The organism is Stappia sp. 28M-7, from assembly GCF_014252955.1.
Classification (GTDB): Bacteria; Pseudomonadota; Alphaproteobacteria; order Rhizobiales; family Stappiaceae; genus Stappia.
Window position 1 is genome coordinate 1 of record NZ_JACMIA010000002.1, and the last position, 168,820, is coordinate 168,820.

Here is a 168,820-nt window from a genome sequence, read left to right on the forward strand (position 1 = left end):
TCGCAACCCCCGATACCGACATTCGCTCATAGTTCCCGTGTGACGCCTCGCACCAGTCAGCGCCATCGGAAAAGCGTCACGGGCCAGCCGGAATCGGGCGTATGCCTACGTTCTGGTTGTGGGCGGCGGATTGGGTCGAACCGACAATCTCTCGCGTTCGCTGCTTTGGCAGTCCCAGTCCTTAGACGGTCGAAAACAGCGACGCCTCCCGTTACGTGAGATGAGCACTTCTAATTCCCTCGCGCACTGAAGTTCTGCCGATTACGCCTTGAGGAAATCCAGCCATTCCTTGAATCCGGCACCCGTCTTGGCCGACAGCGCGATGGTGCGCGCCGCCGGGTTCACCTCGCTGATGGCGGCGCGGCATTTCTCCTCGTCGAACTCGACATGCGGGGCGAGATCGATCTTGTTGATGAGCACCAGTTCGGCGGCGCGGAACATGTGCGGATATTTGAGCGGTTTGTCCTCGCCCTCAGTGGTCGACACGATCGCCACCTTCATGCGCTCGCCGAGATCGAACATGGCCGGGCAGACGAGATTGCCTACATTCTCGATCAGCATGAGCGAGCCAGGCTCGGGATCGAGCGCGCGCGCCGCCTCTCCAACCATGTCGGCCTCCAGGTGACAGCCCGCGCCGGTATTGATCTGGATGGCCCTCGCGCCGGCATCGCGAATGCGCTCGGCGTCGTTCGCCGTCATCTGATCGCCCTCGATCACGCAGATCTGGCGCTGGCCGTTCATTTCCCTGATGGTGCGTTCTAGCAGGGTCGTCTTGCCCGCACCCGGCGAACTGACCAGGTTGTAGGCGGCAACGCGCCTGCCCTCGAACCAGCCGCGGTTCTGCGCGGCGACGGTGTCGTTCTTGGCGAGGATCGCCGCCTCCAGCAGCACCACCTCGCCGCCCGGTCCGTGCACATGCGGCCGGTCGTCGCCTTCATGATGGTGATGATGATCCTGGTCATGGTCATGATGGTGGTGGCCGTCATGATGATGGCCGGCGTGACCTGGATCGTCGCCACGCAATTGCACCGTCTCGCCGGTCGCGACATTCGTCATCGTGACCGCATTCGCAGGATCTGAACATCCACAGGTTCCGCACATCACGCTTCCTCCCGAAATTCGTATTCCCTTATCTTGAACGTATCGCCCTCGGCTTCGATGAAATCGAGGTCCGCGCCCTCCAGAACCGTCCCGGCGGCGACCATGTCGAAGCAGAAGGTGAGTGCCTGGCGCTCGACGCAGGCATGCGGCCCGACGGCAAGCTGCACCCGTTTCACCGCACGCGCGCCGGCATGTTCGCTGACGATCGCGACGATATTGCGGGTCAGGCCGAGTTCATGCATGGCGGTGCTTCCGGTTCCAGGGCCGGGCGCAACGGAGGTTCTGCTGCGCCCAGCCGGTGTCGTCAGCCTGCCACCAGCGCCACGCCGCCGAGGGCGACGAGACCGCCGGCAACACGGCCGAGACGCGCCACCGCCATGCGTTGGGAGGCAAGGCCGGCAACGATGCCGACCCCGTGAAGCAGGGCGGTGGCGATCAGGAAACCGGCAGCGTATTCGGCCGCGCCAATCCCCGCCGGCATCTCCGCACCATGGGCGATGCCGTGGAAGGCGCCGAACACGGCGGCGAGACCGAAGGCGGCGATAGCCGGCAAGCGCACCATCAGCGCCGCCATGATGCCGAACAGGATGATCGAACCGGCGATCATCGGTTCGACGGCCGGCAGGGTGAAGCCACCCATGCCGGCAATACCGCCAGCGAGCATGCCGCCCATGAAGCCAGCGGGCGCGACCCAGAAGAACTTTGGCGCGACAAGCGCGGCCCACAGCCCGACGGCCACCATCGCCATCAGGTGGTCGGTGCCGGTCAGCGGATGCATCATTCCGGTGACGAAGCCGCTGGCGCCGTGGCCGGTATGGGCTAGAGCGGGCGTCGCCGCCAAGGTGACCGCCAGGGCGACGGGCAATCTGTTGAGTTTCATGGTTCTCTCCCTTTTGAGTGTCATGGTCAGCTCCCTTTCAAGGCCGGCTTGGCCGGTCTCAACAAATGCGGGGAAGCTGTTCGCCGACCAGCATGTCGACGATGCGTCCCCCTCCAAACAATGTCTGCATCACCACCGTGCGCGGGTGCTTGTCGACCGCCTTGCCGATAGTCACGGCATCGCGCCCGGCTGGCGTGGCACGCATGGCGGCGAGCGCCGCCTCGGCCTCCTCCGGCGGCACGAACAGGACAAGCGTGCCTTCGTTTGCGAGGTATAGCGGATCGAGGCCGAGGATCTCGCACACGCCCTTTACCTCGGCGCGCAACGGCAGGGTTGTTTCCTCGATCTCGATGCCGATGCCTGCTGCGTCGGCAATCTCGTTCAGCGCGGAGGCAAGCCCGCCGCGTGTCGCGTCACGCGCGCAGCGCACCGATGGCGCGGCAGCGATGACGGCCTCCATCAGCGCGTTGAGCGACTGGCAATCGGATTCGATTTCCACCGACAGCGCCATGTCGCCGCGCGCCGCCAGGATCGCCGCGCCGTGATCGCCGAGCACGCCGTTGACGATGGCGACATCGCCGGCGCGCACATTGCATGCCGCAAGATCGCGGCCCGCCGGCAGCACGCCGACACCCGACGTGGTGACGAAGAGCTTGTCCGCCGAACCCCTGCCGACCACCTTGGTGTCGCCCGTAACGATACGCACGCCCGCATCGTCGGCTGCCACGCGCATGGAGGCTGCGACCCGCCGCAGCAATGCAACCTCAACGCCTTCCTCGATGATGAAGGCCGCCGACAGCCATAGCGGTTTCGCGCCGCCGACGGCGAGGTCGTTGACCGTCCCGCACACCGCGATCTTGCCGATGTCGCCACCCGGGAACTCGACCGGATCGACCACGAAACTATCGGTGGTAAAGGCGAGGCGGGCACCCTCTTCGCGCATCGCCGCGTCGGTCAGGCGCGCCTGATCCTCCATGTCCGCCGGTTCGAAGACCGAGGTGAACACATCCTCCACCAGATCGCGCATGGCCTTGCCGCCGCCGCCATGGGCGAGCGTGACCGTGTCGGCCTTCAGCCTGCGGGTGGCGCGGACGGCCTCGGGATCGGACTGGTGGTTCATTCCGCTGCCTCAAGCCGCGAGCCGCCATACTGGTAATAGGCAGCGCACGCCCCTTCCGAAGAGACCATCAGTGCACCGAGCGGCGTTTCGGGCAGGCATTCGGCACCGAACTTCGGGCATTGCGGCGGCTTGATGCGGCCGGTCATCACGTCGCCGCAACGGCAGCCTTCCGGTTCCTTGACGAAGCGGCTGGCGGCACCATAGCCGATGCCGAACTTCTGCTCGGCGTCGAAGGCGGCGTATTTGTCGCGAATCTTCAGGCCCGATGCGTCGATCTCGCCAAGGCCGCGCCACTCGAAGCGTTCGCGCTTCTCGTAGACATCGTCGCAGGCGGCGATGCTGGCCGGGTTGCCCTCGTCGGGCACGACACGCGAGTACTGGTTCTCCACCTCGGCGCGCCCGTCGCGGATCTGCTCCAGCACCATCAGCACCGATTGCAGCAGGTCGAGCGGCTCGAAGCCGGCGACCACGATGGGTTTCTTGTAATCGCGCGCGATGAAGTCATAGGGGCGAATACCAATCACCATGGAGACATGGCCCGGCCCTACGAAACCGTCGAGCGTCATGTAGGGGTCGTCGAGCAGCGCCTTGATCGGCGGCGGCACGGTAATGTGGTTGCAGAAGACCGAGAAGTTCGTCAGCCCGTCGGTAGCCGCCTGCTGGATGGTGAAGGCTGTCGACGGCGTGGTCGTCTCGAAGCCGAGGCCGAAGAAGACCACCTCGCGGTCCGGGTTGCGCCGCGCCAGTTCCAATGCGTCGAGCGGCGAATAGACCATGCGGATGTCGCAACCGTCGGCCTTGGCCTGCAGCAGCGATTTTCTGGTGCCCGGCACGCGCATCGCGTCGCCGAATGTACAGAAGATGACGCCGGGCTGCTCGGCGATCTCCACGCATTCGTCCACCCGGCTCATCGGCAGCACGCAGACCGGACAGCCCGGCCCGTGGATGAACTCGATCCCCGGCGGGGTCAGCTTGTCGAGGCCATAGCGGAAGATCGCGTGGGTGTGCCCGCCGCATATCTCCATGATGTGCACCGGCTTTTCCGCCGTCGCACCGATTTCGTTTGTGACCTGCTCGATTTTCGCCAGCAGGCCCTTGGCCGCGACCGGATCGCGGAATTCGTCGGCATATTTCATTGCGCCGCCTCCACCTTCTCGCCGGCGAGCATGGCTTCGGTTGCCCGCATCGCCTCGATCTCCTCTTGCGCCTCACCGAGCTGGCGCAGGATTTCCAGCGTCTTTTTCGCCTCCTCCTCATCGATGCGGCTCATGGCGAAGCCGACATGGACGAGGGTCCACACGCCGACCAGATCCTCCACCGCTTGTCCATCGAGGATGGGGGCGACATTCACCTGGCGCCGGACGCCCGACACGTCGACAAGCGCCAACTTGCGCTCGGCGTCCGATATCTCAACGATCTGTCCTGGAATCCCGAGACACATGGGCTTTCTCCTTTCTGGATAGCGTGGCAAGCGCCACGGTGGCCTGGCCGAGCGACAGCCCGCCATCATTGGCCGGCACTTTCGAATGGCTGATCACGCGCAGGCCCGCGCCTTTCAGGCCATCCTCGACAAGCATGAACAAAGTGGCGTTCTGGAAACAGCCGCCGGAAAGCGCGACCGTGTCGATCTCCGCATCGCTGGCGAGGCGCTTCGCCATGGCGACGATGGCTTTCGCCAGCCCCCGGTGGAAGCGTGCCGACATGGTTCCGACCGGTGTCTTCAAAACGAGGTCGCCGAGCATGGCGCGCCACACGGCGAGCGGCTCGATATAGGGCAGCCCCCTGCCGCCCATCAGCGGGATCGCGAAGGGATAGGCGAGATCGTCGGGCTCGTTCAATGCGTCCGGGTCGAGGGCAGCCTCGAACAGCATCGCCGCCTCGCCTTCGTAGTTCTGCCGCTCCCAGCAAAGCCCGGTCAGCGCCGCCGCCGCGTCGAACAGCCGACCGCAAGACGACGACAGCGGCGCGTTGGTGGCGGAGTGGATCATCGCGTCCAGCGTGGCACGCGGCGCGGCGTCGAGCCTCGGGAAGACGTCGAGATTGCGGAAATTCATGGCGAACTCGGCCCAGCCCATCTCGGCCATGAGATGCGCATAAAGGTTGCGCCACGGCTCGCGCACCGCCGCCGCGCCGCCGGGAAGCGCAACCGGCTTCAGCAGGCCGAGGCGCTTGTAGCCATGATAGGTACAGGCAAGGAACTCGCCGCCCCAGATCGTGCCGTCATCGCCGAGTCCGAGACCGTCCATGGCAATGCCGAGCACCGGGCCAGCGTCGAGCGGCAGGCCACTCTCGGCCATGCAGGCGGCAATGTGGGCGTGATGATGCTGGACCTCGATCACCGGACGCTCGCCGGCCATGTCGTAGCCCCGCTTGGTGGAGAGATATTCGGGATGCCGATCGACCGCGATGGCGGCCGGTTCATGCTCGAAGAGCTGCCGGTAGAGTGCCAGATTGTGCTCGACATCGGCATGGGTCGCGGCGTTTTCCAGATCGCCCATGTGCTGGCTCAGGATCGCCTGCCCGTTCTTGACGAGGCAGAACGTGTTCTTCAACTCCGAGCCGAGCGCCAGCAATTGCATGTCGCTGTCGAAGCCGTCGGGCAGCCGGATCGGTTGGGGCGCATAGCCGCGCGCGCGGCGCAGCAGGCGGGTCTTGCCGGCAACCACGCTTGCCACGCTGTCGTCGATACGGTTGGCGATATCGCGGTCATGGAACAGCGCAAAGTCAGCCACGTCCGACAGCGTATCGCGCACCTGATTGTTGGTGGTGCATTGCGGTTCGCCGGAAATGTTGCCGGACGTCATGACCACCGGCCGCTTCATGCGGCGCAGCATCAGGTGATGCATCGGCGTGTAGGGCAGCATGAAGCCAAGCCGGCCAAGCCCCGGCGCGATGGCGTCGGGCAGCATTCCGGCCTTCGCCTCGAGCAGCACAATGGGCGCCGCCGGCGAGGTCAGCAGCGCTTCTTCGTCCGCGTTCACCTCGGCATAGCGGCGGATGACATCGATATCGCGCGCCATCAGCGCGAACGCCTTGCCGCGCCGTCTCTTCCGCTCCCTCAAGCGGGCGACCACCTCGCCCTTCGTCGCGTCGCAGGCGAGATGGAAACCCCCAAGCCCTTTCACCGCGACGATATGGCCGTTCATGATCGCACCGCCGGCGGCGTCCACATCGTCCATCATTGAGAAGGCCTCGGCATGCACCGCGCCGCCGCCGAGCTTTTCCAGCCAGGCTTTCGGTCCGCAAAGCGCACAGGCTACCGGCTGGGCATGGAAGCGCAGGTCGGCGGGATCGCCGTATTCGGCCGCGCAGGTCTCGCACATGGGAAAGTCGCGCATCGTAGTCAGCGCGCGGTCATAGGGCGCGCCCTGAATGATCGAAAAGCGCGGGCCGCAATTGGTGCAGTTGGTGAACGCATACCAGTAGCGGTGGGCGAGCGGATTGCGCACCTCTTCCAGACAGTCCGGACAGGTCGCAGCGTCGGGCGTGACGTTCACCCGCATGCGCCCGCCCTGCGATTGCACGATGCCGAAACCATCCGGCGCGGGATCGCTGATCGGCGCCCGCTCCAGCGCCTCGATCTCCGCCAGCGCCGGAAGCTCGGCACGCAAACGGTCGACGAAGACGTCGCCTGCTTCGCCCCACAGGCGGATTTCCACGCCGTCGCCGGTGTTGCGCACGTCGCCGGCGAGGCCCATTTCCTGCGCCAGCCGCCAAACGGTCGGCCGGAAACCGACGCCCTGCACCTGCCCACGAATGGTAAGGCGCTCGCCGCTCATCGCGCGACCTCCCACAACAGCACCCGGTTGTTGCCGCTGTCGGCGATGGCGACGAGGCCGCCCAGCACGCTCAAACCATAGGGCCAGCACAGGCTGTCGCGCGTCGCAACGCCCCAGCGATTGTCGCCCTTGGCCGCGAAATCCGGTTGGCCGGTCAGCGCATCCGCCGCCGACCCGGTTTCCGGATCGCACCATCCGACCAGCCGCGAATTCGCCGTGTCGCCGACGATCAGCTGCCCGCCATGGCAGGCGAGCGCATAAGGCATGTTCAGCGTCCGGTTCGACGGATAATAGGCCGCGCCGTTGTGATCGCAGGCGGCAAAATCCGCTTGCCCGAGAACGGCGTCGCACGGTGCGCCGTTCGCCGCGGGGAACCCGTTCCAGATCGTGATGCGGTTGTTGCCAGCATCGGCGACGGCGAGGCGGCCCAGCCACGAGGCGATCTGATGCGGCCAGCGCATCGACATCGCCGACACCGCGCCGCCGGCATTCTCGTCGCGGTTCGTGAAGTCGGCCTGCCCGAGCACCAGGTCAGCGCCCTGTCCGCTTTCGCGCACATCGTTCCAGACCAGCAGACGGCGGTTGCCGGTGTCGCAGACCACCAGCCTGCCGTCGATCGCGGCCACGCCATAGGGCCAGTGCAGCGTCGTCGCCGTGGGCCGATCGGCACCTTCATTGGCCAGTACCGAGGCGAAATCCTTCTGGCCGAGCACAATGTCGGCCGGCTGGTTGTTTTCGGTCGGGGTCTCCAACCAGATCAGCACGCGGTGGTTCCAGGCGTCCGCGACGGCGAGCCCGTCGCGGAAAGCGCAGATGCCGGTCGGCACGTTAACGCTCGTCGCGCCGGGTTCCGCCTTACCGTTGCGCCCCTCTGCCTCAAATGTCGGCTGGCCGATCAATATATCAGCCGGCGCATTGTCCTCCACCGGCACCGCGCGCCAGCCGAGCAGGCGGTGATGGCCGGTATCGGCGACCCACAGCGAGCCGTCGGCGTGCAGGCACGCGCCGCGCGGGCCGAACAGGGTCGATGCATCGGGACGGATGGAAACGGCGAAATCGTCCGGGCGCCAGCCGAGCACGGTGCGTGGTCCATCCGTGGCGAGTAGCGGACGCCCCTCGACCGCCGACCCCGGCGCCTTGATCGGCGCGAAGCTGGAGGCATGGGCGAGCGAGGCTCTCATGACGTCAACTGCACTTCGATACGGTCGCCGACCACGCGCACTCCATGCGGCTGAAGCTGCACTTCCGGCGCGGTCAGGCATTCGCCGCTTTCCAGCGAATATTCGAAACCGTGATAGGGACAGGTGATGCGGCCATCGGCGATGTCGCCGCCGTCCATGGCCATGCCCATATGGGCGCAGGCATTCTCGAAGATGGTGACACGGTCGGCAAAGCGCGTGACGAGCAGCGAATGCCCCCCCGCGTCCAGAACCTTCGTCTCGTCCTCGGCGAGATCACCGAGCTTGGCGACGAAACTCCAGCTATCGCTCTTGTAACTGGCGAATGGCGAGGTGAAATGCACGGTGCCCGCGTCTCCGCCGCCGCCGAGCCCCCTTACCTGCCGAATCTCCTCGATCTCCGGCACATTGTCCTGGATGGCCTTCTTGACGCCAGCATAGAAAGTGAGCTGCGAGGCCGGGCAGCCGTCACATGCGCCGAGGAACCGCACCTCGCATGCCGGCGGCTCGACGGAGACGAGTTCCACGTCGCCGCCATGGCTGTCCAGCATAGGGCGAATGGTTTCAAGCGCTGCCTCGACCCGCTCGAACAGGCTCGGCTTGAGGATGCCGTGGCGGCGCAGCACGGCGTAAACCAGCTCGTCCGTCGCCGCTTCCCGGAGTGCCGGGCCGAGCGCTGGATGGCCTTTCAACTGGCGGATCAGGCGCCTGAAGCCTTCCGCGTTCAGTTGCTCGACGGCCTTGACGCGCGCATTGGCGGCGTTGCGTTGCTCGTCCGGCCAGTGTTCGGCCAGCGCTTCGAGAGCGGCAATGTCGGACAGCAGCGCGGCAAGGTTCCGCTCCTCGGCCTCCGCCGCGCCGGGCGGAGCGGAGATCGGGGCGGCATTCGCGACGCCTTTCTGGTCGGACATTTCGTTCATGGCGGTCAGACGTATTTGAGGTCCTTGAAGAGCACCGGCTGGGCAAGGCCCGAGACGGCTCCGCCGGCGAGTGCAGCGGCCCAGACGGGCAGGAACTGGCCGGCGATGACGATGACGATGGCCCCTAGCCCGGCGCCGAGCGCCAGCTTGCCCATCATCCTGGAATTGTCCTGGAAGAGCTTGCCCTGGAAGAACAGTTTCGCGGAATTCATGGCCATGCCGAGCATCAAAAGCCCCCCTTCACAACAGTGAGCAGGACGAGGCCCGCCACGACGCCGATAGAGCCGGCGAGGAAGCCGTAGAGCCCGCCCATATAGGCGGCGAGGTCCGCGCCAAGCGCCTCCGCGCCGATCTTCATGCCCGACAGGGCTCCGCCGGCAATGGCCGCGGCTATGCCGACCACGAGCGCGATGATGAGAGTGATGATGTCCATGTTTCCCTTTCCTTGATTTTAGTGGGCGCCATTGGCCTTCAAGGGCACTGATGGCAGGTCCTCTTCGAGTTCCCGCAAGGCCTCGCCAACCGCTTCGGCCTTCTGCAAATCGCCCAGTTGGCGAAAGATGTCCCGCGCCTCACCATAGAGCGTCCAGGCAGCGGACAGATTGCGCGGATTTCCCTTGTCAGGCTCTTCCGGGTCGTCCGGCAGGTTGGCGAGGCAGTTGGCCTTGTTGGCGATGGTGTTGGCGTATTCGCCCGGTGCATTGCGGCGTTCGCGCACCTTCAGCGCCTCGTCATAGGCGTCCAGCGCGCGAAAGCCGTTCTCCACCCTGTGGCTCGACGAGACGTATTGCAGCGCGTTGCCGAGATTGTTCTGCAGCATGGCGTATTCGCTCGGATGGTCGATGAGAGTGACCACCGAAAGGCCTTCCTCGAATGCCTGGACGGCGAGCGCCTCGCGCATCTTCGCTTTCTCGTCGGTAAACGGAATGGACAGGAAGGCCGTCGCGAGATTGTTTTGCAGGATCGCGAATTCCTTGGGATGAGCTTTCTTGTCGAAGGTCCGAAGCGCGCGCTGGTAGGCGCTGATGGAATCCTGGATGCGCGCCTTGTGGAAGGGGGCGAGGTTCTGCAGCACCAGCCCGAGGTTCATCTCCGCCTCGGCGATCTCCTCATCGCTTCCTTCCGCCGTGAGTGTGCCGAGCGCGGTTTCCAGTTCATCGCGCGCACGCTCCAGCGGCAGCGTGTCCTCGCTCGGAATGATCATCAGCGCCGTCGCCATGCGGGCGCGGATGCGCGCCGAAAGCAACGGCAGGTCTTTCACCTCGAGGCCGAGCGCCGTCTCGTAGAGCGTGACGGCGGCCTCGATGTCGGAGGCTTCCTTCGGCTTCTGCTGCAGGCTCATGGCGATCTCCATGAGCATCTCGGCCTTCTCGACGGGCGTGCCCTGCGCCTCCTCGACCATGCGCATGGCGACGTCGACCTGCTCTGGTGTGCGGCTGCGCACGGTCATCGGTATCCTCCCGTTTCGGCGGGCTCCCAACCCGCCTGACAAAATGAAAGCAAAGTTCGCATAAAATGTCTAGATACATTATAAACTGCAAACTTACTTTACAAATAAGGCTCAAATAGAGCCATTTTTCTTCTGAAAATCCGGATACTCAGGAAGCGGAACGACCAGGGCGCCCTGCTCGCTCGACCACGATGCCGGCAGGTCCAGCGCCTGCCATGCAAGCAGATCGTTGGCCTCGAAAACGTCCGGCGCGCTTGCGACCCGGTCGCCGGCGGCATTGCGCATCTTCAGCAGGCATCCCCCGGCGGCCATCTGGTGGACCGGCAGAATGTTCACCGCACCGTCGCGAATGAGGACGATCACCGCCTCAATGCCGCGGAAGTAGGTTTCGACGACGGACGCCGACAGATAGACCGAGCCGTTCCTGACAGCGACGGTAGCGCTCATGATGCCGTCGCCGGTTTGGGCGCGACCAGTGATGCGATCTGCTCCGCCAGCCGGTTCGCCGCCGCCTCCACGGCTGGCGAAAGACCGAGGCCGAGCGCCAGGCTCTCGGCTTCGACGAGGAAGACCGAAACGTCGCCCGGAAACGCCGCGCCATAGATCATGCGCCCGGCATAGAGCGCGTTCTCCCAGCGGAAATCGTGGAGGTTCAGGCTGTGCTGCGGCGGTGCCTGCAGGATGTCGCCCGGCACCCGGTAGATCGCGCCTGGATTGCCTTCGGGAACCTTCGCATCGACGATGATCAGCCGTTCCACGCCGCGCGCCTGGTACATGACGGCCATGCCATCCGTGCCCGCGTCGAAGACGGCGACGCCCGGCGGCAGATTCACATCGCGCAGTCTGGCGGCAACCGCCGGCCCCAGCCCGTCGTCTGAGCGGTTTGGGTTGCCGCAGCCGATAATCGCGGTGCGAACCGCCACGCTCATATCCGCCACAGCCTGCACGACCATTGCGGCTCGACGGGAAGCATGAGCTCCGGCAGGGCGCAGAAGCGGCGATGCATGAGATAGTACATGCAGGTCTCGCATGGCTGCTCGAGGTCGTCGGCCTCCACGGTGTAATCGGTGAACCCGGCGATCACGAGCTTTTGGGTCAGGTCGTCACCCGCATCCTTTTGCAGGCGCGCCACGATCTCGTTCACCATCTGCGATGTCTCAGCACGCGGCCAGACTTCCGTCTCTAGCCCGCCCGCCAGCATCGCGCCGATGTCCTCGCGCAACCTGTCGTCCTGCGCGCTCGATGCCTGATCGTCCATGTCGCTTCCTCCCTGGCAAACACACTTGATCGGCCGCAAATCAGAGAGTGTCTAAATCCTCCACAAACGGCACCACCAGTCGGGCTCCGCCGGCAGGTCGAGCTCCGGCAGGTCGCACCAGCGTTTGTGGACGAGGTAGTACATGCACTCCTGACAGCGCATTTCCTCTTCCCCATAGGGCTCCAGCAACCAGCCCGATTCGATCAGCTTGGCGCGCAGTTCGTTCTTCCCCATGGCCCGCAGATCGTCGAGAATGCGCCCGAATTCCCTGTCGGTCTCGGGAAATGGCTCAACCTTGGTTTCCAGTCCCTCCTCGAAGAGGTCCTTGATCATCTCGAGAAGCGTCGCATGGTCGGCCTTTTCCGGGGTCACCCCATAGCGCGCTAAAAAATCGGCTTCGGATCTGCCCACGCCGGGTTGTTCAACCATATCCAATTCACTTCCTTCCCGACTGGCGGCGACTCGGTCGGGCGCACGCCATCCGATCTTACCGGCGCGGGTCGCAGGATTGAACCTCGCGCCCGCGCCGTCGATAGTGTTTCGGTCAGGATGTCCTGAAGCGGGCGAGTTCCTCGCCGGACTTCGCATCGTGGGCGTGCACCGTGCAGACCAGGCAACTGTCATAGGACCGGCACACATGGCCGACCTCGACAGGGTCCTTCGGATTGGCGATCGGGGTGCCGATCAGCGCCTCCTCGATCGGGCCGCGTTCGCCGTCGGCCGCCCTCGGTCCGACGTTCCATGTGGTCGGCGCGATGATCTGGTAGTTCTTGATCTTGCCGCCCTCCACGTCGATCCAGTGGCACAGCGCACCGCGGATCGCCTCGGTCGCACCCCATCCCCGGCCATCCTTCTCGGTCGGCTTGATGTACCACTCCTCATTGAGCTTCATCTCGCGCAGGTTGCGCTCGGCTTCGCGGTAGAGGATGCACAGTTCGTGCATGCGCGCGAAATGGCGCAGCAGGATCGAGGCACCGCCCATCTTGCGGTACATGTCGAGCACCAGACCGTCGGAGTGCTGGAAGTCCTGGCCGGGACCGCCCGCGACCAGACGCCTTGCGAGCGGACCGGCCTCCAGGCGGCCGTTTTCCTCGTGGCGCACGGCCGTGCACCAGGAATACTTGCCGTCCGGGTCGATGTCGTTCTTCGACACCGGCGTGGTGGTCCGGTCGAAGGGATGCAGCGAATTGCCTTCGTCATACCAGGCGTGCTGCATGTCCTCGCGGGTGTGGATCTGGTCCATCAGCTTGAAGCTGTCGGACGCACCGTCGTAAACACCCGATTTCATGATCACCGCGTCATTGCGCCCTGCAATGGTCGGCTTCTGGTAGCGGTCCTCATGCGGCAGGTAGCCCCAGGTCACGAACTTGCCGTGGCCCTTGCCATAGTTCTGCAGGCCGATATCCATGCCCATGCGCCAGTAGAGACCAAGGTCGGAATTGGCGTGTTCGGGTCGCTCGTCGAGCCATTCGAGGAACTGGTCGTAGGTCTGAATCTCCTCGTAGCGCTCCATCGAACAGCCGAGCCACAGCGGCTCGATCCAGTTGCGGCGGAAATGCTCCAGGATCGACCAGGCGCGGGTCACGTCGGTCAGCGTCGGCGCGCACATCACACCGCCCGGAACCATGTAGGAGGAGTGCGGCCACTGGCCGCCGAGCAATGCGTAGATCTCGACCGGACGGCCAGAGATGGTCACGCCGGCCTCGTAGCTGGTCCCGGTAAACGGCGAATAGCGCTTCACCGCCTCCTCGTAGAACTGACTGCCCGAATAGTTCTTGTTGGTCGCGTCGATCATGAACAGGCCGTAGTGATGGCGCGGGAGCGACTGCATCGATTCCACGATCTGTCCGAGATTGCGGGCGATGATCGCATTGCGCGGCACCGTCGTACCCCAGGCGGTGTCAAGCGCCCAGGCGGCGCAGGTGAGGTGCGAGGCGCCGCATATGCCGCAGGCGCGCGGCGTGACGACGAGACCCGCCTGCGGGTCCTTGTCTTTGAGGATCACTTCGAAACCGCGGAACATCTCCGCGTTCGTCCATGCGTTGACGACGACGCCGTTCTCGATGTCGACGCGGACGTCGAGGTCGCCCTCCACGCGGCCGACCGGTGAGATATCGAGTGTCTGAACTGCTGCTTGTGACATGTTATTTCTCCAAAAATCCGACTTGTCTCAGACCACGAAGATGTCTTCTTCGGCCCAGGCGGGCGCGGCCCCCTTGGCGGCGGCGGTCAGCTTGACGTAGCCCTTCTTGTCGACGCCTTCCGGCAGGTCCTTCGGCACGCCCATGACGGTTTGGGTCTTGAAGACCGTGCCTGGCGCGAGGTCAAAGAACGGGAACTCCGGCTCGGTGCAGCCGAGACACGGCATGCCGGCGCGGGTCTTGGAGGAGACGCGGTTCCAAAGGATGCGGTTGCACGGGCTGTGGGTCATGGGACCGCGGCAACCAAGATCGTAGAACAGGCAGCCCTTGCGCTGGCCGAACGCCGTGGTCGAGACCTTGTAGGCGAAGTGCATGTTGCGCGTGCAGCCGGTCTGGGTGAACGACGAGAAGAACGTCTTGGGGCGCTGGAACTCGTCGAGCGTGAGATCGCCCGCCCGGCCGGTGGCCACCGCCACGAGAATCTGCGTCACCCAGTCGGGATGCGCGGGGCAGCCGGGAATGTTGATCACCGGCAGACCGGCCTTCGACACGAAGCCGCCGCCGAGCGCGCCGCCCTTGGCGCGTTTCAGGAACTGAAGGCCCTGGCTTTCCGACGGGTTCGGCGCGGTCGCCGGAATGCCGCCCCAGGTGGCGCAATCGCCGATGGCGACCACAAACTGCGCGGCGGCGGCAAGCTTCTGGACCCAGTTCTTCATCGGCTCGCCGCAGAAGCGGTTCCACTCGCCAGTGCCGTTGGGCGCGTTGATGACCGTTCCTTCAAAAACGAAAATATCGAGCTGGATTTCGCCCGATATACATTTCTCCAGAATCGCCTTCACGTCGTCACCCAGTTCCAGGCCGAGTGACGGCTGCCAAAGAACGTTGATGCCAAAATCCGTCACCAGATCGCAGGCACTTGGTTCTTCCGCATTGAGAAAGGACATGGTGTTGCCGGAACAGGCACCACCTTGCAGCCACAGCAAGTTGGCCATTGAGCTCCTCCCGAGTTCTTATCCGGCACCGCGCGGCCGGATTTCATTACACGGCGCGATTCTGCGCCCACCACCTCTGCAGCAATATGCGTGCCAGTTTTGCGTTTTTCACAATTATTATTGAAAAACAAAGGGCTAGCAGGAATCCCCGGAAGCCGCACCGCGGATATACCAGTGCAAACGAAATTTACTTTGCAGCGAATTTGCAAAGTAGGTTAGCAGGCGGCTTGTAATGGATGGGTATAGCTGCGGAAGCTTGTCAGCCGTGCCTGTTGCCGCATTTCGGGCATTCGGCTTCCAGGAAGTAGGAATACCATATCCCCTGGCAGTAGCTGCACCAGTGGCCTCGCGCGCTGCGCCCGGACGAGCCGACCTGCTGCGAGAGCTTGCTGAGGCCGAGATCGTTGATCGGCCCGCTCGATTTCATGCGCACGCGCGTTTGCGGAAAACGCAGGATCTCAGCCTTTTCGTCATCCATGGGATCGGCCCCGGCTCTGTCTTATGCGACATCCTGCAGGTTATACCGCTTGATCTTGTTGGCAAGTCCGACGCGCGACAGCCCGAGTTCGTCGGCTGCCTTGCTCTGGTTCCAGCGGTGGCGGGTAAGCGTTTCCATCACCACCCGTTTTTCAAGCGACTCAACCATTTCCTTGAGCGTATCACCCTCGATCGCGTAAGCGCCGTCGCCGGCGGGCGGCTCCACGCTGACATCGGCGATGTTGCGCGGCAGATGCCGCCGGGAAATATAACCGCCCTGCTCGGCAAGCGCGACCATGCGGCGGATTTCCGCCTCGAGTTCGCGCACATTGCCGGGGAACTGGTAAGCTCTCAGCTTGGCGATCACATCCTTGGTAACACCGACCACGCGCCGGCCGACCACGCCTGCATATTTCTCGATGAAGAAATCGGTCAGCACCGGGATATCTTCGGGCCGTTCGCGCAGCGCTGGAATATGCAGTTCGAACCCTTTGAGTCGGTAGTAAAGGTCGCGGCGGAATTCGCCCTTCTCGACCAATTCGGCGAGCGGCCTGTTATAGGCCGCCAGCACCCGCACATTGGCATGATACATCTTGTCGGACCCGAGCGGCTTGACCTCACCTTCCTGAAGGAACCGCAGCAGGCTGACCTGAAAGCTCGGCGATATCTCCGTCAGTTCGTCCAGGAACACGGTGCCTCCGTCGGCGGCGCGGAACAGGCCGAGACGATCGGCCACCGCGCCCGTGAAAGCGCCGCGCACATGGCCGAACAGTTCCGAATGCAGCATGTCCTGGGACATGCCGCCACAGTTCTGGACGTAGAGCGGCGTATCCATGCGACCGGAATTATAGTGGATCGCGCGGGCGAGAAGCTCCTTGCCGGTTCCCGTCTCGCCGAATATCAGCACTGGCAGATCGGTTGCCGCGGCCTGCTTCGCCTCCGCCACCAGTTCCGCCATGGCGGGACTGACATAGACCAGACGCTCGAATTGGGAGACCCCGCCCTTGAGCGAACTCTGCTCGGCCTCGTCGAAGATGTTGTCGTCGACGGAAATCTTCAGTTCGCGCGACAGCACCCGGTGACGTCGCGACAGTTCGTTGAGTTCGAGCGCTCGCTTGGCCGTCAGTTCGACCTGCTCGCAAAACACCGGCTTGAGAACGAACAGGAAAGCCGCCGCGTTACGCGCCACCTGCGCTGCAAGGGCGTGGGCGTCTTGCGCACCCAGCACGATGCGCGCAACCTGCGGATGCGACAGCCGCGCGCTGGTGACGAGATTATTAGCGGCATCCGTGCCGGCCGGAACGTCATAGATCAGCAGGTGAACCTGCATGGAATCGAGCCGGCGCGCCGCCTCCTTATCGTCGGCGCACACGACAACGCGATAATCCTCTGACTTCGCGAGACCCTGTTGGCATTGGGCGATCAGGGCCTCGTCCGCCGACACGACAATGACGGTATGCTCGGTGGTCATGTTTCCTCCCGCATGGACCGACCGGAATTATGGAGACGGTATCTCTCAGGTCAAGCACAGAAGAAAGCTTTGTTTGCAGATAGAAAACTTGATTATCCATCGCATTGCAGCGTTATTGAACCCCACGACGAGGCGAACTGAGCCATTCGATGCCTGTCCATGATCTCGACATCTGACATAGCTTTTTATGTAGTTGGTTGCGGGGTATACGACCCCCGATTTGAGCCTACGAACTTAAGCCATTGATACTATTGAGTTAGCAAATTTGCTATTTTTACGGCCAAAACAAAACCCCGCTAACCGATTGGTTTAGCGGGGTTTTTGTTGTCCAAATTGGTTGCGGGGGCAGGATCTAATCTTCACTTGCTGCCCGAGCAAGTAAAGATGGTTGCGGGGACCGGCATCGATCACAACTTGCAATCGACGCCGGTAAAGATGGTTGCGGGAGGGCGCTCAAATCTCAACTTGCAAACGAAAGACGGCCACCCGGTGGGGGCGGCCGATCTTCGTGAACTTGCATCGCAAGTTGAGATGGTTGCGGGGGCTCGCTCTGCTCTCAAATTGCTTTTCCGAGCGGCAGCCTAGGGTCTGGACTCATTGAGTTTCAAAGCCAGTAGATGACGATGGCCGCAAGAGCGATAGCTGACAGGAAGACCTTTGGGCACCTGTCGTAACGTGTCGCCACACGCCGCCAGTCTTTGAGCCTGCCAAACATGATCTCGATGCGGTTGCGCCGTTTATAGCGACGCTTGTCGTATTTCACCGGTTTCGTCCGCTGTTTCCGGCCAGGGATGCAGGCGCGTATCCCTTTGTCTTTCAATGCTTCTCGGAACCAATCGGCGTCATATCCTCGATCTCCGAGGAGCCATTCCACCTTTGGCAAACTGCTCACCAAAGCACGAGCACCGATGTAATCGCTGACCTGACCGGCGGTGACGAAGAGGTTGAGCGGTCGGCCCTGGCTGTCGCAGATGGCGTGCAGTTTGGTATTCATGCCGCCTTTGGTTCGACCGATCAGGCGTCCACGCCCCCCCTTTTTCACCGCAAGGCTGGACGCCGTGCGATGGGCTTTGAGATAGGTCGCGTCGATCATGACCGTCTTCTCTTCACCATGATCAGCGGCCAGACCAGCCATAATCCGAGCGAAGATTCCCCTATCGCTCCACCGTTTCCAACGGTTGTAGAGCGTTCTCTGATTGCGGCCTTGTCAAGCGTGGGAAGTTGATGTCCGTCCGGGGTCATGGTTCTCTCCGAGGTCGCATTGAGCGCCTCATGATGGTTTTCGGCGGCGGATCGTCTCCAATGTCTTGTGCGGGGTGTGGCTCTGGCCATCCCATGCTCTACAGCGAGATCGATCAACCTCCGTCCCGTCGGGACTGCGCTCCCCGCGTCAGACGCGAGAACTCAGATCAGGCGGTGGCCTCCTTTGTCCATTGATAGTCAGTTCCATTTTTCCAGAGCGTCAGCATAAGCACTGCGATTTTGCGAGCCGTCACGACGGCCGCCTTGCGGAAGCCACGCCGTCCCGCCAGTCGTACAGCCCAGCTTTTCAGCCGCGAGAAACGTTTCACCTGATGGATCACGGATGACGCCGCCTCGAACAGTAGCCCGCGCATCGCACCGTCACCGCATTTCGAAACGCGCCCCGACCAATGTAGCGCGACAATCTGGATGAGAGTAGCGCGTCAATCAGGATGAGAATCCTTGGTCGCGACAGCAGCGAGGATGGCGGGTTTGTCTGTCGCGGGCAAGGGGCTTGTCGCAGTGATTGTCGCGGAGCGTCAATCTGCATTCATGTCCGCCGGCGACGCCTTCCGCGGAGGCCGCCCGGGACCTTTGGCCTTTTCCGCGGCCTTGCGGCGGTAGCTCTCGACATTCATCTCGAAGATGGTGGCGTGGTGCACCAGCCGGTCGACAGCGGCGAGCGTCATGGCCGGATCTGGGAAGATCGTGTTCCATGCGCCGAAGGGCTGGTTTGCCGTGATCAGCATGGAGCGGCGTTCGTATCTCGCGCTGATCAGTTCGAACAGCACGCTGGTCTCGGCCTGATCCATGGTGACGTAGGTGATGTCGTCGAGGATCAGCAGGTGGAACTTGTCGAGCTTGGCGATCGCGCTTTCGAGTGCGAGATCGCGGCGCGCCTGCTGGAGCTTCTGGACCAGATCGGTGGTGCGGGTGAAGAGGACGCGGTAGCCCTTCTCGATCAGCGCCAGCCCGATGGCGGAACCGAGATGCGACTTGCCCACGCCCGGCGGGCCGAACAGCAGGATATTGGCGCCCTTCCCGATCCAGCTGTCGCCGGCGGTGATGGCACCGACATGGGCCCTGGACAGCATGGGAACGGCGGCAAAGTCGAAGGTCTCGAGGGTTTTTCCGGGCAACAGGCGGGCCTGAGAAAGATGGCGCTCGATGCGGCGGCGATCGCGTTCGGCCAGTTCGTGTTCTACCAGGGCGCTGAGCAGCCGTGCGGCGGACCAGCCTTCCTTGTCCGCCTGTTCGGCGAAACGCGGCCAGAGCGCCTTGATGGCGGGCAGGCGAAGCTCGTTCAGAGCCAGGGTGAGGCGTGCGGTATCGATCTCGGATGATGTCATGCCGCAGCCTCCTCACCGGCATTTTCCAGCAGCCGGTCGTAGGATGACAAATCGGCCAGCTGCACCTCGACCCCGGGCAGACTGTCGGGCGACGGGGCGAAGAGAGCGCGCAGGGCTGTCATATCGGGCAGACGGTGCTGGCTGATATCCTCCTCGAGTTGGGCGGCCAGTTCGGCCTCGCAGCCCCGGTCATGGGCCAGCGCCAGAAGATCGACCGTCATCCGGCAGGCCGCCTTTGCGTCGGTCTGCTCGAGCAGGAATGCGAAGATCTCGCTGAAAGCCCGCCGCGGGAACAGTTGGTCCCGGTAGACCAGCCCCATCAGCGCCATCGGTTTCTTGCGCAGGGAACTGATGACATGGCGGTAATTGACCACGTGCCCGTGGCTGCCGGTACTCGAGGCCCGGCCGCGCGGCAGCGTCAGCAGCGCGGTGGCGCCGAGGAACAGCTCCAGCCGGTCATCGTAGAGCCGAACCCGGAGGCGATGCCCGATCAGCCGGGACGGCACGGTGTAGAAGACCTTGCGCAGGATGAAGCCACCCGAAGAGGTGACGCGCACAGTGATCTCCTCGTAATCCGTCGTCCGCCGGGCGGGCAAGGGTCTGAGGCTGGCACGTTCCATGTCGATGCGCTTGGCATTGCGGGCGTTGATCCGGCCCACGATCTCGTCGATGAATCGGCGATAGGCCGTCAGATCCTCGAAGTCGCGCGACCCGCGCATGACCAGCGCATCCTCAATGGCGCGCTTGAGATGACCGTGAGGGCCCTCGACGGAACCGTTCTCATGCGCGATGCCCTTGGTATTGCGCGTGGGTGTCATGCCGTAATGGCGGCACAGCGCGTCGACGCGGTCGGTGAGGTCGGCTTGGGCGGATTTGTCGAGGTTCTTGAACGCGGCCGAGAGGCTGTCGGTCGTGTGCTCCTGCGGCACGCCCCCGAGCGCCCAGAGGGCGTTTTGCAAGCCTTCGGCCAGTGCCACATAGCTTTCGCCGCCCAGCACGACATGGGCGTGCTCGAAGCCGGAATAAGCCAGCCGGAAGTGATACAGCCGGTGGTCCAGCTGCTCGCCGGCAACGGTCACGCCGAGTTTGCCCATGGCGGTGAAGTCCGACAGGCCCATCTTGCCCGGCACATGGACCTGCCGGAAGATCACTTCCCGGTCGGGGCCATGCTCGGCGCGCCAGGCGCGTATCCGCCGCTCCAGCGTACGCCGGATGCCGATGCCCAGCTCGGGATGCCGGCGCAGAAGTTCCTCGTAAACCGCAACTGGACGGATACCCGGCGAAGATTGCAGCAGGGGGACGACCTCCGTGTCGAAAATATCGGCCAGCGGGTCGGGACGACGTCGGCCGCGCGGGATCTTCTTCTGTGAGGGAAGGGTCGGGTTGGATTGCAGCCGATAGCCGGTCGCCTGGCTGATCCCGGCCTTCGCGGCGGCCGCGGGCACGGAATGGGAATGTCTGCGCGTCATGAAGAGCCTCATCTGTTGGTCGGTGACATGACGGCCCGGCATGAACGATCTCCCGAATCGGAAAAATCGTCCCCTATCCGAGCCGGCCACGACCGTCAGACCCACCCATTCCAGGCGCAACGCGGGGGTGGGGCCTCTCCGGTCGGGCTACGCCCTCCCTACAAGGCCCCACCCCCGCGTTCTCATCCTGATTGACGCTGGAGTCTCACCCTGTTTGTCGCGCCGCACCGACCAATCCATTTCGCCGGACTGATGTCGCTTTGGCGTTAACCCAAGAAAAGCGCCCACATCCGACGTCCGGTTGAACCGACCCGGATCATCAACCAGTGCTATGAAGCTGAGCGCGTTGACCGGACCAACACCGGGGATTGTCATCAGGCGGCGCGCGACTGGATGGACCTTGGCCGTTTTCCTCACCACCTTGTCCAAGTCGTCCGCCACTTGGCACAACTTGGCATGGGTAGCGATGAAGGCATCAGCTATGACCCGCAAAACCTGGTCGGTCTCGCCCGCTGCTGCCAGCTGATCGCGGAACGCTTGCCTCTGCCGTCCCTGGCCAATGCCGATCATACGGATGCCGAAGGTTTTGAGGACGCCACGAATGTGACCTTCGAGGTCCTTGCGCAACCGGATCAACCGTTCCCGCGCGCCTACCAAGCTGCGAAGCCGGTCCGCCTCCTCGCTGCGGATGTGAACCGGTGTGAACCAACCGGTGCGCGCAAGCTGTGCCAGACCTTCAGCGTCGGCGGCATCCGACTTGTTGAGCCGCGCCGACAAGCTCTTGTGTGCCTTCCGGGCATCAATGCAGGTCGCAGGCAGGCCGAGACCTGCGAGGCCGCGCTGCAACCAGATCGATAGCATTCCGCTTTCATGCACGATCCGTCGGGGCGTAAGTTCGCGGTTGCGAAACCAACCCGCGACGCCCCCGGGATCAGCGGGACAGACGCCACGCGCTACAGTCTTGCCATCCCTGTCTACAACGCAGATCGAAATCTCTTTCAGCGACACATCCAAACCGACATAGTATTCCATAGGACGTTCTCCTCACGGCTTATATCCATGAGGCCAACATACCGGACCTCGTTCGCCCCCGGAGAGCGACCGCCGCAATCACACCATGTCTTGTGAGGCCCGTAGGCGGAAGGGGCATCACGCCACCGTAAGCCATTGCGGTTGATGAATATAATGCCGCTCAACACACGCCGGTCATCGACTCGTGGCTTGCCGTGAGGCTTCGGGAAGAAGGGTTCAAGACGCGCCATCTGCGCATCCGTCAGCCAGAAAAGATCAGACATGTTCACCGCTCGTTTTTCGAGCCGTGAATCATGACGCCGGACTGAAATCAATGGGTCCTGACCCTAGCCCAATTGTGTTATGCGGCAGCTCTTGGCGGGAACCGCTGCGTCGCTCCTTCGGTTGCAATCTTCCTGAGCAAGCGGACCTATCTTGCCCGATTAGTCCCGGTTTCCCTCCGGCTGCGTGTCGGTCACATACCGGAAATCACAGTATTTGCCCCCACCAGCCAGAGTTTCGGTACGCTCCAGATGCCCTCCCCACATCTCGGCCAACGGGTAATCCAGATTACAGGCCGTGCCCTGGCAAAAATCACGCGCGTCCTCGGGCGGCAGCAAATTGTGGTGCAGTTCCTGATAGGGGCAACGGGTCACCAGAAACACCCCGCCGCGGTCGCTGTCGATCCAGCGTTTGCAATAGGATTTCGGGCCAAAGGGGAAAACATCCATGATCAGATGCGTGTCCCGTTTCAGCCGTTTGGCGGGATCGCGGGTGGTCAGCCGGACCAGCGCGTCCGGAACCATCATGACCCGCCGATAGATGATCCAGGCGGCATCGCCCACCAGTTCGATAGCGTAGTTCCGCGCCACGCCGCGATCAATAGCCGCCTGAATGGCGCTGATAATAAGCGCGCCATTCAGCAACCAAAGCCGTGCGCCTGCGTCGCGCTCATGCGGGATCTGGGCGGCGTGTGCCTCGAACCGGGTCCAGGCGTCTTTCAGAAGGTCGCGGATTTCAGCCTTGGTGAACCGCCCCTTGCTCATGTCTCCGCGCACACGGTTGCGCCCCAGAATGGCTGTCTTGGCCGCACCGCGCACAAGGGGCGCGAATGCAAGGCGGTAGAGCCGCTGGCGCGGCGTCATTTCAGCAAGGCGGGCCCGAATGCCCGCCCCCGGTCGGTAAAGGTCATCCAGCCCAGAACTGCACCGCCGATGGCGGACATCACGATGCCATTGACCGGCGCTGATGGTGTGACCGCCCCCCGACGGCAACTGTGTGCCAAGGTGGGTCTGCAACGATCCACAAAGGAGAGCGGTCATGTCGGAGATCATCATGGTCGGGCTCGACCTGGCGAAGAATGTGTTTCAGGCGCACGGTGCTGATGCCTCGGGGCGGGCAGTTCTGCGCAAGAAGTTGAGGCGGGATCAGGTGCTGGCCTTCTTTAGCCGGATGCAGCCCTGTGTTGTCGCGATGGAAGCCTGCGGCGGCGCCCACTTCTGGGGCCGCGAGATCGGCAAGCTGGGCCACGAGGTGCGGTTGATCCCGCCGGCCTATGTGAAGCCCTTCGTCAAGCGGCAGAAGAATGATGCGGCCGACGCTGAAGCGATCTGCGAAGCGGCCACGCGTCCGACGATGCGCTTCGTGCCGGTGAAGAGCGAAGAGACCCAAGGGGCCGCGATGGTCTTCCGCATCGGCGAGTTGCTGATCCGCCAGCGGACGCAGGCGATCAATGCGCTCCGGGGTCATCTGGGCGAGTTCGGCCAGATCGTGCCACAGGGGGCGGCGAACGCCGCGCGTTTGATCGCAATTGTCGAGGACCCGGACAGCGGACTGCCCGCCGATGCCATTGCAACGTTGAAGGTGCTGGTCGGAGCCCTCACCCATCTGGAGACGGAGATTGACAAGCTCGATGCCGAGATCGCGCGGCGCGCCAAGGAGAACGAGGTCGCCCGCCGACTGATGACCGTGCCGGGGATCGGGCCGTTGATCGCCACGGCCATCGCGGTCCTCGCGCCGCCACCCGAGACGTTCCGGAAGGCGCGCGACTTTGCGGCGTGGCTCGGCTTGACGCCCCGCCAGCATTCCACCGGGGGCAAGCAGCGCCTCGGGGCCACGACGAAGATGGGCGAGCGCTCCCTGAGGCGGCTGCTGATCATCGGCGCCAACAGCGTCATCATCAAGCGGCACGTCCATGCCGCGGCCCGGCCGGGCACCTGGCTGGGCGGGATGCTGACGCGCAAGCCGCCGATGCTTGTGCGGGTGGCGCTGGCGAACAAGATGGCGCGGATCGTCTGGGCCCTGATGGCCCGGGGTGGCGTCTACAAGTCTCCGGCCTCGGCGGCATAAGCCGACCAGCGGTCGCGAGGACGTCGGAGCGGAAGAGGGCAAGGAGCAGTTTGGCGCAACAGTCGTGAGACGGGATCGGGAGAACCAGTGTGCAACAGAGTGCCACCGAGCACGCGGCTTTGATCTGGGCCCGATCTTCGAACACCATGCGGGCCCGCGGCAAGACGACGGCCGCATCAGAGGCCGGATACATGTCAGCACCCGGTGACGCGTCTAAAGAAGCTCTGAAGATTTCTCTTGCGCAAGGGGCGGTTATACATGTTGCACAAATCGGGGTCTGAGCGTGGTTCCCCTTTCCCCGGACGGACCTATCCTACGGCCACAGTGACGGGTATGCCGAGCGCGGTGTAGCCGTTCAGCACGGCGATGCGAACTTGCAGCTCGGCGACCTGGCGGTCGAAGTCTCGGGCCATGAGGGATTGGCCGAGCAGCTTGATGCAGTTCATCTTGCTCTCGACCCGGCTCCGGCGGTGGTAGCCAGACCATCTTCGCCAGATGGCGCGACCCAAATATTTGGACGCGCGCAGTGCCTCATTGCGGGCGATGGCTCCGGGGCTCGTCGGTTTCCAAGGCTTGGCGTTCTTGCGGGGCGGGATGATCGCAGCGGCACAACGAGCAGCGATTGCCTCGTGGCACTTGCGTGTGTCGTAGGCGCCATCTGCCGTCACGGAACCGATCTCTTCGTCAGACGGGATTTGGTCAAGGAGATCTGGCAGGATGGGCGCATCGCCAATGTTGCTGCCGGTGACTTCGACGGCCCGGACTTCCAATGTTTCCTCGTCGATACCGATGTGCACCTTGCGCCAGATGCGCCGTTTGGCTCCGCCGTGCTTGCGGGCGTTCCACTCACCTTCGCCTTCGGCCTTGATGCCGGTGCTGTCGATCAGCAGGTTCAGCGGGCCCGTGCCGCCGCGATACGGGATCGCCACATTCAGCGTCTTTTGGCGGCGGCACAGGGTGCTGAAGTCCGGCACTCGCCAATCCAACCCGACCAGCCGCAGGAGGCTCTGAACGAACCCGGTCGTTTGTCTCAGCGGCATGCCAAAGAGCACCTTCATTGTCAGGCACGTTTGGATCGCTTCATCGCTGAAGCTCGGCTGCCGCCCACGCTTCCCGCTCGGCGGCGGCTTCCACATCATGTCGGGATTGAACCAGATCGTCAGCGATCCGCGCTGACACAGTGCTTCATTGTAAGCCGACCAGTTCGTGGTCTTATACTTCGTAGGGGCCCAACTGCTCATACCTTCCAGCTATCACGCTGGATTCACGCAGTGAATCCCTCACCCGATTTGCGCAACAAGGCCGTTCGTGAGCGCAACTGACGGCGATATTTCATTTCACCCACTGGATGTTGCCGAAGCGATTTCGTGCCAAAGCGAACGCAAGCGCTTACTTGAGGAACGTCTGATCTACGGGTACGGTTGCGCTGAGATGGCGGCTTGATCGCTTTGTGACCCGTGCCACGGGTCCTTGAGGGTCTGTTTTGCCCTCTCTTGGCTGCCATATCGTCGTTCTGGCAGATTGCGGACAGACTCGCCCTCACGTCAGCAGCTGTCTTCGGACCAGGAACAGGTTGCCGAGCGCGAACAGGGTGAAGAGTTGGGCGCGGTTCTTGGCCAACCCGCGGTAGCGCGTCTTCATGTGACCGAACTGGCGCTTGAGAACGCGGAAGGGATGCTCGACCTTGGCGCGCACCATGGCGATGACCCGGTTGGTCTCCTCGTCGATCTCGTCGAGCTTGCCGCCTCGCGGTGCCTTGCGCATCACGCCCCAGACCTTGCCGTTCTTGGTGAACGCAGCCTCCCGCTCGGCGCTGACATAGCCCTTGTCCGCCCAAACTGAAGTCTCGCCGCCGTGGAGCAGTTCGTCCCAGATGCGGCTGTCATGCACCTTCGCGGTTGTCGCCTCGAGGCTGTGGACGGTGCCGCTGTCCACATCGACGCCAACATGCGCCTTCATTCCAAAATACCAGGCATTGCCCTTCTTCGTTGACGACATCTCGGGATCACGTGCCTTGGCCTTGTTCTTCGTTGACGACGGCGCGTCGATGATCGTTGCGTCCACCAGCGTGCCCGAGCGCAGCGTAATTCCTTGGTCGGCAAGGTAGCGGTTCACCTCGGCAAACAGCTGCTCCGTAAGCTGGTGCTTCTCAAGCAGGTGGCGGAAGTTGAGGATCGTAGTTTCATCCGGGATGCGGTCGTCGCCCAGCTCAATGCCAGCAAACCGACGCATGGCGTCGCTGTCGTAGAGCATCTCCTCCGCCATCGGGTCGCTGAGCGCATACCATTGCTGAAGGAAGTAGACCCGCAGCATGGTCTCAATCGGCATCGGGGGGCGCCCGCCCCTTGGTCCCGCCTTCGGGTAGTGCGGTGCGATCAGCGCCAGCAGCCGCATCCACGGCACTACTGTCTCCATCTCGGCGAGGAACTTCTCCCGCCGCGTCTGCTTCTTCTTCACTGCGTGGCGGAGGCCGGGAAAGGTGGGCTGCTTGGGCATCGGGGAGCATCCTTCATGATCCCGCCCAGTCTAATCCAAGCCGCTCAGAGAGCGAGGTTTTTCAGACGCTCCTTGATGTCACGCATTCGACGGTGGTGCCAGCAGGCATGTTTAGAGGCGGGAAAGACGTCTATAGTTGCTGCGAATGAAACAAAAGGAACATAGACTTGCCTCTCTCTATTGGCTTATCCCTGTCCGCATTTCTGGTGACGGCGGTGATGCATCTGACCACCCTGAAGTGGTGCAGTGGTGGGATGGCCAGCATTCCAATGCGGCCCTCCATCCGCGTCCTCGCGGTTCTGACTCTGCTGTTCACTGCCCATATGTTGCAAATTGGCGTGTTCGCTGTCGCCTTTGCCTTGGCCGAGCGCTGGTTGAACCTGGGCGCATTTGCGGGTGAGACCATCGCGGCTCCCCTCGATTACTACTATTTTTCGGCAATAACCTACACCTCGCTCGGAATAGGAGACATTTTTCCTACCGGGCACCTGCGGTTTCTGACGGGCGTCGAGGCGCTGATCGGTCTGTTGCTGATCGCGTGGTCCGCCTCCTTCCTCTACGCGATGATGAACCGCCTCTGGGTCTGGCAGCCCTGCGTGCGTCCGGACGGAACATCGCAGGACATGTCAGGACGTACGCCTGCGCGCGACTGCCAGCAGGGCAACACTGGCGAGGATGGCGGACATGCTTGAGCCCAAAATGACGGCGATCTTTGCCGAATCCGCGCGTGCGGGATCATCCAGCGCGGCGGTGACGATGAACAGGCTCATCGTGAAACCGATGCCTGCGAAAAGTGCGGCGCGCAGGGTATCGCGCAACGATGTCCCAGACGGCAAACTGCCCAGACCCGCCCACAGTGCAAGGCCGGTTCCCAATGCGACACCCAACGGCTTTCCGATAACAAGGCCCAGGGCAATGCCCGCAGCGACCGTATCTGTCGTCCAGTTCGCGGACGCATTGGTCAGCGGCACCCCGGCATTGAAGAAGGCAAGGATCGGAACGACGATGAACAGGGCCAGAGGTGCGACGCGATGCTCGACCTGTGCGACGGCGCTCAGTCTGAAAGCCGACAGCGGCAGCGCCAGACCGATGATCGCCCCCGCGATGGCCCCTTCCAGCCCGGACCCAATCAGCCCGGACCACAGCAATGTGCCCGCAACGAGATAGAGCTTGGTGGCCTCGCTCGCGCGCCGGTTCAGAGCCCAGAGACCGCCAAGCCCGACCGCGATGAGGGCCAGCGACCAGCCGAACTCGGCCTCGCCGTAGAACAGTGCAATGACCAGCACGGCGCCCAGATCGTCAAAGATCGCAACCGCCGTGACGAAGGCCAGAAGGCCCACGGACACCGCCGATCCGAGGAACGACATCAGGCCCAGCACCAAAACCACATCCGTCGCAATCGGAATCGCCCAGCCGGGCATCGCTTCGGGGTCGCCTGCATTGAACGCCAGATAAATCGCCACCGGCACCACCATGCCGCCGAACGCCGCAATGGCCGGCAAGGTGGCGCGCCCCCGCGCCGCCAGAACGCCCGACGTCATCTCTTGTTTGGTGTGCAAGCCGATGTGAAAAAAGAAGACGACCAGAAGGCCCTGATTGATCCAGTCGATCAGCGGGGCGTCGATCACAACGGGCGCGATGCCCAGCCGCAGCGGATAGTGATGGATGAAGTCGTAAACGCCCGACAGCGGTGAATTGGCCGCACCCATGCCCAGGGCGATCGCGACGAGCATGGCGATGCCTGCACGCCGTCCTTCGTGCGATTGCCGGGTTTCAACCGCTGACATCAGTGCTCATGCGCTGCTTCCGGTGCCATCCATCGCGACAGGTAAACACGTTCAAGGACAAAGACAGTGGCAATGCCGATGGCGGCATAAAGCACGATGGCCGGATCGCTTTGAAGTTTCATCGCAGTGAAGGCGACAAGTACCACGGCGTCGAAAGCAAGTGCCAAAAGAAGAATTGTTGGCGCTGCTCCAACCTCTTTCCGTCGGAAATGGAACACACCCCAATGCACAATCATATCCATGATGAGATAGAAGAATGCTCCCAGAGAGGCGATCCTGCCCAGATCGAAGAACACCGCCAGCGCCGAGGCAATCACAACCGTATAGACCAGCATGTGGCGCTGAATGGCCCCGGTCATACCAAAGTGGCTGTGCGGGATCATCTCCATATCCGTCAGCATGGTCAGCATCCGCGACACCGCGAAAACGCTGGCCAACACGCCGGATGCCGTGGCCACGGCCGCCAACACGACCGTCAAGTAAAAGCCCACCTGCCCAAGTGCGGGCTCAGCCGCCTGGGCCAGCGAATAGTCGCGCGCGGCGATGATTTCGTCGATTGTCAGGCTCGCGCCTACGCCAAAGGCCACAAGCAAGTAGACCACCACGCAGATCCCGATGGACAGCATGATAGTGCGGCCCACATTCCTGTGGGGATCGGTGATTTCGCCGCCGCTGTTGGTGATCGTGGTGAAGCCCTTGAAGGCAAGGATCGCCAGTGCGACAGAGGCGATGAAGCCTGTCACTCCAAAGGTCTCGGCCGTTTCTGACGCGGCGGCGAACTGAAACCCGCTTGACCAGAGTGCTGCGATACCGAACAGCGCGATGCCCCCGATCTTGATCGCCGCCATGATTAGAGAGAATAGCCCGACGGAGCGGTTTCCTGCGATGTTGACCAAGAATGCGAACACGATCACGGCAACCGCCAGAACGGGCACAAGTGGCCCACCCGTGATATCGAAAGGCCGCAAGACATAAGTTGCGAATGTCCGTGCGACGAGGCTTTCCGCGATCACCATGCTGAGCGCCATCAAAAGCGCCGCTCCCGCCGCAACCGCCCCCGATCCATAGCATTTCTGAAGGATCATCGCGATGCCCCCTGCCGAGGGCCAGGCGTTCGACATCTTGATGTAGCTGTAAGCGCTGAAGCTGGTCACGATGGCACCAGCGATGAACGCGAGTGGAAATAGTGGTCCAGCCAGCTGGGCGATTTGTCCGGTCAGGGCAAAGATACCGGCTCCGATCATAACGCCCGTGCCCATGGCAACAGCTCCGCCAAGGCTGATCGAGCCTTCGCGGTAGCCGTCGTTTACATCGTGGTTTTTATCGTGTTTCTGCATTTCGATCTGCCTTGGTTGCTATTTAGCCCGGATTATTCATGAAAGGGTGGCGAGGGTAGCGTACCCATCTGGAAAGACGTAGTTTTAAGGTGTCCGATCCAAAAAAACCGCAGTTTCCAGGAGCCGCCCCTCACCATGGCAAAAGCTACATCTTTGCGGCCCGCGTTGTCACCCGTGAATGGCAAACCAATCCTGCTTGATTTTGATGGTGCAGATATGAGCTCCGATGCCGGGCTGACGCTCTTGCGGGAGATCGAGCGCCGGGATGGGTTGGCGGGTCTGCTGGCATCCTGCCTCACGGACCTACGCGATCCGGGCAAGGTTCGGCATCGCCTGGAGGAGATCATCCGTTTCCGGATCATGATGATTGCCGCCGGATATGAGGATGGCAATGACGCCACCGATTTGCGCCATGACCCCAGCTTCAAGCTGGCTCTGGAACGCGGCCCCGAGACCGGGGCGGCGCTGTGCTCGCAACCGACGATCTCGCGGATGGAAAACCTTGCCGACACCCGGTCCCTGATCCGTATGGGCCGGGAATTGATCCGGTTTTACTGCCAGTCATTTGACCGGGCGCCCCGGCAGATCGTGCTCGATATCGACGATACGTTCGACGCGGTGCATGGCCACCAGCAGTTGCGCCTGTTCAACTCCTACTATGACGAATACGGCTTCCAACCCATCGTGGTCTTTGACGGGACCGGGCGGCTGGTCGGGGCCTTGCTGCGCCCGGCACGCCGCCCCAAGGGGAAAGAAAGCGCGGCTCACATTCGGCGCTTGATCCGGCAGATCCGCCGCCATTGGCCCACGACCGGGATCCTGCTGCGGGCGGACAGCCATTACTGCACCCCGGAGGTTCTGGACCTGTGTGACAGGCTGGGTCTGCGCTACGTGCTGGGATTGTCGAAGAATGCCCGCCTGCAGGAGCGCGTGCAGACCCTGGAGGCTTCGACGGCGGAGCGGTATGCGCGCAAGGGTCAGAAGCTGCGCCGGTTCAAGACTTTCTCCTATGCGGCCGGGTCCTGGTCGAAAGCGCGCCGGGTGATCGCGCGCATCGAAGTTGGCCCGCAGGGGCGGGACACCCGTTACATTGTCACCAACCTCGAAGGCGGTCGCGGCAAGCATCTGTACGAGAAGATCTACTCTGCCCGCGGCCAGGCCGAAAACCACATCAAAGCCTGGAAAAACCACCTCGCTTCGGACCGGACATCCTGCTCGAAAGCCAACGCCAACCAGATGCGGCTCATGCAGCACGGCTGCGCGTACTGGATCTGGTGGAAGCTCCGCGCCGCCTGCCCGAAGCGCTCTCCTTGGCGACATGCCCAGTTCGACACGCTGCGCCTGCATCTGGTCAAGCTGGCCGCCACCATCGTTGAAAAGAAGACCCGGATCACCGTGACGCTGCCAGCGTCCTGTCCCCGCCAGAAGCTGATCCGCCTGCTGTTCGATGCTCTCGCGCCACCAGGACTTGCCCGACGCTGAACGCGCCCCGCAAACCCCGAAACCTCAACCGGCACAGCCCAAGATCAAGTCAACGACCGGTGTGAAAAGCCGGACGCCGATGCCGCTTGCCCGTGTACGATTAGGAGACGCGGAGCACACCGTTCGAGGTCGAATCCAAGGATTCATGAATTGTTGGGGCTAGTTGCCCAATCGGCAAAAGCCGGTTCATTCGCTCGGTAGAGGGCGGCCCGATCCGCGATCTGGGGGCGCTCGGGACTAGGCGGGGCGGGGATTTTCGTTTCCTTGCGGGTCATCCTCATATTCTCCAGTTTCCGGAGTAGCGTTCCGGTTTGCGCTCAGGACGAAAGCCGACAGATCCTTTCCTACGATCCGGTCTTGTCCGAACTTGCGTGATCAAGGTTCCTTCAAGGCCGAAAGGGTCGTTTCGCTCAGGATGTCGACAATTCCGATCACGTTCGTTGAATGGGGTATGGTGTCGGTGGATATGATCCCTGCCGCACCTGCCGACATGATGGTGTCCTGCGCGCCATCGGCAAAGACCGCGTGGATGACAAGGCAGACAGGCGCGGCGGTTCCAGCCGCAAGCAACCTTTCGACGGCGCGTGCCATCGTGACGCCGGAAGATGCGATGTCGTCGAGGATCACTGGCGTGCCTTCGCGCAGCGCCGCGCTTTCGGGGACACTGACATCGACACTGCGGTCACCGGATCTCACCTTGCGCAAGACTTCGTAAGGCCGTCCGGCCAGCCGGGCCACCTCGGCGACCCATTGCTGGCTTTCGCTGTCAGGGCCTAGAAGAACGGCGTCTGGCAGGTTCGTGCTGATCCAGGTCGCAAGCAGCGGGGCGGATACGGCGCGCATCGCCGGCATCGGGAAGACATCCTGCAGCCGCGCGATGCGGTGCAGATGCGGATCGACGGTCACCAGCCAATCGAAACTCTCCCCCAGGAACTGCGCGAACAGCGGCGCGCTGACCGCCTGCCTGGCTTCGAACCGGCGGTCCTGACGCATGTAGCCGAGATAGGGCGCGATCAATCCGACGCGGCGCGCGCCCATCTCACGGGCCGTGGCCGCCGCAAAACGCAATGGTAGCGCAAGGCGGTCGGGATCTCGCAACGTGGCCAGCAGCACCACGTCTGCGCCCTCCAGATCGCCGGGCAGCGAGATCAGGCTTTCGCCATCGGGGAAGTGGTGCCAGTCTAGCACGCGCGGTTCCGCGCCCAGTGCCGGTGCAAGGCGCTCGGCCAGCGGCATCATCTCGGGAAACGCGACAAGGATCATGACGCCTCCCCGGACAGCGTCAGCACCCCGGTCTGGGACTCCGCATAGGCCAAGGCATAGGCCAGTTCGCCTGGTGTCTCGGCATGAAGTTCATAAAGCGGCTGGCCCCTGTCCATACGATCACCGATCCGCGCCAGCAGGCGAATGCCGGCGCTCTTCTGACGCGGGGCACCGGCCAGCTTGGCGATGCGTGCAATCCGGCGGTTGTCCACGGCCGTCAATTCGCCCGCATGCGGGGCAAGTATCTCGATGCGTTGCGAGGCGGTGCCGGGTTCGCGGAAACCGCCCTGTGCCGCACAGATTGCTATGAACTTCGCTTCCGCCGCGCCACTGTCGAGAAGCGCCTGCGCGCGGTCCCGTCCCTGCCCCACAACGGCGTCCGGCGCTAGGTCCAGAAGATGCCCGGCCAGATCCAGCGCCCGTGCGCGCAGATCGACAGGCGCGTCCGGCGCGCGCCGCAAAACCGCCAGCACGTCCATGGCTTCCAATGCCGGGCCGATGCCGCGTCCCACAGGAGCCATGCCGTCGCTGATGTGCAGCGCCAGGTTCAGACCCAACGCCTTGGCCACCGATGACAGCCGGGCACCGAGGGCTTCGGCGGCCCCGGCCGACCGCACCTTGGCCGTGGGTCCGACCGGCAGGTCGATCAGAACGTGCGTGGCACCGGCCGCCGCCTTTTTCGACAGCACGCTGGCCACCAGCTGACCGGTGGAGTCGAAATCGAGCGGGCGTTCGACACGGATGAAGTGATCGTCGGCGGGGCTGAGCGCGAGCCCGCCGCCCCAGACGATGCAGCCGCCTTCTGCTTCGACCACCCGGCGCAGCGCATCACCGTCAAGAACGACCGGTGCCATGACCTCCATCGTGTCGGCTGTCCCCGCCGGCGAGGTTATCGCACGGCTCGACGTCTTGGGGATCAGATGCCCCGCCGCCGCGACGATGGCGACGACGATCGGCGTCGTCCGGTTGCCCGGCAATCCGCCGACGCAATGTTTGTCGAGAACGGCCCGGTCCCCCCAGTCGAGCATCTGCCCGGCATCCCTCATGGCGCGGGTCAAGGCCACGGTCTCGGCCTCATCCAGCCTGTCGCCCGCACAGGCGGTTACGAAGGCGGCAAGCTCGAGATCCGATAGCCGGTTGTCGAGCGTGTCGCTGACGATCGCCGCGAACCCGGCCTGATCCAGTCTCTCGCCATAGGCTTTCGCCCGGATCATCGACGCCGAAGCGGGCGGTTCAGGGTGCGAGAACGCGGCCCTGTCCCCTGCCTGCGCTCCAAGGGCCGCCCAGGCGGAAGACGACAATGCCGCCTCGTCCACGGCAAGCCATGCCCCGCGGGCGATCACATTCAGGGTCGCGATGATCCAGCGGTCATTCAGATCGATGCGTACACGGGTCTGGGCGGCAAACCCTTCCGCGCGGCAGACATGGCAATCTTCATGCATGTAGACGACCGGCTGCCGGTAGGTGTCGATGCCGGAGGGGACAAGCGCAAGCGTATCGGTCATCGCGGCCGGTCCAGATAGACGGATTCGAGATGCTCCGGGACGCGCACGGGTCGCCCAAGTTCATGTTCGACGCGGAACCGCAGTGTGTCCGATGCGTCTGGGTTCCCGTGGGTCAGATAAGTCATCTCCGGGGCGGGATCGGCGGACATCCAGCGCAGGATTTCATCGGCATCGGCGTGCCCGGAAAAGGAATTTAGCTGAACCACTTCGGCCTCGATCGGGAACTCGCGCCCGAACATGCGCAATGTCCGAGCGCCCCCGGCCAGCGCCGCGCCGCGCGTGCCACCGGCCTGGAAACCGGACAGCAGGATTGTATTCCGCCGATCGCCGCCGAAGCTGGCCAGATGGTGCAGGATACGCCCCCCGGTCAGCATTCCGCTGGCGGAGACGATGATCATCGGGCCCTGGCGGGTGTTCAGCTCCTTGGATTGCTCGACCGTGTTTACCCTCTTGGCGATCTCGAACATCGCCACGCAGTCTTCGCGGCTGACGTGATGTTCGTCGTGGTGGCGGTGATAGATCTCGGTTGCGTCCACCGCCATCGGGCTGTTGAGGAATACTGGCACGTAGGGAATATCGCCGCGCTCCATCAATCGCGCAATGTGCAGCATCAGCCCCTGCGCCCGTCCGACCGCGAAGGACGGGATCAGCACCGTGCCGCCGCGGGCAAAGGTGCGTTTCAGGACCGGGGCCAGCTCGGCCTCGGGGTCCGTATCGGGATGGGCCCGGTTGCCATAGGTGGATTCGCAGACCAGCACATCGGCCCCGCCGAACGGTCTTGGCGGTCGCATCAGCGGATCGGTCTCGTGGCCCAGATCGCCGCTGAAATGAATAACCCTGCCGCCGACCTCAAGCCGGATCTGGGCCGCCCCAAGAAGATGCCCGGCCGGAATGAAGCTGGCCGCGATGCCGTCGCCCAGTTCGATCCTCTGATCGAAAGGGTGCGGATCAAGGCGATCCAGCGCAGCCTTTGCATCCTTGAGCGTGTAGAGTGGTCTTGGGTTCTTGTGTTTGGAATACCCCTTTCTGGCGGCATAGCGCGCCTCTTCTTGCTGGATATGGCCGCTGTCGGGAAGAATGAGTCCGCACAGTTCCGCCGTTGCCTCGGTGCAAAGAACCCGCCCGCGAAACCCCGCCCGGATCAGCGCGGGCAGATATCCTGAATGGTCCAGATGGGCATGGGTGAGCAGCACGGTGTCGATGGTGTTGACGCGCACAGGGAACGGTTTGCGATTGCGCGTACGCAACTGCTTGAAGCCCTGGAACAGGCCGCAATCGATCAGGATGCGCCGTCCCATGGCCTCGATCAGGTAGCGCGATCCTGTCACCGTTCCGGCGGCACCGAGAAAGCGCAGTTTCGGACGTGCGGTCGGGATCATGCCCCTGCTCCCCTGCCCGCGATGGCGTTGTAGAGCCCGCCAAAGATCAGCGCGGCGTACCATCCGTAAAGAAAGCTCTCGATCAGGCCGATGGCGAAGCCCAATGGCGTCAGCCAGACGAAACCGGGCAGCAGACCGGACCAGACCTCGTACATCGCGTAGCCGGGAAAGATCAGATCGAAGGCGATACACACAAGGTAGGTCAGAGCCAGAAACAGGCTCAGCGCCCAGCCCAGCGGTACGATGGGAAGAAACGTGCGCCCTGTCCCGTCATTCGCGCCCATGACGCAGGCCCCGCACGTCATGCGCAGGGCCAGGAAAAGGATCGCCGCGACGGCGGTGAAATAGAGGATGGGCATCATGGCGTGTTCCTTTCTTGTCGATGATCAAACTGGATCGCGAACGCCGTTGCCGGTCGGCACCTTGCAAGGATGGGTGCGCAACCGGCGCAAAACGCCCATCCTGCGAGGCATAGTCAGTTCTGACCGCAGCAGCAGCCGGATTTGACCGGTTTTGCCTTTGCGGGTTCCGCGACCTGCGGTTCGACATTTGCCTTCGGCTGCGCATCGGTCTTGCCACCGCAACATCCGCCCTGCTTCTGCTTGGCCGCGTCTTGTGTCTGCGAAGTTGAACGGTCGTCCATCTGGACCTCCTTTTGTTTGGCTTCGTTCTAAAGACGCGGCCCGACGAAAAACATTACAAGGATTGGCAACCTGTCGGGCTTCGTTGGCAAAGGAAAATCTGTATCGGTCGACCGTAGGAAGGCGTCGATATTGCCGACGGAGCCACCGCAACCAGGCAGGCTGTCGGCTGACCGGTGCTATCGGTCAAAGCAGCCGCCGCGCGGCCCATCCGATCACCTCGAAACCACGCGCGCGCCAGCCGCGCGAACGCCAGGTCCGAAGCGTGATTTCACGGGCATCTGAAATATCTCGCAGATACTGCGCCTGCAACTGCCCGGCCAAAACGCGGTCATGCGCAAAGAGGACCAGCTCCTGATTGATGAAAAGGCTTCGGTAATCGAGGTTTGCCGATCCGACGATCGACCAGCCGGCATCGACGACCGAAGTCTTGGCATGCAGTTGACGTGGCAAGTACTCGTAGACCCTCACGCCCGCCGAGAGAAGCTGCGCATATGCCGCCCGCGTCGCCCAGCCGGCGACCAGGGGATCGCTTCTGCGTGGCACCAGCAGACGGACGTCCACGCCGCGACGCGCGACATCCTGAAGCGCCCGGTCGACCACGGTGCCCGGGCTGAAATAGGGCGACGTCAAATAGACACAGGATTGTGCCATCCCGATCAGTCCCGCATGCAGACAGGCGAGCCTTTTCTGGCACTTGCGCGAATAGCTCGGCACCAGCAGTCCTTCGATGCCGTCGGCCTCTTCGGGAATTGCGTTTGCCGGAAGCGGGCGGGCCTCCCGCCAGAGTCGAATGAAATGACTTGCGGCAAGCGTCGCCAACGGCCCCTGGACACGCACATGGGTATCGCGCTGGCGGCTTGCACCATGAAGCCGACGCGAGTTTAACCGGCGAATGTTGAAACCGCCCAGGAAGGCATCCCGGCCATCCACGACGAGAAGCTTGCGGTGATTGCGTTGGAAATATCGCAGCGGGTGTCGGAGATCGAAGGGGCGGAACCAGCGAAACCGCACACCGCTTCGTTCCAATTCCCGCCGAAACTTGTCGAAATCCCGCTGGCCAGCACCGAAAGCGTCGAGATGCAACCGAACGTCAACCCCGCTTCGCGCCTTGGCTGCAAGGGCGGAGACAAAACGCGCGCCGACTTCGTCGGTGGCAAAGATGTAGGATTCCATCCAGATTGCTTCGGTCGCGCCCTCGATCTCCGTGATCATCGCATCGAACAGGGCATCCCCCTCGACAAAGAGCTGGAAAGCGCCCGACCCTTCGCCCAGATTTGGCACACACATCGCTGCCCGCGCCTGTGGCATCGTCAGGGAGTTTTCGCGAGGTGCGCGCGGGGTGCTCATGATCGCGGCCTACCGCCCCACTGGTTCGGTCGCAACATCGACGTCACGATGTCGGAGCCATGCTTGCAGCGCGAAAAGGCAAGACTGCACATCCGTCAGGTGTTCGCTGTTTCATGGGCGCCGTGCTGGCACCCGACACAATCGCAGTTCTCATGGCTGCAACTGCGGTCCTCCAAAGGGTTGCGGTAGTGAAAACGGGCGAGCGGCAGCAGCAGTCGCTTGGGCAATGAAAGCCGATATGCCTCGCCCAAGGCAATGCCAATGTCGGTCGTTTCCAGCTTACCGATCAGGTAGTCGATCCCGCGGGGGCCCGTCCGGTTGAACAGGTACCGATTGACGACACCACCGCGCAGGCCGGGTTGCAGCGCCTCACGCCAGGCTTTCCTGTAGTCGACGCCGCTGATCAGGCTTTGGGCCGCCAGGGGCTCGGATCGCATCGCATAGCGTAGCCCGAATCCCGCCAGCGCGTCCTGGAAACCCGCGTGTTCGCCGATCACCGGGTTTCCATCCTGCATCGCGTGCGCGGCAATCGGACTTTCCCGAAACCGCCGAAGCCTCGCGGCGTTTTCATCTCCAGGCCCGCGTGACGCTTGAAGTATTCCACGGTTGCCGCGAGATATTTCGCTTGATCGCGAAAACCTGAAAACATGCAGCTGGCCACCGTGCCGCGCCCCCGGTGCACGAGCAGATAGGCGTAGCCCTTCGGGGCAAGCTCGGTCCCGAAGGCCAGCCACGCACCATCGGCCATAGAGGTGTCAAGGACGTAGCCCACGGCGATGATATCGGCCCGCCGTGGTCCGCCTGCCAGGACCATGTTGGTCGTGGTCTTTTTCACGCGATCGTTGAATCGCACCTCGGCCCCGGCCGCGCGGGCCTGATCCAGCAAGACCCGGTAAAGCGTTCCCGGTGCGTTGCCCCGGCGCAAAAGATAGTACAGGGGCTTCGATCCATGCACTCTGTGGGCCTTTGCATGGCTGTCGAAGACGAAGCCTTCGGTTGCACCGCGATGATCGAAATCGGCGACAACACCGGCATCAGCCAGTTCGTCCAGAACGTTCTGTGCGTCGCTCCAGTTTTCAAGGCCTTGAAAGTCGTCGTGGAACCGATGGCCGACATCTTCGTGCCACTCTCGCACCACGACCCGGCGATTGGCCTTGGCTAAAACGATTGCACAGACCAGACCTGCGGGACCAGCCCCGACGATTTCAATCGTATTGTCTTCAGGGTCGGCGGAACCTGGCGTTAGCGCCATCATACGAACCCTCCTCGATACGATCGACGTCCTGACAGGCCGGGTTTATCTCCGCAACGTGAGTCAGATCCCGTAAGCCCAGGCCGGCAGGCGGCCCATATGGACCTCAACCGTCCTGACACCGGGCACGTTTTCGACGGCAACCCGGATCGCATTCTCCTCGAAATCGCTGTCGGCGACACCCCAGACGGCGACATTCCCCTTGTGCACGGTGTAGTTGATGAGGTTGACCGCTGCACCAGGCACTTCTTTCAGAGCCTCTTCAATCTTTGCACGCAGCACGCGGTCGTCCTCCAACGGCTCCGGCAGCGCCCCATCCTTGAGTGCCGACAAGGCGTGGAGCAGGTTCGCCCGGCTTACGATGCCGACTACTTTGTCGGAACTCACCACCGGCACGCGCTTGATCCGGTGCTTTTCCAGAAGACGCGCGATCTCTGCGACAGTCGTGTCTTCCTCGACGGAAACGACATCGCGTGTCATCACATCCTCAACGTGGTGGCTTTTGAGTTTCACGAAATCCCGGGTGGAATCGCTCGATCCGCCCAGGACTTCGAGCCACCAGGACCGGCGTGGGCCGTCGGTTTCGCGGACACGCCGCATGAGATCGCCTTCGCTGACAAGTCCCTTGAGGCCGCCCTCTGCGTCGACGACGGGCAGCGCGCTGATGTGGTGGTCCAGCATCAGGCGCACCGCGTCCTCGACTTGTCCCTCCAGCGGGACCGAGATCACGGATGTTGTCATGATATCCTTGGCTTGCATGTCATGGTCTCCTTCTTGGACTATTGGACGATTCTTCGGTCAGGTGCCGATGACGAGTTGCAGGTCTTCGCCCAGCGTGTAGGGCGGGATGTCGAGGTTGCGCGGTGCCGGCCCTTTCCGTATCCGACCCGACGTATCGTAATGCGACCCGTGGCACGGGCAGAACCACCCGCCGAATTCGCCCACCGCCGACCCATCCTGGCCCAGGGGAATACAGCCCAGATGCGTGCAGACCCCGATGACGATCAGCCATTCACCATCCTCCCCCGCCGCGCGGTTTTCATCCAGTGCCGGCTCTTCGCCACTTAGATTGGGATTCTCGTCCGTTTCATCAACAGGATCGGGAAGCTCGTCGAGATCGACGGCACGTGCAGCCTCGATTGCCGCTGGAGACCTGCGCCAGGCGAAGACCGGGCGCCCCTGCCACTTCACCGTAATGCGTTGGCCCGGTTCGACACCGGCAAGATCGACCCTGACCGTGCCGGACGCGGTCACATCCGCTGAGGGGTTCATCGAATTGATCAACGGCCAAACCGCCGCGCCTGCGGCAATCGCGCCGGTAGAGGCCGTTGCATAATAAAGGAAATCGCGGCGCTCTGTTGCGGGTAATTGATTGGTTTCGTCATTGGTCTGGCGCATCATGATTCCTCCGATTTAGAGTTCATCTCCGCTGCGGCGACAGGGCTTTCGACGTGAACACCCGCATCGACATGCAGCACCTCGCCCGTGATGCCGCCGGTATAGTCGCTGGCGAACAGCAGGGCGGCGCGGCCCACCTCGTCGGCCTCGATGTTTCGCCGCAGGGGCGCGGCACGCGCGGTTGCGTCCAGAAGCCCGGCAAAGCCGGTCAACCCCGACGCCGCGCGGGTCATCACCGGCCCTGCCGAAATGGCGTTGACGCGGATGTTCGATGGCCCGAGTTCGTGCGCCAGATAGCGCACCGTAGCTTCGAGAGCCGCCTTGACCGGCCCCATCACGTTGTAATTCTCCACCACACGTTCGCCACCGAGATAACTCAGCGTGATGAGACTGCCGCCGCCTCTCATCAGGGGTTCGGCCAGACGGGCCATTCGGATCAGCGAATGGACCGAAACATCCATCGCTTCGGTGAATCCTTCAGCCGAACAGTCGGTCAGGCGGCCATGAAGGTCGCCGGGCGGCACGCTGCCCACGGCATGAAGGATAAAGTCCAGCTTTCCCCAGCGTTCGGTGATGGCATCAAAAACACCGTCGAGTTCATGCGGTGCGTTCACATCGCAGGGCAGCAGGCCAGGCCAGGCTGCGATCATTGGCGATGCCGACAACCAGACCCTTCCGGCCGGACAGATCAAGCAGTTCCGCAGGATCGCAGCATTCGTCTAAGTCAGGCATCTTCGGATGCTGCCTTGGTATCGGAGGACGCGGCCTTTTTCTTCTCATGCACACTATGACTCTTGCTTGTCTTGCCATGTTTGTGTCCGCCATGACCGTGCCCGAAAAGGTGTATCGCGGCCATTCCGCCGAAGAGGAGAACCAAAACCCAGTTCTGAGAAAGCCATTCCATATTCGGTCACTCCTTGTGTGATACGGCGTCCGGATGGTCCGCCTGTGCAGGCGCCGTGATGACGGGGAAAGGGCCGAACATCGCGCCGAAGACACGGGCGATCCAGGCATCGCGCCCCTTGCGCCATGCGCCCAGAACCTCGCCGGTGCGCGCCGACAGCGCGCGTTCGGTGACAATCGCAAGGTGGTCTTCCGGCAAGGGGTCGCGCGTCTCGCGCAGCGTTTCGGCGGTGGATTTGACCAGCGCCATCCACGGATTCACCCGTTCGGAAAACATCGTCCGCGTCCAGCGCATCGGATGCAGGGCACGGAGCGCCTCGGCGCTGGCCGGGGTCGTCGCGGCGCGAATCCAAGGACTGACGAAAGTCGAATAGAAGGCCTCGTTGATCCGCGAAATCTGAGCGACCTGTTTCAAGGCCCCATCATCTGACGCAATGCCCAGATCATCGACCTCGCGCGGCTCGAACCGCACAGCGAAATCACCGCTCTCGCAATCCGGGTCGCCCGACGGGTTGTCGATCACCATCTCGTAAAGCCCCGGCGCGAGCGCCTCGACCTCGTCCAGGCTTTCCAGGATCGCCCGATGCTGGAGCCGCGCGACGGAGCCGGAGACGAAAATTCCCAGATGCCCAACCCGGGGGTGGGTCATGTAGACGATGCGCTGCCCGGCTGCCTTGAGCGCATCGGTGTCAGGATAGAGCTTGCCGATCCACCCCATTGCCTGTTCGGGCGGCGTGATGTTGTCACCTTCCGAGGCGAAGATGATCAGCGGGTTGCGAATGCGTTTGAGGTCAATGGTGCAATGAGCGTCCAGTTGCATCTCGCCCCGCTCCAGCCGGTTGCCGATGAACAGATTCTGCGTAATGCCGAGGATTTCCTCACGGCTGAGCGTGTAGTAGCCATTCCACCAGCGTTCGAATTCGACGAACCGCTCACGCTCTGTGTCGGCATGGGCAAAGAGGGTCGCGTACTTATCCCAGATCGCCTTTTCCGGTTGCAGGGTCTCAAAATTCTGCGCCAGCCAGGCGCCGTCAAAGCGCCCGTCGCCCAGATCCGAGATCATATGCGCGGCCCAGGCCCCGCCGGTCAGCGCGCCCATCATCCGCATCGGGCTGCTTGCCGCCTCGCCCGACCAATAGCTGAGCGGTGAGCCATTCAGCACAATCGGACCGGTCAGGCCGTCGCAATCGGCGGCCAGCAGCGTGGCGGCCCAACCGGCCTGGCAATTGCCGTAGAGCACGGGGGCTGTGTCCGGGTGACGGCGCGCGACCTCGGAGACGAAATCGCGCAGGGCATAATGCACATCCGCCAGGGTCTGGCCGGGCACCGGCTCGGGAAAGAAGATCACGAAATAGACCGGGTGGCCTTCGTGCATCGCCATGCCGACCTCGCTGTCGCGCTTGAACCCGCCGATGCCCGGCCCGTGCCCGGCGCGCGGGTCGATCACGATCACCGGCGGCTTGGCCTCGTCCACGCAATCGTCCCAGCAATCCTCTCCCACCCGCGTGATCCTGAGCAGTGCGTAGTTGGCGGGCCGCTCGAAACTGCGGGCGTCAAGCAAAAGCTCGTAGTCGAAATCCAGCAGCGGCGGCATGCCCTGCCGCTCATGCGCGATCATGTTGTCGGCGCGTTCGCGCAGCGTGTCGAGGAACAGGATCCAGCGTTCAAAGGCGTCCTGAGCATAGGGCGTCTGCGCGCCCGTGCCCACATCGTCAGCGACAGGTGCAGGGGCGTGTTCGGGCGTCTCCATCGCAAGGCGCAGGCTCTTGTTCATGTTCGGTTTCCTCTTGACTGGGGGTCTGTGCCGGAAGGTCTTCCAGCGAGCATCACAAGCACGAGATCCTCCGCGACATCCTCGCGCAGACCGGTCAGCAGATAGGACGCATCGCCGGGCTCGATGCCCAACGCGCGCGCCGCGAGTGACGGGGGCTGGTTCATCATTTCGACCCGGTTGAACAACGCCCGCGCCATCGGGGCGTCGGCATGCCCGCAGGTCTCGGCACAGGCACAGGTCATTTGCGAGAACAAGATCCGAAGATCATCGTCGTCGGATGATGAGTGACGGGTTCCCCCTGATTTCCGATCCATCGTCTTGCGTGGCATGGCTAGGCGACTCCTGTGGTTGAGCCTTCGGGCTTGGTCACAGAAGAAGACGCCGGAAGAAGGAAATCGTTACAGACCCGCCGACAGGGCGATCAGTGTTCCTGTCCCACGTCTTCGCAATCGGTTTCGTGTACGACGTTCGCGCAGCCTCTGGGCGGACAGGAACAATCCTCGCGATCCTCCCGGCAGCATGAGCCGCAATGCGCCGTCAGCGCCTCGCGCAGGGCAGTGCGCGCCCTGTGAAGCCGGACACCGAGGGCGTTGCGCGTTAATCCGAGATCGGCCGCCGCGGTCTCTCGATCCTCCTCGCCGAAATCTATGCGCCGGATCAGTTCGGACTCCACCGGGCGCAGTTCGGAAATCAGCCCCTCATGGCAGGTGCACAACCGCGCCATCTGGCTGGGCGCATCGGCGATCCAGTCTTCGGGTTCGCGCGCCGCCGCTGCCGCCAGACGGTTGCGCCGGGTTCCCTTGCGGTAGTGGTCGTTCAGGGTGGAGCGCAGTATCGTGTAGAGCCACGCATCCATCCGGTCGACATCGCGGAGCTGATCCTTGCGGGTCAGCACCCGGATGCAGAACTCTTGCAACACATCCTCGGCATCCGCGCGGTTGCCGAGCCGTTTGACCAGGAACCCCATGAACGCGCCGCGCCCGTCCAACAGCGCGCGTTCCGGCGAAGTGCCGGGCACCTCCCGCGTGCGACTGTCTTGCGATGCCATGATGTCCCTGCCCTTTCCGCGTATCTTGCGCTGTCATGCAACGATGGTCTGACTGTTGCATCTTGCAGTTTCAATGCGGGCGGGCGTTGACATGGATCAAATGCGTTGCAGCCCGTCGCGCCGCTCTGAAAGACATGGGGTTTCTGTCCGCCTGCGGCAAGGTGGCTTTCGGCGGTGACGGGATGGCCAGGATGTCGCACTGCATCCTGCCGGCGTCAGGTTTCCCTTCGGCGCGGTACGACTACCCTTGTGGTCTGCCCTTGAGATTGACGAACACGATCCCCAAAATGACCAGCGCAATACCGGAAAACTGAATGCCGGACAGACGTTCCCCGAAGAACAGTGCGCCAATCGTAAGACCGAAGATCGGGACCAGAAAGCTGAACACGATCGCCCGGTTCAGCTCGACCTCCTCCAAGACCGAGAACCAGACCCAATACACCAGCGCCGAGCCGAAAAGGGCCAACCCCAGCAAGGATAACGTGAAGGCCGCGTTCCATTGAACCGCGGTCGGATCTTCCATTGCGAAGGCCGCGATGGCCAATGGCACGCTGCCGATGAGCAGTTGCATCCCCATTCCGAAAAGCCCGTCCACCTTGTCCGCGATGGACTTGATCGCCACGTTGCTGATGGTCACGCCGACCGCCGCCAGAACGATATAGGCAAAGCCGATGGCCGAGCCGTCCTGCCCCCCCTCCAGCAGTTGCGGCAGGGCGATCACGAGGACACCCGCGAAGCCGACCGACAGGCCGATCCAGCCGATCCTCGGCAGGTGCTCGCCAAGCCACGCGACGCCAAGCATCGCCGCAAGCAGGGGCTGCGTGTTGGCGATGACGGTGGCGAGGCCGGGAGACACAAACTCGGCCGCATGAAACATGCCCACAAACCCCAGGCTGGTCGCCCCAAGGCCGACGACAGCCAGTGTCACCCAGATGCGCCCGCCGCGCGGAAATGGCCGACGCAAGATCACGGCCAACCCCACCAGAGCCGCGCCTGCCAGACCTGCCCGCATCGTCGCAAAGGTCAGGTGCGGCGCGTATTGCAGCCCCGCCGTGATCAGCGGAAAGCACGCCGCCCACAGGAACATGGCCAGAACGATCTTGGATATGACGGTTGGCGACATCGAGTTTCCTTGTCTGGATCAGAAATGGCAGGAATTGCGGAAATTTTCCGATGTGCCAACTTGGGGGCGAAGTAAAATGACGTTGCGCCCGCCTAAGTCTTACACCGGAAAGGCCAGAGGGCGCTGACCGAGCCTCCGATTCTTCGAGCCTCGGCAAAGCAATGACAGAACCGCAAGCAATCGGAGCAAGCCAAACACCCTGACGCTGTAACGTTTCCGGTGCTTCGGCGTCGTACTCCACAGAGGTGCGATATGAATGAGGACCGAAAACACCGCTCTTCCGTAGAATATCTGCGCGATACAGCCGCCAAGGTCGCGGATACCGCTGTGCGTCGTGCGCTGGTGGAAGGCCGTCAGCATGTCCTGCGTTTCCTGATTCGACGGCTGGGCGATGCGGACGCCGCCGAGGACGTCCTGCAAACGTTCATGCTGCGGGCCATAGACCGCTCCGAGCAACTACGCGATGTGCGCGCCGTTCGCGGCTGGCTCAGTCAGATCCTGGCGTCGTCGATTGCGGATTACGGTCGCAAGGTTGCGCGGCAGCGTCAGAGGGAGGTGGTGATGGCCCCAACCGACCTGGACAACATCCAAGACGGGTTCGACGAAGAACTCGACGAGGCGATTTGCAATTGTCTTTACAAACTGCTGCCGACGATCAAGCCGGAATACGCGGAAGTGATCTGGCGCGTCGATCTTCAGGAGCAGCCGCGCGAGACCGTCGCCGCAGACCTTGGCATCACGCTGAACAACCTCACCGTCCGTCTCCACCCGGGGTCGACAGGCGTTGAAGACGAGGTTGGAACAGATGTGCCTGACCTGCCCCGTTCATGGCTTTCTCGATTGCGATTGCGACGCGACGGAAAAGGCACGCGCGCGCTTTCAGGCGCTGAAAGACGATGCCGGGGCCCAAACGACGGACTGAACCCGGATGCGCGGGCCTTCTCTTTCCGGCATCAACGCAATTCGCCGATCGTGGACTACGATCTGTCAGCGCGGACATGCCGATCAGTCTTGCAAGGATTTTGCCAGCCTATGTCCAGTCTTCCACGCCATCCGCCGGGTTCGTAGACCGTCGCTCTGTAATGAACATTCCCGTCCTTCGTCTGTTCTACCAGACAGCGGCTGTTGATGCCGCCTTTGGAAGAATAACGGGATGGAGCAAGCAATCATGTCCAATGGCGAAACCTCTCACGATCAGCGTTATGAACATCAGGGGGGCCGAACCGGACGCGGGCGCCTCGCGCCGGCGCGGGCGGGCATGTGGTTGCTTGCCAGATCGCTTGGCCACCTCGTGCGAACCGGTCGTCTCACCGTGTTCGATCCCCTTGGCGAGACCTGGCGTTTCGGCCCCGGCGGCGGCCCTTCCGTGTCGATCCGTCTGACCGACAGGGCGCTGCCTGCGCGGCTGCTTGCGAATCCCAGCCTGGCACTGGGCGAGGCCTATATGGACGGGACGCTGCGCATCGAGGCGGGCACATTGCGCGACCTACTGTCGATCTGCATGACGCAGATGGATGCAGTCGACGCATTGCCCGGCAGGCGGTTGACCCGCTGGCTGGATGGGTTTCGGACCCGCAGCCTGCATCACAATCCGATCCGCCGGTCGCACGCCAATGTGGCGCATCACTATGACATCTCGACCGACCTCTATGACCTTTTTCTCGACGCGGACCGGCAATATTCCTGCGCCTATTTCCCCACCGGCGGCGAAACGCTGGAGGAGGCCCAGGCGCTCAAGAAACGGCATATCGCGGCAAAGCTGCTGCTGCGGCCCGGACTGGAGGTTCTGGATATCGGCTCGGGCTGGGGCGGGCTGGGGATGGAGCTTGCACGGCAACATGGTGCCCGCGTCACGGGCCTGAGCCTCTCGACCGAACAGATCGCCGCCGCCCGCGACCGTGCCGCGCGATCCGGCTTGTCGGATCGGGTCGCCTTCGAACGGCGCGACTACCGTCAAGAGCGGGGCCAGTATGACCGCGTTGTGTCGGTTGGCATGTTCGAGCATGTGGGCCGCAGCGGGTTCGATGCGTTTTTCGGAACGCTCCAGCGGGTTCTCAAGGCCGATGGCGTGGGCTTGTTGCACGCAATCGGCACGAAGGCGCCCAAAGGCGGCAGCGATCCGTGGATCCGGAAGTACATCTTCCCCGGCGGCTATCTGCCAACTCTGTCCGAAACCATCGCGGCAGCAGAGCGGTCGGGGATGTGGGTCACGGATGTCGAGGTCCTGCGCTTGCATTACGCCGAAACACTGCGCCACTGGTCCGGACGCTTCGCCGCAGAACGTGAGACCGCGCGAATGCTCTACGACGAACGGTTCTGCCGCATGTGGGAGTTCTACCTGGCCGCCTGCGAAATGGCGTTCCGGAATGGCCGCTTGATGGTCTTCCAGATCCAGCTTGCCAAACGCCGCGACAGCGTTCCACTGACCCGGAATTATATCGCCGAGACCGAGGCGGGGCAGATTGCGGGTAACATGTCGTCCGATACAGACACGAGGAGAGCGTCATGACAGATGAAAAACGGATCAGGGTCGCCGTGAACGGCTACGGCGTGATCGGCAAACGGGTGGCGGACGCGGTCGCCGCCCAGAATGACATGGAGATGGCCGGCGTGGCCGATGTCACCGCCGATTGGCGGGCCCGGATGGCGCGCGCGAAGGGCTTCGCGCTTTTCGCGGCCGATCCGGATCGCGCCCCGGCCATGCGCGCGGCCGGTCTCGACGTGGCAGGCGGTCTCGACGACCTGCTTGGCTCTGCCGATATCGTGGTGGACTGCACACCGAAGAAAGTCGCCGCGCGCAATGTCGAGACCTACCGCGAAACGGGAATCCGGTTCATCCTTCATGGCGGCGAGAAGCACGAGGTGACAGGCCATTCCTTCGTCGCCGAAGCGAATTACGCCAGCGCCATCGGGCGCGACAGCACCCGCGTCGTGTCCTGCAACACGACCTCGATCGTGCGCACGCTGGGGGCGCTCAAGCGGGCCAAGCTGCTCAGCGCGGCGCGCGGAACCCTGCTGCGCCGCGCCACCGACCCATGGGAAAGCCACATGGGCGGGATCATGAACACGCTTGTCCCCGAGCCCGAGATCCCCAGCCATCAGGGCCCGGATGCGCAAAGCGTCGATCCCGATCTCGACGTGATCACCATGGCCGTGAAAGTGCCGCAGACGCTTGCGCATCTGCATTACTGGTCGGTCAGGATGCCGCGCAATGCCTCCAGGGACGAAGTGCTGGACGCGTTCCGCGCCTCCTCGCGCATCGCGTTGATCAAGATGTCGGAGGGCCTGGGCGCGCTCAACGCGGTCAAGGAGATGATGGCCGATCTCGGACGCCCCAATGACAGCCTCTACGAGGTCGCGCTGTGGGAGGACATGCTCACGGTCGAGGGCGACGAATTGTTCTATGCCTATATGGTCGACAACCAGGCCATCGTGATCCCCGAAACCATCGACGCGATCCGTGCGCTGACCGAGGCCGAGCGCGACGCATCGACGTCGATTGCGCGCACGAACGCCGCACTTGGGGTCGGAACGCTCACGGCGACCTAACGGCCCCCGGCGGCCGGTTCCGACCCCTATGGGCAGAGATCCGATCAGCCCGCCGCCATGCCCCCGTCGACGGGATATTGCGCCCCGGTGATAAAGGCGGATTCGTCGGAGGCAAGGAACAGGACCAGATTGGCAATATCGAGGCTTTCGCCATAGCGGCCCAGCGGGATCGTGTCGGCAAGCTGTTGCTTCACCTCCTCGCCGTGGCCGGGATTGAACCCCTCCTCCAGCGACCGCATCATCCGCGTGTTGACCGGCGAGGGATGCACGGAGTTGACGCGCACGTTGTGCCTTGCGACCTCTATCGCGGCGGCGCGCGTCAAACCGACGACGGCATGTTTCGACGTGATGTAGGGTGCGACGTTCGGGCTGCCCTTGAGGCCCGCAATCGACGACATGTTGATCACGCTGCCGCATTTCTGCCCAGTCATCACCGGCAGGACATGCTGCAGCCCAAGAAACGCGCCGCGCACATTGACCGCCATCACGCGGTCGAAATCCTCGATTTTCTGGTCGGCCAGCGGCGCGACCTTGCCTTCGATTCCGGCATTGTTGAAGAACACGTCGATGCGCCCGAACGTCTCGACGGTCTGCGCGACGTATCTCTTGCAATCCTCGACCGAGGAGACGTCGGCTGCGATTGTCAGCAGGTCGTCCGGACTGCCCAGATCCCGCGCAGCATCCGACAGGTCGTCATCGTGGAGGTCCACAAGTGTGACCTTGGCCCCCTCACTCAAGAAGAGCCGCGCGGTTTCCAGACCGATGCCTGCCGCACCGCCGGTGATCAGGGCGACTTTATCTTTCAGACGTTTCATGGTTGGTCCTCCTTGCTTTCAGGTGTTTGCGATCATCGTCCCTGCGCGGCCCTCCAGCATGGCAAGAGCGTCTTCCAGGCGGCCCACGCAGGCGAAACGGTCGCGCCCCGAGACGAATGTCGCAGCGGCTGCCACTTTCGGTGCCATCGACCCGTCGGGCAGGTCTAGGCGCACTGCGTCCTCCGGTGACAATTGCCTTATCGCCGCCTGTGTATTAGTGCCGAAATCGCGGAACACAGCCTCGACATCCGTCAGCAACAGCAGACCATCGGCCTTCAACTTGTGGGCCAGAAGCGCCGTCGCATGATCCTTGTCGATCACCGCCTCGATCCCGATCAGCGATCCGTCCGGCCGCCGGATAACCGGAATGCCGCCACCGCCCGCACAGATCAGCGTGACGTCATGACCGAGCAGCAGTTCCAGCACCTTCAGGTCGGGAATGTCACTGGGCATCGGCGACGGCACCACGCGCCGCCAGTGCGGACCATCGGCGGCAATGCTCCAGCCGCGCGCTTCGGCCAGCCGCTCGGCCTCTGCCTTGTCATAGACCGGACCGATGAACTTGGTCGGCCGGTCAAAGGCAGGATCCCTGGGGTCGACCTCGATCTGGGTCAGCAGCGTGGCCACCGCGCGGTCGTGACCGAGGGCGTTTTCGAGCGCCTGTTCGATCATGTAGCCGATCATGCCATCGGTCTCTGCACCCAGAACGTCGAGGGGAAACGCGTCGTCAGGCTTGTAGGCCGCGCCTTGCAGGGCCAGCAGGCCGATCTGCGGGCCGTTTCCATGGGTGATGACCAGCCTGTGCCCGGCGCGGATAATCTGAGCCAGCGCCGTCGCGGCACCGGCGACGTTGGCGCGCTGCGCCTCGGCGGTCAGCGGCTCGCCCCGGCGCAACAGGGCATTGCCCCCCAGGGCTGCGACAACCAGCATGGCGCTAAGACCCCAGCGTGGCGACGAGCACAGCCTTGATGGTGTGCAGCCGGTTCTCGGCCTGATCGAACACGATTGAGGCCGGGCTTTCGAACACCTCTTCCGTCACCTCCATCGCGGAGATGCCGAAAAGCTCGGCGATCTCGGCGCCGGTTTCGGTCTCGGCATTGTGGAAGGCGGGCAGGCAATGCATGAATCTGGTGCGCGGATTGCCGGTCTTGGCCATCACGTCGGCATTCACCTGATAGGGCGTCAGCAGCTCAATCCGTTCCGCCCATTTTTCTTTCGGCTCGCCCATCGACACCCAGACATCGGTATAGACGAAATCGACGTCTTTCACCGCGGCTTCCATATCATCGGTCAGCGTGATCCGTGCGCCGGTCTGCGCGGCGATGGCATCTGCCTCGTCGCGGATCGCCTGGCCCGGCCACAGGCTCTCGGGCGCGCAGAGCCGCACATCCATACCCATTTTGGCCCCGCCGATCAGCAGGCTGTCGCCCATGTTGTTGCCCGCATCGCCCATGAAGCAATAGGCGATCTCGCGCAGCGGCTTGTCGGAATGTTCCTGCATGGTCAGGAAATCGGCAAGGATCTGCGTCGGGTGGAATTCGTCCGTCAGCCCGTTATAGACCGGCACGCCCGCGTATTGCGCCAGCGTTTCGACTATGGGGTGACCAAATCCGCGATATTCGATCGCGTCATAGACCCGGCCCAGCACGCGCGCGGTGTCCTTGACGGTTTCCTTCTTGCCCATGTGCGAACCCGAAGGGCCGAGGTAGGTGACATGCGCGCCCTGATCGTGGGCGGCCACCTCGAAACCGACGCGGGTCCGGGTGCTGTCCTTCTCGAAGATCAGCGCGATCTCCTTGCCGGTCAGGCGCGGCACCTCGGTGCCTGCGTATTTCGCGGCCTTCAGGTCGGCGGAGAGTTTCAGCAGGAAGCCGATTTCCTGCGGGGTGAAGTCGCGCAGGGTCAGGAAATGGCGGTTTCTCAGGTTGTAGGACATGGGGTTTCCTTGTCGTCGAAGGGTTCAAATGGCGTCGCGGATCGTCGGGCAGCTCATGCAATGGCTGCCGCCCCTGCCGCGACCCAGTTCTGCGCCGGGGATGGCCAGCACCTCGATCCCGGCCTCCTTGAGGGCGGCGTTGGTATCGTCGTTGCGGTCGTAGCCGATGACGACGCCGGGGCGCAGCGCCAGCACGTTGTTGCCGTCATTCCACTGTTCGCGTGATTGCTCGGCCGCATCAGAACCGCCGGTAGGCACCAGGTGCAGTTTCTTATGGCCGAGGATCTCGGCGGTGATCTCGAACAGGTGCCGGGCGTCGCGACGGATATCGAGCGCCGTCTTGCCCGCGCCTGGGCGCAGGTCATAGCAGGTGATCGCATCCGCCACTTCCTTGAACGTGGTCACCACATCGCCCCCGCAATGGGTGAAAACGGTGTCCAGATGCATTGCCGCACGGGAACTGGGCATCTGGCAGGCGATCACCCGCGTCACGTCGCCACCCTCGAACAACGCCTCGGCCAGTTGGCCCACCGCCTGTGGCGTCGATCGTTCGCCCATGCCGACCATGACGACACCGTGGCCGATGGGCATGATGTCACCGCCTTCCAGCGTGGCGGTGCCGAACTCGCGCGTCGGATCGCCGAACAGGACCCTTACCCGACCCGCGAATGTCGGATGGAACCGGTAGACTGCCGCCATCAGCAGCGTTTCGGGCCGCCGCGCGGCGAAATGCATCGGGTTCAGGCTGACCCCGCCATAGACCCACGCGGAATTGTCACGGGTAAAGATGAAATTCGGTAGCGGCGGCAGCACGAAACCATGCGGGCCAAGATAGGCGCCGAACATGCCGGAAGGTGTGAAAGGCAAGTCGTCCACCCTGATGCCGCCCACAAGAAATCTCGCGAGATCGGCGCCGGAGAGGGACTCCATCCAAGCGCGCAGCTCGTCCCGCATCCCAACGCCGACGTCATTGCGGGTGACGCGGTGGTCGAGAACCCAGGCGCGTGCATCCGACAGGTCGAGCGTTTCGCCCAGCAGCGCCATGGCGTCCAGCACCTCGATCCCCTCACCGCGCATCAGGTCGGCAAACACCGCGTGGTCTTTGATCGCCTGTTTGACCCAGAAAACATCGTCGAACAGCAGGTCTTCGCGGTTGTCAGGGGTCAGGCGGCGATGCGCAAGGCCGGGCGGCGATACGATTACCTGACGCAACGTGCCGGCTTCGGAATGTACGCCCAATTTCAGTTCAGACATCTGGGATGCCTCCTTTATTCAATCAGAGAATGGCGGCCAGGCTGATCCCGGCCGAGATGAAGACGACGAGGATCAGCAGCAGGGGCCAGATGAAGACGATCCAGCGGTCGAACGACACGCGCCCGATGGCCAGACCGCCGATCACCACCGCCGATGTCGGCGTGATCAGATTCACGAGCCCGCTCGCCGATTGATAGGCCGTCACCACGAGATCACGGCCAACCCCCGCGAAATCCCCCAACGGGGCAAGGATCGGCATCGACAGGACGGCGAGGCCGGACGACGAGGGCACCAGGAAGCTCATCCCGATCTCGATCCAGAGCATCAGGTTGATGAACGCGATCTGAGGCAGGCCACCAAGCGCGTCGGCGGCACTGTTCAGGATCGTGTCGGCAATCAGGCCCTGCTCCATGATCACCACGATGCCGCGCGCCAGACCGATCACCAGCGCCACCCCCAGGAGATCCTTGGCACCTTCCACAAAGGACGCGGTCAGCGCCTTTTCCCCCATCCGCGCCACCAGCCCGACCACGATGGCCATGCCGAAGAACAGCGCGCCCATCCGGGCCATCCACCATCCCTGGCTGGAGACCCCCCAGATCATCACGGCAAAGGTCGCGAAAAACAGGATCAGAACCAGTTTCTGGGTGCCGCTCAGCTTTGGCTCCTCGAATTCTGCATCCGTCTCGTTCAGAAAAAACTGCCGGTCGCTGTCGCGTTGCGTGGCAACGACGGACCGGGCCGGGTCGGCTTTGACCTTTGATGCGTAGCGCATCACGTAGGCGACACAGATTGCGAGGCCGCCCAACAGAATAACCAGCCGCAAAGCCATGCCTTCGGTGAACGGGATGCCCGCCGCGTTCGAGGCAATCACCGTGGCGAAGGGGTTGATCGTCGATCCCAGCGTGCCGATCCCGGCGCCGATCAGGATGATTGCCACGCCGGTCACCGAATCGTAGCCGGCCGCGATCACCACCGGGATCAGCAGCGCATAGAAGGCCAGCGTTTCCTCGGCCATGCCATAGGTCGTCCCCCCCAGGGCAAAGAGCGACATCAAGATCGGAATCATCCATATCTCTCGCCCCTTAAGGCGCACCATCGCGGTCTGGATGCCGGTGTCGATGGCCTTGGTGGCGTTGACCACACCCAGAAAACCACCCAGAAGCAGCACGAACAGCGCCACGTCGATGGCATTGGCCGCATAGCTGTCGGGATCGTAGAACCCGGCGACCGGTGCCAGCATCACATCGACGAAGCCCTGCGGGTTGGGATCGACCTCCTGGTAGGTGCCGGGCACGGCGATCTCGCGGCCCACCTCCTCGTTCATGGCGCGGTCATACTGGCCCGCCGGGATGATCCAGGTCAGCGCCGCGACGACGATGATCAGACCGAACAGGATCGTGTAGGCGGTCGGAAACCGCGCCGCCATGCCCTTCCCGTCCGGTGTCTTGGTCGATGATGTGTCTGACATCTCAAGTCCCCCTTATTCAATGTGATTTCTGCGAGTGTCCGGCGTGAAGCGGCACCTGGCCTGCCTGCGCATCGCCCTGACCGCCGCCGCTGGCGGACCCACTCTTGCCCGCACCAATACCTTCCAGCCGCGTTCGTTTCAGCAGCAGCGCGTTGACCGCCACCAGCGCGGAGCTGCCCGACATGGCAAGCGCTGCCACGGCGGGGCTGATGATCAACGGATAAAACACCCCTGCCGCCATCGGAAAGGCGACCACGTTGTAAGCCACGGCCCAGAACAGGTTCTGGTGCATCTTGCGCAAGGTGGCGCGCGACAACTCGATGGCCCCCACGACATCGTAGGGATCGCTTTTCATCAGCACGACATCGGCGCTTTCCATCGCCACGTCGGTGCCCGCACCGATGGCAAATCCGACATCGGCCTGGGTCAACGCGGGTGCGTCGTTGACACCGTCACCGACCATGCCGACGCGTCTGCCCTGGGCCTGAAGCTCTTTCACCTTCTCGGCCTTCTGGCCCGGAAGAACATCTGCCAGCACAATGTCGATGCCCAGCTCGGCCGCGATCCGCCGTGCGGTGCCTTCGTTGTCGCCGGTCAGCATCGCCACCTCGACCCCGCGTTCGCGCAGCTTGGCCACGGCGGCCACCGCACTTGGGCGCGGCGCATCGGCGATGGCGATAAGGCCCAGCATCCGGCCCGCTTGCGCCACATGCACGACCGTACGACCCTCGCCCTTCAGGCGCTCGGCCTCGGCTGTCAGGGTGCCAACGTCGATGCCCTCCTCGTCCATCAGCCGCCGGTTCCCGACCAGCACGGTTTCGCCTGCGATCTCGGCGCGCGCGCCCCGGCCTTCGAGGTTGAGGAACCCGGCCATCTGCGGCACGTCCAGGTCGGCGGCGCGCTCGACAATGGCCAGGGCCAGCGGGTGGTCGGAACCGCGATCGACCGCCGCCGCGGCCCGCAACGCATCATCTTCGGTGCTGCCCTCACCGGACACCACCTCGACCACGCGCGGCTGGCCCATGGTCAGGGTGCCGGTCTTGTCGAAAACGATCACATCGAGCTTGGTCGCGTCTTCCAGCGCGCCCGCGTTCTTGAACAGGATGCCGTGCTGCGCCCCCAGCCCGGTGCCGACCATCACCGCCATCGGCGTGGCCAGCCCCAGCGCATCGGGACAGGCGATCACGAAAACGGTAATGGTCAGCGTCAGCGCGAAGAGCAGCGGCGAGCCGATCCACCAGAACCACACCGCGAATGTCGCAAGCCCGATCACGATGGCGATCAGGACCAGCCATTGCGAGGCGCGGTCGGCCAGAAGTTGCGCAGGGGCCTTGGAGTTCTGCGCCTCCTGCACCAGCTTGACGATCTGCGCCAGCGCAGTGTCGGCCCCGACCTTGGTGGCACGGTAGCGGAAGCTGCCGCTCTTGTTGATCGTGGCGCCGATCACGGTGTCGCCCACGGCCTTGTTCACCGGCATGGATTCGCCCGTCAGCATGGATTCGTCCACCAGCGACGTGCCTTCGATGACCTCGCCATCGACGGGGATCTTGTTGCCGGGCCGGATCAGCACGATCTCGCCCTGCAGCACCTCGGAGGTGGGCACCTCGACCTCCTGCCCGTCGCGGATGACGGTCGCCATCGGCGGCGCAAGATCAAGAAGCGCCCGGATCGCAGCCGAAGCGCCGGCGCGCGCGCGCATCTCCAGCCAGTGGCCCAGCAGGATGAAGACCAGCAGCACCGCCACGGCCTCGTAGAACTGCACGCCGGGAAAGAAAAAGGTCGAGCCGACGCTGAACACATAGCCCGTGCCGACCGACAGCACGACCAGCACTGCCATGTTCAGGATGCCGTTGCGCAGCGCCCGCCAGGCGGCGACGAAGAACGGCCAGCTTGGCCAGATGATCGCGGCACTGCCCAGAAAGAACAGCCACAGGTCCAGCCTCAAACCGAAAGGCGGCGCGGGCGGCGTGAACATGCCCCCCATCGGCGAATAGATGAAGATCGGGACGGTGAACAGCAGCGCCACCCAGAAGCGGTTGCGCATGTCGCGGACCATGTCGGCCATGTCCATGCCGCCGCCGTGGCCCATCTCATGCGCCATTGCATCATGGCCGGCGGATGCATCCCCTTTGGGCATCTGGTGGTCCGCATGGCAGACGTGGTTCGGAACCCGCTCCCCGGCGCAGTGAAACCCGCAGGTTTGAATTGTGCGCTGCAGCGTCTCTTCGCTGACCGCCGCTTCGTCGTAATGTACTGTCACGCTTGCCGATGCCGGGTTCGCTTCGGCGCGGTGCACGCCGTCCAGAGCTGACAAATGGCGTTCGACCGCGAGATGATCGAGTTCCTCGAATAGCCCGCCGACTTCAAGGTTCAGTGTCTTCAATGTTGGCTCCTGTCGATTTTGTTGCGATCGGGATCGACCGCTTGGATGTTTGAGTGATAGACGCGGCCCGGCTTCAGTCATTACACTGGCAGATGGGCGGAATTGGCCGGACGGCGGCCGCTGGGCGTTTCCATCGTCTCAGATCACGAGGTATGGGGCAAATCCGGTTGCGTAACGATGTGTCTCGTTCAGCGTCAATTCTGAAAGAGACATTGAAATGGAGACAAGACATTGACGGGGCTCGCAAAGCCGAGCGGCAAGACCCACAAATCCTTCGCCCTTGTGTTCAGTGGCGGCGCTAGGGGTCTTTCTCATGCGGGTGTGCTACGCGCGCTGATCTCCCGAGGCTTTGTGCCGAGCGCAATCGTAGGGGTATCCATGGGTGCGGTTGCGGGCGCCACCTACGCACTGAATGACAATTGGTTCGACGCACTGGTAGACGTGGATACCAGCGGGTTTCCGGCAACTCCGGACTTTCGCCTGCCCGGTCTGGCCGCAAGAATGAGGGGCCTTCGGACCGCTCTGCTTGCCGCGCAGGACATGTACTTCGGCTGGGGGGTTGGCGCGCGTACCGAGTCATGGGGCCGCAGCGTCCTGTCCGGCCTGACGCAGGGCAAAAACCTGGAGGATGGCCGCATCCCGGTGTTCGTCTGCGCAACCGACATGCTGACCGGCACACGTGTGGTCCTTGGCAAGGGGCGTGCCACGGATTACGTCTATGCCAGCGCGGCGCTTGCCGGGATATTGCCGCCCCTGGTCGATGGACCGCATGTGCTGATGGACGGGGCCTATGCCGACATAGCGCCGGTCGATGTTGCAAGGGCAACAGGTGCAGAGGTCGTGATCGCCGTGGACCCAAGCCAGCGCGAAAACGCGGTTGGCCCGAAAAACGGCATGCAGGCGATGCTGCGATCCATAGAAATCTGCCAGTATGAACATGCACGGCTTCGGTTCGATCAGGCGGATCTGGTGAACCGGCCCGCGTTTCGCCAGACCATCGGGACGCTTGAATTTTCGCTGAAACGGCACTGCATCGCCGCGGGGGCCGTAGCCATGCGCCGCGCTTATGGTGAAATGGAGGCGTTGCTTAATCCCGGAAAGGCGGAGCGGTTGGCCGGCTCAATTACAGGATAAAAAACTGGATCAGTGCTTTGAAACGAACAGTGCGACATCCCTGTTAATGACACCAGCTTCGCGGCTTGCACAGTTTTTTTGTAGTTGCGCCGTCGGTCGACGGATGTCGGTTCCGGGGCAAGGGTGCCCGATCCTGCGAAGTGGATGAATGAATTCCAACTGAAGCGCAGATTTGCGCTTGGGTGCGCTTCAGAATTTTGGATCACAATCGCTGCAGCCGTAGGTCTGCGCCACTTCGCTTTCTAGAAATATTTCGCGGTTGGAAAGTTGGATCCTACATAGAAGAAGACCAGGTCGAAAATTGGACTCATCCGAACCACTAGCGCCAGGCTTGCGAACTAACAGTTTATCATAATTCCAATCAGCATGGATATGTGCTGTATCCGCTGAATTCCTTTCCCTTTTCCTTGGCTCTCTTCTCGCCGACTTGATGCGCCCAAGCCACCATAAGGATACCGCCGAGAACGAAGGCGAAGCCCACCACGTGAATCCAGTAGAATGGATCGCCAAGCCAGATGTAGGAAACAACCAGACCGCTTGCCGGCATGACGCCCATGAAGCCGGAGGCGATGCTGGCCCGCACGCGCGCCAATCCCGCGAACCACAGCATGGTCCCGATGCCGAAAGGGCCGATACCCCACCATAAAAGCGCGATCCAGTGTTCGAGCGTCGGCCCTGAAAAGTCGAAGTTGGCCGCCTGATAAAGACCTGGAATCGCGAAAAGCAGTGTCGCAATCCACGCCGCCAACGGTATGAGCAGGACCGGCCTCACCTGTTTTGTCGCCTTCTTGGCAAAGAGCGAATAGGCCGTGGCACTGCAGACGGCACCGAAAACGAGCAGGCTGCCGAGAACCATCGTCGAAAGGCTTTGCGCCTGCAGCGACTCGCCCGAGAGATTGATGATCACAACGCCAGAGACAGACAACGCAACCGCGATCAGCTTGCGGGGGCCCAGTCGGTCGCCCAGGAAAACGGCGGCACCGACCGCAACAGCGGCAGGACTGAGGCTCATCACCATCGCGCCAATGACCCCGCTCACCATTTTCATTCCGGTCATCAGAAAGAGGCTGAAAGCGACCAGTCCGATCGACCCGATACCTGCGATGAGCAGCCAGTTGCTCTTGCTGATTTCATGGAGTTCCTTCCGATAGGCGATCAGCAGTGGAGTGGTCAGTATCGCTGCCGCCAGCAGTCGCAGAAACGGCGCCAGAAACAAGGGGAACTCGGCGGTGACGATCTTCGCAGTCGGCGTTCCACTTCCGAAGAACGCCATGCCAAGGAAGAGCGTCGCAAAAACGCCCAACCGGGTCATCCAACCGGAATCTTCAAGCAAATCTCGCATCGTTGACTCCTTTCGTCATGGGCTTCAGCAGTCCTTCCGTGGGTACTTGGCTTGCTCTTCTGCCATTCATGGCCACTGTTGTCACGGGTCGCTGGCCCGGGCCTGACATTGGTGCGGGGGCCGCGAAAGCCCAGTTTGTCTCGCACCCTTGCCCCGTTTGGGGCGAACGTGGCACTCGCGGTTGCATCCGCTGCGGTCGCTCTCAAGTCGTGACGCTCCTGGCGTCACAATCGCCCGTTTGATTCAGCCGGGAAAGACCCCCGCGAACAGCCCCATCAGCGCCGTGACCAGCGCGGTCGCCCCGAGCACGACAAGCAACGGCAGCGCGACCTCCGCCCGAACCGCTTCGCTTTCGCCCGCCTGATACATCGGCACTACGATGCGTAGATAGACCGCAAGCGCCAGCACGCTGTTGAGGATGCCGATCACCGCCAGCCAAAGGTAGCCCGCCTCGATCGCGGCTCCGAACAGCAGCACCTTGCCGACAAAGCCGAAGAGCGGCGGAATCCCGGTGAGCGACAGCAGGAACACGACCATGGCCACGCCGATCACCGGGCGCGCGCGGCCGAACCCCTTGAAATCGTCCAGATCGCGCCCCGCGACCATGATGACGGCAAAAGCCCCGAGGTTCATCGCCACATAGGCCGCGCCGAACACGATCACCGAAGGCAGCGCCAGCGCGCTGGAGCCAAGCGCCACGATCCCCAGCAGGAAATAGCCCGCCTGCGCCACCGAGGAATAGGCCAGCAGCCGCACCACATTGCTCTGCACCAGGGCCGCCAGGTAGCCGAATGTCATCGTCACCGCCGCGATCAGCGCGACGACGACGGGCCAGCCGGTAGCGACCGGCAGATCGCGCAGCACCTGCGCGAAGGCAAAAATCGCGGCCACCTTGGTGATGACCGACAGGAACGCCGCGACCGAGACCGGGGCGCCGTCATAGGCGTCGGGTGCCCAGAACTGGAACGGCACCAGCGCCGCCTTGTAGCCCAGCCCGATCAGCACCGCGACCAGCCCCGCCAGGGCAATCAGCGGCTTGCCATCGAGCGCACCAAGCTCGGAAAAAAGCGTCGACCCGGCCCCGCCGAACCAGAAGGTCAGCCCGTAGATCATCACCGATCCGGTGACGGCGCCGAAGACCAGGTATTTCATCGCCGCCTCGGTCGCGGCATCGTCGCGCGGCCAGGCCACCATCGCGAAGGATCCCAGCCCCGTCAGCACCACACCAAGGACCAGCAGCATCATGTCGCCACCGCCCGCCAGCATCAGCGCCCCCAGGGTCACAAGGCAAAGCAGCGTGTAAATGCTGCCCTCGCGGTCCTGCCCGGCAATCTCGGCCCGCGTCATCAGAAGCGCCAGCGCGGTGCCTGGCAGCAGGATCAGCTTGGCCCAGCCCGACAGCAGATCGACTCGGTAGGTGCCGCCAAAGACGCTGGTGTCGGCCTCCAGCAGCGGCCACGTCAGCGCGGTGGACAGGCCCAGCCCGATCAGCCCGAACGCCAGCGCCAGACGCGGCGCGCGCAGCATCTCGGCCACCAGCATGACCACGACCGTGGAGGCCAGCAGCAGCTCGGGAAACAGAAATGACAGGTCACGCGCCATCAGAATTGCAGCGCCCGCATCGTCGCGTCGATCATGTTAAGCAACCACGATGGCGCGACCCCGATCACGATGATGAGGACAAGCAGCGGCACGATGGCCAGCATCTCGCCCCGGTCGAGATCGGGCATCGCCGCCCATTTCTCGTTCCGCTCGCCCAGGAATACCGCCGCGATGGCGCGCAGATACAGCCCCGCCGTCACCACGATGGCGATGATCGCGACGATGGCCCAGGGCTGCGCGTTCAGCGTGGCCAGGAAAATCTGGAACTCGGCCGGGAAATGCGCCAATCCGGGCAGCCCCAACGAGGCGAAGGCCGATAGGATAAATGCCCAGCCCAGCCACGGCACCTGCCCCAGCAACCCCCCGAAATCCGCCATCTCGCGGCTATGGGCGCGCGACTGCAACATGCCGACAAGGAAGAACAGCGCCCCGGTGACGATGCCGTGGCTGACCATCTGCAAGGTGGCCCCATTGAGCGCAACCGCCCGGAGATCGGGGTCCAGCGTCAGCGCCGCCACCGCCACGCCGATCACCACATAACCCATGTGGTTGACCGAGGTGTAGGCGATCATCTTCTTCAGATCCGACTGCGCCAGCGCCACGAAAGCCCCGTAAAGGGCGCTGAACACGCCGAAGGCCAGCACCACCAGACCGGCCCGCGCAAAGGCGTCGGGCGTCATCTGCAAGGCGAAGCGCACGAGGCCATAGGTGCCGAATTTCAGCATCACGCCGGCCAGGATGACGCTGCCGACGGTCGGGGCCTGCACATGGGCCGCCGGCAGCCAGGTATGCACCGGAAAGGACGGGATCTTGACCGCGAAGGTGAACAGCATCGCGACCAGCGCCAGCATCGCGGCCAGCCCGGTCAGCGGCGGGGTCTCGATCCACAGACGCATGTCGAAACTGCCGGTGGCCAGATAGAGCCCGATGATCGCCAGCAACAGCGGCAGCGAGCCCAGAAGCGTGTAGATGAAGAACATCAACCCGGCGCGCTGGCGCTCCTCATAGCCCCAGCCGACGATCATGAAATACATGCCCACCAACGACACCTCGAAGAAGACGTAGAACAGGAGCGCATCCAGTGCCGCGAAGGTGCCGATAGAGGCGGTCTCCAGCATCAGCATCAGCGCGACAAAGACCGCCGGACGGTCGGTGATCCGCGCGGCATAGATCGCCGACAGGAAGAACAGCAGCGAGGTCAGCAGGATCAGCGGCAGGCTTAGCCCGTCGACGCCAACCCGGTAGGCCGCGCCGATGGCCGGAATCCATGCGATCTCCTCGACCTGCGCGAAACCGCCCGGCAGCGTGCCCCGCGCCCAGATGGCCAGCGTCACAAGGAAGGTCAGCCCGGTCGTGGCGATGGAAACGCCATGGGCGACGCGGGCCGATTTGTTTGGCAGCACCATCAGCAGCAATCCACCCAGGAGCGGCAGAAAGACGGAGATCGAGAGAAGCGGCATGAATTGGTCTTTCTTCAGGAGGATATCGGTAAGATCAGCAGCACCGCCGCGATAACGGCAATGCCCATGACGGTCAGGGCGAGTTCGCGGTGGATGAGCCCGCTTTGCAGCAGGCGCAGGCGGCGACCGGCGGCGATTGTCCGGTCGACAAGGCCGAAGATCAGCCCGTCGATGCCGTTTGTGTCGGTGGTCTCTGCGCGGTCGCCCAGGCGCAGGTTCAACCGGCCCAGATCGAGGGTCGCGGCGTAAAGGCCGTTCTCGGACCGCTCGACGCGGGATGCGGTGCCAAGGCTCAGGACGCGCACAAGGCCAAGCTGCGCGGCCAGCAGGTGCCGTTCAAACCGCTCGCAGGCGGCGGCGATGGCGAGTGTCGGGCGCAGCACCAGCCCGTCCATCCCGCCCGCAACGGCAAAGCCGCGCTGCGCCCAGGGCAGAACCGGCCCCATCAGGCGGGCGGGTGTCACGAACCAGCCCAGCACCAGGCCGCTCAGCGCCGCCACAAGCCCGAGGATCATGGCGGTTCCTTCCGGCGGCAGTTCGGCCTCCAGCAGGTGCTCCAGCGGCACGAAGGTGAACCCAAGCCCCGCCACCAGCGCCGTCAGCACCGCCATGCCCGCAGACATCCAGCCCATGCCCCTGCCGGAAACGGGCTGCGCCTCGCCCCACCACAGCACCCGCAGCGCCCGCGCCATATAGGCGCCGGTCAGCACCGTGCCCGCCAGCGCCAGTGGCGCGAGCCATACGACCCCGGGGGCCGCCAGCGCGGCGGCAAGGATCGCGTCCTTGGAAAAGAACCCCGCCAGCGGAGGGATCCCCGCCAGCGCCAAAGCAGCAATGCCGAAACCGGCCAGCACCAGCGGTCGTGCCCGGCCCGCGCCCGCGACCGCATCCATGTCGGTGCTGTCGCGATCATGCTGGAACACACCCGCCCCCAGAAAAAGCGTGCTCTTGATCGCCGCGTGGGCGATCAGGTGCAGCAGCGCCGCCACCGGCACCCCCGCGCCAATGGCCAGTAGCATCAGCCCGTACTGGCTGGAGGTCGAGGCCGCCAGCAGCCGTTTCAGATCCCGCTCGGCCAGCGCGATCAAACCGGCAACGACGGCGGTGACGCCGCCGACCAGTCCGATTGCCAGCAAGGCCCCGCCGGGCAGCATCGGCGCCACCCGGATCAGCAGGATCGCCCCCGCCGCCACCAGCGTCGCGGAATGCAGCAGTGCCGAAACCGGCGTCGGCCCTGCCATGGCGCGCTGCAACCAGTCCTGCAACGGCACCTGCGCCGATTTGCCCATCGCGCCCACCAGCAACAACAATCCGGCCACCAGCGCCGGTGTGCCGGTGATCGCCAATGTGGCCGAAATCTCCGAGCTGCCGGCCCAGCCGATCAGCACGAAAATCCCCAGATAAAGGCCCAGATCGGCGCTGCGGGTATACAGAAACGCCCGTGTCGCGGCACTGGGCACGCCGTCACGCCCATGCCAGAAGCCGATCAGCAGATAGCTGGAAAAGCCGATCAATTCCCACGCCGCCAGCACGGTGATCCAGTCGCCCGCCAGCACCAGCGCCTGCATCGCCGCGACGAACAGCAGCACGATGCCGAAAAAGCGCGGCCTTTCGGGGTCGCTGCGCATGTACCCGACGGCATAGACCAGCACACAGGCCGCCACCGTCGCCACCATAGCCGAAAACACCGCCGTCAGCGGCACCGCGACCAGCCGCAGGGGCTTCTGCGGCAGGCCCGGCAGGACCAGGTGCACCGCATCGCCCGCGACGGCCCCCGCAAGGGTGCCCATCGCCGCCAGAAACCCGATGCCGACGCCGACGAGCGCAATCGCTTCGGGTGCGCGCCGCAGCACGAGCTCCGCCAGGCCCGCCAGCAGCGGCGCAAGGATGATGAGCGCCAGCATCGTCATCCCTTCAACTCCCGCGCTTCTTCCATCTCGACCGATCCGCGCACCCGGAACCGCGCGATGGCGATGGCAAAGCCGACCGCCATTTCGACCGCCATCACCGCCATCACGATCAGCACGAACATCTGACCGGCCGGTTCATCGGGATGCAAATAGCGCCAGAAGGCCACCAGATTGACCAGTGCCGCGGCCAAAATCAGTTCGACCCCCATGATGATCATCACCAGATTGGTTTGACTCAGCGCGCCATAAAGTCCGATACCGAACAGCCCCGCGCCGACGCTGAGGGCGATTATGAGTTCCAGAATCATTTGCGCTGCTCCGCGTTGGGGACGATGGCCACCATCGTGGCCGCAACCATGGCGGTCAGAATGGTCAGACCCGCCGACTGGAAGATCAACATCGACCGGCCCAGCAATTCGCGCCCCAAATCGGCGGCCTGTTCATGCGCGCCCGGCACGGACAGGGCGACCGGACCCCAATCGGGCAGCCATACCAGCAGCAAGGCGGCCAGTAGCCCTATGCCCCCGGCCCAGAGCGACAAGCGTTTCTGGTGGGTCATGTCCATTTTGCCCATGCCGCCGGGATCCATCATGAACATCACCATGAAGATGGCCATCACGCTCATTTCCGTGGCCATCATCATGATCTGCAACACACCCAGAAACTCGGCCTGCATGACCAGAAACATCGCACCGATCGCGGTTTGCGAAAACAGCAGCGCCAGCGCCGAACGCACCATCGAATGGGTGCGAAAGACCACGACGCCGAACCAAACCGCCGCCGCGCCGAAGAACGCCAGAAAGATCATCTGAACCGTCATATCGGCACCACCAGCGCGATCACGCCCACGACAAAGATATTGGCCAGCGCCAGCGAGATCCCCAGCTTCCAACTCAGCGCCAGATAGCGCGCCTCGCGGATGCGCGGCATGTAGCGCCCGATGCTCAGCATGGCCGCAGCCACGGCCAGGATCTTGATCGCGCTCCAGGCCCAGGCGGGCAGCCACGGGCCCAGCCAGCCGCCCAGATAGAAGGTCACGGTCGCCCCCGCCAGCGCCAGGATAATGACCATCCGCGCCAGCCGCAGCACCGCCAGCCGCACGCCGGTATATTCCGCCTCGACCCCGCCGGCCAATTCGCCGGTCGCATCGGGCAGGTCCAGCGGCGGCAACCACGCGAGCCCCATCGCCGCCACGACGAACAGGACAAATCCGATGGGCTGGTAAAGCACGTTCCAAAGCTGCGCCTGCGAGGCGACGATCTCTACCGTCGACAGCGATTCCGCGCGCATGGCGACGGCGGTGATCGGCATCACGATCAGCATCGCATAGGCGATGAACTGGCCCAGAAACCGCCAGCCCGCGATCATGGCGTAGGCCCCGTTCGGCCCCCAACCGGCCATGATCAGCGCCACCAGCACATAGGCCAGAGCAGCGTTCAGAAACAGCGCCCCGGTCGCCAGATCGGTGATGATAAGCCCCGGCGCCAGCGGAATCACCGCCACCGCCAACAATCCCGCCACCAAAAGCAGCACCGGCCCAAGCTCAAAGAACAACCGGTCGGATTTGCGCGCCAGCAGCGATTCCCGGCCCAAGAGCGCCAGTGCGGCCCAGGCCGGACCGGTCAGGCTCATATGGCCGTGCACTGCCCATCGTTCGATGACGGCCAGCGCGTAGGCCCCCGCGAATAGCGACAAGAGAACGACAAGAATGGTCATCCGCGAATCTCCCACGGCGACAGGTCAAGCGAGACGACAGCGGTCAAGGCATCGCCCAGTTCCTGCTGCGCCGTCAGCGTTTCGACCAGGGCAAGGTTCACGGTGGAGGGTGTGTCGAGATCAGCCTGGACCACCTTGCCATCCACCAGCCTGACGCGCAGCTGCGCCGCTCCGCGCGGTGTTTCGATGCGGGCCGCGCCCTCGCCCGAAACCGTTTTCACATCCCGCACCTGCGGCATTGCAATAATCCCGGCGGCCGCGATCAGGTCGAGGCTTTGTGCGATCTCGTCACAGCGCAGCCGAAACCGGGCCAGGGCATCGCCGCCTTCCTGTAGTCGCATCTCGAAACCGAGCGCTGCCAGCGTTGGATCGTCGATGCGGGCATCCGACCCGCCGCCCCGCGCCCGGTCCACCGGGCCGCTCGCCGGGGTGTCCTTGCCGATGGGCGCGATGCCACCCAGCCGCATCCGCATCAGCGGCGCTGTCTCGACCCGGCGGATCAGCGCCCTGATCGCCCCGGCCTGCGCGGCGATCCCGTCAATGTCAGCGCCTTGAACAGCCAATTGCAACGCCCCGGCCCGCGCGGCGAGCCAGAGAAACCCCGACTGCAGGCCGAAATCGGCCAGCCAGCCCAGATGGCTGGCGATTCGCTCGCGTTCCACGGCGGCGGCGCGGCCACGGCGCGCGTCCTGGCCGGGGTCGGCGCTCGCGGCCTCCTCGATCGCCGCGCAGGCCAGCGTGCGATAGGCCACCGGGCCGAGCGGCATCATCGCGGCCAGACGCTCGACGAAATCGCCTGCCGTCATCTGCGGGCCATCCACCAGCTCCGCCCTGCACACAAGGCTTCTGGCGTCGCTGGCCGCCACTGTATCGCCGTCCAGCGTCAGGGTCAGGCGCAGCCCTGCGGGCAGGCCGGGAAAGAACGGCCCGAACGGCACCTCGATCCAGTCCATCTGCAACCCGTCGCTGCTGCGCGGCTGGCCTTCTGTCAGTTCGACCATCGACATGAAATGCGGCTCGATCCCGTCGATAGTGGCCTTGGAGTGGCCGCCATGTCCGGCATGCCCATCGTGGCCGGAATGGTCCTGCTGTTTGCCATGACCGCCGTGACCGCCATGCCCGTGACCGTGACCGGGACCGTGGCTTTCCACCTCCTCCGCCTTCACCAGGTTCATGCCGCATTTGGGGCACTTGCCCGGTGCGTCGCTGATCACCTCGGGGTGCATCGGGCAAGTGTATGCCCCCGACCCGCCCGCGTCGTGAGCGTGGCCCGCATGTGCGTGATCGCCGGGGTTTGGCCTGTCCTCCCGGGGCATGTCGTGGCCACCGTGCCCACCATGTCCATCGGACGCTGTTTCGCGCGGCACCAGCGTCATGCCACATTTGGGGCAGTCTCCGGGGGCGTCGCGGACAATCTCGGGATGCATTGGGCAGGTGTATTCCACGCGCACCTCAAGAGCGGCGGCGGTAAACTCCCCGGTGTTTGCGCGAAACGCGCCTGCCGCGACAACGCGGCGCAGATCGGCCAACCCAGAGTGCAGCCCGGCCTGTGTCAGTGGTGCCGAGACGTCCGCATCGGGCAACGGGGCGATGTCGCCCGCGCCCAGTGCAAGGATCGTGCGCGGACGCGGCATCTGTGCATAGGCCACGGCGGCCGCATCGCGCAGCCCTACGTCCAAGGGGCCCGCAATAATCAGCACGTTCGCATGGCGCGGGGTGCCCACAATCCGCAGGTGCGCATTGGCAAGGTCGATCCCCATCGACCGCGCGACAGACGGGCCGGGCAGCACAAAGGCCGTCAGATCGCGCGCCATGGCCGCCGCGACCGCCCGCCTGATCCCGTACATCGCGCCCTCTCGCGCCCCGGCTATGGTCATTGCCGCCTCAACGCGCCCTGGCTCCAGCCATAGAGCAGGCCCAGGAACAGGATTGAGAGGAAAACGCCCATGTCGAGCAATGCGATCAGCCCTTCTTCGCGGTAGACGACCGCCCACGGATACATGAACGCCATCTCCATATCAAAGGCCAGAAACAGCAGCGCATAACCGGCATAGCGCGCATGATAGCGGACCCAGACCGGATCGCGCGACAAGGTACCGGCCGTGGCGGGCACGCCCTTGCCCGGTTCCGAGCGCGTGCGCCCGATGGCCCGGGCGAGCCCGTAGAGGCTGAGCACGAAACCGAACACACCGACACTCAGCCCGAAAAGGATCGCGTATTGGGAAAGCTCGCTCATCCGTGTTACCTCCTTCGTGTGCTCGACTCTCTAAAGTGTTAAGGGTTTAAGCAGAAAGGCACAATCAAACCAACGCCAGCGGCCATGCTGCCGTTATGCTAAGACGCTGCGCGCAACGGATTATTACAGCTCTCCGAAAATTCCGGGCTTGGGACTTCAAGAACACAGGTCTCCAAACGGATCAAGATCGGCAACTCGCCTTTCTCAATGCCCCCGTCGACCCTCGCATCGTTACCCCTGATCGTGTCACACCACCCGCCTCGCCCTACGTCCTGCAGGCCGGGTCTGTCATTACGGCAGCACTCATCACTGGCATTCGCTCGGACCTGCCGGGGCTCATCACTGCCCAGGTCACACAGAATGTCTATGACAGCCCTTCCGGGCGATTTCTTCTCCTGCCGCAGGGGAGCCGACTGATCGGTGAATACGATAACGGCGTCGGCTTTGGTCAGCGCCGTATCTTACTAGTCTGGAACCGGATCATTCTGCCAGACGGTCATTCCATTGTCTTGGAGCGCCTGCCCGGGGCCGACAATGCTGGCTATGCCGGCCTCGAGGATGACGTCGATCATCATTGGGGAGACCTTTTGCGAGCCGCCGGACTCGCCACCCTACTCAACATCGGTACGGAACTCAGCGCAGACGAAGACGATCCGGTCGCCCGCGCGATACGTGACGGCGTTCAAGACACCATCGGCAATGCCGGCCAAGGGATCGTCAGCCGCCAGCTGGATGTGCCGCCGACGCTCACCATCCGGCCAGGATTCCCCGTTCGGGTGATCGTCACGCGCGATCTGATCCTTGAACCGCAAGGAGATCACTGATGACCAAATTGAAACTGGGAGCTTTGTCAGACGACAAACCCGTGAGGCTGACAATTGAAATGCCCGCTGCGATCCACCGGGACCTTGTCGTATATGCAGAGGTGCTGGAACGAGAAACCGGCCAAACCGTCAAGGACCCCGCAAAATTGATTTCGCCGATGGTCGAACGCTTCATGGCAACGGATCGCGGCTTTGCGAAACTCCGTCGTAAAACGCAGGAATCGGCTGCCCAACAGCCGTCAGGGACGCGTCCCAAATGACAGTTAAGGTATGGGCAATTGGTTTGTGATGGTTCGTTCAGTTGGCAAACGACACTGGAGCGGTAGGGCAGGCGGCAGGATGCACCGAAATGAGCAAGTATTTGCACTACGTCATGTTGCGCTTTTTTACGCCAGCGTAACAAAATATCACCGCAAGCACTCCGTGGCACGCCACACTTCGCTCTCTGTAAAGTTGCTCCAACAGCTCGTGTCCGCGATTGTGGGAATGGAGTTATCTTCCATTTCAATCGGACAGCGTTATAATGATCAAGCCAAAGGCGCATCGAAATGACAAAGACGATCACAGTCGTCCCTTGAGCCTTACGAGTTCCGCCGGAAGCCATGACCCGCGCTTGGCTGAGTTGGTTCGCCTTCTAGCGCGTCGTGCTGCACGAGAATGGTATGACCAGCAGTCAGGAGAACGTCGGCAACCGCGCTCCTGATATTTCAGGAGATCGAATTGTGAAAGTCGCCCTTTACGCCAGATATTCAAGCGACAATCAGCGGGATGCGTCAATCGCAGACCAGTTCCGAGTTTGCCGATTGCATGCTGAGAAGCAAGGCTGGACCATCGTCGAAGAATACTCCGACCACGCCGTATCCGGTGCATCTCTTCTGCGGCCAGGCATCCAGGCCTTGATCGAAGATGCGCTGCGCGGACGTTTCACCCTAGTTTTGTCGGAGGCGATGGACCGACTGTCCCGCGACCAAGAGGATATCGCAGGCCTTCACAAGCGAATGGCGTATGCGGACGTGAAGATTGTCACGCTGTCTGAAGGAGAAATCACGCACCTCCATGTCGGCCTCAAGGGCACCATGAACGCTCTCTTTCTCAAAGACCTCGCCGACAAGACGCGCCGGGGTCTGCGCGGACGCGTGGAGATGGGGAAATCAGGAGGCGGAAATGCCTATGGATATGAAGTCGTCAAGAAGTTCTCGTCTGAAGGGAAGCCTATACGGGGTGACCGCACCATCAACGAGTACGAAGCAGGTGTGATCCGCCGGATCCTGGCGGACTACGTATCTGGGAAATCACCCAAGCGCATCGCGACCGAATTGAACAAGGACGGTATCAGAGCACCCAGCGGTGGCGATTGGGGGTTCAGCACCATCAACGGCAACGCCAAGCGTGGCACCGGCATTTTGAACAACGAGATGTACATCGGGCGGCTCATCTGGAACCGACAACGTTTCCTTAAGGATCCAGATACGGGCCGTCGGCAAGCGCGGATGAACCCCAAAGATGAGTGGATCATCCATGATCTCGGCTGATCTTGTCGGGTGTGCGACAGCCCGGAACAAGGGGACGTGCGACAATCGCAAAAACATACGCCGTGATCATCTGGAAGATCGTGTCTTGGGTGCCTTACGTCATCACCTAATGGAACCGGCCTTGTTCAAAGAATTCTGCGATGAGTTTACAGGCGAAATGAACCGCCTCCGGATTGAAGAGCGATCAACGATCGAGGCTGGGCGAACTGAGCTGGCAAAAATTGATCGAGAGTTAGACAAGATACTTCAACTCTTTCTCAACGATGCTCTGCCGGTGGAAATGGTGAAGGAAAAGAGCAAGCTGCTGGAAAGCAGGAAGCTGGAACTCGAAAATTTGCTCGCCAACGCCGATGAGCCGCCCCCGCTTCTACATCCCGAAATGGCGGGATTCTACCGCCTGCAGGTCGAGAAACTGCATTCCTCCCTGCAGGACGAAATCGAGGCCAAACGACTGGAGGCCACGGAGATTTTGCGCTCACTCGTCGATGAGATAATTTTGACGCCGACCGACGACGAAATGCTCATCGATGTGAGGGGCGATCTTGCTGGAATCCTTAGCCTTTCCCTAAAACGCAAAAAACCCACCACAAGGGCGGGTCAATCGCAATTTGAGTTGGTTGCGGGAGGGTGCAACCATCTTAACTTGCGGTCGGACGGCCGCCTCATGAGACGGGCCGATGTTGGCGAAGTTGCCAAGCAAGTAAAGATGGTTTCGGGGATCTGCGGCGATCTTCACTTGCTATTTCAGTCGGCTGCGTAGGCTCGGGCCGCACCGTTGAGTTCGGTCGCCACAAATTTTGATGCGCTGCGGATTTGGCGTTGAGAAGGAAAATCGAAGCGGCCTGAACCGGCAATTGATCGTTGATCCCGAAATTCCATTGCACACCGGCGACGCGCGCCCCCGTGGAGAGGTCGGCCGAGACTACGGGCTCAGACGTACCGCCACTTCCAGATCGCGACCCAACGCGTTCCAATCAGCTATCCGTTGACTTCCAACTAGCCGACATAGATAGTTCCAATTGCCAGCAACTCGAGGATGGAATGTTCGAGCGGTTTGTGGAGCGCCGGGCGGAAGAAGCCCTTCTAGATACACCCGTGGTCCTCATCGTGGGGCCACGCCGGGCGGGCAAAACCACGCTCGTCAGGAAGATGGGGGAGGCCGACCGCACCTATATCACGCTAGACGACCAGACCGTGCTCGAAGCTGCGCAGGCTGATCCAGCCGGGTTCATCCGGGGCCTGAATCGAGCCATCATCGATGAGATCCAGCGCGCACCTGATCTGCTCCTCGCGATCAAGAAGACGGTCGACGAGGATTATCGCCCTGGTCGATTTCTCCTCACTGGCTCGGCCAATGTGCTGACCTTGCCGCGGGTCGCCGACAGTCTTGCCGGACGGATGGAAACGCTCCGGATGCTGCCGCTGGCGAAGGCCGAGATCGACGGCAGTACTCCGACCTTCCTTGAGCGCCTCTTCGAGGGAAAGCTGCAGCAGGCCCGCAATGCGATCGTCGGTGACGAGCTCATCCATTCCACCTTGCTCGGCGGGTTTCCCGAAGCCATTGCTCGAGACAGCGAACGGCGCAGGCAGGACTGGGCGAGATCCTATCTCACGTCGGTCCTAACTGTCACATCCCGCGTGATTATACGGCTGTTTCCTGAACAGCTCTGGTCTTTCGTGGTGCCAAGCCTTGAGCGCATCGATGGGCGTTCGGCCCTTGAGGACGGACTGCGGCAGCTGGCCGTTGTAAAGGCGGACATAGCGCAGGATGGTCTGCTCCAGGTCCTCGCCGCTGCGGAAGCAGTGGCTCTGCAGGATGTCCTCGATCCGGCCGTTGAACCGCTCGACCATACCATTCGTCTGCGGTCGCATGGGCGGCGCCAGGCGGTGTTCGATGCCGAACTCGGTGCAGAGGCGGTCGAACTCGTGGTTGCCGGTGGCGGCGCGGCGGCGCAGGCCGAAGAGCCGGTCGGTGAACTCCTTGCCGTTGTCGGTGAGAATTCGGGTGATCCGCATCGGCGCGGCGCGGTCCAGGTCGCGCAGGAAACGCCGGGCGTTCGCTGCCGTCTTCGCCGGGTAGATACGCACGAAGACCCAACGGGTGGCACGGTCGATCGCCACGAAGAGATAGCGCCGCCGGTCCTCATCGGCCATCTGCGGCAGGTATTTCACGTCGATGTGGAGGTAACCGGGAACATAGGCCTTGAAGGGCTTGTGTGCGGGCCGCGGCGCGGCGGGCTTCAGTTCGCGCAGGTTGCCCGCTCCGTGCCGCCGCAGGCAGCGATCGAGACCGGAGCGCGAGACGTTCGGGTTGAGGAACTCGCGCACCACCGAGAGCAGGTCGTCGAGCGGCAGCAGCAGGGACTTGCGCAGCGCCACCGCCACGGCCTCCTGCGCCGGCGTGAGCGTGGTCTGAAGCCGATGCGGCGTGTGGCTCCGGTCATGGACGCTGTCGCGCTTGCGCCATTTCCAGACCGTCTGTTCCGAGATGCCGTAGCGTTCGGCGACCATCCAGGCAGGCTCCGGGCTCGCCTGGATCGCCGTCCGGATCTTCGGTGTCGTCGTTGCCTGCTTGTGCAGAGAGATCAGCATGCCCGCGTCCCGTCCCGAACCTCGCGCAGGATCGATCTTGCCATGAACAAGGCGGTCCGGCGAGCGTCTATGTGATCATCCGGGATGGGACACCTAACTCGCGATCTCAGGGACATCGCGGAGATCGAGAAGCTGACCGAGCTTCCAAAATTCGTGCGGCTGCTGGCCGAGCATTCTAGCCAGCTGGTTAACTATTCGCAGTTCGGGGCCAGCATCAATGTCAGCCACAAGACCGGGCAGCGCTATGTGGGACTGCTCGAACAGGTGTTTCTGATCGCGACGCTGCAGCCCTGGTTCACCAATGTGCTGAAGCGCATCGTCAAGACGCCGAAACTACATTTCCTTGATCCTGGTCTCCTGGCGAGCGCGCGCGGCCTAACCTTCGATAGGGTGAAGACAGACCGTGGCGCGTTCGGGGCGCTACTTGAGAGCTTCGTATTCTCGGAAGTGCTCAAGCTGATGACCGCGTCGGATCTGCGGTTGGCGCCATATCACTTCCGCGACCGGGACATGCGCGAAGTCGACATCGTGCTGGAGCGCGACGACGGGATGATCGCTGGCATCGAGGTCAAAGCGAGCGCTACGGTCAAGGCCGGTGATTTTTCTGGCTTGCGCGCGCTCGCCGACGCCTGTGGTGACCGCTTCGCGTTTGGCGCCGTTCTCTACGACAGCACGGACGTCGTGCCGTTCGGCGATCGCCTGGCAGCAGCGCCCATCTCCACGTTGTGGAGCTGAATGCGATGCGTCAGCCCACGAGATCGTCACACGCTCGACGCGCCATACAGCTCGAACCTGCGTTGGGGTGGACCTATTTGTCCCGCGAGGCGCTGGCCCGCGCCAAGGCGCAAATGGATGAGGAGTCCATGGGCGTGCGTGACGAGATCGGCTTTCTGACCATCCATCAGCGGTATGCCGATCATTTCTTCCCAGGCACATCGGTCCTGCATACGCGGGCGCGTTACGCGATCTTTGTGCCCTGGTTGTTCGAGGACCTCGCGGGTTTGACGGGACCGGCGGCCGATCGTGCCCTACGCGAACGCGAAAGAGTGCTTGCCGGGCGGCTCCGGGAGGCAGGCGAGTCCCAGGTCATTGGCGGTCGTGTCTTTCCCAAGCCGTCCAGTCAGCCGCCATCGACCGTCTACTGGAATGCACTCGCAGTGTGGGGAATCCTGCGCCCGCGTCTCGACGGGCGGACGATTTCTCGGGCGCACGCGCATAGACTGCTGAAGGGCGTGAGGGCGGCGACCGACGATGACGGACAGCCACTCCTCGGCTTCGATCCGCCGTTCGTCCCGCTTCCCAAGCGCCCGGATAGCTGGCGCGGTGGATCGATCACTCTCCGGCTGGCGGTCGCCGAGGCCGAATTTCTCCGCGAGCGCCTCGCCCAACTACGCGGCAGCGGAGGCCATGAGCTTTCCTTGCTCGCGCGTCTTGTTCGGACAGACGCCGCATCGCCACCGGGAATGTGGGCTGACGAGACCCGTGCGATTGCCGGTCCCGACCGGGCGCCGCTGGCTCGGGCGCAGCAGGCGGCCAATCTGGCCGGCGTGGGGCGCGCCGTCTACGACGCTCTCCTCGAACATGTCGTCGAGGCCGACGACAAAAGAGAGGCGTCGACCCGACATCGCGATCACCTCGCCTCGACCGTCGCCGAATACGGCGCTGTCGCGGCCAAACTCGACGTCGACGCGCTTGAGGCAGACATAGGCGCACTGCCGTTGAAGTTGCGCGCCGTCGTGACGGCGACGAAGGAGTGGATAGCTTCAAAATCGACAGATCCCAGACCGCTTTTCGAGGTATATGCGGCAGCCGAAGCCCGGAAGGGGCCTCGCGCGCGGCTTCCCCTGACGCCCAACGGACGCGCGCGTCGGCTCGAATGGTCGAACGACGAGCATGGCCTGGCTGGACCTCTCCACTATAGATGGGAGCAGGTCAGCATGCTCCTCAACGATCTGGCGAACGCCGAATGATCGGGACGGTCGACAACTGGCCGGCGCTCTCGTTTCTTGAGGGTCTTCGCCCCGGTTCCGACGAGAATGTCGAATTGGCCTTGCTGGCCTCCTATTCGGCGGATCTGGGATCGATTGGCGCGGCGCTGCTTGCTCTGGCGGGCAAGGACACAGATGCAGGCCGTGGGAGCCCTTCCGACTTCGCGGATGCGGTTGAGCGCCTTCGTGGAAAGGTGCGCATCATCATCCAGCGAGGCCGCTTGGCAAAAATGCGTCGGACACCGCGTATCGCGGCGGTCCTGGACCAATTTGTGCGCGAAGTCGATTTCGATGAAGCGACCCATAGCTGGCATCCCAAGGCAGCCCTCGTGCGCACGCGCGATGCAGGCGGGAGGGCCGGTTGGCGCCTTTGGATCGGGAGCCGCAATCTCACCGAAAATGTGAACCGGGACATCGGATTGCTGCTCCTGTCCGGGGAGAAAGCCGGTGCTTCCATCCCAGGCGCAGAGGATGTGGCGCGTGCGCTGGCCGAGAGGGCGGCGCTCAAGGGCGTGCGGCCTGTTTCATTGGGCGCTGCCGTCGCAAAGGTAGCCTGGCGCGCTCCGACAGGAGTGCGCGTGGAGCGGCTTCGCTGGTCGGATGGAAGCGGGGATATGGCAGTCCCTGTGCCTACGGTAGGAACGGAAGAAGTCGTGGTGGTGAGCCCGTTCATCGACAAGACGTTTCTCGCCCGACAAGCGCCACAGGGCTCGAAACCGACGCGGCGCGTGCTGTTGACGACAATGCGCGAGATCGAGCGGATTGGTCCGCCGCTGGCGGCGTTCGATGATCTGCTCGCGCTGGACGCGCCGGACTATCCCGTCGGCGACCCCGAGCCCGATGCAGAGACGGCCGTTACGGCCTCCGACCGTGATCCGGCTGACGACGAGGAAGAGGAACTTGGCCGTGGCCTTCACGCGAAGTTGCTGTTCATGCGATCGGGACAAAAGCGGCGGTTATGGCTCGGCAGCGCGAACGCGACCATGCGCGCCTGGACTGGCCGCAATGCCGAAGTTACCGCCGAGCTGGTCGTTACGGAGTCGGTCGAGAGGGGGCTGAAAGCCCTTCTCGGCTCAGCCCGGTTGGTTGAGGCGTCTCTCGTGGAATATGCGCCCGACGACGCGGCCCTGGAGGAGGAGGCGCTCGAACGCGCGCGCGCGCAGGTCGCGGCCCGATGGGCGGCGCAACTCGGTTTTGACGATGAGGGCACGCGCCTTGTGCATCGCTCCGATCTCCATCCACGCGGTCCTCATCCGGACGAGCCGGACATCGCGCTCGAGGTGGGCACTCTCTATGGCGAACTGGTTGCGTGGCCCTGCGGGCAAACCACTATGCTTCTGGGACCGATCGCGCCCGCGGAGCGGAGCGAGTTCGTGCGGCTGCGCGTGAGCCGTGGAGAAAAGGGACTCTCCTGGTTGCAACGCGCCCCCGCAGATCCGCCATTTGGGGAAGATCGCGACCGCGCGGCGTTCGTGCGCTTTCTGGGAGCAAGAGGGTTTCTCTTGTGGCTCGCCGGATTGCTGGCGGAGGACGGGCGCCAGGGGGAAGGCGACTGGACGAATGACGAACCACGGGATCGAGCCGCTCCAGGAATGAATCCGGCGCTCGACTCTTCGCTGCCGACATTGGAGGAGATGTTGGCGGCATGGGCGCGTGATCCCCAGAAGTTCCGCGAGATCGAGCGGCGGGTATCCCAATATCTGCCGGCCGTGCTTGAGGAGGCCAGGCAGGACGACCCCCAGATTGCGGAAATGCTGCGCCGCTTCGATGATCTGTGGGGCAAGCTCCGCAGCGGACTCGGGGTTGCCGAGATCAAGGGCAAGCACCGATGAGCGCGCCCAAGCCGTTTCAGAAAGCGGCCGTAGATGCGGCGTTCGCGGCCTTCGCGGACCCTGACGGCCGAAGGCGCTTTCTGGTCGCCGATGAGGTCGGACTCGGAAAAACCGTCGTGGCAAAGGAACTAACTTGCCGCATGACCGATGACGGCCGCCGGCCCCTGACCATCTATTACATCGCCAACGGGCACGCTGTTTCGCACCAGAACAAAAGCCGGGTTGTCGACTTCCTGGGCGAATCTCAACTACAAGATGCGATCAAGACGCCTGATCGGCTTTCGCTGATCGCCGTCGAGAAGCGGCCTGCCACCCCGGTTTTGATCTATGCGCTCACCCCTGCGACCTCGTTTCCGGGTGCGAAGGCTCGCCTGACCGGAGGCCGCAAGGAAGAACGGGCGTTCTTGAAGGTGCTGCTCGAACAGAGCTATCCTTCGTTCGCTCGCAATCTCGACCCCGACATCTTGCGACTTAGTGCGCGCGGCTCTTGGGACTGGGCCGTTACGGAGGCCGAGAAGAAGTTTGCGATGTCGCCACCCGGCTTGCGGCAGAGGTTTCGTGAGGCGCTGGGGGTTGAGTTCGGTGTACCTGTGCGTGCGATGCTCGACCTGGCGCTTCACGGCGACCCCGCGCGCAGGATCAAGCCGCTCAGGCCGACCACCTTCGTTGGCCGTCTCCGGCGAGCCTTGGCACTGGCGACATTGCGCCATCAACCGCCGGACCTGGTTATTCTCGACGAGTTCCAGCGCTACCGGCAGCTTCTGGACGAGAAGGACGCCGACCCGCTCCTGAAGGCGCTCCTTGAGCCTGAAGGCTCGGCCAGACGTCCGGCGATCCTGCTGCTGAGCGCCACGCCATATCCGTATCTGACCACGCGATGGGAGGAAGCGCGCGGCGCGCTTGCTCACGCAGAGCTTCTGAAACTGATCGAGTTTCTTGCCGGCTCGGACACGCGAGATCGCGCAAGGGATCTCTTCGCGGTTTTTGGGGACAAGTTGCGCGCCATCTCGGCCCATTCCGATGCAAGCCGCCCGGAACTGATGGAAGAGGTAGCGGAAGCGCGTCGGCTTAGGGATGAACTTCGGCAACTCATGACGCCGGTGATGTCCCGCACGGAGCGGGACAGCGTGGCGTCCTCCGATCCGCTCGCCGGCACCAGGTTTCTCCATGCGGACCCGCTGCCTGAGGATTTTCAGGTGTATCGGCATTTGGCGGAGAGCTTCGCCGAGCAAGTGCGCTACGAGGCGTTGCCCTACTGGTCGTCGGTTCCGTTGCCGGCCCAGTCCCTCGGGCCGCGCTATGCGGCGTGGAAGAAGTCCAGGATCAAGGCTGCGCCGAAGCTCACGCGGATGACGCGCGAGCGCCGCAACAAGCTCAACGCTCCGGCCGAATGGCCGGACGCCAAACTTCGTGCGCTGAGCAGTGTTGCTCCGCCCGCATTGTTGTCGTTGCCCTGGGTCGCCCCATCGCTTGCATGGTGGCCGCTTCGCGGGGGGTGGGCGGCGACGGCCGATCCGAAAACCGGGACGGATCCCAAGCTCCTTATGTTCAGTCGGTTCCGTGCAACGCCCCCTAGCGTCGCAGCGCTTCTCAGCTTCGGGGTCGAGGCACGCTGCCTTCCTAAGAAACAGGGGGGATACGAAAAGGCCTACAGACGGCGGCGCTTCAAGCTGGCGGCGATCCCTGGCCCTGTCATGGCGGCGTTTCATCCCTCGCCGTGGTTGATCCGTAACACCGATCCGCTCGCAAAGGCGGGGGCGCCGCTGGCTGCTGTCCGCAAGGAAATTCGCCGGCAGATTCTCGCTGCTTTGCCGAGAGGTATTGTCGAGCGGGACACCGTTAAGGCCCGCCGACGCCACAGATCGATTGCCCGTGTCTTAGCCTCCATCGAACGCATGGCGGGTATTGCGGAGCAGTCGGCGGCGGGATGGAGCAGTGCGATCGGTGATGATCGCGCCGCGCAATCGGCGGTGCGAAAATGGCGCCAGACCCCGCCGATCGACAGGCTTTCGCCGGCCGAGCTTTCCGACCTCGTTGATTACGCCATTGGCGCGCCGGGCGTCGTGCTCGGCCGGGCTCTGCGGCGTCATGATCCGACGATCCTGGATGGCCCGCGATACCCCGAACTGGTCCAGCTCAGTTGGCAGGGCCTGCGCGCCTATCTCGACAACCCGGTCATTTTGTCATCGCTGCCAGGCAGGAATGCGGTCGAGCGGGTCATGGGAGCGGTGGTCGACGGCGGATTCGAGAGCGTTCTGGACGAGCATTTCTGGCTCCGCGCCCAGAATCTCCATGAGGGCGCAGCGGGTCTTTCCAGGGATCTGAAGGCGTCGCTCGGGCTCCGTGCCGGCAGTTTCAGCTTTCATGGGATTGGCGGACAGTCACACAAGATTCCTGTCCGTTGCCATGTCGCCGTCCCGTTTGGCGACGCGGAGGCCGAGCCGGTGGTCAAGGTGGAGGGAGGCGTCGCGCCGGCCGCCCCGGCGCGTCCAGATGAAGTGCGCCGAAGTTTCAACACGCCTTTCTGGCCGCATGTCCTGGCGACTACATCCGTTGGGCAGGAGGGTCTGGATTTTCATCCGTGGTGTTCGCATGTGGTTCATTGGGACCTATCTGTCCCATCCCGGATGATCACATAGACGCTCGCCGGACCGCCTTGTTCATGGCAAGATCGATCCTGCGCGAGGTTCGGGACGGGACGCGGGCATGCTGATCTCTCTGCACAAGCAGGCAACGACGACACCGAAGATCCGGACGGCGATCCAGGCGAGCCCGGAGCCTGCCTGGATGGTCGCCGAACGCTACGGCATCTCGGAACAGACGGTCTGGAAATGGCGCAAGCGCGACAGCGTCCATGACCGGAGCCACACGCCGCATCGGCTTCAGACCACGCTCACGCCGGCGCAGGAGGCCGTGGCGGTGGCGCTGCGCAAGTCCCTGCTGCTGCCGCTCGACGACCTGCTCTCGGTGGTGCGCGAGTTCCTCAACCCGAACGTCTCGCGCTCCGGTCTCGATCGCTGCCTGCGGCGGCACGGAGCGGGCAACCTGCGCGAACTGAAGCCCGCCGCGCCGCGGCCCGCACACAAGCCCTTCAAGGCCTATGTTCCCGGTTACCTCCACATCGACGTGAAATACCTGCCGCAGATGGCCGATGAGGACCGGCGGCGCTATCTCTTCGTGGCGATCGACCGTGCCACCCGTTGGGTCTTCGTGCGTATCTACCCGGCGAAGACGGCAGCGAACGCCCGGCGTTTCCTGCGCGACCTGGACCGCGCCGCGCCGATGCGGATCACCCGAATTCTCACCGACAACGGCAAGGAGTTCACCGACCGGCTCTTCGGCCTGCGCCGCCGCGCCGCCACCGGCAACCACGAGTTCGACCGCCTCTGCACCGAGTTCGGCATCGAACACCGCCTGGCGCCGCCCATGCGACCGCAGACGAATGGTATGGTCGAGCGGTTCAACGGCCGGATCGAGGACATCCTGCAGAGCCACTGCTTCCGCAGCGGCGAGGACCTGGAGCAGACCATCCTGCGCTATGTCCGCCTTTACAACGGCCAGCTGCCGCAGTCCGTCCTCAAGGGCCGAACGCCCATCGATGCGCTCAAGGCTTGGCACCACGAAAGACCAGAGCTGTTCAGGAAACAGCCGTATAATCACGCGGGATGTGACACCTATCCTCCAACCCGCTCGACCTCGAGCAACGCGAAGGCCGCATCCAGCGTTATGCGGGTCTGTCGGTCAGGCGGAAGCTGGCGGAAGAGCTGCGCGACGAAGTGCTTGGCGATCCCACCGTGGATCAAGGCTCTCCCTGGCGATGTGTGGAACGGCACGCGGAGCGCTTTGTCGATAGGAGCGGCCTTCGTCCGTGGTGGGTGCACGACGGCGCCGAAATCCGCCGGCACGTTTTCGAGCGCCCCTTTGGTCGGGACATGCTGCGATTCGCGCAACTTCGGGAACAGCGCATGATCTATCGACTGGCTCTCGGCCAGCCCAACCAGGAAGATTTTATTGACGTGTTGTCGCGCGGCGGGGAAGCGACCCGTGCGCTGCTGCAACCGCTGATCCTGGATTTTTCCGCGATGGGTCTGCGGCAACAACACACGACTGCCCCGGACTCATCGGCCAACGGCCATGGGCAGATGGCGGAGACCGGCGCTCCGGAATTGGATGGCGGTGACATGGCGGCGCCTGCGTTGGCAACCAACCAGCCGATGACCGACGTCGATGCTCAGCAGCGGTTGATGCCTGGGTGATCGAGGCAGACGCGAGGCGGGCCTGTGATGGCTATGCGCTGCCCAAGACCCGCAATTTCATCGCGCGGGTCTCCAGCAAATAGGTTTCGACTCCGGCGAGCAAGTGCAACCCTTCCTCGGTGATCGCCGCCCGTGACAGTCCGGGCTGAATGATGCGGACGTCAAATTCGTAGCGATAGTCCTGCCAGCTAGCTTTCAGCCGCTTGAGGAACGCGGCGTTCCCATGTTCGAAGCGAGAGCTTTGCCCCTTGTCGAGGCGCAGTTTCTCGCGCCTGAGCATATGCGTGAACATACGGTTGGGACGGTCGCGCCAGCGGGCGGACTTTTGGGCCTGCCCGCATACTTCGTAGAGATCTTTCACGCGGGCGCCGGGCGTGTCGGCGCTCGAAAACTTGCAATGATGGAGCGTGACCTGGACAAGGCCCTCGGTGACGCGAAGCGTCACCACATCCGCGATCTCGCCAGATCCATCGTCGTCGAAAATCAGGTCGTAGGCGTCCGCGTCGGCGAGCAGGGTCTCGATGATACGCCGCTGAACGGAATCGGCTCGCTTTTCCGATCCTTGCGATTCTGTTCGGATATTTGTCCCCGACCAGTCCCAAACCTCGATCCGATCTGAAGGATAAGGCTCAACCCGAACACCATCGGGCAAGGCATAGAGATGACTGTAGATCAGCAGAGAGCCGTCTCCGAAATCAATCTGCGGGGAGTCGTCGCCAAAGGATTCCGACAGCGTCTTCACCTTGCCGCCAACCTTGATCGTCGCCTTCGGCCCTGATCGTTGCGGATAGCGGGCGCCGCCTTCCGCGAAAACGATTTCGAACTCGGCGAACTGGGTATCACTGCGCACCGCGAAGCGCAGCGGCCCGGTGGCTTCATGGTCCACGAGTTCGATGTCGCATTCCGCGAACGGTGCGGCAATGTCGTCGAAGCTGATCTCGATCCGGTCCTCGATCTGTGTCAGCAGAGATTCCGGCCAGTGAATTGCGACGGGTGGAACGCTCGGCCTCTCATTGATCTGGCGGGGGCGCATGGCGCTCTTGAAGACGCCATCGGTGGTGATGCCTGGATCGTTGACGGCTGCGCCGATGTCGCTGCACCACTCGACCCAGTCGGTTAGGTCGCGGACCGGGGAGATCGACCAGAACTTTCCTTTGGCCGAGCAGCCGCGCGAGGCCGGCACGCCATCGAGGAAGCCGGTCGCAAAGACGTTGTTCTTGATACGGGATTGCGATTTCGCCGTATCCAACCCGTCGGCGACATCCACGCCCATATACATCGAATAGCGCACGCCACGGCCCTGATGGTGCGTGAGCCCCAGGTTGCGCAGGATGAGGCGATTGAAGCCGTGAAGACTGCGGAAGACTTCCTCACCTTCGACGCGCCGTGTCGTATCACCGCAGACAGCCTTCGCCAGGCGGTCATAGGGGCCTTTGGCCGAGCTGCTGATGTAGAGGAGCCTCTTGTCGGGGTCCCAGTGCATCATATGCAGGTCCCAGATGACGTTGGTCGCATGCTGTGCGCTCGTCCAGCCCGCCTGCTCTTCCGAGCGGGTGACGAAGATGGCCACCCGCTGATGCGGGTTGACCTTCATGCCGAGATAGACGCCGGGGTTGTACAGGTCTTCGGCCCGCAGCGGCTCCCAGGCGTCGCAAGCCGTGCGATAGACCACCGCATTCATCTTCGGCTCGAGCGTCTGCAAGGGAATGTCGCTGAGATCGCCGACAAAGCCCTTGAACATCTCGGCGCGCCGAACCTGCAGGTCGATTTTGGCCGTGCTGAGCGCCTCGACCAGGGCGTTCCAGTCGGCGTCCTCGGCATAGAGTTTGGCGAGCGACCGATCGATGTCGTCCACGCCGGTGTTGGCGATGACGGTGGCGTCGCCCAGGCGCGGATCCTGCCGGGTGAACCGGCCGACGAACTGGATAGTGACGGCGATGCTTTTGTGCGGATCGTGCAGGCCCGCGATCTTCAGTTCCGGGAGATCGAAGCCTTCGCCGAGCATGTCGACGCACACGATGATCCGGCTCTCGAAGCGCCGCAGCGCGGCAAGGTTCGCGCGGCGCTCGCGGATCGACTGCTGGCTGTGAACGATGACCGGACGGAACTCGGGGAACATCGTGCTGTAGAGCTGGTGGAGATCCTTGGCCCGCTCGATCGTCTGGCAACGCGCCATGGCGAGATGATTGAGGCCGGCCTCCAGATCGGCCTGGAGGACGTCGCCGAGCTTCTCGGCGATCGCAAGGTCTGCATCGGGCTGGTCGAGCCCGAACACCGCCTCGAACCGGATCGGCTTGAAATAGCCCTCGGCCTGCGCCTTCTTGAGCGGGTAGGTATAGATGAACTCGCCGTCGACGCGCCGGCCGTCCTCGCGGAAGGGGGTGGCGGTGAACTGGACGATCGGCAGCGGTGGGTCCCGGTCGATGAAGAGGCCTCGGAATCGCGACCAAGTCGGCGCGCCGATATGGTGGGCTTCGTCGATGAACAACGCCGATGCGCGGGCCGCCATCCGCTCCTGAACCGGGGCTTCCGCCCGGCCCGCGATCTGCATCGTGGTGACGACGACGTTGGCGCTGTCGAAGATTTCATCGACGTCGGCCTTGCTGGTCGGGATATGCGAAAGCCGCATGACCAAAGGGAAGGCTGCGGTCTCGTCGAGGCATTTTTGTTGTTTCAGGACGCCGAAGGTCTCAAATTTGCCCGCGATCTGCTCGCGCAGTGCGTCGGTAGGCACCACCACCAGCAGGCGTTCGAACCGCTGGTTGGCATTGAGCGCCAGCATTGTCTCGGTCTTGCCCGTGCCCGTCGGCATGACGATGGTGGCCGGATCCGTCGATCGCGTCGCGTGGGCGAGCGCGGCATGAAGCGCGCCGATCTGTGGGCGCCGCAGGCCAGGCTGCGCGGCCTGACCGTTCACCGCGGCTCGTCCCTCGCGCAGATGAATCGCATCGAGCCAGGAAGCGGAGACAGCCTTCAGACGCTCGGCGCGCGCGGAACGATCCAGCGTATCGACGCTGGTCGGGGGTGCATTCGTCCAGCGGCCTTCACCCAGTTCGAGTGCTTCGGCGATCCGTTCCGGCTCCGTTGCGCCGGGCACGAGAAGAACGAGATCGGCTTCCAACGACGTCGCCGTCTTGGCGCTGATGATCTTCAGAATCTCGCCGTTTTCCAGGGTCGTTTCGTAACCATTGACGCGGCGGACGGCGAAGGGGCGCAGCCGGCAACGCACCCACCGCGCCGGAACCGCCAACTGGCGCACGGGGCTTCCCAGCACCTTGCCATCAATGGCAAGCCGAGCCGGCAGCAGGAGTTCGACCTCGGGATTGAAGAGATCGTCCTGGTTGGAGGCGGTGGGACGCTTGCGGGTGGCCATCGTGTCTCCCTCCGTCAGGCCGCCACCGTCTGGGGCGAGGGCGAGACGGCGATCACCGTTCCCCTCGTCATCAGAACGATGAGCCCGCGCTCGGCGCCAGTCATGTCGAGATAGGCGCGCACCTGAGCCCGATAGTGGTCGAGCGTCTGACCATCGGGATTCACGTCGCTCTTCCAGTCGACGACCACGATCGGCCGGCCACTCTCGCCGATAGTCAGCGCGTCCGCGATCCCGGCCGTTGCGGATTCCACGCCATCGGAAGACTGTGCGGCATAGACGGGAAATTCGGCGAGAAGATCCGGCCGCAGGGTCGCGATGTCAGGCAGAGCCAAGGTCCGGGTCACACAGGCCGCCAGTTCCTGCGCCGACAGCCCCGTGGCCGGGTCGGCGACCGGAGACTGGCCGAGGGAGCGGATAAGGTCGTCAGCCCGTTCGGTCAGGGCGGCTCCTGATTCTGGAGTTTCGCCGGTCAGCACCTCTTCCATAAGCTTGTGGAGGATCAGCCCGCGCTCGCGGCCACCCTGCACGAGGGCGGCGGCTTCCAACTCTGGGGGCTGATCGTCGGCCGATCCCGTCCAGAGCGCGGCTTCTTCTTCCCGCAGCACGGTCCCGGCGGCGTTTTCGTCACGGCTGGGCGCGAGCCAGGTCAACCGCGTGTGCGCGGCCGCGATGGCTTCGGCTTCGGCGGCGAAGCTCACGCGCGTCTGGGTGTTGCCCGCGCCCGCACCTGCGGCCGTGAGACCGGCAGGCAGGTGAGAGACGTCCAGGACGGGGAGGTCGGCGAGCGACAGATCGACGAGACCGATCCAGGCCGATTTCGACGGTGCGGCGTCGAGCCGGGGCAAGACGAGGAGTTCGCGGGCGCGGGTGGCCGCGACATACCAGAGCCGGATGCGTTCGCGGTCCAGCTCCTCCTTTTCCGCCTGGCGCGCGGTTTCGTAGCCCTCGGGCACGACGCCGAGGACCGGGCAATAGAAGGTCTCGGTCTGGCGGTCGATGACGGCGCTGTCGGGCGCCATGACGCCGGTCATGGTGTTGACCGGAATGACGATCGGCCATTCCAGTCCCTTGGCCGCATGCATGGTGAAGAGCGCGACCGCTTCCTCCTGCGCGTCGGGCCGTCCCTCGACGGCACGGGCCTCATCGGACCACGCCGCTGTCATAGCCTCGGCGAAGGCGCGCAAACCGCGCACGGCGTAGCCGGTCGACAGGCTGAGATAGAGATCGACATTAGCGAGCGCGCGCTCGGCCTGGCCGCGATGGCGCTCGAAGAGGAGCGGACGGACGCGCAACACGTCCACGCCTTGCGAGAGCAGCTCGTGCGGGGTCGTGCTGTTGCCGCGCCGGGAGAGCGATTGCAGCCGCTCGATGACGTCGCGAGCGAGCGGGTGCGCGATGACGGCAGGGTCGATGCTGAGATCCAGGCGCGGAATCCGATCCGGCTGTTCCTCCGACCGCGGAAGTCCCCAGATGATGTCCAGCAGCTCTTCTTCGGTGAGGCCGACCAGAGGCCCGCGTAGGAGCGCACCGAGCGCCAGGGTGTCACGGCGATCCGCCAGAACGCGGGTCAGCGCGATCAGGTCCTGGATCTCCTGGCGGCGGAACAGTCCCTTTCCGGCTTGGGTCGCCACAGGGATACCGCGGCGCTCCAGGGCTTCCTCATAGCGCCACAGCTCGGCGCCGGTTGGCGCCAGCAAGGCGATGTCGCCCGGCTGGCAGGGGCGCTCCGCGCCACTTCGACGGTCGATGATGGAGTGGCTCTCGATCAGCCGGGCGCACAGCTCGGCGATGGCGTCGGCTTCGGCGTCGCGCTGCTGTTCGGCGCTGGCCTTGCCGTTTTCATCGGCCACGGCGATATCGAGGGCCGCCACGCAAAGGCCGCTCCGATCGTCATGGAACGGGTCGAGAGCGGTGAAGCCCGGCTGGCCATCGGCCGAGAGCACGGCCTCGAAGCGCTCGTTGACGAAGGTGAGGATCGAGGCGCAGGAGCGGAAGTTCGTGGAGATCGACAGGAGGCTGCCGGGGTCCTGGGCGCGGAAGGCGTCGCGCGCCTGCACATAGGCGCCGACATCGGCGCCCCGGAAGCGATAGATCGCCTGCTTGGGGTCGCCGACCAGGAAAAGCGCACCTGGCCGGATTTGGAACCGGGTCCAGTCGGCATCGCCATCGACCGGCTCGCCGCACAACCGCCAGAAGATTTCGGTCTGGAGGGGATCGGTGTCCTGGAACTCGTCGACGAGGACATGGGCGAAACGCTGTCCCAGAGCACGGCGCACGGCATCATGGTCGCGCAGCAAGTCGCGCGCGGCGAAAATCAAATCGTCGAAATCGAGCTGGGCACTGGCGCGCTTGTGCTCGCGATAGCGTTGCAGGATCGGGCGCGCTTCGTCGATCAGCGCCGCCAAGGCATGGCTGGAGGCGGCCTGCGTCAACCCAACCCAGGCGTCGCAGCAGGTGGTATAGTGGGTCTCGGCGGCGGCGTTCAGCCGGTCGCCGTCAGCCTTGGAGAGACCCGCCTGCTTGGCCGCGGCAGCCCACTTCCCCTTCTTGCGGTAGGTGTAAAAAGCGCCATCCTTCTTGCAAAGCTCCGGGTGGGGCCGCGCGGTCAGGAGGCGGACGAGGCCCGCAGGCGTCGCGGGATCGGGACCGTTCGCCAAGGCAGTCGCCATTTCGGCCAGCCGCCCGACGATCATCACCGTTTCCGGCTCGGCCGCCACCACACCATCCATGAAGCCAGCGAAATCCGCGGCGGCCTGCCGGAACGCCGTCAGGTGGCCGTCAAGCGGGGAGACGGGCGGGGCCGCGAGCGTGGGGCGGCGGCGCAAATTCTCGGCGATCTTATGGATGAGCGCCACGGTTTCGGCGGGGCTGTGCAGCACCATCTCGGCCAGGATGCCGCCCTGGCCGCCGGACAGGCGTTCGCGCAGCCAGCCATCAACAATCTCGAGGAAAGTGAGATCGGCCTGGTTGCGATCCATGACACCGGCGCCGGGATCAATGTCGGCCTCTGCCGGATAGGGCTTAATGAGGCGCTGGCAGAAGCCGTGGATGGTCGAGCAGGTGATCTCGTCGATCGCGGCGCTGGCGGCGAGAAGATTGTCGCGATGGGCCTGGTTCAGCCCATCGGGCAGCGCCACGCGCAGTTCGGTTGCGATCGTGCCGGTCGAGAGGTCGGCGACGAACTCCCGGACACGCGACAGCAGCTCGCTCGCGGCGAGTTCGGTGAAGGTGACGGCGGCGATGGAACGCGGCGCGACACCTTCTGCCAACATCGCGGCGATGCGGCCGGCCATGACGGCGGTCTTGCCCGAACCCGCGCCGGCCTCGACCAGGATCGAGCGATCATGCAGGCTGATCGCATCGCGGCGCGCGCTGTTGTCCTTCAGCACTTTGGACACGCTGCTCATCATTCCGCCTCCCAGACCTGAGCGACTTCACCAAACCGCTGCGTCGCGGCGGGCATTTTACGTTTGCAATAAGTGGCGCTGGCGTTGGCCGGCAGGGCGAAGGCCAGATCGTCATAGTCGCCGCCGGTATCCGGGCCAGGCAGGGCGGCGCCGCCGGCGAGACTTGCCCTTGCCGCGCGCAGATAGCCTGTGATCTCCGCCAGCACGGCCTCGGGATCGTCAAGCTGAAGATCGACGGGCTCACGCGGATAGAGCAGCGAGGCACTGATGGCGACGTCGTCGCCGAGGAGCGCCTTCACCGCGAAGGCATAGAGGCAGCGCTGAAGCTCGCGTCCGCCGTTCAGCCGGATCTCACCGCGCGGCGGGCGGCCGGTCTTGTAGTCGCGTACCAGCGCGCGCTTCCCGTCGCCCGAGATGTCGAGTCGGTCGATATAGCCGGCGATGTTGAAGCCCGTGTCAGGGATCGTGACCGGCGTGGTCGTATCCCAAGGCGTTTCCGCGTCAGATTTCGGTTCCGAGCCGCCGAAGGGAACCTCACCGTAGGAGCGTGCGCCCGGCAGGACATCATCGCCATAGGACAGGGCGCGGCCCGCCATCACGCGAGCGTCGTCGAGGGTGCGCCCCCAGATGACGGCCGGCGGAACCGGACGCTCGCTCTCCCAATCGGCGGCGACGGCCTGGGCTGCCTGCGCCACCGCCGTGTCAATGGTTCCCGCGTCGGCGGAGGCAAGACGGCCTTCAGTTTCGAGGGCGCGCAAGGCGCGATCGAGAACCATGTGGACGAGATCGCCGATCCCGAGCGCATCGAGCACGAGCGGTTCGGCGCTGCTCTGCGGTTCGCGCCATCCGAAGGCATAGACCCACACGAAGCTGAGTGGATTGCGCAGCAGGCGGCGCAGCGAGCTGGCCGACTGGGTCCGGCCGAGGATGGCGAGAACGAGCGGATGATCGGCCCGCACGAGCCCGTCATGGGGGGTGATCTCCGCCTGCCGCCAGTCGCGCCAGCAGCTCTGCGCACCGACCGCTTGCGGATCGGCGGCGAAGTCCTCGGGCCGGGCCATTAGGCGGTCGGTTTCGCTGAAGGCGTGCGCTGGCGTCGCATTGCGGCGCAGATAGGTTTCGTCGCCACGTCCGGCGAGCAGGGGGCTGCGGCCCAGCAGACGCCCGTCGCTGTCGCGCCGGGCGCGCGAGAGAACGACGGTATCGGCCGTCGTGGCGAGGATCGTCTCGAAATCGCGGCGGTCGGCGAGATTGACCGGCAGCGGATCGAGCACCGGGGTCGGGATGATATGGTCCGGGATAAGGCGGTCCTCGGCGATCCCGCGCGGCCAGCGCGAGGAATTGAGGCCGAGGAGTCGCACGAAGCGGCGGGGCGACGCGGCGAGCGCGCTGGCGGCCATCCAGGCGACGCAGACGCACGCTTCCAGCCCGTCGTCCTGCTTAAGGGTTTCCAGCGTGGAGTCGATCGAGGCGGCGGGGCCTGCGAGCAGAGCCTTGCGCCAGATCGCCAGCGCGCGGCCCTTGAGGAAGGCTCCTCCGATCTCGCTGGCGGCGTCCGGTCCTTTGGCCAGAGTCTCGACCGCAGTGCGCAGCGCCGCAACGTGGTCGGCGCCGTCGGGCCAGTCTTCCGGCGTCAAGCGGACCAGCAGGCGGTTCCAGGCACTCGGCGTCGAGAGCGGCGCATCGGTCGGCAGGACCCGCAGCCAGCCTTCGGGCAGGGTCTCGAATGGCCCGCTGTCCCGGCAGAGCGCCGCGAGACGCCGCAGCCGGGATTGCGACAGACCGCGCACCACGATGTCGGCCAGCGCCGCAGCCGACTGGCCCTCGCGAGTAGTGACGGTGCGGACGCCGTGGACGAAGTGCAGGTCGATGTTGGCGTCGGCGCGCAGGGCCAGGAAATGATCGTCATAGTCGGCGGGCGATGCGGTCGCGATGGCGATCTCCGAGGGCGAGACGCCAGTTGCGAGCAGACTGCGCGCCCAGCGCATCGCCTCGATGGCCTCGTGATAGGCGGTCGCCGCGCTGACGGCGCTGATCCCTGGCGTCTGCGCCGGTGCGCGCGTGATCCTGACGCCCGTGCCGTCCAGCCATGCCGGAACGCTTCTCGGGCCGGCTGTCCACTGCACCGGGATATGGGCGGTGAGGGCCTGGAGTAGCGGCCGCCAGCAGGGCGAGAGTTCGGTAAGGCCGACGATTTCCATGGGGCCGAGGACCGCCATCGCATGAGCAACGCGGGCGGTCGCGGCGGTGACGATGTCGAGAGGCCGCATCATGCCGGGCGGAAGCTGGTCGAGGACAGCCGCTTCCAGGCGCGCGATAGCGTCGAGACGCGAATGATCTGCCGCGCGCGCGGCAAGATCGATGCCCGCGCGCCAGGCTTTGTGGAGCGTATCGGCTGCCGCGTCGATCATGCCGGGAAGCGCCTTGATGCTCTCCAGCTCGCCCATCTGCGTGGCGGGCAAGGCTGCCTGGATGGCAGCGCGCAGGCTCTCGTCATCGATAGGGCGGGTGAAGCCGCCCGCCAGCCGGACGGCGGCCTGCTCGAAGGACATGATCTGGACGCCGTGGCGACCATCACGGCCCGCCGCCAGGCGGCTCTCCCGCATGGCGAGGCGGCCGTTAACGATCAGGGTGGATCGATGCGCATTGGTCATGGCTGATCTCCATCTCCGGGCGCGTTCTCGGTCGACCGTTGGGGCGATGCGGATGCGGGGGCGGTGTTCACCGCCGCGCTAAAGCTCAGGCTGACCACCACCCTCGGGTGCCCGGTGACATATCGGCATCGCATTGCGATCACCCCGCCATTGACTATCATCGCCGTGATGCATATACGAAGTATACACACGCCTTGTCAAGGTATGTATAGTTTCTAACCGCATGAGGGCTGCAAGTGCGCTGGGGAGTCGAACAACGGCTTGAGTTTGTCGAGTTCCGCCTGTTCTGGGAGGGTGCGATCAACCGCGCCGATATTGTTGATTTTTTTGGCGTTTCTGTTCCGCAGGCGTCGAAGGATCTGACCCTCTACCAAGAACGCGCGCCGGGCAATATGGTGTACGACACACGCGGCAAGCGCTATGTCGCGGCCGAGAGGTTTGTTCTACGCTTCCTCGATCCTGACCCTTATGTGTACCTTGCCCAGCTCCGCTCTGTCGCAGAAGGGACCGTCCCGGCCCATGATTCGCTGATAGCGGTGCTGCCAAACACCGATGTGGCACTTACGCCCAAGCGCGACATCGATATCGAGGTTCTAAGGAATGTCCTCGATGCCACCCGCGAAGGTGCTTCGCTGGACATCTATTATCAGTCGATGAACCGGTCGCGGCCTGATCCGATATGGCGCAGGATCACACCGCACGCCTTTGGCTACGACGGCTTCCGCTGGCACGCGCGGGCGTATTGCCATCTTGAGCACAAGTTCAAGGACTTTCTGCTGCCGCGCATCCTCGATGTAGGGCGAAAGGACAAACCCGGAGCTTCCGGGGATGAGGACTGGCTCTGGAACAACTTCTTTGATGTCGTCATCGGCCCACATCCCGATTTGACGGAAAGCCAGAAGAAAGTTGTCGCCAAGGATTATGGGTTCGAGCATGGCAACGGCACGCTGTCCATCCGCTACGCAATGCTGTTCTATGTGCTTAAACGACTTGGCCTGCTTGGCGATGCCGCAAAACAAAGTGCCCGTACACAGCACATCGTTACAGTGAACCGGAAGGAAACCGAGGCAGCGTTGAAACAGGCGGAATATCAGCTATGACCGCATTTGGGGGACACGTCGGCTAATGGGGGCGAGACTCGAAGATATCAAGAACGGCGCGTCAGTCCGCGGCATTGCGTCCGCGCAGCCGGTTCAGGTTGTGTCCGTCGACTGGATCGGCGACCAAGCCATTAGCGTCGTCTTCCGCGATCACAGTGGAACCGTTGCCGAATCCATTCTCTATCGAGACGACGAACACCGGCTCGAAGTCGAGAAAACGGGCCGCCCCTGGTCTTTCGATGCCGACGGCGCATTGCTGCGGCTGGTCACGGAAGCCAACCGGATCAAGCTTGCGCATTATTTCGACCCCTATCTCGCGATCCATACCAGCCTGGTCGATCCGCTGCCGCATCAGATTTCGGCCGTCTATGGCGAGATGCTCCCCCGCCAGCCGCTGCGCTTCCTCCTCGCCGACGATCCCGGCGCGGGCAAGACGATCATGGCTGGCCTTCTCATCAAGGAACTCATCGCGCGCAGCGATCTCGAACGGTGCCTCGTCGTCGCACCTGGCAGCCTGGTCGAGCAGTGGCAGGACGAGCTCGGCCAGAAGTTCAATCTGGAATTCGACATCCTCACGCGCGACATGATCGAGACGTCGCGATCCGGCAATCCGTTCTCCGACCGCAACCGGCTGATCGTGCGTCTCGACGTCCTGGCGCGCAATGAAGAGCTCCAGGACAAGCTCATGAGCGCGCAGGAATGGGACCTGATCATCTGCGACGAAGCGCACCGCATGTCGGCCACCTATTTCGGCGGTGAAGTGAAATACACCAAGCGCTACCAGATCGGCCAGAAGCTCGGCCAGGCCTGCCGCCACCTGCTGCTGATGTCGGCGACACCGCACAACGGTAAGGAAGAAGACTTCCAGCTCTTCATGGCTCTGCTTGACGGTGACCGTTTCGAGGGCCGGTTCCGCGATGGCGTCCATTATGCCGATACAGAAGACATGATGCGGCGGCTGACCAAGGAGGAACTGCTTAAATTCGATGGCCGACCGCTGTTTCCCGAGCGTCGGGCCTACACTGTCAAGTATGAGCTCTCCGAGGGTGAGGCCGCGCTTTATACGGCGGTCACTGAGTACGTGCGGACCGAGATGAACCGCGTGCAGCGCTTTGCCGAGGGCGACGGCAAGAGGCGGAACAATGTTGGCTTCGCCTTGCAGATCCTCCAGCGCCGCCTGGCGTCTTCGCCGGCCGCAATCTACCAGTCGCTGAAGCGCCGCCGCGAGCGTCTGGAAAGCGAGCTCGGCGAGGCGCGCCTTGCTACGAAGGGCCGCCGGGCTAGCTTCGACGAGCGGGCGGTCAATGCCGACGTCCTGCGCAACATCGAGGAATATGGGCAGGAGGAGATCGACGAGCTCGAGGACCTGATCTCCACCGGTGCGACGACCGCCGAGACTGTGGAGCAGCTCGCTCTTGAGGTCGAGACGCTGAAAAGCCTCGAAGCCATGGCGCTTGGCGTGCTGCGTTCCGGCGTGGACACGAAATGGAGCCAGCTCAACCGCATCCTCGACGATGATTTGATGATCGACTCGGCCAAGAACCGCCGAAAGCTGATCATCTTCACCGAACCGAAGGATACCCTGAACTACCTGCTCGAAAAGGTGCGCGCGCGTCTTGGCAATCCCGAAGCGGTGGATGTGATCCACGGTGGTGTATCACGCGAGGAACGCCGGAAGGTGGTCGAACGCTTCATGCAGGACAAGGACCTGCTCGTGCTGATCGCGAACGATGCCGCCGGCGAAGGCGTCAACCTCCAACGCGGACATCTGATGGTCAATTACGACCTGCCTTGGAATCCCAACAAGATCGAACAACGCTTCGGGCGCATCCATCGCATCGGCCAGACGGAGGTTTGCCACCTCTGGAACCTAGTCGCGGCCGACACGCGCGAGGGCGAAGTCTATGCCCGCCTCCTCGAAAAGCTGGAGGCTGCGCGCGAGGCCCTGGGTGGGCGCGTCTATGACGTGCTTGGCGAATTGTTCGAGGGCACCGCACTCAAGGACCTTCTGTTCCACGCGATTCAGTATGGCGAGCAGGACGAGGTGAAGGCTCGCCTTCTGCAACAGGTCGATGGCGCGGTCGACCAGACGCACCTGCTTGAGCTGCTTCGACGCCGGGCTCTGACTAACGATACCATGCCCGAAGCCAAGGTCGAGGAACTGCGGCTTGAGATGGAACGGGCCGAAGCACTGCGCCTTCAGCCGCATCACATCCAGAGCTTCTTCGTTGAGGCATTCCAGCATCTCGGCGGCCGCCTCAAGCGCCGCGAGGAGGGACGTTGGGAAGTGACTCATGTGCCGGGGCGCATCCGCGAACGCGATCGGCAGATCGGCACCGGCGCGCCGATTCAAAAGCAGTATGAGCGGATCTGCTTCGAAAAGGGCCTGATCAACCAGCAGCCGGTAGCGGCCTTCATCTGTCCTGGGCACCCGCTGCTAGAAGCGGTGATTAGCCTGATCCGCGAGCAGTATGAGCAGATCATGCGACAGGGCGCGATCCTGGTCGATGATACTGACCCGGGCGATAGCCTCTCGGCGATCTTCCTTCTGGAACACACGGTGCAGGATGGACGGATGACGAGCGGCGGCAAACCGAATGTGATCTCGCAACGCCTCCAGTTCACCGCGATCGACAAGGCGGGTGATGCGGTCAACGCTGGTATCGCGCCGCATCTCAACCTTCGCCCCGCAACTACCGAAGAGATCGAGGCCGTCAGCGACCTGCTGGATGAGGATTGGCTGACGAGTGAGCTGGAGAAGACAGCCATCCGCTTCGCCACCGTGGAGCTGGCACAGGGGCATGTCGCGGAGATCAAGGCCCGCCGCCTTCCGGAGATCGACAAGGTCGAACAGGAGGTTCGCGCCCGGCTCAAGAAAGAAATCAATTACTGGGATTCCCGGGCCTTCGAGCTGAAAGAGGAAGAGAAGGCCGGCAAGAAGGCACGGCTGAGCTGGCAAAATGCCCAGCGACGCGCCGAGGAACTGGCCGAGCGCCAGAAGCGCCGAATGGACCAACTGGAGCGGGAGCGGTTCATCACTTCGCAGCCACCCCGCGTGCGTGGCGGGATGGTGGTCATTCCGCGAGGTCTTCTTGTCGCTCGTCAATCACCAACCGTACCCAACCGCTTCGCCGAAGACCCGGCGGCGCGGCGCGCGATCGAACTCGCCGCGATGGAAGCGGTCATGACCGCAGAACGCGCGCTCGGGCATGTTCCTGTCGACGTCTCCGCACAAAAGATTGGCTACGATATCGCGTCGCACGATCCGAAATCGGGGCACCTGCGCTTCATCGAGGTCAAAGGACGCATCGACGGCGCTGACACCGTGATGATCACGCGGCAAGAGATCATCACTTCGCTGCACGAGCCGGAGAAGTTCATCCTGGCGATCGTCTCCGTCAATGGCGGCTTCGCTCATGCGCCGCGCTATGTGCGCGGCCCGCTCGTCGAGCGGGAGCCGTCGTTCCTCGAAACCGCGATCCAGTTCGACCTCCGACGCCTGCTGGAGCGGGCGCGAGAGCCGGCATAAAGGGGGATCACATGAGGCAGACTGCTGAGAACATTTCCGTGCATGACGCTGAGCAGCGCATCTTCGTGCAAATCGCGTCGCAGGTCGGGCTTGTTGTTCGCGGTCCCGACATTTTCCGTGAGCTGCAAAAGCGAGTTTTGAGGTGGGGATTCGATCCCGGCAGAAACCTGAGAAATATTCCCGCCGGCGCTTGGGATGGGGATTCCTTTGAGATTGATCAGGACAATTCTGAACAGGCCGAGGCGATCAAGCTGGAAGAGCCTCGGTATTGGGCGTTCAGACTGCGCGAGCGACTCAAAGATACGTCGCGCATCTGGACTACCGAGGTAGGTATCGCGGAACGGAGCGCCACGGAAGCAGTTTTCGGAGTTCGTCTCATCGGCGCACAGCGGGGAAGCGCCGAGCCGATTCCTCGCTCGATACCCAATTTCGTTCGTGGCGTTGCATTTACGCAGGACGCCTATCTTGATGGCCGCCCGACATCGGCTGATCCGTGGCTCGTGGAGTCAGAACAGGATGTCGATGAGCTTGTAGCCTTTCTGGAAGCGCCGCATCGCCATCATCCCGTCGTCGTCTTCGCTACACCAGAGGGAAGCGAAAACGCCGACGAGACGGCAATTCCTGTCCCCCCCTTCATCCGAAGGACGGTCGGATTTGTGCATGCGGTTGTCATTACATCCGAAGCGGCATTCTCTTTGACGAACCGCGTGGGGCGAGAGTTCTCGGTCTATCGGCAGGCAGTTCGAACCTACAATCCCGGCTTTAGCCCAGACGCGCATCTCCCGACCGACCATCCAGTCGCGACTGCCGCACGCATCGCCGACTGGGGAGATAGTGTCGGCTCAACCTTTGCGGATTTCCTCGTTGAGCAGGCCCTTCGGATCACTCGCCCGCGCGACGTTCTCGAACGGGAGCAACCGTCGTTTCAGCACGTCAAGCGCATTGCGGCGCAACGGGCTCGCGAAAGCGCCTCCGCCGAAGGGCAAGGCGACGCCGAGCTTTTGCGGCTTGCAGACGAGGAGTTGCGCGCAGCGAAGCAAGAGGCCGAAGCCAGTCTTGAGCTGGCGCTTAACGCCGACGCCGAGCGGCAACAGGCTCTGTCGGAATTGCGGCAGATTAAGGCGAGCTATATGGCGCTCCAAGCACGCCTTGATGCGGTGCTTTCAGAGCACCCGAAGAGCGCAGAGCCGATTTTTCCGGACAGCTTGGACGAGATCGAGACCTGGGCCCAAGCTCACTTGAGTGGCCAAGTGGAGCTGCATCCCAAGGCGATCAAGGCTGCGAGGGGTTCAGATTTCAAGGATGTCGCACTTGTCTACAACGCGCTCCTGATGATGCGGAATCTCTATGTCCCCATGCGCCGCACCGGCGGTATCGAGCACAAGAATGCTTTTGAGCAAAGGCTCGGGGAGCTTGGTTTGGAAAATACTCCATGCTTTGCCCAAGAAAACAAGGCAAAGAACTTTGGAGGAGCATATTTCGTTCGTTATCAGGACTCTACGCGCGAGCTTGATTGGCATCTGAAAGGCAGCAACAGCCGCGATGGACGGCTGGGCTTCCGCCTATACTATTTCTGGGACGCTGAGACCGGCCGCGTTGTCGTCGGGTACTTTCCCGGACACCTCAAGAACGACATCACGTAGGGCCACAATGACATACAAAAAGAAACTCATCGAAGTCGCCATTCCACTCGAAGCGATCAACGCGGCGTCGGCGCGTGAGAAGTCGATCCGGCATGGGCATCCGTCCACACTGCATTTGTGGTGGGCTCGGCGACCGCTGGCGGCATGCCGGGCTGTACTATTCGCCCAGCTCGTCGACGACCCTTCTTCTCGCGTCGGTGAACTGCTCGCCGATTCGCAACTCCGCGCTCAGGCGGAGGCGGAGCTACCGGAGCGCCTAACCGCCTGGGAGAACAGCAAGGCCTCGGCGCAAGGAGCGGCAGCCAACGCGCCAGAGCCGACGCTGGAGGATGTGGCGGTCGAGATCGAACGCAAGCGGCTCTTCGCAATCATCGAGGATTTGGTGAAGTGGGAGAACTCGACCAACGAGGAAGTGCTGGAACGCGCCCGGGTCGAAATCCGCAAGAGCTGCGGCGGCGAACTGCCCCCGGTCTATGACCCGTTCTCGGGCGGCGGGTCGATCCCGCTCGAGGCGCAGCGGCTGGGCCTGCCCGCCTATGGGTCGGACCTGAACCCTGTGGCGGTGATGATCGGCAAGGCGATGATCGAGATCCCGCCGAAGTTCAAGGACATGCCCCCCATCCACCCCGGCATCAAGGAGCGGTCGTTCTACCGCAACGCCGAAGGGCTGGCCGAGGATGTAAAATACTATGGCGAATGGATGCGCGAGAAGGCACGCGAGCGCATCGGGCACCTCTACCCGCAGGTGGACCTGCCGAAGGAGTATGGTGGCGGCAAGGCAACGGTGATCGCCTGGATCTGGGCGCGGACGGTGCCGAGCCCGGACCCTGCGTTCTCGGATGTGCAGGTACCGATCGCGTCGAGCTTCCTGCTGAGCTCCAAGCCGGGCAATGAGGTTTGGATCGAACCACTTATCGACAAGTCGTCAAAAACGATCACTTATCGCATCCGGCACAAGGGGACCAAGGCTGAAATTGCAGCTGCGAAAGACGGCACCAAGGCGGGACGCGGAGCGAACTTTCGCTGCATCATGTCGGATACGGCAATCACTCCGAAGCACATCACCTCCGCCGGCAAAGCCGGTCATATGGGCCAGACACTTATTGCCATAGTGGCTGAGGGCAAAGGTGGGCGCGCCTATGTTGCGCCTTCCTCTGCTCATGAAGCCGCCGCGCTTGAGGTTAAGCCAAGCTGGAAGCCGGAACAGCTCCAACCCGAGAACCCGCGTTGGTTTTCGCCGCCCGCATACGGCATGGAATCATTTGGTGATCTGTTCACAGATCGGCAGTTGATGGCACTGAACACGTTCAGCGATCTGGTGAACGAGGTGCGGGCACAGATCGAGAGTGACGCGGTTGCGGCAGGAAGCTCCGCCGACTCTACTCCGCTCCGCGATGGTGGTAAGGGGGCCAAGGCTTATTCTGAGGCAGTGAGCGTCTATCTGGCATTCGCTATCGACAGATTGGCGGATGCAGGAAGCTCAATTGCGACTTGGTCCTCGTCAGGATTCATTCGCTTCACGTTCGCAAGACAGGCAATCCCGATGACTTGGGATTTTGCCGAGTGCAACGTCATGAGTGATAGCACAGGCAATTTCATGGGTGCGGTTGATTGGGTCTGGAAGGCATTACTTGGGTTCGGCCCAAACGCCGCCGGGTCCGCGATCCAGCATGACGCTCAAAACGTCGTTCTTCCTGCTGGTGCTGTGGTTTCCACGGACCCGCCGTACTATGACAATATCGGATATGCCGATCTCTCCGATTATTTTTATGTTTGGCTGCGTCGAAACATTAAAGATGTTTATCCGGCGCTGAGCGGAACCATTGCAGTTCCAAAAGCCGAAGAGCTCGTGGCGACACCGTATCGCCACGGTGGAAAGGCAAATGCTGAAACTCATTTCCTCGGTGGAATGACTGCCGCGATATCAAGTCTTGCCAGTCAGTCTTCGCCGGATTTCCCTGCGACCATCTATTACGCGTTCAAGCAGAGTGAGATCGAACAGGATGGTCTGGCTTCCACAGGATGGGCAACGTTTCTTCAAGCGGTGATTTCATCTGGCTATGCAATAGTCGGCACGTGGCCTGTGCGCACTGAACGAGCAGCAAGGACAATTGCTACTGGCACCAATGCCCTCGCCAATTCGGTCGTCCTCGTCTGCCGCAAGAAGGACGGCGCGGCCGACACGATCACCCGCGCCGAGTTCATCCGCGCCCTGAAACGCGAACTGCCCCCGGCCATCGCCGAGCTTCAGGCGGCCAACATTGCGCCTGCCGACATGCCTCAATCGGCCATCGGCCCCGGCATGGGCGTGTTCTCGCGCTACAAGTCGGTCCTAGAATCCGACGACAGCCCGATGAGTGTGAAGACCGCGCTTCAGCTCATCAATCGGGAACTCGACGAATATCTCGGCGGCATCCAGGGCGAGTTCGACGCCGACACCCGTTTCGCCATCACCTGGTTCGAGCAGCATGGCATTGGCAAAGGCGATTACGGCGTGGCCGATAACCTCGCCCGCGCGCGCGGCATCTCGGTCGAGAGCGTTAAGCACGCCGGCATCGTCGAAAGCGCCGCCGGCAAGGTTCGCATCCTCGCCCGCGATGAACTCGACGACGATTGGGAGCCGGAGGAAGACCGCCACCTGACAGTGTGGGAGTGCCTCCAGCATCTCGTCCGACAGCATGAGAAGGACGGGATATCTCACGATACCGCCGTTCTCTTAAAGAAGGTCAACACCAGGGCCGAGGCGGTGAAGGACCTCGCCTACTGCCTCTACGACATCAGCGCCAACAAGCGGAAAGATGCGAAGGAAGCCACGGCCTACAACGCGTTGATCGCCGACTGGGCGGAACTGACCCGGCAGGCGGCGTCGATCCACGACACGAGCGGCGATCGCCAGATCCGGCTGGACATTTAAGGGGGAACGGACGTGGCCAAGAGTACACGCCAATATGTATTTGAGGGAATGGAACTGCTGCCATCGGCGCTCATTCCCTTCGTCGAAAAGCGGCTGGAAAGCTCGATCACGGGTCACTGGCAAGTGGAAGTGGTTCAACGTGTCCAGGGCCTGAGGCCAAACTCCGCCGGTGAAGTCGGCTGGGATCAGCAGGGATTGCTGAAGGCGATGATGGCCTTCTGGAAGGACGCATTCGCGACCGTGCTCGGCCACCCTGAACGGTCATATGTGTCCGAGCTGCTCGAAGTCCGCAACAAGCTCTCGCACAATGAAAACTTCACCTACGACGACGCCGAGCGTGCGCTCGATTCCATGCGCCGGCTGATGGAAGCGATCAGCGCCGGCGAAGTCGCCGCACAGCTTTCCAAGATGCGGGATACCATCCTGCGCACGAAGTTCACCGAGCTTCAGCGCAACGAGGAGCGCCGCAAGACCCAGCGCCTCGAAATCTCCGTAGAGACCGTGGCCGGTCTGCTCCCATGGCGCGAGATCGTTGAGCCCCATCCCGACGTGGCCACCGGAGAGTTTCAGCAGGCAGAGTTTGCGGCCGACCTCGCCAAGGTCCACGCTGGCAGCGCCCCGGCCGAATATCGCGATCCCAAGCAGTTTTTCAGCCGGACCTATCTGACGGAAGGTCTGAGCACGCTCCTGGTTGGCGCGGCCAAGCGGCTATCGGGCAGCGGCGGAGATCCCGTTGTCGAGCTGCAAACCAACTTCGGCGGCGGCAAGACGCACTCGATGCTGGCCCTCTATCACATGGCCGGTGGTACACCGGTTCAGGACCTGTCGGGACTGGACCGGTTGCTGGATAAGAACGGGTTGAGCGTGCCCGCGGGCATCAACCGCGCGGTGCTGGTCGGCACATCGCGGGGACCACAGGACGTTCTCAATGCTGAAGGCGGCCGAAAGATCCGCACAACCTGGGGCGAGCTCGCATGGCAGCTTGGGGGCGCGGAGGCCTTCGACATGGTCGCGGAGAACGATGCCAGCGGCATCGCTCCCGGTTCGAACCTGCTCGAGGCGATCTTCAAGAAGTATGCGCCCTGCCTGATCCTGATCGACGAATGGGTCGCCTATCTCCGGCAGATCTACAAGGTCGAGGGGCTGCCCTCCGGTTCGTTCGACGCGAACCTCACTTTCGTCCAGTCGCTTACAGAGGCCGTCAAGGCCAGTCCCCAGACTCTGCTGGTCGCATCCTTGCCGGCTTCACAAATCGAGGTCGGCGGCGAAGGTGGGCAGGAGGCCCTGGCGCGCCTCAAGCAGACCTTCAGCCGCGTAGAATCCTCGTGGCGACCCGCGAGCCAGGAAGAGAGCTACGAGATCGTCCGGCGGCGGCTGTTCAAGGAAATTCCGGGCGACAAGTTCCACCATCGCGACAACACGCTCAAGCAATTCGCCAAGCTCTATCGCGAAAATGCCAACGACTTCCCGCAAGGCTGCGCAGACGAGGACTACCGGCGCAAGCTGGAGAAGGCCTATCCGATCCATCCCGAACTGTTTGATCAGCTCTACACGAGCTGGGGCTCGCTCGAAAAATTCCAGCGCACGCGCGGCGTTCTGCGCCTGATGGCGCAGGCGATCCACGAGCTGTGGATGAGCGGCGATCCATCTGTGATGATCATGCCCGGGAGTGTGGCGGTGAGTTCGCCACGCGTGGAACCCGAACTGCTCCACTATCTGGACGTGAGCTGGCAATCGATCATCGCCGGCGATGTCGATGGCACGGCATCCACTCCCTACAAGATCGATCAGTCGGCCCCGAACCTGAATCGCTACTCGGCCACACGGCGAGTTGCCCGCGCGATCTTTATGGGAACGGCGCCGACGCACCAGCAGCAGAACACCGGCCTGGACGACAAGCAGATCAATCTCGGCGTCGTGCAGCCCGGAGAGCGCCCGGCAATCTTCGGCGATGCGCTCCGGCGGCTGACCAACCAGGCCAAGTTCATGCACGCCGATATTGGCCGGTATTGGTACTCGATGTCGGCGAGCCTCAACCGCATCGCGGCAGACAAGGCAGCCCAGGTAGAGGCTGCTCTTGTCGACGTCACGATCGACACCGAACTCGGAAAATATGTCAATGGCCTGGCAGATCGCGGGCATTTCGATGCCGTGCAGGTAGCCCCTGCCTCCTCGGCCGAGGTGCCTGACGAAGCTGGCGGAGTGCGAGCCGTTGTGCTCGGTGTCGCGCACCCGCACAATGGCCGTGACGGCTCCGACGCCCTGATCGAGGCGAAGGACATCCTGATGCAGCGCGGCAGCACGCCGCGCGTTTATCGCAACATGCTGGTGTTCATTGCTGCGGATGCCCGTCAGCTCGATAATCTGAAGGACGCCGTGCGCGCCTCCCTGGCATGGGGCGAGATCGTTCGTGACACCGAACGGCTCAACCTCACCCAGAGCGACAGCGCGCTCGCAAAGGCCAAGCTGGCTGAATCGAACGAGACGATGAAAACCCGCCTCAAGGAGGCGTGGTGCTACCTGCATTATCCAGTGCAGGAGAGTGCTCAGGCCGATGTAGAGTGGGCTTCCGGCAAGATTCCGGCGCAGGATGGGCTGTTGGCGCGCGCGAGCAAGAAGCTCGTGGCGGAGGAAGGTCTGCTGACCGAGTTGGGACCAGCGCGGCTTGATCGCGATCTCCAGAAGTACATCTGGAATGGCAAGCCGCACCTCTCTCTGAAAGACCTGCGGGAGTACCTCAACCGCCACATCTATCTCCCGCGCGTGAAGAACCAGGACGTCCTGGTCAAAGCCGTGCAAGCGGCCGTTAGCGCCATGATTCCTGGCCCCTTCGCATATGCTGAACGATGGGATGAGAAGTCGGACACCTATCTGGGTCTGGCAATTGAGCGCGCTGGCAACGCCGTTGTTGTCATCGATAGCGACAGCGTCATCGTGAAGCCGGACGTGGCGGAGGCGCATCGTCCGACACCCGTTCAGCCGGGGTCGGCGGGCACTCCCGCGGAGCCGGGGGACGGAACGCCGGCTACCGGCGAGCAGCCCACTGGCGGCACATCCGAGCCGACTCCCGCCGAACGGAAGCCGACCCGATTTACCGGTATGGTGATGATTTCCGCCGAGAGACCGGCGAGAGACATGCATCAGATCGTCGAGGCCATTGTCGAGCAGCTCACGACACTGCCCGGAAGCGATGTGAAGCTCAGGCTCGAAATCGAGGCCGAAGTTCCCTCCGGTCTCGACCGCGCCAAAGTGCGAACGCTCGTCGAAAACGCCAACACTCTCGGATTTGTCGAAAAGTCGGTCGAATAGCCAGGCGGGCCGCGGCGTGGTCTGTCCGTCACCGATGTCAGGCCGACTGGTGAGATGCCCTTGCCGTGTGGCCCAGGGTGCGCGCCAAACTCAGCAGCCGCCGGCATGCGGGGTTATCGTTTCGGGCGGACCAGACCATGCTGAACGGCAATACCTCACCAGCGAGTTGCCGATAAGCGATGCCAGGAAACTGCGCGACGGTCGTAGCCTCGCTCGTCAGCGTGAGGCCGCGACCTACGGCAACCAGGGAAAGGATGTTGTCGCGTCCGACCTGTTGGGGGTGAATCTCAGGATGGCTGCCGAGGTCTGCAAGGTGTGCAACCAGGTAGTCGTGGATTTCCTGGCCCGGGGCAACATCGCTCACGATGAACCGCTCCGACACCAGGTCCGGCCATCCGAGTTCGACCTTGTTTGCCAGGGGATGATCGTCGGGCAACACGACGAAGACCCTCTCGTACCACAGATGCTCGGTCTCACAGCCGTCCCAGGTCTTCGTGCCCGTTATAAAGGCCACGTCGAGATTCAATGTCCGGACGGCAGCGACGTGCTCCGCCGGGTTTCCCTCGATGGGATCGACCCGGACATTCGGATGGAGTTTACCGAACCGTCGCAGCAGGTCGAACAGGAAGCCGGACGCAAGCGACGAGAAGACGCCGACCCGGACGTGTCCCTCCTCGGACCGGCCAACCGCAGCGACTTCACTGGCGCCTGCGTCGATATGCCGGAGCGCCGTCCTCGCTGGCTTCAGAAACCGCTGGCCGGCAAGCGTCAAGCGAACTCCACCAGCATGACGCTGAAACAGGGACGCGCCGAGTTCATCTTCCATGTCGCGAATGCGGCGGCTGATGGCCGACTCTTCGATATCGAGTGCTCGGCCCGCCTTTCGGAAGCTGCCGTGCTCTGCCGCCGCCACGAAATAACGGAGGTGTTGGAGCTTAATGCGGCTGCGCGGCAGCTCGGGTATCAGGATTTCATCTGGAGCATTGTCGCTCGGACGGGGAACGATATTTTCCGCCCCATCCACGATCACAGGTTCCCATCTGCCCGAGGGTTGCGGCCAATGCCATCCATCGGCCAGGATGGTCGCGCCCTACCCTCGAAGCCGCTTGATGCTCCTGCCGCGCGGATTTCCCTGCGTCGTGTCGTCATATTTCGCCCACGCAAGAAACTTAACAATATTCAGTTAGCGGTATCGTGCAGATTGACATTGCCAACGTCAACGGAAAATGAATGTCATTAAGTAAAGTGTCCGCCAGCAACCCGCCAGCAGGAGAGCGGCAAGTGTGCCAACCAACGCGATGACACCGTGTTGCGTGATAAGCGAACTGACGCTGAGGAATGTCAGACCCAGCCGGGGACGGCACTGATGCCCCGCCCGAAAAAGGATGCGGCCCTCGACATTTCCCGGAAAGCAGTCGAGGAGACCATCCGGCTTCTCGGTGAGCGGGAGGATTTCGACGTACCACTGGCGGCTGTCGCCGAGGCGGTCGGCTGTACCGCGCCCGCTCTCTACGGGCATTTCCGCAACAAGGACGCGTTGCTGCGTGCAGTCCACGATGCAGGTTTCAGGCGGCTCTACGAAGAGAAGCTCGCGCTTTCAAAACGGCTGCGCTCCGATCCCATGGCGTATCTGCGTGAAGGCACCCGTGCCTATGTACAGTTCGCCTTCGACAATCCGACCCTCTATCGCCTGATGTTTTCCCCTCCGTCGAGCGTCGCTGCCGAACATGGACCACTGTCGACCGATGCGGGACGGTCGGTCTTGGAGCTGGCAGCGAAGGCGATCCGAGCGTGCCAGGGACAAGGCTTTCTGCGAGGAATGGACCCAAGCCGGTATGCTTTCACATATTGGGCGGCCGTTCACGGTGCCGTTTCGCTCGCGCTGCAAAACCGCGCTCCGGATGAAAATATCCGGCAGGACGCTGCGCTCGTGGTGGTCGATACTCTCCTGGAGATCATCGCGGCCACTGCTCCTGATCGCAGGTAGTCCCTGTCATAGTCGGCCGCCTGACCTGCTCCGCTTCTCCTTCGCGAAACCCCGGTCTGTGGCGATGAACCGCTCGAGCATCGGCACGATCAACTTGACCGGGTCCGTAGCGGGCTGACCGGACTCGCGCGCCAGGACCTCGGCATAGGCGACGAGATCGCGATGGAGCGGTCCGGGCAGCTCCACTGTCACCTTGACCGGTCTGTCCTCGACGATGGGTCCGAGTTTCAGCTTCGCCATGGTCAACTCCTGTAAGGTTCGAGAACGAGGTCGCGAGTGACGATCACCCTGACCGGGAAGCCCGGCCGGACGGTGAGCGTCGGCGCAACCTGCAATTGGCGCTGGATGATCTGCTGGCCGGCCTGATTGATGGTGTCCTGTGCCCCATCGCGGATGGCGCGGATCAGGCGATCCTCGTCGCTGCTGGCGAGCTCCGTCCCCACCGCAAGCAGGGTCGATAACCCCGCTGCCTTCATCAGATCCCACCAGTGGTAGTCGACGCCATCTTCAAGACCGGCATAGCCGCTGGCGTCCGCTCCGGGCTGACGTTCCAGCACGATGGAGCGGCCATTGGGCAGGATCAGACGGTTCCAGACGAGCAGGACGCGTCGCTGGCCAAAGGTCACGCCGGCATCGTATTGCCCGATAATGCGGGTGCCTTGCGGTATGAGGAGCAGGCTCCCGGTCGGGCTGTCATAGACGTTCTCCGTGACCTGGGCGGTGATCTGTCCGGGCAGATCGGAACGGATGCCGGTGATCATCGCGGCCGGGATCACCGCCCCCGCCTGAAGGATGTAGGGCGACGGCGGCGCCACGATGCGATCGAGCGCAACGGTCTGGCGGTCCACAGGGCCGTTAAGGAAAGCCGTGTGCCGATCCTGTCCGGCCGTCGCGCCGGTTTGCGAGCCAAGGCCGAGACCGGCCAGACCTGGACCTCCGGTAGTAGTTGCTGTGCCTGGAGCGGTCTGGAAGAAAACGCGGCTGAGGCGCGCCGCTTCTTCCTCCGCAAGCCGGCGCTGCTCCTCCGGGTCGACGGCCGGCGCCGTCACGGCAGGCGGTGCGACCGGCTGCCCCCGGTTTTGCGCATCGAGGATCGGGCCGCCGAGATCGCCCGGCAAAGGAGGTCCAAGGACCGGGCCGGTATAGTCCCTCGGCAGACCGGACAGGCCATCGGCCGTCGGCCGGTTCTCGGTTGAATAGAGCTCGTCGCCGCCCTGCCCCGCGTCCCGGGTCTGGAGCGCATAGATGAGCGCTCCGCCGATCCCGAGCAATGCAACGGCGCCGACACCAGCCAGCATCTTGCGGGAAAGCCGCGTCACGCGCGGCGGATCTGCGCGCAAGCGCATGGGTGCGGCCGTTGCCGCGCTCGTGGTTGTTGTGGTGGTTGCTTCCTCGGTCATGATGGGGCGCCTCCGGTCTCGCGGGCCGGCTGGGCGGCGGCCTGCCGCTGTTCGATCCGGACGATCCGGACAGTCTGTTGGCGCTCGCCACTTCCAAGGCGAAGCTCGGCTGCACCGAACAGGCGGTCGACGATCAGGATGTTCTGGTGGATTCGGCTGTTGACGATCTGCGGCTCGCCATCCGAGCCGAGCACGAAGATCGGCGGCATCTCGCCCTGGACGATACCGCGCGGGAAAACGACATAGACGCGCCGGCCATCATCGAAGACCGAGATCGGCCGCCAGGGCGGGCTGTCGCCGGTCAGGCCGTAGCGATAGTTGCGCGAGGCCTCGGCCGGGATGACGGGCGCAGCCGGGACCGACTGACGCTGCCCCGCCGGCGGCGCGGGATAGGCCCAAGCGACGGCAGGCATGTAGAGTTCCTCGCGGGCACGAAGCTCGATCATGTAGATGCGGCGATCGGTGGTGATGACCAGGTTCGTCGAGATGTCCGGCCGCGTCGGCTTCACCAGCACATGAACACGCCGGTGCGCACCGCTTCCGCTCTCGGTATCACCGATGATCCATCGTGCGGTATCGCCCGCCGCAATCGGCCCGGCGCCAGTCAGGCCCTCACCTGGCTCCAGGGCGATATTGGTGATCTGCCCCGGCGCCGCATAGACCTGATAGAGGGCGCCCTCGGACCACGGGTAAATCTGGATGGCGTTGTAATAGCCCTCGCGGCGCGGTTCGACGCGGGCGGCGGCATTGGCGTTCTCCACCCGTCCCGCCGGCGTGCCTGCGGCTGCACCGCCCCGCGCCACGTTCCAGGAGGGAGGCGTGTGCAGCGGACGCGGCCGCTCATCTGTGACAGGTGCCGGTACGTCGGGCAGCGGCGGGACATCGGCATCGTAGCTGAACTGAGGAACCCTATTGGTGGCACATCCAGCCAGCGCCGTCGCGGCCAGCAAGGCCAGGATCGCGGGTTTGCGGAAAGCCGGAAAGCCGGACTTACGGATCGGCGTGCGGGTCATTGGCTCATCTCCCGCGACCAGTTGATGGCGTTTACGTAGATTCCGAGCGGATTGGCACGCAGCCGTTCGGCATCGCGCGGCGTCTGGATCACGATGGTCAGGATCGCGGTCCAGCGCTCGGTGGTGGAGAGTTGGCCGTTCTCGTATTGGCGTTCGGTCCAGGCAACGCGGAAGGAATCCGGTGACGCCCGGATCACCGAGGAGACCTCAACCGCCACCTGCTGGCGACCAACGCGAGTGAAGGGGTCATTCGCACGGGCATAGTCGTTGAGCGCCGCCGCTCCCCGGTCGGTCGTCCATTCATAGGCGCGCAGCCAATTCTGGCGGACAATGATTGCGTCTGCCGGAATGGCCCGCACCTGCTCAATGAAGCGGCCGAGATGCCATGCGATCTGCGGGTCTGTCGGGCGATAATCCGCGGTTGCGGGCGCTACGGTCTGCGCCTGACCGAGATTGTCCACCTGCACCACCCAGGGCACGATCGTCCCCTGCGCCGACTGCCAGACCAGGGCGGCGGCGAAGCCGGCCGAGAGGACCAGCGAGCCGAAGGCCATGTAGCGCCAGTTCCTTGCCTGAACGCGAGCCGAGCCGATGCGCTCGTCCCAGACCTGCGCGGCCTTCTGGTAAGGGGTCTCGGGTTCGGGTGTTTTGCCGTAATGTGTCGATGATCGTTTGAACAGATTCATGAGCGGTCGCTTTCAGAAAGATTGACGGAAGAGCCGGAGCCGTGGCTGTCGCCGGAGCGCACGGCATGGCCCGCCATGGTCGTGCCGTGGCCAAGCGCCTGTCGGCGCTGCATCTGCTGCGCCCATGCCGGTGGACCGCCAGCGGAGGCCGAGGCCGATGCGGCGGCGGCATCGCCTGCGCCGCCGACGGTGCCCATGGAAGATGACCCGCCTGTCGCGCCGAACCCGGCGCGAACACCATCTGAGAAACTGGACCTGACGCTCTCGTTTGCCCTGGAAGCGGCGCGTTTCAGCGGCGAGGCGGCGGCGGAACCGGCTGCCCGGGCGACACCTCCAAGACCGGAGACGACACCTGCCGCACCGGACTGGCCCAGCGATCCGACGCTATAGGCGGCTGTGGCGCCTCCCGCGGCGGTCGCGCCACCACGGACGGCCGCGGCTCCTCCCGACAGGGCGGCCGCGCCTCCCCTTGCGGCCATGCCTGCGGCGGCGCCTCCCGCCAGCACCATGCCACCGGCGGCAAGGCCGGTGCCGACAGCCGAGCCGGCGCCGAGCTGCGGCCCGCCCGAGACAAGGCCCGAGGCGATACCGGGGCCGAAGATGCCGAGACCGAGAAGCGAGAGCGCGGCCAGCACGATCGCCATGGCATCGTCGATGGTAGGTGTCGCGCCGCCGAAACCGGCGGTGAACCGGGAAAACAGCGTCGAGCCGATGCCGATGATGACGGCGAGGACGAGCACCTTGATGCCGGAGGAGACGACGTTGCCGAGCACACGCTCGGCCATGAAGGCGGTCTTGCCGAACAGGCCGAAGGGAATGAGGACGAACCCGGCAAGCGTCGTCAGCTTGAACTCGATCAGCGTGACGAAGAGCTGGATCGCAAGAATGAAGAAGGCGAGCAGCACCAGCGCCCAGGCGAACAGCAGGCAGGCGATCTGGATGAAGTTCTCGAAGAAGGAAACGAAACCCATCAGATCCGAGATCGCATCGAGCAGCGGTCGGCCTGCATCGAGGCCGGTTTGTGCGACGCGGCCGGGGCGCATCAGATCGGCCGCGGAAAAGCTCGTGCCCGAGGCCTGCAGGCCGAGACCCGCAAAGCTGTCGAAAACGATCTTCGCGAGATTGTTCCAATTGCCGATCAGGTAGGCGAAGACACCAACGAAGAGGGTCTTCTTCACCAGCCTGGCGATGATGTCGTCGTCGGCACCCCAGCTCCAGAACAGAGCCGCGAGCGTCACATCGATGACGATCAGGGTGGTAGCGATGAAGGCGACTTCGCCGCCGAGCAACCCGAAGCCGCTGTCGATATAGCTCGTGAAGACGCCGAGAAAATCGTCGATGACCCCCATCCCGCCCACGGCTCATCGCTCCCCTTCGACTGCCGGGGCGGCGGGCGCCGGAGAGCGACCAAGGAAGCGGTCGCGGGACTTTGCCCAGGCCGAAAGGCACTCGGCATCGCTGGTGGCGGCTTCTCCGAGCCGCTGGCATCGCCGAAGCGTCAGGCGCAGAGGATCCGGTTCGGGCTGGAGCTCCGGCGCGGACCTCACCCGCGCCGGTTCCTCTTCCCGGGTCATCTCGATCACCGTGGCGGTGATCGCTATGGCGATGAATATGATCGCCCCGATCCGGGCCAGCATTTTCCCATCCATGGGACCCCCTCCCGGGATCAGTTGCCGCTGTTGAACATCTGCGCGTTGCCCGGCTGATAGCCCGAGCCAGGTGTCAGAAAGCGCTCGCGCTGGATGCGGCCTTGTTCGGCGGCCGTCGCCCGGTCGGCCTCGAGCATGGCTGTGGCGCGGCCATTGGCGGAGATCACCGCGATGAGGTCCGAAAGCTGTTGGGATTGCAGTGCGAGAAGCTGGTTGCCCGCCTGCGTCGCTTGCAGCGCACCGACCGCATTTTGGCTCTGATCGACCAGCGCAGACATCGCGCTGCGATTGCTGTCGATATTGCCGACCACGCCGGCCTGCACGCGCATGGCGTCCTGCAACCCGCCAACGGTGTTTTCCCAGCGCGAACGGGCATCGGCGATCAGCTGTGCGTCGGTGGCCGAGATCGAGAGCTTGCCGTAGTCCTGCTGGAACATCCGGTCGATCTGCTGGACGTCGAAGGCGATGCTCTGGGCCTGGCTCAATAGCTGCTGGGTGCGCTGGATGTTTTGCTGAAGCTGCTGGAGCGAGGAAAACGGCAGGCTCGAGAGATTGCGGGCCTGGTTGATGAGCATCTGCGCTTCGTTCTGAAGCTGGGCGATCTGATTGTTGATCTGCTCCAGGGATCGGGCGGCTGTCAGCAGGTTTTCGGCATGATTGGTCGGATCATAGACGATGCGGCCGAACCCGCCGAAAAAGGCGTGTGCGGGTGTGGTGAGCACCGGCGCAAGCGGCGTCGCAAGCGCCAGGGCGAGCAGCGAGACACGCGTGAAACGGTGCAATTTGGGAAAGGTCACAAGTCGATCTCCTCTTGGCTGAACTCTTCATCGATTGAGAATTCGTCTTGGGGCCCGGCTTGGCTCGCGATGCCTGGTGCCGGCTCATCCTCCGGGTCCGAAGGCGGCCCCGGGACGAGATTGGTGAGGCGGGGGATCAGGTCGGCGGCCCAGTCCACGCCGCGATGGCGCAGCCAGACGGCGAGGAAGCTATCGGTCCCACGCTCGGCGTGGATGCGCTCGATGGCGGCCTGATCGGATTTGGAAGATGCGGCGCAGAGCGCGAGTCCGACCTCGCTCAATCCCAGCTCGAACAGCCGGTTGCCGCGTCGCGACTGGCAATAATAGTCCCGCTTCGGGGTTGCCCGCGCGAGGATCTCGATCTGCCGGTCGTTGAGACCGAAGCGGCGATAGATGGCCGTGATCTGCGGCTCGATCGCGCGCTCGTTCGGCAGGAGCAACCGCGTCGGGCAGCTCTCGATGATGGCGGGCGCGATCGCGCTGCCATCAATGTCCGACAGGCTCTGCGTGGCGAAAATGACCGAGGCGTTCTTCTTGCGGAGCGTTTTCAGCCATTCGCGGAGTTGGCCGGAGAAGCCGTCATCGTCGAGGGCGAGCCAGCCCTCGTCGATGATGAGCAGAGTCGGGCAGCCATCGAGCCGGTCGCCGATCCGATGGAACAGGTAGGACAGGACCGCAGGCGCCGCTCCCGTTCCGACAAGCCCCTCGATCTCGAATGCCTGTACGTCGGTGGAGCCGAGATGCTCGGTCTCGGCGTCAAGAAGACGGCCATAGGGACCGCCGACACAATAGGGTCGCAGTCCCTGTTTGAGGTCATTGGATTGCAGCAGCACGGCGAGGCCTGTGATGGTGCGTTCGCCGGGAGGCGCGGACGCCAGCGAGGACAGCGCCGTCCAGATGTGTTCCTTCACCTCCGGCGTGACGGCGACACCCTCGCGCGCCAGGATCGCGCCGATCCAGTCGGCAGCCCAGGAGCGCTCATAGGCATCGTCGATGCGGGAGAGCGGTTGCAGCGACACCGAGGCATCCGACCCGTCGGTCAATCCGCCGCCCAGATCGTGCCAGTTCCCGCCCATGGCGAGTGCCGCGGCTCGGATGGAGCCGCCGAAGTCGAAGGCGAAGACCTGGGCTTTCGCGTAACGGCGGAACTGGAGCGCCATCAGCGCCAGCAACACCGATTTGCCCGCGCCGGTCGGGCCGACGACGAGCGTGTGGCCGACATCCCCGATATGGAGGGAAAGCCGGAACGGCGTACTTCCCTCGGTCTTGCCATAGAGCAAGGGGGGCGCACCGAGATGGTCGTTCCGTTCCGGCCCTGCCCACACAGCACTCAGGGGGATCATGTGGGCAAGATTGAGCGTCGAGATCGGCGGCTGCCGGACATTGGCATAGGCATGACCGGGCAGAGAGCCGAGCCAGGCATCGACCGCGTTGACGGTCTCGGCCATTGCCGTGAAATCGCGGCCCTGAACGACCTTCTCGGCGAGCCGCAGCTTTTCGTCGGCGATGCGCGGATCGGGATCCCAGACCGTGATCGTGGCCGTGACATAGGCCATGCCCGCCATGTCCTGCCCGAGCTCCTGCAGGGCCATATCGGCGTCGGCGGCCTTGTTGGACGCATCGGTGTCGACCAGCGCGGACTGCTCGTTGGTCATCACCTCCTTGACGATCGCGGCGATCGACTTGCGCTTGGCGAACCATTGCCGACGGATTTTTGTGAGCAGCCTTGTCGCCGCGAGCTTGTCGAGGAGGATCGCCCGCGTGCTCCAGCGATAGGGAAATGCCAGCCGGTTCATTTCATCCAGCAGGCCGGGCGTCGTGGCGGTGGGGAAGCCGATGATGGTGAGGACACGCAGATGCTGATCGCCGAGGCGCGGCTCCAGCCCGCCGATCAGCGGCTGGTCGGCAAGCAGCGCATCGAGATGCATCGGCACCTCCGGCACGCGCACGCGATGCCGGTTGGTGGAGATCGTCGAGTGGAGATAGGTGAGCGTCTCTGGGTCATCGAGCCAACGGCATTCAGGCATGAAGCCGTCGAGCAGGGCCAGAACGCGGTCGGTCCGATCCACGAAGCCGCGCTGCAATTCCCAGGGGTTCACGCCCGATTGCTCGCGGCCCTCATAGAGCCAGGTCTCGGCACGCGCGGACTCCTCAGCCGGCGGCAGCCAAAGGAAGGTCAGGAAATAGCCCGACACGAAATGCGCGCCGGCCTCCTCGAATGCGGCCTTGCGCTCGGCGTCGACCAAGGCCGATGCCGGGTCGGGAAACAGGCTTTCGGGATAGGTCGCGGCCTCGCTGCGCTGAGCCTCGACAAAGATCGACCAGCCGGAGCCGAGACGACGGAGGGCATTGTTGATGCGGCCAGCCACGGCGACCAGTTCGGCGGCGACCGACGAATCCAAATCCGGCCCGCGAAACTTTGCCGTCCTCTGAAAGCTGCCATCCTTGTTCAGCACCACGCCGGATCCGGCCAATGCGGCCCAGGGCAAATAGTCGGCCAGGCGAGTGGCGGTGCGGCGGTATTCGGCCAGGTTCATCATCGCCGGGCCCTCACACCGCCAGGAAAGCAGGGATGCGCAGATGCCGGCGCCCGACTTCGACGAAGAGCGGGTCGCGCTTTGCCGCCCAGACGGCCACGAAATGTCCCACCGCCCAGATCGCCAGACCGACCAGCCAGAGGCGCAGGCCGAGGCCCACCGCCCCGGCGAGCGTTCCATTCAGGATCGCAATGGAACGGGGAGCGCCGCCCAGCAGGATGTGTTCGGTCAGCGCCCTGTGAACCGGGATGGTGAAGCCCGGCACGGCATCGAGCTGTTCGAGAACAGCCGCCATCAGATGAGCGCTCCGCCGCCGAACGAGAAGAAGGACAGAAAGAAGCTCGATGCCGCAAAGGCGATGGAGATGCCGAAGACGATCTGGATCAGCCGGCGAAAGCCGCCAGAGGTGTCGCCAAAGGCCAGCGTCAGGCCGGTCACGATGATAATGATGACGGCGATGATCTTCGCGACCGGTCCCTCGATCGATTCGAGAATGCTCTGAAGCGGCGCCTCCCAGGGCATGGATGAACCGGACGCATGCGCGGCCGGGGCCATGAACAGGCTGACATAGGTGACGGCCGCGGCTGTCGCGACGTGACGGCGTATGCGCAAGGCGTGACGGATCATTCGGGCTTCCCTTCTGAACTGGTTGCGGGGGTGATGCGGTAGTCGCCGTCAGGGCCGAGCCCTTCGACGCGCGCGAGTTCGACAAGCCTTCGCGCGGACCCGCGTCCGGCGAGGACCGCGACCAGGTCGATCGTCTCGGCGATCAGGGCGCGCGGCACGGTGATGACGGCTTCCTGGATGAGTTGTTCGAGGCGGCGCAGCGCGCCGATGCCGGAGCCGGCATGGATCGTGCCGATGCCGCCCGGATGTCCCGTCCCCCAGGCCTTGAGCAGGTCGAGCGCTTCGGCGCCGCGCACCTCGCCAACAGGGATGCGGTCCGGGCGAAGCCGCAGAGAGGAACGGACGAGGTCGGAGAGAGTCGCCACGCCGTCTTTCGTGCGCATGGCGACGAGGTTGGGCGCGGCGCATTGCAACTCGCGCGTGTCCTCGATGATGACGACGCGGTCCGAGCTGTTGGACACCTCGGCAAGAAGAGCGTTGGTCAGGGTCGTCTTGCCGGTCGAGGTGCCGCCCGCGACGAGAATATTGGCGCGCGTCGCCACCGCCTCGCGCAATGTCGCGCCCTGCTCGGTCGTCATGATGCCTGCGGCGACATAGTCGTCGAGGGTGAACACCGCGACCGCCGGCTTGCGGATGGCGAAGGCGGGCGCGGCGACGACAGGCGGCAGCAGACCTTCGAAGCGTTCGCCGGTCTCCGGCAGCTCGGCCGAAACCCGCGGCGCCCCGGCGTGCACCTCGGCACCGACATGATGGGCGACGAGCCGCACGATGCGTTCACCATCGGCTGCGGGCAGAATCTCCCCTGTATCGCCAAGGCCCTCGGACAACCGGTCCACCCAGATGCGGCCATCGGGATTGAGCATGACCTCGACGACCGCAGGGTCGTCCAGAAAGCGGGCGATGGCGGCTCCGAGCGCGGTGCGCAGCATGCGCGAACTGCGCGCGCGTCCTTCTGGATTGTTATGTGAAGCCGCCATCTTGTCCCCGTTCTGGCCGGGAACAATTCGGTCCTGCCCCGACGGGGACGATTAAAAGAACCCGAATTCGGGTGGATTCAACAACTGTCTTTCGGAGTAGTACTGTAGCGTGCAAATACAGGAAATCGGCGGGATTGCCCGGCACCGTCGGCTCGCTGCACGGCCCCTATGATGGTTCCGATCGCGCGGGGCTGACATCTTCGCTGATCTCCTGCCGGAGCTGCGGTCCCGCCGCAAGGCGGCGCCCGAGCGCACCGACGAATGCTTCATAGCGTTCGCTCGCCTTCGCCCGCGCCGCCTGTGCCGCCGGCTCGGGCAGCGCTGGCGTGCTGGTGAGCCAGAAGCGCACGAAAACCGCCAGGGTTTCGACCGAGATCCCGACATCGCGCTCCAGCCTTGAAACGCGTCGGTCGATCTGGTCGAGCCGTTTGACGATGGCCGCTTCACGACGTTCGTCGGCATCCGGCGACAGAAAGGACGCGATCGCAGCTTCCGCGATCATCGATCGGGACTGACCACGGCGCGCAGCGAATTCCGCCAACATCGTCATGATCTCGGGGTCGAGATAGACGGAGACCGGAGATTTCTTCTTGCGTGCGGTCATTGCGATCAGAGGTCCATCCCGTCACCGGGATCCATGCTCACCTGACGCGCCACGTTCAACCCCATCACCTGCGTCAGACGCCGGCTGCGGGTTGCATCGTCCTCACCGTCCTCATCAGGCGGATCGAACTCGTTCTCGATCGGCTTCCTCTTCTCGATCGGATTGGCATGTCTCAGCTCAGGCTGATGCCGGCGCTCGGAGCCGGTCGGATCTTCATCCGGATCGCCGGACGTCTTCGTGGCCGTGTCGAACAGCGGACGCTGCGGCACCGGCAAGGCGCTCCAGTCGTCGGGCTGCGGCTTGTCGGATCGGACCAGTTCCGGGGGAGCGAGAACACGCTCCTTGAACCGCACATCCTCGAAATAGCGGGCCTTCTTCGCGCGGATCGGCGGGGTGCCCGCCACCATGACGATCTCGTCGGAGGGCGGAAGCTGCATGATTTCACCGGGCGTGAGCAACTGGCGCGCCGTCTCGGAGCGGGAGACCATCAGGTGCCCGAGCCAGGGCGAAAGCCTGTGGCCAGCATAGTTCTTCATCGCCTTCATTTCGGTTGCCGTGCCGAGCGCATCGGACACGCGCTTGGCCGTTCGCTCGTCGTTGGTGGCGAAGCTCACGCGCACATGGCAATTGTCGAGGATCGAATTGTTCGGGCCGTAGGCTTTCTCGATCTGGTTCAGAGACTGGGCGATCAGGAAGCTCTTGAGTCCGTAGCCCGCCATGAAGGCCAGGGCGCTCTCGAAGAAGTCCAGCCGGCCGAGCGCCGGAAACTCGTCGAGCATGAGCAGGAGCCGGTGCCGACCTACCTTGGTCTGCAAATCCTCGGTCAGACGGCGCCCGACCTGATTGAGGATGAGGCGGACAAGGGGCTTGGTCCGATTGATGTCAGACGGTGGCACGACGAGGTAGAGCGTCGTGGGCATTTCGCCCGCAACCAGGTCGGCAATGCGCCAGTCGCAGCGGCGCGTCACCTCGGCGACGACGGGATCGCGGTAGAGACCGAGGAACGACATGGCGGTGGAAAGCACGCCTGAGCGCTCATTGTCGGATTTGTTCAGGAGTTCGCGCGCCGCGCTGGCGATGACGGGATGCGGGCCGGCTTCTCCGAGATGCGCGGTCTTCATCATCGCGTCGAGTGTCGCTTCGATCGTGCGCCTGGGGTCGGAGAGGAACGAGGCCACGCCAGCGAGGGTCTTGTCGGGTTCGGCGTAAAGGACATGCAGAATGGCCCCGACCAGCAAGGCATGACTGGTCTTCTCCCAGTGATTGCGTCGCTCAAGACTGCCTTCCGGATCGACCAGGATATCGGCGATGTTCTGGACGTCGCGGACCTCCCATTCACCGCGGCGAACCTCGAGCAGCGGATTATACGCCGACGAATCCGGATTGGTCGGATCGAACAGAAGCACCCTGCCGTGCCGGGCGCGAAAGCCCGCAGTGAGCGACCAGTTCTCACCCTTGATGTCATGGACGATCGCCGACCCTGGCCAGGTCAGGAGCGTGGGCACCACCAGGCCGACGCCTTTGCCAGACCGTGTCGGCGCGAAACACAGGACATGCTCCGGTCCATCGTGACGCAGATAGGCACGATCGAAACGCCCGAGCACGACGCCATCGGGATCGAGGAGTCCCGCGGCCTTGACTTCATCGGGTCGCGCCCATCGGGCGGAACCATAGGTCTCCGCGTTCTTTGCCTCCCGCGCTCGCCAGACCGACATACCAATCGCGACGGCAATGGCGATGAATCCGCCCGATGCCGCGATCATCCCACCCGTGGCAAAGATACCCGGCGCATAGGCTTCATAGAAATACCACCACCAGAAGATCGCGGGCGGATAATAGACCGGCCAACCGTCGACCCGGAACCATGGCGACCCGAGCTGCGCCTGAAACCCGAGCTCCCATGCCACGTATTGTGTCGCCGTCCATGTCGTGACGAGGACGATCAGAAAGACGGTGACGATCTGGCCCCAGAGGATTCTCGTCGCGGACATGGTGGTTCCTTCCTTTGAGTGTCAGAGCCCGAGGCCCCGTTTGCGACCGAAGCTCCAGTCGACGCCGCCGTCGCCCCGCGCGACGCCCGAGACGTGGCGGCCGAGATTCTTCTCGAGCGAAGGGGACCAGGGCACGAGCTGGAAGCCTAGGCCGTCGTCGATCATGGCGAAGCGGCCTGAGGCCAGCGCCAGTCGCTGCCGGTAGGTGCCGGAGACATAGTCGCCGCCGGCGGCCCGGTTGAACGGCAGGCCAGTCTCGGCCGCCAGCTTGCCGCCGAGCGCGTCGAGTTCGCGCCGCCGTAGCGTGTCGATCAGGTTGCGGTTGAAGACGATGCGTCGCCCCTGACGCTCCGCCAGCCCTTCCTGCAGAAGGCGCGCGGCGCGGCGATCCATCGCATCGCGAACCTCGGCGCCGAAGCCACCGGAGGAAACATCGATCCGCTCGCGCGCGACGGCCTGGCGGTCCAGCCAGGTCGCGCCGGACGCCGAAATCTGGGCTTGCAGATCGAGATCGGAACGCACGGCGATCGCCACGCGGCGCTGCCCCCTGGCATCGTCGAAGCTGCGAAGCTCGACGATCGATCCGGGAGCGCTGTCGCCCGCGGCATCGAGATCGGGCAGCTTGATGTGGTGGGTCCGGCCATCGACGCCGTCGACCACCGCATAGGCCGTCCCCTTCAGCTCGTCATCGAGCCCACGCTCGACCAGCCGGCCGATGACCGGCGCGTCGACACTCTCGGCGGCAAGCACATAGCCTGCGGCGCCACGCTCGATCCCCTTCTCGGTCAGAGCCCGGTGCATGCGTTTGATGATGTCGCCGCGCTCTCCCAATTGGCGCAGCGTTGCCTCGGCATCCTGGCTGACCGTCCATTGCCCGGGACCGACCTGCTCGGCGAGGCCGAGCGTTTCCAGCTTCCGGAGCCGGCCGATTTTGAGAGCCTGGTATTCGTCGGGCTGACGGTCGGGATGCGGCGCGAGGTCGATCGCACCTGCATCGCGGGCATCGCGGACGAGCTGGCGGTCGAGCTGGGTCCAGCGCTCGGCCTCGATCTGCCGTTCGAGGGCGCGCCGGATGTCGTGATCGGTGCGCGGCCCCAGTTCCATGGTGATGAGATCACGCGCCCGGTCGCGCATCCCCTCCTTGATGTAGTCGCGCGAGATCACGAGGTCCTGCCCGTCGTCGCGGACCCCACGGACGATCAGATGGACATGGGGATGTTCGGTGTTCCAGTGATCGACGGCCACCCAATCGAGACGCGTGCCGAGGTCCTTTTCCATCTGCCCGACGAGATCGCGCGTGAAGGATTTGAGATCCGACATCTCGAGTGCGTCGTCGGGTGAGACGATGAAGCGGAAATGATGCCGGTCATCGCCGCTGCGCTCGGCGAAGGACCGCTCGTCGGCAGCCTCCGTCTCCGGCCCGAACAGACGCGCCTTCTCCCCGTCCCGGGTGACGCCATCGCGGCTCAGGTAATCGAGATGCGTGCCCAAGGGGGCGGCGCGACCGGAATGGCGCACGACGCGCGCCTTGACCACGGCGCCCCGCGACCGGGCGGTGATAAATCGATTGGCCTGAATGCTGGCCCGCTGCCCATGCCCGAAGCGCGAGCGGTTCCCGGAAGTGACGCGACCAGAGCGCGACACCGTTCCCCCGGCCTTCTTGGCCGCCGCGAGTGCCTGGGCGATGAAGGGACGCACATGCTGTGCCCGTGTCGAGCGGATGCGGCCAGGGCGGACGCGAAACTCGCGCTCACCGGCCATGACCCTGCCCCGCAATGTGCGAAAAGCCGAGCAATTCCGGGCAGGTAAACAGTTCCGGCACAGTGCGCTGAGACGCCGCAATGTGTGAAACGCGCTGGAAAACCCAATAAAAACAACCGACCGTCCGGCCCACAATGTGCGGCCTTTTATCCTGCCATCGTCCGGTCGTGGTGCCCGCACCCGACCCCTTCGCCCTCCATGGTGCGCAAAAGCTCGCCAGAGCACGATGGAGCGTTCGGCGGGTCATGGCGCATCGCCCACGTCTTGCGCGGTAACGAAAATGCCCTCCGCGGCGCCCGGATCCACTTCGGGAACGAGGGAATGGGCGCCCTGCTGCGGCGCGTTGTCCGCAGCTTCGCGGCTGAAATCGCGCGCCACGAAGAGCGGCGCCTCGCGCCAATCGGGCGGCGGTGCGGGCGCGGCAGAAACGGCGCCGGGCAGCGCATCCGTGCCCAAGATCGGCGCGAGGGTCGCGACATAGGCGCGCGTCTCTGCGGGCAAATTGCGACCGTCGGAGAGGTATTCGTCGTAACGGCCCGGTCCGGCATTATAGGCCGCCAGCATGGCCGCGATATTGCCGTAGCGGTCGAACATCTCGCGCAGGTAAGCCGAACCCGCGAGAATATTGTCGCGACGATCGAAGGGGTCACGGCCGAGCCGGTGACGCAAGCGCAGCCCGGCCCAGGTATCGGGCATGATCTGCATCAGGCCAATCGCGCCGGCCGATGACACCGCCCGCAGATCGCCCGCGCTTTCGACGCGCATCACCGCGCGGATCCAGTGCTCCGGAATACCGAAGCGGAGCGAGGCTTCCGCGACATACTGGGCGTTCGGATCGCGCAGAACGGCCTGAGCCGCGGGTGCGGCCGGGACCTGCGCCAGTGCATCGGACGCGAACGGTAACGACAGGCCGAGAAGGAGAAGGGAGGCCGTGCGCCGGGCGGCGCGAAACCGCCCGAACGCATGACCCTGGCGACGCCGGAAGCGAAGCTGCGGCATCGCTCAGTCCTTTGCGTCGCGCTTGGGCGCGCGGCTCCAGTGCAGCGACCACGACGTCGCGTCGGCGCCGTTCTGGAACAGGGCGGCGCGCATCGGATGCGGCAGGGCGGGATCGTCGATCAGCACCGAGAGATAGTCTCCGGCCTTCTCGCCGGTGCGCGACCAGGCGGCGCCGACCTCGGGGCCGCTTTCATCCGGGCCGAGGTGAACACGGTGATCGGGCGCGTTCTCCACCCCTGCGGTGTCGACCACGACGATGGCGATCTCGCTGTCGAGCGTGAGGGTCCGGATGCGGCCGGAGAAACCGGTTTTCTGCCGGGTGAACTCACCGATTTGCGGCATGGGACGTTCCTTTCCTTTGCGGCGGAGTGGACCGGGAACGGGCGGCATGTCCGCTCCCGTGCAGGCGTTCACCGCGTTGACGCCTGCGGTTCGAGGCGGCCGTCGCCGTTCTCGTCGGTCCAGATCGGCACGACGCGCGCGGTGACGGATGCGAGGGGGAGCGGCCCGAAATACCGGCCGTCCATGCTGTCTTCAGTGTCCCAGTTCATCAGGAACACTTCGCCATTGGAGATCACCCGGCAGCCCTGCCAGGAAGGCAGTTGGCGGCCCCGGCTGTCGCGTTCGCGGGCTTCGCCATAGACGTGATCGTAAGCCGTGATCTGAGCGCCATCCCGGCACACCTGGGTGCCGGGGAGCGCCAGAACGCGCTTGATCAGGGGAACGCCGCGCGGGAGATAGCGGCGCGCGTCGAGGAAGCCCGCGAGATCGTCCGGCGGCATGACCGCAACAAGATCGCCGACCTCGAGCCGCCCCACAGGGCGAACGGAATAGAGGCCGATCGGCGCGCTGGCCGACGCATTCCAGATGAAGCGGGGACCGTGCCCGGTCAAATGCGGCGCGACGATCAGCGCGCCCGCCGCCGCCATGGTCCAGACAATGGCGCGGCGGCTCATGGCTGGACGCTCCGCCGTTTCAGCCAGGCGCGGTGCTGCGTTGGCGAATAGGGACGCGGCCGTTCGCCGGCGGCGAGCCGATTGTGGACGTGCCGCCAGTGATCGGGCGAAACCTCCACCGCATCGATACCCGCCGCTTCGATCACGTCGATGATCTGAAGCATGCGCTCCACCTTGGGCCAGCCATGTGTTCGCAGGAGGAGGACGCCGCCGGGATCGACGAACGGCACGGTCTGATAGGCTTCACCCGCTCGCGGGGCGCACAGGATGTCGAGCCGGGACTCGACCGTTCCATGTTCGTTGGCGGCCCAGCGAACGAGCGCGAAACTGGAGCCCGGCCGGAAGGAGAGGACACGCCGGCGGCGGTCCAGGATCTCTTCACGCACAGCCATGCCGAACCTGATCCAGTGTTCGACCGACTTCTCGACCCAGATCAGCTCAACACGAGTGAACCGGTCGGCCATTTGCGCAGAGCGCGCCTGACTGGGTGTCGTGCTTGGGGTCATTCGGCATCTCCGCTGGTTGGGGGAAATTCCCGCGCGAGGAGCGCGCGCAGCATGTCGGCGACGGTCGTGCCGCGCCGGAAGGCCGCGATCTTGATCCGCCCCCGCATCTCGGGCGTCACGTCGATGGTCAGGCGGGCGGTGTTCGTGGCCGCATCGCCGTCTTGCGGGGGCGGTCCGGCCTTGACCCATTGTTCGGGACCGGCTGGCCGGGTCGCGAAGCCCTTCCTGTTTGCCCGGGCGCTCATGATGCGCTCCGGGGACTGCCGAGATGCGCGACCTCGGCCGCCAGCGCGGAGATTTCGCGCGCGGCCAGGCTCTCATGGTCGAGTTCCCGGACGATCCGTCCGGACTGCGCAGCGGCGGCGAAAGCGATCCGCTGACCAATGCGACTGGCCAGGGCCGGTGGGTCATGATCCGCGAGCGTTTCGGCCGTATCTCGCGCCAGCACAGTGCGCGCCCCGCATCGGTTCAGGACGAAGCGAGCGACCAGTTCCGGCCGGTAGATGCGCGCCTCCGATATCAGCGCCAGCATTTCCGCAGACGCCCAGCCGTCGAAGGGCGACGGCTGCACCGGGATCAGCACCATGTCCGTTGCCAGCAGCGCTGAGCGCATGAGTCCGGCCACACGCGGCGGCCCATCGATGACGACGAGATCGGCATCCCTGGCCAGCGCGGGGGCTTCGCGATGAAGTGTGTCTCGGGCGAGACCGATCACGCTGAACAGGCGTGGCAGCCCCTCGCGAGCGCGCATCTCGGACCAATCGAGCGCCGAGCCTTGCGGGTCAGCGTCGATGAGGATGACCCGCCGTCCTTGCATGGCCCACTCGCCCGCAACAGCAAGCGCCAGCGTCGTCTTCCCGACGCCGCCCTTCTGATTGAGCAAGGCGAGGATCATGACGCGCCCCCCGAAGGATCTTCGAAAGGCGGAGTCGGAGTACGCGGTCGGGCGGCGCGCTCGTCGACAACGGCGCTGCGATCCAGGGATTGGCGCTTGTCGCCGGACGTCACTTTCAGCGCATTGCCGACCTTCACGATGAGCTTTTGCACATCGCGTCTGCGCTCTTCAAAGTTAGATTCTTCGTTAGACTCTAAGTTAAGGGCGCGATTTTCGAAGCGATTTCCATGCGTTACGCCCTGTTTGGGTTCCCGATAGCACGAGCCCTGGGTTCCCGATAGCACGATAGTGCGGGTTCCCGATGGCACGAGGCCATCCACAGGTTTTCCACAGGCCGGGCTGGGCTCGAAGGCCAGCAACATCCGGCCGCCGTATTCGATCTCGGTGAACAGCGTGTAGCCGGGGAGCGGCTGGCGCCGAATGATGTCGCGCAGCTCGAAGGCGAAGCGCTTGAACGGCGACAGGCTGCCCGATTTCTGGTGAAGGTGGCGGAAGTCGAAGCGCCAGCCGTCCTTCTGCCGGCCGCCATGCTTGCGGACGAGACGGTAGAGCCAGCGTTCGAGTCCGCCAGTCAGATCGAAATAGGCCCTGTCGATCGTGAGGATGAGCGCATCGTCGAGGACGGCCTGGTAGAACCAGTCCGGGACGATCATCTCGACGCCGTCGGGTCGGCCGTTGCGGTTGGTTCGCTCCTGCCACTCGTTGATCCAGGAGAAGCGGTGGCGGCGTCCTTTGGCCGTCTGACGCAGCGTGGTCGATATCGTTGTGGATTGCAGCCGGTCCAGTGCGGCCTTCAGGCGCCGGTAGTCTCGCAGGCTGGTGCCGCGGCCGATGAAGGTGAGAATCTCGTAGGGCGTCGCCATCATAAGCCGCGAGGTTCGCAGTCCGGCATCGCGTGCCTCCACGATCTGGCTCGCGGCCCAGATCAGGATGTCGGCGTCCCAGATGGTCGCCATCCCGTGATCGGGGACCGCCTCGACGCGGATCGAGACGGCTCCCGCGCTGAAGTCGATCGGCGCAACGCGATGGGACTTTGAAAGGGAGAAGAAGGGATAGGCCATGAGATCCTGCGCGTCTCGTGGCGCGAAATCTCCCGGAAGCGCTCTGAACAGATCGAGCTGCCCGCGCTCCGACAGGGTTCGACGCCGTCCTGTCATCAGCGGGCGGAGCGAACCGCCCGCGGTGAGGCCGGCGGCATCTGCCGCTTGGGCGGAACCAGCTGGCCGCGCGGATCGGTGGTGGAGGTCACCGCGCCGCGGTCGGCCCAGGCTTTGAGATCATCGACGGAATAGACGACGCGCCCGCCGAGCTTGTGATAGGCGGGACCAGTACCGTAGGTGCGGTGTTTCTCGAGTGTCCTGGCGGACAGGCTGAGAAATGCAGCCGCCTCTTTCGTGCGTAGGTAGCGCGGCGGCAGAACGGCGGGATCGGGATGCATGGATCGAGCCTCCGTGGGGTTGCGGGACGCCGCAGAGGACCAGCGGCGATTTGCGACCACGGTGGCGGAGAAAGATCGGCGGGGTGGATGGGGAAGATTGGGGGCGAAGAATCCCCACCCCCCGGGCAGAGCGGCGGATTCAGGCCTTGCGCTTGTGCCGGAGCAGCCTGCGGTAGCCGCCTTCGATCAGGGCGGTGGCGCTTTCGATCAGTCCGATGACCGTGTCGCGGAGCGCGGATGTTCGCCAGGGCTCCGAGGCGATGCGCTCGGAACCGAACATGGCAATCGCGATTTCCCGGTAGGTGGCGCCGTTGCTGCGGCCATCGGCCGCCTGCATCATCTGTCGCATCCGCCGTCGCTGATAGGGTGTCACGCGCGCGTCGTGCGGGACTGGCCCTGCGTTTGCGGCATGCCATAGACGGAGAACGGCCTGAAGTCGGTCGGGTAGATCGCTGTCGAGGGGCAGAACGATGGAGGATGGGCTGCCGACGTCGCAGCCGGTCAGATAGAGGAGTTGCGCGTCGGTATAGGCCTCGTGAATCGCGTACAGGCCCTCCGGGCCTTCGCGGCCGTCAGCAGGCGCGAGCGGAGGCGGTGACGGCAGGAACGACGGCGCGGTGTCGATGAGCAGAACGGCCGGATTGACGAGCGGCGACCAGACGACCTGTTGTTCGAGCATGGAAAGGCTCGGTCGGGCCGGGAAATCGCAACCCCCATAGATGCTGGGCGTCATGGGTGTAGGGGTTTGTCTCCGCATTCATGGCGGCGAGTTCTGCGAAATGCTCCTGATAAGGTTCGGAGCGGCGCAGGCATTCCCAGGCAAGGCCCTCGACCGAGAGGCTGTCGTAGAACTCGTAACGATCACTTTCGCTCCACTGGGATGTGTCTGGTCGCATCCTCCCCTCCTCGCTCTGTCGGAACGGTCGAGTTGTTCAACGATTCCAGCATCATCCGCATGCGGGAAGATCGAGGGATGGCATTGAGCGATGCCGGTTTGGCATCGCTTCACGGCCCCGCCTCACGGGTCAATGCCGGGGCGCGGATTGCCACAGGAGGTGGCGATATCCGGTTTGGGTCATCCATCTCGCTCGCGCCAGATGGCTGTCATGGACGCGGCGCGCGCGCGCCGGCTCTAGGCGAGGGTCAATCCCGAACAGGACCTCCACCGCTTCGGTCCACTCGGCACCGTCCGCGGCGGCGTCCAGGAGCCGCATGTAAAGCTTGATGTGCGTCCGGTCGTAGGCCGTCAGTTCCTCGACATCGGGAGCATCATCCTCGAATGGTTCGATCATCGAGGACATGCCGGCCGCTCCAGGGACAAAATAGCCGTCGGGTGAATGGCTCGCGAGCGGTCACAGATTGTAGCTGACGGCGAAAGACGCGCTCGCGCGGGCCAAGTATTCCCCGACCCTTTACCGGCGTCCTTTCTCGTCGCGATCATGAACAAGCAGCACTCCCTGTCCGCGTTCGGTCGACAGGAGAACTATTCCAGCCGCTTCAAGAGCCCGGCGAACCTGATCGCGCGTAGTTTCGTAGACCTCGAGCCGGTTTTCGGATTCGAGGCGCTTTAGCGCTGTCAATGATACACGGGCCTTATCTGCGAGCGTCTCCTGTGTCCAACCCAGTAACGCGCGTGCGGCCCGCGACTGTCGGGAGGTGATCATGCATGATCACCTCCCATCGCGACCGGCGCGCATTCCAGAACTACGACTATAATAGTCGCTTTGCTCCGATCTTCTATCTGAAATCGCAGATCTTGAGCCCGGCTTTGCGTGCGTCCTGGCTCAACGCTTCCGAATCGATTCGGCGGCAGCGGCCGGGGTGACGGCTTTCCTGCGAGCAGGGAGAAGGCCCCGACCTCTCGGCCGGGGCCTTGCGCGCCCTAGTCGCCGTTGCGGCGGTTGGGGCGGGACCAGATGAGGGAGTAACCCTCGCCGTCCTCGTCATCGAAGAGGTTGGCGTAGATCGGAGCGGTGAAGCTCGGATCGTCCAGCTTGAGGCCCAGATAGTCGCGGCCCTCGTTGGAGCGTTTGGACCAGGCGGCGCCGATCTCTGCGTTATGTGGTGCACCACATAAAGTTGATTATGCCGAGAATGGGATTATGCGGAGTGCCAGGTCTTGAGGTCCGGTTTTCCGGCTGTTTCGGCGGATTCCGCTCCGCATAATCGCGGGCTTTGTGGGCGGGCGCCCCGCTGTGAGCGGAGCGCCCTTGGCGGTCATCGCGACCAGATGAGCTTGTGCTCGCCCTTGTCGCCCTGCACGAGGGAGGCGTAGACCGGGGCCGTGAAGGAGGGGTCGTCGAGCTTGAGGGAGAGGTACTCGGCGCCTGTTTCCTTGGCGGTCTTGCTCCAGCCGGCTCCGAACTCGACGCCGTTGGCGGTGACCCGGTGGTCGGGCGCCTTGTCGCTGTCGTGGTCGCAGGGCTTGATGGTGGCCTTGACGTTGAGGGTGAGGGTTTTGATCGTGCCGGCGTAGATGCCGTTTTCGTCGCGGGTGAAGGTGCCAATCTGAGCCATTGTCGTATCTCCTGAGAGTTGTCCGAAGCCGCCCCATGCGGTCTCGATGGCGGTCGAGGGGCGACGGGCCGGACGGCTGCATCCAAGGGACCGCAGCGTGAGCGGAGGACGGCGGCAGCCGAGCTTGTTGCTTCGCGAGGAATGGCCGTCAGGCCAGGGGAAGAAGGTCGGCGGAGCCGTTGCAGGCCAAGGCCGGACCGGCGCCAGACCAGCCCAGATGAGAGGCCGCATGGGGGCTTTGCTGCATTGTCGGCAGAGAACGACACGGGCATTCGGCACCCCATCGGCATGACCGGCGTCACAGGCGGCGGGGCAATCCTCCCCGCCACCATGATCACCATGATCACCATGCCGCGACACGGCAGCTCAGGTTGGCCCTTCCACGTCGGAGAGCAAGGATGCGATCAACGAGTCCGGCGCCTTGAACCGGCCACGCCTCAGCTCCGGAGGAACGACCGCCTCTACCGCTTCCAGCTTCTCGGAGGGATCCATGCGCAGGTATACCTCCGTCGTGCGGATATCGGCATGACCGAGCCAGAGTGCGACCTTCCGGATGTCGTGGGTGGCCTGCAGCATGATCACGGCACAGCTATGCCGGAGCTGATGTGGAGAGACGCGACGATCGCGCAGCGATGCGCAGGTCTCGGCCGCTTTGCGGACGTGCTTGTCGAGAACATATTCGAAGCCCGCTCGGGTCATCGGCTCGCTTCGGGCGTTGACGAAGAGCTCCGGCACGGGAATGTCGCCCCTGACACCGAGCCACGACCGAAGATCGCGCGCGGTTTCCTTCCAGAGTGGCAGGCATCGTTCCTTGCGACCCTTTCCCCGGATCGTCACGCTCGCGCCTTGCTGGAGCGAGAGGTTTCTGGTCAGGGTTCCGATCAGTTCGGAGACCCGCAAGCCGCCGGCAAAGCACAGATGCATCATTGCCCTGTCGCGCGCGCCGGATCGGGTCGTAATATCGGGGGCATTCAGGATCGCGCGAACCTCATCCATCGTCAGATGACGGATGAGTTTCTGATCGTGGCGTTTGACCGGGATCGCATGGATCCTGCCGATCTGCTCCAGGGCCGACGGCACCCGGTATTCGACATAGCGCATGAACGCCTTGACGGCGGCGAGCCTCAGGTTGCGCGTGGAGACGCTGTTGCCGCGATCCTGCTCGATATGCGTCAGGAACGCCACGATCATCGGCGCATCGAGGTCCTCGATCGCAAGCTGCGACGGCCGGGTTCGCAACCGTCTCGCGGCGAAGTCGAACAGCAGCTTGAAGCTGATGGCATAGGTCTCGCAGGTCTGCGGGCTGAAGCCTCGCTGATTGGGCATGTAATCGCGCAGGAAGCTGGTGATGAGCGGTGCGAGTTGCGTCATGTGGCGCTCTCCCCGACCAGCATTTCCGCGGCCGTGGCGATATCCGCCATCAACTCCGGCGTCGTTTCCAGATACCAGTAGGTGTTCCGGACATCGACATGGCCGAGATAAGTCGACAAGGCGATGAAGTGCCTGGCAACCGCACGACGCTCTGCGCCGCATTGCTCCAACACCCGTGTCGCGAAGGTATGGCGAAGGTCATGGATGCGGGGCTGTCGCCTTCGCTCCGGCGTGATCCCCGCACGGCGCAGGATGCAGCGGAACGTATAGTTGACCGTGGTGTGGCACATCTCGCGATGCTGGACGGACGTGAACAGCCAGGGACTTTCGGATGCATATTGACGACGAAGCGCGAGATAGCGATCGAGCGCCTCGACGACCGTGGCATGCAGCGGCACGAGCCGGCTCTTACGGAACTTCGTCTCGCGGATGTGCAACACACCACCCGGCTTGATATCGCACAGCTTGAGCCCGAGCGCCTCACAGACGCGCAACCCTGTTGCCGCGATCAGCCCGAACAGCATTACATAGAGCTGACGCCTCAGGGGATTGGGCTTTTGATGCCTCAGACTGCCGGCCGCATCGAGGATGCGGGCAATTTCGTCCGGGGTGTATATATAGGGAACGGGGCGAGATTCCTGATTCCGTGTAGCGTTGGTGCGCGGGATTTCATGGTGGGGATCCTCGGCATGGAGGAAGCGCGCAAACAGGATGATCTCCGACATGCGCCGGGCGCGTGTGTTCGGCGTGCCTGCGACTGTCTCCAGCCATCGAAGAACCGTTGCTGCCCGGATATGGGTCTCGCCGCGATCGGCGGCAAAGTCCGAGTAGGCAAGAAGATGCCGCTCGGTCTTGACCAGCTTGTAGCCGAGCGTGCGGCGCAGGGCGATGTAGCGGTCGGTGGCGTCCCTCAACATGGCAGCCTCCCGCCCCAGGGCTGGGCGATCTCCGACAGCAGCTCGATATCGACCTTGGCATAGAGCGCCGTGACGGATGGCGAACGGTGCCGCAGTATCGTGCCGACACCGGCAAGGCTCGCGCCATGACGAAGCATCGCGGTCGCAGCGGAGTGCCGAAGCATATGAGCGCCGCGATTCACGCTCTCGATCTTCGCCCGGTCGAGGGCGCGTCGCACCAGGCATTTCACCGCGATGCGCCCCACGGGCCGGATCGGCGCTGTTTCGGTCAGGAACAGGCGCGTCGTCGCAATTCGGGGACGTTCTTGCGCGATATAGGCGAGGATGGCATCTCCAACCTCCTGTGTGAGCGGCAGGTGTTCCTCGCGCCGGCTCTTGCCGGACAGCTTCAGCAGCCCGTTGTGCCAGTCGATGTCGCCGAAGGTGAGATTGGCGACCTCGCTTGCCCTCAATCCCAGGCGGGCAAGCAGGAGGATGATTGCGCGGTCACGTAATCGGCCTTTGTCCTCGCACGAGGCAAGCAGGCGGTCGATATCGGCTTGCCCGAGGAAGCGGGGCACCGTCGCCAACTGCCAGCTTGCGAAGGTCGGAACCGCATGCTCTCGTCCGATCGGACACTGCCCGATCGCCACGAGGTATTTGAGGTAGGCGCGCGTCGCAACGGTGATGCCCCTTGCGCGCGCGATCCCGTGTGGTTTGGCCCGCTCCAGCACGAAGTCGCGAATGGCGGCGGCTGTGTACGCCTCTGGATCCGTTCCGAGTGCCGCAAGCAGATCGGTCAGGGTTTGCTGATAGGTGTCGAGCGTTGAATCCATGATGCCGCGTTGCTCCCGCATCCAATGCCGGAAGGCGGCGAGTTCCGGCCAGGTTTCCTCGAGCGACGGTTCGTGCGCCGGCGGAAGAACGCCTTCATTACGCAGATAGGTGATGAACAGCTTCGCAGCGCCCTTCGGCGCGCGAGCCTTCTTGCTGCCGCGGAACACCGACGCCGAGGCGGCAAGGCCCGCGGCGAGCGTTTCGAGTTCGAAGCCCTTCGCGCGGACCCAATCGGCCCACAATGCGAGCAGGCGCACCACCTCGATGATCGTTGCGGGCGAGTAATTCCGCTCGTTGAGCCAGCCTTTGAAGCCCCCAACATGCGGTTGCAGCCAATTGATCCGGACATCGACGCTCCGGCGATGTCTGCGTTTCCGTTTTGTCATCCTGCTTTCCTTCGAGTTGCTTGTTGACGCCGGAGGGTCCGGCGCATTGAACAAATCGAAGGCGGCGACACTATTCCATGCGATATGCAAGTGCCGGCCCGGATTGAACTCGGAGTACCCGGAAGGGTGTACCGGGAGCGGCTCATGTTGCCGTGTCGCGGCATGGTGATCATGGTGATCATGGTGGCGGGGAGGATTGCCCCGCCGCCTGTGACGCCGGTCATGCCGATGGGGTGCCGAATGCCCGTGTCGTTCTCTGCCGACAATGCAGCAAAGCCCCCATGCGGCCTCTCATCTGGGCTGGTCTGGCGCCGGTCCGGCCTTGGCCTGCAACGGCTCCGCCGACCTTCTTCCCCTGGCCTGACGGCCATTCCTCGCGAACCAACAAGCTCGGCTGCCGCCGTCCTCCGCTCACGCTGCGGTCCTTTGGATGCAGCCGTCCGGCCCGTCGCCCCTCGACCGCCATCGAGACCGCATGGGGCGGCTTCGGACAACTCTCAGGAGATACGACAATGGCTCAGATTGGCACCTTCACCCGCGACGAAAACGGCATCTACGCCGGCACGATCAAAACCCTCACCCTCAACGTCAAGGCCACCATCAAGCCCTGCGACCACGACAGCGACAAGGCGCCCGACCACCGGGTCACCGCCAACGGCGTCGAGTTCGGAGCCGGCTGGAGCAAGACCGCCAAGGAAACAGGCGCCGAGTACCTCTCCCTCAAGCTCGACGACCCCTCCTTCACGGCCCCGGTCTACGCCTCCCTCGTGCAGGGCGACAAGGGCGAGCACAAGCTCATCTGGTCGCGATGACCGCCAAGGGCGCTCCGCTCACAGCGGGGCGCCCGCCCATAAAACCCGCGATTATGCGGAGCGGAATCCGCCGAAACAGCCGGAAAACCGGACCTCAAGACCTGGCACTCCGCATAATCCCATTCTCGGCATAATCGGCGCGGCCGACCAGGACCCGGTGGCTGGGGGCGTTCTCGCCGGTGGCGCGGGTGTCGGGGACGATGCGCACGCCCTTTGCCTGGACGCTGAGGGTGACGATTTCGCCGGTGAATTCGTTCGAGCCGGTCTTCTTGAAGGTGCCGATGGTCGCCATTTTAAGTCTCCGTTTTCCGTTTTCGAGCCCGCACCATTGCGGCCTCGATGGCGATCGACAGGACGGAGACGATCGCTGGCGCACCCCCGCGCAGCAGGGGGCTGGACAGCAAAGGAGGAACTTTCTTGTCTCCGCGAGGAATGACGGTGCCTGCACCGGCAGGGGAAGAAAGTTGTGACGGCGCTGTTGCGCTGAAGCGGTCGAGGCGCAGCCGGTCTTCGGCCAGATCAGGCCATTGAAGAGGCCGTTTGGAGCGGTTGAGAGACAGGCATGGAACGGAGACGATGGCGCCCAGAAGGAACCAGGAAATTGGACCCGACCGGCATCACGGCACTTTCGTCGCCCCTCGTCCCAGGCCGTGCGCGTCCTTCCACCTGAACGGTTGCACCGGCATCGTCCGCGTCACCGGGTTTCAGGATCGGCAGGCGAGTGCCGGAGCTGACATCTTGCGCTACCGTTTCGGCCGCGCGCAGGCCTCACGCCGATCCGGGTCGTACACTCCGATACATCCCCGCCCGCCTGCTGACGGGGATGGCCGGTGTCACGCTGCCCTGGCTGTCCGTCCAACTGCCGCTATGCGTCGTCACGCGCGCGCAAGGTTCCGGTCCGCCGGGCCGGCGGCCGCCCATCCCGCGAGCCGGAGGAAAGCCGTCACGCCCACGGCTATTGCGCCAATGATCGCGAATACGAACTGCCAGGTCTCGGACGGCATCGTGAGTTTGACGATGCCAAGCGTGGCATGGAACCCGGCGAGGACTGCGGGAGCGACAAAGACCAGGGCGATCAGCATGCGCGCCCAGAGCGGGCGGACGAGCATGAGCAGACCCTGCACAACGGCCAGGGTCAGCCCAGCCGCGAGGAGGCCGACGAGCCCTGCGCCGAGCCATCCCGCGCCTGTGCCATAGGCCCAAGTGCCGGCATTCACGCCGAGGAAGAACGGCAGCGCAAAGACCGCGAGGTTGAACAGCAACCAGCACATCGTGCCGATGGCGGCAATGGAAACGAGGATGCCCAGAATGATCATGGTGGCGGCTCCGTGCAAAAGGTTGAACGGTTGCGCCTGCCACCACCTCCACGGCGCAAACGGGAATATAGCATGAACATGCGTGTCTCGGCGAGACGGAATGGCAGGTCCGTTCGCGCGCCTTCGACATGAGAATGTTGGAGGGCAGCGCTCATGCGCTGCCCGTGCCGAAGCGATAGACCGGGATGCCCATCTTGCGGGCCTTGTCGGCCAGATTGTCCTGGATGCCGGTTCCGGGGAAGATGATGACGCCGATCGGCATGGTGGCGAGCATCTGGTCGTTGCGCTTGAATGGCGCGGCCTTGGCGTGTTTCGCCCAGTCGGGCTTGAACGCAACCTGCGGAATCTTGCGATTGTTGGCCCAGGTGGCGGCGATGCGTTCTGCGCCTTTCGGCGTTCCGCCGTGCAGGAGGACCATGTCCGGGTGCTTGGCATGGACCTGATCGAGCTTGTCCCAGATCAGCCGGTGGTCGGCCGTGTCCCCACCCGAGAAGGCGATCTTCGGCCCTGCGGGCACCAGCACCTCGTTGTCTGCCCTGCGCTTGGCGGCGAGGAAGTCGCGGCTGTCGATCATCGCCGCGGTCATCTGGCGGTGGTTGACCCGTGAGCCGGAGCGCGGCGACCAGGGCGTGCCGGTGGTGCGCAGGTAGATATCGGCGGCGGTATCGCGGAAGAGCTCCATGCTGTCGCGGCGCTCGATGAGGCTCTGGCCGATGCCGATCAGGGTCTCGAGCTGGACGGATTTGACCTCCGAGCCATCCTGTTCCCGTTGAAGGCGTCTCTGCGCCTGCTCGTTGTCGTCCAGTTTGCGCTCGATCCGCTCGACGGCGCGGTGGAAGGTATTGACCGTGGACCACATGATCTCGTCGAGGTCGAAATCGAGGCTGGTGTCAGCCATGCTGGAAATCAGGGCGTCGAAGATATCGGCGACAGCGGTCTGGATGACGTGATCCTCGGGGGTGATCCGGGGATCTTCCTCGTCCTCCGAGGGACGATAGCCATAGAGTTCGAGATCCTCGATGACGTGGCCCGTCGGGGAGGTGCTGTGATCGGGTTCGAGTTCGTCATGAGCGTGCATGGGATGCGTCCTTCGGCTGGACCGCGACCGTCGCGGCCTTCATGGCGACGACAAGCCCACGGGCGATCCGGTCCGGCAGCCCGAGCCCTGGCGAGGGCCTCGATGGCAAAGCCGGACTATTTTGCCTCGCGCTGCAAAGCCCCGAAGGGGCGGCGGAAAATAGTCCGGCGCCGCCATTGCCGGGCCGGACCGTTTGTGGGCCGCTCGCCCTCTCGAAGGCCGAGGCGCGGTCCCCTGACCGTGATGGTGCAGTCCCATATGCCATGACAAGCCGGACCCCGCCCGATCACACCCCTTCCCGGCTATGCAGTGAGGACCATGAAGCGGCTGACGTCCTCGGGGGCGAGTTGTACCCGCACCTCCGCCCGAAGCGCAGTCAGCCCGCGCATGACGAGATCTTCGTTGATGTCCCCCAGCACGGGCGAGAGCGTGATCGCCTCGATCCCGGCCCCGCGTGCCCGGTCGACAAGGCTATCCCGCGCGCCGTCACCTGCCGGATCGTTGTCGCGGACGATATATAGCCTGCGCAAATCGGTCGGAAATAGGATGGCGGCGAGATGCCCGGCCGAGAGTGCGGACACCATCGGCATCGGGGGCATGGCCTGCCGCAGGGACAATATGGTCTCGATGCCCTCCCCCGCCGCCATGACATCCTGCGCCTCGCCAAAACGGACGGCATTGCCGAGCAGGTCGCCCATCGCCTTGCGCGGCGGATCGATGGGCGCCTTGGCCGAGCCGTCACGGGCGAGCCAGGTCCGGTGCGCGCCGGTGACCTTGCCATTGAGGTCGGTGACCGCGGCGATCATCGCAGGCCAGGTCTCGGTCGGACCATCGCCCTCGGGCCGCCAGTAGCAGTTCGGATGGAACCGAAGATTTGCGACTCCGCGTAAATCCGTAATGCCGCGCTTGCGCAAATACGCTTCTGCGACGCTGCCCGTGATCGGCCGGGTCATGCGCCAGAGCCTGCGCGCGGCCTCGGACGAACCCGATGGCGCCGTCGGCCTTCGCGGCCGGCCTGTATGCGGCCCCGGCTCCGGACGGGGCAGGCTGAGGAACCGTCGGGCCTCCTCGGCGACATCCGCGAAGTCGATCAGGCCGAGGGATTCCCGGATCACGTCGAGCAGGTCGCCATGCTCGCCGGTCGCCGGGTCGGTCCATTTCCCGGCGACACCCTTGGCGCTGTCATGCAAGCGTACGAACATCGAGCGCCCGGCGGTGTTGCGGACGTCACCGACTTGCCAGTAATTGCCCTGCTTGCGCCCGTTCGAGAGATAGAAGCGGCAGACCGCCTCGGCCTGACGGCCGAGACGCTGCGCGAGATCAGTGGCGTCGAGACGGGACATTACGCGGCCTCCCGCTCACCGATGCGCTCGACCGGGAAGCGGTCGAGGAGCCTGGCCGCAATCTCCGGCCCGGATGCGCCCACCGGCACGAAGAAGCGCAGCTTCCACGAGATGATCTCGCTGAAGAGGCCATAGGCGCGCAGGCGCTCCCGCATCGACTCGGTGAAGCCCGAAAGCTCGATGCGGTTCGCACCCATCACGCGGGCGCGGCGCAGCTGCAATCCTTCGGCGAGATCGAAGACCGTGCGGCCTTCCAGCAGTGCGGCATAAACCGCATCGGGCGTCAGACCAGCGGGGACACCGCTGGTCGAGGCGCTGGCGGCCCATGCGGGAGAGACGCGGCGGCCGATGATCCGTTCGCCCTCATCGGTCTGAAGGCGATAGACGCGGGAAGACTCCTGCGGCAGGCGCTTCCAGATCGGCAGCAGCAGACCTGTCACCATATGCAGCGTGCTGTCGGTAAACTCCGGCACCTCGGCGAGTTCGGCCCTCCAGGCCGCGCCGAATGTCTCCCGGTCGACCTCGACCCAATGGGTCTCGCCCATCATGCGTAGGGGGACGTTGTGCGCCTCCATCGGCCGGATCAGCCGGACGCGCCGTTCGATCTCGCCATCGTCCAGCATGACGCTGGTGGTGGGGATCTGGACAGCGGCACGGCCGGAACGCTCATTGACCAGCAGCTTCGCGCGGGGATCGTCAAGTTCGGCCGTCGCTGCATCCAGCGTGACCGGCCGGTTACGCTTGCGCTCGGCAATGGTCAGGAGCCGGGTCTCGGCGCCGGTCGCCGGATGGGTGTAGATTACCTGCCGGTCGGTGACGGTGAAGCTCTCGGCGCGCAGGGTTTCCAGCCCCATATCATAGGCGCCCGAGGCGATGGCCCCGTCGATCCTGGCCTCAAGCAACTGCTCGAAGGCCGAGAACAGGATGCCCTGGAGTTCGATTGTCAGTGCCAGCAGACGGTTGAGGAAGGTGGTGATCGGTGGCAGGTCATCCTTGAGACCATTGCTGTCCATCAGCTTGAGACCGGTGGCAGATTCAAACCGCTCCAGCGGGCAACCCTCCACCTTGCCGCGCACGACCAGCAGATAGAGCTGGCGCAAGGCGTCGCGGGCATAGCTGGATTCCAGATTGTCCTCGGGCCGGAACAGGCCTTGCCCGCCGGTCTGGCGCTGGCCGCGCGTGATGGCGCCCAGCGTATCGAGACGTCGAGCAATGGTGCTGAGGAAACGCTTCTCGGCCTTCACATCCGTTGCGATGGGCCGGAAGAGCGGCGGCTGCGCCTGATTGGTGCGGTTGGTGCGACCCAGCCCCTGAATGGCGGCATCGGCCTTCCAGCCGGGTTCCAGCAGATAGTGAACGCGCAGGCGCTGGTTCCTGGCCGAGAGTTCAGCGTGATAGCTGCGCCCGGTTCCACCCGCGTCCGAGAAGACCAGGATGCGCTTCTGGTCATCCATGAAGGCCGCGGTCTCGGCAAGATTGGCGGAGGGCGCCCGGCTTTCGACAGCGAGGCGTGCTGCCGAACCTTCGCCTCGGCGCACGATACGCCGCGAGCGTCCCGTCACCTCGGCGACCATGTCGGTCCCGAAATGGTGCACGATCTGGTCGAGCGCGCCGGGAACGGGTGGCAGGCTGGCGAGCTGCTCGATCATCTCGTCGCGCCGGGCCACGGCCTCGCGGCTTTCGACCGGCTGGCCGTCGCGGAAAACCGGGCGCGACGACAGATTGCCCTCGCCATCGGTGAAGGGTTCGTAGAGCTGCACCGGGAAGGAATGGGCGAGATAATCGAGGACATATTCCCGCGGCGTGATGTCCACGCGGACGTCATTCCATTCCTCGGTCGGCAGTTCGGACAATCTCCGCTCCATGAGCGCCTCACCGGTCGAGACGATCTGGATGACGGCGGCATGACCCGCCTCCAGATCCTCCGTGATCTGCCGGATCAGGGTCGGCGTCTTCATGCTGGTCAGCAGATGGCCGAAGAAGCGCTGCTTCGCGCTCTCGAAGGCGGAGCGTGCGGCGGACTTGGCCTGCCGGTTCAGTGTGCCCTCGCTGCCGGTGATATTGGCCGCCTCCATCGCGGCATCGAGATGGTTGTGAATGACGGCGAAGGCTCCGGCATAGGCATCGTAGATGCGGCGTTGCTCGCCGCTGAGCCGGTGCTCGACCAGTTCGTATTCGACGCCATCATAGGAGAGCGACCGTGCGGTATAGAGGCCGAGCGCCCGCAGGTCGCGGGCGAGCACCTCCATGGCCGCCACGCCCCCGGCCTCGATCGCCTCGACGAATTCGGCCCTTGTGCCGAACGGGAAGTCGTCGCCGCCCCAGAGGCCGAGCCGCTGTGCATAGGCGAGATTGTGAACCGTGGTGGCTCCGGTCGCCGAGACATAGACCACACGGGCGTCCGGCAGGGCGTGCTGGAGCCGCAGGCCCGCGCGTCCCTGCTGGCTGGCGGCGATATCGCCGCGTTCTCCCTTGCCGCCGCCGGCATTCTGCATAGCATGGCTTTCGTCGAAGATGATGACTCCATCGAAATCGGAGCCCAACCAATCCACGATCTGCCGCACCCGCGAAACCTTCTCGCCGCGGTCGTCGGACCGTAGCGTAGCGTAGGTGGTAAATAGGACGCCTTCGGTGAGTGTGATCTGCTTGCCCTGGGCGAATCGCGAGAGCGGCGTGATCAGGAGCCGCTCCATGCCGAGCGCAGACCAGTCGCGTTGTGCGTCCTCGATCAGCTTGTCGGATTTGGAAACCCAGACGGCCTTGCGGCGACCGCGCAGCCAGTTGTCGAGGATGATACCGGCAGACTGACGCCCCTTGCCCGCGCCGGTGCCATCGCCGAGCATGAAACCCCGACGGAAGCGCACCGCGCCTGCCGCATCCTCGGGCGCCGCGCTGACATTGTCGTAGGTCGCGTCGACGGTCCAGGCTCCCGCCAGATAGTCGGCATGGGCCTCGCCCGCATAGATCACCGTCTCGAGCTGCGCATCCGACAGGCGCTCATGGATGTCGGCGGGCAACATTGGTCGATAGGACGGGCGGGGCGGCGCAACCGAGGCCATGGCGGCGGATTGCACCAGCTTGGTCGGATGCGGCTGCGCACGGGGCATCCGCAGGGATTGCAGTGCATATTCCTCGTAGATGGCGTCCGACAGCCGCGCCCCATCAGGCGGCGTCCAGTCGAGCGTCTCGTAGGTCAGCTCCACGCCGTCAGGATCGCTGGCCGGAGCTGCAACAGTCCGCATCGCAGCCGGGCGGGCGAGATAACCACGCACGGTCTTTGGCGCGGCAGCCGGTGCGGAAACGGCACCCTTCGGCAATGCGACCGGCAGGCGCGGCGGCACCTGCGTCTCGACCCAGTGCAGCAGCGTCGCGACGTCCGGGGCCATGCCCGGCGAGGCGGGGAAGAGCGACGCATCCTCGGCGGGCAGCTTGTCGATGACGGTCAGCCGCGTGTCGATGCTGGTGCCGTGCGGGGCATAGACCGCGCCGTCGACTGTCGCGGTGAACATCACCCGCCCACGTTCCTGCAACCGAGCAAACGCGTCGCGCCAGGCAGGCAGGTCAGGGCCGAAGTTCGCACCCGTGATCGCGACCAACCGGCCGCCGGGGGCAAGCCGGTTGAGCGCCGAGGCGACGTGCCGATAATCCGCATCGGCCATGCGCCCGGTGACATTGGCCATGACCGAGAACGGTGGATTCATCAGCACCACGGACGGGACGGCGTCAGGCACGAGATGATCGTCGATCTGGGCGGCATCGAACCGGGTGACGGGATTGGCCGGAAAGAGGGAGGACAGCAAATTGGCGCGGGTCTCGGCCAGTTCATTCAGGATCAGCGATCCGCCAGCAATCTGGGCCAGGATCGCCATCAGCCCGGTGCCCGCCGAAGGCTCCAGCACCACGTCATCCGGCGTGATCGCGGCCGCGCTCAGCGCCGCGAAGCCCAGCGGTACCGGCGTGCTGAATTGCTGGAAGCTCTGGCTTTCTTCCGAGCGCCGCGTATGCGTCGGCAGCAACCCCGCGATCCTCGTGAGCGCGTCGAGCCGTGCAGCCGGAGCCGCGGCTTTACGGAAAACCGCCTTTCCGTATTTGCGCAGGAACAGGACGGTCGCGACTTCGCAGGCGTCATAAGCCGCCTTCCAGCCCCAGGCGCCGGTGGCGTCGGAGCCTCGACAAGCGGTTTCCATGGCGGCGCGCAGGACTGCTGCGTCAATGCGCTCGCCGCGTTCCAGATGGGGAAGAAGGAGAGTGGCCGCGGCAAGGATCGCCGGCGCAGGGGCAAGCGGCGCGACCGGACCGGCCGCGGGAGAAGCCATGTTCATGGGAGGAAACCTCGGGAGAGCGGGAACGGGAAAGCCCGGTCAGCGCTCTCTCTCGACCGCCCGGACTCGCCCCGTCGCGGCGTTCCTCGGACTCTGAATATCGCCGCACGAGAAAAGCGCCCCGACCAGGCGGTGGGGCGCTTTTCGATCAACCGAAGCGGCGACCGGCCTCGGTGAATGTGTATTCGTTCGAGATGATGGTTTCATCGACAACCTCGTTGGACGAGAGATAGTCGTATTCGCGCTCAAGCTGGCGATAGAGCCAGCGGGCGAGATCGCGCAGCGCCTCGATCACGACCTCTTCGGCATCGGCGGTCATGTCCTGCCAGGCCGGGCTGTCACGCACGACCGAGATCGCCATGCAGTATTCGTGACAATAGTGCCCGCGATGACTGGCCTCGGCGCGCAGCTGGTAGAAGTTGCGCCGCTGGATCGCCTGAAGCATGTCGGCGATCCGGTGCAAGGCATCGTCCTGCGGGGCATAGTCCCGGATGCGTTTCGCCGCACCCTTCGCATAGGACCAGAGGCCTTCATAGCAGGCCCCGTCCCCTTGCGACCAGAAGCCCCGGAACCAGATGCAGGGTTCCTGCCGCGTGCCTCCGCCATAGAGACGAACAGGCCGGGTCTTGAGGGAAATGCCGAGGATTTCCGCGATCCGCTGGAAATCCTCATAGACGGCGTCGTACCAGTCGTAGTCAAAGCCGCCCTCGCGATACCAGGCGCGGGCCTTCTCCTTCGCCGCATCGGAAAGTTCGTCGAGACGGTAGACGGTGGTTTCGATGATCTCAGGCATGAGCGTCGCCTCCGTCCAGCACGGTGGAGAGCCAGCCATCGGTATAGATCCAGTCCACCGTCTCGCCGGTGGCGAGATCGAGCACATGCGCCCCGCCTCCAAAGCCATCGACCCGCGGCTTCGAGCAGGTGTTGGCGAATTGCATGCCCCATCGCCCGGTCAGGCCGAACTCGGCGGCGCAGCGCATGACGAAGCGGATCACATGCTCGGGATCGCCGGTCCCGTCATCGCGCATCCACAAATGCGTGCCGCCATGCTCGGGCTGGATCGACAGCATGAACCCATCCGAGGGCGGGTCCTCGGTGGCGTTCTCGTCAGACAGCGAATTGTAGAGTTCGAGCGCGCGGGCGGCGTTCTCGGGGGTGCCCACATCGAGCAGACAGGAGAAATGGGTGAAATAGTCAGCCATGGCGGCCTCCGGACATGACAAGGCCCGGCGCGAGACCGGGCCGAATGGACAGGAAGGGATGGAAGATCAGGCGGCCCGCGGGAGGCTGAGCAGCTCGGCGGCGGTCTCGCGCCAGAACGCATCGACCAACCGCGCCTCAAGCAGGCTGGCGCGGTGGCGCAGGTCGCGCGCCGATCCGTGTTCCCCACGCCCTGACGCGGCGAAAGCCATGCCGCGCAGACGGCTGGCCTCGGTAACGACACGGCGCGCCTCGGCGTCGGACGCGACCGGCTGCCGCCAGAGGATGATCCCGGCACGGACTTCCCCTGCGAGCACCAGGCCGTATTCGCTGTCCTGAATGACCGCGATGCGCGGCCGGAAGCGCAGCGTGTCGTCGCGACCGGCGTGGATGTCGCCGCGCGACACGCGCAGAATGGCGAGGTCCATGGCCTCTTCGGGGGATTGACGCGTACCGAGCGGCACGGTGCGATCGAATGCGTGGACGTCGTCGCCATCATCGTAACTGGCGGCGCCGACGCAGGTGACGCGCAGCGGCAGCTTTCGCGCATGGCAAAGCGCCGGAAGCACATCAGCGGCGAGAATCTGGCCGATCGAGCGGAAGGTATCGTGGCGGGGAAGGGTCATCGGTGTTGCTCCGCGACGGGCGGCGGAGGCCTCTCCTCCACCTTCCAACCCGTCACGGCCAAACCGGCCCGCACTCTCCCTCTCGTCGCCGAGGGCCTCGGCCCTGGCGCCACCTCCGGCGATGGGTGATCATCGCCAGGGGGAAGGCCCGGGACGCGCTTCCGCGTCCCGCGTGGTCGCGGATGAGGCGCTTTCGCGCCTCAGGCCCATGGATCGAGCTCCAGCTTCACCATGTCCTCATCGCCATCGAACTCGTTGGCGGGCACGGCGCCGTGGGTGCCGTCGCCCGCTTCGAACACGACGATCGAGACCATCAGCGTGGCGGCGAGGCTGGCGGCGAAGGCGGTGGCATCTGCATAGGACATGGGTTCCGGCTCCTGTCTTGGAGGCGGGGGACCATCCCCCGCGCGACAGGCGCCCGAAGTGTCTGACCGGATCTGCACTCACCCTCGCGCGTTCGGGTTCCCCCGAATCCGCGAGGGCGGCACGCGCAGCGTCAAGCCGACCCCTTGGGGTTGAATGCAAAGAAGCGGATCAGACCAAGGTTTGCGTATGGAAGCGGGGGTGGTGCCTTGCATCTGACCGGCTGCCGGAGACCCTTCGCAGATGCCTCGCCCAGCCAGCCCTGCCGCCATGCTGTCCGAGAATCCGTGTTCGTTCAGATCGGGACGGCACCCATTGCCCCATGACATTGGTGGCAGAAAGCCAGGGAATTGGTGAGGCTGGAGGCCCGGTCCATCACTGCCGGCAAAGCGATAACCGACGGCGCCGCAGGGAGGCGGAACCGGCCTTGCCGCTCAGTCCCAGAGCCCATCGGCGATTTCGCGCGCGATCATGGCGCGGGCCTTCATCATCACCTCGTCGCCCGACGTGTCGACATGACCGAAAAACCGCGCCCTGGCGCCATGCGCTGTCCAGTCGGCGTAGCGGCAATATTCGCGGGCATCGAGGCGGAACGCCCGCATGTCCTCGGCCCAATGGGGCTTGGGCTCCACCACCACGGTGACGCCGTCGCGCGTCTCCTCCCAGGGCAGCGAGCGCTCAGCTGGGGGATGGTCGCGGTCCTCGTGGAAGATCTCGTCGATATCGATCAAACCGGTCATTGGGCTCTCCAATGCAAAGCCCGGTCACAAGGACCGGGCGGATCGTGGGGGATGGTCGTGGTCAGGCTGCCCTTGGGCCGGAGCCCGGATGCGGTGGACCGCCGGCGTCCGGCTCACCGTCGACCGCAGCGGCGAAAGGGTCGACCAGCTTGTGAATCGGCTGGGCGCGGCCCATCCAGGGCTGGGGCCGGATCGAACGCACCCAATCGGCAAAGCTCGGAATGAAGCCGAGATCCTCCAGCACATGCTGTTCGCCGATCAATCGGACGGGGACGACGCGGCCGGTCGAGACGGTGACGGTCGGCCCGAAAACCCGCTCCAGCTCGAATATGCCCTGGGCGTGATGGCGCAACGCCCGGTGCCGGAAGTCGGCGGTGATCTCCTTCGATTCATCGAACCACTGATGCAGCGGCAGATAGTCCTCCGCGGTGCCGCCCCATTTGCGCGCCGAGGACAGCGCGTGATGATAACAATGTCCCATTGCCGCCTCCCTCAGAACTGATGCGTGTAGTTTTCGGTGGCGGTGTAGCGCTCATTGTAGTCGAGCGTGATCGCATGCGCCGCCACATCGAAGGTGATGTCGCCATAGGCGCCGTCGGAGTTTTCCCAGCCGCAATGCGTCCGCTCAAGCACGTCATAGGCCAGGCTTTCGATGGCCGTCGCGATCGTGACGATGGATCGTTCCGGCTCGGATTGGCCCCAGACGGCTTGCGCGATCTCGATCGTGCCCTCGGGCATCGCGATCACATGGTCGCCGGACCGGACCTCGACATTCTCGATCTGGCCGGAATCGCCGTAGCCGTCGAAGGTCACGACGACATGCGTGACTCCCGCGGATGCGAGAGCATCGAGCAGCACGCCCTTGTTCAGCTTGAACAGCTCGGCCTCGAGTTGGGCACGAAGGGCATCCAGCGTCCTCCACTCGGAGAGCGGCGGGCAGGCGTCGGGGACGGTTTCAGTATCGTCGGTCATCGGTAGCTCCTGAAGCGAATGTGCCCGGCGCGGTGGCCGGGCGGATGGAAAATCGAGAGGGAAGATGCGGGGCGGCCGAAGCCGACCCCGCAGGCGGAGGTCATTCAGCGGCGACCATGTGCTGCTCCTCCTCCTCGACGAGGTCTTCATCCTCGCCATCACGTGCCAGGAACTCTGGCAGGTCGTCGGCCTCGACATCGGCGGAGGCCATAGCGTCGGTCTCCGCGCTGGGGTCGATCATGCGCAGCGGCTCCGGCAGCCAGCCGGTTTCCGCGAGCAGTCGCTCAGCCTCCTTCGCCATGTCGCCCTTCTTCAGGTGGTCGATAAGCTCGGCCGCCCGTTCGCCCGCCCCCTCGCGCACAGCTTCGAGAATGCGCGGCTTGGTCACGCGGCCCAGATAGTTCGCGACCGTCGGCCGCCAGCCCACCGCCACCATGTCGAGTCCGGTTGCTCGCGCCAGCCGGTCGGCCTGCGCCAGCCGCACGTCAAGGCCGTGCTGGCTGACTCCCATGCCGCCATAGGGGTTCGGCTTCTCGTAGAGCGCGTTGACGCCAAAGCTCACGCAATGGGCGAGAAGCTCCATGCGGGAGTCCTCGTCGAGATCGGCCAGCCAGTCCCAGAGCGCCGCGTCATCTGCGGGGATATGATCGCCCCAGCGTTCGTGCCGTTCGGCTACCGCCCGCGCCGAGGCGCTGTCGCGCAGATCCTCGGCCTGCGCCGGGAAATGCACCTCGCGGACCTGGGCCTCGATGCAGCCCCGCGTCGAATGCGGGAGGAATGTGTCCGTGACCAGCCGGTGCAAAAGCGCGGTCATGGCGACATGGGGCTTCGTCGCCACGGCATCTCGGAGCGCCAGTGTACGATGCGCAGTCAGTTCGCTGACCAGGCGGTCGGGAAGCGGCCGGATCGTCTCGACCTCATCCTCCTCCTCGTCTGCCTCGGTGGATCCGCCAGCCGTCATCACGGCGCGCTGGACGCCAGCCGGCTGATCGCCCTCGGTCGCCGTGCCCGCATCGTCAGCGCCATCGCCGCCCTCGGGCTCGACCGTCCCCTCATCCTCGGGCCGGACATAGCCACGCTCGACCAGCAGCGTTCCATCGGAGTCGATGCTGACGAAGGCGCCGGCCCGGGCCATCTGCTCGGGCGCATAGGTCATGGGACGGCGACCGTAGGCCTCCAGCGCCTCTTCGATCTCACCGAGGCGCTGGTCGACCTCGTCGGGAAGCTCGTCCGCCTCGGAATATGCGGCCTCGAGCCGGTCGTATTCGTCGCGCAGCGCTTCGCGGGTCGCGCGTTCCTCCTCGGTCAGGTCGACCGTGGCGCCGACGAGTTCCCGCAATCCGTGTTCATGACCATAGGGAAAGGTCACGGCGATCTCGATCCATTTCCAGCCCTCGGCGGCGACGGTCTCGGCCTCGGCCTTGAGCTTCTCGCTGACGAGACGGTCGAGCAGGACGGCGTCCTGAAGCCAGCCGCCATCGTCGGACTGGAAGAGATCGCGGAGCACATAGCCGCCCGCATCTTCATAGGCCGCGATGCCGACGAATGCCGCCCGCTTGTCCGATGCCCTGACCGTGGTCTCGGTCATCAGGCGGCGGATGTAATAGGGTTCCTTCTGCCAGCCGTCCTTGATCGCCTCCCAGACCTGCTCCTGGCGCGCATGGTCCTCCGAGATGGTGAAGGCCATGAGCTGTTCGAGGGTCATGCCGTCCTCGGCATAGATGTCGAGCAGCGCGGGAGAGACCGAGGCCAGGCGCAGGCGCTGTTTCACGATCTTGACGTCGACGAAGAAGGCCGCCGCGATTTCCTCCTCGGTCATGCCCTTCTCGCCCATCGCCTGGAAGGCGCGGAACTGGTCGAGCGGATGCAGCGGCGCGCGCTCGACATTCTCGGCGAGCGACACCTCGTCGATCAGGATGTCGGCGCCGGCCTCCGACACGACACAGGGCACCGGGGCGGTCTTGTTGAGGCGCTTCTGCTTCACCAGCAGTTCCAGCGCCCGGTAGCGGCGGCCGCCGGCGGGCACCTCGAACATGCCGGTCTCCTTGCCCTCGGCATCGACCACCGGCCGGACATGCAGCGACTGGATCAGGCCGCGCCGGACGATGGACTCGGCCAGTTCTTCGACCGAGACGCCGGCCTTCACGCGCCTGACGTTCGACTGGGAGAGCACGAGCTTGTTGAAGGGGATGTCGCGCGAGGACGACAGGGTGATCTTCTGAACGGCAGTAGCCATGTTCTTCACTCCATGACGGACGCCGGGGAGCCTCTCTCTCCGGCAACCAGCCCGTCGCGAACTCCCCATCCCTCCTTTCACTCTCCCGGCCCCGTGCCGGCGCAATTCCCCTTGACCGTCAGATCTCGCCTCGGGCGCGCAGGCTGGTCTCCCGGCCGGCGCCGGTGATGATGTGGTCATGCAGAGTCACACCCAGAGCCGCGCAGGCTTTCTGGATCTCCCTCGTCATCGCGAGATCGGCGGCGGAGGGTTCGGGATCGCCGGCCGGGTGATTGTGGACGATGATCAGCGCGGAGGCGTTGAGTGCCAGGCTGCGCCGCAGCACCTCGCGCGGATAGACCGGGACATGATCGATCGTGCCGATGGCGAGGCATTCGTCCGAGATGAGCCGGTTCTTCCGGTCGAGATAGAGGACGTGGAAGCGCTCGACCTCGCCGCGGATGGTGAGGGCGCAATAGTCCAGAACCGCCTGCCAGGAGGACAGGACCGGGTTCTGGTTGAGGTGGCGCAGCAGGATCTGGCGGGCTTCATAGACCACGGCCTGCTCCTGGGCCGAGAACCGGGGAGGCTGCGGGTCGCTGGCGGGTTTCCTCAGATGTCGCGTCATGTTCGTATTCCCCGACGGGCAACCGGCCGGGCGCCGGGACTTTCACCGCGTCACGGCGAGAAGCGCCGCCCTCTGCCTCGGAGAGAGCGGCGCGGGATCGCAAATCCTGAGAGCCGGACCTCAGGCTTTCCGGGTTTCCGTATCGGCGGGTTTCAGGGCCGATCCGGCGTCGTCACGAGCGCGGGGCGTAGAGGCTGCGCTCGGCCGCGCGGATGCTGCCGGCGGCCCGGGCCGCTTCGGACCAGACCGAGATCGGGAAATCGCCGGTGAAGAGCAGGTCGCGCTCGATGCCCATACCGAAGGGCAGCCGGATCGATTCCAGCTCGCTGAAGCTCCAGCTTCCGAGTTCGGGACAGCCGATGTCGGCCAGGCCGAACATCACGTCGCCGTCTTCATCCAGTTCGGTCGCGAGCCAGACGCCCTCGCCGAAGGGATTGAAGAATTTGACGACGGGAACGTGGTCGATACCGCGCTGCCGGCCATTGGCGAGGAGCTGCGCGCGCTGGGTGCCGGTCAGGAGGATCATGCCGCCACCCTCCGCTCGATCGAGGCCGCAACCGTTACATCGCCGTCCTCGTCGGGCAGATGCGCCAGCAGCCAGTCGGCCGCCTTGCTCGCCTGCGAGGCGGCGCGGACGATGGCGCGGTTGTCCTCGCGCAGCACCTCCAGTAATCCGCAGCAGTCCATAATGTGAAGGAACGTGACGTCAACGCTTTGAATCCGCAGGATCTGGCCGTTTGCGTCTGCTCTTTGCTCAGCATTATTTTCGACGGAACCTTTGCTGTCGTTTTGACCAGCAAAGGAATCAATAATGTCGAATGCCGATTACGAGCCCATCTCCAAACTCCGCATTTCACTGACCGAGCAACGATACAGCCCCGTGGTGATCGGGAACTACTGCGCCTACGCGCGTGGGTTTGTCGACTATCTTGCCCAGCGGGACATCCTGATCACAGAGGTGACCGAGGCGGAGGTGGCTCAGTACCTCCACCATGCGATTGCGATGTTCCGCAAACGCCATGGGCGGGCGCCGGCGCGGGATTGGCATTCCATTCCGCGTTCTGGAATCCACGCGTTGCTGCGGCTCGCACAGGGTCAATGGCCAATTGCACCGAAAGCGACCTGCGCTGCCGACGAACTGCGCTTTGCCGTCTGTGAGGAATATGAGACCTGGCTGCGCGAGGAGCGAGGCCTTGCCGCGGCCAGCATCGACGCATTGATGTGGGAGGGGCGGAACTTTCTGACCTGGCAGCTTGATCGACGCGGCCCCGACAGTCTGATGACGATGACGGTGGGCGACATCGACCGCTACATGGACGCGCGCAGCCCTCACCAGACGCGCAAGTCGGTGAAGGATGTGGCGGAGCGGCTTCGCTCGATGCTGCGCTATCTGCACCGGACGGGGCGCACCGCGATCGACTTGTCGCCGCACGTCATCGCGCCCTTGCTCTATGCCTATGAAGGGGTGCCCTCAATCCTTGAGCGGGACCAGATCGCTGCCGTTTTGCAGGCTGCGGGGAAGGACAAGACGCCGATGGGGTTGCGAGATCATGCCATCCTGCAACTGCTCGCGACCTATGGCCTGAGATCGGGCGAAATCTGCAATCTGCGGATCGAGGACATCGACTGGCGGGCGGGATCGATCCGCATCAGGCACACCAAAACCCGGGCCTGTTCATTCCTGCCATTGATGGTGCCGGTGGGCGAAGCGGTGCTCGCCTATCTGCAGGCGGGGCGGCCTGTGACCGACGCCCGGGAAATCTTCATCCGCACACGTGCGCCCTATCGCAAGCTCGGCTTGCTGGCCGGCATGGTGCGGCGGCGACTTGAGGATGCCGGAATCAAGCCGGCCGGCAAGAGCGGTTCTCATATCTTCCGCCACGCACGTGCAGTCGAGATGCTACGCGCCGCCGTGCCCCAGAAAGTGATCGGCGACCTGCTCGGGCATCGCTCTACAGAATCCACGGCGCCCTATCTGAAGCTTGCCACCGAGGACCTCCGGGCCATTGCGCTCGATGTGCCGGGACAGGAGGTGCGGTCATGACGATCTGGCCCGACCCTGAGCGCCAGTTGATCGCGCGCTACATTGCAGGCCTCAACCTGCGCACCACGAACAGCCGCATCTACTACAGGCAGGCGCTCAACATCTTCCAGGATGTCGCCGAACGTCACGCCAAGCTCGACAAGGATATGCTGGTGGCATGGCTGAATGTATCGCCGGGCCGGTGGGCCTCGACGACGCGGCTGCACCGAACCCGGATTATCGACCGGTTCCTCGATCATCTTGAGGAAACCGGAGCGATCGCACGTAATCCCATCGCCGCCCTGCGCGACGCTTGCAATATCAAACAGTGCAAGCCGGTGTGGCGGGCGCTGGCCTCCCGCGAGCCGGACAGCGCGCTCGCCGAACTACACCAGCCCAGGCAGTTCGGCAGCGTGCTGGGCAAAATGATGGCCGAGCACGTCACGCTGATGCGCAACCGGGGTTACAAATACACCGCGCAAACGGCCTGGCTCTCGCGGTTCGACCGGTTCCTGCAGTTGAATCCGGCGCTTCAGGGTCAGTCGCTCGGGGTGATTCTCGAACACTGGTCGGTGGCGAAAACGACGCGCAACCATCCCAACGAGTGCGAAAAACTGAAGCGCACCCTTGCGAAAATCCTCCGGCATCAGAATCCATCAATCCCGCCGCGCCGGCCCGACCCACGTCCGGGAAAGGAAGTGGCCAAGCATTGGCGAAAGCCGCATATTTACACACCCGCCGACGTGCGCCGTATGCTCGACGTCGCCCGTTCCTACCCCTCGCCACGGGCGCCGCTTCGCTCGTTGAGCCTCTACACCATGCTGCTGCTCGCCTATTGCGCGGGTCTGCGGCGGAGCGAACTGGCCCGCCTCGATCTTGGTGACGTTGAGTTCCGGGGCGGCACGATCACGATCCGCCAGACCAAGTTCTACAAGACCAGGATACTGCCGCTTCCCGACAGCGTGATGGTCGAGCTTCAAGTATATACCGACGCCCGACGCCGCGCCGGTGGATCACTTGATCCGCGTTCCGGCCTGTTCTGGCACGAACGGCGTGGCGACCGCTATACGAAGCAGACTGTCGCCCGGCTTCTCGTAGAAGTCATACGTCGTGCCGGGCTGAAACCGCCTCAAGGGCGAACAGGACCACGCCTGCACGACCTGCGGCACTCGATGGTCGTGAACCGGATCCTCGAATGGTACAAGACGGGCATCAACCCACAGGATCGTCTGCCGTTCCTCGCCACCTATCTTGGCCATCGGGATATCAACTCGACGCTGGTCTACATTACCGTCACACAGGACCTTCTGCATCACGCCAATGAGCGGTTCCGCGTGCTGGGAGCGCCATGCCTCAACATCGGGCCAGAGGTGCCGGCATGACCAGGAACAATCGGTTCCCAGACCTGATGCGCGCGTTCTTCTACGAATGGCTGGTCGAGCAGCGCAATGCATCCATCCATACGGTTCGGTCGTACCGCGATGCCTGGCGGCTCTTCCTCCGGTTCGTCGCACAGCGCGCAGGAAAGAAGGTGGCGATGATCACGCTGGCCGATCTGACCGCCGGAGAGATCATCGCGTTCCTCGGTCACGCCGAACACGAACGCGGCGGCACGATCGGCACGCGCAACTGCCGACTTGCAGCGATCCGCAGCTTCTTCAACTTCGTTGCGACCAGGGATCCCGGATCGATCGCGCAATGCGTCGAAATCCTCAACATCCCGACAAAGCGCGGTCCAGTATCGGAACCATGTTATCTGGACCCGGTGGAAGTGACGGCGATCCTGGCTCAGCCTGATCGTTCGACACTCGAAGGTATGCGCGATCACGCGTTGTTCTCGTTCCTCTACAACAGCGGCGCGCGAATACAGGAAGCGCTCGACCTGTGCCCTGATGCGATCAGGTTCGAAAGTCCAAGCTGCGTGCGACTGACTGGCAAGGGTCGAAAAGAACGTATCTGCCCGCTCTGGCCGGAAACCGCGATGCTGTTGAAGAAGCTGCTCGAACGGCAACCGCGGGCGCCAGACCAGCGGCTGTTCGTCAACCGCTATAGCGAGCCGCTCAGCGCGTCGGGGGTCCGGTTCAAGCTTGCCGCCTATGTGAGGGCGGCAGCCGAGACCACGCCAACGCTACGCGACAAGCATGTGACGCCCCACGCCTTCCGGCACGCAACCGCCGTGCACCTCATATCGGCGGGCGTCGACGTCACGGTTATCCGTAGCTGGCTCGGTCACGTAAGCCTCGATACGACGAACCACTATGCCAGAGCCAATCTCGAAACAAAGCGCAAGGCACTGGAGCAGGTCGGCGTTCCCGAAACACACGGCCGCCAGCCCTCGTGGAAACGCGATACGAGCGTGCTCGCCTGGCTCGACACGCTCTGAAATAATGCGGAGGAATGTGGCGAGATAACCCGAACTTCCGCCAATCTGGCCGCGTTCCTTCACATTATGCGCTGCTGCGGATTACTCGAGTTATGACGACGTGAGCATAAGGTGAGCCAGGAGCCGATATAGTCGGCATGGCGCACGGTCGGCACGATGCCGAGCGAGGCGCAGCAGAAGGCCGCGTTCATCTCGGCGACCAGCTCCTCGAAGGCGTATTTCTTCGTGCCGAAGCTGCCCGAAAAATCCCGTCCCAGGCGCGAAGCATGGCCTGTGGCGTGACCCATCTCGTGGAGCGCCGTCCTGTGCCAGTTGATCGGTTCGAAATAGGCGGCCGGAGGCGGCACCTGCACGTAGTCGAGCGCCGGAACATAGAAGGCGCGATCCCCGCCGATGCGGAAATCGATCCCGGTCGCCTCGATCAGCGCCTCGACCCTCGGCTCGATCATGCCGGGCGGCGATGGCGGGGCCTCGATAGCGATGTCCTCGGGCAGACCCTCGCATTGCGCCGCGTTGAACACGGTGAAGCGCTTCAGGAACGGAATGCTGCTGGCTTCTTCGCCCGACTCCCGGGCGCGGCGCTTCTCGTCCTCGGGGGTGAAGCGGTCGGCATAGACGACGGTGGTGCCGCGCTCGCCCTTGCGGACATTTCCGCCGAGCGAGAGCGCTTGACGGAAGGTAAGCCAATGCTGGCTGGGATAGCCGTGCTGGACCACGGCGCCCCAGAGGATCAGGACGTTGATCCCGGAATATTGCCGCGCGGTCGCGGCGTTTCTCGGCATGGCGAGCGGCGCCTTCGCCGCCGCCGTCCCCCAGGGCTGGACCCAGGGAAGCCGGCCTTCCTCCAGCTCGGCGATGATCTTGTCGGTGATGTCGTCATAGAGATTGCTGCGGGCGCCGCCTGGGCGGGCGCGGTCCTGTCTGGCCATCGGGATGATCTCCGCGACGGGCGCCGGAGGCCACTCCTCCAGCCCTCAACCCGTCACGGAAAACCCGTCCGCACTCTCCCTCTCCGGGGGTGTTGCGGGGGAATCCCCCGCTCGAAGGGGGGGGTGTCGGCAACGCAGTGCCGACCAGGGGGAAGGCCTCCCCACCAAACAAACCCTGTACCAGATATGTCGCACCGTCGTTACAGCCGGGTCTTGCCGCAGGAAGGACACCGAATGGCGGCGCGGCGACAAACCGGTATACCCGTAGTCCCCGACCGGCTCACGGCCAGCAGGCATCGCCCTCTGCGCGATCGTCGGCTCATCGAGTTCCGGAACGGTCGGATTCTCCCGTTCCGAGGAGGCAAAGGGCGGTATATCCTCGTCGCGCAGCCCCTTGACGGCCCATCCCCCCTCGCGGTGCGCCGGCCCACCTCACTCCGCTGATACGCAAAATGGCGTGGTAAGCTGGAACGCACCCATTTCGGAAACTTCTGCCAGACCGTCAGCGATAAGTTCTTCGCCGATAGCGCGGAACTCCTCATCGCTGAGCGCAAGGCCGTCGAGGATCTCGTTGATGTTTGAGCGATCGAGAACACAACCGGCTTCCTCGATCACGGCAACTGTGCGATCTTTCGGGGTCCCGGCATGCGCGTTGAGGGGTGCGGAAGGGCAATTTGGCGAGGTGAGCCGGAACACGCCCATTTCTGAAACATCGGCCAACCCTTCGGCGACGAGTTCCTCGCCGATAACGCGGAACTCCTCATCGCTGAGTCCGAGACCGTCGAGGACTTCGTTCACGTTCGAGGCATCGAGGACACAACCGGCTTCTTCGATCACAGCCACCGTGCGGTCCTTCGGGGTCTCGGCATGAGCGGCGAGCGGCGCAAACATGCAGGCTGCGAGCAGGATATGTGAAAGTTTCATCGTCGGGTTCACCTTCCCATGCGCTATGGTTGAAAGGTCTCCACTCGCCGTCACGCGACGGCATTCCCCAACCCTCGTGCCGGAGCCTATAGCACTGCGCTACGCACTCCGCCCCGTTCGTTCAAACGGGCTGAAGCCGGCATGAACTGAAAAGCGCTCCCGGCCACCTTCGGTATCATGGGAAGGCTGCGGGTGGGGCGGTGTCGAGGCAGGCCGTTAGCCGGAAGATACCCCGTGGCATGGCGTCACGTTCGGCTCCCGGATCGTCGGTCAATGCTGGCAAGTGATACCAAAGCGCCGTGTTCAACTCCGGCATCAGCAGCCAAGGTGGTGCCGGCTGCCCCTGTTGCGGCTGCGCCAAGGTAAAGCCCAGTTCCGCATCCAACGCATAGAAGCGCAGCAATGACGGCAGTTCATCCATCGGCGCATCCGGCCAGCGGGAACGAAAGGCCTCGATGGTGTTTGCCGGACCGGTTGCACGCGCTTCGGGCGCGTAGGGATCGCCGACCGGATTTAGCGTTATGTTTCCCTGCGACGCGGCGACATCGAATACAAACCAATAGTCGCGTTGAGGCGTGGTGAGCCGCAGATACAGGTCCGAGGAAAACCCGGCCCGCGTCCGTGCCGGGACGAGCGTGATGGCATACTCATCGCCCTCGGTCCCCAATGTATAGACAGAGCGTTCTGCTGGACAGCCCGCTAATGCGATCTCAGATTGGGCCGCCGCTGCCGCGGGGAAGATCAACGCAGCCAACAGAGTGGCGAGATACCGTTTCACAATGCCTCCTATTCGCCGGCCCGGTTCAGCCAGACCACACGCCGCGCGACGACATACTGGCCCTGGGCGGCGCCCTCGATCTCAAGGATGGCGTAGATCGTGTCCATGTCGACGGGCAGCATGCGCAGCGTCATGTCCATGACCGAGCCCGCCATGGCCACATGGCTCTGACCGATGAGACGGGGCAAATCCTCCTGATCGCAGTCTCCGGCCCATGCCAGCACGGCTTCGTCCGGCGTCATTGCCGGCTCGGGGATCTCGGGATGGTTGGCCTCGATCACCCAACGGCCTTCGTCGGCAAGGGTGATAACCATCGGCTCTGTCAACTCCGCATGGTCGAGCAGCAGATCCTCGCCCAGTACCCAGATCGACATGATCTCTGTTTCGGGGGAAGGCTCCATGGGGATGACCATCCTGCCGGCATGGACGTAGCCGGACAGGTGATCAACGCGCCAGTCGCCCACAAAGTGTTCCCGCAGTTCCTGCCACGTTGCCGGCGAGGACGTTCCGCAAAGGTCCGAAATGTCGCCCGCGCGCTGCGCCAGCGCGGGAACGGCGGCGCAGGACAAAATGGCTGTCAAAACGATGACCGGTCTCATTGGATTTTTCCTCCCTGCCGCAGAACGCTAGTGCCCGGTAGCGGTGATCCGGCCTCCATCCACATCCAGAACCAGCATTTGTCGTTCGCCGGCAGTTCGGCCTGACATCGGGTAGGCCGTCAGGCCTGCCTCGATCACGCCGGTGAAGTGAAGTGAACCGTCATTGTTGTGGTCGATTTCGAGCATTGCCTGCCCCCCGGCCTGGCTTGACAGTCCAAGAGCGGGATTTCCGTCTTCGTCCTCGAGCCGCAGTTCGAGAAGACTTGTGGTCCCATCGGCCACCATCACCATCAACCGGATGGAACCGATGCCCGATGGCACCTCCTGCGGTTCGGCAAGAATCCGCAGAGAGCCAATGCCTTCGCTCTCGAAATGGAATTCTGACCGCTCGGCGTCGATCCGCCATGAAACAGGTGCCACTTCGAGAAACCCAGTCATATCCCCACCCGGCTGATCGGCCAGCACAGGCGCGGACAGGCAGATCGCAATTAGGGAAAGCGCCGCGGTCCTCACTGCAACTCACTCAATACGGCTTCAAATGTCAGGCTAACGCTGAGAGTGTCGTCAGGGTCAGGATTACGAAGTGCAATCCGGTCCATACTCGTTAGAACACCTTCCACCTGGCCCGCGATCGCCAGCACACCGCCTTGGTCTGAGGCGCTCGTAATTGTCAGGGAGAGTTCATCGTCCAGGTCCGCACGGTAAATGCGATACGGATCGGTATCGAGAATTGGGATATCGATTTCTGCGGAAAAGAAGTCACCATCGAGATCGCCGATCCACTCTGCGCCGAGGGATAAGTTGCCCAGACCGCGCTCTCTCAGTGCCGGTGCTCGAAAATAGATTGAAAAGCTTGAAGATGTGAAGTCAGACTGCTCTGTCCAGACCGACAGTTCTATCTCTTCGCCTGCGATCGTCCCTGACGCGGCTCCCCCCGGCTCTGCAGCCATGACGGGAACGGCAAGGGCGAGTAAGCCAAATGCAGTGATGACTGATCTGAGCATGGTCTTGGGTTCTCCGGATTCTTTGATGTGTTCGTAGTTCATTCGCCGAGCGTGATCATCGCGCGTCCGAGAACGCTCTGGCTTTGAAGGTCGAGAAACCGCACTTCGTATTGTCCCGGCTCGTCCGGGAGCTTGATTACCGTTTCGGTTTCGTCGCCCACGCGATGGACTGTAATCCAGGTAAAGTCGGGCGCATCAGCTCGTGCCAGCGCCACGCGCCGGTCGGCATCGCCAGCTTCGATTGTCCACGAAACCGTAACGATGTCGCCCGGCCTTGCCGTACCAGGAACCATTAGCCCGGCCCCCTCGTCTATCGGCGCGTCCGCCGCCAGCACCTCGAGCGGTCGCCGGGCCATGACCCGATCGCCGCGGTCCAAATGGTAGCGGATTTCATAGGCACCAGGCTCCGCGGGTGCAGTGAACGTGGCCTGATCTTCGTCCTGAATGCGGCGATAGCCACTTTGCTCGCCGTCGGGCGTGCCGCCGGGAACGATGGCTATGTAGTCGCGCGGATGTATGGCGCCGGTCCAGGAAAGCGTGATCTCGGCGCCGGCCCGCGCCCTGTCCGGTCCGTCGAGCGAAACATCACCATCCATCACCTCGACCGGGGTGCGGGCGAGCACGCGATCCCCCGCGTCCAGTTGCAGGCGCACCTCGTAGAGGCCGGGTTCGGCAGGCGCGCGAAGCTCGCCCTCGCTCCGACCTTGCATGCGATCGTAATCGGCATAGGTGCCGTCCGCAGAACCGGCGGGAACGATCGTCACGTAGTCGCGCGGGTGCAGGCCCTCACCCTGCCAGGTGACCGGGAAAGCCGACCCGACAACGACCTGAGCCGGCGCGGAGACAGTAACCTCGGCATCGACCACCTCGACCGGGGTGCGGGCGAGCACGCGGTCCCCCACGTCCAATTGCAGGCGCACCTCGTAGAGGCCGGGTTCGGCAGGCGCCCGCAGCTCGCCCTCGCTCCGACCTTGCATGCGATCGTAGTCGGCATAGGTGCCGTCCGCCGAACCGGCGGGAACGATCGTCACGTAGTCGCGCGGGTGCAGACCCTCACCCTGCCAGGTGACCGGGAAAGCCGACCCGACAACGACCTGAGCCGGCGCGGAGACAGTAACCTCGGCATCGACCACCTCGACCGGGGTGCGGGCGAGCACGCGGTCCCCCACGTCCAATTGCAGGCGCACCTCGTAGAGGCCGGGTTCGGCAGGCGCCCGCAGCTCGCCCTCGCTCCGACCTTGCATGCGATCGTAGTCGGCATAGGTGCCGTCCGCCGAACCGGCGGGAACGATCGTCACGTAGTCGCGGGGGTGCAGGCCTTCACCCTGCCAGGTGACCGGGAATGCCGACCCGACAACGACCTGGGCCGGCGCGGAGACAGTAACCTCGGAATCGACAACTTCGACCGGGGTGCGGGCGAGCACGCGGTCCCCCGCGTCCAATTGCAGACGCACTTCATAGAGGCCGGGCTCGGCTGGCGCACGAAGCTCGCCTTCGGTACGGTCCTCCAGCCGGTCATAGTCCGCATAGGCTCCGTCTTCGGCGTCGGCGGGGACAATTGTCACATAATCACGCGGAGCCAGACCCTCACCTTCCCAGCTCACCGTAAACGCGGAGCCAACCAAGGTTTGTGCAGGGCCGAAGACCTGGGCGGTGGGCTGTTGCGACGTGATGGGCGGGAAAATGGCGTGGACATTGCGCGCGCTGTCCAACGCCAAACTGGCCTCGGTCTGCGAGAAGTCGTCCTGCGCCGTCGAATGGACCGTCACGATATAGTCGCCGAACGGCAGATCCGTGATGAAGGGGTTCGCGGTGCCGGTCTGCACCATGTTGAACGAAGTATCCGATATCTCCCAGATCACCTCGCCGGACAGAAGCGGAAGCTCCAGTGGCGCTGCTGGCCGCTCCCAGACGGTCTCGTCGCCGATCTCCTCGCCTCCGAGATTTGCGGTGAAGGTGAAACTCCCTGAGGCCGGGGCGGCAGTGACCTCGCGCAAGGCTTCGTTGAGTTCCTGGGCATTGTCGGCAGTCAGGAAGCGGCCGCCGGTTTCCTCGGCGATGCATTGCATCTGCAACAGGGCATCGGCTTCGCCCCGCACGTCGAAGCCGATGACATGGGCGGTAAAATCTACGCCCGCTTCTTCCAATGCGCGGGCGGCGGCGCAAGGATCAGGATTGCAGGTCTCGATCCCATCGGAAACCAGGATCACCGTCGCCGCCTGTTCGGTGTGGCGCAACGCCTGAGCCGCGGTGATGACGGCATCGGTCATCGGGGTCATGCCCCGCGGGTTCAACCCTTCAACGATGCCGGCGATCTCTGCCGCAGTGCCGTGCGCGGGTTCGACCAAGGTCTCGATATCCGCGCATTGCCCGCGCTCGCGATGGCCATAGGTGACGAAACCGAGATTCTGATCGACGGGGAAATCCGACACAATGTCGCCGACGACATCGCGCGCGATGGTGATTTTGTTCACCCCATCGATCTGCCCCCACATCGACCCCGAGGCGTCCAAAACGAGGATCGTGCTGGGGCGCTCCTGGGCAAGCGCCGCCGGCGCAAGGGCGGATGTCAGGGCGATGAACCCGGCGGTCACAAGAGATCTCATGCGGCTTCTCCATCGCGCGCTGTCCCGAAGCGGGCACCGGCGCGTTCTTTCAGCTTGCGGAAATGTGAGGACATCTGCTCCAGCCGCGCGTCCCACTCAGGGTCGGGCTCCTGGCCATCGGTGATCCTGAAATAGACCTGCATCAGGCAGGTGACGGCGAAGGGCTCGAGAAAGGCCGCCTTGACGCTCCAGGCGAACAGCAACGCGAAAACGAAGCCGCCCGCCGACCAGGCGCCGGGCATGACGTAGACCAGTGCCGCTGCCGGGGCGAGCATCACGAGGAAGATCAGGAAGGCGAGACCATAGGTGAAGAGCGTCAGCCAGGCGGCGTTCCGGAGCATCGCCTTCCAGTTCTGGCCATAGAGCACCAGCGCCTCGCGTGCGGATATCCAGGGATCGGTCGAGCGGGTGCGGATGGCATGGGCGAGGATCACCTCATCGATGAAGCCCACCGCCACGCGCAGGAAGGCCTGCACAATGCCCATCAACTGCCGGACATAGGGGATCGGCAGGATGGACAATACACCGCGCACAAGGCCGATGACGGCGCGAATGACTCCCTTGACCAGTTGGTCCAGCGCGAAGAGCAGTGAGGCCTGGCCGAAGCGCTCCTTCACCACGGTCGTTGCATGGGCAATCTGGCCGCTCCCTTCCGGGAGGGGCTTGCCGTCAATCAGTTCGACAAGAACCGCGACATGGCCTGCCTTGACGATGTAGAGAATGTATTCCCGAAGCCAGTACATTACAGCGCCGGTCAGGCCAAAGCCGGCCATGCCGCCCCAAGCCATCGCGGTCGCGCGGAACTCGTCATCCCCGAAGGCGCCAACGCCCCAGCCGACCCCGATACCGGCGCCGGTGGCCAGAATATAGGCCAGTGTGATTCCGAAATAGACGGCGGCACGCAGGAGCACGAAAGGCAATGTTCGGCCCAACAGTCCGAGAGCTTGTCTGATATTGAAATCCCACATGGCTCCGGTTCCTTTTGGGGCAATCAGCTTGAAGGTTGAGATGCGGGGGAAGTTTGTTCGCCCCCGAAATGGCGTCGCAGCCAGGCATTGATGTCATTGGCGATTAGCACGGGCCCGTCGCCGGACACGCTCCACCGCGACAGCGCGACCCGTGTTGCCGGGCGGGTGTTGCGAAAAACCAGAACCACCTTCGAGGTGCTGCGGTCCTCTCGCGAGGTATGGCTGCGGTCAAGTTCGGCACTGTCGAGCGCCTCAAGCGGATAGTCCCGCTGACGCGTGCCGAGGCGCGATGTCCGGATGATGCTGACCAGCCCCGACCCTGCGTCCAACCTGAGCCGTGTGCGCTCGGACAGGGCGATATATCCCGCGAGAAAGGCCCCGTTCAGCCCGACCAGCAGCACCAGCGCGGTCAGGAACTCGCCCCCGATCAGATTGGCAAGCCCGATCAGCGTGATCGGCAGGACAGGCACCATGACGAACCACAGGATAAAGCGCGGTATCGCCAGTTCCAGTTCCAGTCGTTCGGGCGTGTTCGTCTCAATACTCATGACGGGTTTCCCTTTCCCTGGCGGGAAAGCCAGCCATTGACGACGCCCGTCAGACGCGCCACCTCTTCGGGATCCGGGCGGAACATGGGCACTATGATCTCGCGCCGTTCTGGTCCCGATCCGCAAATCAGCACCAGCCGGGTCTCATCGTTTCCTGCCGCCGTGCCATAGTGCGCGACGCTTTCCAGCTTGTGCAGGTCCGAAAGTGCGAATGTCTCTTCACGCCGCCCGCGCAATGTGGTCACACGCAGCCGGACAAGGCCGGCATGCCTGTCCAGGCTCAGTTGAGTCAGCTGCACCAACTCGTGCATGTAGAGCCAGCCGATCAGGCCCACCACGGCAAGCACGATGATCCCCGTTCCGGTCGCACCATCCCCGATGGCTGCCAGGCCCGCCGCGATCGCCACCAATATCACCGACGCAGCAATCACCGCCCGCCGGACCGGACGATTCTCGATCTCCAGCACGCTGTCGGAGATTTGCGTCACGCGCAGCGGATCAGCCAGAAACTCGGCCAGTGTCATGGGCCTGCACCCAACGACGTGTCGATCCGCCCCTCGACGTCGCGACAGTCGTCCGGGGCATCCCGGCGGCATAGGGTTGCCGCAAAGCTGGCCTGGATGCGGCCTTCATCCTCAAGATCCAGCAGGTCGATCGACATCTGCGGCGGCTCTTCCTCGCTTTCCCAGACCGCGCCCGCCATCGCCCCGCGATCGGGCCGCATGTCGATGGTCAGACCGGCGGGCGGCGTATCTCCGGAAGGCTTGCCGTGAAAGATCAGGCCGATAGAAATGCTGCCGTCACCAAGTGCATGCAGTTCGATCATGGTCAGCGGGCCGATATCGGTGATCTGCACCATCGCCGAGCCATCATCCTGACGCATCACCTGCCAGTTCAGTTCTTCACCGTCCAAGTTTGCCCCGATCTCGCCGATGGCGTCCAATGCACCAGCCGGGGTTGCGATTCCGAGGGCCAGGACAAGCGGGACAAGCACCTTCATTGGCATTCCTATCGGCTGATCAGCTGTTCGCGGACGCCCCGCGCCGAATTGCGTTTTGTTCCCATCGCCTCATTGGCCGAGAAGAAACTGATGATCCCGTCCGAGCGCCGCGCACCGGTGCCGAATTGCCATTCGAATTGCGGCGCCGAGGCAATCTGGCAATCCTGAACCAACGCCCATTCCCAAGGCTCCGCGCCGGGCTCGGAACCCGTTGAAGTCAACATATAAAACTGCGGGTCCATTGCCTCGCCACGCACAAAGTCAAAGCGCAGCGGCTTGTTGCCACCTCGAACCGGCACCAGTTCGGTCTGAATGCCGTCCGAACCCAGATACAATCGGTTGCGGTTCCGATCATAAATGATCTCGAAGGTGCTCTCCTGAACGCCTATTGCCACACTCGTTCCGATGGCGGCTTCGGTCCACGTTCCCGCGATCAGCGGACCAATCTGTCGCAGGTCAAAATTACCGGCGCGATGGACGTCCGCGTGGCAGACCGGGTTGGACGGTTCACCGGCCAGTGCTGAGGTTGCCGTAGCGATCAGCAGCAGGGCCGCAGTTCGGGCAAAGGCGGGTCCAGCCATCTCAGTCAAGCTCTTCAAGCCGGGTGTCGAAGCTGAAGGTGACAGGCCGGGTTTCGGACGAGGGGCCACCGCTGACTTGCCCGTTGTTGCATCCGGGGGATGCTGGGATGAGAGCGCAACGAGTTTCGTTTGCGGGGCGAAGGCTGACTTGCCCGGTGAGCGTACCCTTCAAGGCGACGATCCCGTCGCCCGGCGTGAATTCCTCCAGGGTCAGTGTCAGGCTGTCCTGATCGCCGGTCCAATTCCGTCCCATGTCGCGCGCAAAGGTGATCGTCAGCGCCATTTCGCCGGGCGCGGGCAATTCGCCATTGATCGTCAGTTCCAGATTGACCGGCCCCTGATCGCCCTCCATCTGTGAGGCAAGCAAGGAGGCATCGGCATAGTTGCCGATGATCGTCGCGCCGGACAATTCGGGGGCAACAGTCAGCTCTAGCGGCTGATCGCCAAAACTGCCGGTAACCAGCCCTCCAGGCTCGTCGGCCAGCGCCGGCAGCGCCAGCAGACAGGCCAGAACAGGTATGCCCGCTCTTCGCATGGTCGAGAAGATGGTCAAGCGTAGATCCTCCTGCTGTTTGATTCTGAGTTTAGTTCTGCTCAAGACTGGCCGCCCCGTTCGTTTGAACGGGGAACATGTAGTCTCCTGTGATAGAGTTCAGTCCGGAACCTGGTTTTCATTTTGGGTTGTGGTGATGAGCTTGCGATATCACATCGTTCAGACCGCGTTGATGACGGCACTTGTGTTCATGGCCGTACCAGCGGCTGCCGAGGACGTCCTGCTGACCCTGACCGGCGCGGTCACGGACGGCAGAGTGGAGATGACGCGCGCGGATTTCGATACGATGGACTGGCATGAGTTTTCGACATCAACCAGCGTCACAGACGGCAGGCCGGAGTTCCGCGGTGTGCTGATGCGAGACATCCTCGCCCATGCCGGAGCCGAGGGAAGTAGTGTGCGCGCGACAGCGTTGAACGACTATGTCGTCGATATACCTGTCGAGGATTTTCACCGGTTTGATGTTCTGGCCGCGCTTTACATGGATGACGTGCCTCTGACCCCGCGTGACAAGGGTCCAGTCTGGATCGTCTATCCGCGCGACAATCACGGCGTTCTGGCCGATATACGGTATGACATGCGATGGGTCTGGCAGCTTGTCTCGCTGCATGTGCAATGACCGGCACAGTCGGGCGAGCCCGCTATCTGTGGCTTGGTGGGCTGGTGGCGATCTGCCTGGGCCTGCTGGGGCTGGCTGCGTGGCAGCTTGTCGTGCTGGAACGCCAGATGCGCATTGCCGCAACCGAGAACATGATCTGGGTCTTTGGCCAGACGCAGATCGAGGCCTTGAACCTTGCGCTGGCGCTCTCGGATGAGGCAGCGCCACATCAGGTCCAGACCCGTTTTGATATATTGGTTTCGCGGCTGACGCTGTTGGAAGATGGGCCGCAACGTCGCTTTCTCGAGAATGCGGGAGTGTCCGAAACACTTGCACGCTGGCGCAGTGGGCTTCTGGCGCTTGACCCCGCGCAAGGTGCCGATCCGGCCGCGCTGCGGGCACATGTCACGGCGCTGGTCGTTGCACTAAGGACCAAGGCGAGTCTGGTGATGTCCCATGAATGGCAGAGTCAGGCCACGCGCCTGGACAGCCTGAGGCACCTGCATTTGCTTGCGCTGATGTCAGTGCTGGGGGCTGCTGTAGCGGGATTGGGGCTGGTGGCAATCCTGATCGATCGTGAGAGGCGGCTGATGAGCGGACAGCTGGACCACCTGCGGGCTGAGAAGCTCGCCAGCGATCTGGAACGCGAACGCGAAACCTCTGAGAACCACCGCCGGTTCGCCGACCTGATTGCCCATCAGTTCCGCACGCCGCTAGCCGTAATCGACAGCGCGATGCACCGCCTGACGCGGCGCAGCGGCGGCCCGGTTCCACCAGAACTGATCTCGGAAAAGGCGGCGGTGTCCCGTGAGGCGGTCGCGCGGCTCGTGAAGTTGACAGATACCGCATTGATGATGTCCCGGCTGGAACGCGATGCGGTTCTTCCTAGCCTGCGCGCCCATGACCTAAGCGATCTGGTATCTTCAGTCATTGATGACCTGATGGCGACGGCGCGGGACCGCGACCCGGCCCGTATCCGGCAGTCGGTGCAAACAGAACCAGCTGTCGCTCTGTGCGATCCGATGTTGACCGCCGAAATCCTGTCCAACCTCCTGCGCAATGCGCTCTTGTATTCTCCGCCCGATTGCCGCGTCGATTTGAGTGTTTTTCAGTCGCGGGACCGCATCGTCTGTCGGGTCGAGGACAGAGGGAGGGGTATGTCGCCCGAAGAGATTGAGTGTGCTTTTGACAGGTTTTACCGAGGCAGCGGGCACGAGACTTTGCCCGGCTCCGGATTGGGGCTGACGCTTGCGCGCGATCTGGCCCGAATACAGGGAGGAGACGTGACCTTGACGCAGCGTGACGGGGGAGGCCTGACGGCCGCGCTTTACCTGCCGAAGGATGACGCCGCATGACCGCGCCACTGATCCTGTGTGTCGAGGATGAGCCATCCCTGCGCGACGACATCGCCTTCGAACTGCACGAGGCCGGTTACATCGTGAGCGCCGCCGGAGATGCGCGCGAAGCGCTGGCCTGTCTGGAAAGGCAGCGCCCCGATCTGATCCTCTGTGACATCCTGATGCCCGGCATGGACGGTAAGAGGTTCATGTCCCATTTGCGCAGGACGAGACCCGATCTTGATGACGTGCCCTTTGTCTTTCTGACTGCCCTGTCCTCGCGCCAGCAGGTAATCGATGGGCGCATGGCGGGGGCCGACGATTATGTGACCAAGCCCATTGATTACGACCTGCTTCGTGCCACCGTTGAAACGCGCCTGAACCGGATGCAAAGGTTGCGCGCCATGCCGGGAGATCGGTCTGGCCTGGCCGCCCTCGACCGCCTGGCTCTTGGCGTGGTGCTGCTCGATGCCAATGGCGGCGTGGTCCATGCCAACCCTCTGGCCCAAAACTTGTCGGGCGCGGCCGGAATCTCGCTGAGTGGGCGTATTGCCGCCAGCGGCGAAAATGGCCGGAAGCTGTCCGCGTTGATCGCAGGGTTGGCCCCGGGTAAAGGGATAGCGCCGACGGGGTTGCGCTTGGACGATGGGTGCCAGCTCATGATTATCGGGATGTCGCTGCCAGCGCACTCGCACCATGATGAGGCGGTCGCCATGCTGATACTGAGCGGCACAGACAGCAAACCTCCTATGGACACTGCGACGCTTGGCCAGTTGTTCGGCCTGACACCGATGGAAGCCCAGGTCGCGTGTTTGTTGGCAGAAGGGCTGCGCCGCAGCCAGATCGCAGACCGGTTGGCGATCTCGGGCACGACCGTCGCATTCCATCTGCGAAACATCTTCTCCAAGACCGGCGTGCAAAGGCAGGCGGAACTGGTGGCATTGATTCTGTCAGTACCACTGGCGCAGCCCGTGACCTGAGTGAAGCGGCGCATTGAATATCTGACACAGCGATCAAGACCGTTCCGCAACGAACACGAAGGACTTGTAGTCAGTATGTTCTCATATGTTCTCGGGTGCTTCATTCGAACGCTTCAAACCCGACGATGGCTACAATGATCGCCGGTGAGTTACCGGAAGCTGCGCCGGAGACAGCGGTGGATGTCTGGATGTGGACCTTCTTTAAGTCCATCCGCACGGTCCGTGATATATCCTTCGATGCCGCTGCCCAATTGATGCGTGTGGATTGCCGGGCACGGACCTCGCAATCGCAAAGACTGGAATTGTTCCTCGAGGATCGTCAGGTGGCCGGCGAAACGGGCGCCGAGCCGATAGAAACGCCGGAGGCCGGCACGTTCCATTATTTTGTAATGATGGATATTTGCGTCCCTTCGCAGCGTGTTGCCCTGGATGCACCGTTTCCAGACCATCGCACCGCTCGCGCTGCTTTGAATAGCCAGTGATCCAATACCACGCCTGCCGCTGTTCCCTGGGACGTCCTGGCCGTGATTACCGCGCGGACGGGTCGCGGATTGAACTGAAGCAGGCCATCACGGCGTCTCTGTTGGTCCGTAATTTTCGAATGGCGGCGCTCAATTCCCCGCCACCGGACCATAAGCGGTCCTGGTCCGGTACGCCGAATTCCGTCTTGCCGAGAAGGAAGCTGATTTCGCCCACTTGTCGGTCTGCTCCGAGGGCCTCGAATCGTTCACCCAGATCGTCCCAATGTGTGTTTCGGCGTGCAATTTTGACCCCCTTTTGGAGTGCGCCCCTGGGGGTGGACAGATTGAGTGAGCTGAATTGACCGGACGCGGGCTTTCGAAGAAAGAAAGCCCATGCCAAGACGCCATCGCAGCCATAGCACCGAGTTCAAGCGCCAGGTCGTAGCCGAGTATCATGCCGGCGAGACCTTGCATGCACTGGGTCGCCGTCACGATCTTTCGAGAAACCTGATCCGCATCTGGATCGAAAAGGCGGAGGCCGGTGCATTGGATGAAGACGCTGCCGCTGCCGAGCTTCTCGCAGACTACGAAGCGCGAATTGCAGCCCTTGAGCGGCTCGTCGGGAGGCAGGCGCTCGAGATTGAGTTTCTAAAGGGGGGTCAACGCTCCAGACCCTCGCCGAGAAGCGTGCCTACATCCGTGACCGTCGGCCCGCCAACCTCTCGATCCAACGGGGGTGCGAGCTGATGGGGGTTGCGCGATCGAGTTTCTATGCCGAACCCATCGGCAGGCCCGCAGATGGGGTGATCGTGGCCGAAATTCGCGACATCACCGACGAGTTCGAGGGCTATGGCTACCGCCGCGTTGATGCCGAGCTCCGTCACCGCGGTTTCGTCGTGAATGCCAAGAAGGTCCGGCGGCTGATGAAGGAAAACAATTTGAACCCACGGCGACGAAGGCGTTTTGTCCGCACGACCGACAGTGATCACGACAGTCCAATCTTCCCGCTCGTCGCGAAAGGGTTCGAGGTCCATGGCCCGAACCAGCTCTGGGTGGCCGACTTGACTTACATCACGATCACCGGTGGATTCGCCTACGCCGCACTGATCCTCGATGCCTGGTCCCGCCGCGTGGTGGGCCATGCGATCGGCCGAGGCATCGATGCGCGCCTCGCCGTGAAGGCGCTTCGCCAGGCGATTGCGCTGCGCAGGCCTTTGCCCGGTTGCGTGTTTCACACAGACCGCGGCTCGCAATACGCGTCAGAGATGCATCGCGACCTGCTCGCGGAACACGGCTTTGTCGGCTCCATGAGCCGGCGCGGCAATCCCTACGACAATCCCCAGGCTGAGAGCTTCATGAAGACGCTCAAGGTGGAAGATGCCTATCTGATGGAATACGAAACGTTCGAGGATGTCGCTGACGGCGTGCCCCGCTTCATCGAAGCTTACAACACGCGTCGCCTGCATTCAGCCCTGGGGTATTTCAGCCCCGCACAGTTCGAGGAGCGCAACGCCCGCACACCTGTCAAAACCGCCGCGTGATCGTGTCCACCCCCAGGGGCGCACTCCAATAGGGGGTCAGTTTTGCACGCCGATTGACATGCAGGCGCGCGTGACGAGCCTGGGTGGCCGGCTCAACGTCGCCAGCGGAGTAGAGGGCACCCGTATCGAGGCGCGGTTCCCCGTTGATATTGTACGGATTACGCAATGACGAAGATACTCATCGTCGAGGACTTGAGCGAAACCCGCCGCTGGCTGAGCGAGATCGTCAGCGCGGCTTTCGAGAAGTCCGAGATTCACGAAGCAGCGAGCATGCGCGCCGGCATCGCGCAGGCGGCGGCGCGCGACTACGATGTCGCGCTGATCGATCTCGGCCTGCCGGACGGGTCTGGTCTCGACGTATTGCGCAATCTGCGTCTCCTGCGCCCCCAGACTGTCTGTGTCGTCACAACGGTGATGGGCGACGACGCCTCGATCGTGGGCGCGCTTTCGGCAGGCGCGCAGGGATATCTGCTCAAGGAGCAACCCCAGGATCTGCTGGTCCGGCAGCTCAAGCAAATGGCCGAGGGAATCCCCGCGCTCTCACCCTCGGTCGCGCGCCGGATCATGGAGCATTTCAAGAGAACTGGCCCGGCCGCGCCTGAAGACGATCTGACGGGACGCGAGCGCGAGGTGCTTGGCCTGATAGGCCGCGGCCTGCGCAATGGCGAGGTGGCCGAATCGTTGGGCATCTCGGAAAACACGGTGGCGGGCTATATCAAGGACATCTACCGCAAGCTCGGTATTTCCTCGCGCGACGAAGCCTCCTGGCACGCGGCAAGGCTGGGCCTCGGAGAAGCGCCCGCCTCAGGCAAGAAGGGCAAATAACGTCCGGTTCCGGATTCTACGCGCTTTTTTGGATTGGCGCGCTTGATCCCGCCTTTCTTCAGGGGTGAAGACGAATTTGAATGGCGGATCGCTACGGTTGGAGCCAGCCAACCGTTCAGCCGGCAGCCTCGCCGAGCGACGCTGCGATGTCGCTGATCGAGCGAAGCAGAACCAGGGGATCATCCCTGGACGGCTCAAAGCCGCGCCGCCTCCAGAACTCGGCCGCCTCCCCGTCGACGGCGTTGACCATCAAGGCCCGCCCGCCGATCAGCGACGCGGCCTGAACACAGCGCTGGAGGGCGTGCTTCACAAGGCCGGTGCCAATACCCAACCCTGCCCATGCTGTGTCGGTTGCGAGCTGGCCGAGCAGCATACAGGGGACCGGGTTGGGCGGCTGGCCTGTCCGAATCGAACGCGGCAAAACCGAAGGCACCACACCGGTGGGCGCGAGGCCGTAGAAGCCGACCACGCGCCCAGCCTCATGCACGACGAGGACGGCGGTGAAGCCCTTCTGCTGATTGGAGAGGGCGCGTGATTTCAGCCAGTGGTCAAGCGTGGGCTTGCCACAGGTGAACTCGGACACATCGTGTTCGGCAGAGAGCGGTTCAGGACCCGAAAGGTGCAAGAGCTTACCGCTTCGCCACGTAGCCGGGCTCCCATGGCGCGGGCCGCTTCAGAACGTCTACCATCTCCGGAACGGGAGCGGCCGGACGCGCCAGCACATCCATGAACTCGGCGAAGCCCTCCGGGCTCATCCGGATCAGGCCCTGTTCCATGACGACCTCCTCGGCCGCGCGCACAGCGGCGTCGCGCACGAAATCGGTGCGCGAGCGGCCGCGCAAGCTGGCGGCGCGATCGATCATTGCGACATCCGCCTCGGGCAAGCGCATCGAGATCGGGTATTCCTTGCGTTCGGCGGTCGTGGCCATGGCGAATCTCCTTGGTCGGCATATAGCGCCTTGTATCGCGAATTACAATACGATAAGGTTGCGCCTACAGTCAATGACCTCATGAGGAGAGGCGACGAGGCCAATGATGACCGGGCCAGCGAGGGATTCCGATAGGTTATTTTGCTACGCCATGGCTCGCCAGGACACGCTGAGCTACGCGATAGCACGCTCACCCGCGCCAATTGCCGCCGAATATTCGCCTTCAATTTCCGTTGCTTATGCTTCCCTCGGGGCGAATGCTGCAAGTTATGACCTTGCGAGCCCCAGGAAACCCGGCAAAGATGACAGGAGGAGAGCGCGAAGCGCTGCTCGAATCTTTGCTGCTGGACGAGCCGGAGCTGACGTTTACGCCGCGCGGCAATCCCGACCCTCGCCTTCTGCGTCTGGTCGGCATCCTGGCGAGGCAGGCGGCGCAGGAGTGCTATGCAGAGGAAGTGAAGATGTCGCGGCAAAGGAGGAAGCGCTCCTCCTGATACGGATGGGAGCCATGTTTTGAAAGTCGCGATCTACGCCCGTTATTCTTCCGACAATCAACGCGACGCTTCCATCGCCGACCAGTTCCGCATGTGCCGCCTCCATGCCGAGAAGCAGGGTTGGCATATCGTCGAGGAGTATTCGGACCACGCGATCTCCGGCGCCTCGCTGATCCGGCCGGGCATTCAGGCGCTCATCGCCGACGCTATGGGCGGCCGCTTTGACCTGATCCTCGCCGAGGCGATGGACCGCCTCTCGCGCGACCAGGAAGACATCGCGGGCATCTTCAAGCGCATGTCCTATGCGGACGTGAAGATGTTCACCCTGTCGGAAGGCGAGGTGACGCATCTGCATGTCGGGCTCAAGGGCACGATGAATGCGCTGTTCCTGAAGGATCTGGCCGACAAGACCCGCCGCGGACAACGCGGCCGGGTCGAGGCAGGCAAATCGGGCGGCGGAAACGCCTATGGCTACGATGTGGTCAAAAAGCTCGATGCGAACGGCGAACCGATCCGCGGCGATCGCACCATCAACGAATTCCAGGCCGAAGTCGTGCGCCGCATCTTCCGCGACTACGCCGCCGGCAAGTCGGCCAAGACCATCGCCTTCGCCCTGAACAAGGAAGGCATTCCCGCTCCGTCAGGCGGCGACTGGGGTTTCAGCACGATCAACGGCAACCCGAAGCGCGGCAACGGCATCCTCAACAACGAGATGTATGTCGGCAAGATTGTCTGGAACCGCCAGCGCTTCGTCAAGGATCCGGAGACCGGCAAGCGGCAGGCCCGCCCCAACCCGGAAGAGGAATGGGTCATCCAGGAAGTGCCGGAGCTGCGCATCCTCGATGACGATCTCTGGAACGCCGTGAAGGCGCGGCAGGAGGTGAACAAGATCGCCCGGAAGGAAAACGGCGAGGCCGATCTCTCCCGGATCAACACCCGCCGCCGTCCCAAATACCTCTTCTCGGGACTGACCAAATGTTCCTGCTGTGGCGGTGGGTATTCCGCGATCTCGGCGACGCTGATCGGATGTGCGACGGCCCGCAACAAGGGGACCTGCGACAACCGGGTCAACATCCGCCGCGACGAGCTTGAATCGCGTGTGCTGAACGCACTGCGTACCAAACTCGTCGATCCGGAGCTCTTCGCCCATTTCTGCGAGGTCTTCACGCAGGAGATGAACCGGCTGCGCATGGAAGGTCGCGCTGAAATCGTCTCAGCAGAGGCCGAGGTCGAGAAGATCGACCGCGAGCTGGCCAAGCTGCTGACCGCGATCAAGTCCGGCGGGCCAATCGAAGCCATCGTCGAAGACATGAAGCGGCTTGAAGGCCGCAAGGCCGAACTGAAGAACTTTCTGGCCGAAGCGGATGAGCCGCCACCCCTGCTGCACCCGAGCATGGCACTGCAATACCGCAAGCGCGTCCAACAGCTCTACGACGCCCTGCAGGACGAAGACGAGGGGAAGCGCATCGAGGCCGCCGACACCCTGCGCTCGCTCGTGGATCAGATCGTGCTGACGCCAGTCGAGGGGAAGGTGGAGATCGACGTACAGGGCGATCTTGCTGGAATCCTTATGATTTCCGCACAAACGAAAAACCCCGCCGGAGGGGCGGGGCAATCGCAAGTAAAGA

157 protein-coding genes and 11 pseudogenes are annotated in these 168,820 nt (G+C 63.7%); 38 read left to right on the plus strand and 130 right to left on the minus strand.

The genetic code is table 11. The annotated features are described in order from the left end of the window. Window positions 1-261: 261 nt before the first annotated feature. From hypB to H7H34_RS21490, 27 genes and pseudogenes are all read right to left on the minus strand, one after another. Window positions 262-1,056, minus strand: coding sequence for a hydrogenase nickel incorporation protein HypB (hypB, locus tag H7H34_RS21360; protein WP_371811459.1), 795 nt, complete (start codon window positions 1,054-1,056; stop codon window positions 262-264). Window positions 1,057-1,100: 44 nt separating this feature from the next. Then, window positions 1,101-1,343 carry a hydrogenase maturation nickel metallochaperone HypA/HybF gene (locus H7H34_RS21365; protein ID WP_185926647.1) on the minus strand — a complete coding sequence of 81 codons (243 nt, stop codon included), beginning with the start codon at window positions 1,341-1,343 and terminating at the stop codon, window positions 1,101-1,103. A gap of 62 nt (window positions 1,344-1,405) precedes the next feature. Further along, a complete protein-coding gene (locus H7H34_RS21370) occupies window positions 1,406-1,981 on the minus strand; it encodes a HupE/UreJ family protein (RefSeq protein WP_185926648.1) in 576 nt (191 codons plus the stop codon). A 58-nt stretch (window positions 1,982-2,039) separates the two neighbouring features. Next, entirely contained in the window at window positions 2,040-3,101 is a 1,062-nt protein-coding gene (hypE, locus tag H7H34_RS21375; protein WP_185926649.1) for a hydrogenase expression/formation protein HypE, read from the minus strand. Further along, window positions 3,098-4,237, minus strand: a complete 1,140-nt coding sequence (gene hypD / locus H7H34_RS21380; protein ID WP_185926650.1) for a hydrogenase formation protein HypD — start codon at window positions 4,235-4,237, stop codon at window positions 3,098-3,100. Before hypD ends, hypE begins: the two co-directional genes overlap by 4 nt. Next, window positions 4,234-4,542 carry a HypC/HybG/HupF family hydrogenase formation chaperone gene (hypC, locus tag H7H34_RS21385; RefSeq protein WP_185926651.1) on the minus strand — a complete coding sequence of 103 codons (309 nt, stop codon included), beginning with the start codon at window positions 4,540-4,542 and terminating at the stop codon, window positions 4,234-4,236. Before hypC ends, hypD begins: the two co-directional genes overlap by 4 nt. Then, complete coding sequence (hypF, locus tag H7H34_RS21390) at window positions 4,511-6,880, minus strand: carbamoyltransferase HypF (RefSeq protein ID WP_209006417.1); 2,370 nt, start codon at window positions 6,878-6,880, stop codon at window positions 4,511-4,513. The genes hypC and hypF overlap by 32 nt, the downstream gene beginning before the upstream one ends. Further along, a complete protein-coding gene (locus H7H34_RS21395) occupies window positions 6,877-7,959 on the minus strand; it encodes an NHL repeat-containing protein (RefSeq protein ID WP_245165599.1) in 1,083 nt (360 codons plus the stop codon). Before H7H34_RS21395 ends, hypF begins: the two co-directional genes overlap by 4 nt. A gap of 98 nt (window positions 7,960-8,057) precedes the next feature. Further along, window positions 8,058-8,969, minus strand: coding sequence for a NifU family protein (locus H7H34_RS21400; RefSeq protein ID WP_185926653.1), 912 nt, complete (start codon window positions 8,967-8,969; stop codon window positions 8,058-8,060). Between the two features lie 14 nt (window positions 8,970-8,983). Next, a complete protein-coding gene (locus tag H7H34_RS21405; protein WP_185926654.1) occupies window positions 8,984-9,196 on the minus strand; it encodes a hypothetical protein in 213 nt (70 codons plus the stop codon). An 8-nt stretch (window positions 9,197-9,204) separates the two neighbouring features. After that, a complete protein-coding gene (locus H7H34_RS21410; protein ID WP_185926655.1) occupies window positions 9,205-9,411 on the minus strand; it encodes a hypothetical protein in 207 nt (68 codons plus the stop codon). A gap of 18 nt (window positions 9,412-9,429) precedes the next feature. Further along, window positions 9,430-10,428 carry a tetratricopeptide repeat protein gene (locus H7H34_RS21415; RefSeq protein WP_185926656.1) on the minus strand — a complete coding sequence of 333 codons (999 nt, stop codon included), beginning with the start codon at window positions 10,426-10,428 and terminating at the stop codon, window positions 9,430-9,432. A gap of 111 nt (window positions 10,429-10,539) precedes the next feature. Further along, a complete protein-coding gene (locus H7H34_RS21420) occupies window positions 10,540-10,875 on the minus strand; it encodes a hypothetical protein (RefSeq protein ID WP_185926657.1) in 336 nt (111 codons plus the stop codon). After that, window positions 10,872-11,351 (minus strand): hydrogenase maturation protease, encoded by a 480-nt coding sequence (locus H7H34_RS21425; RefSeq protein ID WP_371811460.1) that lies wholly within the window; start codon window positions 11,349-11,351, stop codon window positions 10,872-10,874. The genes H7H34_RS21420 and H7H34_RS21425 overlap by 4 nt, the downstream gene beginning before the upstream one ends. A 2-nt stretch (window positions 11,352-11,353) precedes the next feature. Beyond that, entirely contained in the window at window positions 11,354-11,686 is a 333-nt protein-coding gene (locus tag H7H34_RS21430; RefSeq protein WP_185926659.1) for a hypothetical protein, read from the minus strand. Window positions 11,687-11,737: 51 nt separating this feature from the next. Continuing rightward, window positions 11,738-12,115: a hypothetical protein gene (locus H7H34_RS21435; protein WP_371811461.1), complete on the minus strand. Its 378-nt coding sequence runs from the start codon at window positions 12,113-12,115 to the stop codon at window positions 11,738-11,740. Window positions 12,116-12,230: 115 nt separating this feature from the next. Continuing rightward, window positions 12,231-13,829 carry a nickel-dependent hydrogenase large subunit gene (locus H7H34_RS21440; protein ID WP_185926660.1) on the minus strand — a complete coding sequence of 533 codons (1,599 nt, stop codon included), beginning with the start codon at window positions 13,827-13,829 and terminating at the stop codon, window positions 12,231-12,233. A gap of 27 nt (window positions 13,830-13,856) precedes the next feature. Further along, on the minus strand, window positions 13,857-14,819 hold the full coding sequence (locus tag H7H34_RS21445) for an NADH-quinone oxidoreductase subunit B family protein (protein ID WP_185926661.1): 963 nt from the start codon (window positions 14,817-14,819) through the stop codon (window positions 13,857-13,859). Between the two features lie 259 nt (window positions 14,820-15,078). After that, entirely contained in the window at window positions 15,079-15,297 is a 219-nt protein-coding gene (locus H7H34_RS21450; protein ID WP_185926662.1) for a hypothetical protein, read from the minus strand. A 21-nt stretch (window positions 15,298-15,318) separates the two neighbouring features. Beyond that, entirely contained in the window at window positions 15,319-16,767 is a 1,449-nt protein-coding gene (locus H7H34_RS21455) for a sigma-54 dependent transcriptional regulator (RefSeq protein ID WP_185926663.1), read from the minus strand. Between the two features lie 604 nt (window positions 16,768-17,371). Next, window positions 17,372-17,959 (minus strand): annotated as a pseudogene (locus tag H7H34_RS21460) (IS5 family transposase); the annotation flags it as partial. Window positions 17,960-18,176: 217 nt separating this feature from the next. Continuing rightward, the gene (locus H7H34_RS21465; protein WP_185926664.1) at window positions 18,177-18,383 is read right to left on the minus strand and encodes a hypothetical protein; all 207 of its coding nucleotides are present in this window, start codon (window positions 18,381-18,383) and stop codon (window positions 18,177-18,179) included. Window positions 18,384-18,548: 165 nt separating this feature from the next. Further along, complete coding sequence (gene istB / locus H7H34_RS21470; RefSeq protein WP_185926665.1) at window positions 18,549-19,358, minus strand: IS21-like element helper ATPase IstB; 810 nt, start codon at window positions 19,356-19,358, stop codon at window positions 18,549-18,551. Then, window positions 19,355-20,869 carry an IS21 family transposase gene (gene istA / locus H7H34_RS21475; protein ID WP_185926666.1) on the minus strand — a complete coding sequence of 505 codons (1,515 nt, stop codon included), beginning with the start codon at window positions 20,867-20,869 and terminating at the stop codon, window positions 19,355-19,357. The genes istB and istA overlap by 4 nt, the downstream gene beginning before the upstream one ends. 105 nt (window positions 20,870-20,974) lie before the next feature. Next, window positions 20,975-21,859 (minus strand): IS110 family RNA-guided transposase, encoded by an 885-nt coding sequence (locus H7H34_RS21480; protein ID WP_209006418.1) that lies wholly within the window; start codon window positions 21,857-21,859, stop codon window positions 20,975-20,977. Window positions 21,860-21,945: 86 nt separating this feature from the next. Further along, window positions 21,946-22,122 (minus strand): annotated as a pseudogene (locus H7H34_RS21485) (transposase); the annotation flags it as partial. Window positions 22,123-22,281: 159 nt separating this feature from the next. Further along, the gene (locus tag H7H34_RS21490; RefSeq protein ID WP_185926667.1) at window positions 22,282-23,175 is read right to left on the minus strand and encodes an L-2-amino-thiazoline-4-carboxylic acid hydrolase; all 894 of its coding nucleotides are present in this window, start codon (window positions 23,173-23,175) and stop codon (window positions 22,282-22,284) included. Here H7H34_RS21490 and H7H34_RS21495 point away from each other — a divergent pair. Further along, window positions 23,159-24,187 (plus strand): IS110 family RNA-guided transposase, encoded by a 1,029-nt coding sequence (locus H7H34_RS21495; RefSeq protein WP_185926668.1) that lies wholly within the window; start codon window positions 23,159-23,161, stop codon window positions 24,185-24,187. The two genes, H7H34_RS21490 and H7H34_RS21495, sit on opposite strands and share 17 nt — an antisense overlap. 308 nt (window positions 24,188-24,495) lie before the next feature. On the opposite strand, the gene H7H34_RS21500 is transcribed toward H7H34_RS21495, so the two are convergent. Beyond that, entirely contained in the window at window positions 24,496-25,428 is a 933-nt protein-coding gene (locus tag H7H34_RS21500) for an IS5 family transposase (RefSeq protein ID WP_185926669.1), read from the minus strand. 298 nt (window positions 25,429-25,726) lie between these two features. Beyond that, window positions 25,727-26,683 (minus strand): IS5 family transposase, encoded by a 957-nt coding sequence (locus H7H34_RS21505; RefSeq protein WP_185926670.1) that lies wholly within the window; start codon window positions 26,681-26,683, stop codon window positions 25,727-25,729. 167 nt (window positions 26,684-26,850) lie between these two features. Here H7H34_RS21505 and H7H34_RS21510 point away from each other — a divergent pair, with 167 nt between their 5' ends. Further along, entirely contained in the window at window positions 26,851-27,375 is a 525-nt protein-coding gene (locus H7H34_RS21510; RefSeq protein WP_209006419.1) for a potassium channel family protein, read from the plus strand. On the opposite strand, the gene nhaA is transcribed toward H7H34_RS21510, so the two are convergent. Next, on the minus strand, window positions 27,310-28,470 hold the full coding sequence (gene nhaA / locus H7H34_RS21515) for a Na+/H+ antiporter NhaA (protein ID WP_185926671.1): 1,161 nt from the start codon (window positions 28,468-28,470) through the stop codon (window positions 27,310-27,312). The two genes, H7H34_RS21510 and nhaA, sit on opposite strands and share 66 nt — an antisense overlap. Then, a complete protein-coding gene (locus H7H34_RS21520; protein WP_185926672.1) occupies window positions 28,470-29,807 on the minus strand; it encodes an APC family permease in 1,338 nt (445 codons plus the stop codon). Before H7H34_RS21520 ends, nhaA begins: the two co-directional genes overlap by 1 nt. A 135-nt stretch (window positions 29,808-29,942) precedes the next feature. Between H7H34_RS21520 and H7H34_RS21525 the strand changes: the two genes are divergently transcribed. Beyond that, the gene (locus tag H7H34_RS21525) at window positions 29,943-31,289 is read left to right on the plus strand and encodes an IS1380 family transposase (RefSeq protein ID WP_185926673.1); all 1,347 of its coding nucleotides are present in this window, start codon (window positions 29,943-29,945) and stop codon (window positions 31,287-31,289) included. 375 nt (window positions 31,290-31,664) lie between these two features. Here H7H34_RS21525 and H7H34_RS21530 read toward each other — a convergent pair whose 3' ends face one another. The 16 genes from H7H34_RS21530 to H7H34_RS21605 form a co-directional block, all read right to left on the minus strand. Continuing rightward, the gene (locus H7H34_RS21530; RefSeq protein WP_185926674.1) at window positions 31,665-32,552 is read right to left on the minus strand and encodes a ribose-phosphate diphosphokinase; all 888 of its coding nucleotides are present in this window, start codon (window positions 32,550-32,552) and stop codon (window positions 31,665-31,667) included. Next, window positions 32,549-34,057 (minus strand): thymidine phosphorylase family protein, encoded by a 1,509-nt coding sequence (locus H7H34_RS21535; protein WP_185926675.1) that lies wholly within the window; start codon window positions 34,055-34,057, stop codon window positions 32,549-32,551. Before H7H34_RS21535 ends, H7H34_RS21530 begins: the two co-directional genes overlap by 4 nt. Next, window positions 34,054-35,436 carry an MBL fold metallo-hydrolase gene (locus tag H7H34_RS21540; protein ID WP_185926676.1) on the minus strand — a complete coding sequence of 461 codons (1,383 nt, stop codon included), beginning with the start codon at window positions 35,434-35,436 and terminating at the stop codon, window positions 34,054-34,056. Before H7H34_RS21540 ends, H7H34_RS21535 begins: the two co-directional genes overlap by 4 nt. Then, window positions 35,433-35,798: a DUF5676 family membrane protein gene (locus tag H7H34_RS21545; RefSeq protein ID WP_185926677.1), complete on the minus strand. Its 366-nt coding sequence runs from the start codon at window positions 35,796-35,798 to the stop codon at window positions 35,433-35,435. The genes H7H34_RS21540 and H7H34_RS21545 overlap by 4 nt, the downstream gene beginning before the upstream one ends. Window positions 35,799-35,911: 113 nt before the next feature. Next, window positions 35,912-36,079 carry a hypothetical protein gene (locus tag H7H34_RS21550; RefSeq protein WP_185926678.1) on the minus strand — a complete coding sequence of 56 codons (168 nt, stop codon included), beginning with the start codon at window positions 36,077-36,079 and terminating at the stop codon, window positions 35,912-35,914. Window positions 36,080-36,263: 184 nt separating this feature from the next. After that, window positions 36,264-37,427: a phospholipase D-like domain-containing protein gene (locus tag H7H34_RS21555; RefSeq protein WP_185926679.1), complete on the minus strand. Its 1,164-nt coding sequence runs from the start codon at window positions 37,425-37,427 to the stop codon at window positions 36,264-36,266. Window positions 37,428-37,522: 95 nt separating this feature from the next. After that, window positions 37,523-37,924, minus strand: coding sequence for a hypothetical protein (locus tag H7H34_RS21560; protein ID WP_185926680.1), 402 nt, complete (start codon window positions 37,922-37,924; stop codon window positions 37,523-37,525). After that, complete coding sequence (locus tag H7H34_RS21565) at window positions 37,921-38,682, minus strand: NAD(P)/FAD-dependent oxidoreductase (protein WP_185926681.1); 762 nt, start codon at window positions 38,680-38,682, stop codon at window positions 37,921-37,923. The genes H7H34_RS21560 and H7H34_RS21565 overlap by 4 nt, the downstream gene beginning before the upstream one ends. A 60-nt stretch (window positions 38,683-38,742) precedes the next feature. After that, entirely contained in the window at window positions 38,743-39,438 is a 696-nt protein-coding gene (locus H7H34_RS21570) for a CBS domain-containing protein (RefSeq protein WP_185926682.1), read from the minus strand. A gap of 39 nt (window positions 39,439-39,477) precedes the next feature. Next, window positions 39,478-40,083, minus strand: coding sequence for a ubiquinol-cytochrome c reductase iron-sulfur subunit (gene petA, locus H7H34_RS21575; protein WP_371811463.1), 606 nt, complete (start codon window positions 40,081-40,083; stop codon window positions 39,478-39,480). After that, entirely contained in the window at window positions 40,077-40,727 is a 651-nt protein-coding gene (locus tag H7H34_RS21580; protein ID WP_371811462.1) for an enoyl-ACP reductase FabI, read from the minus strand. Before H7H34_RS21580 ends, petA begins: the two co-directional genes overlap by 7 nt. A gap of 74 nt (window positions 40,728-40,801) precedes the next feature. Beyond that, entirely contained in the window at window positions 40,802-40,981 is a 180-nt protein-coding gene (locus H7H34_RS21585; RefSeq protein ID WP_185926683.1) for a hypothetical protein, read from the minus strand. Between the two features lie 6 nt (window positions 40,982-40,987). Then, window positions 40,988-42,754 carry a DUF3141 domain-containing protein gene (locus tag H7H34_RS21590; protein ID WP_185926684.1) on the minus strand — a complete coding sequence of 589 codons (1,767 nt, stop codon included), beginning with the start codon at window positions 42,752-42,754 and terminating at the stop codon, window positions 40,988-40,990. Next, entirely contained in the window at window positions 42,751-43,083 is a 333-nt protein-coding gene (locus H7H34_RS21595; protein WP_209006420.1) for a hypothetical protein, read from the minus strand. The genes H7H34_RS21590 and H7H34_RS21595 overlap by 4 nt, the downstream gene beginning before the upstream one ends. Before the next feature lie 92 nt (window positions 43,084-43,175). Next, on the minus strand, window positions 43,176-43,802 hold the full coding sequence (locus H7H34_RS21600) for an RNA polymerase sigma factor (RefSeq protein ID WP_185926685.1): 627 nt from the start codon (window positions 43,800-43,802) through the stop codon (window positions 43,176-43,178). A gap of 241 nt (window positions 43,803-44,043) precedes the next feature. Then, window positions 44,044-44,925: a DMT family transporter gene (locus H7H34_RS21605; protein ID WP_185926686.1), complete on the minus strand. Its 882-nt coding sequence runs from the start codon at window positions 44,923-44,925 to the stop codon at window positions 44,044-44,046. A 252-nt stretch (window positions 44,926-45,177) separates the two neighbouring features. Here H7H34_RS21605 and H7H34_RS21610 point away from each other — a divergent pair, with 252 nt between their 5' ends. The 3 genes from H7H34_RS21610 to H7H34_RS21620 all read left to right on the plus strand — a co-directional run bounded on the left by H7H34_RS21610 (window position 45,178) and on the right by H7H34_RS21620 (window position 48,474). Beyond that, the gene (locus H7H34_RS21610; RefSeq protein ID WP_209006421.1) at window positions 45,178-45,993 is read left to right on the plus strand and encodes an RNA polymerase sigma factor; all 816 of its coding nucleotides are present in this window, start codon (window positions 45,178-45,180) and stop codon (window positions 45,991-45,993) included. Between the two features lie 100 nt (window positions 45,994-46,093). After that, entirely contained in the window at window positions 46,094-47,434 is a 1,341-nt protein-coding gene (locus tag H7H34_RS21615) for an SAM-dependent methyltransferase (protein ID WP_245165600.1), read from the plus strand. Then, on the plus strand, window positions 47,431-48,474 hold the full coding sequence (locus H7H34_RS21620) for a type II glyceraldehyde-3-phosphate dehydrogenase (protein ID WP_185926687.1): 1,044 nt from the start codon (window positions 47,431-47,433) through the stop codon (window positions 48,472-48,474). Before H7H34_RS21615 ends, H7H34_RS21620 begins: the two co-directional genes overlap by 4 nt. A gap of 44 nt (window positions 48,475-48,518) precedes the next feature. On the opposite strand, the gene H7H34_RS21625 is transcribed toward H7H34_RS21620, so the two are convergent. The 6 genes from H7H34_RS21625 to H7H34_RS21650 are packed head-to-tail and all read right to left on the minus strand — an operon-like array spanning window position 48,519 to window position 56,333. Beyond that, window positions 48,519-49,289 (minus strand): SDR family NAD(P)-dependent oxidoreductase, encoded by a 771-nt coding sequence (locus H7H34_RS21625; protein WP_185926688.1) that lies wholly within the window; start codon window positions 49,287-49,289, stop codon window positions 48,519-48,521. A gap of 18 nt (window positions 49,290-49,307) precedes the next feature. Beyond that, window positions 49,308-50,219, minus strand: a complete 912-nt coding sequence (arcC, locus tag H7H34_RS21630; protein ID WP_185926689.1) for a carbamate kinase — start codon at window positions 50,217-50,219, stop codon at window positions 49,308-49,310. Window positions 50,220-50,223: 4 nt separating this feature from the next. Then, window positions 50,224-51,225, minus strand: coding sequence for an ornithine carbamoyltransferase (argF, locus tag H7H34_RS21635; RefSeq protein WP_185926690.1), 1,002 nt, complete (start codon window positions 51,223-51,225; stop codon window positions 50,224-50,226). A gap of 24 nt (window positions 51,226-51,249) precedes the next feature. Further along, complete coding sequence (locus tag H7H34_RS21640) at window positions 51,250-52,479, minus strand: arginine deiminase (RefSeq protein WP_185926691.1); 1,230 nt, start codon at window positions 52,477-52,479, stop codon at window positions 51,250-51,252. Between the two features lie 22 nt (window positions 52,480-52,501). Then, on the minus strand, window positions 52,502-53,950 hold the full coding sequence (locus tag H7H34_RS21645; RefSeq protein ID WP_185926692.1) for a YfcC family protein: 1,449 nt from the start codon (window positions 53,948-53,950) through the stop codon (window positions 52,502-52,504). A 16-nt stretch (window positions 53,951-53,966) separates the two neighbouring features. Continuing rightward, window positions 53,967-56,333, minus strand: a complete 2,367-nt coding sequence (locus tag H7H34_RS21650) for a heavy metal translocating P-type ATPase (protein ID WP_185926693.1) — start codon at window positions 56,331-56,333, stop codon at window positions 53,967-53,969. 231 nt (window positions 56,334-56,564) lie between these two features. Here H7H34_RS21650 and H7H34_RS21655 point away from each other — a divergent pair, with 231 nt between their 5' ends. Then, window positions 56,565-57,467, plus strand: coding sequence for a patatin-like phospholipase family protein (locus H7H34_RS21655; protein WP_185926694.1), 903 nt, complete (start codon window positions 56,565-56,567; stop codon window positions 57,465-57,467). Window positions 57,468-57,828: 361 nt separating this feature from the next. Here the strand turns inward: H7H34_RS21655 and H7H34_RS21660 are convergent, their stop codons facing one another. The 10 genes and pseudogenes from H7H34_RS21660 to H7H34_RS21700 form a co-directional block, all read right to left on the minus strand. Beyond that, complete coding sequence (locus H7H34_RS21660) at window positions 57,829-58,809, minus strand: DMT family transporter (RefSeq protein WP_185926695.1); 981 nt, start codon at window positions 58,807-58,809, stop codon at window positions 57,829-57,831. Between the two features lie 243 nt (window positions 58,810-59,052). After that, a complete protein-coding gene (locus tag H7H34_RS21665) occupies window positions 59,053-60,411 on the minus strand; it encodes an NADH-quinone oxidoreductase subunit N (RefSeq protein WP_185926696.1) in 1,359 nt (452 codons plus the stop codon). Then, the gene (locus H7H34_RS21670; RefSeq protein ID WP_185926697.1) at window positions 60,411-61,871 is read right to left on the minus strand and encodes a complex I subunit 4 family protein; all 1,461 of its coding nucleotides are present in this window, start codon (window positions 61,869-61,871) and stop codon (window positions 60,411-60,413) included. Before H7H34_RS21670 ends, H7H34_RS21665 begins: the two co-directional genes overlap by 1 nt. A 14-nt stretch (window positions 61,872-61,885) precedes the next feature. Then, a complete protein-coding gene (locus H7H34_RS21675) occupies window positions 61,886-63,781 on the minus strand; it encodes an NADH-quinone oxidoreductase subunit 5 family protein (RefSeq protein WP_185926698.1) in 1,896 nt (631 codons plus the stop codon). Beyond that, window positions 63,778-64,089 (minus strand): NADH-quinone oxidoreductase subunit NuoK, encoded by a 312-nt coding sequence (gene nuoK, locus H7H34_RS21680; RefSeq protein WP_057821329.1) that lies wholly within the window; start codon window positions 64,087-64,089, stop codon window positions 63,778-63,780. The genes H7H34_RS21675 and nuoK overlap by 4 nt, the downstream gene beginning before the upstream one ends. After that, window positions 64,086-64,601 (minus strand): NADH-quinone oxidoreductase subunit J family protein, encoded by a 516-nt coding sequence (locus H7H34_RS21685; RefSeq protein WP_057821332.1) that lies wholly within the window; start codon window positions 64,599-64,601, stop codon window positions 64,086-64,088. Before H7H34_RS21685 ends, nuoK begins: the two co-directional genes overlap by 4 nt. Then, window positions 64,598-65,497 carry an NADH-quinone oxidoreductase subunit H gene (locus H7H34_RS21690; RefSeq protein WP_185926699.1) on the minus strand — a complete coding sequence of 300 codons (900 nt, stop codon included), beginning with the start codon at window positions 65,495-65,497 and terminating at the stop codon, window positions 64,598-64,600. The genes H7H34_RS21685 and H7H34_RS21690 overlap by 4 nt, the downstream gene beginning before the upstream one ends. Then, a complete protein-coding gene (locus H7H34_RS23575; RefSeq protein WP_371811464.1) occupies window positions 65,494-66,873 on the minus strand; it encodes a heavy metal-binding domain-containing protein in 1,380 nt (459 codons plus the stop codon). Before H7H34_RS23575 ends, H7H34_RS21690 begins: the two co-directional genes overlap by 4 nt. Further along, window positions 66,859-66,936 (minus strand): annotated as a pseudogene (locus H7H34_RS23800) (heavy metal-binding domain-containing protein); the annotation flags it as partial. The gene H7H34_RS23575 and the pseudogene H7H34_RS23800, both read right to left, overlap by 15 nt. Window positions 66,937-67,370: 434 nt before the next feature. Further along, entirely contained in the window at window positions 67,371-67,733 is a 363-nt protein-coding gene (locus tag H7H34_RS21700) for an NADH-quinone oxidoreductase subunit A (RefSeq protein ID WP_040344971.1), read from the minus strand. A 167-nt stretch (window positions 67,734-67,900) separates the two neighbouring features. Here H7H34_RS21700 and H7H34_RS21705 point away from each other — a divergent pair. The 5 genes and pseudogenes from H7H34_RS21705 to H7H34_RS21720 form a co-directional block, all read left to right on the plus strand. Continuing rightward, window positions 67,901-68,557: pseudogene (locus tag H7H34_RS21705) on the plus strand (TraB/TrbI/VirB10 family type IV secretion system protein); the annotation flags it as partial. Next, window positions 68,557-68,817: a DUF2274 domain-containing protein gene (locus tag H7H34_RS21710; RefSeq protein ID WP_185926701.1), complete on the plus strand. Its 261-nt coding sequence runs from the start codon at window positions 68,557-68,559 to the stop codon at window positions 68,815-68,817. The pseudogene H7H34_RS21705 and the gene H7H34_RS21710, both read left to right, overlap by 1 nt. A gap of 402 nt (window positions 68,818-69,219) precedes the next feature. Continuing rightward, the gene (locus H7H34_RS23580; RefSeq protein WP_245165604.1) at window positions 69,220-70,089 is read left to right on the plus strand and encodes a recombinase family protein; all 870 of its coding nucleotides are present in this window, start codon (window positions 69,220-69,222) and stop codon (window positions 70,087-70,089) included. Window positions 70,090-70,210: 121 nt separating this feature from the next. Next, window positions 70,211-70,849: a hypothetical protein gene (locus H7H34_RS23585; protein WP_245165606.1), complete on the plus strand. Its 639-nt coding sequence runs from the start codon at window positions 70,211-70,213 to the stop codon at window positions 70,847-70,849. Window positions 70,850-71,130: 281 nt separating this feature from the next. Beyond that, window positions 71,131-71,715 (plus strand): annotated as a pseudogene (locus H7H34_RS21720) (ATP-binding protein); the annotation flags it as partial. Here H7H34_RS21720 and H7H34_RS21725 read toward each other — a convergent pair. Then, window positions 71,710-72,681 carry an IS481 family transposase gene (locus tag H7H34_RS21725; protein ID WP_185926702.1) on the minus strand — a complete coding sequence of 324 codons (972 nt, stop codon included), beginning with the start codon at window positions 72,679-72,681 and terminating at the stop codon, window positions 71,710-71,712. The pseudogene H7H34_RS21720 and the gene H7H34_RS21725 sit on opposite strands and share 6 nt — an antisense overlap. A 93-nt stretch (window positions 72,682-72,774) precedes the next feature. Between H7H34_RS21725 and H7H34_RS21730 the strand changes: the two are divergent. From H7H34_RS21730 to H7H34_RS21755, 6 genes and pseudogenes are all read left to right on the plus strand, one after another. Further along, window positions 72,775-73,416: pseudogene (locus H7H34_RS21730) on the plus strand (DUF4143 domain-containing protein); the annotation flags it as partial. A gap of 62 nt (window positions 73,417-73,478) precedes the next feature. Then, complete coding sequence (locus H7H34_RS21735; RefSeq protein ID WP_245165608.1) at window positions 73,479-74,651, plus strand: DUF6361 family protein; 1,173 nt, start codon at window positions 73,479-73,481, stop codon at window positions 74,649-74,651. Beyond that, a complete protein-coding gene (locus tag H7H34_RS21740; protein WP_185926704.1) occupies window positions 74,648-76,501 on the plus strand; it encodes a phospholipase D family protein in 1,854 nt (617 codons plus the stop codon). The genes H7H34_RS21735 and H7H34_RS21740 overlap by 4 nt, the downstream gene beginning before the upstream one ends. After that, the gene (locus H7H34_RS21745) at window positions 76,498-79,140 is read left to right on the plus strand and encodes a DEAD/DEAH box helicase family protein (protein WP_209006423.1); all 2,643 of its coding nucleotides are present in this window, start codon (window positions 76,498-76,500) and stop codon (window positions 79,138-79,140) included. The genes H7H34_RS21740 and H7H34_RS21745 overlap by 4 nt, the downstream gene beginning before the upstream one ends. Window positions 79,141-79,207: 67 nt before the next feature. Continuing rightward, window positions 79,208-80,173, plus strand: a pseudogene (locus H7H34_RS21750) (IS481 family transposase); the annotation flags it as partial. A gap of 293 nt (window positions 80,174-80,466) precedes the next feature. Beyond that, on the plus strand, window positions 80,467-80,757 hold the full coding sequence (locus tag H7H34_RS21755; protein WP_185926705.1) for a hypothetical protein: 291 nt from the start codon (window positions 80,467-80,469) through the stop codon (window positions 80,755-80,757). Window positions 80,758-80,788: 31 nt separating this feature from the next. Here the strand turns inward: H7H34_RS21755 and H7H34_RS21760 are convergent, their stop codons facing one another. From H7H34_RS21760 to H7H34_RS21770, 3 genes are read right to left on the minus strand one after another with little or no spacing between them, the layout of a single operon-like run. Continuing rightward, window positions 80,789-84,130 (minus strand): DEAD/DEAH box helicase, encoded by a 3,342-nt coding sequence (locus H7H34_RS21760; RefSeq protein ID WP_185926706.1) that lies wholly within the window; start codon window positions 84,128-84,130, stop codon window positions 80,789-80,791. A gap of 14 nt (window positions 84,131-84,144) precedes the next feature. Then, the gene (locus H7H34_RS21765; protein WP_185926707.1) at window positions 84,145-87,537 is read right to left on the minus strand and encodes a UvrD-helicase domain-containing protein; all 3,393 of its coding nucleotides are present in this window, start codon (window positions 87,535-87,537) and stop codon (window positions 84,145-84,147) included. Then, the gene (locus H7H34_RS21770) at window positions 87,537-90,191 is read right to left on the minus strand and encodes a PD-(D/E)XK nuclease family protein (protein WP_185926708.1); all 2,655 of its coding nucleotides are present in this window, start codon (window positions 90,189-90,191) and stop codon (window positions 87,537-87,539) included. Before H7H34_RS21770 ends, H7H34_RS21765 begins: the two co-directional genes overlap by 1 nt. 236 nt (window positions 90,192-90,427) lie before the next feature. On the opposite strand from H7H34_RS21770, the gene H7H34_RS21775 reads away from it, so the two are divergent. Genes H7H34_RS21775 through H7H34_RS21795 form a run of 5 tightly spaced genes read left to right on the plus strand, consistent with a single transcriptional unit; the run spans window position 90,428 to window position 102,686 of the window. Beyond that, on the plus strand, window positions 90,428-91,291 hold the full coding sequence (locus H7H34_RS21775; RefSeq protein ID WP_185926709.1) for a BrxR family helix-turn-helix transcriptional regulator: 864 nt from the start codon (window positions 90,428-90,430) through the stop codon (window positions 91,289-91,291). 25 nt (window positions 91,292-91,316) lie between these two features. Next, a complete protein-coding gene (locus tag H7H34_RS21780) occupies window positions 91,317-94,820 on the plus strand; it encodes a helicase-related protein (RefSeq protein ID WP_185926710.1) in 3,504 nt (1,167 codons plus the stop codon). An 11-nt stretch (window positions 94,821-94,831) separates the two neighbouring features. After that, window positions 94,832-96,463 carry a hypothetical protein gene (locus tag H7H34_RS21785; RefSeq protein WP_185926711.1) on the plus strand — a complete coding sequence of 544 codons (1,632 nt, stop codon included), beginning with the start codon at window positions 94,832-94,834 and terminating at the stop codon, window positions 96,461-96,463. 7 nt (window positions 96,464-96,470) lie between these two features. Next, entirely contained in the window at window positions 96,471-99,377 is a 2,907-nt protein-coding gene (locus H7H34_RS21790; protein ID WP_185926712.1) for a DUF1156 domain-containing protein, read from the plus strand. A gap of 12 nt (window positions 99,378-99,389) precedes the next feature. Next, window positions 99,390-102,686 carry a DUF499 domain-containing protein gene (locus tag H7H34_RS21795; protein WP_185926713.1) on the plus strand — a complete coding sequence of 1,099 codons (3,297 nt, stop codon included), beginning with the start codon at window positions 99,390-99,392 and terminating at the stop codon, window positions 102,684-102,686. A gap of 37 nt (window positions 102,687-102,723) precedes the next feature. On the opposite strand, the gene H7H34_RS21800 is transcribed toward H7H34_RS21795, so the two are convergent. Then, window positions 102,724-103,656, minus strand: a complete 933-nt coding sequence (locus H7H34_RS21800; protein WP_371811465.1) for a LysR family transcriptional regulator — start codon at window positions 103,654-103,656, stop codon at window positions 102,724-102,726. A gap of 396 nt (window positions 103,657-104,052) precedes the next feature. Here H7H34_RS21800 and H7H34_RS21805 point away from each other — a divergent pair, with 396 nt between their 5' ends. Further along, window positions 104,053-104,673 (plus strand): TetR/AcrR family transcriptional regulator, encoded by a 621-nt coding sequence (locus H7H34_RS21805; protein ID WP_185926715.1) that lies wholly within the window; start codon window positions 104,053-104,055, stop codon window positions 104,671-104,673. Window positions 104,674-104,679: 6 nt separating this feature from the next. Here the strand turns inward: H7H34_RS21805 and H7H34_RS21810 are convergent, their stop codons facing one another. From H7H34_RS21810 to H7H34_RS21930, 26 genes are all read right to left on the minus strand, one after another. Beyond that, a complete protein-coding gene (locus H7H34_RS21810; protein ID WP_185926716.1) occupies window positions 104,680-104,913 on the minus strand; it encodes a DUF2274 domain-containing protein in 234 nt (77 codons plus the stop codon). A 2-nt stretch (window positions 104,914-104,915) separates the two neighbouring features. Beyond that, window positions 104,916-106,073: a TraB/TrbI/VirB10 family type IV secretion system protein gene (locus H7H34_RS21815; protein ID WP_185926717.1), complete on the minus strand. Its 1,158-nt coding sequence runs from the start codon at window positions 106,071-106,073 to the stop codon at window positions 104,916-104,918. After that, window positions 106,070-107,086, minus strand: a complete 1,017-nt coding sequence (trbG, locus tag H7H34_RS21820; RefSeq protein WP_185926718.1) for a P-type conjugative transfer protein TrbG — start codon at window positions 107,084-107,086, stop codon at window positions 106,070-106,072. The genes H7H34_RS21815 and trbG overlap by 4 nt, the downstream gene beginning before the upstream one ends. Beyond that, window positions 107,083-107,772 carry a conjugal transfer protein TrbF gene (gene trbF / locus H7H34_RS21825; RefSeq protein WP_012112711.1) on the minus strand — a complete coding sequence of 230 codons (690 nt, stop codon included), beginning with the start codon at window positions 107,770-107,772 and terminating at the stop codon, window positions 107,083-107,085. The genes trbG and trbF overlap by 4 nt, the downstream gene beginning before the upstream one ends. Then, window positions 107,769-109,130 (minus strand): P-type conjugative transfer protein TrbL, encoded by a 1,362-nt coding sequence (trbL, locus tag H7H34_RS21830; RefSeq protein ID WP_185926719.1) that lies wholly within the window; start codon window positions 109,128-109,130, stop codon window positions 107,769-107,771. The genes trbF and trbL overlap by 4 nt, the downstream gene beginning before the upstream one ends. Window positions 109,131-109,133: 3 nt before the next feature. Then, entirely contained in the window at window positions 109,134-109,421 is a 288-nt protein-coding gene (gene trbK-alt, locus H7H34_RS21835; protein ID WP_185926720.1) for a putative entry exclusion protein TrbK-alt, read from the minus strand. Between the two features lie 17 nt (window positions 109,422-109,438). Next, a complete protein-coding gene (gene trbJ, locus H7H34_RS21840; protein ID WP_137390808.1) occupies window positions 109,439-110,203 on the minus strand; it encodes a P-type conjugative transfer protein TrbJ in 765 nt (254 codons plus the stop codon). A gap of 11 nt (window positions 110,204-110,214) precedes the next feature. After that, window positions 110,215-112,758, minus strand: coding sequence for a conjugal transfer protein TrbE (gene trbE / locus H7H34_RS21845; protein WP_185926721.1), 2,544 nt, complete (start codon window positions 112,756-112,758; stop codon window positions 110,215-110,217). Between the two features lie 10 nt (window positions 112,759-112,768). Next, the gene (locus H7H34_RS21850) at window positions 112,769-113,050 is read right to left on the minus strand and encodes a VirB3 family type IV secretion system protein (RefSeq protein WP_012112716.1); all 282 of its coding nucleotides are present in this window, start codon (window positions 113,048-113,050) and stop codon (window positions 112,769-112,771) included. Further along, a complete protein-coding gene (locus H7H34_RS21855) occupies window positions 113,050-113,382 on the minus strand; it encodes a TrbC/VirB2 family type IV secretion system protein (RefSeq protein WP_185926722.1) in 333 nt (110 codons plus the stop codon). Before H7H34_RS21855 ends, H7H34_RS21850 begins: the two co-directional genes overlap by 1 nt. Next, window positions 113,379-114,359, minus strand: coding sequence for a P-type conjugative transfer ATPase TrbB (trbB, locus tag H7H34_RS21860; RefSeq protein ID WP_185926723.1), 981 nt, complete (start codon window positions 114,357-114,359; stop codon window positions 113,379-113,381). Before trbB ends, H7H34_RS21855 begins: the two co-directional genes overlap by 4 nt. Before the next feature lie 166 nt (window positions 114,360-114,525). After that, complete coding sequence (locus H7H34_RS21865) at window positions 114,526-114,963, minus strand: ribbon-helix-helix protein, CopG family (RefSeq protein ID WP_173933168.1); 438 nt, start codon at window positions 114,961-114,963, stop codon at window positions 114,526-114,528. Between the two features lie 5 nt (window positions 114,964-114,968). Then, on the minus strand, window positions 114,969-116,954 hold the full coding sequence (locus tag H7H34_RS21870) for a conjugal transfer protein TraG (protein WP_185926724.1): 1,986 nt from the start codon (window positions 116,952-116,954) through the stop codon (window positions 114,969-114,971). Window positions 116,955-116,975: 21 nt separating this feature from the next. Further along, window positions 116,976-118,715 (minus strand): relaxase/mobilization nuclease domain-containing protein, encoded by a 1,740-nt coding sequence (locus H7H34_RS21875; RefSeq protein WP_185926725.1) that lies wholly within the window; start codon window positions 118,713-118,715, stop codon window positions 116,976-116,978. 243 nt (window positions 118,716-118,958) lie between these two features. Next, entirely contained in the window at window positions 118,959-119,714 is a 756-nt protein-coding gene (locus tag H7H34_RS21880) for a lytic transglycosylase domain-containing protein (protein ID WP_185926726.1), read from the minus strand. A gap of 3 nt (window positions 119,715-119,717) precedes the next feature. Beyond that, window positions 119,718-120,056, minus strand: a complete 339-nt coding sequence (locus H7H34_RS21885; RefSeq protein ID WP_185926727.1) for a DUF736 domain-containing protein — start codon at window positions 120,054-120,056, stop codon at window positions 119,718-119,720. A gap of 68 nt (window positions 120,057-120,124) precedes the next feature. Then, window positions 120,125-120,670: a S26 family signal peptidase gene (locus tag H7H34_RS21890; protein ID WP_185926728.1), complete on the minus strand. Its 546-nt coding sequence runs from the start codon at window positions 120,668-120,670 to the stop codon at window positions 120,125-120,127. Then, window positions 120,667-121,176 carry a DUF2840 domain-containing protein gene (locus H7H34_RS21895; protein ID WP_185926729.1) on the minus strand — a complete coding sequence of 170 codons (510 nt, stop codon included), beginning with the start codon at window positions 121,174-121,176 and terminating at the stop codon, window positions 120,667-120,669. The genes H7H34_RS21890 and H7H34_RS21895 overlap by 4 nt, the downstream gene beginning before the upstream one ends. Further along, window positions 121,173-121,421 carry a hypothetical protein gene (locus H7H34_RS21900; protein ID WP_185926730.1) on the minus strand — a complete coding sequence of 83 codons (249 nt, stop codon included), beginning with the start codon at window positions 121,419-121,421 and terminating at the stop codon, window positions 121,173-121,175. Before H7H34_RS21900 ends, H7H34_RS21895 begins: the two co-directional genes overlap by 4 nt. Next, window positions 121,418-122,071, minus strand: coding sequence for a ParA family partition ATPase (gene parA, locus H7H34_RS21905; protein WP_185926731.1), 654 nt, complete (start codon window positions 122,069-122,071; stop codon window positions 121,418-121,420). The genes H7H34_RS21900 and parA overlap by 4 nt, the downstream gene beginning before the upstream one ends. Further along, window positions 122,068-123,228: a replication initiator protein A gene (locus H7H34_RS21910; protein WP_185926732.1), complete on the minus strand. Its 1,161-nt coding sequence runs from the start codon at window positions 123,226-123,228 to the stop codon at window positions 122,068-122,070. The genes parA and H7H34_RS21910 overlap by 4 nt, the downstream gene beginning before the upstream one ends. Next, entirely contained in the window at window positions 123,228-123,509 is a 282-nt protein-coding gene (locus H7H34_RS21915) for a helix-turn-helix transcriptional regulator (RefSeq protein ID WP_107815995.1), read from the minus strand. The genes H7H34_RS21910 and H7H34_RS21915 overlap by 1 nt, the downstream gene beginning before the upstream one ends. Before the next feature lie 139 nt (window positions 123,510-123,648). Continuing rightward, on the minus strand, window positions 123,649-124,188 hold the full coding sequence (locus H7H34_RS21920; RefSeq protein WP_199258232.1) for a DUF2285 domain-containing protein: 540 nt from the start codon (window positions 124,186-124,188) through the stop codon (window positions 123,649-123,651). After that, window positions 124,082-124,405 (minus strand): transcriptional regulator domain-containing protein, encoded by a 324-nt coding sequence (locus H7H34_RS23590; RefSeq protein ID WP_245165610.1) that lies wholly within the window; start codon window positions 124,403-124,405, stop codon window positions 124,082-124,084. The genes H7H34_RS21920 and H7H34_RS23590 overlap by 107 nt, the downstream gene beginning before the upstream one ends. Window positions 124,406-124,534: 129 nt before the next feature. Further along, window positions 124,535-124,810: a DNA -binding domain-containing protein gene (locus tag H7H34_RS21925; RefSeq protein WP_185926734.1), complete on the minus strand. Its 276-nt coding sequence runs from the start codon at window positions 124,808-124,810 to the stop codon at window positions 124,535-124,537. A gap of 111 nt (window positions 124,811-124,921) precedes the next feature. Then, entirely contained in the window at window positions 124,922-125,173 is a 252-nt protein-coding gene (locus H7H34_RS21930) for a helix-turn-helix domain-containing protein (protein ID WP_081750462.1), read from the minus strand. 2 nt (window positions 125,174-125,175) lie between these two features. Here H7H34_RS21930 and H7H34_RS21935 point away from each other — a divergent pair, with 2 nt between their 5' ends. Next, complete coding sequence (locus H7H34_RS21935; protein ID WP_185926735.1) at window positions 125,176-125,334, plus strand: hypothetical protein; 159 nt, start codon at window positions 125,176-125,178, stop codon at window positions 125,332-125,334. A 57-nt stretch (window positions 125,335-125,391) separates the two neighbouring features. Here H7H34_RS21935 and H7H34_RS21940 read toward each other — a convergent pair. The 5 genes and pseudogenes from H7H34_RS21940 to H7H34_RS21960 all read right to left on the minus strand — a co-directional run. Next, window positions 125,392-125,562, minus strand: a pseudogene (locus H7H34_RS21940) (DUF736 domain-containing protein); the annotation flags it as partial. Between the two features lie 164 nt (window positions 125,563-125,726). Next, window positions 125,727-126,026, minus strand: coding sequence for a DUF736 domain-containing protein (locus H7H34_RS21945; RefSeq protein ID WP_185926736.1), 300 nt, complete (start codon window positions 126,024-126,026; stop codon window positions 125,727-125,729). A gap of 366 nt (window positions 126,027-126,392) precedes the next feature. Then, window positions 126,393-127,397, minus strand: a complete 1,005-nt coding sequence (locus H7H34_RS21950) for a tyrosine-type recombinase/integrase (RefSeq protein WP_185926737.1) — start codon at window positions 127,395-127,397, stop codon at window positions 126,393-126,395. After that, complete coding sequence (locus H7H34_RS21955) at window positions 127,394-128,314, minus strand: tyrosine-type recombinase/integrase (protein WP_185926738.1); 921 nt, start codon at window positions 128,312-128,314, stop codon at window positions 127,394-127,396. The genes H7H34_RS21950 and H7H34_RS21955 overlap by 4 nt, the downstream gene beginning before the upstream one ends. Then, window positions 128,308-129,516: a tyrosine-type recombinase/integrase gene (locus H7H34_RS21960; RefSeq protein ID WP_185926739.1), complete on the minus strand. Its 1,209-nt coding sequence runs from the start codon at window positions 129,514-129,516 to the stop codon at window positions 128,308-128,310. Before H7H34_RS21960 ends, H7H34_RS21955 begins: the two co-directional genes overlap by 7 nt. A gap of 512 nt (window positions 129,517-130,028) precedes the next feature. On the opposite strand from H7H34_RS21960, the gene H7H34_RS21965 reads away from it, so the two are divergent. After that, window positions 130,029-130,328, plus strand: coding sequence for a DUF736 domain-containing protein (locus H7H34_RS21965; protein ID WP_185926736.1), 300 nt, complete (start codon window positions 130,029-130,031; stop codon window positions 130,326-130,328). A 133-nt stretch (window positions 130,329-130,461) separates the two neighbouring features. On the opposite strand, the pseudogene H7H34_RS21970 reads toward H7H34_RS21965, so the two are convergent. From H7H34_RS21970 to H7H34_RS22045, 16 genes and pseudogenes are all read right to left on the minus strand, one after another. Further along, window positions 130,462-130,620 (minus strand): annotated as a pseudogene (locus tag H7H34_RS21970) (DUF736 family protein); the annotation flags it as partial. Window positions 130,621-131,203: 583 nt separating this feature from the next. After that, a complete protein-coding gene (locus tag H7H34_RS21975; protein WP_173933189.1) occupies window positions 131,204-131,644 on the minus strand; it encodes a hypothetical protein in 441 nt (146 codons plus the stop codon). 151 nt (window positions 131,645-131,795) lie between these two features. Beyond that, window positions 131,796-132,722 (minus strand): DUF2493 domain-containing protein, encoded by a 927-nt coding sequence (locus tag H7H34_RS21980; protein WP_173933191.1) that lies wholly within the window; start codon window positions 132,720-132,722, stop codon window positions 131,796-131,798. Window positions 132,723-133,024: 302 nt separating this feature from the next. Next, the gene (locus H7H34_RS21985; protein WP_185926740.1) at window positions 133,025-134,065 is read right to left on the minus strand and encodes a DUF7146 domain-containing protein; all 1,041 of its coding nucleotides are present in this window, start codon (window positions 134,063-134,065) and stop codon (window positions 133,025-133,027) included. Then, window positions 134,065-138,387: a strawberry notch family protein gene (locus H7H34_RS21990; RefSeq protein WP_185926741.1), complete on the minus strand. Its 4,323-nt coding sequence runs from the start codon at window positions 138,385-138,387 to the stop codon at window positions 134,065-134,067. Before H7H34_RS21990 ends, H7H34_RS21985 begins: the two co-directional genes overlap by 1 nt. A 148-nt stretch (window positions 138,388-138,535) precedes the next feature. Beyond that, a complete protein-coding gene (locus H7H34_RS21995) occupies window positions 138,536-139,180 on the minus strand; it encodes an antitoxin of toxin-antitoxin stability system (protein WP_185926742.1) in 645 nt (214 codons plus the stop codon). Next, a complete protein-coding gene (locus H7H34_RS22000) occupies window positions 139,173-139,589 on the minus strand; it encodes a hypothetical protein (protein WP_185926743.1) in 417 nt (138 codons plus the stop codon). Before H7H34_RS22000 ends, H7H34_RS21995 begins: the two co-directional genes overlap by 8 nt. A gap of 66 nt (window positions 139,590-139,655) precedes the next feature. Continuing rightward, window positions 139,656-140,213 (minus strand): hypothetical protein, encoded by a 558-nt coding sequence (locus H7H34_RS22005; protein WP_185926744.1) that lies wholly within the window; start codon window positions 140,211-140,213, stop codon window positions 139,656-139,658. A gap of 200 nt (window positions 140,214-140,413) precedes the next feature. Beyond that, a complete protein-coding gene (locus tag H7H34_RS22010; RefSeq protein ID WP_185926745.1) occupies window positions 140,414-140,578 on the minus strand; it encodes a hypothetical protein in 165 nt (54 codons plus the stop codon). A gap of 432 nt (window positions 140,579-141,010) precedes the next feature. Next, complete coding sequence (locus H7H34_RS22015; RefSeq protein WP_185926746.1) at window positions 141,011-141,316, minus strand: hypothetical protein; 306 nt, start codon at window positions 141,314-141,316, stop codon at window positions 141,011-141,013. Between the two features lie 61 nt (window positions 141,317-141,377). Then, window positions 141,378-141,797: a DUF6915 family protein gene (locus tag H7H34_RS22020; RefSeq protein WP_185926747.1), complete on the minus strand. Its 420-nt coding sequence runs from the start codon at window positions 141,795-141,797 to the stop codon at window positions 141,378-141,380. Window positions 141,798-141,808: 11 nt separating this feature from the next. Next, window positions 141,809-142,288, minus strand: a complete 480-nt coding sequence (locus H7H34_RS22025; RefSeq protein ID WP_185926748.1) for a DUF6878 family protein — start codon at window positions 142,286-142,288, stop codon at window positions 141,809-141,811. Between the two features lie 100 nt (window positions 142,289-142,388). Then, on the minus strand, window positions 142,389-144,524 hold the full coding sequence (locus H7H34_RS22030; RefSeq protein WP_185926749.1) for a ParB/RepB/Spo0J family partition protein: 2,136 nt from the start codon (window positions 144,522-144,524) through the stop codon (window positions 142,389-142,391). Between the two features lie 118 nt (window positions 144,525-144,642). Further along, window positions 144,643-145,131: a RadC family protein gene (gene radC, locus H7H34_RS22035; protein ID WP_185926750.1), complete on the minus strand. Its 489-nt coding sequence runs from the start codon at window positions 145,129-145,131 to the stop codon at window positions 144,643-144,645. 172 nt (window positions 145,132-145,303) lie between these two features. Continuing rightward, a complete protein-coding gene (locus H7H34_RS22040) occupies window positions 145,304-145,657 on the minus strand; it encodes a DUF2958 domain-containing protein (protein WP_185926751.1) in 354 nt (117 codons plus the stop codon). Further along, window positions 145,654-145,800, minus strand: a pseudogene (locus H7H34_RS22045) (zincin-like metallopeptidase domain-containing protein); the annotation flags it as partial. The gene H7H34_RS22040 and the pseudogene H7H34_RS22045, both read right to left, overlap by 4 nt. Before the next feature lie 142 nt (window positions 145,801-145,942). Between H7H34_RS22045 and H7H34_RS22050 the strand changes: the two are divergent. The 3 genes from H7H34_RS22050 to H7H34_RS22060 are packed head-to-tail and all read left to right on the plus strand — an operon-like array spanning window position 145,943 to window position 149,537. Then, window positions 145,943-147,175, plus strand: a complete 1,233-nt coding sequence (locus tag H7H34_RS22050; protein ID WP_185926752.1) for a site-specific integrase — start codon at window positions 145,943-145,945, stop codon at window positions 147,173-147,175. Beyond that, window positions 147,172-148,536 carry a tyrosine-type recombinase/integrase gene (locus H7H34_RS22055; RefSeq protein ID WP_185926753.1) on the plus strand — a complete coding sequence of 455 codons (1,365 nt, stop codon included), beginning with the start codon at window positions 147,172-147,174 and terminating at the stop codon, window positions 148,534-148,536. The genes H7H34_RS22050 and H7H34_RS22055 overlap by 4 nt, the downstream gene beginning before the upstream one ends. Continuing rightward, on the plus strand, window positions 148,533-149,537 hold the full coding sequence (locus H7H34_RS22060; RefSeq protein ID WP_185926754.1) for a site-specific integrase: 1,005 nt from the start codon (window positions 148,533-148,535) through the stop codon (window positions 149,535-149,537). Before H7H34_RS22055 ends, H7H34_RS22060 begins: the two co-directional genes overlap by 4 nt. 113 nt (window positions 149,538-149,650) lie before the next feature. Here H7H34_RS22060 and H7H34_RS22065 read toward each other — a convergent pair. The 13 genes and pseudogenes from H7H34_RS22065 to H7H34_RS22125 form a co-directional block, all read right to left on the minus strand. Continuing rightward, a pseudogene (locus H7H34_RS22065) lies at window positions 149,651-150,466 on the minus strand (ArdC family protein); the annotation flags it as partial. A gap of 432 nt (window positions 150,467-150,898) precedes the next feature. Then, complete coding sequence (locus H7H34_RS22070; RefSeq protein WP_155984411.1) at window positions 150,899-151,390, minus strand: hypothetical protein; 492 nt, start codon at window positions 151,388-151,390, stop codon at window positions 150,899-150,901. Between the two features lie 175 nt (window positions 151,391-151,565). Next, on the minus strand, window positions 151,566-152,168 hold the full coding sequence (locus H7H34_RS22075; RefSeq protein ID WP_185926756.1) for a hypothetical protein: 603 nt from the start codon (window positions 152,166-152,168) through the stop codon (window positions 151,566-151,568). An 8-nt stretch (window positions 152,169-152,176) separates the two neighbouring features. Beyond that, the gene (locus H7H34_RS22080; RefSeq protein WP_185926757.1) at window positions 152,177-152,767 is read right to left on the minus strand and encodes a hypothetical protein; all 591 of its coding nucleotides are present in this window, start codon (window positions 152,765-152,767) and stop codon (window positions 152,177-152,179) included. Between the two features lie 27 nt (window positions 152,768-152,794). Beyond that, the gene (locus H7H34_RS22085; protein WP_185926758.1) at window positions 152,795-153,205 is read right to left on the minus strand and encodes a hypothetical protein; all 411 of its coding nucleotides are present in this window, start codon (window positions 153,203-153,205) and stop codon (window positions 152,795-152,797) included. A 71-nt stretch (window positions 153,206-153,276) separates the two neighbouring features. Continuing rightward, window positions 153,277-153,813 (minus strand): hypothetical protein, encoded by a 537-nt coding sequence (locus tag H7H34_RS22090; RefSeq protein ID WP_185926759.1) that lies wholly within the window; start codon window positions 153,811-153,813, stop codon window positions 153,277-153,279. Then, on the minus strand, window positions 153,810-156,377 hold the full coding sequence (locus tag H7H34_RS22095) for a VWA domain-containing protein (protein WP_185926760.1): 2,568 nt from the start codon (window positions 156,375-156,377) through the stop codon (window positions 153,810-153,812). The genes H7H34_RS22090 and H7H34_RS22095 overlap by 4 nt, the downstream gene beginning before the upstream one ends. Continuing rightward, entirely contained in the window at window positions 156,374-157,345 is a 972-nt protein-coding gene (locus H7H34_RS22100; protein WP_185926761.1) for a hypothetical protein, read from the minus strand. The genes H7H34_RS22095 and H7H34_RS22100 overlap by 4 nt, the downstream gene beginning before the upstream one ends. 23 nt (window positions 157,346-157,368) lie before the next feature. Continuing rightward, window positions 157,369-157,893 carry a TMEM70/TMEM186/TMEM223 family protein gene (locus H7H34_RS22105; protein ID WP_185926762.1) on the minus strand — a complete coding sequence of 175 codons (525 nt, stop codon included), beginning with the start codon at window positions 157,891-157,893 and terminating at the stop codon, window positions 157,369-157,371. Further along, window positions 157,890-158,417 (minus strand): hypothetical protein, encoded by a 528-nt coding sequence (locus tag H7H34_RS22110; protein WP_185926763.1) that lies wholly within the window; start codon window positions 158,415-158,417, stop codon window positions 157,890-157,892. The genes H7H34_RS22105 and H7H34_RS22110 overlap by 4 nt, the downstream gene beginning before the upstream one ends. Next, the gene (locus H7H34_RS22115) at window positions 158,414-158,893 is read right to left on the minus strand and encodes a hypothetical protein (RefSeq protein WP_011749577.1); all 480 of its coding nucleotides are present in this window, start codon (window positions 158,891-158,893) and stop codon (window positions 158,414-158,416) included. The genes H7H34_RS22110 and H7H34_RS22115 overlap by 4 nt, the downstream gene beginning before the upstream one ends. 8 nt (window positions 158,894-158,901) lie before the next feature. Continuing rightward, a complete protein-coding gene (locus tag H7H34_RS22120) occupies window positions 158,902-159,474 on the minus strand; it encodes a hypothetical protein (RefSeq protein WP_011749576.1) in 573 nt (190 codons plus the stop codon). Between the two features lies 1 nt (window position 159,475). Further along, entirely contained in the window at window positions 159,476-160,027 is a 552-nt protein-coding gene (locus H7H34_RS22125) for a hypothetical protein (protein ID WP_185926764.1), read from the minus strand. Between the two features lie 136 nt (window positions 160,028-160,163). Here H7H34_RS22125 and H7H34_RS22130 point away from each other — a divergent pair, with 136 nt between their 5' ends. From H7H34_RS22130 to H7H34_RS22160, 7 genes are all read left to right on the plus strand, one after another. After that, window positions 160,164-160,646 carry a putative pterin-binding protein gene (locus H7H34_RS22130; protein ID WP_185926765.1) on the plus strand — a complete coding sequence of 161 codons (483 nt, stop codon included), beginning with the start codon at window positions 160,164-160,166 and terminating at the stop codon, window positions 160,644-160,646. Continuing rightward, entirely contained in the window at window positions 160,643-161,980 is a 1,338-nt protein-coding gene (locus H7H34_RS22135; protein ID WP_185926766.1) for a sensor histidine kinase, read from the plus strand. The genes H7H34_RS22130 and H7H34_RS22135 overlap by 4 nt, the downstream gene beginning before the upstream one ends. Next, a complete protein-coding gene (locus H7H34_RS22140; RefSeq protein WP_185926767.1) occupies window positions 161,977-162,942 on the plus strand; it encodes a response regulator in 966 nt (321 codons plus the stop codon). The genes H7H34_RS22135 and H7H34_RS22140 overlap by 4 nt, the downstream gene beginning before the upstream one ends. A gap of 134 nt (window positions 162,943-163,076) precedes the next feature. Next, window positions 163,077-163,424 carry a hypothetical protein gene (locus H7H34_RS22145; RefSeq protein WP_185926768.1) on the plus strand — a complete coding sequence of 116 codons (348 nt, stop codon included), beginning with the start codon at window positions 163,077-163,079 and terminating at the stop codon, window positions 163,422-163,424. Window positions 163,425-163,796: 372 nt separating this feature from the next. Beyond that, window positions 163,797-164,150, plus strand: a complete 354-nt coding sequence (locus H7H34_RS22150; RefSeq protein ID WP_185926769.1) for a transposase — start codon at window positions 163,797-163,799, stop codon at window positions 164,148-164,150. Next, window positions 164,129-164,944, plus strand: a complete 816-nt coding sequence (locus H7H34_RS22155) for an IS3 family transposase (protein WP_371811466.1) — start codon at window positions 164,129-164,131, stop codon at window positions 164,942-164,944. Before H7H34_RS22150 ends, H7H34_RS22155 begins: the two co-directional genes overlap by 22 nt. A gap of 165 nt (window positions 164,945-165,109) precedes the next feature. Beyond that, window positions 165,110-165,769 (plus strand): response regulator, encoded by a 660-nt coding sequence (locus H7H34_RS22160; RefSeq protein ID WP_185926770.1) that lies wholly within the window; start codon window positions 165,110-165,112, stop codon window positions 165,767-165,769. Between the two features lie 115 nt (window positions 165,770-165,884). Here the strand turns inward: H7H34_RS22160 and H7H34_RS22165 are convergent, their stop codons facing one another. Next, window positions 165,885-166,394: a GNAT family N-acetyltransferase gene (locus H7H34_RS22165; protein ID WP_185926771.1), complete on the minus strand. Its 510-nt coding sequence runs from the start codon at window positions 166,392-166,394 to the stop codon at window positions 165,885-165,887. 4 nt (window positions 166,395-166,398) lie between these two features. Further along, window positions 166,399-166,698 (minus strand): type II toxin-antitoxin system TacA family antitoxin, encoded by a 300-nt coding sequence (locus H7H34_RS22170; RefSeq protein ID WP_012092580.1) that lies wholly within the window; start codon window positions 166,696-166,698, stop codon window positions 166,399-166,401. Between the two features lie 302 nt (window positions 166,699-167,000). On the opposite strand from H7H34_RS22170, the gene H7H34_RS22175 reads away from it, so the two are divergent. After that, window positions 167,001-167,192: a hypothetical protein gene (locus H7H34_RS22175; RefSeq protein ID WP_024846158.1), complete on the plus strand. Its 192-nt coding sequence runs from the start codon at window positions 167,001-167,003 to the stop codon at window positions 167,190-167,192. 19 nt (window positions 167,193-167,211) lie between these two features. Then, on the plus strand, window positions 167,212-168,820 hold a 1,609-nt coding region (locus tag H7H34_RS22180; protein ID WP_185926772.1), incomplete at its 3' end, for a recombinase family protein.

Excerpts from the sequence above, each read along its gene's own strand:
- H7H34_RS21745 (WP_209006423.1), top strand. The coding sequence starts at position 76,498 with ATGAGCGCGCCCAAGCCGTTTCAGAAAGCGGCCGTAGATGCGGCGTTC.
- H7H34_RS21885 (WP_185926727.1), bottom strand. The coding sequence starts at position 120,056 with ATGCCGCAAATCGGTGAGTTCACCCGGCAGAAAACCGGTTTCTCCGGC.
- trbF (WP_012112711.1), bottom strand. The coding sequence starts at position 107,772 with ATGAATCTGTTCAAACGATCATCGACACATTACGGCAAAACACCCGAA.
- H7H34_RS21740 (WP_185926704.1), top strand. The coding sequence starts at position 74,648 with ATGATCGGGACGGTCGACAACTGGCCGGCGCTCTCGTTTCTTGAGGGT.
- H7H34_RS23580 (WP_245165604.1), top strand. The coding sequence starts at position 69,220 with ATGACCAGCAGTCAGGAGAACGTCGGCAACCGCGCTCCTGATATTTCA.
- H7H34_RS21580 (WP_371811462.1), bottom strand. The coding sequence starts at position 40,727 with ATGATCGCAGCCTGGCCTGGCCTGCTGCCCTGCGATGTGAACGCACCG.
- H7H34_RS23590 (WP_245165610.1), bottom strand. The coding sequence starts at position 124,405 with ATGCGACCAGACACATCCCAGTGGAGCGAAAGTGATCGTTACGAGTTC.
- H7H34_RS21950 (WP_185926737.1), bottom strand. The coding sequence starts at position 127,397 with ATGACGCAACTCGCACCGCTCATCACCAGCTTCCTGCGCGATTACATG.
- H7H34_RS21620 (WP_185926687.1), top strand. The coding sequence starts at position 47,431 with ATGACAGATGAAAAACGGATCAGGGTCGCCGTGAACGGCTACGGCGTG.
- H7H34_RS21660 (WP_185926695.1), bottom strand. The coding sequence starts at position 58,809 with ATGCGAGATTTGCTTGAAGATTCCGGTTGGATGACCCGGTTGGGCGTT.
- H7H34_RS21920 (WP_199258232.1), bottom strand. The coding sequence starts at position 124,188 with ATGCTCGAACAACAGGTCGTCTGGTCGCCGCTCGTCAATCCGGCCGTT.
- H7H34_RS22100 (WP_185926761.1), bottom strand. The coding sequence starts at position 157,345 with ATGTGGGATTTCAATATCAGACAAGCTCTCGGACTGTTGGGCCGAACA.
- H7H34_RS21790 (WP_185926712.1), top strand. The coding sequence starts at position 96,471 with ATGACATACAAAAAGAAACTCATCGAAGTCGCCATTCCACTCGAAGCG.
- H7H34_RS22000 (WP_185926743.1), bottom strand. The coding sequence starts at position 139,589 with ATGGCTGACTATTTCACCCATTTCTCCTGTCTGCTCGATGTGGGCACC.
- radC (WP_185926750.1), bottom strand. The coding sequence starts at position 145,131 with ATGACGCGACATCTGAGGAAACCCGCCAGCGACCCGCAGCCTCCCCGG.
- H7H34_RS21955 (WP_185926738.1), bottom strand. The coding sequence starts at position 128,314 with ATGTTGAGGGACGCCACCGACCGCTACATCGCCCTGCGCCGCACGCTC.
- H7H34_RS21665 (WP_185926696.1), bottom strand. The coding sequence starts at position 60,411 with ATGGCGCGTGACCTGTCATTTCTGTTTCCCGAGCTGCTGCTGGCCTCC.
- H7H34_RS21495 (WP_185926668.1), top strand. The coding sequence starts at position 23,159 with ATGTCGGAGATCATCATGGTCGGGCTCGACCTGGCGAAGAATGTGTTT.
- H7H34_RS21995 (WP_185926742.1), bottom strand. The coding sequence starts at position 139,180 with ATGCCTGAGATCATCGAAACCACCGTCTACCGTCTCGACGAACTTTCC.
- H7H34_RS21815 (WP_185926717.1), bottom strand. The coding sequence starts at position 106,073 with ATGACCGAGGAAGCAACCACCACAACAACCACGAGCGCGGCAACGGCC.
- H7H34_RS21645 (WP_185926692.1), bottom strand. The coding sequence starts at position 53,950 with ATGTCAGACACATCATCGACCAAGACACCGGACGGGAAGGGCATGGCG.
- H7H34_RS21685 (WP_057821332.1), bottom strand. The coding sequence starts at position 64,601 with ATGACGGTTCAGATGATCTTTCTGGCGTTCTTCGGCGCGGCGGCGGTT.
- H7H34_RS21670 (WP_185926697.1), bottom strand. The coding sequence starts at position 61,871 with ATGCCGCTTCTCTCGATCTCCGTCTTTCTGCCGCTCCTGGGTGGATTG.
- H7H34_RS22175 (WP_024846158.1), top strand. The coding sequence starts at position 167,001 with ATGACAGGAGGAGAGCGCGAAGCGCTGCTCGAATCTTTGCTGCTGGAC.
- H7H34_RS21960 (WP_185926739.1), bottom strand. The coding sequence starts at position 129,516 with ATGACAAAACGGAAACGCAGACATCGCCGGAGCGTCGATGTCCGGATC.
- H7H34_RS21545 (WP_185926677.1), bottom strand. The coding sequence starts at position 35,798 with ATGATGCCCATCCTCTATTTCACCGCCGTCGCGGCGATCCTTTTCCTG.
- H7H34_RS22150 (WP_185926769.1), top strand. The coding sequence starts at position 163,797 with ATGCCAAGACGCCATCGCAGCCATAGCACCGAGTTCAAGCGCCAGGTC.
- H7H34_RS22105 (WP_185926762.1), bottom strand. The coding sequence starts at position 157,893 with ATGAGTATTGAGACGAACACGCCCGAACGACTGGAACTGGAACTGGCG.
- H7H34_RS22135 (WP_185926766.1), top strand. The coding sequence starts at position 160,643 with ATGACCGGCACAGTCGGGCGAGCCCGCTATCTGTGGCTTGGTGGGCTG.
- H7H34_RS22070 (WP_155984411.1), bottom strand. The coding sequence starts at position 151,390 with ATGAAACTTTCACATATCCTGCTCGCAGCCTGCATGTTTGCGCCGCTC.
- H7H34_RS22025 (WP_185926748.1), bottom strand. The coding sequence starts at position 142,288 with ATGACCGACGATACTGAAACCGTCCCCGACGCCTGCCCGCCGCTCTCC.
- H7H34_RS21890 (WP_185926728.1), bottom strand. The coding sequence starts at position 120,670 with ATGAGCCGCCGCGCCATTGTCTGGACCATGGCGGCGGCGGGCGCGCTG.
- H7H34_RS21445 (WP_185926661.1), bottom strand. The coding sequence starts at position 14,819 with ATGGCCAACTTGCTGTGGCTGCAAGGTGGTGCCTGTTCCGGCAACACC.
- H7H34_RS21530 (WP_185926674.1), bottom strand. The coding sequence starts at position 32,552 with ATGATCCTTGTCGCGTTTCCCGAGATGATGCCGCTGGCCGAGCGCCTT.
- H7H34_RS22020 (WP_185926747.1), bottom strand. The coding sequence starts at position 141,797 with ATGGGACATTGTTATCATCACGCGCTGTCCTCGGCGCGCAAATGGGGC.
- H7H34_RS21895 (WP_185926729.1), bottom strand. The coding sequence starts at position 121,176 with ATGACCCCAAGCACGACACCCAGTCAGGCGCGCTCTGCGCAAATGGCC.
- H7H34_RS21875 (WP_185926725.1), bottom strand. The coding sequence starts at position 118,715 with ATGGCCGGTGAGCGCGAGTTTCGCGTCCGCCCTGGCCGCATCCGCTCG.
- H7H34_RS22060 (WP_185926754.1), top strand. The coding sequence starts at position 148,533 with ATGACCAGGAACAATCGGTTCCCAGACCTGATGCGCGCGTTCTTCTAC.
- H7H34_RS22010 (WP_185926745.1), bottom strand. The coding sequence starts at position 140,578 with ATGTCCTATGCAGATGCCACCGCCTTCGCCGCCAGCCTCGCCGCCACG.
- H7H34_RS21455 (WP_185926663.1), bottom strand. The coding sequence starts at position 16,767 with ATGACCACCGAGCATACCGTCATTGTCGTGTCGGCGGACGAGGCCCTG.
- H7H34_RS21855 (WP_185926722.1), bottom strand. The coding sequence starts at position 113,382 with ATGATCCGTCACGCCTTGCGCATACGCCGTCACGTCGCGACAGCCGCG.
- H7H34_RS21765 (WP_185926707.1), bottom strand. The coding sequence starts at position 87,537 with ATGAGCAGCGTGTCCAAAGTGCTGAAGGACAACAGCGCGCGCCGCGAT.
- hypC (WP_185926651.1), bottom strand. The coding sequence starts at position 4,542 with ATGTGTCTCGGGATTCCAGGACAGATCGTTGAGATATCGGACGCCGAG.
- H7H34_RS22140 (WP_185926767.1), top strand. The coding sequence starts at position 161,977 with ATGACCGCGCCACTGATCCTGTGTGTCGAGGATGAGCCATCCCTGCGC.
- H7H34_RS21430 (WP_185926659.1), bottom strand. The coding sequence starts at position 11,686 with ATGGACGATCAGGCATCGAGCGCGCAGGACGACAGGTTGCGCGAGGAC.
- H7H34_RS21465 (WP_185926664.1), bottom strand. The coding sequence starts at position 18,383 with ATGCGCGGGCTACTGTTCGAGGCGGCGTCATCCGTGATCCATCAGGTG.
- H7H34_RS21770 (WP_185926708.1), bottom strand. The coding sequence starts at position 90,191 with ATGACCAATGCGCATCGATCCACCCTGATCGTTAACGGCCGCCTCGCC.
- H7H34_RS22120 (WP_011749576.1), bottom strand. The coding sequence starts at position 159,474 with ATGGCTGGACCCGCCTTTGCCCGAACTGCGGCCCTGCTGCTGATCGCT.
- H7H34_RS21915 (WP_107815995.1), bottom strand. The coding sequence starts at position 123,509 with ATGCATCCCGATCCCGCCGTTCTGCCGCCGCGCTACCTACGCACGAAA.
- H7H34_RS21785 (WP_185926711.1), top strand. The coding sequence starts at position 94,832 with ATGAGGCAGACTGCTGAGAACATTTCCGTGCATGACGCTGAGCAGCGC.
- H7H34_RS21985 (WP_185926740.1), bottom strand. The coding sequence starts at position 134,065 with ATGTCCCGTCTCGACGCCACTGATCTCGCGCAGCGTCTCGGCCGTCAG.
- H7H34_RS22030 (WP_185926749.1), bottom strand. The coding sequence starts at position 144,524 with ATGGCTACTGCCGTTCAGAAGATCACCCTGTCGTCCTCGCGCGACATC.
- H7H34_RS22015 (WP_185926746.1), bottom strand. The coding sequence starts at position 141,316 with ATGACCGGTTTGATCGATATCGACGAGATCTTCCACGAGGACCGCGAC.
- H7H34_RS21900 (WP_185926730.1), bottom strand. The coding sequence starts at position 121,421 with ATGAGCGCCCGGGCAAACAGGAAGGGCTTCGCGACCCGGCCAGCCGGT.
- H7H34_RS21480 (WP_209006418.1), bottom strand. The coding sequence starts at position 21,859 with ATGGAATACTATGTCGGTTTGGATGTGTCGCTGAAAGAGATTTCGATC.
- H7H34_RS21520 (WP_185926672.1), bottom strand. The coding sequence starts at position 29,807 with ATGCAGAAACACGATAAAAACCACGATGTAAACGACGGCTACCGCGAA.
- H7H34_RS23575 (WP_371811464.1), bottom strand. The coding sequence starts at position 66,873 with ATGACGCTGGTGCCGCGCGAAACAGCGTCCGATGGACATGGTGGGCAC.
- hypD (WP_185926650.1), bottom strand. The coding sequence starts at position 4,237 with ATGAAATATGCCGACGAATTCCGCGATCCGGTCGCGGCCAAGGGCCTG.
- nhaA (WP_185926671.1), bottom strand. The coding sequence starts at position 28,470 with ATGTCAGCGGTTGAAACCCGGCAATCGCACGAAGGACGGCGTGCAGGC.
- H7H34_RS21570 (WP_185926682.1), bottom strand. The coding sequence starts at position 39,438 with ATGCAAGCCAAGGATATCATGACAACATCCGTGATCTCGGTCCCGCTG.
- H7H34_RS22080 (WP_185926757.1), bottom strand. The coding sequence starts at position 152,767 with ATGAGACCGGTCATCGTTTTGACAGCCATTTTGTCCTGCGCCGCCGTT.
- H7H34_RS21755 (WP_185926705.1), top strand. The coding sequence starts at position 80,467 with ATGATCTATCGACTGGCTCTCGGCCAGCCCAACCAGGAAGATTTTATT.
- H7H34_RS21880 (WP_185926726.1), bottom strand. The coding sequence starts at position 119,714 with ATGCCGCAGCTTCGCTTCCGGCGTCGCCAGGGTCATGCGTTCGGGCGG.
- H7H34_RS21590 (WP_185926684.1), bottom strand. The coding sequence starts at position 42,754 with ATGAACAAGAGCCTGCGCCTTGCGATGGAGACGCCCGAACACGCCCCT.
- H7H34_RS21625 (WP_185926688.1), bottom strand. The coding sequence starts at position 49,289 with ATGAAACGTCTGAAAGATAAAGTCGCCCTGATCACCGGCGGTGCGGCA.
- H7H34_RS22110 (WP_185926763.1), bottom strand. The coding sequence starts at position 158,417 with ATGACACTGGCCGAGTTTCTGGCTGATCCGCTGCGCGTGACGCAAATC.
- hypB (WP_371811459.1), bottom strand. The coding sequence starts at position 1,056 with ATGACGAATGTCGCGACCGGCGAGACGGTGCAATTGCGTGGCGACGAT.
- H7H34_RS21365 (WP_185926647.1), bottom strand. The coding sequence starts at position 1,343 with ATGCATGAACTCGGCCTGACCCGCAATATCGTCGCGATCGTCAGCGAA.
- H7H34_RS21525 (WP_185926673.1), top strand. The coding sequence starts at position 29,943 with ATGGCAAAAGCTACATCTTTGCGGCCCGCGTTGTCACCCGTGAATGGC.
- hypF (WP_209006417.1), bottom strand. The coding sequence starts at position 6,880 with ATGAGCGGCGAGCGCCTTACCATTCGTGGGCAGGTGCAGGGCGTCGGT.
- H7H34_RS22170 (WP_012092580.1), bottom strand. The coding sequence starts at position 166,698 with ATGGCCACGACCGCCGAACGCAAGGAATACCCGATCTCGATGCGCTTG.
- nuoK (WP_057821329.1), bottom strand. The coding sequence starts at position 64,089 with ATGATTCTGGAACTCATAATCGCCCTCAGCGTCGGCGCGGGGCTGTTC.
- trbK-alt (WP_185926720.1), bottom strand. The coding sequence starts at position 109,421 with ATGGATGGGAAAATGCTGGCCCGGATCGGGGCGATCATATTCATCGCC.
- H7H34_RS21975 (WP_173933189.1), bottom strand. The coding sequence starts at position 131,644 with ATGATCATTCTGGGCATCCTCGTTTCCATTGCCGCCATCGGCACGATG.
- H7H34_RS21925 (WP_185926734.1), bottom strand. The coding sequence starts at position 124,810 with ATGTCCTCGATGATCGAACCATTCGAGGATGATGCTCCCGATGTCGAG.
- H7H34_RS21935 (WP_185926735.1), top strand. The coding sequence starts at position 125,176 with ATGATCACCTCCCATCGCGACCGGCGCGCATTCCAGAACTACGACTAT.
- H7H34_RS21865 (WP_173933168.1), bottom strand. The coding sequence starts at position 114,963 with ATGACCGCACGCAAGAAGAAATCTCCGGTCTCCGTCTATCTCGACCCC.
- H7H34_RS21540 (WP_185926676.1), bottom strand. The coding sequence starts at position 35,436 with ATGATCCCGACCGCACGTCCGAAACTGCGCTTTCTCGGTGCCGCCGGA.
- H7H34_RS21600 (WP_185926685.1), bottom strand. The coding sequence starts at position 43,802 with ATGGCATCGCAAGACAGTCGCACGCGGGAGGTGCCCGGCACTTCGCCG.
- H7H34_RS21870 (WP_185926724.1), bottom strand. The coding sequence starts at position 116,954 with ATGTCCGCGACGAGAATCCTCTGGGGCCAGATCGTCACCGTCTTTCTG.
- hypE (WP_185926649.1), bottom strand. The coding sequence starts at position 3,101 with ATGAACCACCAGTCCGATCCCGAGGCCGTCCGCGCCACCCGCAGGCTG.
- H7H34_RS22090 (WP_185926759.1), bottom strand. The coding sequence starts at position 153,813 with ATGAACTACGAACACATCAAAGAATCCGGAGAACCCAAGACCATGCTC.
- H7H34_RS22160 (WP_185926770.1), top strand. The coding sequence starts at position 165,110 with ATGACGAAGATACTCATCGTCGAGGACTTGAGCGAAACCCGCCGCTGG.
- H7H34_RS21535 (WP_185926675.1), bottom strand. The coding sequence starts at position 34,057 with ATGACCGATACGCTTGCGCTTGTCCCCTCCGGCATCGACACCTACCGG.
- H7H34_RS21990 (WP_185926741.1), bottom strand. The coding sequence starts at position 138,387 with ATGAACATGGCTTCTCCCGCGGCCGGTCCGGTCGCGCCGCTTGCCCCT.
- H7H34_RS21690 (WP_185926699.1), bottom strand. The coding sequence starts at position 65,497 with ATGACCATTCTTGTCGTTCTCTTGTCGCTATTCGCGGGGGCCTACGCG.
- H7H34_RS22050 (WP_185926752.1), top strand. The coding sequence starts at position 145,943 with ATGTCGAATGCCGATTACGAGCCCATCTCCAAACTCCGCATTTCACTG.
- H7H34_RS21710 (WP_185926701.1), top strand. The coding sequence starts at position 68,557 with ATGACCAAATTGAAACTGGGAGCTTTGTCAGACGACAAACCCGTGAGG.
- H7H34_RS21410 (WP_185926655.1), bottom strand. The coding sequence starts at position 9,411 with ATGGACATCATCACTCTCATCATCGCGCTCGTGGTCGGCATAGCCGCG.
- H7H34_RS21725 (WP_185926702.1), bottom strand. The coding sequence starts at position 72,681 with ATGCTGATCTCTCTGCACAAGCAGGCAACGACGACACCGAAGATCCGG.
- H7H34_RS21615 (WP_245165600.1), top strand. The coding sequence starts at position 46,094 with ATGTCCAATGGCGAAACCTCTCACGATCAGCGTTATGAACATCAGGGG.
- H7H34_RS21610 (WP_209006421.1), top strand. The coding sequence starts at position 45,178 with ATGAATGAGGACCGAAAACACCGCTCTTCCGTAGAATATCTGCGCGAT.
- H7H34_RS21640 (WP_185926691.1), bottom strand. The coding sequence starts at position 52,479 with ATGTCTGAACTGAAATTGGGCGTACATTCCGAAGCCGGCACGTTGCGT.
- H7H34_RS21440 (WP_185926660.1), bottom strand. The coding sequence starts at position 13,829 with ATGTCACAAGCAGCAGTTCAGACACTCGATATCTCACCGGTCGGCCGC.
- H7H34_RS21930 (WP_081750462.1), bottom strand. The coding sequence starts at position 125,173 with ATGATCACCTCCCGACAGTCGCGGGCCGCACGCGCGTTACTGGGTTGG.
- H7H34_RS21565 (WP_185926681.1), bottom strand. The coding sequence starts at position 38,682 with ATGATGGCGCTAACGCCAGGTTCCGCCGACCCTGAAGACAATACGATT.
- trbE (WP_185926721.1), bottom strand. The coding sequence starts at position 112,758 with ATGATGAACCTGGCCGAATACCGCCGCACCGCCACTCGCCTGGCCGAC.
- H7H34_RS21810 (WP_185926716.1), bottom strand. The coding sequence starts at position 104,913 with ATGGCGAAGCTGAAACTCGGACCCATCGTCGAGGACAGACCGGTCAAG.
- H7H34_RS22145 (WP_185926768.1), top strand. The coding sequence starts at position 163,077 with ATGATCGCCGGTGAGTTACCGGAAGCTGCGCCGGAGACAGCGGTGGAT.
- H7H34_RS21405 (WP_185926654.1), bottom strand. The coding sequence starts at position 9,196 with ATGGCCATGAATTCCGCGAAACTGTTCTTCCAGGGCAAGCTCTTCCAG.
- H7H34_RS22005 (WP_185926744.1), bottom strand. The coding sequence starts at position 140,213 with ATGACCCTTCCCCGCCACGATACCTTCCGCTCGATCGGCCAGATTCTC.
- argF (WP_185926690.1), bottom strand. The coding sequence starts at position 51,225 with ATGTCCTACAACCTGAGAAACCGCCATTTCCTGACCCTGCGCGACTTC.
- arcC (WP_185926689.1), bottom strand. The coding sequence starts at position 50,219 with ATGCTGGTTGTCGCAGCCCTGGGGGGCAATGCCCTGTTGCGCCGGGGC.
- H7H34_RS21675 (WP_185926698.1), bottom strand. The coding sequence starts at position 63,781 with ATGACGATGCTGGCGCTCATCATCCTTGCGCCGCTGCTGGCGGGCCTG.
- H7H34_RS21700 (WP_040344971.1), bottom strand. The coding sequence starts at position 67,733 with ATGAGCGAGCTTTCCCAATACGCGATCCTTTTCGGGCTGAGTGTCGGT.
- H7H34_RS21435 (WP_371811461.1), bottom strand. The coding sequence starts at position 12,115 with ATGGTTGAACAACCCGGCGTGGGCAGATCCGAAGCCGATTTTTTAGCG.
- H7H34_RS21450 (WP_185926662.1), bottom strand. The coding sequence starts at position 15,297 with ATGGATGACGAAAAGGCTGAGATCCTGCGTTTTCCGCAAACGCGCGTG.
- H7H34_RS21980 (WP_173933191.1), bottom strand. The coding sequence starts at position 132,722 with ATGCACGCTCATGACGAACTCGAACCCGATCACAGCACCTCCCCGACG.
- H7H34_RS21760 (WP_185926706.1), bottom strand. The coding sequence starts at position 84,130 with ATGGCCACCCGCAAGCGTCCCACCGCCTCCAACCAGGACGATCTCTTC.
- H7H34_RS21370 (WP_185926648.1), bottom strand. The coding sequence starts at position 1,981 with ATGAAACTCAACAGATTGCCCGTCGCCCTGGCGGTCACCTTGGCGGCG.
- H7H34_RS21605 (WP_185926686.1), bottom strand. The coding sequence starts at position 44,925 with ATGTCGCCAACCGTCATATCCAAGATCGTTCTGGCCATGTTCCTGTGG.
- H7H34_RS21945 (WP_185926736.1), bottom strand. The coding sequence starts at position 126,026 with ATGGCTCAGATTGGCACCTTCACCCGCGACGAAAACGGCATCTACGCC.
- H7H34_RS21415 (WP_185926656.1), bottom strand. The coding sequence starts at position 10,428 with ATGACCGTGCGCAGCCGCACACCAGAGCAGGTCGACGTCGCCATGCGC.
- trbB (WP_185926723.1), bottom strand. The coding sequence starts at position 114,359 with ATGGCGGCTTCACATAACAATCCAGAAGGACGCGCGCGCAGTTCGCGC.
- H7H34_RS22095 (WP_185926760.1), bottom strand. The coding sequence starts at position 156,377 with ATGAGATCTCTTGTGACCGCCGGGTTCATCGCCCTGACATCCGCCCTT.
- H7H34_RS22085 (WP_185926758.1), bottom strand. The coding sequence starts at position 153,205 with ATGACTGGGTTTCTCGAAGTGGCACCTGTTTCATGGCGGATCGACGCC.
- H7H34_RS21780 (WP_185926710.1), top strand. The coding sequence starts at position 91,317 with ATGGGGGCGAGACTCGAAGATATCAAGAACGGCGCGTCAGTCCGCGGC.
- H7H34_RS22040 (WP_185926751.1), bottom strand. The coding sequence starts at position 145,657 with ATGATCCTCCTGACCGGCACCCAGCGCGCGCAGCTCCTCGCCAATGGC.
- H7H34_RS21910 (WP_185926732.1), bottom strand. The coding sequence starts at position 123,228 with ATGACAGGACGGCGTCGAACCCTGTCGGAGCGCGGGCAGCTCGATCTG.
- H7H34_RS21505 (WP_185926670.1), bottom strand. The coding sequence starts at position 26,683 with ATGCCCAAGCAGCCCACCTTTCCCGGCCTCCGCCACGCAGTGAAGAAG.
- H7H34_RS21400 (WP_185926653.1), bottom strand. The coding sequence starts at position 8,969 with ATGTCCGACCAGAAAGGCGTCGCGAATGCCGCCCCGATCTCCGCTCCG.
- H7H34_RS22115 (WP_011749577.1), bottom strand. The coding sequence starts at position 158,893 with ATGAAGGTGCTTGTCCCGCTTGTCCTGGCCCTCGGAATCGCAACCCCG.
- H7H34_RS21585 (WP_185926683.1), bottom strand. The coding sequence starts at position 40,981 with ATGGAATGGCTTTCTCAGAACTGGGTTTTGGTTCTCCTCTTCGGCGGA.
- H7H34_RS21555 (WP_185926679.1), bottom strand. The coding sequence starts at position 37,427 with ATGAGCACCCCGCGCGCACCTCGCGAAAACTCCCTGACGATGCCACAG.
- H7H34_RS22130 (WP_185926765.1), top strand. The coding sequence starts at position 160,164 with ATGAGCTTGCGATATCACATCGTTCAGACCGCGTTGATGACGGCACTT.
- H7H34_RS21490 (WP_185926667.1), bottom strand. The coding sequence starts at position 23,175 with ATGATGATCTCCGACATGACCGCTCTCCTTTGTGGATCGTTGCAGACC.
- istA (WP_185926666.1), bottom strand. The coding sequence starts at position 20,869 with ATGCCGGGCCGTCATGTCACCGACCAACAGATGAGGCTCTTCATGACG.
- istB (WP_185926665.1), bottom strand. The coding sequence starts at position 19,358 with ATGACATCATCCGAGATCGATACCGCACGCCTCACCCTGGCTCTGAAC.
- trbG (WP_185926718.1), bottom strand. The coding sequence starts at position 107,086 with ATGACCCGCACGCCGATCCGTAAGTCCGGCTTTCCGGCTTTCCGCAAA.
- H7H34_RS22055 (WP_185926753.1), top strand. The coding sequence starts at position 147,172 with ATGACGATCTGGCCCGACCCTGAGCGCCAGTTGATCGCGCGCTACATT.
- H7H34_RS21420 (WP_185926657.1), bottom strand. The coding sequence starts at position 10,875 with ATGAGCGCTACCGTCGCTGTCAGGAACGGCTCGGTCTATCTGTCGGCG.
- H7H34_RS21965 (WP_185926736.1), top strand. The coding sequence starts at position 130,029 with ATGGCTCAGATTGGCACCTTCACCCGCGACGAAAACGGCATCTACGCC.
- H7H34_RS21595 (WP_209006420.1), bottom strand. The coding sequence starts at position 43,083 with ATGCCACGCAAGACGATGGATCGGAAATCAGGGGGAACCCGTCACTCA.
- parA (WP_185926731.1), bottom strand. The coding sequence starts at position 122,071 with ATGATCCTCGCCTTGCTCAATCAGAAGGGCGGCGTCGGGAAGACGACG.
- H7H34_RS21805 (WP_185926715.1), top strand. The coding sequence starts at position 104,053 with ATGCCCCGCCCGAAAAAGGATGCGGCCCTCGACATTTCCCGGAAAGCA.
- H7H34_RS21550 (WP_185926678.1), bottom strand. The coding sequence starts at position 36,079 with ATGGACGACCGTTCAACTTCGCAGACACAAGACGCGGCCAAGCAGAAG.
- H7H34_RS21500 (WP_185926669.1), bottom strand. The coding sequence starts at position 25,428 with ATGAGCAGTTGGGCCCCTACGAAGTATAAGACCACGAACTGGTCGGCT.
- H7H34_RS21850 (WP_012112716.1), bottom strand. The coding sequence starts at position 113,050 with ATGGCGGCTGTTCTCGAACAGCTCGATGCCGTGCCGGGCTTCACCATC.